Origin of the sequence: Priestia sp. P5, from assembly GCF_029522155.1 — a bacterium.
In the GTDB taxonomy this organism is placed as follows: Bacteria; Bacillota; Bacilli; order Bacillales; family Bacillaceae_H; genus Priestia; species Priestia megaterium_E.
In genome coordinates this window covers 2,285,516-2,516,201 of the sequence record NZ_JAKWFJ010000001.1, presented here as the reverse complement: position 1 = coordinate 2,516,201, position 230,686 = coordinate 2,285,516, and the positions used below count along the sequence as shown (strand labels likewise).

At 37.3% G+C, this 230,686-nt stretch carries 230 protein-coding genes, 1 tRNA gene, 1 pseudogene, 2 riboswitches and 2 other annotated features (2 of these 236 cut by a window edge); of the genes and pseudogenes, 170 read left to right on the top strand and 62 right to left on the bottom strand.

Annotation, left to right across the window (positions count from 1 at the left end):
* Together MMB69_RS13475 and MMB69_RS13470 are read left to right on the top strand one after the other, a co-directional pair.
* On the top strand, nt 1-137 hold the end of the coding sequence (locus tag MMB69_RS13475) for a hypothetical protein (RefSeq protein WP_221783055.1). Its footprint begins 679 nt before the window's first position; only the last 137 of its 816 coding nucleotides appear in the window; its start codon lies beyond the left edge, outside the window; it ends in the stop codon at nt 135-137.
* A 188-nt stretch (nt 138-325) separates the two neighbouring features.
* On the top strand, nt 326-2,503 hold the full coding sequence (locus tag MMB69_RS13470; protein ID WP_221783057.1) for an FUSC family protein: 2,178 nt from the start codon (nt 326-328) through the stop codon (nt 2,501-2,503).
* A 26-nt stretch (nt 2,504-2,529) separates the two neighbouring features.
* On the opposite strand, the gene MMB69_RS13465 is transcribed toward MMB69_RS13470, so the two are convergent.
* The 5 genes from MMB69_RS13465 to MMB69_RS13445 all read right to left on the bottom strand — a co-directional run bounded on the left by MMB69_RS13465 (nt 2,530) and on the right by MMB69_RS13445 (nt 5,175).
* On the bottom strand, nt 2,530-2,823 hold the full coding sequence (locus MMB69_RS13465; protein WP_025752303.1) for a hypothetical protein: 294 nt from the start codon (nt 2,821-2,823) through the stop codon (nt 2,530-2,532).
* Nucleotides 2,824-2,890: 67 nt separating this feature from the next.
* The gene (locus MMB69_RS13460; protein WP_097812442.1) at nt 2,891-3,439 is read right to left on the bottom strand and encodes a DUF3231 family protein; all 549 of its coding nucleotides are present in this window, start codon (nt 3,437-3,439) and stop codon (nt 2,891-2,893) included.
* Nucleotides 3,440-3,714: 275 nt separating this feature from the next.
* A complete protein-coding gene (locus MMB69_RS13455; RefSeq protein ID WP_230586558.1) occupies nt 3,715-3,981 on the bottom strand; it encodes a hypothetical protein in 267 nt (88 codons plus the stop codon).
* 111 nt (nt 3,982-4,092) lie between these two features.
* Nucleotides 4,093-4,419 (bottom strand): YflT domain-containing protein, encoded by a 327-nt coding sequence (locus tag MMB69_RS13450; RefSeq protein ID WP_013056955.1) that lies wholly within the window; start codon nt 4,417-4,419, stop codon nt 4,093-4,095.
* A gap of 336 nt (nt 4,420-4,755) precedes the next feature.
* On the bottom strand, nt 4,756-5,175 hold the full coding sequence (locus MMB69_RS13445) for a hypothetical protein (protein WP_221783058.1): 420 nt from the start codon (nt 5,173-5,175) through the stop codon (nt 4,756-4,758).
* 270 nt (nt 5,176-5,445) lie between these two features.
* Between MMB69_RS13445 and recQ the strand changes: the two genes are divergently transcribed.
* The 5 genes from recQ to MMB69_RS13420 all read left to right on the top strand — a co-directional run bounded on the left by recQ (nt 5,446) and on the right by MMB69_RS13420 (nt 14,562).
* Complete coding sequence (gene recQ / locus MMB69_RS13440) at nt 5,446-7,581, top strand: DNA helicase RecQ (protein WP_221783060.1); 2,136 nt, start codon at nt 5,446-5,448, stop codon at nt 7,579-7,581.
* Between the two features lie 115 nt (nt 7,582-7,696).
* Nucleotides 7,697-9,073, top strand: a complete 1,377-nt coding sequence (locus tag MMB69_RS13435) for a sigma-54 interaction domain-containing protein (RefSeq protein ID WP_221783062.1) — start codon at nt 7,697-7,699, stop codon at nt 9,071-9,073.
* Between the two features lie 217 nt (nt 9,074-9,290).
* Nucleotides 9,291-10,274: an agmatinase gene (gene speB / locus MMB69_RS13430; protein WP_221783064.1), complete on the top strand. Its 984-nt coding sequence runs from the start codon at nt 9,291-9,293 to the stop codon at nt 10,272-10,274.
* A gap of 206 nt (nt 10,275-10,480) precedes the next feature.
* Nucleotides 10,481-13,096, top strand: coding sequence for a helicase-related protein (locus MMB69_RS13425; protein ID WP_277447861.1), 2,616 nt, complete (start codon nt 10,481-10,483; stop codon nt 13,094-13,096).
* A 545-nt stretch (nt 13,097-13,641) separates the two neighbouring features.
* The gene (locus MMB69_RS13420) at nt 13,642-14,562 is read left to right on the top strand and encodes a 1,4-dihydroxy-2-naphthoate polyprenyltransferase (protein WP_029321653.1); all 921 of its coding nucleotides are present in this window, start codon (nt 13,642-13,644) and stop codon (nt 14,560-14,562) included.
* 41 nt (nt 14,563-14,603) lie between these two features.
* Here the strand turns inward: MMB69_RS13420 and MMB69_RS13415 are convergent, their stop codons facing one another.
* Nucleotides 14,604-15,779: an alanyl-tRNA editing protein gene (locus MMB69_RS13415; protein ID WP_221783067.1), complete on the bottom strand. Its 1,176-nt coding sequence runs from the start codon at nt 15,777-15,779 to the stop codon at nt 14,604-14,606.
* Nucleotides 15,780-15,889: 110 nt separating this feature from the next.
* On the opposite strand from MMB69_RS13415, the gene MMB69_RS13410 reads away from it, so the two are divergent.
* The 3 genes from MMB69_RS13410 (at nt 15,890) to MMB69_RS13400 (ending at nt 19,903) form a co-directional block, all read left to right on the top strand.
* A complete protein-coding gene (locus MMB69_RS13410; protein ID WP_221812852.1) occupies nt 15,890-18,037 on the top strand; it encodes a YhgE/Pip domain-containing protein in 2,148 nt (715 codons plus the stop codon).
* Nucleotides 18,038-18,101: 64 nt separating this feature from the next.
* Nucleotides 18,102-18,479: a PH domain-containing protein gene (locus MMB69_RS13405; RefSeq protein WP_221783071.1), complete on the top strand. Its 378-nt coding sequence runs from the start codon at nt 18,102-18,104 to the stop codon at nt 18,477-18,479.
* 224 nt (nt 18,480-18,703) lie between these two features.
* Complete coding sequence (locus MMB69_RS13400; protein ID WP_221783073.1) at nt 18,704-19,903, top strand: MFS transporter; 1,200 nt, start codon at nt 18,704-18,706, stop codon at nt 19,901-19,903.
* A 223-nt stretch (nt 19,904-20,126) separates the two neighbouring features.
* Here the strand turns inward: MMB69_RS13400 and MMB69_RS13395 are convergent, their stop codons facing one another.
* Entirely contained in the window at nt 20,127-20,999 is an 873-nt protein-coding gene (locus MMB69_RS13395; protein WP_014460182.1) for a selenium metabolism-associated LysR family transcriptional regulator, read from the bottom strand.
* Between the two features lie 344 nt (nt 21,000-21,343).
* Between MMB69_RS13395 and MMB69_RS13390 the strand changes: the two genes are divergently transcribed.
* The 4 genes from MMB69_RS13390 to MMB69_RS13375 are packed head-to-tail and all read left to right on the top strand — an operon-like array spanning nt 21,344 to nt 25,105.
* Entirely contained in the window at nt 21,344-21,733 is a 390-nt protein-coding gene (locus MMB69_RS13390; RefSeq protein WP_013083081.1) for a GntR family transcriptional regulator, read from the top strand.
* Entirely contained in the window at nt 21,726-22,625 is a 900-nt protein-coding gene (locus tag MMB69_RS13385) for an ABC transporter ATP-binding protein (RefSeq protein WP_048020984.1), read from the top strand. The genes MMB69_RS13390 and MMB69_RS13385 overlap by 8 nt, the downstream gene beginning before the upstream one ends.
* Nucleotides 22,600-24,609 carry a DUF6449 domain-containing protein gene (locus tag MMB69_RS13380; protein WP_221783075.1) on the top strand — a complete coding sequence of 670 codons (2,010 nt, stop codon included), beginning with the start codon at nt 22,600-22,602 and terminating at the stop codon, nt 24,607-24,609. Before MMB69_RS13385 ends, MMB69_RS13380 begins: the two co-directional genes overlap by 26 nt.
* 16 nt (nt 24,610-24,625) lie before the next feature.
* Nucleotides 24,626-25,105 carry an RNA polymerase sigma factor gene (locus MMB69_RS13375; protein WP_028413409.1) on the top strand — a complete coding sequence of 160 codons (480 nt, stop codon included), beginning with the start codon at nt 24,626-24,628 and terminating at the stop codon, nt 25,103-25,105.
* Nucleotides 25,106-25,153: 48 nt separating this feature from the next.
* On the opposite strand, the gene MMB69_RS13370 is transcribed toward MMB69_RS13375, so the two are convergent.
* Complete coding sequence (locus MMB69_RS13370; RefSeq protein WP_014460178.1) at nt 25,154-25,732, bottom strand: DedA family protein; 579 nt, start codon at nt 25,730-25,732, stop codon at nt 25,154-25,156.
* A gap of 164 nt (nt 25,733-25,896) precedes the next feature.
* Here MMB69_RS13370 and MMB69_RS13365 point away from each other — a divergent pair, with 164 nt between their 5' ends.
* Nucleotides 25,897-27,105, top strand: coding sequence for a DNA polymerase IV (locus MMB69_RS13365; RefSeq protein ID WP_221783077.1), 1,209 nt, complete (start codon nt 25,897-25,899; stop codon nt 27,103-27,105).
* Nucleotides 27,106-27,261: 156 nt separating this feature from the next.
* Entirely contained in the window at nt 27,262-27,681 is a 420-nt protein-coding gene (locus tag MMB69_RS13360; RefSeq protein ID WP_060745685.1) for an organic hydroperoxide resistance protein, read from the top strand.
* A 61-nt stretch (nt 27,682-27,742) separates the two neighbouring features.
* On the opposite strand, the gene MMB69_RS13355 is transcribed toward MMB69_RS13360, so the two are convergent.
* Nucleotides 27,743-28,192 (bottom strand): MarR family winged helix-turn-helix transcriptional regulator, encoded by a 450-nt coding sequence (locus MMB69_RS13355; RefSeq protein WP_221783079.1) that lies wholly within the window; start codon nt 28,190-28,192, stop codon nt 27,743-27,745.
* Between the two features lie 144 nt (nt 28,193-28,336).
* Here MMB69_RS13355 and MMB69_RS13350 point away from each other — a divergent pair, with 144 nt between their 5' ends.
* From MMB69_RS13350 to MMB69_RS13335, 4 genes are all read left to right on the top strand, one after another.
* Nucleotides 28,337-28,546, top strand: coding sequence for a cold-inducible protein YdjO-related protein (locus tag MMB69_RS13350; RefSeq protein WP_221783080.1), 210 nt, complete (start codon nt 28,337-28,339; stop codon nt 28,544-28,546).
* A 291-nt stretch (nt 28,547-28,837) separates the two neighbouring features.
* Complete coding sequence (locus tag MMB69_RS13345) at nt 28,838-29,659, top strand: MBL fold metallo-hydrolase (protein ID WP_221783082.1); 822 nt, start codon at nt 28,838-28,840, stop codon at nt 29,657-29,659.
* A 165-nt stretch (nt 29,660-29,824) separates the two neighbouring features.
* Entirely contained in the window at nt 29,825-30,031 is a 207-nt protein-coding gene (locus MMB69_RS13340; protein ID WP_221783084.1) for a zinc ribbon domain-containing protein, read from the top strand.
* A gap of 2 nt (nt 30,032-30,033) precedes the next feature.
* Nucleotides 30,034-30,510, top strand: a complete 477-nt coding sequence (locus tag MMB69_RS13335; RefSeq protein ID WP_221783086.1) for a GNAT family N-acetyltransferase — start codon at nt 30,034-30,036, stop codon at nt 30,508-30,510.
* Nucleotides 30,511-30,530: 20 nt separating this feature from the next.
* Here MMB69_RS13335 and MMB69_RS13330 read toward each other — a convergent pair whose 3' ends face one another.
* Entirely contained in the window at nt 30,531-31,568 is a 1,038-nt protein-coding gene (locus MMB69_RS13330; protein ID WP_153253668.1) for a LysM peptidoglycan-binding and 3D domain-containing protein, read from the bottom strand.
* A gap of 291 nt (nt 31,569-31,859) precedes the next feature.
* Here MMB69_RS13330 and MMB69_RS13325 point away from each other — a divergent pair, with 291 nt between their 5' ends.
* Genes MMB69_RS13325 through MMB69_RS13315 form a run of 3 tightly spaced genes read left to right on the top strand, consistent with a single transcriptional unit; the run spans nt 31,860 to nt 35,712 of the window.
* Nucleotides 31,860-34,394 (top strand): AAA domain-containing protein, encoded by a 2,535-nt coding sequence (locus MMB69_RS13325; protein ID WP_277447860.1) that lies wholly within the window; start codon nt 31,860-31,862, stop codon nt 34,392-34,394.
* The gene (locus MMB69_RS13320) at nt 34,388-35,095 is read left to right on the top strand and encodes a cobalamin B12-binding domain-containing protein (protein ID WP_308123218.1); all 708 of its coding nucleotides are present in this window, start codon (nt 34,388-34,390) and stop codon (nt 35,093-35,095) included. The genes MMB69_RS13325 and MMB69_RS13320 overlap by 7 nt, the downstream gene beginning before the upstream one ends.
* Entirely contained in the window at nt 35,092-35,712 is a 621-nt protein-coding gene (locus tag MMB69_RS13315; protein ID WP_221783093.1) for a hypothetical protein, read from the top strand. The genes MMB69_RS13320 and MMB69_RS13315 overlap by 4 nt, the downstream gene beginning before the upstream one ends.
* Here the strand turns inward: MMB69_RS13315 and MMB69_RS13310 are convergent.
* Nucleotides 35,709-39,269: a CheR family methyltransferase gene (locus MMB69_RS13310; RefSeq protein WP_221783095.1), complete on the bottom strand. Its 3,561-nt coding sequence runs from the start codon at nt 39,267-39,269 to the stop codon at nt 35,709-35,711. The genes MMB69_RS13315 and MMB69_RS13310 overlap by 4 nt on opposite strands.
* A gap of 449 nt (nt 39,270-39,718) precedes the next feature.
* Between MMB69_RS13310 and proC the strand changes: the two genes are divergently transcribed.
* From proC to MMB69_RS13285, 5 genes are all read left to right on the top strand, one after another.
* On the top strand, nt 39,719-40,561 hold the full coding sequence (gene proC / locus MMB69_RS13305; protein ID WP_013056987.1) for a pyrroline-5-carboxylate reductase: 843 nt from the start codon (nt 39,719-39,721) through the stop codon (nt 40,559-40,561).
* Between the two features lie 87 nt (nt 40,562-40,648).
* Complete coding sequence (gene proB, locus MMB69_RS13300; protein ID WP_013056988.1) at nt 40,649-41,755, top strand: glutamate 5-kinase; 1,107 nt, start codon at nt 40,649-40,651, stop codon at nt 41,753-41,755.
* 114 nt (nt 41,756-41,869) lie between these two features.
* A complete protein-coding gene (locus tag MMB69_RS13295) occupies nt 41,870-43,132 on the top strand; it encodes a glutamate-5-semialdehyde dehydrogenase (RefSeq protein ID WP_221783099.1) in 1,263 nt (420 codons plus the stop codon).
* A 353-nt stretch (nt 43,133-43,485) separates the two neighbouring features.
* Nucleotides 43,486-43,683 (top strand): cold-shock protein, encoded by a 198-nt coding sequence (locus MMB69_RS13290; protein WP_013056990.1) that lies wholly within the window; start codon nt 43,486-43,488, stop codon nt 43,681-43,683.
* 39 nt (nt 43,684-43,722) lie between these two features.
* Nucleotides 43,723-44,085, top strand: a complete 363-nt coding sequence (locus MMB69_RS13285; protein ID WP_013056991.1) for a VOC family protein — start codon at nt 43,723-43,725, stop codon at nt 44,083-44,085.
* Nucleotides 44,086-44,107: 22 nt separating this feature from the next.
* Here the strand turns inward: MMB69_RS13285 and MMB69_RS13280 are convergent, their stop codons facing one another.
* Nucleotides 44,108-44,713, bottom strand: a complete 606-nt coding sequence (locus tag MMB69_RS13280; RefSeq protein WP_221783101.1) for an RraA family protein — start codon at nt 44,711-44,713, stop codon at nt 44,108-44,110.
* Between the two features lie 572 nt (nt 44,714-45,285).
* Between MMB69_RS13280 and MMB69_RS13275 the strand changes: the two genes are divergently transcribed.
* Both MMB69_RS13275 and MMB69_RS13270 read left to right on the top strand, forming a co-directional pair.
* On the top strand, nt 45,286-45,741 hold the full coding sequence (locus tag MMB69_RS13275; protein ID WP_013056993.1) for a hypothetical protein: 456 nt from the start codon (nt 45,286-45,288) through the stop codon (nt 45,739-45,741).
* On the top strand, nt 45,729-46,028 hold the full coding sequence (locus MMB69_RS13270) for a YxcD family protein (protein WP_013056994.1): 300 nt from the start codon (nt 45,729-45,731) through the stop codon (nt 46,026-46,028). Before MMB69_RS13275 ends, MMB69_RS13270 begins: the two co-directional genes overlap by 13 nt.
* A gap of 44 nt (nt 46,029-46,072) precedes the next feature.
* On the opposite strand, the gene MMB69_RS13265 is transcribed toward MMB69_RS13270, so the two are convergent.
* Complete coding sequence (locus MMB69_RS13265) at nt 46,073-48,244, bottom strand: MMPL family transporter (RefSeq protein WP_277447859.1); 2,172 nt, start codon at nt 48,242-48,244, stop codon at nt 46,073-46,075.
* Nucleotides 48,245-48,451: 207 nt separating this feature from the next.
* Here MMB69_RS13265 and MMB69_RS13260 point away from each other — a divergent pair, with 207 nt between their 5' ends.
* The 3 genes from MMB69_RS13260 to MMB69_RS13250 all read left to right on the top strand — a co-directional run bounded on the left by MMB69_RS13260 (nt 48,452) and on the right by MMB69_RS13250 (nt 50,680).
* Nucleotides 48,452-49,312, top strand: a complete 861-nt coding sequence (locus MMB69_RS13260; protein ID WP_144645032.1) for a dimethylarginine dimethylaminohydrolase family protein — start codon at nt 48,452-48,454, stop codon at nt 49,310-49,312.
* Between the two features lie 126 nt (nt 49,313-49,438).
* Nucleotides 49,439-49,642 (top strand): alpha/beta-type small acid-soluble spore protein, encoded by a 204-nt coding sequence (locus MMB69_RS13255; protein ID WP_013056997.1) that lies wholly within the window; start codon nt 49,439-49,441, stop codon nt 49,640-49,642.
* A gap of 189 nt (nt 49,643-49,831) precedes the next feature.
* Entirely contained in the window at nt 49,832-50,680 is an 849-nt protein-coding gene (locus tag MMB69_RS13250) for a YihY/virulence factor BrkB family protein (RefSeq protein WP_043982400.1), read from the top strand.
* Between the two features lie 33 nt (nt 50,681-50,713).
* Here the strand turns inward: MMB69_RS13250 and MMB69_RS13245 are convergent, their stop codons facing one another.
* Nucleotides 50,714-50,989, bottom strand: coding sequence for a hypothetical protein (locus MMB69_RS13245; RefSeq protein ID WP_025752355.1), 276 nt, complete (start codon nt 50,987-50,989; stop codon nt 50,714-50,716).
* Between the two features lie 200 nt (nt 50,990-51,189).
* Here MMB69_RS13245 and MMB69_RS13240 point away from each other — a divergent pair, with 200 nt between their 5' ends.
* From MMB69_RS13240 to MMB69_RS13215, 6 genes are all read left to right on the top strand, one after another.
* The gene (locus MMB69_RS13240) at nt 51,190-52,122 is read left to right on the top strand and encodes an alpha/beta hydrolase (RefSeq protein WP_221783107.1); all 933 of its coding nucleotides are present in this window, start codon (nt 51,190-51,192) and stop codon (nt 52,120-52,122) included.
* Between the two features lie 368 nt (nt 52,123-52,490).
* The gene (locus MMB69_RS13235) at nt 52,491-53,003 is read left to right on the top strand and encodes a hypothetical protein (RefSeq protein WP_221783109.1); all 513 of its coding nucleotides are present in this window, start codon (nt 52,491-52,493) and stop codon (nt 53,001-53,003) included.
* A 701-nt stretch (nt 53,004-53,704) separates the two neighbouring features.
* The gene (locus tag MMB69_RS13230; RefSeq protein WP_221783111.1) at nt 53,705-54,421 is read left to right on the top strand and encodes an SH3 domain-containing protein; all 717 of its coding nucleotides are present in this window, start codon (nt 53,705-53,707) and stop codon (nt 54,419-54,421) included.
* Nucleotides 54,422-55,009: 588 nt separating this feature from the next.
* Complete coding sequence (locus MMB69_RS13225; RefSeq protein ID WP_221783113.1) at nt 55,010-55,609, top strand: hypothetical protein; 600 nt, start codon at nt 55,010-55,012, stop codon at nt 55,607-55,609.
* 142 nt (nt 55,610-55,751) lie between these two features.
* Complete coding sequence (locus MMB69_RS13220) at nt 55,752-56,645, top strand: helix-turn-helix domain-containing protein (RefSeq protein ID WP_221783115.1); 894 nt, start codon at nt 55,752-55,754, stop codon at nt 56,643-56,645.
* Between the two features lie 44 nt (nt 56,646-56,689).
* Entirely contained in the window at nt 56,690-56,935 is a 246-nt protein-coding gene (locus tag MMB69_RS13215; protein ID WP_221783116.1) for a hypothetical protein, read from the top strand.
* 82 nt (nt 56,936-57,017) lie between these two features.
* Here MMB69_RS13215 and MMB69_RS13210 read toward each other — a convergent pair whose 3' ends face one another.
* Nucleotides 57,018-57,554 carry a PIN domain-containing protein gene (locus tag MMB69_RS13210; protein ID WP_221783117.1) on the bottom strand — a complete coding sequence of 179 codons (537 nt, stop codon included), beginning with the start codon at nt 57,552-57,554 and terminating at the stop codon, nt 57,018-57,020.
* 599 nt (nt 57,555-58,153) lie between these two features.
* On the opposite strand from MMB69_RS13210, the gene MMB69_RS13205 reads away from it, so the two are divergent.
* Together MMB69_RS13205 and MMB69_RS13200 are read left to right on the top strand one after the other, a co-directional pair.
* Nucleotides 58,154-58,714, top strand: a complete 561-nt coding sequence (locus tag MMB69_RS13205) for a maltose acetyltransferase domain-containing protein (RefSeq protein WP_221783118.1) — start codon at nt 58,154-58,156, stop codon at nt 58,712-58,714.
* A 246-nt stretch (nt 58,715-58,960) separates the two neighbouring features.
* Nucleotides 58,961-59,938: a ring-cleaving dioxygenase gene (locus MMB69_RS13200; protein ID WP_221783120.1), complete on the top strand. Its 978-nt coding sequence runs from the start codon at nt 58,961-58,963 to the stop codon at nt 59,936-59,938.
* Nucleotides 59,939-60,087: 149 nt separating this feature from the next.
* Here the strand turns inward: MMB69_RS13200 and MMB69_RS13195 are convergent, their stop codons facing one another.
* The gene (locus MMB69_RS13195) at nt 60,088-60,594 is read right to left on the bottom strand and encodes a PCYCGC motif-containing (lipo)protein (protein WP_013083117.1); all 507 of its coding nucleotides are present in this window, start codon (nt 60,592-60,594) and stop codon (nt 60,088-60,090) included.
* 234 nt (nt 60,595-60,828) lie between these two features.
* Here MMB69_RS13195 and MMB69_RS13190 point away from each other — a divergent pair, with 234 nt between their 5' ends.
* The 4 genes from MMB69_RS13190 (at nt 60,829) to MMB69_RS13175 (ending at nt 64,089) form a co-directional block, all read left to right on the top strand.
* Nucleotides 60,829-61,683 carry an STAS domain-containing protein gene (locus MMB69_RS13190; RefSeq protein ID WP_221783123.1) on the top strand — a complete coding sequence of 285 codons (855 nt, stop codon included), beginning with the start codon at nt 60,829-60,831 and terminating at the stop codon, nt 61,681-61,683.
* Nucleotides 61,684-62,004: 321 nt separating this feature from the next.
* Nucleotides 62,005-62,202, top strand: a complete 198-nt coding sequence (locus MMB69_RS13185; protein ID WP_013083119.1) for a DUF3311 domain-containing protein — start codon at nt 62,005-62,007, stop codon at nt 62,200-62,202.
* A complete protein-coding gene (locus MMB69_RS13180) occupies nt 62,202-63,695 on the top strand; it encodes a sodium:solute symporter family protein (RefSeq protein WP_047750990.1) in 1,494 nt (497 codons plus the stop codon). Before MMB69_RS13185 ends, MMB69_RS13180 begins: the two co-directional genes overlap by 1 nt.
* A gap of 226 nt (nt 63,696-63,921) precedes the next feature.
* Nucleotides 63,922-64,089, top strand: a complete 168-nt coding sequence (locus tag MMB69_RS13175; RefSeq protein ID WP_081085234.1) for a Fur-regulated basic protein FbpA — start codon at nt 63,922-63,924, stop codon at nt 64,087-64,089.
* Between the two features lie 234 nt (nt 64,090-64,323).
* Here MMB69_RS13175 and MMB69_RS13170 read toward each other — a convergent pair whose 3' ends face one another.
* Entirely contained in the window at nt 64,324-64,917 is a 594-nt protein-coding gene (locus MMB69_RS13170; RefSeq protein ID WP_221783125.1) for an exonuclease domain-containing protein, read from the bottom strand.
* A 233-nt stretch (nt 64,918-65,150) separates the two neighbouring features.
* On the opposite strand from MMB69_RS13170, the gene MMB69_RS13165 reads away from it, so the two are divergent.
* The 14 genes and pseudogenes from MMB69_RS13165 to MMB69_RS13100 all read left to right on the top strand — a co-directional run bounded on the left by MMB69_RS13165 (nt 65,151) and on the right by MMB69_RS13100 (nt 79,350).
* Nucleotides 65,151-65,447, top strand: coding sequence for a hypothetical protein (locus MMB69_RS13165; RefSeq protein WP_013057017.1), 297 nt, complete (start codon nt 65,151-65,153; stop codon nt 65,445-65,447).
* A 381-nt stretch (nt 65,448-65,828) separates the two neighbouring features.
* Nucleotides 65,829-68,180 (top strand): immune inhibitor A domain-containing protein, encoded by a 2,352-nt coding sequence (locus tag MMB69_RS13160; RefSeq protein WP_221783127.1) that lies wholly within the window; start codon nt 65,829-65,831, stop codon nt 68,178-68,180.
* 224 nt (nt 68,181-68,404) lie between these two features.
* Entirely contained in the window at nt 68,405-69,784 is a 1,380-nt protein-coding gene (gene fumC / locus MMB69_RS13155; RefSeq protein WP_221783129.1) for a class II fumarate hydratase, read from the top strand.
* A gap of 174 nt (nt 69,785-69,958) precedes the next feature.
* The gene (locus tag MMB69_RS13150; protein WP_108674720.1) at nt 69,959-70,177 is read left to right on the top strand and encodes a hypothetical protein; all 219 of its coding nucleotides are present in this window, start codon (nt 69,959-69,961) and stop codon (nt 70,175-70,177) included.
* A gap of 46 nt (nt 70,178-70,223) precedes the next feature.
* Nucleotides 70,224-71,120, top strand: coding sequence for a GH25 family lysozyme (locus tag MMB69_RS13145; RefSeq protein WP_221783131.1), 897 nt, complete (start codon nt 70,224-70,226; stop codon nt 71,118-71,120).
* A 61-nt stretch (nt 71,121-71,181) separates the two neighbouring features.
* Nucleotides 71,182-71,448 (top strand): hypothetical protein, encoded by a 267-nt coding sequence (locus tag MMB69_RS13140; protein ID WP_014460133.1) that lies wholly within the window; start codon nt 71,182-71,184, stop codon nt 71,446-71,448.
* Between the two features lie 135 nt (nt 71,449-71,583).
* Entirely contained in the window at nt 71,584-73,668 is a 2,085-nt protein-coding gene (locus MMB69_RS13135; RefSeq protein ID WP_277447858.1) for a PAS domain S-box protein, read from the top strand.
* A gap of 92 nt (nt 73,669-73,760) precedes the next feature.
* Nucleotides 73,761-73,973 carry a hypothetical protein gene (locus MMB69_RS13130; RefSeq protein ID WP_013083131.1) on the top strand — a complete coding sequence of 71 codons (213 nt, stop codon included), beginning with the start codon at nt 73,761-73,763 and terminating at the stop codon, nt 73,971-73,973.
* Between the two features lie 258 nt (nt 73,974-74,231).
* The gene (locus tag MMB69_RS13125; protein ID WP_013057023.1) at nt 74,232-74,372 is read left to right on the top strand and encodes a YjcZ family sporulation protein; all 141 of its coding nucleotides are present in this window, start codon (nt 74,232-74,234) and stop codon (nt 74,370-74,372) included.
* Between the two features lie 602 nt (nt 74,373-74,974).
* Nucleotides 74,975-76,573: pseudogene (locus tag MMB69_RS13120) on the top strand (M4 family metallopeptidase); the annotation flags it as partial.
* Between the two features lie 306 nt (nt 76,574-76,879).
* Entirely contained in the window at nt 76,880-77,620 is a 741-nt protein-coding gene (locus MMB69_RS13115) for a metallophosphoesterase family protein (RefSeq protein ID WP_264409157.1), read from the top strand.
* Nucleotides 77,621-77,896: 276 nt separating this feature from the next.
* On the top strand, nt 77,897-78,565 hold the full coding sequence (gene fsa, locus MMB69_RS13110; protein WP_013057026.1) for a fructose-6-phosphate aldolase: 669 nt from the start codon (nt 77,897-77,899) through the stop codon (nt 78,563-78,565).
* Nucleotides 78,566-78,729: 164 nt separating this feature from the next.
* Nucleotides 78,730-78,948: a spore germination protein gene (locus MMB69_RS13105; RefSeq protein WP_028413367.1), complete on the top strand. Its 219-nt coding sequence runs from the start codon at nt 78,730-78,732 to the stop codon at nt 78,946-78,948.
* A gap of 114 nt (nt 78,949-79,062) precedes the next feature.
* Complete coding sequence (locus MMB69_RS13100; protein ID WP_099330992.1) at nt 79,063-79,350, top strand: 3-isopropylmalate dehydratase; 288 nt, start codon at nt 79,063-79,065, stop codon at nt 79,348-79,350.
* Between the two features lie 28 nt (nt 79,351-79,378).
* Here MMB69_RS13100 and MMB69_RS13095 read toward each other — a convergent pair whose 3' ends face one another.
* The 3 genes from MMB69_RS13095 to MMB69_RS13085 all read right to left on the bottom strand — a co-directional run bounded on the left by MMB69_RS13095 (nt 79,379) and on the right by MMB69_RS13085 (nt 81,450).
* Nucleotides 79,379-80,050 carry an NAD(P)H-dependent oxidoreductase gene (locus MMB69_RS13095; RefSeq protein WP_045295331.1) on the bottom strand — a complete coding sequence of 224 codons (672 nt, stop codon included), beginning with the start codon at nt 80,048-80,050 and terminating at the stop codon, nt 79,379-79,381.
* A gap of 303 nt (nt 80,051-80,353) precedes the next feature.
* Entirely contained in the window at nt 80,354-80,494 is a 141-nt protein-coding gene (sspL, locus tag MMB69_RS13090; RefSeq protein ID WP_013057030.1) for a small, acid-soluble spore protein L, read from the bottom strand.
* A 185-nt stretch (nt 80,495-80,679) separates the two neighbouring features.
* A complete protein-coding gene (locus tag MMB69_RS13085) occupies nt 80,680-81,450 on the bottom strand; it encodes an SDR family NAD(P)-dependent oxidoreductase (protein ID WP_264409159.1) in 771 nt (256 codons plus the stop codon).
* A 195-nt stretch (nt 81,451-81,645) separates the two neighbouring features.
* On the opposite strand from MMB69_RS13085, the gene MMB69_RS13080 reads away from it, so the two are divergent.
* The 3 genes from MMB69_RS13080 (at nt 81,646) to MMB69_RS13070 (ending at nt 85,462) form a co-directional block, all read left to right on the top strand.
* Complete coding sequence (locus MMB69_RS13080; RefSeq protein WP_221783140.1) at nt 81,646-83,253, top strand: ATP-binding protein; 1,608 nt, start codon at nt 81,646-81,648, stop codon at nt 83,251-83,253.
* Nucleotides 83,250-83,957, top strand: a complete 708-nt coding sequence (locus MMB69_RS13075) for a response regulator (RefSeq protein WP_277447857.1) — start codon at nt 83,250-83,252, stop codon at nt 83,955-83,957. Before MMB69_RS13080 ends, MMB69_RS13075 begins: the two co-directional genes overlap by 4 nt.
* 197 nt (nt 83,958-84,154) lie before the next feature.
* Complete coding sequence (locus tag MMB69_RS13070; protein ID WP_221812841.1) at nt 84,155-85,462, top strand: CitMHS family transporter; 1,308 nt, start codon at nt 84,155-84,157, stop codon at nt 85,460-85,462.
* Nucleotides 85,463-85,497: 35 nt separating this feature from the next.
* Here MMB69_RS13070 and MMB69_RS13065 read toward each other — a convergent pair whose 3' ends face one another.
* Nucleotides 85,498-86,097, bottom strand: coding sequence for a DedA family protein (locus tag MMB69_RS13065; protein WP_014460120.1), 600 nt, complete (start codon nt 86,095-86,097; stop codon nt 85,498-85,500).
* 336 nt (nt 86,098-86,433) lie between these two features.
* On the opposite strand from MMB69_RS13065, the gene MMB69_RS13060 reads away from it, so the two are divergent.
* From MMB69_RS13060 to MMB69_RS13030, 7 genes are all read left to right on the top strand, one after another.
* Complete coding sequence (locus MMB69_RS13060; protein WP_277447856.1) at nt 86,434-87,714, top strand: GntP family permease; 1,281 nt, start codon at nt 86,434-86,436, stop codon at nt 87,712-87,714.
* 19 nt (nt 87,715-87,733) lie between these two features.
* Nucleotides 87,734-88,510, top strand: a complete 777-nt coding sequence (locus MMB69_RS13055; protein ID WP_028413363.1) for a 3-hydroxybutyrate dehydrogenase — start codon at nt 87,734-87,736, stop codon at nt 88,508-88,510.
* Between the two features lie 153 nt (nt 88,511-88,663).
* Nucleotides 88,664-90,124, top strand: coding sequence for an aminoacyl-histidine dipeptidase (locus tag MMB69_RS13050; RefSeq protein ID WP_221783148.1), 1,461 nt, complete (start codon nt 88,664-88,666; stop codon nt 90,122-90,124).
* Between the two features lie 245 nt (nt 90,125-90,369).
* The gene (locus tag MMB69_RS13045; RefSeq protein WP_221783150.1) at nt 90,370-90,843 is read left to right on the top strand and encodes a hypothetical protein; all 474 of its coding nucleotides are present in this window, start codon (nt 90,370-90,372) and stop codon (nt 90,841-90,843) included.
* Between the two features lie 174 nt (nt 90,844-91,017).
* Nucleotides 91,018-91,593 (top strand): GNAT family N-acetyltransferase, encoded by a 576-nt coding sequence (locus tag MMB69_RS13040; RefSeq protein WP_264409162.1) that lies wholly within the window; start codon nt 91,018-91,020, stop codon nt 91,591-91,593.
* A gap of 255 nt (nt 91,594-91,848) precedes the next feature.
* A complete protein-coding gene (locus MMB69_RS13035; RefSeq protein WP_277447855.1) occupies nt 91,849-92,535 on the top strand; it encodes an O-methyltransferase in 687 nt (228 codons plus the stop codon).
* Nucleotides 92,532-92,732, top strand: a complete 201-nt coding sequence (locus tag MMB69_RS13030) for a hypothetical protein (RefSeq protein ID WP_221783155.1) — start codon at nt 92,532-92,534, stop codon at nt 92,730-92,732. The genes MMB69_RS13035 and MMB69_RS13030 overlap by 4 nt, the downstream gene beginning before the upstream one ends.
* A gap of 122 nt (nt 92,733-92,854) precedes the next feature.
* On the opposite strand, the gene MMB69_RS13025 is transcribed toward MMB69_RS13030, so the two are convergent.
* From MMB69_RS13025 to MMB69_RS13000, 6 genes are all read right to left on the bottom strand, one after another.
* Entirely contained in the window at nt 92,855-93,766 is a 912-nt protein-coding gene (locus MMB69_RS13025; protein WP_264409163.1) for a LysR family transcriptional regulator, read from the bottom strand.
* 136 nt (nt 93,767-93,902) lie between these two features.
* Nucleotides 93,903-94,088, bottom strand: a complete 186-nt coding sequence (locus tag MMB69_RS13020) for a hypothetical protein (protein ID WP_221783159.1) — start codon at nt 94,086-94,088, stop codon at nt 93,903-93,905.
* A 150-nt stretch (nt 94,089-94,238) separates the two neighbouring features.
* On the bottom strand, nt 94,239-94,373 hold the full coding sequence (locus tag MMB69_RS13015) for a hypothetical protein (RefSeq protein ID WP_013057043.1): 135 nt from the start codon (nt 94,371-94,373) through the stop codon (nt 94,239-94,241).
* A gap of 138 nt (nt 94,374-94,511) precedes the next feature.
* A complete protein-coding gene (locus MMB69_RS13010; RefSeq protein WP_221783162.1) occupies nt 94,512-95,774 on the bottom strand; it encodes a dicarboxylate/amino acid:cation symporter in 1,263 nt (420 codons plus the stop codon).
* A 52-nt stretch (nt 95,775-95,826) separates the two neighbouring features.
* A complete protein-coding gene (gene lysA / locus MMB69_RS13005; RefSeq protein WP_014460106.1) occupies nt 95,827-97,155 on the bottom strand; it encodes a diaminopimelate decarboxylase in 1,329 nt (442 codons plus the stop codon).
* A gap of 145 nt (nt 97,156-97,300) precedes the next feature.
* A riboswitch (Lysine riboswitch) is annotated at nt 97,301-97,483 on the bottom strand.
* 66 nt (nt 97,484-97,549) lie between these two features.
* Nucleotides 97,550-98,062 (bottom strand): CBO0543 family protein, encoded by a 513-nt coding sequence (locus MMB69_RS13000; RefSeq protein WP_025751926.1) that lies wholly within the window; start codon nt 98,060-98,062, stop codon nt 97,550-97,552.
* A 337-nt stretch (nt 98,063-98,399) separates the two neighbouring features.
* On the opposite strand from MMB69_RS13000, the gene MMB69_RS12995 reads away from it, so the two are divergent.
* From MMB69_RS12995 to MMB69_RS12770, 46 genes are all read left to right on the top strand, one after another.
* Entirely contained in the window at nt 98,400-99,518 is a 1,119-nt protein-coding gene (locus MMB69_RS12995) for an NAD(P)/FAD-dependent oxidoreductase (protein ID WP_277447854.1), read from the top strand.
* A 73-nt stretch (nt 99,519-99,591) separates the two neighbouring features.
* The gene (locus MMB69_RS12990; RefSeq protein ID WP_221783166.1) at nt 99,592-99,906 is read left to right on the top strand and encodes a YckD family protein; all 315 of its coding nucleotides are present in this window, start codon (nt 99,592-99,594) and stop codon (nt 99,904-99,906) included.
* Nucleotides 99,907-100,067: 161 nt separating this feature from the next.
* Complete coding sequence (locus MMB69_RS12985; RefSeq protein ID WP_277447853.1) at nt 100,068-101,792, top strand: PAS domain-containing sensor histidine kinase; 1,725 nt, start codon at nt 100,068-100,070, stop codon at nt 101,790-101,792.
* Between the two features lie 86 nt (nt 101,793-101,878).
* Nucleotides 101,879-102,142: a DUF1292 domain-containing protein gene (locus MMB69_RS12980; RefSeq protein WP_028408533.1), complete on the top strand. Its 264-nt coding sequence runs from the start codon at nt 101,879-101,881 to the stop codon at nt 102,140-102,142.
* Between the two features lie 152 nt (nt 102,143-102,294).
* Nucleotides 102,295-103,539, top strand: coding sequence for an acyl-CoA dehydrogenase (locus MMB69_RS12975; protein ID WP_277447852.1), 1,245 nt, complete (start codon nt 102,295-102,297; stop codon nt 103,537-103,539).
* The gene (locus tag MMB69_RS12970) at nt 103,517-104,290 is read left to right on the top strand and encodes an SDR family oxidoreductase (protein ID WP_221783171.1); all 774 of its coding nucleotides are present in this window, start codon (nt 103,517-103,519) and stop codon (nt 104,288-104,290) included. Before MMB69_RS12975 ends, MMB69_RS12970 begins: the two co-directional genes overlap by 23 nt.
* 19 nt (nt 104,291-104,309) lie before the next feature.
* A complete protein-coding gene (locus tag MMB69_RS12965) occupies nt 104,310-105,926 on the top strand; it encodes a long-chain-fatty-acid--CoA ligase (protein WP_221783173.1) in 1,617 nt (538 codons plus the stop codon).
* A 90-nt stretch (nt 105,927-106,016) separates the two neighbouring features.
* Nucleotides 106,017-106,580, top strand: a complete 564-nt coding sequence (locus tag MMB69_RS12960; protein WP_277447851.1) for a TetR/AcrR family transcriptional regulator — start codon at nt 106,017-106,019, stop codon at nt 106,578-106,580.
* An 83-nt stretch (nt 106,581-106,663) separates the two neighbouring features.
* Entirely contained in the window at nt 106,664-107,548 is an 885-nt protein-coding gene (locus tag MMB69_RS12955) for a 3-hydroxyacyl-CoA dehydrogenase family protein (protein WP_277447850.1), read from the top strand.
* A complete protein-coding gene (locus MMB69_RS12950) occupies nt 107,545-108,327 on the top strand; it encodes an enoyl-CoA hydratase (protein ID WP_277447849.1) in 783 nt (260 codons plus the stop codon). Before MMB69_RS12955 ends, MMB69_RS12950 begins: the two co-directional genes overlap by 4 nt.
* Before the next feature lie 14 nt (nt 108,328-108,341).
* Nucleotides 108,342-108,743, top strand: a complete 402-nt coding sequence (locus MMB69_RS12945) for an acyl-CoA thioesterase (protein ID WP_264409167.1) — start codon at nt 108,342-108,344, stop codon at nt 108,741-108,743.
* Between the two features lie 25 nt (nt 108,744-108,768).
* Complete coding sequence (locus MMB69_RS12940) at nt 108,769-109,827, top strand: phosphotransferase family protein (RefSeq protein WP_277447848.1); 1,059 nt, start codon at nt 108,769-108,771, stop codon at nt 109,825-109,827.
* A complete protein-coding gene (locus MMB69_RS12935; protein WP_221783184.1) occupies nt 109,824-110,564 on the top strand; it encodes a 2-phosphosulfolactate phosphatase in 741 nt (246 codons plus the stop codon). The genes MMB69_RS12940 and MMB69_RS12935 overlap by 4 nt, the downstream gene beginning before the upstream one ends.
* Entirely contained in the window at nt 110,552-112,330 is a 1,779-nt protein-coding gene (locus MMB69_RS12930; protein WP_269870656.1) for an acyl-CoA dehydrogenase family protein, read from the top strand. The genes MMB69_RS12935 and MMB69_RS12930 overlap by 13 nt, the downstream gene beginning before the upstream one ends.
* 11 nt (nt 112,331-112,341) lie before the next feature.
* Entirely contained in the window at nt 112,342-113,103 is a 762-nt protein-coding gene (locus tag MMB69_RS12925; RefSeq protein ID WP_221783188.1) for an SDR family NAD(P)-dependent oxidoreductase, read from the top strand.
* Between the two features lie 29 nt (nt 113,104-113,132).
* Nucleotides 113,133-113,906 (top strand): enoyl-CoA hydratase/isomerase family protein, encoded by a 774-nt coding sequence (locus tag MMB69_RS12920; protein WP_319641384.1) that lies wholly within the window; start codon nt 113,133-113,135, stop codon nt 113,904-113,906.
* A gap of 14 nt (nt 113,907-113,920) precedes the next feature.
* A complete protein-coding gene (locus MMB69_RS12915; protein ID WP_277447847.1) occupies nt 113,921-114,904 on the top strand; it encodes a quinone oxidoreductase family protein in 984 nt (327 codons plus the stop codon).
* A gap of 193 nt (nt 114,905-115,097) precedes the next feature.
* Complete coding sequence (pdxS, locus tag MMB69_RS12910; protein ID WP_277447846.1) at nt 115,098-115,982, top strand: pyridoxal 5'-phosphate synthase lyase subunit PdxS; 885 nt, start codon at nt 115,098-115,100, stop codon at nt 115,980-115,982.
* Between the two features lie 37 nt (nt 115,983-116,019).
* A complete protein-coding gene (locus tag MMB69_RS12905; protein ID WP_221783192.1) occupies nt 116,020-116,268 on the top strand; it encodes a ferredoxin in 249 nt (82 codons plus the stop codon).
* Between the two features lie 214 nt (nt 116,269-116,482).
* The gene (locus MMB69_RS12900; protein ID WP_013057066.1) at nt 116,483-116,812 is read left to right on the top strand and encodes a DUF3870 domain-containing protein; all 330 of its coding nucleotides are present in this window, start codon (nt 116,483-116,485) and stop codon (nt 116,810-116,812) included.
* Between the two features lie 180 nt (nt 116,813-116,992).
* Nucleotides 116,993-117,649 (top strand): CoA transferase subunit A, encoded by a 657-nt coding sequence (locus MMB69_RS12895; protein WP_221783194.1) that lies wholly within the window; start codon nt 116,993-116,995, stop codon nt 117,647-117,649.
* A 1-nt stretch (nt 117,650) separates the two neighbouring features.
* Nucleotides 117,651-118,313 carry a 3-oxoacid CoA-transferase subunit B gene (locus tag MMB69_RS12890; protein ID WP_221783196.1) on the top strand — a complete coding sequence of 221 codons (663 nt, stop codon included), beginning with the start codon at nt 117,651-117,653 and terminating at the stop codon, nt 118,311-118,313.
* Nucleotides 118,313-119,503 (top strand): thiolase family protein, encoded by a 1,191-nt coding sequence (locus tag MMB69_RS12885; protein WP_221783197.1) that lies wholly within the window; start codon nt 118,313-118,315, stop codon nt 119,501-119,503. The genes MMB69_RS12890 and MMB69_RS12885 overlap by 1 nt, the downstream gene beginning before the upstream one ends.
* Entirely contained in the window at nt 119,491-120,876 is a 1,386-nt protein-coding gene (locus tag MMB69_RS12880) for an aminotransferase family protein (RefSeq protein WP_277447845.1), read from the top strand. The genes MMB69_RS12885 and MMB69_RS12880 overlap by 13 nt, the downstream gene beginning before the upstream one ends.
* Nucleotides 120,860-122,155 (top strand): aminotransferase class III-fold pyridoxal phosphate-dependent enzyme, encoded by a 1,296-nt coding sequence (locus MMB69_RS12875; protein WP_277447844.1) that lies wholly within the window; start codon nt 120,860-120,862, stop codon nt 122,153-122,155. The genes MMB69_RS12880 and MMB69_RS12875 overlap by 17 nt, the downstream gene beginning before the upstream one ends.
* Before the next feature lie 29 nt (nt 122,156-122,184).
* The gene (locus MMB69_RS12870; protein ID WP_277447843.1) at nt 122,185-123,642 is read left to right on the top strand and encodes an aldehyde dehydrogenase family protein; all 1,458 of its coding nucleotides are present in this window, start codon (nt 122,185-122,187) and stop codon (nt 123,640-123,642) included.
* Nucleotides 123,643-123,671: 29 nt separating this feature from the next.
* Complete coding sequence (locus tag MMB69_RS12865; RefSeq protein WP_277447842.1) at nt 123,672-125,192, top strand: M81 family metallopeptidase; 1,521 nt, start codon at nt 123,672-123,674, stop codon at nt 125,190-125,192.
* Nucleotides 125,180-125,659, top strand: coding sequence for a GNAT family N-acetyltransferase (locus MMB69_RS12860; RefSeq protein ID WP_277447841.1), 480 nt, complete (start codon nt 125,180-125,182; stop codon nt 125,657-125,659). The genes MMB69_RS12865 and MMB69_RS12860 overlap by 13 nt, the downstream gene beginning before the upstream one ends.
* Before the next feature lie 42 nt (nt 125,660-125,701).
* Nucleotides 125,702-127,111 (top strand): lysine 2,3-aminomutase, encoded by a 1,410-nt coding sequence (gene kamA, locus MMB69_RS12855; protein WP_221783209.1) that lies wholly within the window; start codon nt 125,702-125,704, stop codon nt 127,109-127,111.
* A 2-nt stretch (nt 127,112-127,113) separates the two neighbouring features.
* Nucleotides 127,114-127,392 carry a YokU family protein gene (locus MMB69_RS12850; protein WP_221783211.1) on the top strand — a complete coding sequence of 93 codons (279 nt, stop codon included), beginning with the start codon at nt 127,114-127,116 and terminating at the stop codon, nt 127,390-127,392.
* Nucleotides 127,393-127,493: 101 nt separating this feature from the next.
* Complete coding sequence (locus MMB69_RS12845; RefSeq protein WP_195693905.1) at nt 127,494-128,975, top strand: amino acid permease; 1,482 nt, start codon at nt 127,494-127,496, stop codon at nt 128,973-128,975.
* A gap of 213 nt (nt 128,976-129,188) precedes the next feature.
* The gene (locus MMB69_RS12840) at nt 129,189-129,446 is read left to right on the top strand and encodes a SunI/YnzG family protein (protein WP_013083185.1); all 258 of its coding nucleotides are present in this window, start codon (nt 129,189-129,191) and stop codon (nt 129,444-129,446) included.
* 39 nt (nt 129,447-129,485) lie between these two features.
* The gene (locus MMB69_RS12835) at nt 129,486-129,947 is read left to right on the top strand and encodes a GNAT family N-acetyltransferase (RefSeq protein ID WP_221812819.1); all 462 of its coding nucleotides are present in this window, start codon (nt 129,486-129,488) and stop codon (nt 129,945-129,947) included.
* A 190-nt stretch (nt 129,948-130,137) separates the two neighbouring features.
* Nucleotides 130,138-131,310: an iron-containing alcohol dehydrogenase gene (locus tag MMB69_RS12830; protein WP_221812818.1), complete on the top strand. Its 1,173-nt coding sequence runs from the start codon at nt 130,138-130,140 to the stop codon at nt 131,308-131,310.
* 184 nt (nt 131,311-131,494) lie between these two features.
* Nucleotides 131,495-132,700, top strand: coding sequence for an MFS transporter (locus MMB69_RS12825; protein ID WP_264409176.1), 1,206 nt, complete (start codon nt 131,495-131,497; stop codon nt 132,698-132,700).
* Nucleotides 132,701-132,843: 143 nt separating this feature from the next.
* Nucleotides 132,844-133,692: a helix-turn-helix domain-containing protein gene (locus MMB69_RS12820; protein WP_221783219.1), complete on the top strand. Its 849-nt coding sequence runs from the start codon at nt 132,844-132,846 to the stop codon at nt 133,690-133,692.
* A 129-nt stretch (nt 133,693-133,821) separates the two neighbouring features.
* Entirely contained in the window at nt 133,822-134,406 is a 585-nt protein-coding gene (locus MMB69_RS12815; protein ID WP_269870667.1) for an NAD(P)H-dependent oxidoreductase, read from the top strand.
* A 311-nt stretch (nt 134,407-134,717) separates the two neighbouring features.
* Entirely contained in the window at nt 134,718-135,980 is a 1,263-nt protein-coding gene (locus MMB69_RS12810) for an ATP-grasp domain-containing protein (protein WP_277447840.1), read from the top strand.
* Between the two features lie 15 nt (nt 135,981-135,995).
* A complete protein-coding gene (locus tag MMB69_RS12805; protein ID WP_269870669.1) occupies nt 135,996-136,556 on the top strand; it encodes a hypothetical protein in 561 nt (186 codons plus the stop codon).
* A gap of 32 nt (nt 136,557-136,588) precedes the next feature.
* Nucleotides 136,589-137,527, top strand: coding sequence for a DMT family transporter (locus MMB69_RS12800; RefSeq protein ID WP_277447839.1), 939 nt, complete (start codon nt 136,589-136,591; stop codon nt 137,525-137,527).
* A gap of 27 nt (nt 137,528-137,554) precedes the next feature.
* Entirely contained in the window at nt 137,555-138,790 is a 1,236-nt protein-coding gene (locus tag MMB69_RS12795) for a DUF6421 family protein (protein WP_277447838.1), read from the top strand.
* Between the two features lie 15 nt (nt 138,791-138,805).
* Nucleotides 138,806-140,107 carry a valine--pyruvate transaminase gene (locus tag MMB69_RS12790; RefSeq protein ID WP_277447837.1) on the top strand — a complete coding sequence of 434 codons (1,302 nt, stop codon included), beginning with the start codon at nt 138,806-138,808 and terminating at the stop codon, nt 140,105-140,107.
* A 189-nt stretch (nt 140,108-140,296) separates the two neighbouring features.
* Nucleotides 140,297-140,755: a cell wall hydrolase gene (locus MMB69_RS12785; RefSeq protein WP_221783232.1), complete on the top strand. Its 459-nt coding sequence runs from the start codon at nt 140,297-140,299 to the stop codon at nt 140,753-140,755.
* 507 nt (nt 140,756-141,262) lie between these two features.
* Nucleotides 141,263-143,005: a sulfatase family protein gene (locus MMB69_RS12780; RefSeq protein ID WP_277447836.1), complete on the top strand. Its 1,743-nt coding sequence runs from the start codon at nt 141,263-141,265 to the stop codon at nt 143,003-143,005.
* 389 nt (nt 143,006-143,394) lie between these two features.
* Nucleotides 143,395-143,621: a binding site (T-box leader), on the top strand.
* Between the two features lie 39 nt (nt 143,622-143,660).
* Nucleotides 143,661-143,889, top strand: a binding site (T-box leader).
* Nucleotides 143,890-143,941: 52 nt separating this feature from the next.
* Nucleotides 143,942-145,159: a threonine--tRNA ligase gene (thrS, locus tag MMB69_RS12775; protein ID WP_277447835.1), complete on the top strand. Its 1,218-nt coding sequence runs from the start codon at nt 143,942-143,944 to the stop codon at nt 145,157-145,159.
* A 762-nt stretch (nt 145,160-145,921) separates the two neighbouring features.
* The gene (locus tag MMB69_RS12770; protein ID WP_048020877.1) at nt 145,922-147,322 is read left to right on the top strand and encodes an amino acid permease; all 1,401 of its coding nucleotides are present in this window, start codon (nt 145,922-145,924) and stop codon (nt 147,320-147,322) included.
* A gap of 67 nt (nt 147,323-147,389) precedes the next feature.
* Here the strand turns inward: MMB69_RS12770 and MMB69_RS12765 are convergent, their stop codons facing one another.
* On the bottom strand, nt 147,390-148,598 hold the full coding sequence (locus tag MMB69_RS12765; protein WP_116741123.1) for an MFS transporter: 1,209 nt from the start codon (nt 148,596-148,598) through the stop codon (nt 147,390-147,392).
* A gap of 255 nt (nt 148,599-148,853) precedes the next feature.
* Here MMB69_RS12765 and MMB69_RS12760 point away from each other — a divergent pair, with 255 nt between their 5' ends.
* The 9 genes from MMB69_RS12760 to MMB69_RS12720 all read left to right on the top strand — a co-directional run bounded on the left by MMB69_RS12760 (nt 148,854) and on the right by MMB69_RS12720 (nt 158,959).
* Complete coding sequence (locus MMB69_RS12760) at nt 148,854-149,315, top strand: MarR family winged helix-turn-helix transcriptional regulator (protein WP_277447834.1); 462 nt, start codon at nt 148,854-148,856, stop codon at nt 149,313-149,315.
* Nucleotides 149,312-151,978 carry an MMPL family transporter gene (locus tag MMB69_RS12755; protein ID WP_277447833.1) on the top strand — a complete coding sequence of 889 codons (2,667 nt, stop codon included), beginning with the start codon at nt 149,312-149,314 and terminating at the stop codon, nt 151,976-151,978. The genes MMB69_RS12760 and MMB69_RS12755 overlap by 4 nt, the downstream gene beginning before the upstream one ends.
* Before the next feature lie 258 nt (nt 151,979-152,236).
* On the top strand, nt 152,237-152,401 hold the full coding sequence (locus tag MMB69_RS12750) for a hypothetical protein (protein ID WP_013057098.1): 165 nt from the start codon (nt 152,237-152,239) through the stop codon (nt 152,399-152,401).
* Between the two features lie 301 nt (nt 152,402-152,702).
* Nucleotides 152,703-153,851, top strand: a complete 1,149-nt coding sequence (locus MMB69_RS12745) for an ABC transporter ATP-binding protein (protein WP_277447832.1) — start codon at nt 152,703-152,705, stop codon at nt 153,849-153,851.
* 79 nt (nt 153,852-153,930) lie between these two features.
* Nucleotides 153,931-154,917, top strand: a complete 987-nt coding sequence (locus MMB69_RS12740; RefSeq protein WP_221783246.1) for an SIS domain-containing protein — start codon at nt 153,931-153,933, stop codon at nt 154,915-154,917.
* Nucleotides 154,918-155,033: 116 nt separating this feature from the next.
* Nucleotides 155,034-156,320, top strand: coding sequence for an ABC transporter substrate-binding protein (locus MMB69_RS12735; RefSeq protein WP_277447831.1), 1,287 nt, complete (start codon nt 155,034-155,036; stop codon nt 156,318-156,320).
* 15 nt (nt 156,321-156,335) lie between these two features.
* Entirely contained in the window at nt 156,336-157,217 is an 882-nt protein-coding gene (locus MMB69_RS12730; RefSeq protein WP_277447830.1) for a carbohydrate ABC transporter permease, read from the top strand.
* Nucleotides 157,217-158,101: a carbohydrate ABC transporter permease gene (locus MMB69_RS12725; RefSeq protein WP_098600457.1), complete on the top strand. Its 885-nt coding sequence runs from the start codon at nt 157,217-157,219 to the stop codon at nt 158,099-158,101. Before MMB69_RS12730 ends, MMB69_RS12725 begins: the two co-directional genes overlap by 1 nt.
* A 15-nt stretch (nt 158,102-158,116) precedes the next feature.
* On the top strand, nt 158,117-158,959 hold the full coding sequence (locus tag MMB69_RS12720) for a fructoselysine 6-kinase (RefSeq protein WP_221783254.1): 843 nt from the start codon (nt 158,117-158,119) through the stop codon (nt 158,957-158,959).
* Nucleotides 158,960-159,000: 41 nt separating this feature from the next.
* On the opposite strand, the gene MMB69_RS12715 is transcribed toward MMB69_RS12720, so the two are convergent.
* The gene (locus MMB69_RS12715) at nt 159,001-159,732 is read right to left on the bottom strand and encodes a GntR family transcriptional regulator (protein WP_221783256.1); all 732 of its coding nucleotides are present in this window, start codon (nt 159,730-159,732) and stop codon (nt 159,001-159,003) included.
* A gap of 294 nt (nt 159,733-160,026) precedes the next feature.
* On the opposite strand from MMB69_RS12715, the gene MMB69_RS12710 reads away from it, so the two are divergent.
* From MMB69_RS12710 to MMB69_RS12690, 5 genes are all read left to right on the top strand, one after another.
* Nucleotides 160,027-161,046 (top strand): STAS domain-containing protein, encoded by a 1,020-nt coding sequence (locus MMB69_RS12710; RefSeq protein ID WP_221783258.1) that lies wholly within the window; start codon nt 160,027-160,029, stop codon nt 161,044-161,046.
* A gap of 188 nt (nt 161,047-161,234) precedes the next feature.
* Nucleotides 161,235-161,663, top strand: coding sequence for an SRPBCC family protein (locus MMB69_RS12705; protein WP_264409185.1), 429 nt, complete (start codon nt 161,235-161,237; stop codon nt 161,661-161,663).
* Nucleotides 161,664-161,999: an ArsR/SmtB family transcription factor gene (locus tag MMB69_RS12700; RefSeq protein ID WP_221783262.1), complete on the top strand. Its 336-nt coding sequence runs from the start codon at nt 161,664-161,666 to the stop codon at nt 161,997-161,999.
* 184 nt (nt 162,000-162,183) lie between these two features.
* Complete coding sequence (locus tag MMB69_RS12695) at nt 162,184-162,963, top strand: MBL fold metallo-hydrolase (RefSeq protein WP_221783264.1); 780 nt, start codon at nt 162,184-162,186, stop codon at nt 162,961-162,963.
* 131 nt (nt 162,964-163,094) lie between these two features.
* Nucleotides 163,095-163,964, top strand: coding sequence for a GNAT family N-acetyltransferase (locus MMB69_RS12690; RefSeq protein WP_277447829.1), 870 nt, complete (start codon nt 163,095-163,097; stop codon nt 163,962-163,964).
* Between the two features lie 164 nt (nt 163,965-164,128).
* On the opposite strand, the gene MMB69_RS12685 is transcribed toward MMB69_RS12690, so the two are convergent.
* Entirely contained in the window at nt 164,129-164,932 is an 804-nt protein-coding gene (locus MMB69_RS12685) for an alpha/beta fold hydrolase (protein WP_406626980.1), read from the bottom strand.
* A gap of 334 nt (nt 164,933-165,266) precedes the next feature.
* Here MMB69_RS12685 and trhO point away from each other — a divergent pair, with 334 nt between their 5' ends.
* The 6 genes from trhO to MMB69_RS12655 all read left to right on the top strand — a co-directional run bounded on the left by trhO (nt 165,267) and on the right by MMB69_RS12655 (nt 171,031).
* Nucleotides 165,267-166,235 (top strand): oxygen-dependent tRNA uridine(34) hydroxylase TrhO, encoded by a 969-nt coding sequence (gene trhO, locus MMB69_RS12680; protein WP_221783270.1) that lies wholly within the window; start codon nt 165,267-165,269, stop codon nt 166,233-166,235.
* A 206-nt stretch (nt 166,236-166,441) separates the two neighbouring features.
* Nucleotides 166,442-167,299: an SMP-30/gluconolactonase/LRE family protein gene (locus MMB69_RS12675; RefSeq protein WP_221783272.1), complete on the top strand. Its 858-nt coding sequence runs from the start codon at nt 166,442-166,444 to the stop codon at nt 167,297-167,299.
* 221 nt (nt 167,300-167,520) lie between these two features.
* Complete coding sequence (locus MMB69_RS12670) at nt 167,521-167,883, top strand: group I truncated hemoglobin (RefSeq protein WP_025751868.1); 363 nt, start codon at nt 167,521-167,523, stop codon at nt 167,881-167,883.
* A gap of 140 nt (nt 167,884-168,023) precedes the next feature.
* Nucleotides 168,024-169,460, top strand: coding sequence for a 4-hydroxyphenylacetate 3-monooxygenase, oxygenase component (gene hpaB / locus MMB69_RS12665; RefSeq protein ID WP_221783274.1), 1,437 nt, complete (start codon nt 168,024-168,026; stop codon nt 169,458-169,460).
* Between the two features lie 148 nt (nt 169,461-169,608).
* Nucleotides 169,609-170,415 (top strand): DUF817 domain-containing protein, encoded by an 807-nt coding sequence (locus tag MMB69_RS12660; RefSeq protein WP_221783276.1) that lies wholly within the window; start codon nt 169,609-169,611, stop codon nt 170,413-170,415.
* A gap of 55 nt (nt 170,416-170,470) precedes the next feature.
* Entirely contained in the window at nt 170,471-171,031 is a 561-nt protein-coding gene (locus MMB69_RS12655; RefSeq protein WP_264409188.1) for a tubby C-terminal domain-like protein, read from the top strand.
* A 30-nt stretch (nt 171,032-171,061) separates the two neighbouring features.
* Here the strand turns inward: MMB69_RS12655 and htpG are convergent, their stop codons facing one another.
* Nucleotides 171,062-172,939, bottom strand: coding sequence for a molecular chaperone HtpG (gene htpG, locus MMB69_RS12650; RefSeq protein WP_277447828.1), 1,878 nt, complete (start codon nt 172,937-172,939; stop codon nt 171,062-171,064).
* Nucleotides 172,940-173,149: 210 nt separating this feature from the next.
* Nucleotides 173,150-173,228: riboswitch (ZMP/ZTP riboswitch) on the top strand.
* Between the two features lie 168 nt (nt 173,229-173,396).
* Between htpG and MMB69_RS12645 the strand changes: the two genes are divergently transcribed.
* The 4 genes from MMB69_RS12645 to MMB69_RS12630 all read left to right on the top strand — a co-directional run bounded on the left by MMB69_RS12645 (nt 173,397) and on the right by MMB69_RS12630 (nt 176,106).
* Nucleotides 173,397-174,596 carry a phosphoglycerate dehydrogenase gene (locus MMB69_RS12645; RefSeq protein WP_013057119.1) on the top strand — a complete coding sequence of 400 codons (1,200 nt, stop codon included), beginning with the start codon at nt 173,397-173,399 and terminating at the stop codon, nt 174,594-174,596.
* A 133-nt stretch (nt 174,597-174,729) separates the two neighbouring features.
* Nucleotides 174,730-175,182, top strand: a complete 453-nt coding sequence (locus MMB69_RS12640) for a hypothetical protein (protein WP_221783282.1) — start codon at nt 174,730-174,732, stop codon at nt 175,180-175,182.
* A 19-nt stretch (nt 175,183-175,201) separates the two neighbouring features.
* On the top strand, nt 175,202-175,423 hold the full coding sequence (locus tag MMB69_RS12635) for a DUF6143 family protein (RefSeq protein ID WP_277447827.1): 222 nt from the start codon (nt 175,202-175,204) through the stop codon (nt 175,421-175,423).
* Between the two features lie 533 nt (nt 175,424-175,956).
* Nucleotides 175,957-176,106 carry a hypothetical protein gene (locus tag MMB69_RS12630; protein ID WP_221783284.1) on the top strand — a complete coding sequence of 50 codons (150 nt, stop codon included), beginning with the start codon at nt 175,957-175,959 and terminating at the stop codon, nt 176,104-176,106.
* Between the two features lie 117 nt (nt 176,107-176,223).
* Here the strand turns inward: MMB69_RS12630 and MMB69_RS12625 are convergent.
* Nucleotides 176,224-176,295: transfer RNA gene (locus MMB69_RS12625), tRNA-Ala, on the bottom strand.
* Nucleotides 176,296-176,401: 106 nt separating this feature from the next.
* Complete coding sequence (locus MMB69_RS12620; protein WP_221783285.1) at nt 176,402-176,950, bottom strand: HD domain-containing protein; 549 nt, start codon at nt 176,948-176,950, stop codon at nt 176,402-176,404.
* A gap of 226 nt (nt 176,951-177,176) precedes the next feature.
* Between MMB69_RS12620 and MMB69_RS12615 the strand changes: the two genes are divergently transcribed.
* Nucleotides 177,177-178,478 carry a GH25 family lysozyme gene (locus tag MMB69_RS12615; RefSeq protein ID WP_221783287.1) on the top strand — a complete coding sequence of 434 codons (1,302 nt, stop codon included), beginning with the start codon at nt 177,177-177,179 and terminating at the stop codon, nt 178,476-178,478.
* A 181-nt stretch (nt 178,479-178,659) separates the two neighbouring features.
* The gene (locus tag MMB69_RS12610; RefSeq protein WP_260506611.1) at nt 178,660-178,890 is read left to right on the top strand and encodes a hypothetical protein; all 231 of its coding nucleotides are present in this window, start codon (nt 178,660-178,662) and stop codon (nt 178,888-178,890) included.
* A 155-nt stretch (nt 178,891-179,045) separates the two neighbouring features.
* Here the strand turns inward: MMB69_RS12610 and MMB69_RS12605 are convergent, their stop codons facing one another.
* Nucleotides 179,046-179,945 carry a DMT family transporter gene (locus MMB69_RS12605; protein ID WP_264409191.1) on the bottom strand — a complete coding sequence of 300 codons (900 nt, stop codon included), beginning with the start codon at nt 179,943-179,945 and terminating at the stop codon, nt 179,046-179,048.
* A 136-nt stretch (nt 179,946-180,081) separates the two neighbouring features.
* Here MMB69_RS12605 and pdxR point away from each other — a divergent pair, with 136 nt between their 5' ends.
* From pdxR to MMB69_RS12580, 5 genes are all read left to right on the top strand, one after another.
* Nucleotides 180,082-181,515: a MocR-like pyridoxine biosynthesis transcription factor PdxR gene (gene pdxR, locus MMB69_RS12600; protein WP_277447825.1), complete on the top strand. Its 1,434-nt coding sequence runs from the start codon at nt 180,082-180,084 to the stop codon at nt 181,513-181,515.
* A gap of 510 nt (nt 181,516-182,025) precedes the next feature.
* Complete coding sequence (locus MMB69_RS12595) at nt 182,026-182,637, top strand: hypothetical protein (protein ID WP_277447824.1); 612 nt, start codon at nt 182,026-182,028, stop codon at nt 182,635-182,637.
* Between the two features lie 159 nt (nt 182,638-182,796).
* Nucleotides 182,797-183,642, top strand: a complete 846-nt coding sequence (locus MMB69_RS12590) for a DUF2971 domain-containing protein (protein WP_221783294.1) — start codon at nt 182,797-182,799, stop codon at nt 183,640-183,642.
* A 65-nt stretch (nt 183,643-183,707) separates the two neighbouring features.
* On the top strand, nt 183,708-183,905 hold the full coding sequence (locus tag MMB69_RS12585; RefSeq protein WP_277447823.1) for a ChaB family protein: 198 nt from the start codon (nt 183,708-183,710) through the stop codon (nt 183,903-183,905).
* A gap of 394 nt (nt 183,906-184,299) precedes the next feature.
* On the top strand, nt 184,300-186,234 hold the full coding sequence (locus MMB69_RS12580; RefSeq protein WP_277447822.1) for an alkyl/aryl-sulfatase: 1,935 nt from the start codon (nt 184,300-184,302) through the stop codon (nt 186,232-186,234).
* A 9-nt stretch (nt 186,235-186,243) separates the two neighbouring features.
* Here the strand turns inward: MMB69_RS12580 and MMB69_RS12575 are convergent, their stop codons facing one another.
* Nucleotides 186,244-186,399, bottom strand: coding sequence for a hypothetical protein (locus MMB69_RS12575; RefSeq protein WP_162871471.1), 156 nt, complete (start codon nt 186,397-186,399; stop codon nt 186,244-186,246).
* Nucleotides 186,400-186,597: 198 nt separating this feature from the next.
* On the opposite strand from MMB69_RS12575, the gene MMB69_RS12570 reads away from it, so the two are divergent.
* Together MMB69_RS12570 and MMB69_RS12565 are read left to right on the top strand one after the other, a co-directional pair.
* Entirely contained in the window at nt 186,598-187,890 is a 1,293-nt protein-coding gene (locus MMB69_RS12570; RefSeq protein ID WP_221783299.1) for a Glu/Leu/Phe/Val family dehydrogenase, read from the top strand.
* 237 nt (nt 187,891-188,127) lie between these two features.
* Complete coding sequence (locus tag MMB69_RS12565) at nt 188,128-188,688, top strand: nitroreductase family protein (RefSeq protein WP_264409195.1); 561 nt, start codon at nt 188,128-188,130, stop codon at nt 188,686-188,688.
* A gap of 269 nt (nt 188,689-188,957) precedes the next feature.
* Here the strand turns inward: MMB69_RS12565 and MMB69_RS12560 are convergent, their stop codons facing one another.
* Together MMB69_RS12560 and MMB69_RS12555 are read right to left on the bottom strand one after the other, a co-directional pair.
* The gene (locus MMB69_RS12560; protein ID WP_014460004.1) at nt 188,958-189,443 is read right to left on the bottom strand and encodes a hypothetical protein; all 486 of its coding nucleotides are present in this window, start codon (nt 189,441-189,443) and stop codon (nt 188,958-188,960) included.
* 21 nt (nt 189,444-189,464) lie between these two features.
* Nucleotides 189,465-189,878: a thiol-disulfide oxidoreductase DCC family protein gene (locus MMB69_RS12555; RefSeq protein ID WP_221783303.1), complete on the bottom strand. Its 414-nt coding sequence runs from the start codon at nt 189,876-189,878 to the stop codon at nt 189,465-189,467.
* Nucleotides 189,879-190,188: 310 nt separating this feature from the next.
* Here MMB69_RS12555 and MMB69_RS12550 point away from each other — a divergent pair, with 310 nt between their 5' ends.
* Entirely contained in the window at nt 190,189-190,956 is a 768-nt protein-coding gene (locus tag MMB69_RS12550; RefSeq protein ID WP_221783305.1) for an ABC transporter ATP-binding protein, read from the top strand.
* Complete coding sequence (locus tag MMB69_RS12545) at nt 190,953-193,460, top strand: ABC transporter permease (protein ID WP_277447821.1); 2,508 nt, start codon at nt 190,953-190,955, stop codon at nt 193,458-193,460. The genes MMB69_RS12550 and MMB69_RS12545 overlap by 4 nt, the downstream gene beginning before the upstream one ends.
* An 87-nt stretch (nt 193,461-193,547) precedes the next feature.
* Here MMB69_RS12545 and MMB69_RS12540 read toward each other — a convergent pair whose 3' ends face one another.
* A complete protein-coding gene (locus tag MMB69_RS12540) occupies nt 193,548-194,012 on the bottom strand; it encodes a hypothetical protein (protein ID WP_277447820.1) in 465 nt (154 codons plus the stop codon).
* A gap of 46 nt (nt 194,013-194,058) precedes the next feature.
* Nucleotides 194,059-194,559, bottom strand: coding sequence for a hypothetical protein (locus MMB69_RS12535; RefSeq protein WP_221783310.1), 501 nt, complete (start codon nt 194,557-194,559; stop codon nt 194,059-194,061).
* A gap of 123 nt (nt 194,560-194,682) precedes the next feature.
* Between MMB69_RS12535 and MMB69_RS12530 the strand changes: the two genes are divergently transcribed.
* From MMB69_RS12530 to MMB69_RS12470, 13 genes are all read left to right on the top strand, one after another.
* Nucleotides 194,683-195,108 carry a hypothetical protein gene (locus MMB69_RS12530; RefSeq protein WP_277447819.1) on the top strand — a complete coding sequence of 142 codons (426 nt, stop codon included), beginning with the start codon at nt 194,683-194,685 and terminating at the stop codon, nt 195,106-195,108.
* 832 nt (nt 195,109-195,940) lie between these two features.
* Entirely contained in the window at nt 195,941-196,354 is a 414-nt protein-coding gene (locus MMB69_RS12525; protein ID WP_221783312.1) for a hypothetical protein, read from the top strand.
* A gap of 344 nt (nt 196,355-196,698) precedes the next feature.
* On the top strand, nt 196,699-196,908 hold the full coding sequence (locus tag MMB69_RS12520) for a hypothetical protein (protein ID WP_221783314.1): 210 nt from the start codon (nt 196,699-196,701) through the stop codon (nt 196,906-196,908).
* A 95-nt stretch (nt 196,909-197,003) separates the two neighbouring features.
* On the top strand, nt 197,004-197,222 hold the full coding sequence (locus MMB69_RS12515; RefSeq protein ID WP_277447818.1) for a hypothetical protein: 219 nt from the start codon (nt 197,004-197,006) through the stop codon (nt 197,220-197,222).
* A 238-nt stretch (nt 197,223-197,460) separates the two neighbouring features.
* The gene (locus tag MMB69_RS12510) at nt 197,461-198,276 is read left to right on the top strand and encodes a protein-glutamine gamma-glutamyltransferase (RefSeq protein ID WP_013057144.1); all 816 of its coding nucleotides are present in this window, start codon (nt 197,461-197,463) and stop codon (nt 198,274-198,276) included.
* A gap of 431 nt (nt 198,277-198,707) precedes the next feature.
* Entirely contained in the window at nt 198,708-199,181 is a 474-nt protein-coding gene (locus tag MMB69_RS12505) for a DinB family protein (RefSeq protein WP_277447817.1), read from the top strand.
* A 133-nt stretch (nt 199,182-199,314) separates the two neighbouring features.
* A complete protein-coding gene (locus MMB69_RS12500; RefSeq protein ID WP_013057146.1) occupies nt 199,315-199,530 on the top strand; it encodes a DUF378 domain-containing protein in 216 nt (71 codons plus the stop codon).
* A 133-nt stretch (nt 199,531-199,663) separates the two neighbouring features.
* Complete coding sequence (locus tag MMB69_RS12495) at nt 199,664-199,849, top strand: hypothetical protein (protein ID WP_277447816.1); 186 nt, start codon at nt 199,664-199,666, stop codon at nt 199,847-199,849.
* Between the two features lie 15 nt (nt 199,850-199,864).
* Nucleotides 199,865-200,143: a hypothetical protein gene (locus tag MMB69_RS12490; protein WP_013083263.1), complete on the top strand. Its 279-nt coding sequence runs from the start codon at nt 199,865-199,867 to the stop codon at nt 200,141-200,143.
* 100 nt (nt 200,144-200,243) lie between these two features.
* Nucleotides 200,244-201,050 (top strand): cobalamin-binding protein, encoded by an 807-nt coding sequence (locus tag MMB69_RS12485; protein WP_277447815.1) that lies wholly within the window; start codon nt 200,244-200,246, stop codon nt 201,048-201,050.
* Between the two features lie 18 nt (nt 201,051-201,068).
* Complete coding sequence (gene fabZ, locus MMB69_RS12480) at nt 201,069-201,494, top strand: 3-hydroxyacyl-ACP dehydratase FabZ (protein ID WP_277447814.1); 426 nt, start codon at nt 201,069-201,071, stop codon at nt 201,492-201,494.
* Nucleotides 201,495-201,690: 196 nt separating this feature from the next.
* Nucleotides 201,691-201,966 carry a hypothetical protein gene (locus MMB69_RS12475; protein WP_014459988.1) on the top strand — a complete coding sequence of 92 codons (276 nt, stop codon included), beginning with the start codon at nt 201,691-201,693 and terminating at the stop codon, nt 201,964-201,966.
* Nucleotides 201,967-202,142: 176 nt separating this feature from the next.
* Nucleotides 202,143-202,763: an NUDIX hydrolase gene (locus MMB69_RS12470; protein ID WP_277447813.1), complete on the top strand. Its 621-nt coding sequence runs from the start codon at nt 202,143-202,145 to the stop codon at nt 202,761-202,763.
* A 35-nt stretch (nt 202,764-202,798) separates the two neighbouring features.
* Here the strand turns inward: MMB69_RS12470 and MMB69_RS12465 are convergent, their stop codons facing one another.
* The gene (locus tag MMB69_RS12465; RefSeq protein WP_014459986.1) at nt 202,799-203,443 is read right to left on the bottom strand and encodes an SDR family oxidoreductase; all 645 of its coding nucleotides are present in this window, start codon (nt 203,441-203,443) and stop codon (nt 202,799-202,801) included.
* A 411-nt stretch (nt 203,444-203,854) separates the two neighbouring features.
* Between MMB69_RS12465 and MMB69_RS12460 the strand changes: the two genes are divergently transcribed.
* Nucleotides 203,855-205,366 carry a class I adenylate-forming enzyme family protein gene (locus MMB69_RS12460; RefSeq protein WP_221783330.1) on the top strand — a complete coding sequence of 504 codons (1,512 nt, stop codon included), beginning with the start codon at nt 203,855-203,857 and terminating at the stop codon, nt 205,364-205,366.
* 36 nt (nt 205,367-205,402) lie between these two features.
* Here MMB69_RS12460 and MMB69_RS12455 read toward each other — a convergent pair whose 3' ends face one another.
* Complete coding sequence (locus MMB69_RS12455; RefSeq protein ID WP_013057155.1) at nt 205,403-205,861, bottom strand: MarR family winged helix-turn-helix transcriptional regulator; 459 nt, start codon at nt 205,859-205,861, stop codon at nt 205,403-205,405.
* Between the two features lie 400 nt (nt 205,862-206,261).
* Here MMB69_RS12455 and MMB69_RS12450 point away from each other — a divergent pair, with 400 nt between their 5' ends.
* Nucleotides 206,262-207,224: a VanW family protein gene (locus MMB69_RS12450; protein WP_221783332.1), complete on the top strand. Its 963-nt coding sequence runs from the start codon at nt 206,262-206,264 to the stop codon at nt 207,222-207,224.
* A gap of 44 nt (nt 207,225-207,268) precedes the next feature.
* Here MMB69_RS12450 and mbcS read toward each other — a convergent pair whose 3' ends face one another.
* The 6 genes from mbcS to MMB69_RS12425 all read right to left on the bottom strand — a co-directional run bounded on the left by mbcS (nt 207,269) and on the right by MMB69_RS12425 (nt 213,385).
* The gene (mbcS, locus tag MMB69_RS12445; protein WP_277447812.1) at nt 207,269-208,849 is read right to left on the bottom strand and encodes an acyl-CoA synthetase MbcS; all 1,581 of its coding nucleotides are present in this window, start codon (nt 208,847-208,849) and stop codon (nt 207,269-207,271) included.
* Between the two features lie 156 nt (nt 208,850-209,005).
* Nucleotides 209,006-209,704: a hypothetical protein gene (locus MMB69_RS12440; RefSeq protein ID WP_025751830.1), complete on the bottom strand. Its 699-nt coding sequence runs from the start codon at nt 209,702-209,704 to the stop codon at nt 209,006-209,008.
* Nucleotides 209,705-211,165: 1,461 nt separating this feature from the next.
* Entirely contained in the window at nt 211,166-211,846 is a 681-nt protein-coding gene (locus tag MMB69_RS12435) for an immunity protein Imm33 domain-containing protein (protein WP_277447811.1), read from the bottom strand.
* Between the two features lie 35 nt (nt 211,847-211,881).
* Nucleotides 211,882-212,112 carry a WapI family immunity protein gene (locus tag MMB69_RS27300; protein WP_443701444.1) on the bottom strand — a complete coding sequence of 77 codons (231 nt, stop codon included), beginning with the start codon at nt 212,110-212,112 and terminating at the stop codon, nt 211,882-211,884.
* 43 nt (nt 212,113-212,155) lie between these two features.
* Nucleotides 212,156-212,974: a TetR family transcriptional regulator gene (locus MMB69_RS12430; protein ID WP_277447810.1), complete on the bottom strand. Its 819-nt coding sequence runs from the start codon at nt 212,972-212,974 to the stop codon at nt 212,156-212,158.
* A gap of 42 nt (nt 212,975-213,016) precedes the next feature.
* Complete coding sequence (locus MMB69_RS12425) at nt 213,017-213,385, bottom strand: DUF2750 domain-containing protein (RefSeq protein WP_269870698.1); 369 nt, start codon at nt 213,383-213,385, stop codon at nt 213,017-213,019.
* 227 nt (nt 213,386-213,612) lie between these two features.
* Here MMB69_RS12425 and MMB69_RS12420 point away from each other — a divergent pair, with 227 nt between their 5' ends.
* The gene (locus MMB69_RS12420; RefSeq protein WP_277447809.1) at nt 213,613-214,344 is read left to right on the top strand and encodes a suppressor of fused domain protein; all 732 of its coding nucleotides are present in this window, start codon (nt 213,613-213,615) and stop codon (nt 214,342-214,344) included.
* A gap of 47 nt (nt 214,345-214,391) precedes the next feature.
* Here MMB69_RS12420 and MMB69_RS12415 read toward each other — a convergent pair whose 3' ends face one another.
* From MMB69_RS12415 to gad, 3 genes are all read right to left on the bottom strand, one after another.
* Nucleotides 214,392-214,904, bottom strand: coding sequence for a hypothetical protein (locus MMB69_RS12415; protein ID WP_277447808.1), 513 nt, complete (start codon nt 214,902-214,904; stop codon nt 214,392-214,394).
* 75 nt (nt 214,905-214,979) lie between these two features.
* Complete coding sequence (locus MMB69_RS12410) at nt 214,980-215,996, bottom strand: hypothetical protein (RefSeq protein ID WP_277447807.1); 1,017 nt, start codon at nt 215,994-215,996, stop codon at nt 214,980-214,982.
* 214 nt (nt 215,997-216,210) lie between these two features.
* Nucleotides 216,211-217,614 (bottom strand): glutamate decarboxylase, encoded by a 1,404-nt coding sequence (gene gad / locus MMB69_RS12405; protein WP_075419830.1) that lies wholly within the window; start codon nt 217,612-217,614, stop codon nt 216,211-216,213.
* 239 nt (nt 217,615-217,853) lie between these two features.
* Between gad and MMB69_RS12400 the strand changes: the two genes are divergently transcribed.
* A complete protein-coding gene (locus MMB69_RS12400; RefSeq protein ID WP_277447806.1) occupies nt 217,854-218,147 on the top strand; it encodes an LURP-one-related/scramblase family protein in 294 nt (97 codons plus the stop codon).
* A 286-nt stretch (nt 218,148-218,433) separates the two neighbouring features.
* On the opposite strand, the gene MMB69_RS12395 is transcribed toward MMB69_RS12400, so the two are convergent.
* The 11 genes from MMB69_RS12395 to MMB69_RS12345 all read right to left on the bottom strand — a co-directional run bounded on the left by MMB69_RS12395 (nt 218,434) and on the right by MMB69_RS12345 (nt 228,299).
* A complete protein-coding gene (locus tag MMB69_RS12395; RefSeq protein ID WP_277447805.1) occupies nt 218,434-218,745 on the bottom strand; it encodes a hypothetical protein in 312 nt (103 codons plus the stop codon).
* A 133-nt stretch (nt 218,746-218,878) separates the two neighbouring features.
* Nucleotides 218,879-220,840, bottom strand: a complete 1,962-nt coding sequence (locus MMB69_RS12390) for a GTP-binding protein (RefSeq protein WP_277447804.1) — start codon at nt 220,838-220,840, stop codon at nt 218,879-218,881.
* Nucleotides 220,841-220,956: 116 nt separating this feature from the next.
* The gene (locus MMB69_RS12385) at nt 220,957-221,139 is read right to left on the bottom strand and encodes a hypothetical protein (protein ID WP_235568901.1); all 183 of its coding nucleotides are present in this window, start codon (nt 221,137-221,139) and stop codon (nt 220,957-220,959) included.
* 35 nt (nt 221,140-221,174) lie between these two features.
* Nucleotides 221,175-221,360: a hypothetical protein gene (locus MMB69_RS12380; RefSeq protein ID WP_144644964.1), complete on the bottom strand. Its 186-nt coding sequence runs from the start codon at nt 221,358-221,360 to the stop codon at nt 221,175-221,177.
* Nucleotides 221,361-221,577: 217 nt separating this feature from the next.
* Nucleotides 221,578-222,372, bottom strand: coding sequence for a formate/nitrite transporter family protein (locus MMB69_RS12375; protein ID WP_221783358.1), 795 nt, complete (start codon nt 222,370-222,372; stop codon nt 221,578-221,580).
* A gap of 188 nt (nt 222,373-222,560) precedes the next feature.
* A complete protein-coding gene (locus tag MMB69_RS12370) occupies nt 222,561-222,905 on the bottom strand; it encodes a Na-translocating system protein MpsC family protein (protein WP_013057171.1) in 345 nt (114 codons plus the stop codon).
* A 398-nt stretch (nt 222,906-223,303) separates the two neighbouring features.
* Entirely contained in the window at nt 223,304-223,495 is a 192-nt protein-coding gene (locus MMB69_RS12365) for a hypothetical protein (RefSeq protein ID WP_277447803.1), read from the bottom strand.
* 410 nt (nt 223,496-223,905) lie between these two features.
* Nucleotides 223,906-224,469, bottom strand: a complete 564-nt coding sequence (locus MMB69_RS12360; protein ID WP_277447802.1) for an MFS transporter — start codon at nt 224,467-224,469, stop codon at nt 223,906-223,908.
* Complete coding sequence (locus MMB69_RS12355; protein ID WP_277447801.1) at nt 224,466-225,902, bottom strand: FAD-binding oxidoreductase; 1,437 nt, start codon at nt 225,900-225,902, stop codon at nt 224,466-224,468. Before MMB69_RS12355 ends, MMB69_RS12360 begins: the two co-directional genes overlap by 4 nt.
* 197 nt (nt 225,903-226,099) lie before the next feature.
* Nucleotides 226,100-226,237 (bottom strand): hypothetical protein, encoded by a 138-nt coding sequence (locus MMB69_RS12350; protein ID WP_014459963.1) that lies wholly within the window; start codon nt 226,235-226,237, stop codon nt 226,100-226,102.
* 79 nt (nt 226,238-226,316) lie between these two features.
* Entirely contained in the window at nt 226,317-228,299 is a 1,983-nt protein-coding gene (locus MMB69_RS12345; protein ID WP_277447800.1) for a methyl-accepting chemotaxis protein, read from the bottom strand.
* Between the two features lie 149 nt (nt 228,300-228,448).
* Here MMB69_RS12345 and MMB69_RS12340 point away from each other — a divergent pair, with 149 nt between their 5' ends.
* Entirely contained in the window at nt 228,449-228,673 is a 225-nt protein-coding gene (locus MMB69_RS12340; protein WP_014459961.1) for a hypothetical protein, read from the top strand.
* A gap of 29 nt (nt 228,674-228,702) precedes the next feature.
* Here MMB69_RS12340 and MMB69_RS12335 read toward each other — a convergent pair whose 3' ends face one another.
* Complete coding sequence (locus MMB69_RS12335) at nt 228,703-229,203, bottom strand: metallophosphoesterase family protein (RefSeq protein WP_277447799.1); 501 nt, start codon at nt 229,201-229,203, stop codon at nt 228,703-228,705.
* A 156-nt stretch (nt 229,204-229,359) separates the two neighbouring features.
* Between MMB69_RS12335 and MMB69_RS12330 the strand changes: the two genes are divergently transcribed.
* Together MMB69_RS12330 and MMB69_RS12325 are read left to right on the top strand one after the other, a co-directional pair.
* Nucleotides 229,360-229,659, top strand: coding sequence for an iron-sulfur cluster assembly accessory protein (locus MMB69_RS12330; protein WP_277447798.1), 300 nt, complete (start codon nt 229,360-229,362; stop codon nt 229,657-229,659).
* 148 nt (nt 229,660-229,807) lie between these two features.
* A protein-coding gene (locus tag MMB69_RS12325; RefSeq protein ID WP_221783369.1) for a metallophosphoesterase crosses the window boundary here: on the top strand, nt 229,808-230,686 show its 5' portion. It continues 231 nt past the right edge of the window; the window shows 879 of its 1,110 coding nt (coding positions 1-879); it begins with the start codon at nt 229,808-229,810; its stop codon lies beyond the right edge, outside the window.

The following is a 230,686-nucleotide window of genomic DNA, read 5'->3' as shown; positions in this document are numbered from 1 at the left end:
ATAAAACAAAAGAGAAAATCGCCGTAGATTGCCTTATTTATTACGAAGATAAAGGGGCTCAAAAGACAATGGTGGTCTTTACTTTAAAGAGAAATCCATTAACAAACGGGTGGGAAATTTCTTCTCTTACACTGTAAGTACTGATTAATGCTTAAAAACACATCTGACCGAAAACAGATGTGTTTTTAAGCATTTGTTTAGCTCTTTAGTCCTTCGCAATGTTATAGTGTGAAAACGTGCTTACATTCGATAGAAAAGAATAAAAAAGGGTATAAGTAATAATATTACTCTTTCTACAAAGAACTCTACAGCACGAAAGGAGAGGGTGTTTATTTTTTCATATTGGTTTAGCCGCTTAGTCGCTGCAGACCCTGGACGAAAAAGGCTCAAAACGGCTTCTAAAGCTACGATCAGCGTCATTACAGCGGTTGTTATTATGCTGATTGTATTAAAAGCAGCGGGAAGCTCACAAATTACCGCTTCTATTTTAGCAGGTGTAATCGGCCTGATGGGTATATTGGTTGTGAATGATGAAACAACAAAAGCAAAAAAAGTGACAACAGGCTTAGTAGCGCTTTCCAGCGGCGTTTCTCTCGGAATTGGCTCGTTTTTATCACGATATGGACAAGCAGAAAATATTTTTCTCGTTCTGTTGGTGTTTTTGTCTTTTTATTTACAAAAATTTGGTATTCGCTATTTTTCTCTGTCGATGGTAGCATTTATGTCGTTTTATTTTGCTTCTATTTTACACGTCACATTTTCTCAGCTGCCGTGGCTGTTAGCTGGCGTTGTAGTAGGAGCCTGCTGTGCATTTATCTATAATTTTGTTATCTTTAAAGACCGACCTGCCAACGTGCTGAGGTCTTCAATGAAATCATTTCATATTCAAGTGAATTTGGTGCTTGATTTAATTATTGAGTTAATTCAAAAGAAACGAATTGAACCATCTCAAATCAAACAATACAACCGCAATATTAAAAAACTAGCGGAGTATGCACGTGTAGCATCAGAAGAGCTTGGAAATACTGATCCTCACGACATATGGCCTGGCGTAACAGCTGAACAAATGCGCCTTTATGTATTTGATACAGTTATGCTGCTTCAGACATATTCCCCGGCAATTCGAAAACTCAGTGAATTAAAGGCATTTAATCATTTTGATATTCAGCAGCTGCTGTTAAAGCTAGTGGAATCGATTCGTGAAGCAGAAGTATTAAATGAAAATCCTACTCATTCTTTAACAGATGCAGCTCAGCATCTGCAAGAGCTGCGCCAAAAATTAAGTGAACTCGAACCTCAAGACAAAAGGTATAAAGACTGGCTTTACTTAATCCGCCGTATCGAAACGATATCAAATCACGTGATTGATGAAGCCTATGAGCTGCAGCAAGCAATTGTGAAGCAAGAAAAACAGCCTCAAAAAGAAGCGGAAGAAAAAGAAGACGAAGAGGACAATGATGAAGAAAAGGGATTAAAACCATCTACGAAAAAGTCTATTCAAGCGGTCATCACTGCTGTTGCGACATTAATATTTGGCTCTTTTTTATCTCCATCGCATCAATATTGGGCGCTGTTAGCAGGCTATTTAGTGCTTCTTGGTACAGAAACGATAGGAAGTACGTTTGTAAAAGCTGTGCAGCGAAGCGTAGGGACGCTTTTAGGAGCAGCTGTGGGCTTTGTTGTCGCAAGCTTTGTCTCACCCGGGATACTTGAAATAACGCTGCTTTTTATCTGTGTGTTTATGGCTTTTTATTTCTTTCCTATTACGTATTCGTTTATGAGCTTTTGGATTACGATGATGCTGGCCTTTATGTATGACATGCTTCTTGGGGGGATTTCAGAGAGTTTATTACTAGCTCGCGTATTAGATACAGTTGTAGGAGTTGGAATTGGTTTAGCCGTATCTGCTCTTGTGTTCCCTAAAAGAACAAGAGATAAAATAACCGACACCTCAGTAGAATACGTAGCGGCTTTAAAAGAATTTGTTCACACTTATTTGCATCGCTTTACGAAGCAGTATGCGTTTGCCAATTTAGCTGATAAAGGAATGGAATTAGAAAAAAAGCTAAAACAACTTCATGTTGATTCAGATCCTATTATCAAAGGTTTCGTTGGCCGTTCACGTCTTCAGCAATTTTTGACCGTTTTTACCGCCATTAATTATTACGCCAAGCATTTGGTAGCTTCTTCTACTAGAAACGAGGCTTTTTATAAGGAAGCAGAATTTCATGGCGTAGTAAAGGAAGTGGAAGAGAAAGTGACAAACAACTTCACTCAGCTTGAAAAAGCCCTACGAGGAGAAAGAGGAACGTATGTATACACGGTTGAAGATGTCAGACAAAAAATTGAACAATCTTTAGATTATTTTGATACGTCCGTCCAATCAAGAAATTTACAGCATCTTCAGCTGCTGCATAACATTTATTACGTATGGAAAATCAATCAATCGGTTGTTCACTTAGCTAAAGAGCTAGGAGCAGAAGAAATAAGTAGTGAAGACTAAAAACCAGCGAAATATTTCGCTGGTTTTTAGTCTGATGAATAAGGAGACGTATCTTTTCTAATCGTTCTCCACGTTGTTTTAAGACCGGCATAGCTGCCAATTGCAGCGTATCCATAAAAATATCCCATAAACAATCCGGCAATAATATGATGAGGGTGACTGATAAATACTGAAAAAAGCACGCCAACAGCTAAAGCAATAGTCGGAACATATTGCTTTTTAGGATGGAAAAGCCATTTGATCAGCTGCGTCACGATTAATACGACAGGAACACCAATGACTGCGTCCCAAAAATTTGTATGAATTGTAGGGAAATCCATATTCAAGCACCTCGTTAAATGTGTTAGATATAAGGTTATCTATGCTGCTTACCTTAAAACACTTCAATTAGTTATGAGGTGCTCCAGGTGAATAATAATAAGGTGGAATTTTAAGCCAGCCTTTTTGCTGCATCAGACTTTTCACTTTTGATCCTAATATGACCTTTTCAGTGTGGAATTTTAGCCACATTAATCCAATATCGGTTCTAATAGACTGTCCCATATTCGTGCTGCACATGACGATATTAGAGGCAACCTTTACAGATATTAAGTTAGCGATTTCAGAATCCGTTGCTTTTGCTCCTAATGGAATGCTGTTAGGGTCGGATTTCGGCTTGGTAGCCGGTATTTCAGGAAGTAGAATTCCTTCTTTAACCATTAATTTTTTCAGGGTATCAATCTGAGATTCAGCCAGGTTTTTTGAGTCTTGAATAAGCTTAAGCAGTTCACTGTTGGTTGTTGTATTAAGACAGGTTTCTAAGGCGGGTACTTCTTCCGCTAAAGCAGTGAAATATAACCAGCATCCCATAGCCTCACCAATATGTGGGGGAGGGGGCGAATCATCTGTAGAAGAGTTCTTTATATAATCAAGTAGTGTCTCAATGACGTTAATCATAACTTTTCACCCTTTATATAGTTTATGCTTCTTCATTATTGCCTTCAGCAGAAAAGGATAAACACAGCTAAGAAATGTTACATATAAAATTGATTATGATGAGTGGAAGGAAAAGCATCTCACGCAGCCATTTATAATGATGATAGTACATTTACTGTCACCACATCTAAAGGTATAAAAATTGTGGCAATGCGTAATAAATACGTCGGGGCCAGAAAATGAAGTAAATAGAAAAAAATCTCCTTGCTCATCAAGGAGATTTTTTATCGGGTGTGTTATATCGTTTTTCTCCGATGCTCTCTCCATAAAGAAGTTAATTCCTCTGACCAATATTTATAATCAAATACCGTTATATTTTTGCTAGGCATAAAAACATTCAACAGCCAATTAACCCTTAATTTGTCTCTGACGCCTATCGTTTTATCATTTTTACAGCAGCCTTCATCACAAGGTTTATCGTGTATCTTGTAAGGAATATTTTTAACGACTAATCCATTTTTTACACGTTTTGTGTACTCAATTCCTATAATCAAATATATCACTCCTCACAGTAACTCTTATCTTCATAATCATATGTAGGGATGACTTCTTTAATGAAAGGGTAAGGAGGGAGGAAGACAAAAATAAAAAAGCCCTGCTGTAGGGCTTTTAGATTAAGCAACTTTTGATGCAACGACGATTACTTTACCGTGATCTAATTCTTCTTCATAGCGTTCAGCTTCCGGCTGTGATAATCCTAATGAACGCATTTTGGCACGAAGCTCGTCTCCTCGAGAACGAAACACATTCGCAATCGCATCAAAAACACCTTGTTCAGAAAGACCGATATTGTTTGTATTTGTTGCAGCTGTTAAATCCTCGGAGCGATCTTGATGGTGTGCAAGTAAATAAACTTCGTCTTTTGTAAATCCTTCACGCAAAAATTGTTCGATTGTATCTTTTGCCTGTACGCCATTTTCAACTACTTTTACATTTACCATTTCAAAAAACCTCCTTGTATGATAGACAACTTTCTCGAATCCGTTGAGTAATGAAGAGAAGTTTAAGTAACTTATCTCCTTGTTTTGTGTATACACGTTATTGGAAGAGATAAAACCTATTTCATGAAATTGAGTTAAAAAGTCTAACATAGAAAAAGAGGGAAAAGTGCTTTTATTTTTAAGGGAAATCTGGTGAAGGATAAGCAGGAAGAACCTTTAGTTAGCCTTTTTCCTGCATCGTTTTTTTGACCTTTTAAGATACAGTGCAAACTGCAAAAAGCCTAGATCTTAAACAGCTAAGATCCAGGCTTTTTGCATACATAAAAATAGAGAAATTTAAGATGAAAGACGTTCTTTTTGTTTTTCATAAACAGAAGTAGACTCGTTCCATGTATATCGACCATCTTGTAATTGAATGGTTGCGCTGAATGGACAGTCTATTGACGTTTCTGCGTCATCTAAGCTACTTTCAAGTAAACTTTTTTTAAATCGAAGCAAATCTTCTTTTGAAGCAACTCGAAAAACCATTTCTAACGTAAGATCATCGTCTATTGCATTGTGTAATTGACTAATACTTTTGCGGAATTCTTTATTATATTGGAGCATAATTTTAATATCTGCTACGCAAGCAACACCAAACACATCTTTCACAACAGACTCAACCGTTAACTGTGTTGTCGAAGCATATGTTGAAATATTACGCTGTGGATTTTCTAAATAATAAATCGTTTCTACAGGATGTCTCGTGATAAGCACCTCTTTCCTATTCTTAAGTATACAGGAAAAAAGAATGGAATGGGGAAAGATTTTTAGGAAAGGAGTCCTGACATACATAAAAAGACTGTTTGTAATAGGAAAGAGAGTTATAAATTGAGGGCTTTTCGCTTATCATTTTTGCTATAACCTTAAATCAACGAATTCTGTGCAACTTCCTATAAGATTTGATAAAATAAAACTCTACGTCTCAATTCTTTCCAATGGATCCCTCAACTACTATTTCTACTTATTTTAAAGGAGGACGCTATTTTGCAATTTGAACAAGCTTTAACACATTTACAGTCCTATTTTGGCTATGATTCATTTCGAAAAGGACAGGAAGAGTCGATTCGTTATGTTTTAGAAGGGCACAATACCGCTTGTATTATGCCAACAGGAGGAGGGAAATCGCTTTGTTATCAAATTCCTTCATTATTACTAGAAGGTACAACACTGGTGATTTCTCCGTTGATTTCCTTGATGAAAGATCAAGTGGACACGCTGAATGCAGCTGGTATTCCGGCTACGTATATTAACAGCTCGCTGACGCACACGGAGGTGCAGCAGCGCTTAGAAGAAGTCGCGCTTGGCGAATATAAGCTGCTTTATGTAGCGCCGGAACGACTGGAGTCTCCGCAATTTTTAGAACAGCTTCAAATGCTTCCTATTCCGCTTGTAGCGGTAGATGAAGCGCACTGTATTTCACAGTGGGGTCATGATTTCAGACCTAGTTATTTGCGTATCAATGAACTAATCAGCAAGCTGTCTAACGCTCCAATTGTGATGGGGCTGACGGCGACGGCGACGCCTCAAGTGCGTGAAGATATTTGCCGAGCTCTTCATATTAACGAAGAGTACACGGTGATGACGGGGTTTGAACGTGAAAATTTATCGTTCGCCGTGGTAAAAGGTCAGGATCGAATCAGCTATATCGAGCAGTATATCCGTAAAAATGACCAAGAAGCAGGAATCATCTATGCCGCTACGCGTAAAGATGTTGAAGAGCTTCATGCTAGATTGCAAAAGTCAGGAGTTAACGTATCAAAATACCATGCTGGTATGAATGGGAACAGCCGTGATGAAGAGCAGAACCGCTTTCTGCAAGATGATGTGCAGGTGATGGTGGCTACCTCTGCCTTCGGAATGGGGATTGACAAATCAAATATTCGCTTTGTTCTTCACTATCAGCTTCCGAAAAATATGGAAAGCTATTATCAAGAAGCGGGCCGTGCTGGTCGTGACGGACTGCCAAGTGAGTGTATCGTGCTTTATTCACCTCAGGATATTCGCGTGCAGCGCTTTTTAATTGAACAGTCAACGTCGAATCCTAAAAAGCAAATTCAAGATCTTGAAAAGCTGCAAAGTATGGTGAACTACTGTCATACAGAAGGATGTTTGCAGGCGTATATTCTTCATTATTTTGGAGAAAGTGAAGCGCATGAGTGCGGCCGCTGCAGCAACTGTACGGATGATCGTGTGGAAATAGACGTAACGGTTGATACGCAAAAAGTATTATCTTGTATGATTCGTATGGGCGAACGCTTTGGTAAAATGATGATTGCTCAAGTATTAACGGGCTCTCGAAATAAAAAAGTAGTTGATTTTGGTTTTGACAAGCTGAAAACGTACGGCGTCATGAGCGACCGATCGGCTAAAGAAGTAAGCGATTTTATTGAGTATTTGATTTCAGAGCAGTTTATTTTAGTAGGACAAGGGTCATTTCCTACCTTATCCGTAGCGGCCAAAGGAAAAGGCGTGCTTCTTGGTACGGAAAAAGTAATGAGAAAAGAACAAATGGAAGTGAAGCAAATTGTCCAAGACGACGAGCTGTTTGCTTATTTGCGCTCCGTTCGAAAGCAGCTGGCAGACGAAGCCGGCGTGCCTCCTTTTGTTATTTTCTCAGACGATACTCTTCATGATATGTGTACAAAACTTCCGGTAACTCTTGAACAGTTCGCCACTGTAAAAGGAGTGGGAGAACAAAAGCAAGAGCGATACGGAGAACGATTCACAGCTGAAATCAAACAGTTTTGTGAAGAACATCCAGACCGAAAGCGAGAAGTGTCAGCGCATGCTCCGAAAAAAGCAAGAGCTTCATCAAAAGAAGGGTCTCATTTAGTAACATATGAGCTATTTCAGCAAGGAAAATCGTTAGATGAAATTGCTGCAGAACGTGAATTGAGCCGCATTACCATTGAAAATCATTTGTTTAAATGCGCCGAAGAAGAAAAAGAAATTGACTGGTCACCTTTTCTTTCGGATGAAGACGAACAGCTTATTTTAGAAGCTGCTTCCTCAGTGGGCGATGAAAAGTTAAAGCCAATCAAAGAAGAATTACCTGAAAATATCACTTATTTTATGATAAAAGTAGCTCTGTTTAAACAAAAAATGAAGCAGCTATCTTGAACAAAAAGCTCCTATTTAAGGAGCTTTTTTATGTTGAATAAGCGAGTTTACTGATAAAATAAAAGATATAAATGTTAGAAAAATCAGATTAAATAAAAAGGAGGAATGAATAAGAATGATTGAACGAGAGCTTGAAGCTATTTTGCATGCTTCTAACGACAATATCGTCATCACTGATGAAAAAGGGTGTATTTTACGAGCGAGTCAAAACTGCCGTGATATATACGGGTATGACGTGTCAGAGTTAGTGGGACAAACCGTATACGAATTGCAAGACCGCGGGATATTTTCACCTTCTGTTACGATTGAAGTGTTAAAGAAAAAGAAAGAAGTACAGCTGATGCAAAAAACAGAAACGGGTAAAGTTGTAATGGCAACCGGTATTCCCGTGTATGATGAATATCGGTGTATGAAAAGAGTAATCAGCTTTTCACATGATTTAACAGAGCTTCAGCGCTTAAAAGAAGATTATCAGCAGCTCGAAGTGAAAATGAAAACATATCAGCTAGAAGTGGAAGAGCTTCGGGAACAGCAGTCAAATGATATGGTCATACGAAGTGAATCGATGAAAAAAGTATGGTCTATTATTAATCGCGTGGCAGACAGCGATGCAACGGTTGTGCTGCTAGGTGAATCGGGTGTTGGTAAAACGGCTTTTGCCCGTGCTTTACACTATGGAAGTGAACGAAAAAAAGAGCCGTTTATTGAAATCAACTGCGGAGCCATTCCGTCTAGTTTGTTTGAATCTGAAATATTTGGATACGAAGCAGGCTCTTTTACAGGTGCAAGTACAAAAGGGAAAATAGGAAAGTTTGAATTAGCACATAACGGCACGCTTTTTTTAGATGAAATAGGGGAACTTCCCCTTGATATGCAAGTGAAGCTATTAAAGGTGCTGCAAGAAAAAACAATCACCAAAATTGGCAGTGAACGCGTCAAACACGTAAACTTCAGGCTTATTGTAGCCACAAATCAGCCGCTTGAAGAAATGGTCAGAAAAGGAACGTTTCGAGAAGATTTATTTTATCGTTTACACGTTATTCCAATCACCATTCCTCCGCTTCGCGAGCGAAAAGAAGACGTCACGGCTCTGCTTTATCACGTGTTACATAAACAAAATGAAAAATATAACATGAAGAAATTTTTTCATGCAGAAGCATTAAATCAATTAGTTGAACATCAGTGGCCTGGAAATGTGCGCGAGCTTGAAAATACAATTGAACGTCTTGTATTAACAACGGATGAAAACATCATATCGCCTCAAGACCTCCCGTTTTATTCAGAAAATACCCGAAGTGAAAAAGAAGAATGGGAGGCCCTTGATACGTTAACCTCTCAGGGAATGACGCTTCAGCAAGCACTTGCAGAAGTGGAGAAAAATTGGCTGATTCGTGCTTATCGCCAGTGTCAAACGACGTATGAAATGGCAGATGCATTAGGAATCAGTCAGCCTACGGTTGTAAGACGTTTACGAAAGTACAATATTAAATAAGAAAAATTTAATTCAAAATGAATTAACTGATTCAATAATGAATCGGTTTTTTTGTTTTGATTCTATTATGAATTAAAAATCGTACATAATTGCATGAAATAAGGCGATAAAAATTGGCATACATTTTGCATTAATAAAAAGTATCTAAATAAAAAGCGTCAGTATCTAAAATGATGATATGGCGCTAATGAATGAAACTCATTAGGAGGAACAAATCATGCCAAAATATCAGCCGAAAAATTCATTTGAATCTCCGCGTTTTTGCGGACCTCGGACGTTTATGAGACTTCCGTACGTAGAACAAGTAAATTCAGAGATGGATTTTATTGTGACGGGTATTCCATTCGATTCAGGGCAATCTTTTAGAACAGGAGCACGCTTTGGACCGGAAGCTATTCGAGATTTCTCCATTTTGCTTCGCCCGTACAACCCAGAACAAAAGATTAATATTTTTGATTACATTTCAGGCGTGGACTACGGCGATTTATCAGTGGTTCCCGGATATATTTTAGAAACATATAAAAAAATTGAAGAAGGGCTAGCACCGGTTGTGAATGAAGGTATTATTCCTATTTCACTAGGCGGTGATCATTCGATGACGCTTGGTGAGCTTCGTGCCATCGCGAAAAAGCACGGACCCGTAGCGCTTTTGCAGTTTGATGCTCATTCTGATACGTGGGATAGTTATTTTGAACAAAAATACAATCACGGTACCGTATTCAGACGAGCAATTGAAGAAGGGTTAATCGATGTGTCGCGCTCGATTCAAATCGGTATGCGAGGCGGTCTATACGGTATTGAAGATTTAGAGGATGCAAAGAACTTAGGTTTAGCTCTGTATACGACAAATGAATATAAAAAATTTGGCGTTGAAAGAATGCTAGACATTATTCATGAGCGTGTAGGGGAAGGACCCGTGTTTCTTTCGTTTGACATCGACTTTTTAGATCCAGTTTACGCGCCGGGAACGGGAACACCTGAAGTCTCAGGTGCAAGTATTGACGATGCGCTTCAATTTGTTCGAGGCTTAACAAATATTGATTTTGTCGGTTTTGATTTAGTAGAAGTACTGCCAGCTTATGACCATGGGCAAATTACAGCAGCAGCGGCCGCTAACATTGTCTATGAATTTATCACGCTTATTGCGTTAAGAAAAAAAGAAAAAGAAGAAGAAGCGCTGCTAGTGAAAGCACGCGACTGAATATAAAGAAGGGGGTAAAAGTGGGAAGGTAGTACTACCTTCCCACTTTTATATAAGAGTTCTCTATAGGGAGTGTTTGACTATAAAAGGAGAAGCAACAACAAACACTTACCAATCCAGCCTCAGATAAAGTAATAACATGTATTTGATTCTGTAAGGGGTCTTTCCTATAATAAATGTAGGAAAACTTTCCAAAGGAGAATTTTATGCTCGAATTAGAGGCTATTCAAAGCAGGGCCATTGAAAAAACTAAACATACATTACTACAGGATATAAAAAGCGTATTAGGTGAACAAGACGAATGTCCGGATTTTGAGACTTATTTAACAGACAGGCACTCTTTTATTAAAAAGGCCTGGGGGACTACATGGAGAAAAGCAGTTGTTTCTTCTGTATCTAAAAAAAACAGAAAGTCATATTTAACAGAGAAAGGCTTTGAGGTAAAAGGGTATAAACCTCAAGCTATCGATAAGTTATTTGCTAAAGAAACGAGAAAAGGTATAGAGTTTGATGCTTTTTCTTGGTTAGAAAAGCACTACGGAGAGGGTAATAAAGCGGAATGGCTATCACTATACGGAGAAGCAAGAGCTGAATTTGCTAAAAAGGAAGAAGAAAGAAAAGAGAAAGACAGACAGCAAAGTATTAATGATCGAAAAGCTAGATATCAATTACAGTTAAATTTAGAAGCGGCTCCTATTTTGGAAGTAAACAAAGAGCTGTATTACCTACATATAAGAGAAAAGCTTTCACATCAGCTATCAAAAGACATTAAAACAAACTCAAAGTATATTGAAAACTATGCGCCGCGTACTGAGCTTGAAGATGAATTAATAGAAAACGGTGATTTAACACGTCATGATTATGAAACGGTTCATGACTTTTTTCAAGAGCTCACCGGGAACGTAAGCTCAGAATTAGACAGATATTCAACGATTATCTTGTTTGAAACGTATGAAGATGTATACGAAGTATTTATCACCGATAAGATTTATGAAATCATTCCAACTATGATTATGGATGATCTTCCTGCTTCATTTAAAGAAGAATATAAATCCTATACAAATGCTTCAGTAACAAGAATGGATATTATAAAAGCACTTAGAAGTAATTTATCGGATTTGGTCTATGAATATAAAAGAATGCTCGTAGAAGAAAAGCTTTCCGATGTACTAGAAGTTTCAGATCACAACTTAACGATTGAAGAGCATCAAGAGAGATATCAACAGCAGCTGGAAGAAAGACGATTACAACAAGAACGTGAACTTGAAGAAAAGAAAAAGCTGATTGAAGAAGAACAGCGACAGTTAAATTATATTTTTGGTGCAGAATACGAAATGGACCCAAGAAAAGAAACGGAATACATTCTTCATCTCGGTGATACAAACACAGGAAAAACGTATACGGCATTAAAGTCATTAAAAAAAGCTGCTTCGGGTAGTTACTTAGCGCCGCTTCGCCTGTTAGCTTTAGAAGTTTTTGAAAAGCTGAACAAAGACGGAGTCCCTTGTTCGTTAAAAACAGGTGAAGAAGAAAAGATTGTTGAAGATGCTCAGCACATGGCCGGTACGGTAGAAATGTTTAGTGAATTAGAGCATGGCGATGTAACCGTAATTGATGAAGCGCAGATGATTCAAGACAGAGACCGAGGGTTTTCATGGTATAAAGCCATCACCCGAGCCAATGCCAAACAAGTTCATGTTATTGGGAGTTTAAGCATTCGAAGTATGTTAGAAGAGATGTTAGACGGTGTGATCTCAGAAATTTATGAGTATGAAAGAGATATACCTTTAAAAGTAGATCTTCGAAAGTTCAAAATTGAACAAGTGAAACCCGCAGATGCTTTAATTGTTTTCTCGCGTAAAAAAGTTCTTCAGACAGCGGCTAAGCTAGAAAAAGATGGTCATAAAGTTAGCGTGATTTATGGAAGTATGCCGCCTGAAACGAGAAGAAAACAAATTGAGCAGTTCATTAATAGAGAAACAAATGTCATTGTATCTACAGATGCGATTGGAATGGGATTAAACCTGCCGATTAGACGAATTGTTCTTTTAGAAAACATGAAATTTGACGGGCAAAAAAGGAGATTGTTGACTTCTCAAGAGTTAAAGCAGATTGCAGGTCGTGCTGGAAGAAAGGGTCTCTATAATGTTGGAGAAGTTGCATTCGCTAAAGATGCAAAGCAAATGAGAGAACTGTTATTTTCGACAGACGAGCAAATCAGTAAATTTTCAATTGCGCCTACTTCAGATATGCTCAGAAGATTTAAAGAATATCATCATGATCTCGGGACGTTTTTTGAGATGTGGGCTAAATTTAAAAATCCAAAAGGGACACAAAAATCAAATCTGGCACAAGAACGTGAGCTTTATGATGAAGTGAAAGACACGCTAATTGAGGCGAAAATGCCAATTGTTGATTTATATGGTTACTTGCAGCTGCCGTTTTCAGCAAAAGAAAGCTCTTTGAAAAAGCAGTGGGTGGCTAGCATGAATGCAATTGTTAACAGAGAAGAATTACCTGAACCAAGGATAATAGAAGGTTCACTGGAAAAATTAGAGCTGTCTTATAAGGCGATTGGCCTGCATCTTTTATTTTTATATCGAATGGATAGAAGACCGGAAGCTATTTACTGGGAACGTGTCCGAGAAGAGCTTACAGATAAAATCCATAACGTATTAAGAAAAGATATGAAAAAATTTAAAAGAACATGCAGTGCGTGTTCTAAAGACCTTCCTTGGAATCATGATCATGCGATATGCGATTCGTGTTTTCATAAAAGATTCCGCAGAAGACACGGGGACACCTACGATTTTAATTACTAAGATGTAGTGATAAAAAAAGAGGCTTGTACAAAATTATGTTAGTTGAAGAAAGATCCGAACGATAAAGTGTTCGGATCTTTTCATTGTGATAGTGAACATAGGTTTCATGTATGTAGAGGCTTCTAGCAGTTGATTGGAGAACAAGGCTCAGCGGCCGCCCGCGGAAAGCGAAGTCTTGCACGGAAATCAACTGCGGTGTAACAAGCACTCCATACCAAATCATTTATCCCATTTGTTCATCTTTAGATGAGATTGATTTAGTTAAGTCTCAACCTCATTTTTCGTATAAGCTTTTCATCTTTTTGTTATAAATTTCTGCGTCAAAGCAGATTTTTGTAGAAAAAAGGCGGAAATGTATAAGCGGTCATCTTGTAAAAAGAGCAATAAATTATTATGATATAGAGTGGAACTGATATTTTAAAGAGTTCCGTGATTTTTTTGTTGGGCGGACGTGTATTGTCTTAGAGTAAGTTTGCTATCATTCATTATGTTAAAAGCAGCACTTTTAAATAGAGATACGGTTCGTAATAGAAGGGAAGAGGATGATGACAAGTCATAACAAAGAAAACAAAGCTGCCGCCGAGCAGTACAGTAAAGGGAAAATTTTGTGGCAATTAACCCGTCCTCATACGTTAACAGCATCGTTTGTACCCGTTTTGATTGGAACAGTTCTAGCCATGTTTTATGGCCATGTGAACGTTTGGATGTTTCTTGCGATGCTTTTTTCATGTTTGTGGATTCAAATTGCGACGAACTTATTTAACGAGTACTATGATTTTAAACGCGGGTTAGACACAGAAGACTCCGTAGGAATCGGAGGAGCCATCGTCCGACACGGAATGAAACCGAAAACGGTATTAAATTTAGCACTGATTTCTTATGGAATTGCTCTTATTTTAGGCGTATATATATGTGCAAACAGCAGCTGGTGGCTTGCTTTAGTTGGTTTAGTAGGTATGGCGATTGGTTATTTGTATACAGGCGGACCGCTTCCAATTGCGTATACGCCGTTTGGAGAATTATTTTCAGGTCTTTGCATGGGTGCGATGTTTGTGTTGATTTCATTTTTTATTCAAACAAATACCGTAACGTCTGAAAGCATCTTTGTATCACTTCCCATTGCGATTTTAGTAGGCGCGATTAATTTGTCTAACAATATTCGTGACATAGAAGAAGATACGAAAGGCGGACGACGTACGCTAGCTATTTTATTAGGCTCTAAAAACGCGATTAGATTTTTAGCTGCTTTGTTTGGCATTGCGTATATTTGGACCGTTGCATTAGTGGTATTCTTCGATATTAGCCCTTGGATTTTCTTAGTGTTCCTTAGTGCACCTAAGCCCATTCAAGCTGTACAAGCATTTGTACGCGGAGAGCTTATTGCGATGAAAGCAACTGCTCAAACCAATACGTTTTTTGGATTTACTTTATCAATTGGATTATTAATTGGCTATTTAGTAAGCTGATTGAGTGGAAAAAGCCTGTCTTTTTAAAGACAGGCTTTTTGTTATGCTCCAGTTATTTTTTCTTTTACTGCGCTAATAAATGCGTTCATATTTTCAGAAGATGAAAAGCTGGCTTGAGCTTGTTTTGGTCCGCCGCCGCCTTTTCCATCGTAAAGTGGAAGCAGCTCTTTATAAAGCTCTCCGCATTTTACTTCATTGCCGCTGTGAGCCAGCAAAACTTTTTGATCACTTGAAAAAGCAAACAGAAGTGTCGTATCAGACGTTTGAAGCAGCTGCTTTGTCAAAGCTTGCACATCTTTTAATGTACGGTTTTCAAAGTGATGGTACAGAAATGATCCTTCTTTTTTTGCTTCTAGTTCACTTGCTAAATAAGCTGCATTTTCATTTTTTAATTCTTCTAGCTGTTTTTGCAGCTCTTTTTGTTCAGTCTCCAATTTTTTAATGCGTTCTACAACTAATTCACGGCTTGTGCTGAATTTATTGCTAAGTTCTGCTACGATTTCTTGAGACTGCTGATAATCAGCTAATGCACGCATACCGCATTTAAAAAAGAGGCGTGTATTGCCGCGCTGCTTTTCTGTTTTCGTAAGTTTAATAAGGCCAAGCTCTCCAATTTGGTTCACATGAGTACCGCAGCAGGCAGAAACATCAATGCCGTCAATTTCCACAATGCGTACCACTTCGTCTTCTAGCTCGGGCACTTTGCGAAGCGCAAGAGTATGTAAGTCTTCCTTTTTCACTTCGTACGTTTTAATATGACGGTTGCTGTAAATAGCTTCATTTACAACTTTTTCAATGTGTAATAGCTGCTCATGAGATAACTGAGGTACATTCAAATCAATAGAGACAGCGTCGCTTCCTAAATGAAAGCTAACGGTGTGAATATCATATGTATCGATTAATAGAGCCGAAAGTAAATGCTGTCCGCTATGCTGCTGCATATGATCAAAGCGGCGATACCAGTCAATTTCACACGTGACGTTCGCTTGTGCAGGGAGCGTATCAACGAGATGGTATACCTCTCCATCTTCTTCATAAACGTCTTTTACCTCAATTCCGGCAATAGTACCGTAATCAGAAGGCTGTCCGCCGCCTTCTGGATAAAAAGCAGTTTGTTTTAACGTTAAAGCGTAGCCATTTGAAAGAGCGCGCGTCTCTGTCACTTCTGTTTCCCACGTTTTTGTGTAGGGATTGCTATAATAAAGTCTTTCTGTCATGTTCCTCATCCTTTCTAGTAAAACCATATCTAACTTTTTCTATAGTATCAGAAATATGTTTCTTCGAACATGGATAAGCTAACTTGTAACAATAAAACTGGGTGGGACATATGAAAAATACTGTTTATATTTATACGCGGGATTTAAAAAGAATTTTTACCAATTGGGCGATGATTATCATTGTGCTGACGCTTATGATTCTGCCGTCTTTTTACGCATGGTTTAATATAAAAGCATCTTGGGATCCATACGGGCGGACTGAAGGTATTGCCATTGCAGTAACGAGCGAAGACGAAGGTTCTACGATAAGAGGGCAGCACGTAAACGTGGGAAAAGATATTATTGCAACGTTAAAGAAAAATAAAACGCTTGGATGGACGTTCGTCTCCAAAGAAAAAGCTGATCACGGAGTAAAGCACGGTGACTATTATGCAAGTATTGTTATTCCAAAAGATTTTTCACAAAAGCTTGGTACGGTTCTTCAAGATCGTTTGGAAAAGCCGGTCATTATTTACAAAGTAAACGAAAAAATAAACGCCGTGGCGCCTAAAATTACAAGTAAAGGAGCCAGCAGCTTAACACAACAGATTAGTGAAAAATTCGTCAAAACAGCGAATGGAGCCATTTTTTCTGTTTTTAACGAACTAGGTATTACCCTGCAGCAGGATTTGCCGACCATTCAACAAGTTGAACAACGGATTTTTGAGCTTGAAAATCGTCTTCCTGAAATTAAAAAAGTAATTAATGAAGCGAATGACACCACTCAAAAAGCTGGAGCTATTGTATCAAAAGCCCAGGCTGCTCTTCCTGAAGTAGAGAGACTAACAGCTGACGGCGCACAGATGACTCAGCAGCTAAACACTTTTTTAACTAAAAGCGATGAAGTGTTAAAAAACGCTGAGCCAACTATCAGCGAAACGCTGCACCGTGTTCAACAACGAGCTCTCGGAGTTCAAGAATTGAAGAATCAGCTGATGGAAAAAGATATAGCGCCGGCTGAACTCAGCGCAGCAGCGGAACAGCTAAAAGTGCAGTTAACAAAACAAGTTGCTGACACAGGAGAGATCCTTACGCTTCTTACGGATTTAAATGAGGTGTCTCAAGGGAACGTTCTTTCACCGGTTATTAATCAAATAAAAAGTGTACATACGCTTTTACAGCAGCAGCTGTCGGATGTAAACAGTATGCAACAACAAACAAAAAATGGAGATGCACCAGATCCAAGTGTGCTTGAGAAATTCAGTTCTCGCACCGACCAAGCTGTTTCTAAATTAAATACGTTAACGAATTCGTATTCTTCTACGATTGTGCCGGCTGTTGAACAAGCAATCAAAGAAGCGAAAGATAAAACAGCAAGCGCAAACTCACTGCTTGAGGAAGCCAATAAAAGCATGCCGGATGTTTCTAATGTGCTGTCTAAAACAGCGAGTGGCATTTTGCTCGGACAGCAGGAGCTTGCGAAAATAACAAAAGACTTTCCGCGAATTGAACAAAACGTGCACAATATAGCGGATAAGATACGCGAATTTCAGCGAAAAGAAAACATTGAAGATATTATTAATTTGTTAAAAAACGATGTGCAAAAAGAAAGTGATTTTTTTGCTAAACCGGTTCTTTTAAAAGAAGAAAGACTTTATCCTATTCCGAACTACGGATCGGCTATGTCACCGTTTTATACAACGCTTTGCTTGTGGGTCGGGGCTTTGCTGTTAGTTTCAATTTTAAGCGTAGAAGTAGCGGATGAAGAGCGGTTTAAAAGCTATGAAGTCTATCTTGGAAGACTTTTAACGTTTTTGTCTATTGCTCTTGTGCAAGCTTTTATTGTGACGCTAGGCGATTTATTTTTAATCAAAACGTACGTCGTAGATAAAGTGCCTTTTATCTTTTTAGGCTTGCTGTGCAGCTTCGTATTTATGACGATTGTCTATACGCTTGTTGCGATATTTGGCAATGCAGGAAAAGCAATGGCGATTGTTTTGCTTGTACTTCAGCTTTCCGCTGCAGGCGGTACATTTCCGATTCAAGTCGTGCCTGCTTTTTTCCAAGCACTCAATCCGTTTTTACCATTTACGTATGCAATAAGCATGATGAGAGAAGTTGTGGGAGGCATGTTAGCGGATATAGTAAGAAAAGATGTTACCGTTCTACTTTGCATTTGGCTTGGCGTGCTGCTCGTTGGCATTTTCCTTCACAAGCCTCTTAGTAAAACGAGTGCAAAATTAACAAAAAAAGCGCGTGAAAGTAAATTAATTCATTAAAAAAACGTTTTGGGTTTCCAGACAGAACAAAATGCGGTAGTGTAGATATAAAGGAGTGATCAGCATGGGTATATTAGATGGACTATTAGGAAATGCATCAGAAGCAGATATAAGAGGAACTGAAAAAGACTTGCAAAATATCTTAATTGCCAACGAGCGAGTGGAACAAGCTTATAAAGTCATTCGCGATTTAATGGTGTTTACGACGAAACGCTTAATTATCGTTGATAAGCAGGGAGTGACGGGAAAGAAAACAGATTATCATTCCATTCCTTATAAGACGATTACACATTTTAGCGTTGAAACGGCGGGAACGTTCGACTTAGATGCAGAATTAAATATTTGGGTATCGGGCTCTAGCGCGCCGATCTCAAAAGAATTTCGTAAAGATAAAAGCATTTACGACGTGCAAAAAATATTAGCATCTTATGTGTTAGATTAAAAAAGTTGAGCCATGAAAAACTGGCTCAACTTTTTTTATGTGTGTAAAACGAGAAAGCATAGCAGTCTTGCATACAGTCATTTGAAAATAAGCAGGCTGTTGTCTCTCCATATTTATTCACTTCACTCATTACTGAAATGCATGAAAACGATTTACATAATGAATTATACAGAATAAAAAAACCGTGATATGCTTTTTTTAGAGAAAAAAGGAAGTGACCAACTGTGAGCTATACCGTAATTGGAACATCAGCTTTTCGCAAAACAAATGTTGCGCTTTTTGCAGCAGGCTTCAACACATTTTCGATTTTATATTGTACACAGGCCATTTTACCCGAGTTTTCTAAAGAATTTGGAATATCCCCGGCTTTTGCGAGTTTATCTCTTTCGTTAACAACCATCACGCTTGCTGTTAGTATGCTTTTTTTAGGTTCTTTATCGGAAGTGTGGGGACGAAAGAAACTGATGGGACTATCGTTAATTTTTGCGTCATTGCTATGCATCATGACAGCATTTAGCTCTACCTTTGAAACGCTGTTAGTTTTTCGCGTTATTCAAGGAATCGTGTTAGCAGGGCTGCCTTCTGTGGCCATGGCTTACTTAGGAGAAGAAATTGAACCCGGGAGTTTAGGAAAAGCGATGGGGATTTATATAAGCGGAAACGCCTTTGGAGGCGTAGCGGGAAGACTTATGACAGGAGTGCTCACGGAGTATTTTAACTGGTCGGTAGCTCTTGATGTTGTAAGCGCAATCAGCTTATTGGCCACATTTGTTTTTTTTATGAACTTGCCTGATTCACAGAACTTTACTTCTCGGTCATTTGAACTTAGGCAGCTTACTGGCTCTCTTCGCAGTCATCTTCAAGATAAAGGGATGCTTTGTCTTTTTGCTATTGGTTTTGCACTGCTTGGAAGTAACGTAGCTTTATACAATTATATTGGATACGCTTTATCCGCTCCTCCGTATTCTTGGAATCATACGCTTGTAAGTTTTATTTTTGTTATTTTCTTTGTAGGAGTATTCAGCTCAGTCTGGATGGGGACGCTGGCGGATCGATACGGTCGGAAAAAGGTACTGTTATGTACGATTGCTGTTACGCTTATAGGTTCAATCGTTACGCTGCATCCGGTTTTATGGATAAAAATTACCGGGCTTTTGCTGCTGACTTTTGGCTTTTTCGGAAGTCACTCCATCGCAAGCAGCTGGGTAGGAAGAAGAGCAACGCATGACAAAGCGCAGGCTTCGTCTTTATATTTATTTTTTTACTATGCAGGATCAAGCATTGGAGGGACTGTGGCTGGCTTATGCTGGAGCGCGTACGGCTGGAAAGGTGTGATTGCTCTAATTGGTGTGTTTCTTACAACAGCCTTTTTCTTAGCTGTTCGTTTATCAAAAATGCCGGCTCAGCAGACGCATGTTCACTAAAAAAAGAATGTAAAGACATGTATGGCTATTATCTTAAAAAATAGGCTGGAGCAAGAGCGTCTTAGCTGAAGGAAAATCCGAACGCGTTTGATTCTTGATTAAGAATCAAACGCGTTCGGATTTTTTTATTTTGATGGTGAGCGCTAGTTTTATGTACTAGCTCCTTTAGCCAGTTTGTTCGTCTTTAGATTGGATTGATTTCGCTATGTCATAATCTCTTTTCTTAGTTTAAAAGCTGAATAAAAAGCTCCGCTACTTTTTTATGAGCGCTGTTAGCGGGATAAATATAAGAAAAACGACGCTTAAAAGGAGCGGTGTTCACGTTGAGAATCGACAGGTGCCTTTGTTCTACATCTTCTTTAATAGCACAAAGCGACAGTACAGACATTCCTAAATTGTGAACAATCGCTTCTTTAATTCCTTGATTGCTGCTGATCGTTAGCATGCTTTTCATTTTTAAACCGTTGGACATTAGAACGTGATCTAAATATTCTCTTGTTCCAGAACCTTTTTCACGCGCTACCCACCGCTGATTTTGTAAATCATCAATTTCTACTTTTTTAAGCTGAGCTAAGGGGTGATCCACTGACGCAACGATGGCAAGTTCATCGTCCATAAAGGACTGAATATGTAAGTCGGACTCTTCCGTGTGACCTTCAATAAGCCCTACGTCCACTTTGAAATGACGAACAAGCTGAGCAATTTCCTTTGTATTACCGATAGTCACTTCTACATCAATATCAGGATATTGTTCACGAAGCTTTGCTAAAAAAGAAGGAAGGATATATTCACCAATCGTAAAACTGGCGCCAATCGTTAGCATTCCTTTGACACGGTGATGGTGTTCGTAAATATCTCGTTTCGTATGCTCATATATTTGAATCATTTGTTTAGCACGATCGTATAAAATTTCGCCGCTGGGTGTGATTTTTAACATTTTAGGTGAACGCAGGAACAGGGAAGTTTGAAATTCTTTTTCGAGATTTTTGATGTGTACGCTTACGCTTGGCTGTGAAATCATTAATTTTTCCGCAGCTTTTGTAAAGCTTTGCTCTTCTACAACAGAAACAAACGTCTTTAACGCATCATAGTACATAGAGTATGGCTCCTTTTATATTAAAAAAATTAATTATAAACATTATAAAACATTATTATGGTAATAACTAGAGGCACTTGGTTAAGAAAAGTAAAACAAGGTGCTGACTTAAAGGAGTATGTTTGCTTATAACGAAGGAAGCCTGCGCAATTTGTTTACAGTTATTTTTATTTCATCTATAAAGCTATTAAACACTTTTTTGTCATCTATTTGTAACAAAAGTAAAAAAAGTACTTGTTTTTTCCAAAAAACATACTATAATATTAACTGTAATACGATAAGTAATACAGTTAATACACCTAGTACACACATCATGATTTTGGGTAGATGAAGGGAGGCAGACTATGTTCGATTTAGATATTCGTAGTCGTAAGCCGATATACGAGCAATTAGTAGATAAATTGAAAGAGCTTATTATCCATGAAGTCTTTAAGGCCGATCAAAAGCTTCCATCTGTTCGGCTGCTAGCAAAAGAATTAACGATTAATCCAAATACAATTCAAAAAGCGTATCGTGAACTAGAACATCAAAACTATATTTATTCAGTTCCAGGCAAAGGAAGTTTTGTAACGCCTCAAGTTGATACACTAAATAACGAGAAGGTGAAAAAGATGAAAGAAGAATTAGTAAAGCTGTTGGCAGAAGCTATGTATTTAGGGATGGATAAAGATGAAATTCTATCACTTATTTCACAGGCTGAAAAAGCAGTAAAAGGAGGAAGCGATAGTGATTGAACTGAAGGCGATAAAAAAAGAGTTTGAAGAAATGGAAGCTCTAAGAGACGTCACGCTTTCTATAAAAAAAGGATCTATTTACGGACTGCTTGGCTCCAACGGAGCAGGAAAAACAACGCTATTAAAAATCATTGCAGGTATTTACAAGCAGGATCACGGAAAGATTGCCATAGACGGCGAGGAAGTATTCGAAAACGTTGGCTTAAAAGAACGTCTTATTTTTATGCCAGATTCTCTTTATTTTTTCCCTCAAACAACGATTAAGCAATTAGCGTCTTTTTATAGAAGCGTCTATCCGACTTGGAACGAAGAACGGTTCCAAAAATTAAAAGAAGCTTTCCCAATTCAATTACATAAAAAGGTACATAGAATGTCCAAGGGAATGCAGCGTCAAGTAGGATTTTGGTTAGCGCTGTCTGCTATGCCTGATGTACTTATCTTAGATGAGCCGCTCGACGGTTTAGATGCGGTAATGCGTCAAAAAATCAAAAACCTTCTTGTTCAAGACGTGGCAGAACGGGAAATGACGATTTTAATTTCGTCACATAACCTGCGAGAAGTGGAAGATCTGTGTGATCATGTAGGCATCTTGCATCACGGTCAATTATTAATTGAAAAAGAGCTGGATGATTTAAAGTCTGATGTGCACAAAATTCAAGTTGCATTTGAAGGGGATGTGCCGCTAGCGCTTTATGACACGCTAGACATTTTATATCAAGAAAAACGAGGCAGTGTCTTGCTTTGTATTGTTCGAGGGAAAGAAAATCACTTAGTAAACAAAGTCCGATCGTATAAGCCTTTAATTTTTGACATCTTGCCACTTACGCTGGAAGAAATCTTTATTTATGAAATGGGGGATGTGGGTTATGCAATCGAAAACATCATCGTTTAACCGCGGCATGTGGATTCAATCCATGAGAAACGTGGGATGGATTGGGCTTGTATACTTGCTAGTACTGCTGTTCGCTTTACCTTTACAACTGATTTTTACTTTCACAGGAAAGGTAGAGCCTTATATAGAAAAACCAGATACGCTATTTAACGTATTGGACGGGCTGGAATTTGTGTTTATGTTTGTTGTACCAGTGTTACTTGGTATTTTCCTATTTAGATATATACAAACGAAGATTGCGGCTGACTATATTCATAGTTTACCAATTAAGCGTTCTACGCTGTTTCATCAAAATATGCTTCTGGGCGCGTTGGTTTTAGTTGTTCCTATTTTAATTACGGGAGTCGTTACTTTTGCCGTTAAAGGAGTTTTAACCGTTGAGGATGTTTATACAACAGGAGATGTTCTAAGCTGGGTCGGTTACAGTATTTTAATTAATTTATTTGTGCTGACTGGAACTGTTTTAGCGGGAATGTTCACCGGAATGTCTGTCCTCCAAGGAATCTTTTTATATGTTCTATTTCTTCTACCCGGCGGAATCTCTTATTTAGCTATATCCAATGTAAAGTTTTACTGGTACGGCTATGCGTATGACTATTACGTGAACAAAAATGTTGACAGCCTTGTTCCGTTTTCACACGTAGCGCAAATGGTAGCTCATAAAAGCTTTTCTACTAGTGCATTTGTTTATATTGGACTCATTGTCTTATTTTACATCATTGCTTTAATCACCTACCAAAAAAGAAAAGTAGAAGCTGCTACGCAAACCATTTCAGTTAGCTGGTTAAAACCGGTATTCGTATACGGAGTAACCGCTTGTTCACTCATGTTAGGCGGATTTTACTTTATTAGCATGAAAGGTGAATTTTCATGGATGATCGTGGGCTATATTATTGGTTCATTAATAGGCTATACAGTTGCTCAAATCATTTTAAATAAAACGTGGCGTATCTTTACGAAATGGAAAGGGTATCTAGGCTTTGTTATAGCTGCAGCTATCGTTGGCTTTATCATTCATCTAGATGTGTTCGGCTATTCTACTAAAGTGCCAGCAGCTTCAGAGATTGAAAGTGTATATTTCGATGAAGATATATATCCATTGACTGATAAACCTGAAAACTATGCAAATGGAATGAATGGCTATTATGAAGCTCCATATTATTATACAAGTAAAGAAACGATTCAGAGTGTTCGTCAGCTGCAAAAACAAATTACAGCATCTAAAGATAAGAAGCTGGATCCTGATAAACAAAGTGAAATAGAAAGCAGAAACGGGAAAATAGCTGTATTTGCTTATAAATTAAAAAATGGAAAACAAATGGTCCGAGAATACTTTATTCCATTTTCAGACTATAAAGCTTTTTATAAAGAAATTGCAGAAACAAAAGAATACAAAGAAAATTTCCATCCGCTTTTACGAACAAAAAACACGGATAAGATTAAAAGCGTGAGTTTTTCTGTTCCAGGAAAGTCAAATTCAATCAATATTACAAATCCAGATAAAGTACAAGAACTTATACACGTAGTCAAACAGTCGATGATGAACGAAACGTTTGATGAAATGTACAGCACAAAAGAAAGCTGGGCTTCAATTGAGTTTATGGATGGAAAAGGACAGTACGTACAAACTGCTTCTTGGGATAAGTCTTATAGCGAAGTAGAAGCATGGCTGAAGAAAGAGCATTTATATGAACGTGCTCGCCTGATGCCAAAGGATGTAGAAAAAACCGAAGTGTTTAAAAATTCTTCTCATCTTAAAATCGATTATCGTCTTCAAGAAGAGTTTACATCTTTAACGAAGGATGAGAAAGCAATTAAAGTAAAAAACAATCAGCAGGTAGAAACACTTCTTCAACATGCGAACTTACGAGACACGGGAGATTATCTTGTTGCTTTTTATTACAAAGATCAAGTAGATACTCCTCAGATTTACATGTTGAATGAAAATGAACTGCCAATCGAACTAAAAGAAAAACTAAAATAACAAGGGAGAACTTATTATGTGCGGCGAGGAATTGCAAGATTATTTAAATCAGGTGCTGGCTTATTTATTAAAAAATGGCGTGAATAGACAAGACGCTGAAGATATTACGCAAGAAGTAGCATTAAAATATTTAGAAAAACAAGAAATGGTCGATCCTGAAAAAATAAAAGCTTGGATGTTTCGCGTCGCATTAAATAAACGGTGTGATTTAGGAAGGCGTAAAATAGTGAAAGACCGCTATACGTCTTCTTACAAAGAAGAACCCGTTATGTATACGCCCATTCAGCAGGTGCTCAGAAATGAAGAAGCGGCTGAATGTCAGGCGATTTTAAATCAATTGAATCCTAAGTATCGCAACTTGCTTCTATTAAAATACGGATTAGGGTTTAAATATGAAGAAATTGCCGAGTTATTAAATATGCAGATGACTACGTTAAAATCAGCTCTTTACCGCGCGCGCAAATACTTTGTAAAGGGATATAATGAAGTCATTTAATATAAATGAAACAGCAGTAGTTTGTGAAAAAGAACTTTTTTACACAAACTACTGCTGTTTTTTTCGTATTTTTCTTCTTTGGACGGCATAGATAATCAAACTGATCGCACAAAAAGCTAAAGTGATCTCAATCACATCAGTATAAGAAGATGTCGTATTAAAAAAGGAACCGAAAATAAATAAAGCCAGCGTCCAAATGAAACCAAAAGAAAATGAGACTTTAATGTAATGACGATGCTTCATTCCGCTTGCCCCGAGAAAAAAAGGCATCACATGTCGCATTCCTGGTAAAAAGTAGCTTGCGATGATGGCGTGAGATCCATATTCTTGAATCGTTCGCTCAACTTTCATGACATTCTTTTCCCATCGCGGGCGTTTTAATAGCGCAAGCGCCTGAGCTGAAAAAAGACTGGCTATCAAAAATTTGAGGTATAAGCTAAGCATCATGCCGCTGTAGGTAAGTATAAAAGCTGGAATATACTGAACGGATGGAGACGTAGCCTGACTCCCTGCAAGCATAATATATACTGGGTCAGGAATGGGAGTAAGGTTGGCTCCGACTAAAATGATAAAAAAGAAATATCCGTAGCCTAATTGGTTAATGGCTCCGATAAGCTGATCAATCACGTTTTCTTCCTCCTTTCTTCATTAGAATACGAGAGAGTGACACACAGTGTTCGCTCAAAATAAAAATAAAGTATAGGTGCGCACAACTTAGGAAAAAAGAGTTATAATAAATAAGAATGTACGTTCTTCTTTCGGGGTTTAATTATACAGAAAGAGGTGATAGTATGAAAATGATGTACCCTAAAAACGGCAAAGTTATTCTTCATATTGATGCCAATGCTTTTTATGCATCTGTTGAAACCGCACATGATCATACGCTCAAAGATAAGCCTCTTGCTATTGCTGGCAATCCAAAAGAACGAAGAGGAATTGTTGTAACCTGTAACTATATTGCTCGTAAACGCGGAGTGTATGCGCCTATGCCTCTTTGGGAAGCGAAAAGAAAATGCCCTGAGCTGGTTGTTATAAAACCTAATTTTCCATTATATCGCCAAGTGTCCAAAAACATGTTTGAATATTTAGTAACCATTTCACCTCTTTTAGAGCCCGCTTCAATTGATGAAGGCTATTTGGATATTACAGACTGTGCTGAATTAGGCTCTCCTCTTGACATAGCAAAGTCAATTCAGCAGCATTTAATACAGACGCTGCAAATTCCTGTGTCAATTGGAATCGCGCCGAATAAATTTTTAGCCAAAACGGCAAGTGATATGCAAAAACCTTTAGGAATTACCGTCCTTCGAAAAAGAGATGTCCAAACCGTTCTTTGGCCAAAAGCCGTAGAGGAAATGCACGGAATCGGTAAAAAAACAGCTGAGAAGCTAAATGCGATTAAGATCGTGACTATCGGTGATCTAGCAAAAGCCGCTCCCGGTCTTCTTAAACAAACTCTCGGAATAAAAGGAGAAGTTATGAAAGAACGAGCATGGGGCCAAGATGACCGACAGGTGAACCCTGACCGCCAATCACAGTTTAAATCTATTGGAAACTCTACGACGCTATCTCAAAATGCAGTAGATGAACATGAAGTTCTCCCTATTTTAAATAAACTATCGCATTCTGTAAGCTCTCGTATGAAAGCGAAAAAAGTTGTAAGCAAAACGATTCAGTTAACGATACGATACAGTGATTTTAAAACCATTACTCGAAGCCAAACTATTTCAAAAGCAATTAGCGAGCCAAATGATCTTTTTCATTACAGTGCGGTATTATTTCAAAAGCATTGGAACGGAGAACCGATTCGTTTATTGGGCGTAGCTGCTCTTCAAGTGAGTCACCAGCTCCAAGAAGAAGAACAGTTGGATTTGTTTACATACGGAGAACAAGCAAAAAAAGAGCCTTTATACAAAGCGGTCGAAAGTTTGCGTGAAAAATATGGAGATAACATTATTCAAAGCGGTTTAAAAAAACAAAGAGGAAAAGAAGAGAGGTAACTCTCTTTTTTTGTATAAAATAATAGGTTTACACTCATTATAGAAGGGGAAGTACATTACTATCACGGTAATCAAAGTGATTACAAAATGAATTTGATTGCGACTTTTTTAATTGTCTGCAATGAAATTACATAAAATAATCTATGAGGTGATCTTATGTCAGACGCACTATTTACATCTAAAGCAACAGCGGTTGGAGGCCGAGATGGTCGAGTTAAATCAGATGATGGTATTATTGATTTAACCCTTGTAAATCCTTCTCCAAATAACAAAAAAGAAGGAACAAATCCCGAGCAGCTGTTTGCAGCAGGATATTCTGCTTGTTTTGACGGTGCTTTAAATTTAATCGCTAAGAAGCAAAAAAAAGACATTGATTCGTCTATTACTGCAGAGGTAAGTCTACTAAAAGACCACACTGATGATGGCTTTAAAATTGGCGTGGTGTTAAACGCTCATATTAAAGGCGTTTCACAAGAAGTAGCTGAGAAGCTAGTAGAAGATGCACATCAATTCTGCCCGTATTCTAAAGCAACGCGTGGAAATGTTAACGTAACGTTAAATACAACGGCTGAGTAAATAAAAAACGCTTGGATTTTTCTTGAATCCAGGCGTTTTTTTATGTGCAATTTTATATGGTCTATTTTTGATTGTACGTATGCAGTGATTGCAATAACTCCTGCAGCGTTTCTTTCAGCTTTTCTAATTCTCCTTGCGACTTATTCGCCATACTAAAAACTTCTTCTGGAATATGACAAGCTTTATCACGTAAGTTTTTTCCTTTTTCGGTTAAACTAATAAAAACAACGCGTTCATCTTCATGAGAACGCTGACGAATGACTAATTCTTGATCCTGCATTCTTTTTAGCATAGGAGTAAGGGTGCCTGAATCCAAATACAGAAGTTCGCCCATTTTTTTCACGCTGAGCGTTTCATGTTCCCATAAAACAAGAAGGGCTAAATACTGCGGATAGGTTACTCCTAATTTATCGAGCAGCGGCTTGTACACCTTTGTAATTTCTCGAGACGTGGCGTAAATTGAGAAACAAAGCTGATTTTCTAGCTGCAGCTGCTTATAAAGTTGTTCCATTCGTGTTGCCTCCATTCTATTGCTTTTTATTTAATTATACACAATTAAATAGTGGTGTCCAATAACGCCGGATGAAAAAGTAATCAAGCTGTAAATAAAAAATGGGAATTTTACATATACTAAGAAAAAAAGGGAGCTGTGCACATGTATTTTGCAAGAAAAGCCGTAGAAGAAGAAGTAGATCAAATGATGGATACGACTGTATACGCGTGTCAATCTGAATCGTGTAATGGGTGGATGAGAGAAGATTTTGTTACAGTTGATTATAACTGTCCGATGTGCGGAACAGAAATGTCGCAGGAAGTACGCGAGCTGCCGAAAATTAAGTACGATCACCAATTTTATAATAAATAAAAAAAGAAGCAACTGCTTCTTTTTTTATTTTTCACTAAAATTTCATTAAGCTGCGCTAGACTAAGAACCAACATACGATGAAGGTGAGGAATATCAGAATGAATCAAGGGAACTTTTTGAAAGGTTTATTTTGGGGAACCTTGTTTAGTATTCCTATTTGGGTTTCATTGTTTGGCTGGTTCCGCATTTTATCACATCTTGCATAGTTTCGTTTTATGAACCGTCATACGCGCCCTTATCTTTCTATTTCCGCTATAATAAAGGTGATAGAAAAAATAAGGAGCTGTTTTCATGATTCAATATAAAACGGAGCAAATGACGGTTTTTGAAAGCGCGCTATTTCAAACAACATCTGCAGTGATTGAAACAAAAGACTGTGTTATTGTTGTTGATCCAACATGGCTTCCTCACGAAATTAATGAAATTAAACAGCATGTTCAAGACATCTTAAATCATCGCAACCTGTATGTGTTTTTTACTCACGGAGATTTTGATCACGTCATTGGATATGGCGCTTTCTTAGAATTAAATGCCACCTTTATCGGCAGCAAATTTTTAGTACATCATCCGGACAAAGAAGAAAAAGTTCAAATGATTAAGCAGTTTGATCATGACTATTATATAAAAAGATCTCATGATATTATATTCCCGGAGCTGGATATTGTGGTAACCGAAAATGAACAGCATATTACTTTAGGTGAAACATCCATTACCTGTTATTTTGCAAAAGGTCATACAAACGATGGCCTATTTATGATTGTCGATGATTCGATATGGATTGCAGGGGATTATTTATCGGATTTTGAATATCCGTACATATATGAAAGTGTAAACGATTATCGCGACACGCTTGCTGCTGCGCGACATATTTTAGCTAAGCACCAAAATCTAACGCTAGTTCCCGGGCACGGGAAAACGACACATCACCGAGCTGAAATTCAAAGGCGAGTGGAGATGGCCAGCTCTTATTTAGATGAACTGCAAGCGGCAGTGAAAGAAAACAGTAAAGAAGCGCTCGATAAGCTAAATGATAAACTGGCGTTTCCCTCTGATTTCACCGCACAATGTCATCAAAAAAACGTTGAAATTATGAAAAGAGAATTGCTGTTATAGAAATCGAGTGTACAGTCATCCCATCGATATTAAAAGTAAGAAACCGCATCTTCTGTTGGAGATGCGGTTTCTTACTTTCTTTTATTTATCAATTAAATGAAACTTTTTCCTTTTCTATCCGTTTATATAAATAAGAAATTATTTTATTTATAAAGGAGTATAACAATGGGGAAAAACGGTTGTGTAAAATGCGGACATACAGAAGCACAAACAAAAGAAATTGCTACAACGGGAACGGGGCTGTCTAGATACTTAGACGTTCAGCACAATCACTTTACAGTGGTATATTGCACGAGCTGCGGGTATTCAGAGCTATATAATAAATCATCTTCAAGAGGCAGCAATATTATTGACTTATTTTTTGGAGGGTAAAGATGAGTATCGACCTTGTTGAAATTGATAAAGACAGGCGCGCTTCCTATTTGAACCTGCTATTGATAGGGGATGAAGACGAAAAAGTAGTAAAGTCGTATATAAATGAAGGTTCCTTATTTACCATTGTGTATGAAAAGAAGGAGATAGGAGTTGTGCAGTGCCTCATCGATGAAGAGGAATCGGCAGTAGAAGTGAAAAATATTGGTTTAGAAGAAGCATACAGAGGAAAAGGAATCGGCAGCAAAGTCATTAAAAAGCTAGAAGCATTGTATGAGTGTAACCAATATTCTAAAATGATTGTAGGAACAGCGGACTCCAGTCTTGAAAACATAGCATTTTATAAAAAGGCAGGCTTTTATCAAAGTGGTGTCAAAAAGAATTTCTTTTTGCAGTACGTTCCACCAATTTACGAGAATGGCCTGCAAGCTATCGATATGATTATGTTTGAAAAGAAATTAAAAAGCAGAAGCGACTAACACGCTTCTGCTTTTAGTGATTAATCTAAAATTTGAAGTTTTACCGTTTTGCGTCCCCAATTTAAAGCTGAGCTTTGAGATGCCATAAATAAATCAACGCGAGTACCTTTAATGGCACCGCCAGTATCTCCAGCAATTGCTTCTCCGTAACCTTCTACGTATACGCGAGAACCTAATGGAATCACGCGAGGATCAACTGCAATTACTTTTCGATTAGGATTTGACCTTAGGTCGATGCCTGTAGCAGTGATTCCGCTGCAGCCCGCACAGTAAGCAGTATAAGCTGTTGCTTCAACCGTAATCTCTTTCGAAACCGACTTACTTTCTTGCGCTGGAGCAGGTGCCGGCGTTGAAGTCGACGGTGCTGAAGTTGACGGTGTTGAAGGAGCAGCAGGTGATGGCGTTGATGGTTTCGCCTGAGCTGCTGCTTGTCCGCCTACTTGTAGCACTTGATTAATGTAAATCGTATTAGACGATAAGTTATTCCACTGTTTTAATTGAGAAATTGAAATGCCGTGTCGCTGTGCTACGCTCCACATTGTATCTCCAGGCTGAACTTTATAACTTTTACTGTTGCTAGGAGCCGGGGATGCTTGCGTTTCGTTTGTTTTTTCTTGTACAGGTGCTGAAGGTGATGATGAAACTGTTCCTGTTCCGCTTATTTTTAATACTTGATTCACATAAATTAAATGACTAGATAAGTTATTCCACTCTTTTAGCTGCTGTACAGAAGTACCGTTGTTTTTAGCGATACGGTAAAGCGTGTCACCTGATTTTACTGTATATGTATGATTTGAAGATGTTGTAGTTGGAGTTGAACTAGATGAAGAGTCAGTAGATGTAGATCCAATTTGTAATGTTTGGTTTGCATAAATTAATGTGGAAGAAAGACCATTCCACTTTTTTAAGTCTTCAACTGTTACATTATGCTGCTGTGAGATGCTGAATAACGTTTCTCCAGCTTTTACTTTATGCGTGTCTGTGTCAGCTGATGCTGCGTCTGCAATTCCAATTGATACTAAAGCTGTAGCCCCTAATGTAAAAATGTGTTTTTTCATCTAATATTTCTCCTTTATTTCCAATAGTTGTCTCTTATTCTATCAGCAATATGTAACAAACTCATGACAAAATGGTAGGTTTTATATTACAAGTTTGTAACAATACGTCTAAAGTGATAGAAAAAACGCGGTTTTTTTATGATTATGATGAAAAAAGTCTTAATTTGTCTGTAAGTAAAAAAGGTGTTCTGCTTTTATAAAAATGAAGAAGAAAGAAGCTATGCTATATTCAAATGACATGATAGAATAGATAAGTTAGAAATGAACGGATAAAAAGGGAGTTAGACATCTATGGAAAAACGCTCTATCTCTTCATATTTAAAAGCATGGGTGCGCGCACTTTCAATTGAGATTAATTATATGAAGAAACACGGCGGAGAAAAGTATACGGTAGGAAAAGGAGAGTACTTAGGGCAGCAGGGAGATGCGTATCTTTACCGGTTTGAACGCACAGCCGATTTATACCTTTTTGATGGAGCTCAGGTACGCCTTGTCCACCAGCATAAAGAAAGTAAAGGAGAAGTTATTGGAACGGAAGGATTTGATTTGTACCTTAAAATAGATGCGTTTATTGGACAAGAAGTAGACGAACTCGATATATATAACGAACCATGGGAATTATTGCAGGCTCTCATTGATAGACTCACGGAAGCAAAAGATTACAAGCAAAAAATAGTAAGAATCAAACGTCTTATGAGAGGCGATAGTCCTGTTCGTCATAAAGAGTATACGTCTAAGAACGCTCTTCATGAAGTGTTGCTGCGAGCGCGTTATAACCGTACTACGTATATTTGGGGTCCTCCTGGAACTGGAAAAACATATACGCTGTCAAAAATCGTGGCAAGCTATTACCGGAAATCAAAGCGGATCCTTTTATTATCTCACAGTAATGCAGCGGTGGACGGTTTGCTGCAAGAAACTGCACGTCAGTTAAAAAAGAAAGAAGCTTGGAAAAAAGGAAAACTCATTCGATACGGAGCAACAAAAAGCAGTGGCTTAGAAAATATAAAAGTAGAAGAAGTCATTGGAGAAGATGATCCGGATTTAGCTCAGGAGATGCGTGATTTACAAGAAGAACGAGTTTACTTAAGCAGGTATCCCAATAAAGCTCACCAGCTTCAGCAAGTTAACAAAAAGCTAAACGTCCTTCGTAACAAGTGGATTGAAGCGGAGAAAAATGTGTTTGACCAAGCGTATATTGTAGGCACTACCTTATCAAAAGCGGCTATTGATCGATTACTTTATCAAAGTGAATTTGATATGGTTGTGGTAGACGAAATTAGCATGGCATATGCACCGCAAATTGCTTTTGCAGCTACGTTAGGAAAACGAATTGTCGTATGCGGCGATTTTAAACAGCTTCCCCCGGTATCTCAATCTTCTCATGCTGAAGTGAAGAAGTGGCTGCAGCGAGATTTATTTGAGCAGACGGGCCTTGTAGAGCAAGTAGAAAGCGGTGAGATACACCCTCATCTTTTTATGTTGACAAAGCAAAGAAGAATGCATAAAGATATCTCGGCTTTTACAAATCGCTATATTTACAGCAACCGAGTAGCAGATCATCCCTCTGTCACAACAAGTCGAGAAGTAGTAGCAAGCAGTCGGCCGTTTGCTCATGAAGCAGCGCTTATGCTTAACATTGGTCATTTGCATTCTTCCGCTATGCGAGATGTTGTTTCCGGCTCACGCTACAATGTGATAACAGCTGTTTTGGCGGTAAGTTTGATGCTGCGGGCACGCAAAGCTTCTTCCGCTACTATTGGCTATGTGACTCCTTATAAGTCTCAAGCTAAATTGATCAATGCATTTCTTCAAGATATTGAACCAGCCAGCGATATAATCGCAGCAACCGTACACAAATTTCAAGGCGCAGAACGAGATATCATAATTTTTGATACGGTCGATACAAAGCCTCAGTCAAAACCAGGTTTACTTCTAACAAATGAAAATAGCGACCGATTGGTAAATGTAGCGGTGACGCGTTCAAAAGGAAAATTTATGATGCTTTCAGACGAGTCGTTTGCCCAGCAGCGTGTACCAAAGGAGCGAGCGTTATGGAAGTTGGTCAACCACTTTAACGAAAACCAAAAAGTATACCAACCTCAGCAATTTTTAAAAGAAGTCATTCAGCATCCTAAATTGATTTGGTACCATCCAGCGAACAGCAGTCAGTTAAAAAAAGACTTATATCAAGCTCGGCAGCAGATTTTATTGTGTATTCCTTATGCTTCGCTTATTCCTCAAGAAATACGGGAGATGTTACACTCATTTAAAGGTGAAGTGACCGTTCTTACTCGTGAACCAACAGAAGTTCGAATTGACGGCGCTCACGTTATTTCATCTGCTGTTCCGATGTCACTGCTTATCATCGATGAATCCACTATATGGATCAATATGCCTTACGGCGGAAAAAATGAAGCGTTTATGGCAGCTAGAATTGAGTCAAAGCTAGGCGCTAAACAGCTTATTCGGTCAATTGACTTTACCGAAGATAAAACAAGAAATCAAGAAACAAAAATGTATATAGAAACAAATAAACCACAATATTCTTTGAGCAATTACCTTCGCAGCTGGGATCGCTGTGAATCTTGTCAGCATATGCGAGAAGTAGAGATAACAAAAAAAGGAAAAGTAAGGTTTATTTGCTATTATTGCGGGAAAACAAGTGGGGCAACACGTTTATTAGTGGAAAAATATTTAAACTACGTACATGCTGTATGTACAGCATGCAAGCAGCCGATGAACGTAGATTATGATGAGAATAAAGGCGTCTACGCATGTTGTCCATCGTGCAAAAAGGAAGTTTTGCCTAGAGATTTATTGTAACTTTAAGAAAAGGGCGTGATCTTATCGTTTACTCTCGTAATGTAGCGGCTTTAGCTGATTGTTTGCTAGAAGGAGACGTTCAAAAAAGCTGGCTGCTCATTGCTATATATATAGAAGAAAGCCATTCTTCAACTGACGTATACACGTTTCTGACAGAAGCGATGTATGAGATAGGGAAAAGGTGGCAAGAAAATAAAATTTCAGTCGCGGAGGAGCATTTGGCTACTGCAACCTGTGACTATGTGTTAACTCGCTTTCAGCTATCACAGCATCAATTGCTTCAGCGCCATCGGGCACTTCTTTTTTGCATTGAAGGAGAAGAGCATTATTTAGGTATTAAAATGATTGCAGGCCTTATGAGAGAACAAGGATGGGAAGTTAAAAACTTAGGAGCAAACTTGCCGCTGCCGTTTGCTCTAAAAAGCATTGAAAGATGGGACCCTGATGTAGTGTGCTTGTCTGTCTCGCAAGTGCATTTGCTGCCTGATTTACAAAAATACATTGCTGAGATTGAAAGCATGGCGCAAAGTCCTCTTGTATTAGTAGGCAGCCAGCTTCTCAACACGCATGATTTATCGGCTTCAGGATCTTCAAAAACCATATTCATTAATCATATTCAAGCTTTTAAAGACTGGCTTCTAATCAACAATAAAGAAAGTTCGACGCAAGATAAAATGTTAGCAATGGGGGAAGAAATATGATCAGTTTGCCGATTCAACAGATTCCGGTTCCAATGTTTTTACTCAATAAAGACAACGAAATAATTGAATTTACACCAAGCGTCACGAAAAGTTTCCCGCCTGTTCAGAACTTTTTAGATCTAGTTGATGAAGACAGCCAAGAAAAAGTAAAAAGAGCACTCCAGGGAGAGGAAGAAGTGCAAATCGAAGTAAATATGCGCACGTTTTCTAACCCGGTTGCTCTTTTTGATTTTCATTTTAAACCTGAAGCCTATCATTCGCTGCACGCTGTTTTCTGCTATCCTATTCATGAGCATATGATGAGTGTTCAATCAACCCTTCAACAGTTTCGCTCTATGCTTATGCAAGACTCACCACAAGTGAACCAAGGTTTTTCAGTCAGGGAAACAGATGTAGAAACGGCGAAAAAAATGCAGCTAGTTGATCTTCAGCGTCATTTTCGAGAAATGAAAACAAATGTGCTAACCATTCAAGACCTCCTAAGTATTATCCGCTCCGACGTAATTGAAGCAGGAAAAGGAGAATATATGGAATTGGTCTCTACACATTTGTTTGACATTCAAGATGTAATTAATCAGGAACTTGAATGTTTAAGGCAGAAGAACAAAGTACATTAAGAAAGCGGTAATCGGATTTCTACTGTTGTTCCTTTTCCTTCTTCACTATCATACGAAATGCTTCCTTTATGATTACTAATGATTTTGTGACTCACCATCAATCCTAATCCTGTTCCTTTTTCTTTTGTTGTATAGAAAGGCTCGCTAATTCGTGTTAATCGATCTTTCGGCATGCCTTTTCCTTCATCTATCACTTGGACGACTACTTGATTTGTATCTGGATCAAATTTAGATACCACTAGAATAGACCCAGGGTCATCCATCGCTTCAATAGAATTTTTCACCATGTTGATAAATACTTGTTTCATATCTTTTTCAATACAATGAACAACAGGTAATTTTTCTTCAAAATCTGTTGAAATAGTAATGTTTTTAAGAATGGCCTGTGTATGCAGCAGCGTACATACGTCTTGAAGAATTAAATTTATCTGTTTATTTTCATATTTTACGACTTCCGGTTTGGCTAGAATGAGCAGTTCGCTAATAATTAGTTCTAAGCGGTTAAACTCGGACATCATGACATCCATATATTCTTTTTTATACGTTTCTTCTTGCATCATAAGCTGTAAAAAGCCCTTTAATGATGTAAGAGGGTTTCGTATTTCATGGGCAATGCCAGCAGCCAGCTGTCCAAGTGCTGACAGCATCTCTGAATTTTTGAGCATCATTTCCGACTGTTTGCGCTGTGAAATGTCTTCGCTTAATCCAATGTAATGGATGATTTCATCCTGATCATTTTTAACAGGCATTAAGGCTAACTGTTCCCAAACGGTTTCTCCGTCTTCTTGAACGTAGGAAATTTCTCCGTTCCATTTTTCTCCTCTGTATACTTCATTCCAAATCTTAGGGAATCTTTTAACCCCCAGCTTTTTTGTATATAAGTCATAGAGGTGCAGCCCAAATACTTCTTGCGGGGCATGCTTTTGCTCCATGAATTTTTGATTAATGTACTTAATTTTACCTTGGTGGTCGGTAATGAAAATGCCCGTAGGACTGTGAGCGACTGCAAATGATGTAATAGCCAATTCTTCATTTGATCGTTTAATTTCTGTAATATTAATAAACGTAATAACTACACCGTTAATTAAATTCTCATTTGTACGATAAGGCATCATTTTCATGCTGTACCATTGGTTATCGTAGCTTTGAATTTCTTTTTGAAGGGTGTTATTTGTTCTTAAAACGTGCATTGCATCCTCGATTAGATGGTCATATCTAAAGTTATGCGAAATATGAAAGAAAGGTCTTCCAATATCTTGATGAAGAACGTTGATCACTGTTTTCGTTTCCGGCGTAAATAATTTAATATTCAGCTGCTCGTCTAAAAAGATAGTAGCAATAGTTGTACTGATTAATAAATTATCAATATCGTTATTTAAGTCCGTTAATTCTTCAATCTTTCGCTCGTACTGATTGTTAACACTAATTAACTCTTCATTAACAGACTGCAGTTCCTCATTTGTGGACTGCAGCTCTTCGTTAGAAGCAATCAGTTCTTCGTTTGTGGACTTTAGCTCCTCATTTGCTGTTTCTAGCTCTTCAATCGTCGTTTGCAAATGCTGCTGCGTGTAATGAAGCTCTTGCTCTAAATCTACTACAAGCTCACTAATAGAGCTTGTTTGATTAAGGAACATGGGCTCTTCCTTATCAATAATGGCAGTATCTGTCTGTTCATCAAACATAAGTAAGTAAAGAGAGTGATTTGTTGGAAGGGCAGATATTGTAATATTAAAACGGCGCTGCACGTTGTTTATGACAAACTCAATGTGCTGACAGCATACGCTCATACCTTGCTCTTTTACGCGTTTAATAGCTGCTCCAATGGCTAAAGAGACGTGAACTGGCACCATTTTGAAAATTGTATAATTAATTTTCCCTACAGGAACGTTAATAAGCTGAGTCGCTTCTTTTGAACAAAATATTACTTCGTTGTATTCATTTAATACGAGACAAGGGCTCATAAAGTGATCAATCATTGACTGATACATCTCATCTAATTTAAGCGAAGGAAGAGGTTTATAAAGTTGACTTGGCAGCGGAACGCTAGAAAAATCACCTTCATGCAAGCTGGATTTCGAAAGATTAAAAGCTCCCGTAATTTGTCGGCTGGGCTGTCCGGAACGCTTAAATATTTTCCACTTACTGTTGATAGGGCGGAACAAATCAGACAAATTTCCCGTTGTTTCACTAGGGCCTAAAAAAAGTACGCCTTCTTCTGTCAAAGAAAAATGAAAAAGAGACAGAATGCGCTGCTGCAGTTCAGCTTGGAAGTAAATCATCATATTTCGACAGCTAATGAGATCAACGTTTACAAAAGGCGAGTCTTTTCCTATATTATGCGGGGCAAAAACAATCATTTTGCGGATTGTTTTTTTAACTTGATAACCACCGTGTTTTGTTTGCTCAAAATATTCATTAATCTGAGCTGCTGAGAAGGAATGAACTTCCGCTTCTTCATAAATACCTTGACTAGCTCTTTTAATTGCATGACGATCAATGTCTGTAGCAAAGATTCGGACATCGAAATAACGGTTGATTGTTGATAAATAGTCATGAAGCAAAATAGCTAATGTATATGCTTCTTGACCAGTAGAACAACCTGCTACCCAGATGCGGATTTCATCTTCTTGACTATGAATCTTTCTTTCAACTAATTGAGGAATAACTTGTTCTTCAATAATAGAGAATGCTTCTTTATCTCTAAGAAATTGTGTCACTCCAATCAGCAAGTCTCGCTGCAGTTCGACGATTTCTTCGGCTTCTTTACATAAATAGTCCCGGTATTCTTCCATCGTTTGAGATGGCGGATCGAGTAAAGCCATTCTCTTTTCAAGTCGTCGCAGCACCGTGTTTTTTTTGTACATAGAGAAGTCGATGCCTGTTTTCTTCTTTATTAATGAATAAATGTATTGCAGCGTTTCTTCATTATATGTAAATTCAGTTTGGCTGACATGCGTTTGCACAAGGTCAGGCATATCAGCAGGAGAAAGAATATAATCAGCAAGGTGGGCATCAATAGCGCTTAGGGGCATATCTCTGTACTTTGCTGTGCTTTCATCTTGTACAAGTACAGTTCCGCCATACTCTCGTATTGTTTTTGCTCCTCCTGTTCCATCATTTCCTTTTCCCGATAAAATAATGGCTGTGCACCGGTGTTTTTTTGAAGCAGCAAGAGAATGAAAAAAGGCGTCAATCGGATACTTTACCTGATCATTTTCTTCATAGGGACGAAGGCGAAGAGTATGATCCACAACGGTCACATAATGATGGGGAGGATTTAAATAAATTGTGTCTTCTTGTAAAGTCATCCCGTCTTGTGTCAGTTTGATATTCATTCCTGTTTTTTTTGCTAAAAGTTCTGGCATAAAACTTTTATATTTAGAGGAAAGGTGCTGTACAATAATAAACGCCATTCCATTTGGTGAAGGCATATTAGCGAAAAACTGCTCAATAGCTTCTAACCCTCCGGCAGAAGCGCCAATTCCCACAACGTGTAAATCCTGTTTCTCTATTCCTTCTGAAGACGATGGAACCGTAGAAAACGAGTTGTTCTTCATAATAGAACCTCCAATAATGTTTCGACACTTCCTAGATTGTATGTCGTTTTGTTTATTTTAATGTCGACAGCACAGCGTGGTTTACATCAAAAGTAAATTTTCCAAAAAAACCAAGATGCTGGTACATAGGTTCATTTTAGCAAACCTATTATATTGTTCAAATAACGTTTTCAAAATTCCTCTATTTTTCGCAAAAAAATTTAAAGTCCAAACTATATAGTATGCCCGGATTTTCTTTATATAAACGTATTTTTATAAAAAAAATCGGTTTTTTTTGCAGAAAAAAATATTTAAAAAAGTTTTGTTTACGCTTACATACGCATAAGGTTATACGCTCAAGGAGGAAAAAAACGGTTAAATTCAACTTGACACTCTTTTTCAGCATGTTACTATAGGAACCGTTGAAAGAAACGAGAACAAAAATACGAACAAATGACAGGGGAGATTTGATGGATCAAAAACAAAAAGTTGCTTTTTTAGGTGCTGGATCAATGGCAGAAGCGATGATTTCTGGTATGGTCAATGCAAAGAAATTACCTGCTGAAAATATTATCGTAACAAATCGCAGCAATGATGCGCGACTGCACGAACTTGAAAATAGATATGGTATCACAGCAGTAAAGCGAAGCGAGCTGAAAACAGATGACATTGACGTTTTTATTCTAGCGATGAAGCCAAAAGGCGCTGAAGAGGCATTAAACGAATTAAAGCCTCAAATCAACAAAGACCAGCTTGTCCTATCTGTTCTTGCAGGGATTTCGTCTTCTTACATGGAAGAGTTATTGCATGATGAACAGCAGGTCATTCGAGTGATGCCTAATACATCAAGTATGATTCAGCAATCAGCAACGGCCATATCTCCAGGTCAATATGCTGCAATGGATGCTGTGCTAACAGCAAAAGAGCTGCTTTCTGCAATTGGAAAAGTGTACGTGATTGATGAGCCTCAAATGGACATTTTCACAGGAATTGCCGGAAGTGGACCCGCTTATTTTTATTTCCTTATGGAGCATATCGAAAAAGCAGCTAAAGAAGAAGGTCTTGATCCTGAGCTAGCACGTGAAATTGGCGCCCAAACCATTTACGGTGCAGCAAGAATGATGATGGAAAGAGATGAAACGCCGACGGAGCTTCGTGAAAATGTGACGTCTCCAAACGGTACAACAGCAGCTGGTTTAGACGCCTTAGCTAAACACGGCGGCGGAGAAGCAATGATGCAAGCAGTTAAAGGAGCATCAAAGCGTTCAAAAGAAATGAGTGCTCAACTACAAAAAGTGGCAAGTACTAATTAATTCGTCACTTATCTTCTTCGTGAATTCCTCACAACAAAAAAATAATCATAAACAAGAAAACATACAGAACACACTAGGAGTGATTTGATGAGTCCCGACAATAAGAAGCGGGTTGTAATTAAAATTGGAAGTAGTTCATTAACAAGTTCACACGGTGAAATCAGCAGACGGAAGCTCGAGCGCCTTGTGGATCAAGTCGTAGACTTAAAAGACAGCGGTCATGAAGTGCTGTTGGTTTCATCAGGAGCTGTAGCTGCAGGATACCGCAAGCTTGGCTGCTTAGAGCGACCTAGCTCTTTACCTGAAAAACAAGCAGCTGCCTCAATCGGTCAAGGACTGTTAATGGAGGCTTATTCAGAATTGTTTCTATCACATGGATACGTTGCTTCTCAAATCTTAATTACAAGAGACGATTTTTCAGACGAAAATCGTTACAACAATGCACGAAATACAATTAACGTGCTGTTAGAACGCGGCATTGTGCCAATTGTCAATGAAAACGACACGGTAACCATCAATCGATTAAAATTTGGCGATAATGATACACTTTCAGCTAAAGTTGCTGGACTAGTGGATTCCGACCTGCTTATTATTTTATCGGATATCGATGGCTTATACAGCGCGGACCCTCGACAGGATCCAAATGCAAAATTAGTTCCTCACGTAGGGGAAATCACGCAAGAAATCGAAGAATCTGCAGGAGATTCAGGAAGTTCAGTTGGAACAGGCGGTATGCGCTCGAAAATTGACGCGTTCAAAATCGCTATGGCATCAGGAATTCCAGCATTTTTAGGAAGAGCCGGCGTGCCAAACATCTTAACACAAGCGGTTGACGGAGATGCAACAGGAACGTATTTTGAATCTGAAGATGATTCTGCGAACCTTAATCAGAAAAAGCAGTGGATTGCGTTTAACTCTGGTCCTGAAGGGGAAATAGTAGTCGAAGATGCCGCGAAACGTGCAATTATTGAAGATAAAGAGCCTTTACTTCGCGAGCACGTTAAATATATTAAAGGCCACTTTAGTGAACGAGCAGTTGTACGTATTCTAGATAAAGACGAAAATGAGCTGGCTCTTGGCGTGACAAATTATTCATCTGATGAACTTGCACTGAATGAGCCAATTGATCAACCGATTGTAGACAGCGAAGGTCTAGTGTGTCACTTAGAAATTCCAGTACCGGTCGGTTTGTAAGCAAACATGCTGTAAAGAAAAGGAGCCCTTCCTTTTCTTTGCATGATTGCATTTACCTCTTATGCCTCAAACTTTAAAATCAAACAAAACTAAAACGAATCCAGGAGTGATTTGGTGTTACAAACAAATGAAAAGTATTCAGTAGAAGAACAAGCTATTTCAGCAAAAAAAGCAGCTAAACAATTAAGTTTACTAACAACAGAGCAAAAAAACGATGCGCTGTTAACGATTGCCTCTACACTTGAAAACAACACGGAGTATATTTTAAAAGCAAATGAAGTAGATTTAAAAAACGGTAAGGAAAAAGGGTTTGACGAAGCGCTGATGGATCGCCTTGCTCTTTCAGCGGAACGTGTAAAAGAATTTGCAAACGGCCTTCGTGAAGTTGCTGAGTTAGATGATCCAACAGGAGATATTTTATCAAGCTGGACATTGGATAACGGTCTAGATGTCAAGCAAGTACGCGTGCCTCTTGGCGTTATCGGAATGATTTATGAAGCACGTCCAAACGTAACGGTAGATGCAACAGGGCTAGCGTTGAAATCTGGAAATGCCATTGTGTTAAAAGGCGGCTCTTCAGCTATTTCATCTAACCAAGCTATTGTGGATATTATTCATAAAGCTCTTGATGAAACGCCAATTCCTAAAGAAGCGGTACAGTTTATTTCAAGTACAGATCGTGCGGCTACGCAAGAATTATTTACAATGAAAGAGCATATTGACGTGCTAATTCCGCGCGGAGGGGCTTCGTTGATTCAAGCGGTCGTCAATAACGCAACGGTTCCTGTGTTAGAAACGGGAGTGGGAAACTGCCATATTTATATCGATGAACAAGCTGACGTTAAGAAGGCCATTCCGATTTTGATTAATGCAAAAACAGATCGACCAGCGGTGTGTAACGCAGCAGAAACGGTTCTTGTACACAAGAACTGGCTCGATTCTCATAAAGATGAATTGATTCAAGCATTCAATGATCATAATATTGAAGTATATGGTGACAAAGCGACAGTAGGTGAAATTCCTGGAGCAAAACCAGCGGCTGAAAAAGACTGGGCTGAAGAGTATTTGCGCTTAGCGATCGCGATGAAAGTAGTAGAGAGTGTGGATGAAGCGATTGACCATATCGAAACATATGGAACAAAACACTCTGAAGCCATCATTTCAGAAGATAAACAAGCCGTTTCACGCTTTATGTCTTTAGTGGATGCAGCCGCACTGTATCATAATGCATCTACGCGTTTTACTGACGGAGGAGCTTTAGGATTTGGAGCTGAAATTGGGATTTCAACTCAAAAGCTTCATGCACGCGGTCCAATGGGACTTCCTGCGCTTACGACAATTAAATATATTATGAGTGGAAACGGACAAACTCGATAAGAAATGAAAAGCGAGCCTAATCATGTGCTCGCTTTTTTTTTGAAAAGACAAGTAAATGGAAGCTGATTTGTAAAAAATTATAAACTCTGTTATAATAGTAAAATATATAATTTTTGTGATCTTCATTTTTGTTCTTTTCAGACTATCCCGTTGTTTTAAGAAAAGCAACTGCTATCTGCTTTGCTATAACTTCATTTTTATTTTAGTCTTTCAAGACGCCGTATGTATTCCTCAAAGATTGATTTACGGATGTATAGTATCACTTTATCTTGCACCATTTACCACATTTACACGCTAAGTTAATCTTCATTTATTATCCACTTAAAAAGTACTGTTTAAAGGAGACGATGTGTATGTATAATCGTAAAAATTTAGAGCCGGCTGTTATTGAAGAAACAAAAGTTTGGGAATGTACATCAGATACGTGTAATTGTTGGGTTCGAGATAACTTTAAAAGCGGAGATCAGCCAACTTGTCCAATTTGCAAAAGCGAAATGAAGCAAGCTGTAAAAGAACTGCAGGTTATTCATAATCCTAGAGTCATTGATTAATAAACTTTTAGGAAGACGTTTTTTGAAAGGGGTTCGTGGATGTTTCTAGGAATTGATCATGTTCAGCTTCTTGGTCCAGAAGGATGCGAGCAAGAAGCAAGAAATTTTTATGAAAATCTTTTAGGAATGAAAACTGTTCTTAAGCCGGAAAATTTAAGGCACAGAGGCGGCATATGGTTTCAATGTGGAACTCAAGAAGTGCATATCAGTATTCAAGATGACTACATACCTGCTAAAAAAGCGCATCCAGCTTTTGTCGTGGAAGATATCAAGACGCTTAGACGTAAGTTGGCACATTCGGGCTGCGTTCTTTCTGAAGAAGAGCCTATTGCAGGGAGAGAGCGTTTTTTTGTCCATGACCCGTTCGGAAATCGATTAGAATTTTTACAATATGACAAATAAAAGACCTCCAAGCGGAGGTCTTTTATTTTAGGGCGTTATCTAAATACGTATATACCGTTTCTTTGCTAACTAATACTTCATTTTCTCTGTCTTTATCTTTTTGCCACTTTTCTCGTGCTTTTGCTAATACTTCTTCGACTTCCTCCTTGGGAATGACAATGACTCCACCGTCGTCACCTGCAATAAAATCCCCAGGACGGATCTTCACGCCCCCGCAGGAAATGATCTTGTTTACCTTTCCTTTTTCTTTTTTGCTGCTTGCTGCGATCGTAGAGCCCTTACAAAACACAGGGAAATTGAGCTTTTCAATGTCTTCCTGATCTCGTATAACACCATCTAGTACAATACCGCTTATTCCAACAAGCTTTGCCATGGCCACTACGAAATCTCCCGCTAAGGCACGGTTACAGTAGCTTTTTCCATCAATGACGAGCACGCTTCCGGGCTCCGCTAGTCGAATCGCTTCAAGCACTGAGTAATTATTGCCAGCAGGCGTATCTACAGTAAGAGCCGGCCCAAATAGTTTGTAATGACGCTGCAATGGCTTAATAGAAAAGTCTAAGTGGTTTGCACCTTCCATTGCATCTGATAAATTGGCTGTTGATAATGGGAGCTGTTCATTCAACATCGTATCTCTCCTTTTTAATTATATTCTATCTATATTCATATAAGAGAAAGCTCTTATTTATGAAAGGGCAAGTAGATACCGTGAAATATTGACCATCAACTGCAAACATGCAGTATTAGAAGCTTTCAGAGCCAATTTTAAATGCATTGTACTATACCTTTGAGGCGCTGTTTCTCGTATGGTATTCGTCATATAAGCACCTATATCCTTTAATTAGTAATAAAGGCGAAGGTAGCCTATAGCCTATAAATACATTATTAAAGAAGTAGAAAAACCAAAGAACTCTACAAAAGTTACTTTAGATAATATTTTTGGAAAAGTGTAAAATAAGCTGCACTTAATGAAGATGAAGGACCTTTGTTAGTTTTATGAAGGTCTCTGTTTTATACTTGAATGGTCTTATATACACAAGAAATACGTGCAAATGTTTAATCCTGTGAACATTTGATGGAGCTTTATGCATTTTTATATAAAAAAGTGAAACCTTTTGGTATGATGAAACGTAGGAACATATATGGAAATCATATATGAAAAAACATATGTGACGTTAGTCATTTAGTGGAGGGAAAGCAATGGTAAAAAAATTATTGGCCGCATTTATCGCATTAGCGGTTGTGTTTTCACCAGTCGGTGGATCGCTTATTCATGACGGTTCAAACGTAGCAAGCGCAAAAGGGTATAAATCAGGAAAGCGCTCTTTTGACAGCGGAAGCAATAACCAATCAAGCTTATTTAAAAACAATAACAGTAATTCAGTTAAGCAAAACAATACGTCTAAAAACTCATCATCTAAAAGTACAGCGGCTAGCTCAAAGCGCGGCGGCTTAATGAAAGGTCTTTTAATGGGAGGAATTGCGGGCTTATTATTTGGAAGCTTGCTATCTAGCTTAGGACCATTAGGCCCAATTTTAGGCTTTATGGTAAACATGCTTGTGATTGTCGCTTTAATTCTTCTTGTAGTAAAGTTATTCCAAAGCGTACGTAGCAACAAGCGTAAAAATGAGGAAGTGAAATCTTGGAGACAATAAAAATTTCTGAACAAGATATTATCAATGCGATGTGCCTATATATTGCAGAAAAAAAACAAGTTCAGCCTCAAGAAGTAGAGATTGAGCTAATGTATGATGATGACTACGGTTTTTCAGCAGAGTCATACGTGCATGATCGTAAGCAGGTTCATATTACTTTGAACATTATTGAAGCGCTGCGCTTTTGGCTGGATACGGAAATGAACGTAGATCCATACGCAGCAGGACTAGAACTGGAATTAGACGATGAAGAAGGCATTATCGCTTTTGCAAAATTAAGTCGATAAAGAAATCATAATAAAAAACCCGCTCACTTGAGCGGTTTTTTTTATTATGATTTTAACTGTTCGTTGGAACTGGACTTATCGCGTTTTTTAGTGAAAAACCACCAGTTGGCATCTCCAAGCAATTTCATAAGAGAAGGGACAAGAAGCATTCTGACAATCGTTGCATCGATAAATATAGCTAAGGCAATTCCTACACCCATTTGTTTAACAGGCGTTACGTCTGTAAAAGCAAAGGCTCCTGTAATGACAATCATGATTAAAGCAGCGCTTGTGATGATTTTACTAGTGGAAGCTAAGCCTTCTACCGTTGCCACATTATTATCGTGGGTTTGATGATACACTTCGTGAATGCGCGAAATCAAAAAGACTTCGTAGTCCATGCTAAGCCCAAATACAAGACCGAAAACAAAGACCGGCAGCACTAAAGCAATATTAGATTCGGTAAGACCTAAATGTCCATTTTGAAACAGCCATACAAGTAAACCAAACGTAGCTGTTAGGCTTAAAATATTCATAATGATAGCCTTTAAAGGAATGAGGACAGAACGAAAAGCAATCATTAAAATGACATACGTTGAAAATAAAACAAGAGCCAAACCATATGGAGCTTTTTCATAAATTTCATCGAATATTTCTTGTTCAAATTTTGGATAGCCGCCAATATGAACGGTGAGCGGTGAATGTTTCTCTTTCCATTTTCGAACAAAATCTTTTGCTTGATCTGAATTTTGGTCTGTATCTAGCGTAGCTTTTATAAGCATATAATGTCCGTTAATGAACGAATCTACAGATGGCTTTGTCTGCGCACTTATCTGCGGGTTTTCCAGCATAGCTTGAAGCTGATCACTCGATTTTACATTTAAAGCGGTAGAAATAGAATCGACTTGCTTAACTAACGAATCTCCCTTTAATTGTTTTATAAAAGTAAAGGCATTTGTTAAAGGCTTTTCATTCAGCATATCTTGCTTAGCTTCTAGCACAAAATAAACGTCTGCCGTGTTTTTATTTATAAACGTATCGTTATACGTGTCAAAAGCTTGACGAGACTCGTATTTTGTTGGCAGCGCTTCTGAAGACGGTATTTCTAGATGCATGTCTCGAACGGGAATAAGTGCTACTAACAGAATGATAAGAGAAACAATCGTCATAGTTACAGGCTTTTTCATGACAAATGTAGCGAATGAACGCCATCTAGACTGACCGCCTTGTTCACTGACTTTTAAGATGCGTAAACGATTAATGCGTGTACCTAATATAGCAAGTATGGAAGGAAGCAGCGTAAGAGCTGAAAACACAGCAATAAAAACAACAGCCATTCCTCCAAGAGCGACGTTTTGAAAAATATCGACTTGAATAAACAGCATTCCCGCTAATCCAATAAATACGCATAATCCTGAGAAGATGACCGAGCGTCCCGCTGTTTGAATGGTGATTTTGATTGCTTTTTCTATCGATTTTGTTTGAATTTCTTCTTTAAAGCGATTAATAAATAAAAGGGCAAAGTCAATACTAAGAGCTAATCCAATCATTGGAATCACATTTAAAATAAAGATGGACAGCTCTGTGTACGGATGAAAGAAATAGACAACGCCCATGGTGGTGACAACGGTTACAATTCCTATCATGAGAGGAATTGCAGCGGCTACCACGCTGCCAAAAGCTAGAAGAAGCACAACTAAAGCAACAGGAATACCGATGGCTTCTGCTTTTGCTAAATCTGCTTGGCTTGCTGTATTCATATCTTTTTCAATAATAGGACCACCGGTTAATTTTACACTAACTTCTTTTTCATCAGCTGAAAGAGTTCTGATCTTTTCCACTCGTTTATCCATCATTCCATCATCGTGATTAAAGTGGATAATTCCATACGCTGTGCTTCCTTTTATCATCTTGTTAGAAGCCGTTGGTATGTCAACTTTCGACGCGTCTGATTTGTCCTTTGCTTTTTGCATATACTGAGCGATCGTTTGCTGGAATTTCGAGTCAGAAACTCCGTCTTTTTTTTCAAACAAAACGATGATCTGAGCTTCGCTAACATCAAATTTATTAACTAAAAGCTGCTCGGTATCTTTATACATTCCTTTCATTTCAAATCCGTTTCCTCCCAGCACAGAAGGAAGCTTAGCCGCATAAAAGCCAAATCCGACAATTAGGATGATCCACAGTATTAATAAAATTTTTCTGCCCGCATATAATGCGTTCGCTACTTTATTCATATTAACCTCCAATTTTTTGTACAGTTACTAGACTATTTTATACTAACAGTTATTGTAATTAGAAGAAGTATTGTGTTTTTTTGTTTTTCTTGCCTGAAAAAGCTTTTTAGATAGATGCGCAGGGGTGTTTCCTCAGTAAAATCGTGTTTATGTTTCAGGAGATTTAGGGAACACTGTACATAAATGCACGAAGGGGGATTTAAAAAGATGCAAATGAAACAGCCAGCTAAAATGACGAATAGTTATGGGTGTAAAAATGAGTATGATACATTAAAACGTGTGGTCGTTTGCCCACCTACATATATGAAAATTGAAGAAATTATTAATGAAACACAAAAGCATTATGCGGACGAAAACATTGATGAGAGCTTGGCTTCAAAGCAGCACCGTCAATTTGTCGAATGCCTTCAAAAAGAAGGGGTTGAAGTCATCGGGCTATCTGCACAAGAGCCATTTCCAGAACAAGTATTTACGCGGGATATTGGCTATACGCTCGGAGATACCGTTATTGTCACGAAAATGGGCAGCGAAATTCGAAGTGGAGAAGAACAAGTGCTAGCCGATTGGCTGCAGCAGCAAGGTATTCCTTTCCATCAGGTACCGGATCATCCCATTGAAGGTGGAGATGTGCTGATTGATGGACAAGCTATTTTTATTGCGCTCAGCGACCGTACAAGTAAAGAAGGCGTGGAGCATATCCAAGAGCTGCTTCCAGCGTATGAGGTTGTTCCGATTCCTATTGATCGGTCTTATCTTCATCTTGATTGTGTGTTAAATATTTTATCACCTACAGAAGCGCTTGTATTTTCACCTGCTTTACATGAGAAAGAATTAAATTTACTTCGCATGAAATATGACTTAATTGAAGTAACAAAAGAAGAGCAGTTTACGATGGGAACCAATGTATTATCCATCGGTAATCAACGGGTGATCAGCCTGCCAATGAATACAGAAGTGAATGAAGAGTTAAGGAAACGAGGCTATAAAGTGATTGAAGTTGATATATCTGAAATTATTAAGTCCGGCGGTTCTTTCCGCTGCTGCACTATGCCTCTTGAACGAGTGTAAAAAGCTTAAAAAGAAAAAAAGATCTTGGCGATAGCCAGGGATCTTTTTTTTGAGGGATGTTGTATAAAATTTCAAGTGAAAGGAACATTAACCTATATAAGCTGTTGAAGGAAAGGAGTGATAAACATGGCAAATCGTAATCCTATTTTAGTTCAAGGTGCTGAACAGCTTCTTGATCAGTTAAAAACGGAAATCGCGGGAAGACTTAACGTTCAGCTTGGTGCTGAACAAACGGCTCGTGCAAATGGTTCTGTTGGTGGAGAAATGACGAAGCATCTTGTTGCAATGGCGCAACAGCAATTAAGTGGTGCACAAGGACACATTCGCTAGTCTGCTCTACATAAACACTCTGATGAAAAGTTCTGGCTCTTTTGAGCTGGAACTTTTTTTGTGTAGAAAACATCATTCTACTTTCTCTTGGTCGTTTGATTTGAGATTTCGCTTGAAATTCTCCACTTTCAAGGTTGAAAAGTGCATAAAATGGGAAAAGAACAAAAAAAGAGAAAGTAGAGGTTTACCATGAAAAAGCTATTATCATTTGGAAAAAGTCTTGGTAAAGAAATTCAAGAAGACCAAGCAACGGGACTAGCGGCTGAGCAAGCCTATTATTATATGCTATCATTATTCCCTATGCTGATTTTACTGATATCGATTGTTCCGTATCTATCTATTAAACCGGAAGAGGCAATCGATGTCCTTCAAAGCGTTATGCCGGGAGAAACGGCTGCAATCTTTAAAGATAACGTAGCTCAATTTGTAAGCCAACCAAACGGCGGGTTACTGACTGTAGGGATTTTAGGAACCATTTGGTCTGCTTCAAACGGTATGAACGCCTTTATCCGTGCAATGAACCAAGCCTACGACGTGAAAGAACAGCGCTCGTTTATTAAAGTAAGAGGCTTGTCCATTCTTTTAACAATTGGATTAATTGTAACAATTGTTGTATCGCTTCTTTTACCAGTGTTCGGAGGGGTTTTGTTAAATTGGATAAGCGAATGGTTTTCTCTTCCTTCAGGTACAACAGTGGTTTTAAATATTCTGCGCTGGATTATCGGTGTCGGCATTATGGTACTTGTTTTATCCGTATTATACAGATTAGCTCCAAACAAAACGTTTCCTTTTGCCCATGTATGGCCCGGAGCGCTCGCTGCTACGCTGTTATGGCAGCTGACATCTTTAGGGTTCTCATTTTACGTAAGCAACTTTGGCAATTATTCTGCTACTTATGGAAGCTTAGGAGGCGTGATTGTTCTGATGCTTTGGCTATTTTTAACGGGGTTAATTCTCGTTATTGGAGGAGAGATTAACGCTATTTATCACCGAAACAAAACGGCTGCGCCTCCTAAAGATACGTCTCAGGCGATGTAATAAAAAAGGAAACCTTTATAGAGGTTTCCTTTTTTAACGTTTAAAGCTATTAACAAGCTGTTTAAATGAGTTGGCTGTATATTTGACCGAATCTTTTTTGTACTGTACATCGGTTTTAATAGCTGCTTGTGTTACTTTTAAATGATTTGTTTTTTCTTTGATATGATCAGTTTCATTTTGAAGATGTTGAGAAGTGGCATTTACAGAGTTCACAGTTGGCTTGATTTTTTTATTAAATGATACGCCTGCGTAAATAAGATACGCGAGTGATGCCAAAACAACAGCTAAGCTTATATAAACAATAATCATCGGTGTGCCTCCTTTGTACGTATTTATATTTATATAGGTGAGAATAAAATATATACGAATATCATCCTCTTTATTTAATTGTTATACCCATTTTTAATCAAAACAAACAAAAGTCTGCCGAGAAGACAATATATTGGATTTTTTCTGAAATTTCATTCATCATTACATATAGAGTTACCCTGAAAGGAGAGAGAAGAAGAATGCCGTTAGATCCGCATATTCAAATATTTCTAAATCAATATAATGAAATGCCCCGTCCTTCTTTAGAGGACGTTACCCCCCCACAGCTGAGGGAAATGGAAAAGATGTCTTTAACTTCTTCCAAAGAAGCAGTTAAAAAAGTATATAATAAAGACATTGAACTAAATGAACGTACGCTCACTATACGAGTGTATGAACCTGAAGGAACAGGGCCATTTCCCGCTCTTGTTTATTATCACGGAGGAGGCTGGGTATTAGGAAGCCTGGATACTCATGACTCCATATGCAGGTCGTATGCAAATGAAACGAACTGTATTGTAGTGTCTGTTGATTACCGTCTTGCTCCTGAGAGTAAATTTCCCGCTGCAGTAAACGATGCCTATGACGCCTTGGAGTGGATTTCAGCTCACGCGTCTCAATTAAATATCGATTCAAACAAAATTGCCGTCGGAGGCGACAGTGCCGGTGGCAACCTTGCTGCGGTTGTAAGCATTTTAGCAAAACAAAGACAAGGTCCATCCATTGTTCATCAGCTGCTTATTTATCCGTCTGTAGGATTTAAAAATCAGCACCCTGCCTCTATGAAAGAAAATGCTGAAGGATACCTTCTTTCAAAAGATCTCATGGATTGGTTTCGCCTTCAGTACTTAAATAATAAAGAAGAAGAACAGCATCCCTATAACGCTCCGGCATTACTAGAAGATTTATCGAGTCTACCGAGCGCTACCATTATTACAGCACAGTATGACCCTTTAAGAGATAGCGGAAAAGACTACGCGGACGCATTAAAAAATCATGGTGTCCCCGTCACCTATGAAAATTATGAAACAATGATTCACGGGTTTTTAGGATTTCATGAATTTGTCCCACTCGCTCAGCAGGCGATTAATAAAAGCGCAGCTCAACTGCGTCAAGTATTTGATTCTATTTAAGGCGAAAAGATATACAATGTCGTAAATTATATGAATTTGGGAGAAGCAGCACATAGATGTGCTGTTTTTCTGTGTTGATAGGGAGAAAAAGTTAGAGAATTATAAAAATGGAAAAAGAATATATTAAAGAAAAACAATAACTACTGAAGCCGTTCTAATTAGAGTGGCTTTTTCTTTGTTTAAAATAAATCTAGTAAATAAAAACTAAATCAACAAAAAATTATGTAAGAGCAAGCAGGAAAAATAAAAATTATTTAGAATAACTTAATTTGTTATAAATGTGACTTTTTTCTTATTTATTGGTATTTTATGTTTTTATATACATAGAATATATTTATTTTTTTATATTAAAAAAGGAGGAATAAAGTATGAAAAAACTACTAAGTTGTTTATTGGTTTTCGCTTTTGCATTTGGGTTATTTGGAAGTTTTTCAGGAAATAAGGCGGAGGCAGCATTCACAGAAAGTAAAACATTTACGTACAATCTTGAAGTGAAAAAATCTAATACTACTGTTAACAAGATTCATCATGAATATATGTTTGATTGGATTTTTCCTACAGGATCAGGAATTTTAATTACAGATGCTTACTATAAGTTCAATAAGTCAGGAAATATTGAGCTGGTTGACTTGAAACCTAGTGCTAAAGTGACGTGGCCGTTTTCTTTAGAAAAATCAGGTCAAAAGATTTTATCTAAAAAACCAGCATCCACACAAGCAGGGTATACAACACATCAAATACTGTATAGCTTGAAGCTTGTAAAGGTACGTGAACCATATACAACTGATATAACATTTACAAAAGGTGCTGCTGTAAAAGGCAAGAAAGATACTTATAAAATTAAAGCAGTATTCAAAGTGACAGGAAGAGATGATATTTAATTGGGTAATGAGAGTTGATCTTAGGATTGACTCTTTTTATTATGTTTTCATGTGTAAATTAAATCCTGTATTAAATGATAAAAGATTTAATACAGGAAGAGTTATTTAATGAGAGTAAAGATGTACATAAATAGCATATAGCATGCTAACTTGTGGGAAGTAGATGAAAGTGTAAATATGAGTGTAATTAAATTGGTTAATCAACAGTTATTATCATTAACTTGAGGTCATATAGAACGGCAGGTTATAGCAAAAAAAATAGGTGTTAGCAGGATTACATTATATAAGCGGTTGAAAAATCCTGGGTTTAATGCATAGATTGATAGAAGAATACAAAAGTTCAAAGACTTTGGTGAAGTGTTAATAACCTTCAAGTTACATGAGACAGTACATACCTAATAGTGATTAGCATCAGTCTCACGTGATAATAATGTCAGAGGTAAAACACTTGAATACTTCACCGCTCGTACGCTAGGTCGCTCAGTAGATAAGGCAAAGCCTTACTATTAACACTGAAACTAAAGCTAATACAAAGGAAGAGTAAGAGTAAAGGACTCAGAATATGATGTTCTGGTATAGGATTGGAGAAACTAACAGTAATTTCAATTTAAGTTAATAAAACCATAAAGGCCACATTTTTATATAGTAAAAAAGACTTTATTACTTTATAATAATAGTACTAAAGTAATAGGTGGTGCTATATGAAGTTTAATATGTTAAAAGTTTTCTTAATTGCAATTTTAGCAGTTGCTGTTATTTTGCCATTTTCTAAAGCAGATACAACTCAAGCTGCTTCAACGAAAACAGCATACGTGGATGTTAGCAGTGGGAGTCTTACTGTTAGAAGCGGTCCAGGAGCTAATTATAAAAAAGTGGGTTCTTTAAAAAATGGTGTAAAAACTACAGTTTATTCTCAAACTAAAACGGGATGGTCAGAGATTAGATATAATAAGCGGAAAGCCTATGTATCAACTAAATACTTAAGATTTTATTATAATATGTCTCAGAGCACAGCAAAAAGCATTACAGACAGAGTAATTAATATGCAAAGAAAAACTTGGGAAAGAAATTATACCAAGCAACAGATTTATTCAATTATGAATCCGGGATTCACGACAACTTACATTGACAAGTTTTTTAAAGAGCAAATGTACAAAAGCGGAAAAGATAGGTACGGGAATCAACTGTATCATCAAATTGAAACTGAAATATTCGGTTACAATATAGATAATTTTGAGTGGTATGCTAAGAAAAAACCAACTATTCAATACTACATAAAAGATAATCAAGAATATTTAGTTGTTTCTCAATACCTCCTCGATGAAGAGTCTGGAAATCATTGGACTTACTTATATTTGTCAAAAGCAAACTCTAAATCAACCTGGAAGGTTTATGATATTAGTAGAAAATATGACTAACCAGTATCAGTCAAAAAGTCCTTTCCTTAATTGGATTGGGCTTTTTTACTTCTCAATTTTCTCGTATAATTGATCCATTTTAACATTCAAAACGTCAGCTAACTTAAGTGCTTTATCTATGCTAGAATAAACTGAAAAAGAAGAAAAGAAATTCTTGAGGTTATGGAAAGTATGATAATGGATTATAGAGAAGAATGTATGGGGAATATTGGCGATTTTAACGGAAATTTATTGGGAAATAAAAAAAGAAATATAATTGAAAAAATAACAAAAATAACCTATTTTATGGTATTATTTACTCGTTGAAGGACTGGTACTGTGACAGAGAAATTGTAGGGGTTAAGCTTGAGCTTCCTTAAATATGCCATAACGTAATGAACAATAGTTGCAGACCCAACCAATTAATTATGAACTTAGAAAAAGTAATCAGCCAACTTAGTTTATCAGTTTAAAGTAACGCTATATAAAAAGAAATTTAAGGTACTTCTGGTTGTGGCTTCAATTAAACAAAAGGGGAGAATTCTGTGAAAAAGCTGCTAATTGGTACTGCTTTATTGTCTTTGAGTTTGACTATGGGTGCTTGTGACAGTGATGAGAAGGAAAATTGATTCACTAGAGAAGAAAAGTGTAGCTGAAGCACATAAGAGGAAGTCTGAAGGCAAAGATTTAGATAAAAAGTCTGAATCTCAGCAAATTCAAAACGAACAGAAAGATTTACGTACGTATAGTGTAAAAGCTGAAAAAGAAAAAAAAGCTAAAGAATTAGCAGAGCAGAAAGCAAGAGAAGAAGCGGAAGCTAAACGTCAAGCGGAAGTAGCTGAGCAACAAAGACAACAAAAGATTGCTGAACAACAACGTATCGCAGCGCAACAAGCAGAAGAACAAAAGAAACAACAAGCTCAAGTAGCACAAAGTCAACAGCAACAAACAAATGATGAAGAACTATCTCATGCGGACCAATATGAAGAACCTGAAGTAAATGAAGATATTTCTGCTCCAGATCAATACGAAGAAGAGGTTCGTCAACAACAAGAAGAAAATTTCACAGACGAAACAAAGCAACAAATTAATCAAGAAATGGAAGAAAACGATGGATATAGCTCTACTCTATGGCGATGTGATCAAGTGTTATATGGAGTACAAGAAGGATACATTTCAAAAGAAGAAGCAGGAGATTGTTTGAAATGACCCTATAACTAGAAGAATCTTTCTTGGAATATTTTTCTTGATACTATTGATAAAAAAACTATATAAATGGTACAATAGACTTATAATACTATAGCGGAACGTTGTTTTAACAGGGTTTATACGTTTTAAGTAAGGTGATTTTTTGAATGATAAAAAACAAGTAGGTCAGCTGATTCAAGATCTGCGAAAGATTGCGGAAATGACAACTGTCGAGTTATCAGAAGGAATTTGTACAGAAGAAGAGCTACATCGATTTGAACAAGGTGAAATTCATGCAAGCAGTGAAGTTCTCTATCATTTATCGAAACGCTTAGGGGTTCCGATGAATTATTTCTTTGAAGCAGGAGAGCTAACGCCCAACGATTATTCAAAAGAAATTAAATCGACCATTAGGCATTATATACGAAAACGCGATTATGAAACCGTGTTACATATGGTGAACAAAGAAAAAGATAATCCTATGTTTCAAGATCCTTTTCACGCACAATTTTTCCTATGGCACGAAGCCATATGTGATTATTATATTGGAAATAAATTTGAACAAGCGCTTCGTAAATTGGAAAAAGCCATTGCGTTCACGCGTACGAGCGAACAGTTTTATTCAGAAAAAGAGATTGCTATTTTAAATAGTATTGCCATTATTTACGAAGAAGAAGGTCATTTAAAAAAAGCGTTCAGTACGTTTATGGAAGGATTGCAGCATATTGCTTTGCTTCCTAAGTTAAAAGATCCTCTTGTCAAAATTCGAATTTTATATGGATTATCGCATGCGCTTTTGCAAATGGAACGTTATGAAAAGTCGGTTAAATATGCACAAGCAGGACTAGAGCTGTGTATTCAGCATGAGACGCTTTATTTATTAGGAGAACTGCACTATCAAATTGGAGAAGCACTCTGTCAGCTTGGTGAGCTTAAAGAAGGAATAGCCTACCTCGAAAAAGCTATTACTGTTTTTGAAATTGAGCAAAATGAAGCGTTTGTGACCATTATTAAAGAAGAGATGTCTAAATATCAAGATAAAAAAAAGAAGAGCTGATCGCTCTTCTTTTTTTTATCTCCAATACACTGGGTGTGGGTAAAATGGCCGAGGGCGAGGGTAAAAGTAAGGAGGATGGTAATAAATGGGACGAGGATAAGGGTAAGGATAAAATGGCCGAGGGCGAGGATATGGATAATAACCATAAGGGAATCTTTCGTCAGCTTCTTGGGGATTCGAATAATAATCATAGCTATATGGATACTCTTCTAAAGGTTGTTCCGGGTAATATTGATAATTCACTCTTTTCACCGCCTAAGTTTTTATGCTTTTTACTGTATTCATTATAGAAAGAATTGGAGTATGTACCCATCAAATTTTCCCTTTAAAAATTCGACGGGAGATAAGAAATATTTTAATAATAAAAAGAAATTAGGTTTCCTTTTTATTTTTTTGTAAGGTATCTGCTGTGTGAGTCAAAGTAGGCAGTTCGAAGCTTTTAATAAAAGAGGCGTAAGCAATCGTATCTTTAATAGGATTTACATAAGATAATGGTTGACCCCGGTAGCTGAAATTAAATGTAATCCAAGCAAAATCTTTATTATTGTTGGAAATCAGTTTTGCATTATGTATAAAAGCAGATGCGGCAATCATCGCATCTGGGCCTTTAATTTTTTTATTGGGTTCTATTTTAGCTTTTCTGCGAATTTGAGCTGCTAGCTGTGCAATTTCACTTGTAACGTCCACAATCTTATCTGTCATATCGTAAATATAATGATTTTTTACTGCTTGGACTTGAGGATTTGTTTCTACTTCCCAATGTGACAGAAGTTCTATTTCTACAACGGTAGGCATTAAAAATTCCGCGTTATTTGAAATAAGTTCATTAATATATTCCACAACTTCTGGATAATTAAGCGCATGTGAAGCCCAAATGTTTGTATCAATGATTACTTTTTCATCCAACACAAACCGTTCACTCCTCTCTACTAGCCATTCGTACCAGCTCTTCTAACCCAAAAGGTGAGTAAAGAGCCGCAGATTCTGAAAGCTGATTGCTTAATAGAAGCTTTTCATATTTAGTTAATCTAGTTTTTGCAGATTTTATGAGCTTTTCTTGTGTGCCATTTAATGTTTTATCTTTTTTATCGTACGTGCGTAGAACTTTATTTTGAGGTTTGTATTTAAGATTTTTTTATTCATAGGGGGTGAGGAAGGTGATTGCGGCGAGGGTTTTGTGTGAATTTTTCCATTTATTTTTATTTTGAAGTGCTTCTGAACTTCCTTGCTGTATGTTGATTTTTTGTCATCTACCAAGCGCTGTGCTTTCATGATATCCCTGCCTTTTATATAAATTTATATAGTATATGTGATGAAGTTTTTTCTTACTATTCCTTTTATATAAAAAGATCAAAAAATTAGCTTCCGGGAGTTATAAAATTAACTAATGTTTGCCTCGTGGGTGATAATCTCAGCGAATACCGGACAAAGGTTTAAAAACATGATATCGTGTAAGAGAAATAAATCAGTATAGGTTAGAGAAGGAACTACAAAAAAGGGGATGCAAAATGAAAACAGAAAAACAAAAAATGCTGGATGGAGAATTATATTTTTCCGCTGATCCGCAATTAATAAAAGAACGTGAAAACGCTCGAAGATTAACAAGGCTTTATAACCAAACAACAGAAAGGGAAGAAGAAATACGTACAAACTTATTAAAAGAACTGTTTGGTTCTACGGGAAGTGCTCTTTGCATTGAGCCTACTTTCCGCTGTGACTACGGTTCTAACATTCATGTTGGAGAAAATTTTTATGCTAACTTTGATTGCGTACTTTTAGATGTATGTGAAATAAGAATAGGAGATAATTGTTTTCTTGCACCAGGTGTACATATCTATACAGCAACTCATCCTTTACATGCCCTTGAAAGAATTTCAGGAGCTGAGTTTGGAAAGCGCGTAGAAATAGGAAATAACGTCTGGATTGGGGGAAGAGCCGTTATTAATCCTGGAGTGAAAATAGGCAACAATGCGGTAATTGCTTCGGGTGCCGTTGTGACAAAAGATGTTCCTGATAACGTGGTAGTCGGAGGCAATCCAGCAGTTATAATCAAGCATATTGAAAATTAAAGAATAACCAAAGAGCTTTTGCATTGTAAAAGCTCTTTGGTTATACAATGTTTTATTGCTGATTTGGCTCGTCCTCATTTATAATGTTTCGATAAAATGTAAAAATCTACATATTTCCTTCCCGGATCATCCATACTTTATTGACAAAGGAAAATTAATCATGGTATATTATCTTTAATTAAAGATATTTAAATTAAAGATAAATAATAAATGATAAACTAGACGAGTTATCCGGAGGAATGTAGAATGAATCACTTAAAAGGAATACACCACGTAACCGCTATTACAAGCAGTGCAGAAAAGAATTATGAATTTTTCACCTATGTGTTAGGCATGCGCTTAGTCAAAAAAACGGTCAATCAAGATGATATTCAAACGTATCATTTGTTTTTTGCAGATGATAAAGGAAGCGCCGGAACGGACATGACTTTTTTTGATTTTCCAGGCATCCCGAAAGGTTTTCACGGAACAAATGAAATTTCAAAAACATCTTTCCGCGTTCCAAATGATGCGGCTTTAGACTATTGGATAAAGCGCTTTGATCGCTTAGAAGTAAAGCATACGGGGATTCAAGAGCTATTTGGGAAAAAGACGCTTTCGTTTGTTGATTTTGATGATCAGCAGTATCAGTTAATTTCTGATGAAGGAAATCAAGGAGTTGAATCAGGCACTCCTTGGCAAAAAGGCCCTGTACCTCTTCAATACGCTATTACGGGACTTGGTCCTATCTTTATTCGTATCGCCGAGTTTAATTACTTTAAAGAAATGATGGAAAAAGTCCTTTTATTTAAAGAGATTGCTCAAGAAGGAGATCTTCACCTATTCGAAGTAGGAGAAGGAGGAAACGGGGCGCAAGTAGTAGTTGAACATAATGAAAAATTTCCGCAGGCTCAGCAAGGATTTGGAACGATTCATCACGTTGCTTTTCGCGTAGAAAATCGACAGGCTCTTGAAGAGTGGATTAACCGAATGCCAAGCTTCGGTTTCCATACGTCTGGTTATGTGAATCGTCACTTCTTTGAATCGTTGTATGCAAGAGTGGCTCCGCAAATTTTATTTGAATTTGCGACAGATGGACCAGGATTTATGGGAGATGAACCTTACGAAACGCTCGGAGAAAAATTATCACTGCCTCCGTTTTTAGAGCCGAAACGTGCAGAAATTGAGAAGCTCGTGCGTCCGATTGATACAGTAAGAAGTACAAAAGAGTTTATGAAAGAATAGTACACAAAAAACACTCAAATAGCTATTTGAGTGTTTTTTGCTGTTTCAAAGATGAATCAGCTTTCAAAACGCTAAAAAAGAACGTGTTTTTGATATTTTCTACTTATATATATACCTGTCGCGAATGTTTACTTGAAACTGCCAATGTTCTACAAGGAAGGAGTAGGAGTGGGTTGTGCATAGCCTTCTTTATATTTTTCATCGATGTCTTTGCGGATATCTTTTATTGATTTGCCTCGGTTATAGTCGAGCATAGCTTTAGCTGCAATTTCTATACACAATCCGCATTTTGTTCCATGATCATCCCAGACAACTGCTCCATTTCTTTTGTTTTTAAAAATAAAGCAGTCATAGCTGTTTTTGTGATTCGCTTCCATGCCACATCCGCAGTAGCAAGGGATTTTTTCAAGTAGTTCACGATTTTTAGCAACGGATAGATAAACTAGTTTCATATCTTTAGGCTGGTTCTTCAAAAACTGTGGTAAAACATCTGCTCCTGGAGTCTCTTCGCGAATATCAGCAACTGCAGCTTTATGATGTTCATGACCTGAATGTGCAGAAGAGTTTGTAGCAGAAGAAGTTGTTGTATTATTTGAACAAGCGGATAATCCAATACTTGTAGCGAGAATCCCCAACAAAATAATTGATTTTTTCAATATAATTAACATCCTTTCATGTAAAAATAAATGATAGTTGCATCATACACGGCAGTTTATCTATGTAGATAATCAAATACCTGCTTGTTTATATCTAATTCTCTATAAGTATGCAGAGCGGTTATCGTGTATGATAGAGATGGACGAGGAAAAAATATGAAGCATGAATTTATCATAAGGTGCGTTTTGTAAGTAATTGGACAGAAGGAGAAAGTGAACGGAGGTTAAACAGTAGTGAGTGAACAAAATCAACGTCTTTTTGAATATATTTTAGATAATTCAGCCTCTATCAGTGAAGAATGGCTGCGCCAAAGAAGTAATATTAAAGGATCGATTTACTCAAAGGACGCAGACGCTTCAGTTGAGAAAAAGCTGCGCGAGCAGCATCGTTATACGATCGAAACAATTGCGAGCGGCTTTCTTGACGATCAAGAGATTTTTAAACAACGTATGATGAAATGGACGACGGAAGTAGTAAACAGCAGAATTAAATTTGATACGCCGATTTACGAGGTAGTAGAAGCGCTAAGTAAAACAAGAAAAATTATTTGGACGTACGTCAAAACATATAGTCTGATACATTCATCTATTACAAAAGAAGAGATACTGTCTTGGAGTGAAGTTTATCATACAACATTTGATAAACTCATTAATGAATTCTCCGAACAGTATTATAAAATCACGAGGCAAAAAATAAGTCTTCAGCAAGAGCTAATCGACGAAACGAGTTTTCCTGTTATTCCAATTGTAGATCACATCGCGGTCTTGCCTTTGGTAGGGCTTATTGATGAAATCAAAGGTGATTCTATTATCGAGGTTGTGCCAAAAAGATGTGCAGAAAAACATATAAGGCATCTAGTCATTGACTTATCGGGTGTAAATTATGTAGATACGTATGTCGCTCACAAATTTTTTGACTTAATTAACATTTTGCAGCTGCTAGGCATCCATGCGATTATGTCAGGAGTGAGTCCTGACATGGCTCAGACGGCTGTTAATGTAGGAATTAGTTTTAACAAAATTGAAACGTTTGGGCATTTAAAACAAGCTCTCTCTTCGCTTGGTGTAAAGAAAAAAGAAGAAGAATAAAGTATAGAAATGCTAGATCGAAACGGAACTGTTTGAGACCTTTACTTTCAGTTCCGTTTTTTTGTTTGTCTATATTCTGTATATGAAAATACAAAATGATATTCTGCTGCATTCAAAATCTTGTAAGCATGCCTTACAAACTCCTTTTCACATGGAGAGAAATGGAAGATACTAAGAAGCAAACCAACGGCGGTTTTCTATGCCAAACGTCTCGTTTAGCTCAAGAATAGAGGTGTAAGGAGCAGAACAAGAGAAGTACATAATGAGATAGTTAAAGTTTTAGGTAAGCACTGATAAGCCGTGTGATTAAGGAGGAGTTCTATGAAAATAATTTATCTTCTTTGCCTGCTTCCGTTTGTAGGAATATTAGGTTTATTGCCTTTTGTTAACAAAGTGACGCCGTTTATTTTAGGGATGCCTTTTTTTCTCTTTTGGATTGTTATGTGGGTAATCCTTACGTCTTTTATTATGGGCATTGTGTACAAGCTCGATCCTGCTGTTAAAGGAGGAGATAAATAATGAATACCGCTCTGATTATTATTTTTGGTTTTTTACTTTTAGCTATTTATCTTGGAATTCGAGCTACGCGAGGCAAAAAAATGGATTTAGAACAGTGGAGCGTAGGCGGCAGAGGTTTTGGAACTGTTTTTGTCTTCTTTTTGATGGCGGGTGAAATCTATACTACTTTTACGTTTCTAGGAGGAAGCGCTTGGGCATATGGAAAAGGAGGGCCAGCGTTTTATATTTTAGCCTATATTTCTTTAGCGTACGTGTTAGGGTATTGGATTGGCCCGCAAATATGGCGATATGCGAAGCAGCATAAGCTCATGTCTCAGCCGGATTTTTTTGTTTCAAAATACAAAAGTCCGTTTCTTGGCATCGTTGTTTCATGTGCAGGGGTGCTGGCGATTGTTCCTTACATTATTTTACAGTTCAAAGGCCTAGGTATTATTGTATCTGAAGCTTCTTATGGCTCTATCTCTTCAACTGCAGCTATTTGGATTGGAGCCATATCACTAACGGTTTACTTAATGATATCAGGCATACATGGTTCCGCGTGGACGGCTATTGTTAAAGATATTATGATTTTTATTGTCGTCTTATTTTTAGGAATATATATGCCGTTTCATTACTACGGAGGCTTACAGCCGATGTTTGAGGCTGTGCATCAAGCAAATCCAACGTTTCTTACTCTTCCCAAGACAGGTCTAAGTATTTCGTGGTTTATTTCTACAGTCATGCTGACCGTATTAGGATTTTACATGTGGCCGCATACGTTTAATGCAACGTATTCAGCTGAAAACGAGAATGTATTTCGAAAGAATTCTATTATAAGTCCTATTTATACGTTAATGCTGCTTTTTGTCTTTTTTGTAGGGTTTACTGCTCTTATGCAGGTACCTGGACTACAAGGCGCAGAAGCGGACTTGTCACTGCTTCGTCTTTCCATTCAAACATTTGACCCGTGGATTGTCGGCTTTATTGGCGCAGCTGGTTTATTAACAGCGCTTGTGCCTGGATCGATGCTTTTGATGGCAGCTTCTACGTCACTATCTAAAAACGTTTATGGCGTTCTTGTTCCCTCAGCGACGGGCAAACAAATTTCGATACTGGCTAAATGCTTCGTACCGGTTATTGCGCTTGTTTCAGTCTATTTTACCCTTCATGGAGGGAATACGATTGTAACGCTTTTACTAATGGGCTACAGTATTGTGACGCAGCTGTTTCCTGCTTTTATTTTTAGTTTAATGAAAAATAATATCGTGACTAAATACGGGGCATGTGCAGGTATTGTTGCCGGCATTGCGTCTGTGATGTATATAACAATTACTGAAACAACGCTTGGCACGTTGTTTCCTGCGTTGCCACAAATCATTAAAGATACAAATGTCGGCGTTATTTCTTTATTTATTAATTTAGTGGTATTAATGGTGGTCAGTTTAGCAACGAAAAAAATCGCCGCACAGCCGCATTTTGAAAGCGGGGCGGTAGATGGAAAACAAATTTTGTGAAAATCTTTTTCCAATTGCGTTTTAAGAACAACATGAAGGGTATAAAAGTAGTGCATCACCAAAATGTTCAATATGGCTGCAAGATATAAGCAGCCTTCTCGATAAAATGTAACGATTGCGTTGTTTTTAAACATAGGTAACGAGTGTAAAAAGCAACAAGACGTATGCCACAAGCGGTGTACGTCTTTTCTATGAAAGATATTTACCTAAAAAAGGAGATGATAACATGACATCTGAAAAAGCATTTGAGCAAAAGAAAGATCTTTTAATGAATCAAATTATTGAATCAGGTTATTTTAAAGCAGAAGACGGGAGACATTTGTACGAATTGAATTTAAGTGAACTAGAACAAACGCATCACGATCTTCAAAACCAAAAGGTAAGAGAAATATAATTAAAATCTTCCAGATTATTAGAAATTCAGCTGACTTGGTATATATGTGTAAGCACCAGCTGTTCAGGTTGTTCCTCCGCGGCTTTTTGCTTGAAAGCAGGCACTTTTCTTTTTCCTCCGGTGCGTTTACAGCCTCGCTGTTTCCAAACATACTCCTCAAACATATAACTCAACACTTAAGAAATAGGCGAATAAAAACAAAAAAAGCGCAGCTTCTGCGCTTTTTTTGTTGAGTTAAAAACGAGTGGAGGCCGCTGTTTTTTTAGGTTTGTTCATTGCTTTTTTTAATACTTCAGAAAAATAGGGCTCTCCGCTAGGATTTTGCTGTCTTAGCAAGTCAATGGTTCCTTTCACGTCATCCATAGCTCTGTGAGCGTGCTCTCTCTCAATATCATGATGGTCAAGAAGCGTTGTTAGTTTTTTATTAGGAAAGCCGTACTCTTTCCATTTGACAGCACGCATAGAGCAGTGCCATTTTTGGTTAAATAAAGATGGATACCGTTTTAAAAGAAAACTGCGATCGAAAGAAGCATTATGAGCGATGATAGCCGAAACGCTAGTTAACAGCGATTCCACTTTTTTATCGTCTAATGTTTTATTTTTGACCATCTCATTTGTAATTCCCGTTAAGTTTGTAATATACGGGAAAATGGGAGTTGAAGGCATATTAAATTCTTCATATTCTTCTACAATGTCGATTATTTCTCCGGTAGAAGAATCGTAAGAAACAACAGCAATTGCTAATTCGATAATATCGCATGTTTGCGCACTTAATCCCGTTGTTTCAACATCTAAAACGGCTGCTAATTTCACTTGTTCAGTTGACAACTCGTCGCCCTCCCTTTCTATTTATCATTCTACTAGCTTATCATTTTTTAACAGAAAACGTTAGTAAAAAAGATGAGGGAGCACGTACATGGATTTATTTTATACGCCTGCGTGGAAAAGGAATTTACTTTTTTAAAGGAGATGACGATAGCAAAGGAGAATAGTAATATTTACTCATCTAAATTAAGTCTTCATTGAAAATAATGAAATGAAGGAAGAAGGGGATCGTTATCATGCAATTGCTGTATATGGTACTTTTTCTTGTCTTAATTTTTTGGGGAATTACATCTTTTATTCATTACAGGAATCAAACTATTAAAGTTCGTTTGAACAAACATTATACGAATGCAGTAGAATGGATTGAAGCCGTTAAACAAGAGCTAGAAAAGCAAGGGAAATCCGTGAGTTATGAAGGGGATTTCTTGTTTAAAATTGATGAAAAACCTTATGAAATCGCAGCGCGTAATATGTCTATTTGGAGCATGTCGCTCTATCATATCCTGCTGCAGCGTCAAAAAGAACATTCTTAAATTTACTTGCATACAAAGATTATCACTTCTCGTCTATTGAGAAGTGATTTTTTTTATCTTTCTGTATCCATAATGGGGAATTTTTTGTTTTTATATAATAGTAATACAGAAAAGATAGTTCTAATTTCCTAAAAAATACGCTTCATATATTTTTAGTTTTGGTTATCTATTTGGCATGGAATTTGCATATGTAAGAAGGGTTTATCAGACATTTTAATTGTCAGGAAAAGAAAACTAGTTACATACTATAAAACTATTTTACATTATCTACTAGAATCAAAAAATTTTAATAATATAGTAAAATGTAGTTGACCTTCCTAGTTTTAGAATATAAAATAAATCTTGCTAATAGTTTGAAAATTCTAAAATGGAGGGGTTTACTTGAAAAGCTGGAAAAAGATTTTGGGGACATCTTTTCTTGCCACAACTGTTACATTAAGCGGAGTGGGGCCAGTACTTATGAACGGAAGTACTGCTTCAGCTAAAACCGCACAATCGGAGGAACTTCCGAGTTCACCAATTGATATGAATACAGTACCGGAAGAAAGATTGGCTAACGCACTGAAAAACCAAGGAGTCATTTCTCAAAGTGCAACACCGCAAGAAGTGAAGAAAGCCGTTACTTCTTACATAAACAAAAAAGATGCACATAAAGAGAGCATGAAGGGACATAGAGCTAGCAAAATTGATTTGAAAGCGAAAGAAATGCAAACAAAACAAAAAGAAAAGTTTCAACGAGGCGAATTTGCTAATATTAAGTCTCAAGGAAACAATTCGGGGAACGGGGTAAACGTTAAACCTGCAGCTCAGGCCAAATATAACGGACAAGTGAGAAAAGATAAAGTTCTTGTTCTTTTAGTCGAATACGCAGACTTTAAGCATAACAATGTCGTTCAAGAACCTGGTTACATGTATGCAAAAGATTTTAATCGAAATCACTATCAGCAATTAATGTTTGGAAAGAAAGACTTTACGCTATTTAATGGTAAGAAAATTAAAACGTTTAAACAATATTATGAAGAACAGTCTGGAGGTAGTTACACAGTAGATGGAACGGTTTCTGACTGGTTAACTGTACCTGGAAACGCAAAAGAATACGGAGCAGACAATCCAGCGGGAGGAAACGATAATGCGCCTGGATCTAAAGGGCCTCGTAATCTTGTAAAAGAAGCGCTTGCTGCAGCTGCAAAAAGCGGCATTAACCTTTCAGATTATGATCAGTTCGATCAATATGATATCGATGGAGACGGCAACCGCAATGAGCCTGACGGCATAGTGGACCACTTAATGGTCATTCATGCTGGAACTGGGCAAGAAGCAGGTGGAGGTAAACTAGGAAACGATGCTATTTGGTCTCATCGCTCTACTTTGGGACAAGTGTATAAAGTTCCTGGAACAAACATGGCTGCTTATGATTATACAATTGAACCAGAAGACGGAGCAGTTGGCGTTTTTGCTCATGAATTTGGCCATGATTTAGGTTTGCCCGATGAGTATGATACACAGTATACGGGTCAAGGTGAGCCGGTAGGCGTTTGGTCAATTATGAGTGGAGGGAGCTGGGCTGGTGAAGTAGCTGGAACAGAACCGACAAGTTTCTCCCCGCAAAATAAAGAGTTTTTCCAAGCAAATATGGGTGGAAACTGGGCAAATATTCAACAAATCGACAGCAAAAACATTACAAAATCGGGCTCTGTGAGCGTGGTTGATCAAAGCGTGACAAAATCTAAACGACCGGGTATTGTAAAGATTAATTTACCTAAAAAAGCTGTTCAAGGGATTAAGCCAGAGTTTGGAAGCAACTACTACTACAGTAAACGCGGAGACGATCTGCATACGACAATGACGACGCCAGAGTTTGATTTAACAGCAGCTCAAACAGCTAAATTCAATTACAAAGCGTTCTATGAAGTAGAGGCAGAATACGATTACTTATATGTAAATGCAATTCTTCCTGACGGCTCAAAAGTTCTGTTAGATACAATTGGTGATAAAGCGAACAATGCAGATGGTTCTGCTGAAACATCTAACGGAAAATGGGAAGATAAAAGCTATGACTTAACGCAGTTTAAAGGTAAAAAAATCAAGCTTCAATTCGAATACGTAACGGACGGAGGACTTGCTCTTCAAGGATTTGCACTTGATAATGCCAGTTTAGTAGTAGATGGAAAAACGGTATTTACGGACGATGCTGAAGGAGCGCCAAAAGTAACGTTAGATGGATTTGAAAAGACAAACGGCATCAGCTATAAAGACAACTATTATTACCTTGAGTGGAGAAACTATGCAGGCAGCGATAAAGCACTTCAATTCGCGCGAGGTGCAAAATATAATACAGGCATGCTGCTTTGGTACGCAGATGAAAGCTACCTTGATAACTGGGTAGGACAGCACCCAGGTGAAGGATTCCTTGGCGTAGTTGATTCCCATGCTCATAAAGTTCTTTACTTTAATGTGAATGGGATTAGCACAACAGCAAATTCAAGCCGATATCAAATTGCAGACGCGGCGTTCTCATTTGATAAATCACCTGCTTGGTCATATTCCCATAAAACGTGGGGAACTATTTCATCTAAAGAATCAAATGGAGTTACAAGCTTCAACGACAAAAAATCGTATTTAGATGAAAGAATTAAAGATGCAGGCCGCTTGCTTCCTCAAAACGGATTAAAATTAGACGTAATTGGTGAAGCAAAAGACAATTCAGCTGGTGCTGTATGGATTCATAAGTAAAATTAGACGTATTCAAAAAAGATCTGAAGAGCGTATTCTTCGGATCTTTTTTTTATGTTAGAAAATCAAAATAAACTATGAGCTAAATAATCAAAGGATTTAATGCCGTTTAAAAAATAAAATAAAGGGAATTTTCAACAGTGAATAATTGTTATTATGTCATGAAATTCATCCATATAATCAATACTAATAGGTAAAGAAAATATTGAAAAGGAGTTCTAACTATGAGCTATCGTATCGAAAGAGATTCAATTGGAGAAATCAAAGTGGCAGAAGATAAACTATGGGGAGCGCAAACGCAAAGAAGTAAAGAAAATTTTCCAATCGGGATTGAAAAAATGCCGATTGAAGTAATACGCGCTTTTGCGGTTTTGAAGAAAAGTGCAGCTATTAGTAATCATAAACTAGGCAAACTATCAGCAGGGAAATCGGAAGCCATCGTACAAGCTGCTAACGAAATTATTGGAGGGAAATGGAATGAACATTTTCCTTTAGTGGTATGGCAGACAGGAAGCGGAACGCAATCAAACATGAATGTAAATGAAGTGATTTCCCACCGGGGAAACCAGCTAATAAATGGCGACGAAACGCTCCATCCAAATGATGATGTCAATATGTCACAAAGCTCTAACGATACTTTTCCTACAGCTCTTCATATTGCAGCTGTACTAGAAGTCGAAGATCAATTATTGCCTGCTCTAAAAACATTAAAAGAAACATTCGCTGCGAAGCAAGAGCAGTTTAAAGATATTATTAAAATAGGCAGAACCCATTTACAAGATGCTACACCGCTAACACTAGGACAAGAAATTAGCGGATGGCATCATATGCTCGAAAAGAATGAAGAAATGATTAAACAAAGCGTAGAGTATATGAAGGAGCTAGCTATTGGCGGTACAGCTGTTGGGACGGGGATAAATGCACATCCCGACTTCGGCGATGAAGTAGCGAAAGAAATCAGCAGCACGCTTGGAAAAACATTTATCTCAGCACCTAATAAATTTCATGCATTAACAAGTCACGATCAAGTGGTTTATGCCCACGGTGCACTCAAAGCCTTAGCAGCTGACTTAATGAAAATCGCCAATGACGTACGCTGGCTGGCAAGCGGTCCTCGGAGCGGACTAGGCGAAATTACGATTCCTGCTAACGAACCAGGAAGTTCTATTATGCCTGGGAAAGTAAATCCAACTCAAAGTGAAGCTCTAACAATGGTTTCTGCACAAGTGCTTGGGAATGACGTGACGATTGGCATTGCGGCTAGTCAAGGAAACTTTGAATTGAATGTATTTAAGCCGGTTATTATTTATAATTTTTTACAATCAGTCAGATTGCTGACAGATTCCATGCAGGCTTTTAACGATAAATGCGCAGTAGGAATTGAACCCAACAAAGAAAAGATTCAGCATAATCTAGAAAATTCTCTTATGCTTGTAACAGCGTTAAATCCGCACATAGGGTATGAAAATGCGGCTAAAATTGCCAAGATGGCTCATCAGGAAGGAACGACATTAAAAGAAGCAGCGGTAAAAACAGGTCTTCTGACAGAAGAACAATTTGAACAATGGGTAAATCCTGCTAATATGATTCATCCATCAAAATAAAACAAGAAGCCAAGCATTCTGAGCTGCTTGGCTTCTTGTTTTTAATAAAATAAACATTGTTCTAAATAAACATTTAAAAAGAAATTGCGGATTAAAAGAAATTTTACACTACCTTATACTAGATTCAAGTACATACGATTAGGGTATTTACATTTTTATAAAGGAGGGATTCAAGTGACGTACGAAGTGAAGTTTTATTTTGGAAATGAAAAATCAATCAGTACATTGGTTGAATCAGAAAATGTAAAAGAGCTTGAGGAATCTATTATTCATACGCAAGGATGGTATCGTTATTATGACAAAAAACACGAAGCTTATTTAGCTATTCAAATGAGCAACGTTTTACACATCGTTATAAAAGAATATCAAGATCCGGAAAAACAGGGGTTTTGAGAGATTCGTCGTATACATAAGGAAGCTAGCAAAAGAGGTGAAAACTATGCAAAGGCGACATTCAAATAATCCTATTATTCTCGACGTTTCTCATCATCAAGGAATCATTAATTGGAAAGAAATAAAAAACACCTCAGTAAAAGGGGTGTATATAAAGTTAACAGAAGGCGGAACTTTTGTAGACCCTAGATCCTATGAAAATTATATAGGTGCCAAAAATGCGGGCTTGAGAGTAGGGTTTTATCATTATGCTCACTGTACAAATAGTCCGGAGAAAGAAGCTGCTTTTTTTATTGCTCAGCTTGGACAAATGAAACTAGATCTTCCGCCGTGTTTGGATCTAGAAGAAGATAAGAAAAAATCCAAAGAATTTGTTTCTCGCTTTGCCGTAAGCTGGCTCGAGCATGTTCACAAAACAACAGGGATTAAGCCTATCGTATATACGAACTATCATTTTGCTAAAACTTTTTTTACAAACGAAATAAGTAAGTATCCTTTGTGGGTAGCAAGATATAGTGCAGCCAACAGACAGGGCGGTATGCAGCACCCTGGCGAGCTAAGTCAGTGGCAGCGATGGACAATGTTTCAGTATACGGATTCTGGCAGAGTAAAAGGAATTTCTACAAATGTGGATATAAATGAAATGGACTACTCATTTTTTAAAGAAGTCACAACAAATCTCTCTATGACAAATAATACAAAAGGACCCTTTGTCTATTCCAAAGGCGATAGAGGGTTAGGAGTCAAACAAATTCAGCAAAACTTACTTGCGCTAGGTTTTTCTCTTCCGAAGTTTGGAGCAGACGGTTTCTATGGAGATGAATTAATCGCTGCAGTGAAAAAATTCCAGAATCGATATGGTCTTTTTTCAGATGGGATAGCAGGAGCGGACACACTGCCACGTCTTGTTAAAGAAGTGAATAATCTGAATAATCTGGTTTGAGAGATTACCTGAGGGGGAAAAGTTACTGTAAGATTCAAAAAGGTACAAGGAAGGAGCTATTATGAGAAAACGAAAACAAAAAGCATTGATATCAGGTATTACCCTATCAACTGTAGGAGTCGGCATTACGTCTTATATATTAAGCGATGCTGCGAAACGACGAAAAGTAAAAGGACTTGTTCGAAGTGCCAAAGTCAAACTTTCAAGTTTATCTAAAAAACAGCAGGTAAATGCCAGTCTAAATAAAGATGCTCATTCAGATCCTACGTACGTTTCTGAAAGCAATATGATTTCAGAAGGACCTATGTATCAAGATCAGCATAGATAATAAAAAAACTAGTCTTGCCTCGGGCGAGACTAGTTTTTTTATTAATTTTATAAATAGCAGCGCTTATTCATGTTACACTCTCTATATAAGGGAATTATTTTACGCATATTTACAAGTAAAGGAGGAATAGAAGGAGTGATTAGTAGCGGATTATTTGTTAACTTATGTATTTTTTCTTTTTTTGTCAGTATTATGATTGCGATACGAATATTTTTGTTACAGCGTCTAGCCCATAAATACAAATGGATGAGTGGTATTTATGCAAGTATTGTTTCTGCTATTCTTATGGTATATAGCGTTACGTATCAACAGATTACATATGATTTACGTTTTCTTCCTCTTATTTTGACCGTTCTATACTTTGGTTATAGAGCCGGTGCAGTTGCAGGTATCACTATGGCTGTGTGTAGTATCTATTTAGAAAGTCATTGGTTACTGACTATCTTAATTTTAATCTTTACCTTTTTGTTTTCCCTTCCTCTTATTCGATATAGAAAGCAGTTTTCTTTATTAAAACAATCTCTTCTTTGTTTCTTTATTCATTTTATCGTTCATGTCTTACTGACAAATTACTTCTGGAATACACCTATTCAGTCGCCGTTTTATAGCGAAATAGAATATTTAGTGTTCGGGATTCTCGGACTGGGAGTAGCCGTAGCGACGATAGAATTTTATCGTAAATTTTACGCTGTAGCAGAAGAAGCTGCTTATACTGGATCAGATTCATGTAAGGATGACGAAGATTCTTTTTTTGTCAGAATAATGAAAAAAGAACTAGAATATACGAAAGAACAGCTGGAGTCTTTTATTAATCATCACATGGATGCGGTTATTATAACTGATTTAGAAGGCCAAATCTTGCGAGTTAATGAAGCCTATGAAAAAGTATATGGCTGGAAATCTCATGAAGTCATCGGGAAAAAATATTACGATATAGCAGGAGCTTTTAGTAAGGATGTACATGAGAATATAAAAAAGACTGTTGCTGAAAAAGAGGCAATCAATCGGGTAGAAGTTGTAAGAGCTCGTAAAGATGGAAGTTTAGTAGACCTTCGCATCACCATTTCGCCAATTTTTAATGGGAAAGATGAGTTAATAGGTTTGTCTGGAGTATGTGTGGATATATCTGAGGCTAAAAAAGCGAGAAAAGAGCTTGACTTGTTACATCGTAAGCTTAAGGAAAGTGAGTTGAAATATCGAACGTTATTTGAATATGCAAACGACGCAATTTATTTCCTTGAAATAGGTTCTAATCATTTTCCTTCTCGTTTTATCGAAGTAAATGAAGCTGGATGTAAGCGCTTTGGATATACGAGAGAAGAGCTTTTATCCATGCCATGCCAAGATATTATACCTAGAGATTCTGACATTGTTCGAAAAACGGTTGAAGAAATTCGCCAAGGAAATCTTTCTTTTACGCTGCAATCACAGTTTACATTTAAGTCTGGAGAAGTAAAAAAACTAGAATATAGTGGGAAATTGTTCAATATAGAAAACAAAAAAGTGCTTCTTATTGTTTCAAGAGACAGGACAGAATACCTAGAAACAGAAGAGCTGCTGCAGAAATCTGAGAAATTAGCAGCGGTCGGTCAGCTTGCTACAGCTATTGCTCATGAAATTAGAAATCCTTTAACGGCCATCAAAGGGTTTATGCAGCTATTAACTGAAAAAGCGAGTAAAGAAGAGTTAACCTATATGAACATTATATCCTCTGAAATTGAGCGTATTGAAATGATTACAGATGAATTCATGTCTGTGGCAAAACCACAGGTCGTAACATTTCAGTCGATTGATTTGCAGCTGTTAATTCAACAAGTGATTTTATTGCTGCAACCTCAAGCAACCATGAAAAACATCTTTATTAAACTTTACTCATATGGAGAAATGCCTCTTGTATATTGTGAAAGCAATCAAATGAAACAGGTGTTTATAAATATTCTTAAAAATGCGATTGAAGCAATGCCTTCCGGAGGAGAAATTAAAGTTGAGCTGAGACAAAAAGACAACAATCACCTTCATATTCAAATTATTGATGAAGGTGTAGGAATTTCAAAAGATCGCATCAAATATTTAGGTGAACCATTTTACAGTATTAAAGAAGACGGCATTGGGTTAGGGTTAATGATCTGCTTTAATATTATCCAGCAGCATAAAGGAACTCTTAGTATTGAAAGTGAAGTAAACAAAGGGACGAATGTGGAAATTTGTTTACCGTTATAATAAAAGGTAATCAGTTAAAGGAAGAAGAAATTTTGCAACAAGTTGTTTAGTAAAGTTATAATATTCTATGTTGGAGTAAAATAAGCAAAGGAGTGGTTACGATTAAACAGAAAAAGTGGATTAACATATTTCGTATTCTGTATATTATTTTTGCTATTATTGCGATTGGAGCATCTTTTGGAGACTATTCTTTTGGGCTTAATAATCCCCGCATAGTCAGTTTAACGGCTCTCGTTTTGGCGGTTATCTGTATTGTTCCGTATTACATACTTCGCTTTAAAGAACAAGCTTCTAAAAGTAAATAAGTTAATATTTGTTATCTTAAAAGAGGCTGGGACAAAAGTATTTTAGTGGAAGGGAGATCCGAACGATTCATCGTTCGGATCTTTTTTGTTATGGGGAACATGGGTTTAATTTAGCTGGTTGCTTCTAGCGGTTAATTGGAGTAATTTCGTTATGTCTCAATCTCTTTTTTATCGTCATAAAAGGGCGATAAATGGGCGAGCATTTTTCCTAGCCTGTACATATGCTATAGAGTAAACAGGCTACGGAGGTGAAGTGAAATGGGATTTTGTAACTGGGGTTACGGCGGTGGTTATGGCTACGGCGGTTACGGCGGCTACGGTAATTACGGTGGCGGTTTTGCATTAATCGTTGTACTATTTGTTTTATTAGTTATCGTTGGTTGTACATGTTTCAAATAAAAAAAAGCACGAATCTGCAAAGATTTTAGTAGATTCGTGCTTTTTTATGTTCATAAGAAGGGCAGTACTATAATAAAATAATGTTGTGCACGTACATAAAAAACATATAAAAAATTTAATTAATAGATTAAAAAAATAAAAAAATGAAGAGAAAGAGTAGATTTAAGCTGCAAAAAGGGTCTGAAATTTATAATTTTCCTTATAAGTAATTTTTGTAAAATGCTTCATAGAACTGATAGTAAGACCGAATAACACTACCTAGGCCGCTAGTTTTTATCAGCTGACTAGAAGAATTATTTTACTTGTATGAAAATCAACATAAATGATTTTCATATAGTTTAAATAGGTAAAAAAGACTTATTTCAGAGTGTTTATTTTTAATTTTCATAATAATAGGAATATTAAAATAATATATAGACGTAGTAATTTTTAGTTGCTATAATGTTGCTAATTATCGCAATTGACAGAAAAATTGTGATAGTTAAATTTACTAGGGATAGGGAGAAAAAACTATGAAAAAGAAAAAACAGGCTTTAAAGGTATTATTATCAGTTGGTATCCTTTCTTCATCATTTGCTTTTGCACATACGAGCAGTGCCGCGCCAAATAATGTACTTTCAACCGAAAAGTATAACAAAGAAATTAAATCTCCTGAGTTTATTTCTGGCAAGCTTTCAGGCCCATCATCCCAGAAAGCTCAAGACGTCGTATTTCATTATATGAATACAAATAAAGACAAATATAAATTAGGAAACGAAAATGCTCAAAACTCATTTAAAGTGACAGAAGTAGTGAAAGATCCCGTTGAACAAGCAACCGTTGTACGCTTGCAGCAGGTATATAATAACATTCCTGTTTGGGGATCTACTCAATTAGCACACGTAGCGAAAGATGGAACTTTAAAAGTGGTATCAGGTACAGTCGCTCCTGATTTAGACAAAAAAGAAAAGCTAAAAGGCCAGAAACAAATTGATGGCAAAAAGGCGATTCAAGTAGCTGAAAAAGACTTAGGATTTAAGCCGACTTATGAAAAATCTCCTTCATCTGAACTGTATATTTATCAAAATGGTTCAGACACTACATATGCTTATGTAGTAAATCTAAATTTCTTAAATCCTGAACCAGGCAACTATTATTACTTTGTTGATGCTACTAGCGGTAAAGTACTGGATAAGTACAATACAATTGATTCCGTAGCTGGTCCAAAAGCCGATGTGAAGCAAGCGGCAAAGCCGGCAGCGAAACCTGTAACAGGCACAAATGCTATTGGCTCAGGTAAAGGAGTGCTTGGAGATACTAAATCCTTAAAGACAACGTTATCTAGTTCTACTTACTACTTACAAGATAATACAAGAGGGGCGACAATCTATACTTATGATGCAAAAAATCGTACATCTCTGCCAGGTACACTATGGGCAGACACGGATAATACGTACAATGCAACCCGCGATGCAGCTGCAGTAGATGCTCACTATTATGCAGGCGTGACATATGATTATTATAAAAACAAATTTAACCGCAACTCCTATGACAATGCAGGAGCTCCGCTAAAATCGACTGTTCATTATAGCAGCGGCTACAACAATGCATTTTGGAATGGCTCTCAAATGGTATACGGAGATGGAGATGGAACTACTTTTGTTCCGCTATCAGGAGGATTAGATGTGATCGGACATGAATTGACGCATGCGGTCACAGAAAGAAGCTCTAATTTAATCTATCAATACGAATCAGGTGCATTAAACGAAGCGATTTCAGATATTTTCGGAACGTTGGTAGAATACTATGACAACCGCAATCCAGATTGGGAAATTGGAGAAGATATTTATACGCCTGGAACAAGCGGTGATGCACTTCGTTCAATGAGCAACCCAGCGAAATACGGAGATCCGGATCATTATTCAAAGCGCTATACAGGTTCTAGTGACAACGGCGGAGTTCATACAAACAGTGGTATCATCAACAAAGCTGCTTACTTGCTAGCTAACGGTGGAACGCATTATGGCGTTACTGTAACAGGCATCGGCGGCGATAAGCTAGGAAAAATTTATTACCGTGCTAATACGCTATACTTCACTCAATCTACAACGTTTAGCCAAGCGCGTGCAGGTTTAGTACAAGCTGCTGCTGATCTATACGGTTCAGGATCTCAAGAAGTAATTTCAGTAGGCAAGTCATTTGACGCAGTTGGTGTTCAATAAGTTATAAACCAAAAGTCGCAAGATAAATGAGGTATCTTACGACTCTCTATACTACCTTACTACCAATAAAGGAGTACTCGTATAAATATATTACAGTACTCCTTTATTTTATGTTAATAAATAAGGAAGACAGATTTCTTATTAATCTATAAAATCCGCTTCTTATTCCTCCCTTTTATATCCATTCGAATTATACCGTTGTTTGTTAAATGAAGAGGACCCGTTTTAGTAAACGGTCTTATTATAAAATGTTATAATAAAGAAAAGAATTGAATACATACATATGAAAAAGGAGTGGAGGAATCAATGGATAAAATTGCTGTTATTTCAGATATCCACGGAAATCTTCCTGCATTAGAAGCAGTTTTAGCTGACATACAACAACGAGATATCCATCGCATCATTTGTCTAGGTGATTTAGTAGGAAAAGGACCGGATTCAAGTAAAGCGATTGATATCATAAAAGAAAAGTGCGAAGTAACAGTAATGGGAAACTGGGATGACTTCATTACAAAGCCTGCGGAATTTGAAGCGCTAAAATGGCATCAGAAGAAGTTAAGTTCAGCTCAAGAGGCATACTTAAAGGAACTTCCTTTTTCTGTTGAGTTTATGATGAGCGGAAAATTAATTAGAATGTTTCACGCTTCACCTAGAAGTCTTTATGACCGAATTCAACCCTGGGATTCACTTGAAAAGCGCCTTAGTCTATTTGCTAATACGGAATATACGGAAAATATAAAAGGATTAAGAGAGCCAGATGTCATCTGTTACGGAGATGTACATAATGCATTTATTCAACATATTAAAGGGAAAACGCTATGTAATGTAGGAAGTGTAGGAAACCCGCTTGATTTACCACAAGCTTCCTATCTTATCTTGGAAGGAAAGGATCAAGACGAAAGCCCTTCAGCATTTTCTATTCAATTCGTGCGTATTCCATACGATATTGAAAAGGCAATCGAATTGGCGAGATCTGTAGAGATGCCGGACTTTGAACCTTACGTTCAAGAACTAAAAACAGCTCGCTATAGAGGACTAAAAAATTAAGAATAGAATGAATCTCAACCTTCAGCATAAGTGCTGAAGGTTTTTTAGTGGAGTATATGAGGGGTTTTTCAACATCATTAGTATGATACATGCAAATAAAAGTTATTCCAATGAATTTAAGGAAGGGAAAACTTGGAGAAAAACATACAGCATTTGAAAGGAAATAAATTTTATTTTATGAAGACAATATGAAGAGGGCAATTCTATTTGAACATAAGGTCATGCAAAAACGCCCCTGAAAAGCTGTTTTTACCATAACGAGTGGAGGAATACATGATGAAATTTTTTATTGATACAGCTAATCTGGAAGATATTAAAAAAGCATATAAAATTGGGGTATTATCAGGTGTTACTACAAACCCTTCGCTAGTAGCTAAAGAAGGCGTAAAGTTTGAAGATCGCATCGAAGAAATTTTAAAAACCGTCCCGGAAGTAGAATCCGTTTCAGCAGAAGTCACGCCCGACACAGTAACAGCAGATGACATGATTGCTCAAGCAGAAGAGCTTATCAAAATTAACGGAGGAGACAAAAATATAACGATTAAACTTCCTATGACCATTGCTGGATTGGAAGCAACCCGTTATCTAGCTAAAAAAGGCGTAAAAACAAACGTAACGTTAATTTTCACAGTGAATCAAGCGCTTCTAGCAGCTCGTGCCGGTGCCACATACGTATCGCCATTTTTAGGACGCTTAGACGATATTTCAGAAGACGGGGTTTATCTGGTATCTCGAATTGCAGAGCTATTTCGAATTCAACACATTGACTCACAAATTATAGCAGCGTCAGTCAGACACCCAGATCACGTCACACGAGTAGCTCTTGCTGGGGCTCATATTGCGACCATTCCGTATGCCGTAATTGAACAATTAGTAAAACACCCGTTAACAGAGCAAGGAATTGAAAAATTTGCATCAGACTGGGAAAAAGCCGTAAAAAGTTAAATTGACTTAAGGAGAAGACATCATTTTAGTGTCTTCTCTGCTTAAAGAGTACACGAAGATTCTTTTTTTCTATTTTGCAGAAAACAACTTATCATTAATAGGCGAACATCCTATACATATACACAGAGATGACATACGTTAATAGAAACGAAAGAGGTGTTAAAATGGGCTGTATTATTAACATTGAGAATATCGTGACTAACGGGTTAAAAGACAATTCGAATGTAAGCGTAGGCTGTGTTGTACAAAATAGCCACACAGCAAATACAAAATCGGTAGGAGCTTGTTTTTCGTTTGGAAATGGTTCTCCTGCTATTGCCTCTATGACAAACAGTAATATCGACTTTTGCAAAGATGAAGAAAATAAAGAGCAGCAATCTTGAAAACAATTCCAGAAATACTCTTTCTGGAATTGTTTTTTGGTAAGTGATAGAGTTTTGTTAATAAGATGTTGGATTTTTCAAAGACAAATATCCATGGGGAAGGTGAGCTGCGCTATGAGCATTATTTCGATGATTCCTTATACATACATTGAAAGAAAAGTGAAACGAACACAAAAGGTGACGATTCAGCATTCAAAAGACATATGCTTATACGCTGATAGTATTCAAACAGAGAAAAATTGCTTCCACGTTAACAGCGTGTTTGATATCTCTTACAAATGCGTCTCAAAAGAAAGCGGCTTTTTATACTTACATACAAATCAAGGGATGTTCGCTTATACCATACACACCGATCCTGCTGATTTTATAGCAGCATATAAAGATATAAAAAAGAAGGGATAACATTGCTGTCATCCCTTCTTTTTTGTTATTATTTTATCCACTGTACAACTTGATCCATACTTCTTCTTGTCTTGCCGCGCTTAGGTTCATGAATTCGGTAGCCGAATGCAACCATAACGGAAACATCAAACTTGCCGTCTTCTAGTAATCCTTCTTCTTTTAGAATTTCATGTACTTGGTCATAGTTAAACCCTTCAATTGGGCAAGAATCAATGCCAATTTGAGCAGCTGATGTCATCATATTAGCTAGTGCAATATAAGATTGTTTGCTAGCCCAATCAAATAGCGCTCGCTTGCTTTCGAACAAGTGAAAATCATTTTCTTGGAAATCTTTATAACGAGGCATTAATGTCTCTAATACATCATCCGGCATTTCTTTTACGTTTTTTTGAAGATTCAACACATATTCAGAGTCATATCTTGCGTCTGTACGAGAAAGAATAATAACAAAATGACTTGCTGTAGGAATTTGACCTTGTGCTCCCCAAGAAACAGCTTTTAATTTTTCTTTTAAATCTTTATTTTCAACGACTAAAAACTTCCACGGCTCATAACCTACTGAGCTTGGAGATAAGCGCCCTGTTTCTAAAATGAATTGGAAATCTTCATCGGAAATTTTCTTTGTTGGATCAAACTCTTTTGTAGCATGACGAAAGTTAAATGCGTCTAAAATTTCTTGTTTTTTATCTGTATTGTTCATGTGTAAACAACCTTTCTGTAAAAATATTTAGTGATGAACTGTTCAGAGTAATCTATACCCTGAATAACTTACAGTTAACAGTTAGTTAACATACAATTTGTCATAAAACCCGTTTGCAAATTTATCATAAATCATATAAATCATCCTAACAAGTACGCACATTTTTGTTGTATAGTATACTTTTTTATACTATTAATGCAGTTTTATAAGAAGCAGAAAGGAGTAAACAATCTGTGGAGTTTCTTTTTCGAAAAAGTAATTAAGAGAAGGAAGAGAGGAGAAGAGTGATCTTCTCCTTTTTAATTAAATTTTTGTATTTGATTTTTTCGCTTTGTTTTCAAGTTCACTTTTTGGTTCTGTTGAAAATTCAACATCTTTTCCGTGTCCTTGAGGGTTAACTCCAGGAGCCACTTGACCACGGTTAGCAGATTTTTTTGTACCCATTTTCGTCACCTCCGTTCGGTTAGTATGTACAAAAAGCAAAACAAAAATTAGGAAGTAAAGAGTGGAAAGATAAATATGAAAAGATAAATATGAAAAGATTATCTTTAAGCATCTTCATTACATAAACAAGATAGTTACTCATTTAAACGGCCATAAAAAAACACCCTTGGAAGGGTGTTTTTTGTTTAAGAATCTGAGCTTGTCGCTCTGTCTGCGTATGGATAGATAGGATCTTTTAAGTGAAATTCGTAAGTCACTCCATCTACAAGTCCTACCGTTTTATTGCTATCATAAAGGTCCAGCATAAAAGCAGCCATTTCTTTTGACGTATGAAACTTAGGTACTCGTCCTTCGTATTCAAAATCACTCATATCCATCGAACGCTGTGCAAATTCTGTTTCAGTAGCCGCCGGAGCTAGAACTTTAGCCTGCATTTTTGCTCCTCTTCCTTTTAATTCTTGAGAAAGACCTTCTGTAAATGCACTTACGTAGAATTTTGTTGCGCAATAAGTGACTGCATCAGCAACAATGGTGTAGCCGCCTCCAGAAGAGACATTAATAAGCTGTGTACCTTCAACGTTTTCATAATCTCTTACAAATAGAGAAGAAAGAATGGTTAAGGCTTCGATATTTAAATGAAGCATTGTTTCAATTTTAGTTAATTTTTGTTCACCGACAGAAGCAAAGTTTCCGAATCCAGCATTGTTAATCCAAGTTTCTAATTCATACTCTTTGAGTGACTCATAAAACGTATGAGCATTTTCTGCCACGGATAAATCAACCGACTGGACAATAACATTTACATCTTGGTTCAGTTCTTCAATCTTTCCTTTTAATTCATCCAGCTTGTCCTCTCTACGTGCAGCTAATATAAGGTTTTTTCCGCGCGTTGCGAAAGCTAAAGCTGTTTCATATCCAATTCCTGAACTTGCGCCAGTGATTACTGTATATTTCATGTTGATTCCTCCGTTTTCGATGTTTTCCAATTGATTATAATTGTTAAAGTATACTTTAAGTCAAGCGTTTATTCGATTTATTTTTCCCTTTAGACGTCTATTTATAAACATTTGAAGTTGGGTGCTAAACTTTTTTTCTTTTATGCTACACTTGAAACAACAGCCGAAATTTCATTTCATTAAAAGGAGGAATGTATGCGTTTTCCCAATGCGAATATAAGACCTAGCTTACTTGCCCAAATTACATTACTTATTACGGTAGTTATTCTTGTGAGTACCGTCCTTGTATGCATTTTATTTTCTGCAATGATAGATGAAATTGTTGAAAAATATGTAGGTAAGCAAGCTATGACAGTAGCAAAATTAGCTTCTGAAGACAAAACGATTGTAAAAGCTTTTAGGAATAAAAATCCTTCTGAGCACATCCAACCTATTGCAGAAAAAATAAGAAAAACCACTGGAGCAGATTACGTCACCATCGCTAATGATAAAGGAATCCGCTATTCTCATCCCAATAGTAGCTATATTGGAAAACATACCAAAACAAGCAACGAAGCTTCTTTAAAGGAGCATCAATCCATTATTTATAAAGGAAAAGGAATTTCAGGATTTGCAATTAAAGCCAAGACTCCCATATGGGATAGCCGAGGAAACGTAATAGGCGTTTCGTCAGTAGGGTTTCTTGTAAGCAATATAGAAAAACAGATTAATGATTATAGAATAAAAATTATTAAATTGTCCTGTATTCCTTTTCTTATTGGAGCATTTGGAGCTTTTTTCATTGCAAGGCGGGTAAAAAGACTAATATTTGGACTGGAACCGGAGGAGATTTCCTTTCTTTTTAAAGAAAAAGAGGCTACCCTTGAATCTATTCAAGATGCTACTGTTACTGTAAATGTCAAAAAATATGTAACGTCGATGAACAGAAGGGCCAGAGAACTATTTGGTCATCTTCAAATAGGAGGAGAGATAAAGAACGCCCGTTTAGGACAGCTAATTGATCAAGCGGTAGAAAAGCAGCGAGTGTATTCTAACCAGTCCCTTGTACTAGATGGTCAGCAGTATATTTTAGATTTATCTCCTATTATAAGAAAAAAAGAAGTGCAGGGTATCGTCCTTACTATAAGAACTTTATCTCAAATTGAAGAGTTGACAGAAGAGATTTCTAAAATTAAAATGTTTTCTGATAATTTACGTGCTCAAAATCACGAATTTTTAAATAAGCTGAACGTCATTTATGGATTGTTAAAGTTAAAGAAGTATGAGCATGTCATGCAAATGATTTCATCAGAGGTAAAGGAACGCCAAGATATTATTTCTTTTTTAATGTCTTCTGTAAAGGATCCTTTGATTGCGGCATGCTTACTTGGAAAGATCAATCGTTCGAAAGAATTAGACGTTACTTTAGAAATTGACCAAGATAGTAACTTAACAAGTACTTTAGATATCGAAGACGCAAAAAACGTTGTTTCTATCTTGGGGAATTTAATCGATAATGCGCTCGAGGCTGTGCGAGAACATAAAGGGAACGTGCTGGTATCTTTTACAGATGTAGGAAATGACCTGATTTTTGAAGTTGAAGATAATGGACCAGGGATATCAAAAGAAGTAGAAAATATGATTTTTATAGATGGTTACACAACGAAAAAAGGTGAAAATCACGGAATTGGATTGACTATTGTTAAAAGATCTGTAGAGCTGCTTAAAGGTGAACTATACATAAGCAAAAGTATGTTACAAGGAGCAAGATTCACATTAGTTATCCCAAAGCTATTAAATAATGAAAAGGAAGAATCGATATGACTGAAAATCAAATTAATGTCATGATTATAGAAGATGATTCTACAGCTGCACAAATTTATGAACAGTTTACTAAGAAACTAGAGCATTTCACTGTTGTTGCGACAGCAGGATCTGGAGAACAGGCTTTAGAACTGCTAACAATATTTACGCCGCAATTAATTTTATTAGACGTCTTTTTACCAGATATCAACGGAGTGGAGCTGCTATGGGAAATCAGAAAGAAGTATCGAGGAATCGATATTATTTTAATAACGGCAGCCAATGATGTTGAAACAGTAGGGGAAGCAATAAGAGGAGGAGCATTTGGTTATTTGGTGAAACCTGTAATTATTGATAAATTTTTATCTACTTTAAAACATTATCAGTCTACGAGAATAGAATTAACCGAAAATAAAATGATTAACCAAGATAAAATAGACCATTTATTTAGAATACGTCATAACCGCCACACTCAATCAGCAGCTGCAGTAACAGAACTTCCTAAGGGGATTGATAAACATACTCTTCGTTTAGTAAGAGATAAAGTTCGCGAAGTTCAGCAGAGCTTGAATGTAGATGAGTTTGCTCAACTAGTAGGTATCAGTTATTCAACAATGAGAAGATATTTAGAGTATTTAGTATCTTGTAAAGAAATGCAGGTGGAAATAGTGTATGGAAGTGTAGGGAGGCCTGAGCGGAAATACCGAGTAACTAATTCTACATAAAAACGGGATAGCGGTTCTTTGTCCGCTATCTCGTTTTTATGTAGAAATGATGCATGAAAAAAATGAAAAAAATTACTTTTATAAAAGATATTAAACTTATGTTGGTTATCTATGAACCTGCTTTAACAAGTGATACCTTTTTAGTAACGTGTAGCAAACAAAAATGAAACCGTTATCAAAAAGGAGGAAAAATATCTGTGCTTTCTTTATTAGGATTTTTAATGGTTGCAGTATTCATGTATTTAATTATGTCAAAGCGACTTACCCCAATGGTTGCTCTTATCATTATTCCAATTATATTTGGTTTAATAGGGGGTTTTGCTAGCGGAATGGGACCTATGATGCTAGAGGGTGTAAAAGATATTGCTCCTACAGCTATTATGATTTTATTTGCTATTTTATATTTTGGATTAATGATTGATTCAGGATTGTTTGACCCTCTCGTTTCATTCATTTTAAAGGTTGTAAAAGGAGATCCTCTAAAAATCGTCGTCGGAACTGCTGTTCTTTCAATGATGGTTGCTTTAGATGGCGATGGAACTACTACCTATATGATAACGGTCTCTTCTTTGCTTCCATTATATAAACGGCTAGAAATGAATCCGCTTATCCTAGCAGGAATTGCGATGCTATCTATGGGAGTTATGAATATGACTCCGTGGGGAGGTGCTTCTGCTATGGCTATGAGTTCATTAAATTTAGATTCGTCTCAGTTGTTTTTGCCTTTAATACCTGTAATGGGTTTTGGACTTCTATGGGTGCTATTTGTTTCTGTTGTCCTTGGAAGAAGGGAAAGAAAAAGGTTAGGAGTTATCAATATTAAACATTCTGCAAATGAAATCGCACACGCAGATGAATTAGAGGGAACAGCGCAACATTTAGACTATCGACGTCCTAAGTTAGTATGGTTTAATTTTCTCCTTACCGTTAGTCTTATGGTGTGCTTAATTATGGACTTTATGTCGTTGATGCTTTTGTTCATGGTAGCGTTTGCTATTGCATTATTAATAAATTATCCAAACATCAAAGATCAACAGCAGCGAATTTCATCTCATGCAAATAATGCGGTAGCCGTCGTTTCAATTGTTATTGCAGCAGGTATTTTTACAGGAATTATGTCTGGAACAAAGATGATTGATGCTATGGCAAATACACTTGTAGGAATAATCCCAGATGCAATGGGTCCTTTTTTGCCAGTTGTAGTAGCATTTTTAAGTGCTCCTTTTACATTTTTTATGTCTAATAATGCCTTTTATTTTGGCGTATTGCCAATTATTGCTCAAGCTGCTGAAAGTTATGGCATTAGCGCAGCTGAAATTGGAAGAGCTGCTATCTTAGGACAACCTGTTCACGTGATAAGTCCCTTGGTAGCAGCAGCTCACTTATTAATTGGAATGGTAGGAATTGAATTTAGTGATTTGCAACGCTTTTTAATTAAGTGGGCGCTAGGAACTACGGCAGTGATGACAATAGCTGCATTAATTTTAGGTGTTATTTCTATCTGATAAAAAAAGACCCCGAAGGGTCTTTTTTAATACTCTTACGTTGAACTAGACTGTTCGCTGCAGCTGCTCTTTTTAAAATAAAACTTATAAATTAAAAATCCGCATACAGCCACTACCGCTGCAATTAGAATATACGTTTGTGCATCTGAGATAAAAGATTGAATGGACTTAAAGTTTCCGATTTGTCCTAGCCAAAGCATGGCGATATTCAAAGGAAAGATACCAAGGAATGTGAGCAGAGCAAACGGCATAGGTTTCACTTTAGATAGCCCTGAAAGGTAGGAAATGTAGTTGCCGAGACCTAAAGGACGAGCAATGGCAATACTCCATAATCCGCATTTTTTAAACCATTTTTGTGATTTCTCAAACGCTTTTTTCTTCTTTGATAATTTTTTCTTTACCTTATCTTCTAATTTATAGCCTATCCCATACGGTATAAAGCTAAAAGCTGTATAAACGGCGCTTCCTGCAAGAGCGATTAATAATAATTTCACTATGTGCATGTTTAATAAGTATCCGTAGGTAAGGGTGAGAAGAGAACCAGGAAACGGCAGGGAGGAAGCCTCGATGGCCAGTCCGCTTAAAAGTCCCCAAATTCCAAATTGTTTCAGTAAGTCTGTTATGAAGTGTAGCATAAGATCGCCTCTTTTTCTGTGTCATAACATTCAAATACCCATCTATATGTTCGGAAAAACTTATAAAAGAAAAGAAAATAAAGGAAGAAAGCGGGATGTGACAGAAAAAAAGTAGCTTGTACAAGGAAAAAAGAAGGAAGTATATTTTATAGCTTCTATTCAAAGTAAAATTATAGGGGAAAAATAATCGAGTGTGAATTTTTAAATAAACTAAGACTTTTATTCATAGTTTTGATTCCTTTTATTCATTTTACTTATAAAACTAACGGGTGTAAACTTGTTGTGTTGTGAAATAATCCATTATGTATATGTACTAAAAGGAAAGGAGGTTACCGTGTGGTTATTATTGTAGGATTGTTATTGTTGATGTTTTTTGCTTATCTAGGCTGGTCTATTATCTGGGTAGCGCCTGTTGTAGCTACGCTTGTTGCTTATTTTAGCGGTTTAAAAGCACTTCCTACTTATACAGATGTGTATATGGGAGGCTTTGTAGATTTCGCTGCAAAATGGTTCCCCATCTTTTTATTAGGAGCCGTCTTTGGAAAGCTAATGGAAGATACAGGCGCAGCTAAGTCGTTGGCGCAGCGCATTGCTAAATTGTTTGGAAGTAAAAGAGCCATTTTAGGAGTGCTGATTGCTTCAGCCATTTTGACATACGGCGGAGTGAGTCTATTCGTTGTTGTCTTTGCGATTTATCCCTTAGCAATCGCGCTATTTCGAGAAGCTAACGTATCGCGAAATTTACTGCCAGCAACCATTGCACTCGGAGCATTTACATTTACAATGACAGCGATTCCAGGTACGCCTCAAATTCAAAATCTGATTCCGACTGCTACATTTAAAACCAATGCAATGTCCGGTTCGATTATTGGAATTGTCTCAGGCCTTATTATGGCAGTGGGAGGCTATTTATGGTTAGCTTATCGCGATAAAAAATTAAAAGCTAAAAATCAAAGATTTACCGAGCCTAATGAATTATCGGTTGCCGCAAATGAAGAGCAGGACTCGATGAATGTGATATTAGCTATTTTACCGCTGATTATCGTTGTCGTGACATTAAACGTTTTAAAATGGGAGCCTATCGTTTCGTTATTAATTGGTATTTTTTCTATTTTACTTATTAATTTCAAACACTATAAGACGTTTATTTCTTCTATAAATGAAGGAGCAAAAGGATCCGTAATGGCTGTTATTAACACGAGTGCAGCAGTTGGTTTCGGCTCCGTTATTACAGCAGTTCCAGAGTTTAAAGATGTCACGCACGTGTTGCTAAACATTTCGAGTAATCCGCTCGTTTCAGAAGCGTTAAGCGTTCAAGTGCTAGCGATGATCACGGGTTCAGCATCCGGTGGTATGGGTATTGCGCTTCAAGCATTAGGAGATACGTGGTATCACTTGTCTCAAACGACGAATTTAAGTGCCGATGCTCTTCACCGCATTGCAAGCGTTGCGTCAGGTGCATCTATTTTACCGCATAACGGTGCGCTGTTAACACTATTAGCCGTAACTGGTCTTCGGCATAAAGAAACGTATGAAGACGTATTTGTTGTTGCATTTATCATCCCGACAATCGCTTTATTTGCAGGAGTCGCATTAGCGGCAGCCGGTATTATTTAAAAACAGGAGGAGAATACAGATGGTTGAAAATCAAGTAATTGTAATCACAGGAGCAGCAAGAGGAATTGGATTTGAAATAGGTAAACGATTCGCTGAAAACGGCGGAAAAATTGTGTTATCTGATATTGATCAAACTGCCGTAGAAGCTGCAGCGCAAAATCTTCGTGAAGCTGGATTCGAAGCGCTTGGGGTCAAAGCGGATGTAACAAAAGAAGAAGAAATCAAACATTTAATTGAAACAGCAAACGCGCATTTTGGAGCGGTTCATACGTTCATTAATAACGCTGGCTTGCAGCATGTTTCTCCAATCGAAGAGTTTCCAACTGAAAAATATGAGTTAATGATCAAAATTATGCTAACAGCTCCATTTATGGCGATTAAGCACGCGTTTCCGATTATGAAAAAACAAGGGTTCGGACGTATTATTAACGTTTCTTCTATCAACGGTTTAATCGGTTTTGCGGGCAAAGCAGCTTATAACAGTGCTAAACACGGTGTAATTGGGCTAACAAAAGTAGCTGCTCTTGAAGGCGCAGCACACGGTATTACGGTGAATGCACTTTGTCCTGGCTATGTGGATACACCACTAGTGAGAGGTCAGTTAGATGGTTTAGCTAAAACAAGAAATGTACCATTAGAGAGTGTGCTTGAAGAAGTTATTTATCCTTTAGTCCCTCAAAAAAGATTACTAGACGTGAGCGAAATTGCTGACTATGCTATTTTCTTAGCGAGTGATAAAGCAAAAGGTGTAACTGGTCAAGCGGTAGTAATGGACGGCGGATATACAGCTCAATAAAAAATAGAATAAGTCATTAAAAGCATAAAGGAGTCTAATGAGCTCATTTATGCTTTTTTATGTTATATCTATTCTATCGAGTTAATCAACGTTAAAATATATATAACTAGGCTATACATAAAAAAAGCCTACAGATTAGAAAGGATGATACATATGGTGCAAACAGTAAATGAATTAATTAAACATCCGGTTTTTTATTTTTTTAACGAAATTTCAGCTATTCCTAGAGAATCTGGAAATGAAAAGAAAATTAGTGACTATTTAGTTTCTTTTGCAAAAGAAAGAAGCCTTGAAGTTATACAAGACGAGGCTTTAAATGTAATTATTAAAAAGCCGGCAACTAAAGGATATGAAGATGCTCCAGCTATCATTTTGCAAGGACATATGGACATGGTATGCGAGTTAAATAAAGGAACTGTCCATGATTTCGAAAAAGATCCGCTTCAACTGCGAATTGTGGAAGAGATGCTTTACGCAAATGGTACTACGCTAGGAGCTGACAACGGGATTGCGGTTGCATATGCACTAGCTTTATTAGATGCTCATGATATAGCTCACCCCTCTCTTGAAGTAGTCATTACTACTGAGGAAGAAACGACTATGGGTGGAGCCATTGCTGTAAATCCAGCTTATTTTGAAGGGGAAATCTTCATTAACCTTGATACAGAAGAGGACGGAAAGCTGCTCGTCAGCAGCGCGGGCGGGGTAAAAGGCGTGCTTCGCATTCCTGTAAATTGGGAATCGTCTTCCAATAACTCAGAAACATATAGCTTAAGCATCAGTGGGTTGCGTGGCGGACATTCTGGAATGGAAATTGATAAAGAAAGAGGAAATGCTAATAAACTGCTAGGGAGAGTTTTATATGATTTACAGCAAGAACTTCCCTATTCTTTAAGCAGCATTAGCGGCGGATTAAAATCAAATGCGATTCCCCGTGAATCAGAAGCAATTCTATCAGTTGAGCCTTCTGAGGTAGGAAAGCTAGAAAATAAGGTTCGTGAGTGGAACGAAATAGTAAAAAATGAATTACAAGCGGCTGATCCGAGCGTATATGTAAAAATAAACAAATCTTCTTCTGTTGAGAAATGTTTTACAAAGGAAACGACAGAACGAATTGTACAAGCTATTATGCTAACACCAAACGGCGTTCAAAGCATGAGTATGAATATTGAAGGATTGGTAGAATCTTCTACCAACTTAGGTGTGATCACGACAACAGAATCTGAGGTTGTTTTTCAAAATGAAATTCGCAGCTCAGTAAAAAGCTTAAAAGAAAAAATAGTAAGCCAAGTGCGCATACTTGCTCAGGTAGTCGGAGGAACAGTTGAAACAAAAGGTAATTATCCTGAATGGGCGTACAATGGAGATTCAAAAATTCGTGAATTATGTAAAAAGGTTTACAAAGAAAAGTATGGAGAAGAGGCGGAGATCATCGCTATCCATGCTGGAATTGAATGCGGTATTTTCCTAGAAAAAATCCCTGGATTAGACGCCATTTCGCTCGGACCCGATATGTACGACGTTCATACGCCTGATGAGCACCTGAGCATTCCGTCTACTATTAAGACATGGGAATACTTATTAGCGATATTAAAAGAGACAAATAAGATATAAAGTTATCAGTATCCCTATAATTTTTTTAAAAAGAGCTTCTGTAAAGGAGCTCTTTTTCATTCGTTATTTATCAGATAATAAGCAGGGTGACCTCAACGCGATAGGCAATTGAGAACATTTATGTAAGCGTTTTACAAATAAAGGTTTTAAAATGGCCCTAAAAGAGGTAAACAATTACTAAAACGATAGACAAATGAATTCAAAACAAGCTCTGCAACTAATAAATTAGTAGGGAGAGAATGTATATGAATGATAATAGTCTTATCAAGGATCCCTTTTTGGAAAAAGGAGAAATTGAATTTTTAGAATTAAGGAAAGACGAAATACGCTATCTAAAGTTCGATCGATTTTTGAAAGTGATTAAAGCACTTAATCAACGCAGTGACAAAGGCTATCAAAGTCTTATGCTTTCGGTTGATGGCTTTAAAGGTAATTCAAGAGAATTATATGAGATAGAGGAGTTTCGTAGATACGTAAATTTGTTAATTAATCAAGTTCCTCAAATGTTATTTTATATTCATGATAAAAACAAAATGACTAATCAAATTTTGAAGAGTTTATCAAATAATAGCAGCCAACAGGCGTCTATAGATCCTAAAAAAGCACGTTTAATGATTGACGCTATACAAGAGCAAGTAGAGAAAACAGAGGATAAAGAAATAAAGGAAAATCTTTCTGAATTCGTATGTAAAATACAGAGCTTTGTGAATCCGTATTAACAGTTCCCAATAGAAAAGCAGAATCCATATTATAAAAGAGTACGAGAACTCAAAGTTTCTCGTGCTTTTTTATTGGAAAAACTGTAGAAAGAGAAAAGGATTATCAACATATATGGATAAATAATAATGGTAAAGCTTCATATTCTGCCGTGAAATAACAAGGAGGAATGAACATTGCATCATATTGAAATAAGAAGACCAAAAATAGAGGACCGCGCAGAACTTCACGAGCTTTTTAATGAAGTAATCACAGATACCTTTCAGAAAGAGGGTTTATCTGACATGGTGAGCGATATACAAATAGAAATTGAAAGCAAAGAACAATATTTAAAAAGTGACCTTGATAGCGGTGGAAAACATCGATTCTTTTGGCTCGGAATAGATACGTGCACCAATAAGATTATTGGCTGTATTGAATATGGTCCTGCTAGTGAATTAATTATGGCATGTACAAAAGGAGAGCTACAAGGATGGATTGAAATCGGCACAGTTTTTGTTCATCCAAAGTACCAAAGAAAAGGTGTAGGAACACTGCTTGTACATATTATGCTGCTTACGCTTCAAAGCAGAGAAATTAAAAAAATCTGTTTGGATAGCGGATACAAGAATGCTCAGAAAGTATGGAAAAAAACATTTGGCGAACCACATTATTTAGTAAAAGATTACTGGAGCAAGGGATATCATCACATGATTTGGAAAATAGAAACAGAACGTACACCGATAGTATTTAAGTCCAGTCATAACGGATAATAAGATGTCTTCTAGAAAATAGCCGGTAGAAAGGTACCGGCTATTTTCTACTGATTGAGCTACGATTATTTAAAGATAAAAAAGACCTCTCTGAAGGTCTTTTTTTATGGACATATAACAATTCTTTTTAAGAGCGAGCAGGATAGTTTATTAGAGAGCTAGAACACATTCATAATACGAACGATTACGGCAACAAGCTGAATATGAGAAAAACATATTCTTATCTTTGAAATAATAATAAAGCTTTTATCACTTATGTGGAGGAGTATGAAAATGTCTATATATGAAATTTGGAATGAAGTGGATCTTTATATGAATGATAAGCTCATAGAACCTGACCCTATTCTTGATGAGGTATTGAAGGCGAATCAAGAGGCTGGATTACCTGCCATCGACGTATCGCCTAGTCAAGGAAAGTTTCTGCATTTGTTAGCTTCTTTAAAAGGAGCTAAACGTATTTTGGAAATTGGTACTCTTGGAGGGTACAGCACGATTTGGCTAGCCAGAGCTCTTCCGAAAGACGGACATCTGATTACGCTCGAATTAAACGCTCAGCATGCAGAAGTAGCAAGAGCTAATTTAAAAAGAGCGGGAGTAAGCCACTTAGTAGAAGTCATTGTCGGCCCCGGGCTTGATACATTAGCTGTATTAAAGGATAGGGGAACAGAGCCGTTTGACCTTATCTTTATTGATGCTGACAAGCCGAATAACCCAAATTACTTAAAGTGGGCTCTAGAATTATCGAAAAGAGGAAGTACGATTATTTGTGATAATGTTGTTCGTCAAGGGCATGTGGTGAACTCAGAAAGTGAAGATGAAAATGTAAAGGGAATTCGCCAATTTATGAATGCTCTGGCTCAAGAAAAACGAATCAGCGCCACGGCTATACAAACCGTTGGAAGCAAAGGCTATGATGGATTCATTGTAGGGATTGTTGAATGATAAAATTTGTATTACACATAAAAAGAGACGGAGACATAACTAAATCCATCCAATCTAAAGATGAACAAATGGGATCCATGCGCTGGACTACTTGTCACAGCGCTGTTGATTTCCGTGTAAGACTACGCTTTCGGGGAGGCTCATCTATTCCGCTTTTCCAGCATGAGTCTCCGCTTTGCCTTCCAATCAACAGCTAGAAGCAAATACATACATGAAACCTACGTTCAGCGTCCCCACGAAAAAATCCGAACGAGTTGGATTCTCAACCAAACTCGTTCGGATTGTCCTTCAACTAACATACTTTTGTTCCAGACTCTTTTTAAATGGGCCCCAATTTATCTGTCATTTGTTTTTCGGTTAAAAAATTAATCAATTCTCGTACAGCGAATGAACTGTAGCGTTCTTTTAACAGAATAATTCCAAGTTCCCACATCATTTCAGGATCTGCAATAGGTACGGTAGTAATATTGGGATCTTTCACTTTGGCATAAAGCGATTCGGGTAAAATAGCAATACCTAGTTCTGCTGCTGTTAATTCAATAATTAAATCCCATTGAGAACTTTTATACGCTATAGAAGGCACAAAGCCTGATTTTAAAGCATCTTGAATTAACCGGTCGTGCAGCGTAAATTCTTCACTGAACATAATGAATTTTTCATGCTCCAATTCTTTCATCCAGACGGAAGAACGTTTCGCTAAAGGATGGTTTTTATGCGCGTATAAAAGGAATCTCTCCTTAACGAACGGGTATACGTGAAAATGTTCATCATGACCGCTTGTGAGAGGAAGCATAACAATCCCTATATCTACACCAGCCTCTTCCACAAGTGCTTCAATTTTTTTTGCTCCAAATTCAATAAGCTCTAGAGATACTTTAGGGTATCGTTCATTAAATGCTTTTGCAATCTTCGGGAAAAACAAGGTCCCGATGAGCGGAGGGACGCCCATCTTGATTTGCCCTGTTTGCAAGTTCATTAAATCTCCCAACAAGTGAGGCATGTCTTTTAACACCGACAGAGCTTTAGTTGCCTGATGATACACGACTTCTCCTGCATCAGTTAGCTTTAATTCTCTTGTTGAGCGATCAAGAAGCTCAAATCCTAGTTCATTTTCTACTTTTTTGACGGCTTTACTTAAAGCCGTTTGTGACAAATGAACTTGCAGCGCTGCCTTTGTAAAATTTTTATGGTTCGCTACCTCTATAAAGTATTCTAAGTCTCTGATTTCCATGTGAAACTCCATTTCTGCAAACTGCTTATCCTTTTTCTTTACTCTTTATTTTAACCATTAAATTATTTACTGTAAATGCGCTGATTAAAAAGGGGGAGGATATATCCAATGAATAAAAACAGGGAAAGGAAATGAACTAAAGTTTCTGTCGAAATTGATTTATAAAACGAATAATCTTTTTGTAGAGAAACATGGATTTCGCTACTAGCTGATGAGGAATATAAAGATTTTTGCCTGTACGTTCGGGCAAAAATGCAAAACTTATTAAAATAACTGAAAGTCCAAAGGCTGCGGCTGTAATCTCTAGCCAAGAAAACATCATATCATTCCTCCTTTTACAAACCTATTAATAGAATATGTAAAAGTTCGAAAGGAGGTTGTACGATAGCCCCATAACGAGCGGGGGTATGAAGTTCTCTCTGAAAATAAAATGACGTTAAAGAACGCAGGCGCTGCGCTCTTTAACGTCATTTTATTTTCGTTCTTCAGCTTGATGCTCTTGTTTGTTTTGCTCAGTAAGACGTTTTTGATGAGCCTTTGTTTCTGCGCTTACGTGATTCGCATCATTCGGTTGATTTTTCTTTGAACCTCCTGCAGCGTTACTCATTAGACGACACCTCCAGTCCGGTTATGAAACATACCTATAGAATGTGCGTATTTACAGACTTTATACACCGCTACCGATATTACTGCACACGAAAAAAGCAAAGGGAGAGTCACTAAGACTGTTCCCTTTGCTTTTTTGCTAGGCGACTTTATCGGTGGTGATAATTTTGTTAATCCAGTCTTTTCCTTCTGTAAACCTTGTAACAAGCATCGCTGTTACTGTATTTCCCGTACTGTTTAAAAGCGTAGCAGGGGCGTCAATAATTGTGGAAATGACCGCAATTATGGGCAGAACTTCTGGGGAAAATCCATAAATTGTAATGATTAACATTTCGCCAATCATACCGCCTCCAGGAATTGCTCCCATTACGGCTCCAACTAAAAAGGCTACGCCTAATATGCTCAAAATACTCATAGCAGACGTCATATCTTTGCCAAACAAACTGAATAAGAAAACAATTTTTAGAATACCACCGATAACAGAACCATCTTTATGGGTGTTTGCTCCTAGTGGAATCACCGTTTCAGCAATATCCAGCGGCACACCCATTTTCTTTGTTGCATCTAAATTGACTGGAATAGATGCAGCAGAAGAACAGGTAGCAATAGCGGTGATAGAAGGAGCAGCTGCATTTTTCCAAAACAGCTTAATTCCTGCTTTACCGCCAGCAATCCATGCGTATAGCGTAAAGAAACCGAAATAGTAAACGATTGCAATTAATAAATAAAGAATAAATGCTCTAGCGTACCCTTGTAAGATCTTTGGTCCAAGTTCTCCTACTACAGTAGCAAAATAGCATCCTAAACCAATGGGGGCATAGTACATCACAATTTTAACAACCTTCATCGATACTTCTTGACCCGAAGTCAGAAATTTCGCCATAGGCTGTCCTTTTTCACCAGCCATTGTTGTAGCAATACCGAAAATAACGGCAAAGACAATTAATTGTAAAATATGCTCTTTCGAAAATAACTGAACAAAATCAGGTACAGTAAATGTACCAACAAGCTGAGTTAAAAGCGTCATTTTTTCAGCTGTATTTTCACTGTCACCCATCAATTCTTTAATGGCAGAAGTATCTACATTATGTAGCGGATTGTAAAGTGATGCGCCTAAAAAGCCTAAAACGGCTGAAACAGCAGCAGTGGCGACAAACACAACGGCGATACCTAGCATAATTTTACCAAGACGTTTCATTTCGTTCATGTTTGCAATTGCCGAAGCCACACTAAAAAAGACAAGGGGAACGATAATCATGAACATTAAATTAAGAAACAAATCACCAAAGGGCTTTACGACTGCCACATCGGGCCCGATAGCATATCCTGCTATCCCGCCAATTAAAATAGCGAGAAGCAGAATAAGCGATGATCTGTACGTTTTAAATACACTTAAAACCATAGTTAGATTTCCTCCAAACAACAATAGCTTCTTTACTACGCAAGAACGGCTATCATTTGCTCATTGCATACGTAGTAACGACTGGCTTTACATCTTTACGCACCAAATCTTCGTATGTTTCTCGCTCTACAGCAAGACGAGCTTCTCCATTTTTCACAAATACAACAGCAGGGCGCGGAATACGGTTGTAATTGCTAGCCATTGAATAGTTGTAGGCACCTGTAGAGGACACTGCTAATAAATCTCCTTGATTAACGCGCGGTAAATCGATATCCCAAATAAGCATATCTCCTGATTCACAGCATTTCCCCGCAATTGATACTGTTTCATCTTTTTTATCCGTCACTCTATTAGCCAAGACAGCTTCATGTTTTGCATCATAAAGGGCAGGGCGGATATTATCGGTCATACCGCCGTCAATTCCTACGTATTTGCGTACACCCGGAATCTCCTTCGTTGAGCCAATTGTATAAAGCGTTGTACCCGCTTCTCCTACGATGCTTCTTCCAGGCTCAATCCAGACTTCTGGAAGGGTATAATTCTGTTCAGTTAACGTACGGCTTAGCTTTTCTGTCAGTGCATCTACATAATACTCAACTGGAAGAGGAGAGTCGCTTTCGGTATAACGAATACCAAAACCACCACCTACGTTTAAAACTTTTACTTCAAACTCCATTTTATCACGAATACTGAATAAGAAATCAGTTAAAATATCAATGGCGCGAGAAAAACCATCTACTTCAAAAATTTGCGAACCAATATGACAATGAATGCCTAAAAGATCGTAGTAAGGTTTTTCTAACGCAGAACTTACCGCTTTCATAGCCTGGTCATTGGAAAGACCAAATCCAAACTTGGAGTCTTCCTGTCCGGTCATAATATACTCATGTGTGTGGGCTTCAATCCCTGGAGTAACACGCAGAAGAATAGATGCTTTCTGTTTGCGCTCAGCTGCTAAGGCATGCAAAACTTCAAGTTCGGTAAAGTTATCAACAACAAAACAGCCAATATTCGCATCAAGAGCCATTTCAATTTCTTCAATCGTTTTGTTATTTCCATGAAAATGAATGCGTTCAGCTGGATATCCAGCTTCAAGAGCTGTAAATAATTCGCCTCCTGAGACCACATCTAATGACATATCAAGCTTCGTTAAAAGGCTAGCCATTTCCATACAAAGAAACGCTTTCCCTGCATAGGCGATTTGATATGAAAATCCGCTTCTTTGAAAGGCTGAATGGAAGGCCTTGCATTTCGTCTCAATTAATTCTTGATCGTAGATGTATAGAGGAGTGCCGTATTGTTTTTTCAGTTCGACCGTATCGCACTGCCCAATTTCTAAATGATTGCTGCTGTTAATTTTACTCGTTCCATGTAAGTACATAATCCGTATCCCTCCATTTAAATCATTCAACTATAACTTTGAACTTTGATGGTCAGTAGAAAAACACAAAAAAGACCCGTGAAGTGATGTTCACGCGTCTTGGTTTCATAATAATAAAGTATTATTACATTCTAGGCATCAACATCTCTTCAATAGCTCTCCACAAACCAAATGGTTTGTGACAGCTCAGCATTTATTCAATACTGAACCAGTATATGAACACAATGGATGTTTATATACTTCGGCACGAAATCCCTTTTACTTATCTTCACAGACTCCATTAGTCTCCAATAAGTGACTCTTGATTTCATGCACCTCTATTCTCAGAGAGGAAAATTATATTTAAATGTAATTCCTATTATATTTCTTTTTCCGCTGTCTAGTCAACGAAAAGTTAAGGCATAGGAATATCAAAAAAAATAAATAAGAAAGCTATGAAGCTTCCAGATAGAATCCAAGCAGCCAGTGCTGTCTTCTGATGAATGACTAAAAGTGAGAACGTGACAATATTGAAGAGAAAAGAACACAGCAGCGACCATCCATAATGATGAGTGATACTGTGATTAACATAAGCAATGAACTCAATCACAGTAAATAAAAGCGCCCACAAAAGAATCCACCACAGCCGGCCGCTTACATGCAGCGGCAGCCTTCCTAAAAAAACCGGTATAACAAACGGATAAATAATTAAGGTTATTCCAAGGGAAACCATTAGGTGATCGGGTAGAAAAAGGTGATCAATACCAACAGGGTGAAATACCCATACGCGGTGATGAAACAGCAGCACTTCATAAAGCAAATTCCCCGTGACCCAAAACAGCAAAGTAGGATAGTATTCTTGATACCTTCGCCACTTGCCAAATAGTAAACCAAGAATGATGAAAAATAATACAAATGAAGATTGCATACGCTCTCCTTAAAATAATGGTTATTTCTTTTTATTTACATATTATAGAAATTTTATTCTCTCCGCTTTTATTCAGAAACTATAATAGAAAAGCCGTAAGCAGCAGCGGTAAAGACATACTACCACTATTTATGACTGTCTTCACCCTGCTATAATCTCCGTAAAAGAACTTCTAACACTTTTGTTTACAAGATGAAAGGAGCTATATGTCAAAGTCAGCAAGACGTAAAAGTAAGCTCAAAATAGCTTCGCCTAGTATGGGACTTCTTTTTTTGCTATGCTAAAATTGCATACATATAGCATGAGAATACTAGAAGAAAGAAAAGGGTGTTTTGGTATGAAAACATACATCGTAGTTGGAGCTGGGATACTTGGAGCTTCTACAGCATATCATTTAGCAAAAGCAGGAGCAGATGTGACATTGATAGATCGCCAGGATGCTGGTCAAGCTACTGATGCAGCAGCAGGAATTGTTTGTCCATGGCTTTCGCAGCGTCGAAATAAAGCATGGTACCGCTTAGCAAAAGGCGGCGCCAAGTACTATCAAACATTAATTCAGCAATTAGAAGAAGATGGAGAAACGGATACGGGATATAAGCGAGTAGGAGCAATTAGCTTACATACTGATGAACAAAAGCTTAAAAAAATGGAAGAACGAGCATATAAGCGTCGGGAAGAAGCGCCCGAAATAGGCGAGATTACACGTTTATCCGCTAAAGAAACACAGGCTTTGTTTCCGGCTCTTTCGGAAGAATACAGTTCAGTTCATATTAGTGGAGCCGCTCGCGTCAACGGAAGAGCTCTTCGAAACGCACTTGTGAATGCAGCGAAGAAAAACGGTGCAAAAATAATAGAAGGAAACGCAGAACTACTTTATGAAAATAATCAAGTAACGGGCGTTGCTGTAAATGGACAAACCCTTCTAGCAAGTACAACAATCGTGACAGCAGGAGCGTGGGCAAGTCAATTACTAGAGCCTCTTGGAGTGAAATTTTTAGCAAGCTTTCAAAAAGCGCAAATTGTCCACTTGCATCTCCCTGATTTAGATACAAAAGACTGGCCCGTTGTGATGCCTCCAAGCGACCAATATATTCTTTCATTTGAACAAGGGCAAATTGTTATTGGAGCAACACATGAAAACGATACGGGTTATGACTTGAGAGTAACTGCTGGGGGGCTTCATGAAATTTTTTCAAAGGCCTTATCAATTGCTCCTGGCTTAACAGAAAGCACAGTCTTAGAAACAAGGGTAGGGTTTCGACCATTTACTCCAGGCTTCTTGCCAGTCATCGGGGCTCTTCCGGCTTACGAAGGAATACTAGTGGCGAATGGTCTCGGAGCTTCAGGCTTAACGTCGGGTCCTTATCTTGGTTCAGAGCTTGCTAAATTAGCACTTGAAATGGAAATGGAAATTGATCTCAGCGACTATGATGTAAGAGGAGCTATCGAGTCTTAAGCAAACAGAATGAATGAAAACAAATAGAAGTTCGCAAACTATAACTACTATATGATGAAAGGAAGTAGATTGTTTGCGAAAGATTATGATAAGTGCAGCAGCAGCTTTTTTATTTATGAGCGCGACGCCTGTATTAGCAGAAAACAATCCTCAGCCAGAAACAAAAGACGTGCAGCTGACGTCTCAGCAAAAGAAGGAATTGTCCGTGCTATACAAAGAAATGCTAGCAAAAAAGAAAGAAATACTTTCAAAATATGTCGAGTACGGCGTGCTAAGCAAAACGGAGAGTCAAAACATTTCTTCACATATGGAAAATCGCTATCAGCATATGGAGAAAAATGGTTTTGTGCCGAAGCGACACTGTCATAAAATGCATCATTCAAAGTAATTCATATTCACATAAAAAAGCGCCTTTACAGGCGTTTTTTTTATGTGAATGAATGGAAAATATCCGCTTCTTTATCTAGTAAATTCTAAAATCCTCATGTAAAATTAAGAGAATGAGAACGAGTAGGAAAGATGCTAGTGAGGGGTAGGTAAATATGAACGATGAACGAAAATAAAAAAATAGTCCGATTACATGCAGAAAATCATTCAGCTGAGGCGCTAGGAATCATATTTGCTTACAAACAAAAAGATGACCATCTTGTTTACAGTATGTATCAAGGTGAGAGTGTTCATGAGCAAAAAATACCTCTAGAAGAATGGGTCTCGTATGAGCATTTTTTCGAAGCACTAAATAAAAAGAAAAAGCTTATGTACGAGCTTCAAATAAATGATAAACGCTATGTAGTAAACTTAACCCCTTTATCTTACACAGAAAAGCCTGAAATCATGGGACATTGCGTGAATATAACTAGTTATCAGGAGAAAAAAGAACAGATTCAGCCTTTTATCTATCATAACGCAGATGCTGTTGCTGTCGTTGACTTAGAAGGTAAAACGCTTCAAGTGAACCCTGCGTTTGAGAATACATTTGGCTGGACGTTTGAAGAAATTTATCAAAAGCCTCTTCCGATTATACCTTCGTTTTTAAAGGAGCCAGTGTGCGAACTTCATAAGACCATTCAATCAGGGGAATCGAAAACGGAATTTGAGACGGTCAGACAGCATAAAGACGGTCATTTAATTAATGTAAGCGTCACACTATTCCGCGTTGAAAATATGAACGATTGGCCGCTATGCATTGCTTTTGTCTATCGAGATATAACATCACGCAAGCAGGCCGAAACGGCTTTAAAAGAAAGCGAAGAACGCTACCGAAGTTTGATTGAGTTATCACCAGAAGCGATTATCGTTCATAGTGAAGGGAAAATTGATTACATCAACCCTGCAGGAGCCAAAGCGCTGGGATACAAAAGTCCTCAAGACGTATTAGGAGCTTGTGTTTATCAGTTTGTTCACCATGATTACTATGATGTTGTAAAACAGCGAATTTATCGAATGAAAACAGAAAATAAATCTGTAGACCTACAAGAAGAAAAGTTTATTCATAAAGACGGTCATACGATTGATGCCGAAACCATTGCTTTCCCTATTCCCTATATGGGAAAGCAGGCCATTCAAGTTTTGTTTCGTGATATTACAGAACGTAAAAAAACTGAAAAATTGCTGCGTGAATCCGCTCAGCTTTCCTTAGTCGGACAGTTAGCGGCTGGTATAGCTCACGAAATTCGAAACCCTCTGACGGCGGTAAAAGGATTTATGCAGTTATTAAAAGAAACGAGCGGTCAGCCTTACTATGTAGAAATGATAAATCATGAGTTAGATAGAATTGAATTGATTACCGATGAGTTCTTGAGTCTTGCAAAGCCTCAGGCGAAAACCTACAGGGACAAACACGTCCAAGATATCTTAGAGAATACGTTAAAGCTAGCTGAGGTGCAGGGGATTACAGAGAAAATTCACGTAAAAAAAGAAATTGATCTTCATCTTCCTCTCGTATTATGCGAAGAAAATCAGTTGAAACAGGTGTTTAGCAATATATTTAAAAATGCAGTCGAATCTATGTCAAGTGGAGGAACCGTAACGATTCAACTAAAAAGATTTGATCAGGAGAACCTTGTTGTCCGGTTTAGCGACGAGGGGCCAGGCATCACGCAGGAAAGAATGCAGCATTTAGGAAAACCTTTTTATAGTACCAAAGAGAAAGGAACGGGGCTTGGACTGATGGTGTGCTATAAGATCATTCGAGAACATAGAGGAGAAATTAACTTTGTAAGTGAACTTGGAAAAGGAACTACTGTAGACATTCTTTTGCCTTTTAAAAAGTAGATTCTACTTTTATAAGCATGAAACCTTTTCAAAAGGGGAATACATGTTAGTGAACGAATAATGAGGTTAAAATAGGAGGGAATAAGATGGAACGCATTGAAACGGGAGAGATTTTTACAATTTTAGATGAAAATGATCAAGAGCAAGATATTGAAGTGCTTGGAAAAATGACGATTGAAGGGCATGATTATATTGCCGTTGCGTTTGTGGAAGAAGTTTTAATTGAAACAGAAGAAGAAATTGATGTTTTCTTTTTGAAAATTGAAGATGATGGTGAATGGTCTTCAATTGAAGATGACGAGGAGTTTGAAAAGGTATCAGCCGTATTTGAGGAAATGACATCCGCGTAAAAAGAGAGGTTAAAACTTCTCTCTTTTTTTATTTTAAATAATATAATATTTAGAATTTTTCTAAAAATATCTTGCTGAATTATTTCCCTTCATTTATGATGAATATGTAACATACCAACCGGTTAGTAAGTAAATGAAAGCGAGGGACTACCGTGTATTTTTCTTACTCTGACAAAGTAGTGAAGCTGCAAAAAGAATTGACCTCTTTTATGGAAGAGCATATTTACCCAAACGAACGGCTATACGAACAACAGCTGAATGAACAGCCGTCTAGATGGTCAGCTGTTCCTCCGATTATGGAAGAGTTAAAAGAAAAAGCAAAGCAAGCTGGATTATGGAACTTATTTTTGCCAGAAAGCGAATACGGAGCGGGTCTAACAAATGTCGAATATGCCCCCCTTTGCGAAATTATGGGCCGTTCTATTATTGGACCAGAAGCTTTTAACTGCGGAGCTCCTGACACCGGCAATATGGAAGTACTGGTTCGATACGGAACGCCCGAACAGAAAGAAAAATGGCTAAAGCCGCTGTTAAATGGAGACATTCGCTCCTGCTTTTCTATGACAGAACCAGATGTAGGTTCTTCTGATGCCACAAATATTCAGTGCAGTATTGTAAGAGAAGGCGATGAATATGTAATCAACGGAAGAAAATGGTGGTCTTCAGGTGCGGGAGATCCTCGCTGCAAAGTTGCTATTGTCATGGGGAAAAGCGATTTTACCGCATCTAAATATGAACAGCAGTCTATGATTCTAGTTCCATTAAATACTCCAGGAGTTAAAATTGAACGCATGCTGCCAGTCTTTGGATACGACCACGCTCCTCATGGACATGCTGAAATTCATTATGACAATGTGCGTGTGCCAGCATCTAATATGCTTTTAGGCGAAGGAAAAGGGTTTGCTATTGCTCAAGGCAGATTAGGGCCTGGACGTATTCATCACTGCATGCGTCTAATAGGAGCAGCAGAAAGAGCGCTTGAAGAATTATGTAAGCGTATTCAAATCCGTTCTACGTTTAATAAGTTGCTTTCCCAGCAAGGGGTTATTCAAGAATGGGTGGCAGAATCGCGTATTGAAATTGAGCAAGCGCGCTTATTAACATTAAAAGCTGCTTATATGATGGACACAGTTGGAAATAAAAAAGCGCGGAAAGAAATTGCCATGATTAAAGTAATGGCTCCTGTTATGGCTTTAAAAGTCATTGATCGCGCCATTCAAGCATTTGGAGCAGCAGGGGTTTCAGAAGACACGCCGCTTGCGGCACTTTGGGCAAATGCCCGCACTTTGCGCCTTGCTGATGGTCCAGACGAAGTGCACAAAGCACAGCTTGCAAGACTTGAGCTAAAATCCTATCAAGAACAGGAGGCAACCTATGCACATAAAGGATTTGTTTGATTTAACTGGAAAAACAGCTATTATTACCGGAGGAGGCAGAGGATTAGGAGAACAAATGGCAGAAGGGCTTGCAGAGGCAGGGGCAAATATTGTTCTATGTTCAAGAAAAAAAGAAGCTTGTCAGCAAGTGGCTGATCGATTGGCCACCATGGGCGTAAAAACTCTCGCTTTAGCATGCGACATCAGTCAGCCTGAAGATATTAAAAATGTCGTGCATGAAACAATTAAAACATTTGGACGTATTGATATTTTAATTAATAACAGCGGAGCTACGTGGGGTGCTCCAGTTGAAGAAATGCCTCTTGAAGCATGGGAAAAAGTGATAAATATTAATGTGACGGGCACGTTTTTAATGTCCCAAGAAGCTGGAAAAGAAATGATTAAACAAAAAGCTGGTAAGATTATTAACATTGCTTCAATTGCAGGTCTTGGAGGAACGGATCCACAGTACATGGATACAATCGGGTACAACACCAGTAAAGGAGCGGTCATTACGTTCACGAAAGATTTAGCTGTCAAATGGGGACAGCATAATATTCAAGTTAATGCGATTGCGCCGGGATTTTTTCCTACTAAAATGTCAGGTGCGATTATGGAACAAGGAAAAGATTATTTTCTAAGTCAAACCCCTTTAAAACGCTTTGGCTCCGAAGCTGATTTAAAAGGAGCGGCTGTTTTTCTTGCTTCTGCAGCGTCTAATTATATTACGGGCGATATTCTGACAGTAGACGGTGGAGTTCATGCTATGTGAATAAGAAAGGAGTAACTTGATGGAAGACGTTAAAAAATGGTTTACACCTTATCCAGAAGCCTACACTCATGACATTCACATCGAAGATATTTCACTATTTGATATGCTGAAAGAAACAGCCGAACGTTATCCTGCTCACACAGCCACGCGCATGTATCAGCATACGTTAACGTACCAAGAGCTGTACCACTCAGTTCGCGTATTTGCAGGAGCACTGCAGAAAAAAGGAATTAAAAAAGGAGATCGTGTAGCAATTATGCTGCCAAACTGTCCGCAATATATAATAAGCTATTTCGGCATTGTAGCGGCGGGCGGCATTGTTACTCAGGTCAACCCTATGCTTGTCGAGCAAGAGCTAGAACATATTTTACACGATTCCGGGGCAAAAAAAATAATTCTACTCGATGATTTTTATACGAGACTTCAAGAGATAAGAAACCGTGTTGATATAGAAGAAGCGATAACTGTCAGCTTGCAAAAACCTTTTGTTCCTACATCACCAGACCTTTCCTTCCTAGATTTTTTAACCATAAAACATGAATTTCATCAGCCGGTTATCCATCCAGCACACGATATTGCTGTTCTTCAGTATACGGGAGGAACGACCGGACCATCTAAAGGTGCGATGCTTACACATACAAATATTTACACAAACGCAGTTCAATCATACGAAATATTTAAACATGATATTGAATTAGGAAAAGAAAAATGCTTAACCGTTATTCCATTGTTTCACGTATTTGGCATGACTTCCTGTATGCATTTATCGATTCTTTGCGGAAATGAAATATTGCTATTGCCGCGTTTTGATTTGGAAGAAGTACTAAATACAATAAAAAAAGAGCAGCCTAGTATTTTTCCTGGCGTGCCAACTATGTATGTTGCTATTACAAATCATCCGCAGGCAGAAGAATACAACATCGAAAGTATTCGCATCTGCAACAGCGGCAGTGCGCCGATGCCTGTTGAGCTGATGAAAGAGTTCGAACGAAAAACGGGCGCTAAAGTGTTAGAAGGGTACGGCTTATCAGAAGCATCCCCCGTGACGCATTGCAACCTACCGTTTTGTGAACGAAAGCCAGGTACAGTCGGACTTGGGGTTCCGCAGACTGCTTATAAAATTGTTGATGTGGCTACAGGAACAAAAGAACTGCCAAGAGGAGAGCTTGGAGAAATAGTAATTAAAGGCCCTCAAGTTATGAAGGGCTATTGGAATCAGCCTGAAGAGACGGCTCACGCGCTTAGAAACGGCTGGCTGTACACAGGAGATATTGGACAGATAGATGAAGACGGGTATTTATCCATTGTTGATCGCAAAAAAGATATGATTATTGCGAGTGGTTTTAATGTGTACCCTCGAGATATTGAAGAAGTTTTATACGAACACAGCCACATTAAAGAAGCCGTTGTAATTGGTGTGCCGCATCCTTACAGAGGAGAAACCATTAAAGCGATTTTAGTAGTGAAAGAAGGGAAATCTCTTTCTGAAGAAGAGCTTACTTCTTATTGTCGACAGCACCTTGCAGCTTACAAAATTCCGCGAATCTTTGAATTTCGCGCCGAGCTTCCTAAGACCAATGTAGGAAAAATTTTGCGACGGGCACTGCGAGAAGAAGTGGTGAAAGAAACGACGTAAATAAGCTGAACATAAACAAACTTTTTCAAAAGCTCCCTCTAAGCCATGGTATAATTTGTGAAAATGAGAAAAGACAGAGAGGGTTTGACGATGAAAGATTTGATGATGGAACGAAGCATTCAGCTTTTTGCTCAAAAAGGTTTCAAAGAAACGTCGATTCAAGATATTGTAAATGAATTAAACGTCACAAAAGGAACGTTTTATTATTATTTTAAAAGCAAACAAGAGCTTTTAATGGATATTCACCTTCAATATATTGAAAGATTAATAGAAAACCAAGAGACGATTCTTGCAGATAAGACAACATCTTATCCAGAAAAGCTGCACAGCATTATTTTTAAACTTGTTCATGATATTGAGAAAGAAGGTCTTCGAGCTAAAGTGTTTTTTCGAGAGATGCGTCATTTGAGTGAAGAACACTTACAGCAAATCATTCCAAAGCGCGATCGTTTTAAAGAAAACATACAAGAGATCATTGAAAAAGGCATGGAAGTAGGGCAGTTCCGTTCAGATTTGCCTTCAGATATCGTCACGCTAGGCATATTAGGAATGACAAATTGGAGCTATTTTTGGTTTCAGCCAGATGGTGAAAAGACAGATCGAGAAGTTGCGGCTATTTTTTATAAGATGCTGATGAAAGGTATTCAGTCATAGTAGCTGCTGGGCTAGACAGTGCTCGTAAAAGGCGGGAAAGTATAAGCTCTTTCTCTCCTTTTATATTAAAAGGAGGATATAACATGGATAGTAAAGATATACAGCGTATTGCTGTCATTGGCGCAGGACAAATGGGACATCAAATCGGTATGCTTTGTGCACTTGGAGGATATGAAACGATTATTCAAGACATGAATGAACAATCACTCATTGAGGCGGAAAATAAGCTGGAAGCGATTATAGACAAGTGGGTTCATAAGGGCAAAATCTCCCCGGATGCTAAAGAAGCCGCATTTCAAAGGTTGTCTTTTACAAACACATTAAAGGAAGCGGTTTCAAATGCTGATTTTGTGATTGAAGCTGTGGTAGAAAAGTTAGATGTAAAACAAAGCGTTTTTAAAGAAATAGATGAGTACGCACCAAGTCACGCCATTTTAGCATCAAATAGTTCAACAATTGTTAACTCGCTTATTGCAAGTGCAACAAACCGTCCAGAGCAAATCGTTAACATGCATTTCTTTTTTCCTCCTCTTGTAATGGACTGCGTAGAAGTTGTGATGAGTGAAAAGACAAGTGAAAAAACAGCTCAAACGACAATGGAAGTTTGCAAGCAAATTAATCGCACAGCAGTCCTTCTGAAAAAAGAAATCTCAGGTTTTATTGCCAATCGAATTTTAGGAGCGCTGCAAAAAGAAGCCGTTTTTCTTTATGAAAATGGATACGCAGATTTTGAAGACATTGATACGATTTGCAAAAAAGCGCTCAATCACCCGATCGGTCCTTTTGAATTGATGGATCTCTCGGGAATTGACGTCGGATATTTTGTGATGCAGCAGCGCTATAGCGAAACGGGGGATCCAGAGGACAAGCCAGCTGCGTGCATTGAAGAAAAAGTTCAAACAGGCGAGCTTGGACGTAAAACAGGAAAAGGCTTTTACACATACCACACACAGGGAGTGAAGCAATGATGAAAAAATTTGTACGTATTGAAAAAGAAGAGAAAACGGCAATTGTAACCATTGATAACCCGCCTTTAAATGTAATGAGCCAGGCTGTTGTGCAGCAGCTTGAAGAAACGTATGAAGAGCTTAGTAAAGATCCTGATGTCATTACAATCATTTTAACAGGAGCGGGCGAGCGGGCGTTTATGGCTGGAGCTGATATTAAAGAGTTTCCTCAATTAATGGGGCAAAGCGGCATTAAAGAAGAGTTTATGAAAACCCATCGCGTTTTGCAAAAACTTGAAAACATTGAAAAACCAACAATTGTCGTGCTAAACGGTTTAACGTTTGGAGGGGGATGCGAACTTTCATTAACTGCTGATATACGCATTGCCGAAGAACATGCTCAAATTGGTCTTCCGGAAGTGAAGCTCGGATTGTTTCCTGGAGGCGGCGGAACTCAGCGTCTTCCGCGCGTAATCGGCGTTTCTAAAGCTAAAGAATGGATGTTTGCCGGCAGTCCTGTTTCTGCAGAAGAAGCGCTTCATGCAGGCTTTGTCAATCATGTCACGCCTAAAGGAAAAGGGATCGAAAAAGCAAAAGAGCTGGCTAAGAAATTTAACCGCCACTCTCTTCCGTCACTTTCTCGAATTAAGACAGCGGTAAATGAAGGAATGAACCGTACATTATCTGAAGGTCTTGAACTTGAGGCAGAGCTGTTTGAAGAAGTCTTTCAAACAGAAGATATTAAAGAAGGAGTATCAGCATTTATTGAAAAGCGTCCCGCTGTTTTTTCACATAAGTAAAGGAGGAGAAAACCATGTATGAAACACAGGTCAAAGTGCGTTTTTGCGAAACAGACGCACTCGGTCACATTAATAATACGAGCTATTTCATTTATTTAGAAGAGGCCCGCATTGCTTTCTTTGAAGAAATGGGAGCATCCATGCATACAAAAAAGTGGGAGTATATTTTAGCGTCTACTAAATGTGATTTTGTTTCGCAAGGTTATTTTAATCAAGTGCTAATGATTAAAACCTTTGTATCTAATGTCGGCAATAAAAGCTTTACAATTGGCCATGAAATTACCGACAGCAAGACGGGATCGCTGATTGCTAAAGGAGAAGCTGTCATCGTGTACTTTGATTTTGATGCACAAAAAAGCGTTTCTATTCCAGCGGACATTAAGCAGTTTTTGATGAATTATAAAGTAGCTGTTTAACTATAAAAAAGCAGGTGGTAAAAGAATGTCACTAATCATTCCTGTACGAAAAGGAGAGGAATTAAACACGGAAAAACTGCATCAGTTTCTCCGTGTTTCGATTCCTGATTTACCTAAAGAGCCTCTTTTAATTAAGCAATTTGGATCAGGTGCGTCCAATTTAACCTACGCTCTTTCAGCCGGAGAGTGGGAGGCGGTGTTGAGGCGCCCTCCCTTTGGACCAGTTGCGCCAAAAGCGCATGACATGCAAAGAGAATACAAGATTTTATCTGTTTTATCGAAGTCTTTCCCTCTTGCTCCTAGGCCGTATGTGTTTTGTGAAGACGAGACGGTGGTCGGGAAACCCTTTTTTTTAATGGAGAGAAAGCACGGTGTTCTCATCGACACAGCGTTTCCAAAAGAAGTGAAAGAAACGAGCGAACTTTGCCGTTGTATTTCAGAACAAATGGTAGATGTCCTTGTTCAGCTTCATGACGTTCCCTATAAAGGCACGCTCCTTGAAGAAATCAGCAAGCCTGAAGGTTTTTTAGAACGTCAAGTACACGGATGGATTCATCGTTATGAAAAATCAAAAACAAGTGACATACCGGAAGTAGAAGCACTAAAGAAATGGTTGACCACACATATCCCTACTTCACAGCATTCAACCATTATTCACTATGATTATAAGCTTAACAATACGCTATTTTCACCGGATGGAAATAAAATTGTAGGATTATTTGATTGGGAAATGACAACCATTGGAGATCCGCTTGCTGATTTGGGAGTGGCGCTGAGCTACTGGATGGAAGACAGCGATCCTGAACTTTTGAAAAGAGGACTCGGAAACCCACCTGTTACTGTGCAAAAAAGCTTTTATTCCCGTCGAGATTTTGTAGAAGCGTATGCTAAAAAAAGCGGACGAGATGTGTCACACATTGACTTTTACCTGAAGTTTGCGTACTTCAAACTTGCTGTCATTTGTCAGCAAATTTATTACCGTTATAAAAAAGGCCAAACAAATGACAAACGGTTTTCACAATTTGGAGAGTATGTAAAAACGCTGATTATTCATGCTCTGCATACAGAACGAGGACATATATGAAAGGAAAAGTTCACGTAATACTCAAAAAAGAAGAGCTTCTTGCCAAAAAGCTAGAAGGAAAAACGGTCGTTATATTTGACGTCTTATTGGCTACTTCAACAATTGCGGCTGCTTTACAACAAGGAGCAATAGAGGTTATTCCCGTAAAAAACGAAGAAGAAGCGCGCAATAAAGCAAAAACGTATAAGCCTGACGAAATTGCGCTTGTAGGCGAATATAGAGGGGAAACGATTGAAGGCTTTTTTGATCCAAGCCCCAGCACATTAAAGCATGTTCAAAATAAAATAGTTATTTTATCCACCACTAATGGAACGGTGGCCATTCATAACGCTGAAAAAGCAAAACAGGTGTATGCTGCTTCACTTTTAAATGGAGAAGCGGTTGCCAGAGCTGTTTGTCAACCAAGTCAAGATGAAACTGTTTTATTAGTTTGTTCAGGTTCATCCGATCGCTTCTGTCTAGAAGATTTGTATGGAGCGGGGTATTTTATAAGCTGTCTTCTGCAACTAAAAACATTTCATTTGACGGATGCTGCAAAAGCCGCACTGCTTTTATATGAGGCTTATGAGCATTCACCTGTTGAAATATTGAAGCGCTCAGCCGTAGGAGAAATGCTCACTCAGTATGGCTTTCTAGACGAAATTGGCTTTGTAAGCCGAAAAAACGTCTATTCCGTAGTTCCTAAGGTAGTGAAAAAAAAGCTAGTAAACGGGGAGGAAACGATATGTCTGAAATGAAAACCGAAGCAAAAGGCGGATCATTTTTACTAAAAAAAACATCTGCGCATCACGTTTATACACCCGAAGACTTAACGGATGAGCATCGTATGATTGCTCAGACAGCAAAGCAGTTTATTGAAAAAGAAGTAGACCCTTACCATAATGACATTGAGCAGCAGGATTTTAATAAGGTAGTAGAATTGATGCATAAAGCAGGCGAGCTTGGACTTCTTGCTCACAGTATTCCAGAAACATATGGAGGACTAGGTCTTGATAAAGTAAGCAAAGGACTCGTCGGTGAAATCATTGGCCGGACAAGTGGATATGGAGTCGCTCATTCTAATCATACATGCATTGCGACACTTCCTATTACGTATTTTGGCACCAAGAAGCAAAAAGAAAAATACTTGCCTAAATTGGCAAGCGGTGAATATATTGGCGCCTACTGTTTGACAGAGCCAGAAGCTGGTTCTGATGCTCTTGCAGCCCAAACAAAAGCCGTATTAAACCCTGAAAAAACGCATTATGTATTAAATGGAACGAAGCAGTACATTACCAATGCTGCCTTTTCAGATACGTTCATCACATATGCAAAAATAGACGGAGAATATTTTACCGCTTTTATTGTAGAAAAAGATTTTGAAGGACTGTCTCTGGGGCCAGAGGAAAAGAAAATGGGAATCAAAGGGTCGTCTACTCGCCCGGTTATTTATGAAGATTGTTTAGTACCCGTAGAAAACGTACTTGGACAAGTAGGAAAAGGTCACTTGATTGCGTTGAACGTCTTAAACCTTGGACGTTTTAACTTAGGTTCTGCATGTATGGGCGCAGGGAAATATGCGTTTGAACTTGCTTTAGCTTATACAAAAGAACGCAAACAGTTTAAAACAGCTATTGCGGAATTTAATGCTTCAAAAGAAAAAATAGCAAAAATGGCAGCTCGTATTTTTGCATCTGAATCTATTCAGTACCGTACAGCTGGTTTACTAGAAGAGGCGCTTGGCGGCCTATATGAAAGTGAAAATCATAAGTTAGTAGCTAAACAGCTGGCTGAATTTGCAATGGAATGTTCAGTTTGTAAAGTGTATGGATCGGAAACTCTTGATTTAATTGCCGATGAATCGCTGCAGCTTCATGGCGGCGCAGGGTTTATTCAAGAATATAAAATAGAACAAGTATATCGTGACTCACGCATCAATCGTATTTTTGAAGGTACAAATGAAATCAACCGCCTTTTGCTTCCAACTCAGCTTCTAAAAAAAGCAGGCAAAGGAGAAATAGAGCTGAGCAAACAAGTAGAACATGCCGTTAGTGAATTGACGAGCGGTCAGTGGGAAATATCTTCAAATGAACTTCTAGCACGAGAAAAGCAGGCTGTTATTACAACAAGACATTTATTTCTTGCTTTGTTAGGAACAGCATTCCAAACGTTTCAAGCCAATCTAGCACAAGAACAAGAAACGCTTATAAAACTAGCAGAAATTGCTATTGGACTATTCGCTATGGAGTCATCTGTGCTGCGCGCGGAAAAAGCCGTAACCAGAAATGGAAAAGAAAAAGAAACGTTAAAAAGCAAGCTGACAGCAACCGTTGTCAGTGAAACGCTATTTGAAATTGAAAAGCAGGCTCGGCAATTAATAAACGGGATGTTAACGGGTGAAAAACACCGACAGTACCGCACAATTCTTGGAAAATGGATGAATGATTTGCAAAGTGAAGGAGAGTTCACGCGCAATCGAGGCATTGCCCGTGAATTTATCGACAGCGGGCGATATGTTGTATAAGGAGGGATATTATGCGTTTTGAAGGGCAAATAGCTGTTATTACAGGAGCTGGAAGCGGCATCGGAGAAGCGACCGCTCAGAGAATGGCGAAAGAAGGCGCTCGCGTCATTCTTGTCGGGCGAACGAAAGAAAAACTAATACAGGCTGCATCCGCTATTGACACACGGTGTGAACGAAAATGTACGGATATTTTCCCAGCTGATGTAACGAAAGAAGAAGACGTCAAAGAGCTTGCTGAGTTTATAAAAGAAAAGTACGGACAAATTCATTTATTAATTAATAACGCAGGCGGATCAGTTAATTCAACAATCAAAGAAACAACGCTTGAACAGTGGAAACACGTGCAGGACGTCAATTTAACAAGCGTATTTCTTGTAACAAAACAGTTGATTCCTTTGTTAACTGAAGAAATAGCAGAAAATCGATCTATTGTTAACGTCGCTTCTCTTTCAGGACATAAAGCAGGTGCACAAATTCCCCACTACAGCGCTGCTAAAGCTGCTTTAATCAACTTTACAAAAGCAATGGCATTTGAATTAGCACCTCACGGAATCAGAGTAAACTCTGTGTCTCCTGGATTCGTAGAAACACCTTTAACACAGCCTGGACTTGAAAACGAGCGCTTCACTAAGGCAATCGAAAAAAATACGGCTTTAAAACGTGTAGGTAAACCAGATGAAATTGCAAACGTTATTGCTTTTGCAGCGTCTAAAGAGGCATCGTATATGACGGGAAGTGATTTATTAGTAGACGGCGGGTGGCTTATCGTTTGATGCAAAGCAAAGAGGAGGAAGTCGAAATTATGAGTGATTTAGTAGTAGAAAAGCAGGGGACTATTTTATCTTTAACGTTAAATCGACCGGATCGTTTAAATGCATTCAGTGAGGAAATGATTGAAAAGTTAACAGCTGAAATAAAACAGGCACAAAGCGATGAGTCTATTAAAGTGGTTATATTAAATGGAGCGGGGCGCTCGTTTTCTGCCGGAGGCGATGTAAAAACGATGGGCCAAGCATCGGGAGCTGATGTTTATGAACATATCGGCCGTTTAAATGAATGTATTTTAGCGATGCAAAATCTAGAGAAGCCAATTATTTCAGCAGTTCATGGGTTTGCAGCAGGAGCGGCTTTTAATTTAGCTCTCGCTTCTGACTTTATCATTGCGTCAGAAGAAAGTCGGTTCGTATTAAGCTTTTCTCAAGTTGGATTGATTTCAGACGGAGGAGGCCTTTACTTCCTTACAAAGGTCGTTGGTCCCCACAAAGCGAAGGAACTGTTATTTTTAGGAGAGCCTATGGATGCCGAAACAGCTTATAAAGCCGGTTTTTTAAACCATGTAGTGCCGTTAAATCAGCTGAAAGATGAAGTTACGTCCTTTGCAAGCCGCTTATCACAAGGACCAACGAAAGCGTATGGGAAAATGAAAAAAATTGTCAACGATTCATTCCATTTAACGTTACAACAAGTCCTTGAACAAGAAAGGCTAACGCAAGTTCTTATGGTAGAAACAAGAGATCATCAAGAAGGAATATCTGCGTTTAAAGAAAAAAGAAAGCCGCTATTTCAAGGGAAATAAAAGGGGGATATAAGATGAAAGCTATTCAATTCACGCAGTACGGAGGACCTGATGTTCTTCAAGTTATCGATATTGCACGTCCTGTACCAAAAAAGAAAGATGTGCTCATTAAAGTTGCGGCAATTGGCGTTAATTATGCCGACGCTGCACGGCGTGAAGGAGCATACGTAGTCGAAACACCCCTGCCTTTTATTCCTGGTTCTGAAGTAGCGGGAGAAGTGGTCGAAGTAGGTGAAGACGTAAAAGGCATAAAAGTAGGTACAAAAGTTGTGACGCTGCTAGGATCTAATCGAGCAACAGGCTACGCGGAGTACACGCTTGCAGATTCAAGAGGCCTTATTCCGTTGCCGGAGAATGTGGATTTAACACAAGCGGTTGCTTTGCCTCTTCAAGGACTTACGGCTTATCATATTTTAAAAACAATGGGTCGCCTTGAAAAAGGAGAAACCGTCATCGTTCATGCGGCAGCAGGCGGTGTTGGAACCTTAGCTGTCCAGCTTGCCAAAATTTTTGGAGCTGGAAAAGTTATTGCTACAGCGAGCTCCAAAGAAAAGCTGGAGCTTGCAAAAAATCTCGGAGCTGACGAAGCGATTAACTATACAGAAACAGGCTGGGAAAAACGAATTTTAGAAGTAACGGAAGGAAAAGGAGCCGATATTATTTTAGAAATGGTAGGAGGGCATATATTCTATGAATCTCTTCAATGTCTTGCACCATTTGGGCGCCTCGTTTTTTACGGAATGGCTAGTGGAAAACCTGTAAAATTTAACCCTGCCCGCCTGATGGAAAAAAACCAATCGGTTCTCGGCTTTTTCTTACCTCAAATGATGGCAAAACCAGCGATTTATCAGCAAAGTCTGCATGAGTTATTAAACTACGTGAATTCCGGTCAGTTAAAATTAATGCTGGGCGGCACGTTTTCACTTGATGAAGCGGCAGATGTACATCGTCTGCTTCAAGGAAGAAAAACGACCGGAAAATTAGTGCTAGTTCCTTAACAAAACAGCTTCCGTCTCTAATAGGGATGGGAGCTGTTTTGGTTTAAAAAATTGGCTTCCACCTGCCAAATTTTTAAAAACCGCTTAATAATTTGGCATAAAAATCAATACTTTTTACTAATTTCTTCTATATTTTAACACTGGCATGGAAGTTGCATAATAAGTGTTTGAACATATAAAGGAGGAATTGAATATGGTGAGAAATGGAACGGACCGCGTGAAGCGGGGAATGGCGGAAATGCAAAAAGGCGGCGTTATCATGGACGTGATCAATGCAGAACAGGCAAAAATTGCAGAGGCAGCAGGGGCTGTTGCTGTTATGGCGTTAGAGCGTGTTCCAGCTGATATTCGTGCAGCAGGCGGCGTGTCTCGTATGGCAGACCCAACAATTGTTGAAGAAGTGATGAACGCTGTATCCATTCCAGTTATGGCGAAAGCTCGTATTGGCCATATTGTTGAAGCACGCGTGCTAGAAGTAATGGGTGTAGACTACATTGACGAAAGTGAAGTACTCACTCCAGCTGATGAGGAATATCACCTTAACAAAAGTACATTTACGGTTCCATTTGTATGCGGATGCCGTGATTTAGGGGAAGCAGCAAGACGAATTGGTGAAGGTGCCTCGATGCTTCGTACAAAAGGCGAGCCAGGAACAGGAAACATCGTCGAAGCAGTGCGTCATATGCGCCAAGTAAACGCTCAAGTACGTAAAGTTGTAGGCATGGATGAAGACGAGTTAATGACAGAAGCAAAACTATTAGGTGCGCCTTATGAGCTATTACTGCAAATTAAACGCGAAGGCCGCTTACCGGTTGTAAACTTTGCAGCAGGCGGCGTAGCAACACCCGCGGACGCAGCGTTAATGATGCAGCTTGGAGCAGACGGTGTATTTGTTGGATCAGGAATCTTCAAATCAGACAACCCTGAAAAATTTGCGCGAGCAATCGTGGAGGCAACAACGCATTATCAAGACTATGAACTGATTGCAAGCTTATCAAAGGGATTAGGAAGTGCAATGAAAGGAATTGAAATTTCATCATTATTACCAGAAAATCGTATGCAAGAACGCGGCTGGTAATAAGTAATAACTTTTAAACTTAGTTAGGAGAATGATCATGGGGAAATATACGATAGTCGATAAAGAAACGTGTATTGCGTGCGGCGCATGTGGAGCTTCGGCACCTGATATTTATGACTATGATGATGAAGGAATTGCGTTCGTTATACTTGATGATAATCAAGGCACGGCTGAAGTGCCCCAAGAGCTAGAAGATGATTTAATGGATGCGTTTGAAGGCTGTCCAACAGAATCCATCCGGATAGCAGATGAAAAGTTTGATGGAGACTCGAATAAATTTCAATAAAGCCGAATAAATAAAAAAATAGAAAGTTTTTTTAAAAGAAAAGAAGGATTTTGTCTAGAAAAGGCGAAATGTTAGTTGTGTAAGAACATATCTTTTTAAAAATGAAAGCACTTACATAACTAAAAGCATATGAGTTAGTCTCATTTGACCTTTCAGAATTATTAGTGTAAAAGTGCGGAGTAATTAAATAGTTTTTAAAAGGAGATTAAGGGGCATGCAAATACTGAATACAGTCATTGTGACAGGATATGCAAAAGCTCCACAGGGAACTTCCATGTATGAAATGTATAAGCATGCGGGAATTGTACTAGAAGTGGATCTGACAGAGCATAAAATTGTAAATGCTGAGTTTACGTTTATTACGGAGCTGACGCAAAATTTTTTCCGGAAGCTGCTTATTGGTTACTGCCTTGCAGATGGAATTGAACCTCTTATTGAACGTATTCAAAATTATTATTTTGCTCCATCTCAACAGGCGATTATCGTAGCGCTTCAGGCTGCAATCCAACGTTACTGGGATAATGTGAATCAAAAAATTACATAGCGTTTGGTTAGAATAAAGTGAGAAGACAACCTCTTTTCATGGTCTTATTAAAACCAAGCAGACACACACACTTTACAAAGAGTGGGGGACATCCCTTTTTCTTTGGGGAGTCATTGTGTCCTGCTTGGTTTTTTTTCGTGTAAAGCGCTGTGAAATATAAAAAGAAAAGGAGGAAACAAAATGAACAAAATCATCACGCGCGAAGAAGCAATAGAAAAAATAACAGATGGCGCACGCATTATGGTAGGTGGATTTGGTCTTGTTGGAAGCCCGCTTAGTCTGATTGAAGCGATTGCCAAATCAAACCTTAAAGATTTAGAGATTATTAGTAATAACCTCGGTGAACCTGGAAAAGGATTAGGTGTATTAGTTCAAAAAAAACAAGTAAAAAAAGCCATAGGGTCTTATTTTACTTCCAACCCTGAAGTTGTACACGCTTATCAACAACAAGAACTTCAAGTGGAGCTCATCCCGCAAGGAACAATGTCCGAGGCGATTCGAGCAGGAGGAGCAGGCATAGGCGGGTTTTACACGCCTGTGAGCGTAGGGACTCAGCTCGCTGAAGGAAAAGAAGAACGAGTGTTAAAAGGAAAGAAATATATTTTGCAAGAATCGCTGCACGCAGATGTAGCTCTTATAAAAGCTAAAAAAGCAGATCGACTCGGAAATCTTATTTACAGCAAATCAGCAAGAAACTTTAATCCAATGATGGCAACGGCCGCTGATATCGTGATTGCAGAAGTAGAAGAAGTGGTTGAAGTTGGACAAATTTCTCCTGAAGAAATTATAACTCCTCATTTATACGTTACTTATATCGTAGTGAAAGGAGAAAAATAAGATGAACGTCAAACAATATATTGCTGCGCGCGCTGCAAAAGAGCTTTGTCACGGAGATACAGTGAACTTAGGAATCGGCATTCCTACTTTAGTTGCTAATTATATTGCACCCGATATTCATGTGTTTTTACATTCAGAAAACGGGATTCTCGGAGTGGGCCCTACTCCTGAAGAAGATTATATAGATCCAGAACTTGTGAATGCTGGAAAGCTGCCTGTCACGGTTTTGGAAGGTTCTTCATTTTTTAACAGCGCCGATTCCTTTGCCATGATACGCGGAGGCCATGTGAATGTATCCATTCTTGGAGTGCTTCAAGTAGATGAAGCAGGCCGAATTGCAAACTGGTCTGTTCCTGGGAAAAGTGTTCTTGGCGTAGGAGGAGCAATGGATTTATTAGAAGGATCAAAAAAAGTGATTGTGACGACTCTTCATACGAATAGTCAAGGAGAGTCAAAGCTAGTTAGGAATTTAACCTATCCGCTTACTTCAGAGCGACGAGTCGATATGATTATTACGGAATTAGCTGTCTTTTCGGTAACGGATCTTGGTCTTGAACTTCTTGAAACAGCTCCGGGTGTTTCTGTAGAGGAAGTAAAACAAAAAACAGAGGCTTCTTTTTACGTTTCTAAATTGTTTAATAAAGACAATGAGGTGACGGCATAATGGCAGTGATTGTAAATGCATTTCGAACGCCTATTGGAAAGTTTGGCGGTTCGCTTGCAGATACGCTTCCGGAAGAACTAGTCTCTCTTGTGATGAAAAACAATTTGTCTTCAGCCGGATACACGTCAGAGATTGTTGATGAAATTATCGTCGGACAAACGAAACAAAGCGCTCATGCTCCTAATATAGCAAGAGTCGCTGGGCTGAAAGCTCAATTCTCTGAACGTATTCCAGCTTATACCGTGCACCGTCAGTGCGGCTCAGGCATGCAGGCTGTAATGAATGGAGCTATGTCCATTTTGTCGGGTCAAGCTGAAGTGGTATTAGCCGGAGGAGTGGAAAGCATGTCTCAAGCACCGCACTATACGGTAGGGACTCGTTTCGGTTTTCACGTTGGTGATTTAACACTCTATGATTCTAATACAGAAAGTCAGCCAAAATCACAGCCTGAAACTTTATACGGAACGTTTACAATGGGACAGACGGCGGAGTGGCTCGCTGAAAAGTATAGTATTAGCCGCGCGGAACAAGATGAGTTTTCTTTTTATAGTCAGGAAAAAGCTAGGCGGGCTATAGAGCTTGATTTGTTTGAAGAAGAAATTATCCCCGTGCCTGTAAAAGAAGGAAAAAAAGGAATGGGGCATTTTGCAACAGATGAATTTCCTCGTCTTACTAGTAAAGAAAAGCTTGGTACGCTTAAACCCGTTTTTCAAAGGAATGGAACGGTGACAGCTGGCAATTCATCCGGCAGAAACGATGGCGCTTCGATGATGTTGCTGATGTCGGAAGAAAAAGCTGAGCAACTCGGATTAACGCCTATGGCAAAGATTGTGTCGTTTGCCGCAGCGGGCGTCTCTCCAAAGGAAATGGGAATTGGCCCCGTTTCTGCTTCACAAATTGCTTTAAATAAAGTCGGTTTAAGTTTAGGTGATATGGACTTGATAGAATTAAACGAAGCATTTGCCGCTCAAAGTATTGCTTGCTTAAGAGAATGGGACATCACATCAGAAAAAGTGAATGTAAACGGAGGAGCAATTGCGCTTGGACACCCTTTAGGATGCTCCGGGGCAAGAATTATAACAACTCTGTGTCATGAGCTTCACAAGCAAAAAAGACGATACGGCCTCGCAACTATTTGCGTTGCAGGAGGATTAGGAATGGCGATGGTGGTGGAAAGATGGACGAAATAAAAAGAGATTATGTGTTTCATAGAGATTTAACAAAAAAGTACCCAATGATTACACACGGTGAAGGAAGCTACTTAATAGATGAACAAGGAAAAAAGTATTTAGACGGCTGCTCCGGGGCCGTGGCGGCAAATTTAGGACACGGCATTGTAAAAATAGCCGAGGCGATGGCTGAGCAAGCAAAAAAAGCGGCGTTTGTTCATACATTGCGTTTTGAAACGGATGTTTTGCATAAACTTGCAGGCAAAATTGGAGAAATGGCGCCACTTCATTTAAACAAAGTCTATTTTACATCAGGAGGATCAGAAGCCAATGAAAGTGCATTAAAATTAGCAAGGCAATATCACAGAGATGCCGGAAAGATGCAAAAACACATCGTAATTGGAAGGTGGCAGTCCTATCACGGAAATACGATAGGGGCACTATCAGCTGGAGGAGATGTAAAAAGACGATATCCTTATACACCTAATCTTTTACATTTTGCGCACGTCTATTCGCCGTATTGTCATCGCTGTCCGTATAATCGCAATCAAGAAGACTGCGTGGCAAATCAAAACTGGAGCTGCATCACCGATATTGAACGAACCATTTTAGAGCTTGGTCCAGAAAATATTTCAGCTTTTATCGCAGAGCCCATCGTAGGAAGTCAGCAAGGAGCTGTTGTACCTCCGCTTGACTATTTCAAAAAAGTACGTGAGCTTTGCAGCCGCTATGACATTCTTTTGATTGTTGATGAAGTGATGACAGGCTTCGGGAGAACAGGAACTGATTTTGCAGTGGAACAATTCGGAATCGAACCGGATATCCTAACGTTTGGTAAAGGAGTTTCAGCTGGGTACGCTCCTTTAGGAGGAATGATTGTCCATGACCGTCTGATTCAAGGCCTGTTAGAAAATAGCAGCGGGAAATTTCTTCATGGCTATACGTACAGTGGACATCCTGTTTCAATAGCGGCAGGCCTTGCTGCTTTGGATATGTATGAAGAAAGGAATATCCTTCAAAACGTTGAAACTCAAGGCGCGTATTTAATGGAATGTTTAGTAGCGCTGCAGCGCAAGCATCCTTATATTTCAGATATTCGCGGCCGCGGACTTTTAATTGGATTAGAACTAATGAAAGACGCCAATCAACAGATATTTTTCGAGCCACGTGAAGCAGCCAGCGAAAAGCTCAATGAAATTTGTATGGAGCTTGGAGGCGTCTTTTATCCAGGATCCGGATCTATAGATGGACATAAAGGAGAACATATCATTATCAGTCCTCCTTTAAATATAACGAAATCAGAAGTTGATGAAATAGTGAGATTGCTAGATCATGCGTTTTCTATTTTTCATCAGCACATAAGAAAGGATGAGTCATATGAAAGTGCAAAATAAAACAGAAGAGCTTCAAATCAAAGGAAAAAAACATTTATCACCGGTGATGACAAGAGTAACAGAGCTTGTTATTGAAAAAGCGCACGGTGCGAAATTTTGGACAGCTGATGGCAAGGAATATATTGATTTTGTATCAGGAGTAGCTGTCAATGCAGTGGGTCATACGCATGAAAAGATGGTAGAAGCGATTAAAAAACAAGCAGATCAGCTGCTTCACCTAGGCTTAAACTACGGCTATTACGAAACAGCAGTGAATTTGGCAGAAAAACTTGCGCAAATTACGCCTGGAAACTTAGACACGGTGTTTTTTTCAAACTCAGGCGCAGAAGCCATTGATGGTGCGCTCAAATTAGCAAAAGCGGCCACTGGCAGGCCAGCGATTATTGCTTTTGAAGGTTCTTTTCACGGTCGTACACTAGGAGCTACAGCTATTACGGCTTCAAGCTCAAAATACCGCAGCTACTACGAGCCGATTTTAGGAGAAGTGTATCATGTTCCTTATCCGTATCCAAGTCAGCTTCCTAATATTGACGAGGAAGATGCAGAAGCATATTGCTTAAATCAACTGCAAAAGCTGTTTGAACTGCGAGTGGATCCTTCACGCGTAGCAGCGATTGTAATTGAGCCAGTCATGGGCGAAGGAGGCTATTACCCTGCTCCTTCTAGCTTTTTACGCGCACTGAGAGACATAGCGAATGATTATGGCATTCTGCTTGTTTTTGATGAAGTGCAAACGGGATTTGGTCGCACTGGAAAAATGTTTGCCGCAGAACATGCTGGAGTCACACCAGATATTTTAGTTTTAGCAAAAGCTCTTTCCGGTGGTATGCCTTTAGGAGCCATTGTAGCAAGCCGAGAGCTGCATGAGAAATGGCCAACAGCTGGACATGGTTCTACTTTTGGCGGAAATCCAGTATCATGCGCAGCGGCTTTAGCTAATATTTCAATCATTGAAGAAGAAAAGCTTGTAGAGCGCAGTGAAAAAGTAGGCGTTGATATTGTTAAACGCCTTCAGCATTCTATCGGACATTTACCGGCTATTAAAGAGGTTAGAGGAATTGGTATGATGATTGGTATTGAATTTCATGTTGAAACGGCAGCTGCTTATGTCCCTGTTATTAAATCAAAAGCGTTGGAAAAAAGACTGCTAATTATGAACTGTGGAGTCAAAGGGCAAACCATTCGTTTAATGCTGCCGCTAAATATTGATAAAGACGTGCTGGATCAAGGGCTGTCTTTACTAGAAGAAGCCATCACAGAAGCAGTTTCAATTAATTAGATTTTTTAAATGAAAAGGAGGGTAACAATATGAGTCAGACTAAAACCGAACTGTTACAAGGAAATTTATATATTAACGGCGAGTGGGTAAGTGAAGAGGAGCAAACCTATTTTGAAAGTATAAACCCTGCAACACAAGAGCTCGTCGGAACGTGCGCAGCCGCTACGGCTAGTCAAGTCGATAATGCGGTAAGAGCGGCTAGTACAGCCTACAGCCACTGGAAAAATACATCTATTCCTGAACGTGCAGCATTTTTAACAAAAGCAGCTGAGCTTTTTGAAGACAGAAAAGAAGAGCTCGCTCAAGTGATGACAAAAGAGATGGGAAAACCGCTGACAGAATCCATAGGGGAAGTTGGTGTCGTCATTGCAACAGCTCAGTATATGGCGGGAGAAGGAAGACGTTTGTTTGGCGAAATAGTGCCCGCTGGCTTTCCTGACCGAGATATAAAAATGGTTCGCGAACCGCTTGGAGTTGTGGCATCTATTACACCTTGGAACTTTCCTGTTTCTCTCGCTTCTTATAAAATGTTTGCCGCTTTAATCGCTGGTAATACCGTTGTTTGGAAGCCGGCTTCAGAAGTGGCGCTCTCAGCGAAGATTTTTATGGAAGTATTGCACGCTGCGGGGCTTCCAAAAGGAACAATTAATTTGCTTACAGGATCGGGCAGAATCGTTGGACAAAAGCTTGCTACGCACTCTGAAGTGAAAATCATCTCATTTACAGGTTCTACGGAAGTTGGTCAGCAATTAGCAGAAATGAGCAGTAAAACCTTAAAACGAATTTCTTTAGAGCTAGGAGGAAAAAACGCTGTTATTGTGTTAAAGGATGCGGATTTGGATAAAGCAGCAGAAGGAATTGTTAAATCAGCATTTACGACCACAGGGCAGCGCTGTACCGCAGCTAGCAGAGTCATCGTGGAGCGTTCAGTAAAAGAAGAGCTTTTGAAAAAAGTAATAGCTCTTACAAAAGAAATGAAGATTGGAAATGGTCTTGAACAAGGAGTTGTGATAGGACCGCTTGTTAATGAACAGCAGTGCCGTTTAGTAGACAATTACGTACAAAAAGCGGTGGAAGAAGGCGGAAATATTGCGCTTGGAGGTCATGCTTTATCAGAGTTAGGAACTTGTTATTACATGCCTACAATTATTGATAACGTCAGTTCGAACCACACGATTGCTCAAGAAGAAATTTTTGGTCCCGTGCTTGCTTTTATTGAAGTAGATGGCTATGAAGAAGCAATGAGCGTCAATAATGGAACAATGTATGGGCTTTCCACTTCTATTTATACAAGCAGCTTGCACTATGCAAGCCGAGCTGCAAAAGACGCTGTTAGCGGATTAGTCTATATCAATAACGGAACATCTAATGCTGAAATGGGGGTAGCGTTCGGAGGAATGAAAATGTCTGGCAACGGCCACAGGGAAGTTTCTCATCATGCATTTGATGTGATGACAGAATGGAAGTCTGTCTACACCAACTATTAATCTCGCACCTTAGCGAAAAGGAGGAGCACATGTCTTCATATCGCATTGGCATTGCCTTTTTTTATCATGAATCTCACAGCTTTAGTCCATTAAAAACAGAAATAGAACAGTTTGTACAAGAAGGCTATTTTGTTGGAGCAGAAATATATAAAGCATACTCAGGAACCAAAACAGAAGTAGGGGGATTTTTAGATGTATTAAAGCAAGAAAAACAAGTAGAAATCGTTCCCCTTGTTTGTGCAGCTGCGGTTCCATCTGGGATTGTATCTTCTGAAGCTTATCACACAATTGAAAAGCAAATGTTGCACTCACTTACTCATGCGGGGTCGCTAGATGGTTTGTTAATCGCCTTGCACGGCGCAATGGTAGTAGAGCATCTTTTCGATCCTGAAGCTCATTTATTAAATCAGATAAGAAGCTGTATAGGAAGCGACGTTCCCGTTGCTACTACGCTCGATATGCACGCGAATATCAGTGAAGATATGCTTACGCACACGCCGCTTCATTTTGGTTTTAAAACATATCCCCATGTTGACATGTATGAACAAGGAGTGAACGCTGCGCGAGCGCTTTTAACACAAGTAAAAGAAAGCGCTATCTATTATGCATCTTTAAAGAAATTGCCTATGCTTTTGCCGTCGATTAATATGCGAACAGCAGAAGGGCCGATGAAAAAAATGATTGATCTTGCTAAGCAAGCCGAGCAAGAAGAAGACATATACAATGTTTCCATTTTTGGAGGCTTTCCGTATTCTGATATTCCAATTGCGGGAGCAAGCGTGCTCGTAACAGCTTTGAATTCTGAAGCAGCAGAAAAAACAGCAAAGAGACTAGCTTCTCAGTTTTGGAGTATAAAAGAGGATTTTATCGTGGATTTGCCTACCGTTGAAGAAGGTCTGCAAACAGCGTTAAAACGATTAAACGAACAGCCAATTGTGCTCGCTGATATAGCGGACAATCCTTTAAGCTGCGGAAGCGGCGATACAACAGAGCTTTTAGAATACATGCTGAAGCTAAATATGCCGGGGACACTATTTGGAGGCCTTTATGACCCTGAATCTATTAAAAAATGCGGGCAATCAGGAGTTGGAAGTTACGTCTCTCTTTCCTTAGGAGGAAAAGTTTCTCCAGAGTTTGGAAAGCCCGTTGAAGTTGAAGCAAAGGTCATTGGCTTATCAGAAGGTGAGTTTTACAATTCGGGACCGTTTAATCAGCATTTAAAAGTAAATGTAAAAGGCGCAGCTCATATTCGAGTAGGAGAATTGGATATTTTACTGATTGGAAGGCCGGTATCAGCAAACGATCCTGAACTTTTTCGCCATATCGGTATCGAGCCAGCAAGGAAAAAAATCATTGGTTTAAAAGCTAAAAATCATTTTAGGGCCGCTTTTGAACCGCTTGTAGGATCTATCATCTATGTGGATGCTCCAGGCGTAGCATCAAATCGCTTAACGACCTTTAATTATCAGCACATTCCAAATCCAATCTGGCCGCTGCAAGATGTCAAATATGAAAGTGAAAAAAGGAGGAAAGAAAAATGGATGTATTAAAAGAGCAGTACTATATCGAAGTCCCAGAGTCGTTAAATCCTGAACAGCAAAAGATGATGATTGAACTTGAAAAAGATGCGTTTCCGGGCATGGGAGCCGTTGATGAACAGACGCTTGTACCTTTAGCCCGCTATGGCAAGCTTATTCAATATTTCCAGGAAAATGACGCAAGGCCGATTGCCATTTGTGAGCTGCTTCGAGATTACAAAGATATCACAAAAGCTTATATCTTTGGTTTCTACGTCCGCTCTGATAAACAAGGAAGCGGAGTTGGACAGCTGTTTTTAGAAGAAATATTTTCGATTCTACAAAAAGATAGTTTTGAAAGCGTTTGTTTGACTGTGAATGTACAAAATGAAGGGGCTGTGAAACTGTATAAAAAAATGGGCTTTACCATCAAAGAAACGCGAGAAGGAGAGTTTGGCGAAGGAGAAGATCGTTATTATATGGTGCGGTCAATTTCTTAATAGAACATCTATTCAAAAAATGAACTTTGGAGGGAATATAAAATGAATAATACATTATATAAAGCAAGCAGACACTGGAAAGAAATCGAGCTTTGGAAAGATGTAACGGACGAGCAGTGGAACGACTGGGTTTGGCAGCTGACAAACACGATTAAAACATTGGAAGATTTAAAGAAAGTGATTAATTTAACACCTCAAGAAGAAGAAGGCGTAAAAATTGCAACCAAAACGATTCCGTTAAACATCACTCCTTATTACGCATGGTTAATGGATGAGAACGATCCGAAATGTCCAATCAGAATGCAGTCCGTTCCTATTTCAGAAGAACTGCATAAAACAAGGTATGATTTAGAAGATCCGCTTCATGAAGATGAAGATTCACCGGTTCCTGGCTTAACGCATCGTTATCCCGACCGCGTGCTGTTTTTAGTTACAAATCAATGCTCTATGTACTGCCGCTACTGTACAAGAAGACGTTTTTCAGGACAAATTGGCATGGGCGTTCCAAAAAAACAGCTGGATACAGCTATTAATTACATTGCAGCCAATCCTCAAATCCGTGATGTATTAATTTCCGGAGGAGACGGCCTATTAATCAATGACAATATTTTAGAATATATTTTGAAAAATTTGCGCGATATTCCGCACGTAGAAATTATTCGTATCGGCACAAGAGCACCCGTGGTGTTCCCTCAGCGCATTACAGAAAACCTGTGCAATATCTTAAAGAAATATCATCCGGTTTGGCTAAATACGCACTTTAACACATCAATTGAAATTACAGAAGAATCAAAGCGTGCTTGTGAAATGCTTGCGAACGTAGGAGTTCCAGTTGGGAACCAAGCGGTTATTTTAGCCGGAATTAACGACAGCGTGCCAATCATGAAGCAGCTTATGCATGATTTAGTGAAAATCCGCGTTCGTCCTTATTATATTTATCAATGTGATTTATCAGAAGGAATCGGCCATTTCCGTGCGCCGATCAGTAAAGGGCTAGAAATTATGGAAGGACTTCGCGGCCATACGTCCGGCTATGCAGTTCCTACGTTTATCGTGGATGCTCCTGGAGGAGGCGGTAAAATTCCGCTGCAGCCAAACTATATTATTTCTCAAAGCTCCAATAAAGTGGTGCTTCGAAACTTTGAAGGTGTTATTACATCTTATCCAGAGCCGCAAAATTACCAAAGTGGAAGCGCAGAAGAATTTTATAAAAAAGTATATCCTGAAGTGTTTGAAAAATTTGAAAGCAACGGTGTTCTTTCGATTATTGATGATACAAAGTTCAACTTAACGCCGGAAGGTCTAAACCGTCTTGACCGCAGGAAAACCTACGACCAAAATCCAGAGCATAGCTCTTTAAAAGACAAGCGTGAAAAGCGCGATCAATTAAAAGAGAAAAAATTTGAAACGCAAATGAAAAAATACGAAACGGCGGGAGCGAAGGAGGAATAATATTGAAATGTCAATGGTGCGAATCCTATGAAGCGAAAGAGACGGATGCAACGGTTTATTGGGAGCTTCCTGACGGCACAAAAGCTATAGAAATTAAAGAGACGCCTTCCATTACATGTTCAGAATGTGGAATTACGTATCAAACAGATAAAACGGTTGGACACATTGAAGATCAACTGTTTTTAATCAACACCTCTGCCTTAGAAAAAAGTGTAACGTACGAACAGCTTATGAACCTGCCTCGTCTATTAAAACGAAACTACTTTGATTTTTCAAAGTAAGCAATGAAGGGTCCATCTCCTGCTTTTTGTGGGAGATGGATATTCTTATACGCTTTACGTTAAACATGTTCGCATAGTTCATTTATAAAGGTGGGATAAGTATGGAAGCGGTCGATATAAATCGTAATGAAGAAGAAAAGAAGCAGGACGATAAGCATGTAAAACGCCACTTAAAAGCGCGTCATATGACCATGATTGCCATTGGAGGGTCAATCGGAACTGGCTTATTTCTAGCCACGGGATCTTCCATCCAAACTGCTGGACCTGGAGGAGCGCTGATTGCTTACGGGGCTATTGGAATTATGGTTTACTTTCTCATGACTAGTCTTGGAGAGATGGCTACGTTTATGCCGGTATCAGGTTCTTTTTCTACGTACGCCAGTCATTATGTAGACCCAGCTCTCGGCTTTGCGCTCGGCTGGAACTACTGGTTTAACTGGGCTGTTACGCTCGCTGTAGAAATAGCTGCTTCTGCTATTATCATGAAGTTTTGGTTCCCTGATGTGCCAAGTATTATCTGGAGTGCTTTGTTTTTAGGCTTAATTTTTTTACTTAATTTCCTATCTGTAAAAAGCTATGGAGAATCTGAATATTGGTTTGCTCTCGTAAAAGTAGTAACCATCATTGTATTTATCGGAGTGGGCCTTCTGACCATCTTTGGCATTTTCGGCGGTGAATATATCGGTTTTAAAAACTTTACGTTAGAAGAAGCGCCGGTCAACGGCGGATTTCTGTCCGTACTAAGCATTTTCTTTATCGCGGGATTTTCTTTTCAAGGTACAGAGCTAGTCGGCATTGCGGCGGGGGAAAGTGAAAACCCTCAAAAAAATATCCCAAAAGCCATTCGCCAAGTCTTTTGGCGCATTCTTCTATTTTATATTGCAGCCATTGCTGTAATCGGGCTTATCATTCCTTACACCAGTCCATCTCTTCTAGGAGGAGATGTGGATAACATTGCAGTTAGTCCATTTACGCTTGTTTTTGAAAAAGCAGGAATTGCTGCAGCTGCTTCAGTGATGAATGCTGTTATTCTTACCTCGGTTTTATCAGCCGGAACTTCTGGCTTATATGCTTCTACGCGAATGTTATGGTCCATGGCCAATGAAGGACAAGCGCCTAAAGCGCTTCGAAAAATTAATCGTCGAGGAATTCCGGTAAACGCGCTTGTTTTAACCACTATCATTGGCGGTCTTGCCTTTTTAACATCAATTTTTGGTGATCAAATGTATATGTGGCTTTTAAACGCTTCAGGCATGAGCGGATTTATTGCGTGGATTGGTATTGCCATCAGCCACTATCGTTTCCGAAAAGCATATGTTGCTTCAGGACGGGATATAAATGAACTGGCGTATAAAGCAAAATGGTTTCCTCTAGGTCCTGTTCTTGCATTTGGAATGTGTCTCATTGTTATTCTAGGACAGAATTATCAAGCGGTACTTTCTGACAAAATTGATTGGTACGGCTTGACGGTCTCCTACATTGGCCTGCCTCTCTTTTTAGCGACGTGGTGGGGATATAAAATAGCAAAGAAAACCAAGGTTGTGCCTTTGCATGCGTGTATCCAAAGAGAAGATAAGAAATAAAAAAGCTATACGGCTAACGATAAGTAAAAAGGTGAACCTTGGACAACAAGGTTCATTTTTTTGAGTAGAAGTTACAAAAAAATTTATGTCAATCTTAACAATAAAGAAGAGAAGGGTATATAAAAAAGAAAGATAAAATGTTAATTAACTTACAAATAAAGAAAATTATTCTATAATGATGAAAAGACATGTTAATCAAAGGGGATGTATAAAATGTTTACACCAACTATCAGTGTCCGAAAAATAAATGATAATCTCATTATAAAATGGCAGCTTTCACACTTTACGATTCCGTTAGAAGACATTCTTGAAGTAATGGAAGATGACACGTATGGAGGTAAAGAAGCAAACGCCATTCGAATTGGCCCTCCGTACGGAACGACTGACCGCATCTTTATAAAAACGACCAATAAAAACTATCTGTTATTTACCTCAAACGCACCGGCTATATTAAACGAAATAAATTCATAACGACCATTCCTAAATACGAGATATATGGGAGAGAAAAAATTGAAGATTAGCCTTACTTTCGATGCTGATACAATTGCCAAGCTTAATCAGTCTGTTCATCAACTGCATGTAGAATTATACCCCGAGCGCTTTCAAACATATGATTTTCAGAAGATACATGAATTTTTTAAGAAAGTGATGAAAGACGATAGATTTATCTTTCTTTTAGGAGAAGACGAAGGACAGCATGTGGGATTCGCTTGGCTGGAAATAAAGCAGTATTCAGAGACAGTGTTTAAAAAAGCCTATGAATCAATTTATGTTCATCAAATAAATATTGCAGAGCCTTACAAAAACAAAGGGTTTGGTTCAAGTTTAATGAAAGAAATTTATAGCATTGCTCGTGAAAAAGAGATCACTACAATTGAGTTAGATTACTGGAGTGACAATACGATTGCCGAGAGCTTTTACGAAAAAGAAGGATTTGTTGCGTATAGAAAAATGGCTTATAAAGAACTTTAAAGAGAGCATTTACTTGCTCTCTTTTTTATATCTAAGAAGCCATTTTCTTCATTTCAATTACTCAATAAAATAAAGTACGCGATTTGAGAACTTAACTCTTGAAAAAATTTTTTTTTACATTTATACTTACATTATTGTTCGCGTAATGCGACAAATTGCTTTGTATTCAACTAGGAGGTATACAGATAGTATGGAAAATTTTATTTATCATAATCCCACAAAATTAATCTTCGGAAAAGATCAGCTTCAAGCATTATCAGAAGAGCTCCCGAAATACGGAAAAAATATTTTGCTTGTTTACGGCGGAGGAAGCATTAAGAAAAACGGTTTATACGATCAAGTTCTTACGCTGTTAAAAGAGTTAAACGTAAATATACATGAGTTAGCGGGCGTAGAGCCCAATCCTCGACTATCTACGGTACGAAAAGGAATTGAAATTTGCCGAAATGAAAACATTGACTTCATGTTAGCAGTCGGCGGAGGAAGCGTTATTGACTGCACAAAAGCAATCGCTGCCGGAGCTGAGTATGAAGGAGACGTCTGGGATATTATTAACAAAAAAGTAACGGCTACAAAAGCACTGCCGTTCGGAACGGTATTAACGTTGGCAGCAACAGGTTCTGAAATGAATCCTGATTCTGTTATTACAAATTGGGAAACAAATGAAAAATACGTTTGGGGAAGCGCCGTTACGCATCCTGTATTTTCTATATTAGATCCTGTGAACACGATTTCTGTTCCTAGAGATCAAACTATCTACGGCATGGTAGACATGATGAGCCATGTGTTTGAACAATATTTCCATAACGTGAAAAACACGCCTTTACAAGATCGTATGTGCTATTCCGTATTACAAACAGTAATTGAAACAGCACCAAAATTACTAGAAGATCTACAAAGCTACGAGCACCGCGAAACGATTTTATATTCCGGAACAATCGCATTAAACGGAACACTTCAAATGGGCTACTTTGGCGATTGGGCTTCACATACAATTGAACACGCGGTATCAGCGGTATATGACATTCCTCATGCAGGCGGTTTAGCAATCCTATTCCCAAATTGGATGCGACACGTTGTAGATCAAGATGTAACTCGTATGAAGCGTGTAATGACAAGCATGTTTGATATTGAAACTGCAGGTAAAAGTGACAAAGAAATTGCGTTAGAAGGAATCGATAAGCTAAGCGCTTTTTGGTCAAGCCTTGGTGCACCTTCTCGCTTAGCAGATTACGATATCGGCGAAGAGCGACTAGACGAAATTGCTGGAATTGCTGCTCGTGAAATGGAGCACGGAGGTTTCGGTAACTTTAAAAAACTAAATAAAGATGATATTTTAGCTATTTTAAAAGCGTCACTGTAAAGTGAAAAGCAAAAAAGAAGGAGACGACATCTGTCTTCTTCTTTTTGTTTTATCCTATAAATGACTGGAAATTAAGTAGAGGAGGAAGAATGGTTTTTTTCTCAAATTTCAGTTAACAATTAAAGGAAAAGCTTTATAATTAAGTACAGAAAGAAAGTTTTAGAGAATTTAAGGGAGTGGGAAGATGAAAAAGTTTGCGCTAGCTTCATATGCGCTTTATTTGCTGGGTGGATTAGTCATTACAGCCGTAGGGTCCGTCTTACCGCAATTGTTAACACATTATCATGTGTCCTATACAGTTGGCGGACAGCTTGTATTATTAGGTTCTTTAGGATTTTTGATAGGAGTTCCGCTATCCTCTTTTCTATTAGGACGCTTTAGAGAAATGAATTTACTTACAGTTTCTGCACTAATGATAGCGCTATCACAAATAGGCATGCTTTTATTGCCTCCATTTGAGTGGATTATTGCATTCAATTTTTTAAACGGTATTGGTGTAGCCGCATTGGAAGTAGTTGTAGCTACTTTAATGATGGAAGTATTTATCGGTAGAAGAGCTATTGTTATGAGTTATTTAGAAGTATCATTCGGTCTAGGTGCGCTGTTGATGCCGTTAGTAGCTAGCTTATTGATTTCACAGAACAGCTGGAGGTTTTCATTTTTTATAACGAGTGTACTAGCTTTATTAATGGTTGTGGTCTGTAAAATAATTCCTTTTAAAAAAGAGACTGTTTCAACTTCAGAAAGCGATGCTTCAGACGCCAACTCAGAACCTGCGCCTGTGCTTGCTAAAAATCAAAGATGGAAAATACTTGCTCTTTTTAGTGTGATGATTTTTATGTATGCCGGAGTAGAAAGCAGTATGAATAATTTTCTTTCGTCTATTTTTATCGCGTATCTAGATGTAATTCCGTCACAGGCTACTTTGAGCATAAGCGTTTTTTGGGTGGCTATGCTAATAGGCCGAGTGGCTACTGGATGGATTATTCAAATCGTTACATACGAACGTTATCTTTTTGGCAGCATTGGAGGAACAATTGTGAGTTTAGTGCTATTTATTGTGTTAAAAGAAGCAGTAGCAGGCTATATTTTATTAGGGTTTTTAGGGCTTGCAATGTCAGGTATCTATTCGATAACGATGGTATATGCTAACCATACGTTTACTGGATCTGCTCGTATTGTAACAAGTTTAATTACTGGTTTTTCAGGGCTTGGAGGAGCTGTTTTCCCTGCACTTATTGGCTTTACTATGGATGTAAGCGGAATTACCTCAGCGCTTTGGTACATAACAGCTTTTGCATGTTTATATCTTTTGGCGCTTTGCATCATTTTTTTCGTTCAGCGTGATGCAAAACAAAAAGCTAATAATCATTTGCAGACTATGAAATAAATGCTACGTCAAAAAAAGAAGTGAACCTATAAGTTCACTTCTTTTCTTTTTATTTTCTCTTTCGTTATAGTAAACAAAAAGGGTTCACATAAATTCAAACAAGAAAGTGAAAAATGGATATATCTATGAAAAAGGAGCGCAATATGAAAGAAGTGAAGTTTAACTCAAAGGACATTTTGAGTCAAAAACAAGAAAATGTTCAAATTATAAAAGCAGAAAACGTGCAGCCTCAACAAGCACGTGAAACGTTGGATAAACATTTGCTCCTTCTTCACCGTACCGCTAAGCCTGTTGCGATTCAAGAAACAGTAGCAGATAGCTTTCATGGAGGAGTAGCTTTTAAAAATGATATTAACTTTATTCCTGCTGGAGCTGACAGCACTTGCGAATGGAAAGAACCGCTATCTTTTTTGCGTGTCGAGTTAGATCCTCAAACCGTTAAAGAAATAGCTGATAAAGAAAACTTATCTTCTAGGCTTGATTTAAGCTATTACCTTAGAAATCAAGATTATAAAATGCAGCAGCTGCTTTTATGGCTTAGCGAAGAAGTTGAACAGGGGAATCCCCAAGGAAAACTGTACATTGACTCAGTTACAAATTTAATTATTTATCACATTTTAAAACAGCATAACGATAGTCAGTCCAATTTCCTTGGTAAGGATCCGGGACTTGAGCATTTAAAAATAGCGATGGAATACATGCAAGACCACTATGCTGAATCAATTACATTAGATAAGTTAACTCGTTTGTCTAATTTAAGTCCGTCTCATTTCATTAACAGCTTTAAACAAACGCTAGGCGTAACGCCTCATCAATACTTGCTTAAGATTCGGATCGAAAGAGCAAAAGAAAAATTGCAAAGATCTAGTTTGCCGCTCAGTGAAATCGCTTATGAATTAGGCTTTACAGATCAAAGCCATTTCTCAAGGCATTTTAAGAAAATAACCGGAATCTCCCCGCTTAAGTGGAAACAAAATTTTGTACAAAAATAACCGAATTTTGTACAAGAAAACGACTTGAATATCTCCTAAAATAAACGTGTAAAGCGATTTAAGAGGAGATGTTTAAGTGAAAATCATCTCCGTACTATAAAGATCATACACAGTAGAGGAGAGATCATAATGAAAGTATTAGTAAATATATTTCACCCTAATTTAACAGAATCTAACGTTAATAAAGCGTGGATGAAGCGATTAGAGAAGGAAGATGTCACAGTTAATCATATCTATGAGAGCTATCCAAATTGGGAAATTGATGTAGAAAAAGAACAAGAGCTTTTATTAAAGCATGACCGCATCGTTTTTCAATTTCCTTTTTACTGGTATAGCACACCTCCGTTAATGAAGAAATGGTTGGACGATGTATTAACTTTCGGCTGGGCCTACGGTACGAATGGTACTCGACTGCACGGAAAAGAATTTGTGTTGGCAATTTCAGTGGGGGGTTCGCAAAAGTCATACAGAGCAGGAGGTTATAACAACTATACAATCAGTGAGTTAACAAAACCGCTGCAACAAACGGCTAACTTAACAGGCATGAAGTTTCTTACTCACTTTGTTCAATACAATTCGGTTGTAGCTACCGAAAAAGAGATTAGTGAAAGTGCGGAAGGCTTAGTTCAGCATATAAAGGATCCCGCATTAAACCCCAACATTGCATTAAAAAGAATACTAAATGAGATGGCTGAAAAAGATGTAACTTTATAAATGATAAATATCTGTTTTAATAAAAAATATAAAAAAGAAAGGTTGAATCTATGTCGACCTTTCTTTTTTATAGAAAAATTCTCATTAAATTTTTCTAACAATATCTTTATAATCAAATAGCAAAATTCCTGCTTTTAATTTCGCTTTAGTATTAACCCTATAAATCATTCTTTTCTTTACCTTTTACTAATATATCAAATATTCTATATATTCCTAATGTTATATAAAATTAAATTGACAAATATATGAAGCGGTCATTAGAATTTAGTCATCGAACAGTGAAGAGCTGTTTAAAAGTAGGGGGGAAGTAAATGCCGTTACAAAATAAGCATCTAGCAGTTGTGTTACAAAATACATATTTACCGTTTATTTTTGAAGAAGCAGAAGCTCTCGGAATTAAAGTGACGTTTTTTTATAACCAAGAAGAAGTAGAACCTAAGCATCTTAAAAACGTACAAAATTTCATACCCATTGATTTATTTCACACCCCAGACAAAGCTCTTGAGATTATTAAAGCAGAGCATCACAAAAATCCTTTTGACGGCATTATGACATTATATGAGCCTGCGTTAGAGTTTGTAGCTCAGCTGACAGAAGAATTAAACTTACCGGGCTTATCACCGTTTGTGATTAGTAACTGTCGCAACAAACAGAAAATGAGAGAGGTTTTAAAAGATAATGATCTTAACACTCCGTATTTTAAAGAGATTGAAAATACGGAGGAATTCAAGAATCTTTCACTGCCTTATCCTGTGGTAGTAAAACCTTCTAACGGATTTTCCAGTCAAGGTGTATCACGAGCGAATAATAAAAAAGAACTGATTGACAGCATAGAAAAAGTGAGACGCGTAAATGAAGAAGACCTAAGTAAATTCACAAAAAATAAAACGAGCATGGTAATTGAACAATTTATAGACGGGCCAGAGTTTGCTATTGAAACGTTCTCTGTAGAAGGGGAAGTTTATGTACTTTCTATAGGTTATAAAGGAAATTCCAAAGGACCTTTCTTTGAAGAAGGTGTTTATATAGCTCCAGCTCAGCTAGAAGAAAACGTTTGGCAATCTATTGCACAAGAAGCAGCTAGAGCAGCAAATGCTTTAGGGATTGAGGATGGACCGGCTCATATTGAATTACGCCTGGATCCAGCGGGAAAACCTTATGTGATTGAAATAGGAGCGCGCATTGGAGGATCTGGGATTTCTCACTACATCGTAAAGGAAAGTACAGGTATTAACTATATGGAGCTAGTTTTTTACTATGTATTAGGATTAAAACCTCCTGCATTGAAAAATAAAAGAAAACGAAAGAAAGTGGTGGGCAACTACATTGTCCCTGTGCAAGGCCATGGGATTTTTAAAGAAATTCGAGGCTTAGAAGACGTGCGTAGAGATACTGAAGTAAAAAGGGTTATTCAATTTATAACTAAAGGGACAGACATTTTACCATATCCGCACTTTTCAGGTTACCCTGGATTTATTTTAACCACTCATGACTCTTATTCCGACTGTGAGCAGTATTACAGCTATTTAGATAACAAAGTAAAAATCGTTTATCAAAATAAAGTAAACGCATAGGGGGTATCAAAGGCTATGATAGTTGCAGAGTCGTCTAGTAAGAAAAATCAGCAGCTTCAAAAAATTAGCATTATCCATACCTTGGGTCCTGAAGGAACAAATTGTGAAAAAGCAGGCTATCTGTGGTTCGAACGCCAAAGCATACAAGGTCAGGTCTTTTTGCATCAAACGTTGGAAGAAGCTTTAGTTCATGTGAAAGAAACAGAGAGTTCTGCTCTTCTAGGCTGCGCGGTATATCCTTACTTACATGATATTGTGTTCAAAAATTTAACTAGTTTAGAGCTAGTAGATAGCTTTATTATGCCAACGTATAACATGGTGCTTGCCTCAAAAGAAGAGGTGATAACAAACAATAAACTGTTAATTGCTTCACATCCTGCCCCTGTTGATTTAGCTCATTCCATCAGTCCCAATGTTCAGTTAGTAAATAGTAACGCTCAAGCGGCGATTGATTGCTTAGAAGGAAAGGTAGACGCATGTATTACAACAAGTAAAGCTGCTAACGAGCAGGGGTTAACAGTTGTAAAAGATTTTGGAGAAGTACCGATGTGTTTTACGCTCCACGGAAGAAAATAGGCTCAACTTTAAAAAAGAAATAAGGTGAAACAGTGATTTCTAAATTAACCCGTATTCATGTACATCTTTTGTTTTGTCTATTAGCCGTCATCGGGGGAACGACATGGGCTTTTCAAAAGACTGGATTAAAAGATAGCTTGCCTCTATGGTCAGCTGGTATGAGGTTTTTAATTGCTAGTTTAATAATCGCCCTCTACCTCTTATTCACAAAAAAAATAGACGTTTCAAAAGAAGTAGTAATCATTTCAGCATTAAATGGAATTTTGTACTTTGCTCTACCGTTTGGTTCTGTTTATTGGGCATCCGTCTATTTGCCAAGCGGGCTTGTTTCCGTTTTAGCTGCCAGCATTTCAGTGTTTGCTCTTTTATTTAATCGCTTATTTAAAGGAACACCAGCTACAAAAGGGCAAAAGATAGGTGTAGTCATGTGCTTAATTGGTATGAGCGTTGTATTTGGAAATCAGCTGTTTATACAGGGAAATGTGATTCAAATAGTAGCCATGATTGTCATTTTAATGGCTATGCTAGGTTCTGCTTTTATAACTGTTCAAGTTCAATCTCGCATAAAATCTTTGCCTATTATGACCTTTAATTCTTTTTCGATGCTAAGTGGAGGCGCTTGTTTACTGATTGTTAGTTTGTTTGTGGAAAACGGAAACCGTACTTTCTCTGGGATTAGTCTTATCTCATTATTATACTTGGCCATTGTAGGGTCGGTCGTGGGGTTTTCTATTAATATTTATTTATTAAAGAAATGGCATATATCAAAAGCAACGGCACATTTATTTATTTCACCGGTTATCGCCTTATATGTAGGATTTGTCTTTTTAAGTGAAGCATTAAACAAACAGGTCTATATAGGTACAGCATTTGTAATAGCAGGAGTTATATTTATTAACTTGAAAAAGCAAATAGAGAAAAACACAAATAGCTCTACTCTTAAATCATCTAAAAATATTTCTGCTAAGTAGCTGTTCTAAAAAAGGAGGGTTTTAATCATGTTAACAAAAAATCATACCCAAAGTTTAGTGGAGTTATTAAACGATAAAATAGTACCTGCTCTATATGAGATAAGAAAATATCAGGGCCCAAATGGAGAGGTCAAAAGAAATTACGAAAAAGCTAGAGAGCTCTTATTAAAAGTAGTTGCTGAAACTGAAACAATATATAACTCTTTAAATTTATCTAAAGTGTGGAATGCATTAAAAAATGACGTATGTGATTGGATTGAAAGAGGACTCGATCAGTCTCCTTACTTTGATCAAACGTTAATTGCTTATAGTCCGCCTGCAAACGGGGAAGCAACGTTCTTTTTAGGACCGATTGTAACGCCTAATGGCCCTACAAAAAGAGGGTTTTATTTAGAAGCCTTTATCGCCGTTCGCGATGAACCTGAAATCATGAAATCCATCGAAGTAGACCTTCCTCATCCTAAAAATGGATGTGAATCTTTAAAGCTGTTGGCTGGCACTCAAGGATTTATGGAGGGGAAGTGTATTGTATTTTTCCCTGAGAATGTAAAAACAAAAGAAAAGGTAACAAGTCAAAACTTCGCGATATTTTTCTTTAATAAATTTCACAGCATATACAATGAGGATACATTAAAAAGAGCGTATTCTATCTTTCCTGATTTTAACTTTAAATCTCGCACTATGAATAGACAAGACACCTATCAGGCAAGGGTAATCTGGGGATATCTGCATGATTATTATCATCACTGCGGAAATAAACCTTTTGATCAACATATACAGGCGAAAATGAATTTTTTTGCGGGCATACTAGAAGAAGTTAAAGTAGATTGCCAGACGGTGCTGACTCTTCATAAAAGAAAATATCCTTTTTGGGAAGAGATAACGGAATTTGTTCTCTTTGAACGACTTTTAAGATACCCTAGTCAGCATAATGCACCCCGAAACTTTGATTCTGGAACAGGATTTTTTCTTTTTAGCTGGTTAGTTGCAAATGGGCGTTCAATATCCCGAAAAGGAGACCATGCTTATTTAGATTTACACATATGCTTAAAAGAACTGGATCTTTTAGTAAAAGAAATTGAAGAACTTGAAACGATTCAAAATGACCTTGACTATAAAGAAGAAGCTGAACATTATGTTCGAAAATACTTATTGCCTAGTGAGAACGGTGATAAATTTATTATCCCGGACAATTACTTTATTAATCAGCAAAATAAAAAGATTGAAGTTCCATACTTACTATTCAATGACCATAATCTTTAAGGAGAAGGTGCACTAGTGACTGCTTTGCATTTAAGTAAAATAGGAAACAAAATGACTAATAAAGTAGGCGTTCGCACTATTATGCATGACATCCAAGAAGTGCTCAATTCTGATCTCAATCAATATGTGAATTTAAGTGCTGGCAACCCTGCCATCCTCCCTCAAGTTTATGAAATGTGGGAAGAAGCTTTAAGAGATATTGTGAACGACAAACAATTAAAAAATTTGATTAGCCAATATGGTTCTAGTTACGGTACGCATGAATTAATTGATTGCATAAGAGAATACTTCTTTACGAATTATCGTATTAAACTGGACAGAGAACAAGTCTTGATCACGTCGGGAAGTCAAAATCTCTTTTTTTTAGCTTTAAATTCGTTTTGCGGTACAAGTAAAGAAGGAAGAGTAAAAAAAGCATTAATACCTATGCTGCCAGATTACGCTGGGTACAGCGGAGTGGCACTAGAGGAAGGTATAATAGAAGGAATTCCTCCTATCGTCTCAAAGCTTGATCATCATACGTTTCGTTATGAATTTAACAAACAGGCATTTAAAGATAAAATAGCTCAGGACCCAGACATCGGAGCTATTGTATTATCAAGACCTAATAATCCAAGCGGCAACATCCTTTCCGAAGAAGCCGTACAGTTTATATCCCAAGTTTGCAAGGACTATCACATTCCATTGCTAATTGATTCAGCTTACGCACCGCCTTTTCCTGCTATTAATTTTATTGAAATGGATCCAATCATACAGGATAATATCATTCACTGCATGAGTCTTTCTAAAGCCGGATTGCCTGGAGAGAGAATAGGAATTGCTATAGGAAAAAGTGACTTCATAAAAGTAATGGAAGCATTTCAATCAAATATTTTAATTCACTCTTCTAGGCTAGGTCAGCGAATGGTGGTTAACACCTTAAAGAGCGGGCAGTTAGCCGGAATTTCAGCTAACTATATAAGAACTCATTATAAACAAAAACATGACTATTTAAAAAATCTTTTAACTACACGTATGCCGGATGATATTCCTTGGTATTTGCACAAAGCGGAAGGTTCGTTATTTGGTTGGCTTTGGTTAGAAGGTTTGCCTTTCAGTGATAGCGATCTATACAATAAATTAAAAGCAGAAAACTTGATTGTAGTACCAGGCGGCTCATTCTTTCACAGCAGCCAATCTTCTTCTCACAACCGGGAGTGTATTCGTATAAGTCTTACTGCTACAGATGAGGAGTTAAAGAAAGGAATTGATATTCTTTCTTCAGTAGTTAAGGAAATATACAGTTCAAACTTTATATTTCAAACAGAAAAAATATAATTTCTTTAAGGTTTAGAGGTGCAACTCATACGTAATCATAAAGGATTCTTTATAAGCTAAAGATTGTTTAAAGAAGACAATAACATCCAATTTCTTTTGGAATTGGATAATTTTTTGCAATGAAAGACTCCTATATTTCTGCTAGCATATGAACCACGTCAAGAAATAGCAAGGAGGCTTTTTATTTTTATGATAAAGAAACTAGTAATCGCTATAGCGATGCTTATCCCAAGTTTTGGTGCAGGTTACTCAGCATTTGCTGCAGCGCCCGCTCATGAACAGCACGTTCAAGTAAATAAAAATGATAAAGAATTATTAGCTCGTCTCGTATCAGCCGAAGCCAAAGGAGAGCCTTATGCAGGCAAAGTAGCCGTGGCAACAGTTGTATTAAATAGAGTCGACAGCAGCAAATTCCCAGACACTGTAAAAGGCGTTATTTATCAAAAAGGTCAGTATAGTCCGGTCAACAACGGTCAAATTAATAAACCTGCAGACAAAGATTCAAAAAAAGCTGTAGAAGAAGCAATTAACTTCCAAGGTCAAGGAAAAGGTTCATTATTCTTCTTTAATCCTGATAAAACGGGAGATCAATGGCTGCGCCAAAAGCAGGAAACAATTAAAATAGGAAATCATGTATTTGCAAAATAATAAAAAAGCTAATGCCTAGCTACGCGCTGTCATTAGCTTTTTTAGTTATGTACATAAAATACACAGTAGAACAACCTTTAAAATTAGAATTTCATGGTAAAATATAAGAAGTCATTCATAATTAAAAATATGAGGTGATAACGTGAAAGAGAATATGATGTTTGCTTGGATAGCTTCATGGTGAGCTCTTGTCGGTCAGCTCGTTTTTTTTATGGGAGTAGCGCTTTTTACAGGGGATTGGCGCTACATGATGTGAAGTTTTACGATAAGTATAATTGTAGGTATACCTAGTATCATTGGCACCTATAAACGAAATCAGCAGCTAAAAGCATACAAAAAATAAGGAATATCGTATTGAAACGAGCTATGAAAGACTTAGAGAAATCCTCCAAGTCTTTTTTTGTTTGGTTATAAAAAGACATGAACCGTACTCCGTTCTTCTAAAAAAAGTGCTTTTTACATAGTTTATCAATACAGAAAATTTGATAAACACGCGGAGGAGTAAACATGCAGAAACAGCCTAATTTTTTGTTAATTATCGTGGACGAGGAGCGATTTCCACCCTTATATGAAAGTAAAGAACTAAAAAAGTGGAGAAAAAAACATTTAAAAGCACATGAATTTTTAAAACAGCATGGAATGGAGTTTACTCGTCACTACGTCGGTTCTACAGCCTGTTCACCAAGTCGAGCTACATTGTTTACAGGACAATACCCTTCCTTGCACGGAGTTTCGCAAACGCAAGGTATCGCAAAGAAGTCACAAGATCCTGATATGTTTTGGCTGCAGCCTAATACCGTCCCAACGATGGGAGATTATTTTAAGCAGGCTGGGTACCAAACCTTTTATAAAGGAAAATGGCATATTTCTGATGAGAACATCTTAATTCCAGGAACACATAACGTTTTTTCTAGCTATCAGATGCAAACAGGAATACCGGATCCAGAAAAAGAGCGCCTCTATCAACGGGCTAATAAGCTTGAAAAGTTTGGTTTTTCAGAGTGGATTGGTCCAGAGCCGGAAGGGAGAAATCCGCACAATTCTGGTTCATCTGCGGCCATTGGAGTGAGCGGACGAGACGAAATATATGCAGAGGAAATCATAGAGCTTATCCAACGATTAGAATATCAAAAGACTGCGCAGCCTTGGCTCATGGTAGCTTCGTTTGTGAACCCGCATGACATTGCGCTGTTCGGAGCGATTACCAAACACCTTCCTATGTTTCAGTTTTCTATTGACGAGACAACTCCGGACATCGAGCCGCCACCTACCATTAGAGAATCTTTACAAACAAAGCCTAGCGCTCAAAGCAGCTATAAATACATCTACCCAAAAGCGCTGCAGCCGACGCCAAATTCTAGCTTCTACCGGCGCTTATATTATCAGCTTCAAAAAAATGTTGATAAACAAATTTTAAAAGTTCTTCGGACCATCGAACAATCTTCGTTCTATGAAAATACCATTATTATTTTTACGTCTGATCACGGTGATTTGCTTGGGGCTCACGGAGGACTACATCAAAAATGGTACAACATGTATGAAGAATCTATTCATGTGCCGTTTCTCATTCACAACAAGCATTTGTTTCCTAGCTATCAACGTACAGACCTGTTGACTAGTCACGTTGACTTGATCCCGACAATGCTTAGTTTAGCTAATATAGATGCTTCCGCTATTCAAAAGCAACTACAAAAAAGTCATACGGAAGTACATCCATTTGTTGGGCGAGACCTGTCAGGTATACTTCGAGGAGAAACGTGTGCTGAGCAAGAGGAAACAGCGATTTTCTTCATGACGGATGATGACCCGACAAAAGGACTTCACCAAACAAATTTTTTAGGAGAAAGCTACCCGTCAGTTGTTCAGCCTAATCACATTCAAGCGGTCACTGTCGAGTTTTCGTCAGCGGCAGGAAAGGAAGTTTGGAAATACGCTCGCTATCATGATAATCTGCAATTTTGGTCAGCAGCTGACGAAAAAGATGAATTCATTCACGGAGAGCAATATGAAGGTTATCCTGTAAGTTTTACTACCCTTAAAACAACCCGTGTTCCTGATCAAATTGAAATGTACAATTTGACCAAGGATCCGTTAGAAACAGTAAATCTGGCTCACCCGTATTTTTCGACAAATAAAACAAGGGAAATTCAGCGCCAGCTTGATGTTATTCTTAAAGAACAAGTCAGGAAAAAACGGATTTTTCCGCAAAGTGGAAGCATGCATGATGAGCTTCCGTCTAAAGATAGATAAAAAATAGTTTCTACGGATTGAAGTCAAACATTTGGGTAAGCATAAAAAGGTGTATTTAATATTTTAGTATATAAATAAAAAAACCTGATGACGCTTGTGATATGTTACTTGTTCTGGTTTGGGATAGTATTGGTTGCACTTCGTTAATTCCGCTTAGATAAAACAAATAAGGACTTATAGCATCTTTCTTTTTCGCCTTTATTGTTATGAAAATAAGAATGAAATGTAGTCATTAATAGTATAATAAAAAACTTTTTAAGTCCTGTATTCTTAAGTAACTTTTCAAAAATTCAAGCATAAAGTAATTCTATACCATAAAAAATAAAAAATTACTTCTTGACTTTTGTTAAATTTATACACTATAATCGCTTTTAACAACTAATAAACAGTATTTGGCAATGAAAAGGACACGAATTAGATGCTGTTTTCTTCGCAGAGAATAGGGTCACTGGCTGAGAGCCCTTAAGAAATCATCTAATTTACCACCTTAGAGCTATTGCAGGGAACGTGCATAACTGAAACTGCAATCGGTAAAACCGTTATCTTTTTTGAGCGTGAAATACGTATAAGTATCTCACGGAATTAGGGTGGTACCACGGCCGCATTCGTCCCTTCACTAGGGATGAGTGCGGCTTTTTATGTAGAAAAAATGAATATACAAGCAATGAAAAGGACATGAATCATTTTTGGATTTTCTTTACAGAGAGTAGGGTCACTGGCTGAGAACCCTTAGAAAACGAAATGAATTTACCACCTTGGAGCTGCGGCGGGGAATGTGTATACACTGAAACCGCAACCGGTAAAACCGTTATCTTTTTAAGCGTAAAATACGTATGAGTATTTTACGGAATTAGGGTGGTACCACGGCCGCATTCGTCCCTTTACTAGGGATGAGTGCGGTTTTTTGTTGAATAAAAACATATTGGAGGAATGAACATGTCAAAACAAGTGGAAGCAGAAAAGCGAAATCATCAAAAGTTAGGTCAAGAACTGGAGCTGTTTATGTCGATGGAAGAAGCTCCTGGTATGCCGTTTTTCTTACCTAACGGAATGATTATTCGAAATGAGTTAGAAAACTACTGGAAACAAAAGCATTATAAAGCAGGCTATCAAGAAATAAAAACACCCATCATGATGAAACAGGAGCTCTGGGAACAATCAGGACACTGGGAGCACTATCATGAGAATATGTATTTTTCAAATGTTGACAAACAAAACTATGCGATCAAACCGATGAATTGTCCGGGAGCCATTTTATTGTTTAACAGCAAGCGAAGAAGCTACCGAGAACTTCCGATTCGATACGCAGAGCTTGGATTAGTTCATCGTCACGAGCTTTCTGGCTCTTTAAACGGATTGCTAAGAGTCCGTTCATTTACACAGGACGACGCTCATTTATTCGTAGAACTTAGTCAGATTGAAGCTGAGATTAGCCGCATTCTAGCGTTTATCCATGACTTTTACTCACATTTTGGCTTCGATTACAAAGTGGAGCTATCCACACGACCTGAAAAATTCATGGGAGATATTGAAACATGGAACCAAGCAGAAAAGTCGCTTCAATCTGTGTTAAGTGAAAAAGGCTTAGACTATCAGGTAAATGAAGGAGACGGAGCTTTTTATGGGCCGAAAATCGATTTTCATATTTTAGATTCCTTAGGTCGCAGCTGGCAGTGCGGAACAGTTCAGCTTGATTTCTTAATGCCGGAGAAGTTTGACTGTATGTATATTGGAGAAGACAATAAACCGCATCGTCCCGTAATGATTCACCGCGCTATATACGGTTCCGTTGAACGATTTATGGCCATCTTGATTGAACATTACGAAGGTCAATTTCCTCTTTGGTTGGCTCCTGTTCAATTTAAGCTTTTGCCTATTGCACCGCCGCATGTGGAATATGCATATAAAGTGAAACACGAGCTGGAGTTAAAAGGGTATCGTGTTGAAGTAGATGATCGCATTGAAAAAATAGGGCTGAAAATTCGAGAAGCAGAAATGCTGAAAGTTCCTTATATGGCTGTGATAGGAGATAAAGAAGTGGAAAATGAATCGCTTGCTATGCGAAAGCACGGGAAGAAAAATATAGGAACAGTAAGTGTGGAAGAGGCAGCTGTACACTTGAATAAAGAAAAGAATTCAAACAGAGTTTATTGAAGCTATTTACCTTACTAAATAGAAAAATCCGATTTTTTAAGTCGGATAGTGATTCCCTTCATTTTGTCTCACACCAAAATGAAGGGAATATTGAACTAGAAGGGTATAAGATAATATATATCAGCAGTATAACTTTTGCCTTAGACAAACGCCGGTATTTTATAAAAAAATTTATCTTATTCTATTCGAATCGTTTGTACGGGATGAAGCTGAAGCCTCACCTGATGGTTTGTTCATGTTTTTTACTCTCGCTTCTTTTTAGAAGGAGAGTAAAAAAGAAATTTAAACATAAAGTATACTCCTAATGCTAGTAAAATACAGCCAATAAGTAAGTTAAACATCTTTCTCCGCCCTTCATACACTTCAGTTTTCATCATTATAACACCCGTTAAGGTAAAACATTCATCGTTCTGTAAATAATCCCTATGTCAGGAATTTATATTTGAAGATAGCTAGTAAAAAAGTTATCTAAAAACATATAAAATTATTTTTTAGAATATTATTTTTATTCAAACTTATTATACGTAAGCACAATGATAATCTCTTTATTTAGTTTATAAATCCAAAATAGAGCAATACTAAGAAATCGCTTACAAAAACTCTTGAAATATATATAATGATATTAGTATACTAATAGACAAGTTAGTAATTATTTCTATATAATTACTTCTGTATCTGAAGTGAAAACGCGCAGCCAAATGGGAAAAGACGTCATTTTCAAGTTTTTTAATGGATGAGTGGCAACAGAGAGGAGAGAGTGCAATGGGAAAACTATTTAAAAAGAAGTCAATCGAGCAATTATTAGAACAAAGTCAAAACAAATCTCTAGTCAAAACATTAGGAGCATTCGATTTGACTCTTCTTGGTATTGGAGCCGTAATCGGAACGGGGGTTTTAGTATTAACAGGCTTAGTAGCTGCTAACGATGCGGGGCCAGCCGTTATTTTTTCTTTTATATTGGCTTCTATTGTATGCGGATTTGCAGCGCTGTGCTATGCGGAATTTGCTTCAACTATACCTGTATCTGGTAGCGTTTACACCTATACATACGCAACCATCGGTGAAGTGGTAGCGCACTTAATGGGATGGACGTTGCTTTCCGTCTATTTATTAACGATGTCAGCAGTAGCAAATGGATGGTCTTCTTATTTTAATAACTTTTTAGAAGGCTTTGGTTTTTCGCTGCCAAAAGAATTGATTACGATTCCTGCAAACGGAGGCCTAGTGAACCTTCCTGCTATTTGTATTACACTACTTATTACATGGCTGCTTTCAAGAGGAACAAAAGAAAGTAAAAAAGTGAATAACTTTATGGTGCTTGTTAAATTATTTATTATCCTTCTCTTTATTATTGTAGGGGCTTTTTATGTGAAACCGTCTAATTGGACTCCTTTTATGCCTTATGGAATTGAAGGTGTTGTGACAGGGGGAGCGGCCGTATTTTTTGCTTTTTTAGGTTTTGATGCCTTGTCTACATCAGCAGAAGAAGTAAAGAATCCGCAGCGCAATTTGCCAATTGGAATCATTAGCTCACTCGTGATCTGCACAATTATTTATGTAGCGGTATGCCTTGTTATGACTGGAGTTGTTTCGTACAAAGAACTGAATGTTCCAGAAGCAATGGCTTATGTTCTCCACTCAGTAGGACAAAATGCAGTGGCAGGAGTTATTGCTGCAGGAGCTGTCATTGGAATTATGGCTGTTATTTTCGCCTACATTTATGCAGCAACACGCATTTTATTCTCAATGAGCCGCGACGGCTTGCTGCCAAAAGCATTTGCTAAAACAAATGAGAAAACAGGAGTTCCGACTCTCTCCACTTGGCTAGTAGGAATTATCGGAGCGTTAATTTCAGGATTTATCGATCTAAAAGAACTTGCGAATTTAGCAAATATCGGAGCTCTTTTAACTTTCGGTATGGTGGGCGTCAGCATTATCATCTTACGCAAAACGCACCCAACTTTAAAACGTGGATTTACAATGCCGTTTGTCCCGGTTTTACCAATTTTATCTGTATTATCTTGTTTATTTTTAATGATTAATCTTCCTAAAACAACATGGCTATATTTTAGCATATGGATTGTGCTTGGTATATTTGTGTATATAGGTTATTCTCGTAAACACAGTCGATTAACAAGTAAAGAAATGAAAAAAGCGAGTTAGAAGCAAAAAAAAGAGCCTTTCATCCAAGAAAGGCTCCTTTTTTGCTTTTTGTTCAGTTGTTAGACAGTTAGGACGATTGTTCACTATGTTTTTTGCGTGTTTCCACAATAAACAGACAAGTGCTAATAACAAAAGCCGTTCCTACAAAAATGGCGCCAACCCAAGGAAGTGAAGTAAGTCCCATATGGTTAATAATTACGCCTCCGAAAAAGGCGCCAAAAGCATTTCCTAAGTTAGCAAATGAGTGATTCGAAGTAGAAGCTAAAGCAGGTGCTTCCTGTGCTAAGTTCATAATTTTCACTTGAATACCAGGCATTACAGCAAATGCTGCTGCTCCCCAGAAAAACAGCGTGATAATCGCTGCTGTTGGGCTTTTGACAGTAAACGTAAAAATAGTCAGCACAATACAAAGAAAAGCAAAGATACCTACAACCGAAGGCATTAACTTCCAGTCTGCAAGCTTTCCTCCAACAACATTTCCAAGCGTAACGCCGCATCCGTACAATACAAGTATCCACGTAACACTGTGTTCACTTACTCCCGTAACGTCTTCAAGAAGTGGTGTAATGTACGTAAATACAGTAAATAAACTACCGCACCCTATTGCGCTTAAAAGAAGCATCACAAGAAGTTTTGGTTGGCTAAAAGCAGCAAACTGCTGTTTTAGACCCGTTAATTTTTCTTGACCAAGCTTTGGGATAAATAGAATAATACCGATAAATGCAATGATTCCCATAATGGTAATAGCCCCAAACGAAGCTCTCCAACCTAAGTGTTGGCCAATAAATGTTCCTACAGGAACGCCGATGATATTTGCAATGGTTAAACCTGCCATCATCGTTGCGACAGCACTTGCTCGCTTATGCGGTTGTACGAGCCGTGAAGCAATAACAGCGCCTACTCCAAAGAAAGTACCATGACATAATGCCGTAACTAAACGAGCTCCCATCAAAATTCCATAGTTAGGTGCAATAATAGCAATCGCATTTCCGAGAATAAATAAAAGCATGAGTAAACAAAGCAGAAGCTTTTGAGGAAGTCGATGAGTGAAAATGGTTAAAATTGGCGCGCCAATCGCTACTCCTAAAGCATAGCTCGTAATTAGCTGACCAGCAGTCGAAATGCTAACATGAAGGTCTTCTGCAACGTTAGGCAGTATCCCCATAATAACGAATTCCGTCATTCCAATAGCAAAAGCTCCAAGAGTCAACGAGATGAGAGCAATTGGAAAGGAATCTTTCTTACTGACCTGCTCATTAGCATGCATTGTATTCATGTGTGATCACCCTTTCTGTGTATAAAATTTATATCTCCTTGAAAAGAAGTCAATTACTAATAATACTTAAGTGATGGAGCTTTGACAACCAAAAAAGCTGATGTAAGCGGTATCTTTTGGAATTCCGTTTATCTTTATCATATATGAAGACAGTCAGACATAAATTTATTGACAGAATAAAGTTTAGTCCTATAAACTATTTTTAAAGTTGAATAGTTTATACCTATAAACTAAATGAGCAAAGGAGGGAAAGAAGTGACGAAAAGCAAGTTATATCAAGCTGTAGAACTTTTTGAAGAAGTGCTGTTTGTAGGAACAGAAGTCATTCACAGAGAGCTGAGCCATAACCTCTTCGAACATGTCTCAAGGCAGCAGTTTGATTTGTTAAATAGTTTAATGATTAAAGGTCCATCTTCACCTGGCAGTCTTGCTGTCTTGCAAGGTGTTCATAAAAGTGCCATTTCGAATCGAATCAAAAAACTGCTCGAAAAAGGGCTTGTGGAGTGGGACACTAGTGAACTAGAGAGCGATAAACGTTCTAAGCTTATTAAGATTACGACTGAAGGAGAAAAGGTAATACATGACGGAAATGCCGCGTGTTTTAGTATCATTGAGAATTTGTTTGATGATGTAGAAGAAGAAAAAATAGATACATTTATTGAAATTCTTACAATGGCAAAAGAAAAGTTAACTATAAAAGGGGAAAGCAAAAAATGAAATTTATTGTGAAATTTAAATGGATGATTGCGGCCTTTATTTTAGCTTTAACAGTTATATTGATGCTAACGGCACCCAATTTAACAAAGCTTGCAAGTGAAAAAGGTCAGTCGCAGCTTCCTGATGATGCCGTTTCATCTAGAGCCAGCCAAATTTTAAAAGATGCCGGGGAAGATAGTAATACCATCAGTATGGTGATTAAGCTAGATAAAGCATTAGATAAAAATAGTGAGAAACAAATACAGAAAATCATTGATAAGACAGAGAGAATTAAAGGTGTAAAAGATGTCACAACGCCTTTAACAGACGATCAAGATGTTCGTAATCAATTAATGTCTAAAGACAAAAAAACCGTTTTAGTTCCGGTTACTGTCAGTGGATCGGATGAAAAAGTTGAAAAAATAGCGAATCAGATTTATGATAACGTGCCAAAGAACGTTACGGCATATGTAACAGGTGCATCTCTTATTAATCAAGATTTTGCACACAGTTCAGAAGAAGGGTTAAAGAAAACCGAGTTTATTACCATCTTCTTGATTTTAGGTTTGCTTCTACTTGTTTTCCGTTCAGTCGTGACGCCGTTTATTCCTATTTTAATTGTGGGAATCACATACTTAATCAGTCAATCGTTACTAGGTATTTTAGTTAAAAATGTCGATTTTCCAATCTCAACGTTCACGCAAACGTTCTTAGTAGCTATTTTGTTTGGAATTGGTACGGATTACTGCATTCTTTTACTTAATCGTTTCCGTGAAGAATTGGCAAACGGACATGATAAAGTAGAGGCCACAATCACGGCTTATCGTACAGCAGGAAGAACGCTATTTATCAGCGGAATTGCCGTATTTATTGGGTTTGCAGCCATTGGATTTGCCAAGTTTGCTATTTTTCAGTCGGCTGTCGGGGTAGCAGTGGGCGTAGGTGTACTGCTAGTCATTTTATTTACTCTGCTTCCACTTTTTATGGTTACGCTTGGAGAAAAATTATTTTGGCCGTCTAAAAAAGTGGCTTCTCATAGCGATAATAAGCTGTGGGGCTTTTTAGGAAAAAAGGCAGTGGCGCGACCGTTCGTGTTTTTAGTCATTACAGCGATTATTACCGTGCCTTTTATTGTAACGTATGACTCAAAAGTATCGTTTGATTCTACTGCTGAAATCAGCAGTGATTATAAATCTATAAAAGGACTAAACGCCATCAGTGACGCACTGGGAGAAGGAAAAGCGTTTCCTGTCAATGTTGTTATTAAAGGAGATAAAGAGTTAACAAAGGCGGATGTTATTCCTTATTTAGGAAATATAAGCAAAGCAATTGAAAAAGTGGATCACGTGGACTCTGTCATGACGATCACACAGCCTACTGGAGAAAAGATTGATGATTTATATGTTAATTCACAGCTGGGTTCTGTATCAGACGGAATCAAAGAGGCTGTTAAAGGAATCGGAGATGTACAAAAAGGATTAAGTGATATTGAAAAAGGGCTAAATCAAATAGCTGACCAAACCGGTTCCGCTTCTAAAGAATCTGGCGGGTCACTTGCACCTGCCGCAGACGGATTAGCTCAAATTAATCAACAGCTGCAGCTTGTCAGCACTCAGCTTTCTACAACAGGAAATGTGCAGCAAGCGGTTCCTCAGCTTGTTGCAATCAGTAAACAGCTTACTGCCATTCAAACCGGTCTCCAACAAGCAAATGAGAATCTTTCAGCTCAGCAAGGTCAAGTTGGAACCCTATCAGACAATATCAATCAATTAGCAGAAGGTGTTGACAGTGCAAATGATGGGCTAACGAAAATCTCAGATGGCTTAACAAAAGCAACAGATATGCTTGATAACATGAGTGAGAGCTCAACAGTTAGAGATACGGGTATTTATCTTCCAGCAGAAGTGATCAAAGATAAAGGGTTTAAACAATCCATCGATAACTATTCTTTTGCAGATGGAAAAGGAGTTAAGCTCAGCGTAGTGCTCGATCAAAATCCATATTCTGAAGAAGCCATTTCAACCGTAAAAAATATTGAAAAAGCGGTGGCAAGCGAAGTCGTTGATACGCCGTTTGAGCATACAGAAATTGTGTACGGAGGTGTATCGAGCTCAAATGCGGATTTAAAAGATTTATCCACAACGGATCTTTCACGCACAATGGTTATTATGATGATTGGACTGTTTATTGTGCTGACCATTTTATTCCGTTCAATGATCATGCCTGTATACATGATTGCTTCACTGCTGCTTACGTATTATACTGCAATGGGAATATCAGAGCTTCTATTCGTGGATATAATGGGGAATGACGGAATCAGCTGGGCTGTGCCATTCTTTAGTTTTGTTATTTTAGTTGCCCTTGGAATTGACTATTCTATTTTCTTGTTAGACCGTTTTAACGAAGAAGTAAAAAGCGGCGTAGCAGAAGGGATGGTTACGTCTATGAGTAAGATGGGATCGGTTATTATCACTGCTGCTATTATCTTAGCCGGAACGTTTGGGGCTATGATACCATCAGGTGTATTAACACTTGTTCATGTAGCAACGGTTGTTATTATTGGTCTTTTACTTTATGGCCTTGTCATTCTTCCGCTTCTTATGCCAGCGGTTGTCGTAACGCTTGGAGAAGGAAACTGGTGGCCATTTCTTCGAAAAAAAGAAAAATACAAAGTAGATGAATAACTTGATAGCTGTGTCAAAAATCAGATATTTGTTAGGAAATAGTGATAGACGCCTGTATAGCGTTAAACATTATATAGGATAAAAATGAAGGATAGATGGGCGTCATAAGAATGCTCTATCTATCCTTTTTGTATTATTGGAAAACGTGAGTATAGTTTAAAAGCACAATCAAGCAGGTGCTTTTATAAATACACCTAGTCGAATAAAAGACCTCTCATCAGGAAAACCTATAGTCAAAAACATGAGGGAGGTTCTTTTATGAAATTTGTAAATTTCTTCGCTAATCAGCGAGACAAACGACGGGAACAAATGCGCGAAGCAGGAACATGTCCAGATTGCTTAGGGAAACGATTCCACCATATTGGACTTTATTTTGTACATGTTTATGAGTGTCCGAGCTGTCAAGGCAAAGAAGATATGTAATAAAATCTTCAGAAGTAAGGCAAAGGCAGTCTCTATGCAGATTATGATCTGAAACCTTCTTATTTTAGAGAAGGTTTTTATTTTTTTGAAGGTGAACGGTTGCTTGTATGTTTTGTGTTAGCAATCTTTACATATTTATTTTCTGTCTAACTAGATTCGATTAGTATAGTTATTAAGTTACTTTAATGTCTCAAGTTAGCAATTTAAATAAAAAGAAGGAAAGGATGAAGGAAAAAGGAAAAAGAGACTCGTAGCTTGCAATACTGTATTTCGAATATTAAATATGAGGAGCTGATGCTAGATGGCAACGTTACATTTAGATAAAGTATATAAAATATATGATAAAAAAAATATCGCCGTAAATGATTTTAACCTTCAGATTGGAGAGAAAGAGTTTGTTGTATTTGTTGGACCTTCAGGCTGTGGTAAATCTACTACCCTGCGAATGATCGCTGGTCTAGAAACAATTTCAAAAGGTGATTTTTACATTGATGGAGATCATATGAACGAAGTAGCTCCAAAAGATCGTGACATTGCTATGGTCTTTCAAAATTATGCTCTTTACCCTCATATGACTGTTCGAGAAAATATGGCATTTGGTTTGAAGTTAAAAAAAATAAAGAAAGACGAAATTGATAGACGGGTAAATGAAGCAGCCAAAACATTAGGTCTAGAAACATATTTAGATAGAAAGCCAAAAGCTTTATCCGGAGGGCAGCGTCAGCGAGTTGCTTTAGGTCGTGCTATTGTTCGGGAAGCAAAAGTTTTCTTAATGGATGAACCATTATCTAATTTGGATGCGAAGCTGCGAGTACAGATGCGTGCTGAGATTATTAAACTGCATCAAAGGCTGCAAACAACAACAATCTATGTGACGCATGATCAAGTGGAAGCTATGACAATGGCTACTCGCCTAGTTGTTATGAAAGACGGGATTATTCAACAGATCGGAACTCCTCAAGATATTTATAGATATCCTAGGAATGTATTTGTAGGCAGTTTTATTGGATCGCCCGCAATGAATGTTTTTCGGGGATATCTCCAAGGCCCTTATTTTATAATGGGAAAAACTAAAATACAGCTTCCTGATTTTCTAATACACGCTTTACATTCTCAAGGTTATAATGAGAAAGAGGTCATAATGGGTGCGCGTCCTGAACACATTGTATATCATAAAAAGGATAGTAAGAGAGAGTTGAACAATGAGTTTTGCTTCACTACGACACTAGATATGATAGAGGTACTAGGTGCTGAAACAATTTTATATGCTAGTTTAGAAAAGCAAACGTTTGTGGCTCGAGTGCCTCTTCTATGTGAGTTTGAAGCAGGGGACAAAAGCGCTTTTTCGTTGAATTTAACCTACGTGCATTTCTTTGATGGAGAAACAGAAGAGCGCATTTCTACAAATATAGATAAAAAAGTTAAATATTCTGATAAATGTATTGACTAGTTAACGCTTGCGGTTTAATATAACAATATATAACATTACATAATGTTGTATATCATATTTTATTTGAGGAGTGGGGAAAATGAGCAAAACGGTAGTGAATGTAAAAAATGATGTGCAAGCCGTATTAAACGAATTAAAAAGCAAGCAAATTCGTAATGTGTTTTTCGTCGCATGTGGAGGATCTTCTGCGATCATGTATCCAGCTAAGTATGTACTAGATCGAGAAGCTCAACATATTACATCCGATTTGTATAGCTCGAACGAATTTATCCACCGCAATCCGCAGCAGCTAGGAAAAGACTCCTTAGTTATTTTATGTTCCATGTCAGGAACAACTCCTGAGACTACAGAAGCAGCTAAGTTCGCTAAAAGCAAAGGCGCTTATGCTGTAGCCTTAACAAATGAACCTACTTCACCTTTAGCACACAGCGCAGATATTTTTATTAAGTATGAGTGGGGCAATGATATCGATGCTTTTGAAACAAACTTAGGCGTTTTATATCAGCTTGTATTTGGTCTCTTATACGTAGCGGAAAAAAATGATAAATTTGCAAAGTTAGTTACCAGCTTAGAAAATCTACAGTCTGTTTATGAAAAAGCTCTAGAACACGAAGCGAGCAACGCAAGAAAATTTGCTGAATCACATAAGTCTGAACCGGTTATTTATACAATGGCTAGCGGTTCGAACTATGGAGCAGCATATTCATTCAGCATCTGTATCTTGATGGAAATGCAGTGGATTCATTCTCACGCTATTCACGCCGGAGAGTATTTCCACGGTCCATTCGAAATTATTGATGAAAACGTACCGTTTATCATCCTAGCTGGACTAGATGAAACGAGACCTTTAGAAGAACGCGCCTTATCATTCTCTAAAAGATATGGAAAGAAATTAACTGTTCTAGATGCAAAAGCATATGATTTCGAAGGGATTGATAAAGATGTGCAAGGGTATATTGCTCCTCTTGTATTAAACCGTGTACTGCGTCAGTATGCCGAAGAATTAGCTGAAGCACGCAATCATCCTTTAAGTAAAAGACGCTACATGTGGAAAGTAGAATATTAATAATCTCCTAATAAAGATAGAAATCTGTATATTTTCTCTACGAGTTATACTATAATGTTATAAAACATTATAGTATAACTTATATATGAAAGCACTTACAATAAGGGGGTTTCTATATGAAAAAGACAAATTTAATCTTAGCCTCACTTTTAAGTTGTTCTTTAATGCTCGGGGGGTGTGCTGGAAAACAAACGTCTTCAGACTCAGACACAGGAAAGATAACATTAACATTCTTTCACAGATGGCCAAAAGAACCTGAAAAAAGCTACTTTGAAGAAGTTGTAAAAGAATTTGAAAAACAGCACCCTGATATTGATATTAAAACAGAAGCGGTCTTAAACGATTCGTATAAAGACAAAATTAAAGTTATGACAGGCACTAATACCCCTCCTGATGTGTACTTTTCTTGGAGCGATGAGTTTGCTAGACAATTTGTCAGAGGAAACAAAGCCTTAGATTTAACCTCTTATTATAAGAAGGATTCAGCGTGGTCTTCCAAGCTTGTTCAATCTCAAATTAAACCATATACCGTTAATAAGAAAATTTACGGTGTTCCTGTCACAATGGATGGGAAAATGTTTTTTTACAACAAAGATATCTTCGATAAATTAGGATTAAAAGCGCCTACAAACTGGAACGAGCTACTAAATGTTTTAAGCGTGTTAAAAAAGAAGCATTATACAGCTTTAGAATTTGGAAGCCAGGATACATGGACCATTTCTCACTACGTAGGAACCTTAAATCAGCGCATGGTAAAACGTGACGTTCTTTCAAAAGACTATAATTCAAAAACTGGCACATTCACGGATAAAGGCTATGTAAAAGCTCTAGAAAAATTAGAAGAATTAGTTCCTTACTTTAATAAAAATACAAATTCGATTGATCATGAATATGCAAGACAACAATTTTCAAATGGAAAAGCAGCTATGTTTTATGCTGAAACCGCTGAAATTAAGCTTTTCGGTCCAACGAAATTTAAGATTGGGATGTTTAATTTTCCTAAAGTGGAGGATGGAAAAGGAAATGCTACTAATTTAACTGGATCACCTGAAGGGTTTATGATTTCTTCTAAAACAAAACATCCAAAAGAAGCGATGGAATTTCTTGAATTTTTAACGTCAAAACAAATGGGTGAAAAACTAGTAAAAGAAGTAGGGAAATACAGTGCAGTAAATGATACTGCTAACAGCAGCAATTCAACACCGGAGCAATTAGAAGCAGTAGATAATATTTTACAAGCCAAAGAGATGGCTCCATGGTTTGATATGGCAATCGATGCTCGAATTGCAGATGCTTATTTAACAGGGGCTCAGCTTATGCTAAATGGTGATAAAACACCTAAAGAAGTAATGAAAGATGTACAAAAAGCGGCAGCGAGTGTTCGTGCTGAATCTAAAAAGTAAGGAAGTGAAAAAGCAATGTTAAAACGCAATAAGCTAACTCCTTATTTATACCTTCTTCCTGCATTTGCTTTTTTACTACTTGTGTACATCCCTATTTTTCAGAATATTTGGGATAGTCTTTATGAGTGGAGTACATTTTCACCAGACAAGGTTTTTGTAGGAATAGATAATTATGTGCACTTATTTAAAGACCCTGTTTTTTATCAGGCACTCAAAAATAATATTCTTTATGCGGTTATTTCAATTATTTTTCAAGTAGGAGGCGGTCTAATTGTGGCTGCCGTTTTAGAAGATAAACTTATTCGAAGATTTTCTCCTTTTTTTCGAACGGTTTATTTTTTACCAGTAGTCGTTTCGATGACCGTTATCGCCTTATTATTCACTTTTTTCTACAATCCTGAAGTAGGGCTTTTAAATCAAGTGCTCAAAATGATCGGATTAGATTCATTGGCAAAACCTTGGCTAGGGGACGGTGATACGGCTATTTATGCAGTTATTGCTGTATCTCAGTGGCAGTCTATCGGTTATATTGCCATGCTATATATTGTAGCGATACAAAAAATCTCACCTGAATTGTATGAAGCAGCTGAAATAGACGGCGCTAATAAATTTAAAATGTTCTTTCATATTACTGTACCGCAAACAAAAGAAATGACATTTGTAGCTGTTATTTTAACACTCACTGGTGCTTTTACAGTATTTAATGAACCTTATATTTTAACTGGAGGCGGACCGGGTACATCATCTGAAGTCCTAAGTACGTATTTATACAAAACAGCCTTTTCGAAAGATATGATGGGCTACGCTTCTTCAATTGCTACTGTCATTTTAATTATTACGCTGTTGATTTCTCTTGTTCAAATGAAAGCATTTAAAACAGGAAAGGAAGACGCTTGATGCAGATGCCTAAAACAAATGTCACCTTACCTAATGTTGTCAATACAGCCACTAAAGAAAGAAAAAAGAAGAGGTACACAGGTGTAACGATAGTATATGTCGGACTGATCGTCTATTTTATTGTCATTGCGTATCCCTTGCTTTGGATGATTATAAGTTCTTTTAAAAGCACGGATGAAATCTTTACTCACAGCTGGTCTATGCCGCATACTTGGCTCATTGAAAATTACGTGACAGCGTGGAAAAGCGGAATATCTTCTTACTTTTTAAACAGCGTGATCGTCACGGGCGCGTCTTGTTTTTTGACGGTTCTGGTCAGTGCGTTAGGAGCTTATGGACTATCACGCTTTGAGTTTCAAGGAAAAGCTTTTGTCCTTATTATATGTCTGGGAGGACTTATGCTTTCTCCTCAGGTAAGTTTAATTCCTTTGTATAGCATTATTCAAAAACTTGGAATCTATAATACACACTTGGCGTTGATCCTGCCTTATGTTGCTTATCGAATTCCTTTAACCATCTTGTTAATTCGAGCTTATTTTCTTTCGATTCCAAAAGAACTGGAGGAAGCAGCTCGGTTAGATGGATGTACAAGCTTGGGGATTTTATTTCGGATTTTTATTCCAATGAGCACGCCCATTTTATTAACAACGACAATTTTGACAGCTTACTACACATGGAATGAATTTATGTTTGCTATTATCTTTATCGACGACGACAGTTTGCGTACAATCCCAGCAGGATTAATGCAATTTAGAGACGCTTTGCAAACAGATTGGGGAGTATTACTAGCTGGACTGACCATTTCAGCAGCACCGATTGTTATGTTGTTTTTATTTATGCAAAAATATTTTATCCGTGGCATTGCTAACGGAAGTGTTAAATAATAGGAGGACAAGCAGATGAAACTAATTGGAGTAGGGGATAATGTAGTAGATTACTATAAAGATCAAGGAAAGATCTATCCAGGCGGTAACGCACTAAATGTGGCCGTATTTTATAATAGATTGAGCAATCATCAGTCTTCCTATATGGGAATCGTAGGGAATGACGAATCGGCAGAGCATGTAGTAAATACTCTGCAGCAAGAAAAGATGGATATTAGCAGAGTAAGAAGAGCTGTAGGCGAGAATGGAATGGCGGTTGTAACACTTGATGAACAAGGTGATCGGATTTTTGTAGGATCAAATAAAGGGGGCGTTCAATCTAGATTAAAACTAATGCTGAATGAATCGGATTTAACCTATATTCGTCAGCACGATCTTCTTCATACGAGCGTTTTTAGTCATTTAGAATCTGACCTTCCGTTGCTACATAAAATCATTGATATTTCCTTTGATTTTTCTACGAGATACGATGAGGAATATTTACAGCAAGTATGTCCATATATCAGCTATGCATTTTTCTCAGGAAGCAGCCTGCCAGAAGAAGAGTGTATGAATTTAATAAAGCGAGTACACTTGTTAGGAACCAGTGTCGTATGCGTGACAAGAGGAGAAGAGGGAGCTTTATTATCAGTCGAAAACCAATTATTTAAACAGCCTATAATTCCTACAAATGTAGTGGATACGCTTGGGGCTGGAGATTCTTTTATAGCTGGTTTTCTTTCTTCTTATCTACCAGAAAAAAACACAGCCAAAGCCCTCCATAATGGAGCATTGGTGGCATCACAAACTTGTCAGAATTACGGAGCTTTTGGATATGGGAAAGAATATCATACAGACTGTGAAATGGTTTTAAAATGAATAAAATAGCGCCTTTGCTTTTGAAGCAAGGCGCTATTTTATTAAGAATTAGAACTGTCTATAGTGAACGTAACGCGATTCGCAGGGTAGTGTAGAAAAGATGAATGAATCGGTCTTTTTTGTGCATCATACGCCACTTTTTCCACTTTAAACAGCGGCTCTCCGACTTCACATTCTAAATGTTTTGCTTCATCCACATTTGCAAATACCATGTTCAATAATTTTTTATTATGAACCGGAGCAATATTGTACTTGTTTTTTATAGTATCGTACATTGAAACTGAATTATGGACGTGCTGATCTAAGTGTGGTAACAATTCTAAGGAGTAATGAGAAATTTCTAAGGTAAGAGGCTGGTCGTCATAATACAGGATGCGCTGCAGTTCAAGGACTTCACTTTCTGGAGGGATTGATAACATCTTTGCCACATGAGCTTTTACAGGTTTTATACCAAAAGACAAAATTTTAGTCTGCGGTACTTTCCCTAATTCCGACATATACTCTGTATGCCCATTAACGGCAAACAGCTCTCTCTTAGCTTTTGGATATTGAACAAAGGTTCCTTTTCCTTGCTGACGTATCAGAAGGCCTTCTTCTACTAAATCTAATACGGCTTTTCTTACCGTAATCCGACTTACTCCGTATATATCGCACAAATCCGTTTCAATTGGAAGTTTTTCACCCCGAGTATAAACTCCTTTATTAATATCTTCTGTAATAGCCTGTTTTAACTGCATATATAAAGGCGTAGAGCTATGAGTATTTAGCTTCATCTTTTTCCTCCTCTTTCCTAAATACTTTCTTTTGAATATAATTATATTATAACGTAATGTGATGTTATATTACAATTTGCTTTTCTTCCTTTTTATCATGTATGTTTGATACAAAAGAAAGAAAAGTTGGCGAATTCAAAGTTCTATAGCATTCACCTTTCTTTTCTATTAATTGAAAACATGGGTAATGGTTAGACAAGCAATAGAAAATATGCAACAATTTTTATTACCAGCTTCTTCAACATAAGATAAAATATAAAGAAGGTAAGAACTTTATAAAAAGGAGATTCCGCCATGGGTGAAAAAAAGAATATTGATATAGGTGGTCTTAGTTTTGCTTGGGATTTAGAAAAAGGACAATTTAGCTTTGAAGGAGAAGATGCGATCCTTTTTTGGATTTCTTCTGCCATGAAAACATTGTTTGACACAATCGAAGAAATATCTGGAGAAGAGGCAGCTTCTGTAGTACTGGAAACCACTGGCTTCCGACAGGGATTAGTAGTAGGAGAGTACTTTCAAAATATGAAAGGCGTAACGGTTTTTGAAGCGGCTGAGTTAATTACAAATACATACGCTTCGGCTGGATGGGGAAAAACCGCTATCAAATATTTAAATCCTGAAAGTAAAACTTTATCTGCTGAATTAAAAGACAGTTGGGAACATAAAATTAACGTGGCGCAAAAGAAAACAAAGGGAGGAAATTTTCTTCCGGCCCATTATGCAGGGATTTTTACAGGACTATTCGGAACAAATATTTGGTACAAGGTGATTCAACATCAAATAGAAGGGCATGAATGCACCACAGTAGAATACTTCCCTTCCAACATTGATATCACTCAAAATATTCATCAATTAGCCAGAAGAAAAGAAGCGCAGAAAATAGAACATTTGCAAAACATTGTAGCAGAAAAAACAGCTGAGTTAAAAGATCTTATTAAAAAGCTTTCTTCTCCTATTATTCCGGTTTTGGAAGGCATAGTCGTCGTTCCTTTGATTGGCAAATACGACGAGGATCGAACGGAAGATTTGATTGTCAATACATTAAATAACCTCCCAAAACATCAGGCTAATTATCTTGTGCTGGATTTAACCGGATTGGATAAAGAACTTACTGAATATACGGCAAGTCTTATTGAAAAATTAGGTGCAGCAGCGTCCTTGATTGGTACGAAAACAATTTTAGTAGGAATTTCTGCTGACTTAGGTTTAGTTATATCAAAGACCCATATTGATTTATCAAAATATGATTGTTTTCAAACATTGCAGCACGGCATTCATTATGCATTGGCACAAAGCGGACGAAGCATCGTTTAAAAGATATATTTGAAATATAACAAAATGCACTCATTCAGCATTATAACAAATCTCTTTATCAAAGAACGGAAATGTATTGAAGGATTTCATTTTTCAAAAGAAGAATTGACATGAAACCAAAAGGTGTTATATTATTTTTATATAAAACCTTTTGGTGTTATTTTTTAAAAAGGAGAATGAAGATAACAATGAATGATAAAAGTGTAGTAGAAGATGTAAAACAGAAGATAATATTTAACGCGCCGATTCAAAAAGTTTGGGATAAAGTAGCAACCGCAGAAGGGCTCCAACAATGGTTCATGCCTAATGATTTTCAGCCTCAGGTAGGATATGAATTTCATTTACAATCGCCTTTTGGACCATCTCCGTGTAAAGTATTAGAAATAGATGCACCAAACTATCTTTCTTTCTCTTGGGATACGGATGGATGGATCGTTTCGTTTACCTTAAAAGAAATGGGTAATCAAACTGAATTTACGCTTATTCATAGCGGGTGGAAAGAAGCTGAAACACTTCTTGAAAAAGCAAACGAAAAGAGTTCAGTGGTACGAGATAGAATGAGCTACGGGTGGATTCGTCTCGTGAATGAAAAACTTCGAAAGGTTGTTGAAAACTAAATGACTTCATCAGCTGCCAAGCATGATATCTTTCAAGCCATTGCTGATCCTACTCGAAGAAAAGTACTTGAGCTGCTTTCTGAAAAAGAATTGCCTATTTCAGAAATAACGTCTCATTTTTCAATAAGCCGTACCGCTATTGTGAAGCATCTTCATATACTTTCAGAAGCAGACCTAGTCCATGGACAAAAAAAAGGCAGAGAAAAAGTGTATCATCTTCAGCCAGAGCCTTTAAAAAAAGTACAAGATTGGCTTTCTTACTACGAACAATTTTGGACAAACAAATTATCTATTCTTCAGCATATTGTTGAAAGAGACGAAGAAAGAAATCAATAGAAAAAGCATAAAAACGTTTTTTATAAGGAATATAGCAAAGCCAGTCGTTAAAAAGACTGGCTGTTTTACATAAAAGCTGGTTTTATTCTAGAAGGACAAATAAAAGAAAGATGCAGAACACCATAGGGCATTTCTTAAAATAAAAAGATAGACCTTTAGAAGAAAAAAAGGGGGAAACAGAGTAATGAACAAGCTTTTATTTTACGGAACGAGCGATGCTCAAGGAGTGCCTCGATTATTATGTGACTGTAAAGTATGTACACAAAAAGATCCATTAAATCAGCGCACAAGACCTAGTGCACAGTTCACACTGGACGGTAACGTGTGTTTGATTGATGTATCACCTGATTTTAAACATCAATTTCATTTATACAATAACAAAAAAATCCCTTCTACCGTGTTTATTACTCATCCTCACAATGATCATGTTGCTGGTTTAGGGGATTTAGCTGACTTATGCTATTGGAATAATGTAAATACAGAAGTCGTAGGAGCGCCTGAAGTCATCAGCGAGTTAACCGAAAGATTTCCTTATCTCACAAAAAGAAAAGGGCTTATCTTTAATGGCACGTTAAAATGGGAAAACGGAGAAACGACCATCACGTTTCATAAAGTGAATCACGGATTTAACGGTCATTCCTACGGCATTGTGGTTCATCAAAAACAAGGGGAACGCTGGGCGTATGTATCCGATTCTTTTAATGTGACAAAAGAACAGTGGCAGCCCTTTTACCACTTAGATTTACTGATATTCGGTACATCTTTTTGGAAAGAATATCTTCAAAAAGAAAAAAGATCCGTATATGATGTGACAGAGGCAATGGAGATCAAAGCGAAGCTACAGGCAAAAACCATGGTGTTTACTCATTTATCACATGATATCGATATCCGAAAGCACGCCGAGATGCTCTCAGATAAAAACGTAAGCTTTGCCTATGACGGACGCGAGATTTTATTACCTTAAGTATAGTGATGCACAGAAAGGATTTTGAAGAATAATTCCAAACTAACGAGGCAGAAGAGGTTGGGATGCAGGAATATCTTGCAGTAGGAACGAACATGACACTAAATTGGATTTAAAGAGGGGATAGTGTTATGGAGAGTATTATAGAAAAAGCAACTAACATTGGTGAATTATCTCGATTTCTATCAGAAATAAATAGAAAGAAAACATCACACATTGGTTATTGTGGTAGAAAAAAAGAAGAAATCCACCAGACATTAAAAGAAGAGTTTATTAGTAGTGATGGAGGTATCAAGTTTCTAATCGCCAGAGATAAGACAGGGGAAATTTTAGCGGCTATTGGATTTGATATCGAAGAAACGGTAGCAGAAGTGTGGGGACCTTTTAATAAAACATCTTCTATTTATTTGCAATATCAATTATGGAAACAGTTAGTTAATGAAAACCCTTTGATTCAAAAATTTCATTTTTTTATCAATAAAGAAAATGAGCTGCAACAAGTATTTATGAATGAAATAAAAGCAAAAAAGACTGGTGAACACTCCATCTTAGAAATTAAAGAACAAAATTTTGATAAAGTTACTGAAATGAAAAGTGAGTCATTTAAACATAGTGATTTTCAAGCATTTGAAACGCTGCATAATGCAATGTTTCAAAATACTTATTACAATGGAAAAACAATTATTGAGAGACTTAACGATAGAAATATGTTAAAGATACTTAAAAATATTTCTAACGAGTTGCAAGGTTATGCGTACTTTGAAGTCGATACTGAGATGGGAGAGGCCTCATTGGAATATATTTGTATTTCGAGGAATGCTCAGAGTCAAGGTCTGGGAACGATGTTGTTAAAAGAAGTTTTAACAGAGATGTTTTTATTTCCACAAATTGATGAAATTAAACTAACTGTTGATAAAGCAAATAGTCAAGCAAATCGAGTATATATGAAAGTTGGTTTTGAACCAAAAGATATTCTTATAAGTTATCACCTCAAACTGTAAAAGAGTTAAGTTCAATGAGGGCGGAGAACATTAAGTGTAAAAGCGCTCGGATTTTTTTGAGCGCTTTTACTTATCATTTATATTGCTGATTTGTAGTTCTAACTTATGCTTCTTTCTATCAACCGAATCCGTTAGAAACAAGGCAATTCTTTTTTTATTGTAAATTAGATACGCTCGATAAAATCACTCACAACTTTGTTAAACCGATCGCTTTCTTCGAGAAAAGGGCAGTGGCAGCTGTTCTCAAAAACTTCAAGTACAGAACCTGAAACCAGCTTTTGAATATGCCTTCCAGCCGCTACAGGAATGAGCTTTTCTTCTTTTCCAAAGCACAGTAAAGTAGGAATTGTAATAAACGGGAGGAATTCTCGATAGTCCACAATGGATTGATCAAACAAAATAGCACTAGCTATCGACTCGGGCATTTTCGTTACTTCTTTCATAATCCAATGTTTATCTTTTTCAGTTAATTCATCCTTAAACATAAGCGGAATAAAACTTTCTAATGTACTTGTTCGATCAAGCTGAATACCTTGCATAAGCGAAATAAGGGCAGGTAAATCAAATGCACCGATTGGAAAGTCTGGCCATTTAAAGTCTGAAGCCATTTCATCTACAATAATATTCCCTTTTACATTTTCTTGACCAAATTGTTTCAAATATTCCCATACAACAAAAGCACCCATCGACCAGCCTACTAATATGACGTCTTTTAATTGATGAGTGGTTGTAAACTCATGCACGTCACGAGCATAAGTGGAAACTGTATGGCCGTATGGAGTATGACTTGAATTTCCATGTCCTCTTAAATCCAAAAGAATAGTTTGATACTGTTTTGAAAAAAAAGCAAGCTGGTTGTGAAAAAAACGACTGCTCATCCAAACTCCGTGAATGAAAATAATAGGTGTTCCTTCCCCTTGTTGTTCATAGTACAAAGTTGCACCGTCCTTTAATGTATAAAAAGGCATCATTTTTGCCCCCCATCTCAAAGATTTATATCTCATCATGTATGCGCGGACCCATTCATGTAGAACGTATCGCGTCAATAAAATTTTTATTGAAGAACAAATCCTAGAAGTGAACGCTTTGATATGTTATACTATTACAGGCTTAAATACTGTATGTTTTTGAAACAATCATTCACTGTAATACTTTTTAGATAGAAGCATCCTCATAAAAAGGATGTTGTTTTTGTCATAATGTACCTTTAAGTAATGAATTGTTACCATCAATTCGGTTCACAATAACCGACCTACATGCATTATATCTTGCAAATATAAACAGATAGGTGGAAGAAGCAACATGACTGAAAGAAAACCATATCAAGTACTACTATATTATTTGTACACTCCAATTGAAAATCCTGAAGAGTTCACAGCTCAGCACTTGGCATTTTGTAAAGAGCTTGAATTAAAAGGACGTATTTTAATTGCGGCTGAAGGGATCAATGGAACGGTATCAGGAACAGTTGAACAAACAGATAAATACATGGAAACGATGAAAAATGATCCTCGTTTTGAAGATATTGTATTTAAAATAGACGAAGCAGATGAACATGCGTTCAAAAAAATGCACGTGCGTCACCGCAAAGAATTAGTAACTCTTCGATTAGAAGAAGATGTGAATCCTCTTCGCGTAACGGGTAATTACTTAAGCCCAAAAGAATTTTATCAAGCGATGCAAGATGAGAATACGGTCGTAATTGATGCACGAAACGATTATGAATACGATTTAGGTCATTTCCGAGGAGCTGTTCGTCCGGATATTCAAAACTTCCGTGAGCTTCCTGAATGGATTCGCGACAACAAAGAGCAGTTTGAAGATAAAAAAATCTTAACGTACTGCACAGGCGGTATTCGCTGTGAAAAATTCTCTGGATGGCTTCTTGAAGAAGGTTTTGAAGATGTAAGCCAACTTCACGGAGGCATTGTAACATACGGAAAAGATCCGGAAGTACAAGGTGAACTTTGGGATGGTCAGTGCTATGTATTTGATGAGCGCATCAGTGTACCAGTTAACCAAAAAGAGCATGTGATTGTCGGAAAAGACCACTTTACCGGCGAGCCTTGTGAACGCTATGTTAACTGCTCAAACCCAGAATGCAATAAGAAAATCTTAGCTTCTGAAGAAAATGAACACAAATATTTACGCGCTTGTTCACATGAATGCCGAGTGAGCCCTCGTAACCGCTATGTAAAAGAACACGGTTTAACAGAAGAAGAGTTTGCAGCACGTGTTAAAGAATTAGAAAAAGAACACGTAACTTTATAATAAAAAAAGCAGCACGCTTTGTATAGCGTGCTGCTTTTTTTATGAAAAGATTCTCTTAGAACCTGGTGTTTAAAGAATGTCATACAACGGGTATTTATGAAAAAGGTAAGATATTCCTAGCTTTTTTATTTTTTAAAAAGAATATTTTTTTAAGAAAGCGATTATAAAAAAATGATTGTACATAAAAACGAAAAAGGAGCTTGAAAATGGAAGCAAAAATCGAAAAAAAGTACGATGGCCGTTTGCTTGAAGGACCCCTATGGGATGAAGAAAATCAAAAATTAGTGCTAGTAGACATTTTAGATAAAAAGCTTCTTACGTACGATCCAAAAACGACAACCTTAGAAGGTATTGCTCTTCCTTCAGTCGTTACAAGTGTTTCTAAAACCAATCATTCAAAATTGATTGTCTCCACCCGTAATCAGCTGCTTTTAGTTGATAAAAACAAAAAGAATCATGAAGAGTATATCCGTTTAGATACTCTTGAAAAAACCATGCGTTTTAATGACGGTAAATGTGATCCATATAACCGCTTTTGGATTGGAACGATGAGTGAAGAAGATGAAGAAGGAAAAGCCCAGCTGTACGTAGTAGATGAAAAAGGTGTCATTAAGAGCGCTAAAGAAGGATTAAGCGTGTCAAACGGGCTAGCTTGGAATCGAACAGGAGACAAATTCTTTCTGGTTGATTCACCGAAAAATAAAATTATGTCTTATTCATTTTCGAAAGAAACAACAAGGCTCGAAGATGAAAAAGTGGTGATTGACCTTTCAGATATGGACGGGTTTCCTGATGGAATGACAATTGATGAACACGACCGATTATGGGTAGCGCTTTGGGGAGGTTCGAAAGTTATTTGTGTAGATCCAGAGAAAGGAGAAATTATAGAATCTATTCATCTTCCTGTTTCCAATGTAACCTGCTGTACATTTGGAGGAGACGATTTACAAACTTTATTTATCACCACAGCTAAGGAAGAAGAAAAATACGAAGAAGCTGCCGGCTCTCTTTTTTCATGCCGAGTAGGAGTAAAAGGCGTACCGGCTTATACTTACGTATATTAGACCAGCACTTATCAAAATGTAATGATTCAGCCCAGTAACGATAGATATTAAATGTAGTTTCTACAACTCCTTTGCACTGCGTTCATTACCTTTACATTTTATTCATTATGAGGAAGAGGAATAAAACATGACGATAACGAATTTCCATAAAGGAGCCTTTCAAAGAATATGAATACTTGTATTAGGTAATAATGGGTAAAGGTACAAAAGGAGGAATTGTTTTGGAACAAACATTGTATGAAAAAGTGGGCGGACAAGAAGCGATTGAAAAAGTAGTAGACTATTTTTATTCTGAGCTTGTTTTAAAAGACGAAACAGTTAGTCACTTTTTCGAGCACACGGATATGGATAAACAACGTCGACATCAAGCCAAGTTTATAAGCTTTGCCTTAGGTGGACCGAATCAATATTCAGGAAAGTCGATGGCCAAAGCGCATGCAAATATGAATATTCAACCCGAACATTTTAATGCAATTGCTAAGCATCTTCACGATGCACTTGCTCACTTTAATGTTGAAGAGCCTGATATTGACCAAGCATTAAGTAAAGTTGAATCCCTAAGAAATGATATTCAATATAAATAAATCATAAAAAAAGAAGGTTACTGTGACCTTCTTTTTTTATGCTCAAAGCTGTGATGTATGAAGGAAACATGGAAAAGACATCGTAATATGATAAAAATGCAATAGGTGAAAATATTTATCGAAAGTCTGGGAGTGGGAGTATGTCAGCAATTAATGGGAAGCAATACGTAGAGAGAATCAATCAATTAAAAGCAAATGTATGGGTTGATGGCAAGCTCGTAACAGGCAATATATCAGAACATCCGGCTTTTAAAGGAGCCATTAACAGTCAAGCTAAGCTTTATGATCTTCAGCATGATAAAAAAATCAAAGATATCATGACATACCAATCTCCGGCTTCTAAGGAATTTTTCGGTACATCTTATTTACAGCCTAAAACAAAAGAAGAGTTAAAAAAGAGGCGAGAGATGACTCAGCAGTGGGCTCGCTTAACTCACGGTATGATGGGGAGAAGTCCAGATTATATGAATACCGTATTGATGGCTTTTGCATCCTCTGCAGAACTCCTGAGAGGAGAAGAAAATTGCTTTCCTGAAAACATCATTTCTTATTATGAATATGTGAGAGAGCACGATTTATCGCTCACTCATACGTTCATCGATCCTCAAGTCAATCGAATCCAATTTTATTACGAGCAAAACGATGAACCGATAGCAGCAAAAATAGTTGATAAAAACAATGAGGGAATCGTTATCCAAGGCGCGAAACTGCTTGCTACACAGGGTGGAATGACGGATGAACTACTCGTACTGTCTTCAGCGGGCATTCAAGGAAAAGAAAAAGGATTTGCTTTTTCGATTCCAAGTAATACAAAAGGAATTAAATTTATTTGTAGAGAATCATTTGCAGGAAAAGATTCGACGTTTGATTATCCATTAAGTTCTAGATTTGAAGAAATGGATACAATTGTTGTCTTTGACCAAGTATTAGTACCGTGGAACCGCGTGTTTTTCTATGAAAATGTAGACGTATCAAATACATTTCTTTCTTCTAGTTCCTTCTCACCTTTTGCTCTGCATCAAGTAACTTCAAGGAGAATTGTCAAAACAGAATTTGTATTAGGTATTGTACAATCTCTGATTGAAACCATTAACATTACAGACTATCCGCATGTGCGAGAAAAAGCCACGGAGCTTATTATTGCGTTAGAAACGATGAAAGCTCTCGTGATGAAAGCAGAAGAAGAAGCGGAGATTGATACGTGGGGATACATGCGTCCGAATGAAACTACACTTCGTATTGCCGCAAATATATTTTCAAAAACATATCCTACCTTTACAGAGATTATCCAGCTTTTAGGTGCAAGCGGACTCATGGCAATACCGACTGAAAACACGTGCTGCTCATTTGTTAAAGAAGATATTACGCGTTATTTGCAAGCTAAATTGAGAGGAGCAGAAGATCGAATTAAGCTTTTTCGACTAGCATGGGATTTAACGATGAGTCCGTTTGGCACAAGAGAAACGCTGTATGAACGTTTTTTCTTTGGAGAGCCTGTACAGTTAACCAGTTATCTGTACTTATCTTACGATAAAGAGCGCTATGTACAGAGAGTCACCGATTTTTTGAAAAGTTAATGGAGAAAACTAATCTCCGCTGGGTATGATAGTTTAGTTACAAAAACAGCGGAGATGCTTATTGAATAAATTTGAAAAATCTGCAATAATTTTCAGGGAATCATTTTCGTGAACGCACTAAGGAATACTATAAAGATAGGATGTTACAATGAAGCAATTAATCTATTTTGGTTTAGAACAAGCAAAATCTTGTGTTTTTCCTGTTATTATTTTTCTTACATTGGCTATGACAAAAATAATTGAAGTACCGTTTATTTCTAGATATGACCTTATTTTATTAGTCTGTCTAGGAACTCAAGTTTTAATGGTAATGTTTAAACGAGAAACGCTTGATGAAGTAAAAGTCATCGCAATATTTCATTTAATTGGACTAGCGTTAGAACTCTACAAAGTTCATATGGGCTCATGGAGCTATCCGGAAAAAGCTTTCACTAAAGTATGGGGAGTTCCGCTGTACAGCGGATTTATGTATGCTAGTGTAGCAAGCTACATGTGTCAAGTGTGGAGAAGGCTTGAATTAAAGCTTGCGAATTGGCCTTCTACGTGGACTGTCAGTATACTAAGTATGGCTATTTACCTTAACTTTTTCACGCATCATTTTATTTACGATTTCCGCTGGTTTTTAAAACTTTTTACTTTACTTATTTTTTATCGAACTTTTGTATATTTTACGGTTAACAAACGTACATATCGCATGCCTTTAGTATTGTCTTTTGTACTGATTGGCTTTTTCATTTGGATCGCTGAAAATATCGCAACATTTTTCGGAGCATGGCAGTATCCAGATCAACAGCAGCAGTGGACAATGGTTCATATAAGTAAAATTAGCTCTTGGCTTCTTCTTGTGATTGTTAGTTTCTTGATTGTTGCTTTACTAAAGCATTTAAAAGAAAATCAAAGCCAATTTAAACAAAGGAAGAAATCCAAAGAAACAAACGAAATATATGAAAGATAGAAACATTACTATGTGCATGCTGTTAATATAAGGTACAGAATCTTTGGAGGCTTATATGCAAGAATACATTTTTTATCTTCCCTATTTTAAATCAGCGGGGAAGACCGTAGCAGTTACAAATGAAAATGGAGAAAACGTCGGACAGCTTAAAAGAATGCATAAAAATATGTGGACGAAAAGTATTGATTTTTTAACTCGTGATGGACTTCCAGTGTTAGATTCTATTTCTTGGTTTCCTATCTTTTCCTGCGGCTTAAGGGTACATTTACGAGTTCAATGGGAAGGAAGAACGGTGTTTATTGATCACGTAAAAAAACACCGGTGGGTGATAAAAGAAAATGGAAAAACAGTGGGGAATCTATTAGGTAAAGGAATAATTAAAAACGAAGGAGCACAAGAAATTAGATGGGGAAATAACGTCTACATGTTAAGCAGTCATGAAGCCATAGAGGAAGCGTGTATTTTTAATGGAAAAAGAGAAAAAGTCGCAGAGTTTAAATCAGACCTTTTTCATTTTAAAGAAGGCAAACACTCAATAAGAGTAACAGAAGAACTGCCCGTACCCATTTTTATCGCTTCTTACTATATAACTACTTTTATTATGCCATACATATAATCAGGCGCAGAATCATTCTGCGCCTGGTTTTTATATCATGATTTTACAAATATCATTTGTGAATTCAACGGGATCACTAATAGATAAGCCTTCAATTAGAAGAGCTTGGTTATATAATAAATTTGTATAAAGGTCTAATTTCCCTTTATCATTTTCAAATGCACCTTTTAAAGAAGCGAATACATCATGATTTACGTTAATTTCTAACACTTTTTCTGCTTTTACATGCTGATTGTCAGGCATAGCACTTAAAATTTTCTCCATTTCAATCGTTACTTCACCATCAGCTGATAAGCAAACGGGATGTGTTTTTAAACGTTTAGACGCGCGCACATCTCCTACTTTTCCCGCCAAAGCTTTTTTCATATAGTCAAATAGCTCTTTATTTTCTTTTTCCTCAGACTCATTGAGCTGTTCTGCTTCTGCTTCAATCCCTAAGTCACTGCTTGAAACAGATTTAAATTCTTTTTCTTCGTACGTCATTAACATTTTAATCGCAAATTCATCGATATCTTCTGTAAAATATAGAATTTCGTACCCTTTATCTGCAACCAATTCTGCTTGAGGAAGCTTTTCAATTCGGTCATACGATTCACCTGATGCATAATAGATATACTTTTGATCCTCAGGCATGCGCGATACATACTCATCTAGTGTTACGAGCTTTTTCTCTGTAGAAGAATAGAATAAAAGCAGGTCTTTTAATACGTCTTTGTTGCTGCCAAAGTCACTGTAAACGCCGTACTTCAGCTGGCGGCCAAATGATTCATAAAACTTCTCGTACTTTTCACGTTCGTTTTTAAGCAAGCTTTTTAATTCATTTTTGATTTTCTTGCCGATGTTTTTGGCAATCAGCTGAAGCTGGCGGTCTTGCTGCAAAATTTCACGTGAAATATTAAGAGATAAATCTTCAGAATCTACCATACCTTTTACAAAGCTAAAGTAATCTGGAAGAAGATCTGCACATTTATTCATAATTAAGACGCCGTTTGAATACAGTTCAAGCCCTTTTTCAAATTCTTTTGAGTAGTAATCAAACGGACTATTTTCTGGAATAAATAAAATGGCATTGTAGCGAATCGTTCCATCCACATTAATATGGAGGTGAGTGAGCGGTTTATCAAATCCGTAGCGCTTTTCTGAATAAAACTGCTCATAGTCTTCTGAAGTCAATTCATTTTTATTTTTCTTCCAGATCGGTACCATACTGTTGATAACTTGCTCTTCGGTATAATCTTCTAGCTCGTTATCAGAACCTTCTTTAGGACGTTTTTCCGTTATGTCCATTTTAATCGGGTAGCGGATAAAGTCTGAATACTTTTTAATGATCTCTTTTAAACGATACTCTTCTAGATACTCATCATATGTTTCATCTTCTGTATTTTCTTTAATTTTTAAAATGATTTGAGTTCCGACCGCTTCTTTTTCGCAAGGTTGGATTATATAGCCATCAGCACCAGTAGATTCCCATTTATATGCTTCATCGCTGCCTAACGCTTTACTAATCACTGTTACGACATCTGCCACCATAAACGCTGCGTAAAAACCAACGCCGAATTGGCCGATAATCGTGTGCCCGTCCTTTGTTTCATTTTCGTTTTTAAACGCAAGAGAACCGCTTCTCGCAATTGTGCCCAAGCTGCTTTCAAGCTCTTCTTGCGTCATGCCAATTCCAGTATCCGTAATGGTTAAGGTACGGTTAGTTTTATCTGGTGTTACTTTTATGTAATAGCTCTCTTTGTTAAAACGCAAGGAGTCGTCTGTTAAAGCTTTGTAATAAATTTTATCGATTGCATCGCTTGAATTTGACAGAAGTTCTCTCAAAAATACTTCTTTTTGAGAATAGATGGAATTAATCATCATCTCTAATAATCGCTTTGATTCGGCTTTGAATTCTTTTTTTGACATAAGAAGTTCTCCTTTCCAAATAGGGCTTATAAAACAATTAGCACTTGAGTGGATAGAGTGCTAATCACTCTTCTTATTTAACATGTATTAGGGTATTTGTCAATATATTAGGAGATTCACTAAAGAGATTAAAAATTAGACTGAAAAAAGCAAACTTTTAAAAAAAGGTTGAACGTTCTGAAAGAGTTTGCTAGAATATACTTAATTTCAAAGACTATATGTGACTGGCGAAACGCGGATAACCGTGAGGAAGCATATAGTGACGTAGCCGTTCGCCTGGGCAGAGGTAAGGGATTAATACATATCTCTTACCTCTTTCTGTTTAGGGGGAGAGGATATAGAAGTTACCAAACATGTAGGCTAAAAAACCAGACTTTTAAAAAAATTAAAAATGAAGTTCCTTTATCCAAGGGTAAAAACATGTAAAACTACGATGATAATCAGAGGAGAGTACAAAATGAGCACATTAACATTAGAAAAAGTACAAACAATCAAAACATTAAACAACATTGCACAAAAAGGTCTAAATGTTTTTAATCAAGAAGGTTATCAAATTGACAACGACAGCGAAAATCCAGATGCGATTGTCGTGCGTAGCTTTAACATGCACAGCATGGCATTTGACCAAAATTTAAAAGCTATTGCACGAGCTGGAGCAGGGGTTAATAATATACCGGTGGACGCTTGCACAGAGCAAGGTATCGTTGTATTTAATACGCCAGGAGCTAATGCAAATGCAGTAAAAGAAATGGTTTTAACTACAATTATGGCTTCTTCTCGTAACTTATTTGCTGGAGTTGAATGGACAAAAGGATTAGACGGCCAAGGTGATCAAATTCCTAAGTTAGTTGAAGCAGGTAAAAAACAGTTTGTTGGAAAAGAAATCAAAGGTAAAACATTAGGCGTTATTGGTTTAGGTGCAATTGGTGCTCTTGTAGCAAACGATGCGCTTGATTTAGATATGGACGTAATTGGTTTTGATCCATTCATTTCTGTTAATACAGCTTGGAATTTGTCTCGCAACGTACAGCGTGCAATGTCTCTAGAAGAACTATTTGCAGCATCTGACTATATTACGGTTCACGTTCCATTAACGGACGATACAAAAGGTGTTTTCAATAAAGAAACGTTTAGCATCATGAAACCAGATGTTCATATTTTGAACTTCTCACGCGGTGAGCTTGTAAACGAAGAAGATATGAAAGCTGCTCTTGAAAGTGGAAAAGTTGGTCGATATATTACAGATTTCCCAAATCAAAATGTCTTGAACATGAAAAATGTTGTGCCAATTCCTCATTTAGGGGCATCAACTCAAGAATCAGAAGAAAACTGTGCGGTAATGGCAGCACGTCAAGTGAAAAATTTCTTAGAAACAGGAAACGTTAAAAATTCAGTGAACTTCCCGAATGCATCTCTTCCTTACACTGGGAAAAAACGCGTAGCTGCTTTCCATCACAACGTACCGAATATGGTAGGACAACTTACGCAAGTATTCTCAAACTACAATTTAAACATCGCAGATATGGTGAACAGAAGCCGCGGTGAATATGCGTATACAATGATCGATATTGACAATCAAGTAAGTGACGAGATTGTGCCTGAGCTAGAAGAAAAAATTGGTCAAATTGAAGGAATTATTACAAGTCGTATTATCTAATTTGGTTACCCTCATATTTTAGTGTTTCAGCCCTAACTTAGAAAAGTTAGGGCTGTTTTTACATAGTGTTTATCTTCATATCATTTCCTTCATTCCCATAGCATATAGAAATACCTTTAAAGAGGTGAACGTTTTGTCAGGAGAACTGATCGGAATTATGATAGGCTCGCTCATCGCACTGGCAGGAACATTCATTACGTCTGTCGTAGCTATAGTGATGTCGAAAGAGCAATACAAGCAAGAGCTTCGCAAAGCATTTATCCAAAAGAAAGTTGATGCCTATACCCATGTGTGTCAAGTTATTCTAGCTATAAAAAACGATTTACTTACAAAAACTGTTTCTTCAGCCGGCTTAAACTGGACGGCTCAATCTATTAACAAACTAGCAGATGTGTGTATTACGGAAGGGCTATGGATCGATGAAGAAGACAGCAAAAAGCTGGAGGTTCTGCAGAAGCAGCTTTCAAAGTTTGTATTTGATGAAATAGAACTGTCTAGACATGATACCCTCACAGCCTGTTATGAAATTGTTGAATATTGCGAAAAAAAGGTGAGGATTCTTCATTTTATGACTACAAAAGAATAGGTGATTACTACTTTAAGAAGTGATAGTAGAAATATTAAAAAAGCATTGGAATATAAAATTACAAAACAATCCGTTTATATACCAGCAGCCGACGAGGACATTAGTAAGTGATGAAGACGGCAAATTTATCTTTCCAAACAACGGTTCATACGTTATTTTCCTAGTTTTTCCAGAGAATAAAGAAATTAAAGCTGAAATTGCATATGGATGGTTCGAGAAAAAACGCAAGAAGGACTGTTAACTGAATAGGTCTTAGCGATTGTATGAGCTATTTCATATTTAATACAGTTCTTAACAAACAGTAAGTGTTTATGAAAAGAACTTTGCAGCAGCATACAAAGTTCTTTTTTATAACTTGCGTTGTGGATATTACCAAAGAAAAACAAAGCAAGCAAAAGGATAATTCCAACTACACAAGCGATTTGAATAGTATTTAAGAATGTTGATGACTCAAGGGTTAAAATAATAATACATAAAACTAAGCCACCCAAGCTTTTTAAACTATTTACACAAGAAACCGAGATATCTAAAGATAAAGAAGTAGATCTCCACGAAGAGAACAATTTTAACGAAGTTTGTGATGATCATTTCATTATAGATGAGTATTAGAAACCCTGCAAAATTTAAAGAATTGATTTAGTATATCTGTATAACCAGTAATTGTACAAGGGTCGTAAAGGTATACTTTTACGGCCTATCAATATTGATGAATTGCTTTTCACATGAAACAATGTGAAAAAAATGGGCATCCTAGAAGCAAAAGGAGGGGATAGAATGAGTAAAGAACAAAACGATGAAACAAGTGAAGGGCTGAATCAGCTTTTTGAAATCATCAATGCAAAAGGCGACGAGGGCGAACTGAGAGAAATTGTAAGCAGGAGCAGTAAAAAGAATAACCATAAAAACCATGAGGAACAATCGTAAAAAGAAAATAAAAAACCTCTTCATGGAAATCATGAAGAGGTCAGATGAAATAGTATTGCAACCATTCCATTCTACAGAGTTTTAAAGTATTTTAAACTCTTGATACGACTGGTTTTATGGAACTGATGGGATTCGAACCCACGACCCCTTGTCTGCCAGACAAGTATTCTCCCACTGAACTACAGTCCCGATTATGTAGAGTCTTTATTGCGTGTTGACTCTACTATATTTTAATACGTATGCCGCGCGTTCGCAATAGTTATTTTCAGTGTTTTCTAATTTCTTCATATGAATATTAACTTCTAAAAAAATCATTTACTTCTTGTTTGTACGTATAAAAAAAACTTGGAATTTGGCTTGGTTCCAATCCTTTTGCAGCGTATTTGCTGATGGATTCGTAGTACCATTTCTGCTTTTCGAATCCTCTTTTAAAGCTATTCCAAATCGTATCTCCTTGCTGATCGTAGCTTTCTTTTAAAGACCGTAAATTATCTAATTTATCTGCTACAATTAAAGATTTCACTTCAAGAGAACCATTTTTCACAATTTGAATTGTATGCTGTTTACGTTCTTCCCAGCTTTTTGATTTGTTTTCTGTATGAGCTTCAACAATCTCCGCTACCTCTAAACCAAATCTTTGTACAATTTCTTCAAGTGTTACACTTGTATCTTCTACAGCATCATGCAGATAAGCTGCTGCAATTACTTTTTCACTAAAACCCGCTTTTTCTAAAATATTACCGACGTTAATAGGGTGAACAATATAAGGTTTATCGGACAGCTTGCGCATTTGGCCGCTATGAGCGTGTTCTGCATATCTACGTGCTTCTTTTATTAAAGACATCATATTCCTCCACTTTTTATTCAGTATATCTTCATATTATTAGTATAAACGAATATAGCTCTTCTCACTTTATAAAATTGCACAAATTCATTTCTTATAATAAGGGAAGGCTACCAAAAGCCCTTCTTATTGTACGGTTTTTTATAAAGCCTAATATCTATTTAATAGGCCTGTATCAGTTGCCATTTCCTTTTTTATTCATAGTTTGTATGAAGGAGTGATAGCAATGCAAAACCGTAATAATCAAAATATTAAAGTCATTGATGTTTCTCATCACAACGGAACAATTGATTGGGCAAAAGTGGCGTCGGATGGTGTAAAAGGCGCGTATATTAAATTAACAGAAGGTACAACCTTCTTGGATAAAAAATCATATGATAATTATATAGGAGCAAAAAATTCAGGTCTACGTGTAGGCTTTTATCACTTTGCTCATGCTGATAATGATCCCATTGCAGAAGTTAATTTCTTTTTAAATAAATTAGGCAGCATGAAGGTTGATTTGCCTCATTGCTTAGATTTGGAAGAAAATAAAGGGAAAACAAAAGCGCAGGTCACAGCCTTTGCAGTCAGATGGATGGAGTATATTGAAAGGAAAACAAGCATTACGCCTATTCTTTACACGGGTTATAGTTTTATTAAATCCAATTTTACAAGCGCCGTGGCAAGATATCCGCTATGGGTAGCTCGTTACAATGGAAGTAACCGTTCTAAGGGATTTGCTAACCCAGGTGATACGGGGATTTGGGATAGATGGGCTATGTTCCAATATACAGATCAAGGAAAAGTAAAAGGAATTACCGGCAATGTTGATATCAATGAAATAGATCTGGACTTCTTTAATAGTATTAATACAGGCGTTACGGTGGTGGATAATAATAATCCATCAGCACAATTGCAGCAAGGTGATAGCGGACTAGCTGTAAAAGAACTGCAGCAAAACTTAATTAGATTAGGATTTGAGCTTTCTCAGCAAGGAACTGATGGTCAATATGGCAGTGAAACTGTTGCAGCTGTTAAAGCTCTTCAAGAAAAGTATGGATTAACGTCAACTGGAAAAGCTGATGAGAAAACATTAGCTAAAATGATGGAATTGCTTAAGGGTGTAAGCAATCCTGTCGAAGAATCATTACCAAAGGTTACTTCATTCGGAGATAAGTATTCTTTTCAAGTAAAAGCTAAGAAGGATATTGGAGTCTACAAATATGCGAATGTAACAGAAAATTTCAGAACTATAAAAAAAGGCACGGTATTTAGCGTATATGGCTATACGAATGCAGCATGGGCTGTTCCAGGCGGATTTGTGCAAATGAAAGACGTAGAACCTATCCCAGTTACAATTAAAACAGGCGGATTAAGTAAAGACATGGAAACAGAGTTTCGTGCTTTCTTAAAAAATGAAGGAATTGACAGTGAATTAAACGTACATGCAATAGGTAATCCGTCAGCTGAACTCACAGCAGCTGGACTGGATTCTGTAAAAGTTAAGCAGTTTTTAGATAAAAAAGGCTGGTACTACAAGCAATAAAACCCCGCTCGGAAGAGCAGGGTTTTGTTTTGGGATTTTATAAAAAAAGAATAGCAGACATCAATTAAGTAATTAAAATATGTTCTAAATAACAAATTAGGTGGTAACCAAAAAGATTCTATGTATAGTTCACCTGTAGCAGTCATATTTTTAGTCAACAGCTCATGGAGGGTGAATGAATATGAAAAATACGCAGATTCGAATTGAAACACTATCCTATCACTATGAAAGCATTATGGTGAATGACGAAGTAGAGCGTGCGATAAAAAGTATTGAAGTGACGTATCGGGCATATAAACATAACCACGTTTTAAACGGACACGTAGTACTTTCAGGAGAAGAGATTTACGATCTTCAGCAGCTGACTCACACAGTGGCTGGGAAAATAAAAGCAGAATTAGAAACTACATAAAAAAGCGCCTTTCTTTAATGTTTGAAATTTAAAGAAAGGCGCTTTTTTATATTAATTATTAATTAAACTGCAAAGAGAAGAAATTAAAGTATGTTCTAAATAAAACATATAAATAAAAAACATAGCATCTAAGAGAATTTCTTAAACCATACACATTACCTTTGCATTGTGAACTTTGTCTCTTTTATCACTGCTTTTCTTTTACTATGTGTAAGCAACACGCCGCATAACGTAATGATGCTTCCAACAATGGAAGCTGCACTCGGGATATCTTTTAAAAGCAGCCACGCTAAGAAAAAGGACAGCGCAGGAGTTAAGTAAAGAGAGATGGCAGCCTCAGCAGAACCTATACGCGATGTCAGATAAGCGAGTATCATATACGGAATAACGGTTGGGAATAATCCTAAATATATCACGCTTATCGCTGATCTGACAGAGATATGCGCAAGCTCTGTTTCTAACCCTGGTAAAAAAACAAGCATAGAAATGGCAGCTCCCCAGATACTGTACGTTACAAAAGAAAGAAAACCATACTTTTTTAATAAATTTTTTTGACATACCATATAGATGCTTTCTGCAAGGGCAGCTAGCAGAATTAGTAAGATTCCATTAACCGAGTGTACAAAATTCTCTTTGCTGAAAGTTAAAAGCGCAATACCTGCAAAGCTTACTGCAGATCCAATCCATTTTCTTTTTCCAAACGCTTCATGAAAAAAGAAAATAGCTAAAAACGCGGAAAAAATAGGAGTCGTCGAGACCAGTAAACTCGCAATACCCGCACTTACCGTTTTTTCTCCAATGTTTAATGCTGTGTGATAGACAGTAAAGCCTAAAAAACCGAGCGCTAAAAGAAGTGGAATATCTTTTATATCAGGCAAGCGCCTGCGTGTGGCTATTGCAATAACTAACAGCACTACAGAAGCAATACTTAACCGAACAAAAGCGAGGTGCTGAGGAGAAAACGATTCTAGCCCTATTTGAATAACTGGAAATGCTGAAGCCCATAAGCTAATCATCAGTATATGTAAAAACACAAGACTAAACGTTAATTTCATGCCTATTCATCTCCATTTTTTATTTTAAATCCAACCAGTATCAATTGTGGTTCCTATGTTAATAAACATTTGATAAAATGTCTTCAACCAGTTTAAAAGAAATTAACCCAACCACTTTAAAAACAGGAGTAAATGTATGAATCAAGAGAACAGTTCGAGTTATCCAAAATACAAGCAAATCATTGATTTTATGAAAGAGAAAATTGCCCGTGGAGAATGGCCGATTGGAAGTAAAATTCCTAGTCAGCGAAAGCTTGCTGCTATGTTCGATGTTAATCGAAGTACGGTCATCACGGCATTAGAGGAATTAACAGCCGATGGTTTAATTGAAGGTAAGATGGGAAAGGGAACCATCGTTATAAATAATACGTGGACACTTTTGGCTACGACTCCGCCCGATTGGAATGTTCATGTGAAATCAGGTATGCATCACCCGAGTCAAGCAATGGTACAAGATATCAATGAATCTGAATTTAACTCAAACCTTATTCAATTAAGCAAAGGAGAGCTTTCACCCGACATATTTCCTAAAGATAAAATGAAATATGCTATGGAAAAAGTAGCAGAAAACATGGAGGTTCTAGGATACGAAGAACCAAAGGGGTATTTTCCTTTACGAAAAGAGTTAAGTGCGTATATGAAAACAATGGGGATTGAATCTTCTCCAGATTCTATTTTAATTGTTTCCGGCGCTCTTCAAGCTCTTCAGCTTATTTCAATTGGACTGCTACAAAGGAACTCTTCGGTTTTGTTAGAAAAACCTTCTTATCTATACTCCTTACATGTATTCCAATCAGCCGGAATGAAACTTAAAGGTCTTGCTATGGATGAGGAAGGAATAAAAGTAACAGCTATAAAACGCGCCGACCCTCAAGAAGGGCAAGCTATTTTATATACAAATCCATGTTTCCATAACCCGACGGGAACATTAATGTCCCAAAAAAGGCGTTACGATTTGTTGAAAGAATGTGAGGAACATCAGCTTCCTATTATTGAAGATGATTTATACCGCGAATTATGGCTAGATAAACAGCCTCCGTTTCCATTAAAAGCTTTAGATAAAAATGGACACGTGTTATATATTAGCAGTCTTTCTAAAACATTAAGCCCGGGATTACGTATCGGATGGATAGTCGGCCCAGAACCAGTCATTGAGCGTTTGGCGGATATTAAAATGCAAACGGATTATGGATCTAGCTCATTATCTCAAAGAGTGGCAGCCGAATGGTTTAAAAATGGCTTATATCAACAGCATATGGAAACGGTACGAACCGAATTGCGAACGAGAAGAAAAGTGATGCTGAATGCTTTGGAAACATACGCAGGAGATATAGCAACATGGACGAATCCTGAAGGAGGCTTTTTTATATGGGTGCATATTCAACCTTCTATTTCAATGAAATCTTTGTACTCTCGTGCTTTAAAAAGAGGGATATTGCTTAATTCCGGAAGTATCTATGCACAAGAAACCGGCAGTTATCTTCGGCTTTCTTACGCCTATGCCTCTTTATCAGATATCGATAGACGTATTAAAATTCTTGCTGAACTTATTCGGGAATTGCAAGTATAGTAAAAAGGAATAGTGGATTACCAACTATTCCTTTTTTTGTATCAAACTCTTCTTCCTATAAAAAACTCCAAGTAACAACTGACTATATATTACCGTCTATAAATACATGTTATCTTTTATGATAGAAATAAGTTAAGAAGACTTTTAATTTGCTTTCTGTACGTTTTACATATAAATCGTGAATGGTTTTAACTACGTAATCATTATCAAACATTTCCAACACCTCAATTATTGTTAAGTTTCCTGTTTGTTATAGTTTATGAAATAATCAAACGCATCTCATCCGCCATCAGCTGTAACTTTGCGCTTCATCTTTTACAACTAAAGGCTGAAACGTACGCTCATAATTGAACGCACGAATAACAGGATATGCAAAAAAAATGAAAAGTGTGCACGTTTTGTTTTAAAAAAGGCTATATCTTAAAAAAAGAAAATTGTCACACACATTTATGAATATGTATCTACTAAGTAAGAAGACTTTTTTAGTTGGTAGGATTGAAGGTGAAAAAGATGGATGAATTATTTAAAGATCTTGATGTGTACAGAACGCAAGAAGAAATGAAGCAGTATTTTGAACATACGCAGCAAATGATTCATCAAAACAGAGAATATATAAAATTAGCCCGACTTAAAAAAGGGCGTTTCAAAAAGTTTTTTGAAGAGTTTTATCCGCTTTATTGCTTCAGCCAATCTTCTTATTGTCCGAGGAATTCAAAATTGAAGCTTATTATTGGAAGTCAAGGATACGACGGATTGATTCTCCAGCCGGATGGTACTGAAAAACGAATTGAAATTACTTCCTACAAAGATGGGAAACTAGAATTTGAAGATGCACAGAGGGTCAATTCAGGAAATTTTGCTCTCCCCCGTATCCAGACGGAAGGTTCTGTAGAAGAGTATATAGAAAAAGTGCTAGAAAACATCCAAAAAAAGAGCAAAAAAGATTACAGTGGAGCATCCATTCTATTTGTTGTACACACGTTTCATTATTTTGAAGCCTGCGGAAAAAGTTCAGCTACCTTTATTCGGACCTTAAAAAAAGAAATAAAGAGTACTGATTTTCGAGCGGATGAAATTTATTTATTGGAACTAAATCAGCCAGAAAGTGAAAGTGTTAAGTAAAACATTCATTTCATTAAATAAGAAGACACGCTGCAGATGTTGAGGCGTGTCTTCTTTTCTGATAATAGAACTCTCTTAATACAGGTGGATAATTTTGAAAATTACAACAATTAAGTGCTATAATTCAAGTATGAATATGCATTCGGAGGAGGAAAACCAATGGATTTAGCTTATAGAGAGAAAGCTTACGAATATGCCAAAAGATTCGAATCTAGCTATGACGATTATGATGAACGCTATAAGGTGCACAATAATCCGACGGTGTGGCGATTTATGCCGCTGTCTGATTTTCAAGATTTACTGGAAACCAATGCGCTTTTTTTCGCAAAACCTGATGCATTTTCCGACCCCCTTGAAGGATGCTCTTCAATGTGGAACATAGAAGAATTAAGAAAAAAAGGCGAACGTCATAACCGTACCTCTAGAACCTATATAAGAAAAATCCATGAATTTTCTGCTGTTTCATCCTGGCATATCAATGATTACGAAGCCGCTGGAATGTGGGACCTATATTTAAAGGGGAATGATGGCGTAGCTATTAAAACCACCTATGAAAATTTATTGTGCAGTATTAAAGATTTACGCTATAAAATCTTTTCTGGCAAAATACAGTACATAGACTTTCAAAAAGAAATGATCAGCCACTCTGTATATGACACATTATTTTACAAGCGCAAATCTTATCAGCATGAAAATGAATTGAGGCTTGTTATTGTGGCAAGTCGTATACACGCTTGGAAGCTGCAAAAGCTATTCGAAATTCAAGGTATTTCCGCAAATCAATGGCAAAAACGAATGGATATCCTTGAAAAAAGATCGTATGAGTTTTCTCACGAGCATGGCAACCTCCTTACATGTAATTTACATCAGCTGATCAATGATATTTACGTATCGCCACGAAGCGCTCAAAGCTGTGTAGATGAGGTAAAAGCTCTTACTAAGAAACACGGTCTCGCTTATAAAAAGGTTATTCAGTCTGACTTGTATAAGGACTATATTTATTAAATGTTTATGTTATTTGAAAACAGGTAAATCAGTAGTAACAGATGTTTTCAAGGAGGAATACTATCATGCCTTACAATTCATTAAGAGAACTGCCGGATGGAGTAAGAGATAATCTTCCTTATCACGCTCAGGAAATTTATAAAGAAGCATTTAATTCAGCAAGTAATGAATACAAAGAAGTAGCTACCGCTCACAAAGTTGCTTGGAACGCGGTGAAAACAAAGTACAAAAAAGATGATAATGACAACTGGGTGAAAAAATAGTGATAAAAGAGCCTAACCATAATGGAATTATTATTTTTTAAAAAAATCTCCCATTAGGTTTCAATTATTTTTTCGAGGGTATACATTCTATGTAAGGCCAATACAAGAAAGGAGAGACTGTACACATGCATTGTTTTACAGCGACTTCAAGAAACGTATTGAGCACCTTAGAAGGAAGATTTGTTTTGATTACAAAAGGCACATTGGTAAACAATCGTTATACTAAGTGCTAGGCTGTCTAATTCAGACAGAACACTCGACTATTCAAACATAACATTCAGTATAAAAAAGAAGATGCGTGCTAAGCGCATCTTCTTTTTTTGTTGACTCTATTTTCCATCCCTTTTTGTACTTCGTCTTATTTTTACGCATAAAATAATAAAAAGGAGGGGTTATGCTGTTTGATTATGAACGAGAGTTAACGATTCACCGAAAAGATGCTACTCAAAAGACTGCAGCAATTAATGCTGAGACTTATAAAAACATAGACTGGGAACAAGTGAAAGTAGAACAAAATCTTGCGGATTACCAAGCTCTTGTACGCGTACCTTTTCCTCTGATTTTCAAAAAAAATCAACTGTATCCTGTATGGGATTTAAGAAAGTACGCTTTTTTATTTGAACAATCTACACCTGCTACTGTCCACCCTAAACTGTGGGAACAAGGAAAATTAAATGTACAAGCCGGTTTATATCAAGTAACTGAAAATATCTTTCAAGTAAGAGGATTTGATATGGCCAATATTACATTTGTTAAAGGGAAAACGGGATGGATTGTTATTGATTGCTTGACGTCAAGAGAAACAGCAGAAGAAGCACTTAAACTAGTAAACCAGCACTGCGGGAAGCGTTCTGTTAGAGCCGTTATCTTCTCACATTCACATATAGACCATTACGGTGGAGTTTTAGGAGTATTACCTGACTCAACACAAAATAAAACTAGTAAAGTTTATGCTCCTGCTGGGTTTATGGACGCAGTTATCGATGAAAACGTCACGGCGGCAACAACAATGACACGAAGAAGTCAATACATGTACGGTATTCAACTGCGACGAGATGAAAAAGGCTTAATTGACAACGGCATCGGAAAAGAAATTTCATTTGGAACAATCACGCTTATTAAAGGAATAGAAGAAATTCATCCTTCCGAACATCATTCTTATGTAAGTAAGAAAATTGACGGCGTCTCATTTCATTTTCAGCTTACGCCAGGGACGGAAGCGCCTGCTGAAATGAACATCTATATTCCTATTGAAAAGTCTCTGTGTATTGCAGAAAACTGTACGGCCACTCAGCACAACCTTTATACGCTCAGGGGAGCAAAAGTAAGAGACGCAGCAGCATGGGCAAGATACTTGCAGCAAGCAATCAATTTATTTGGCCAAGAACTAACAACTGTATTTGGCGTACATAATTGGCCAAGGTTCGGAAACGAGGCGTGTATTACCTATATCGAAAATCAGCGAGATGTTTATCAATATATTCATGACCAAACATTAAGGCTGATGAATCAAGGTTATACCATCGACCACGTCGGCCGAATGATGAAGCTGCCAGAAATCCTATCTCACGAGTGGTATTCAAACGGCTTTTATGGAACGGTTAACCATAACGCAAAAGCGGTTTATCAGCGCTATATGGGCTGGTATAACAGCAATCCTGTAGATTTAAATAAACTGTTTCCTGAAGAGTCAGCTAAGAAGTATGTAGAGTATATGGGGGGAGCGGACGACATTCTCAAAAAAGCGCAGCGCTGTTTTCAACAAGGCGACTATCAATGGGTAGCTGAAGTGACCAAACAAGTTATTTACGCTGATCCTCACCACGTAAAGGCAAAACTTTTATGCGCAGACGCGCTCGAGCAATTAGGGTATATGGCTGAATCGGGTCCTTGGCGAAATGAATACCTAACAGGAGCCAAAGAACTTCGCTTAGGTAATATACCGCTGCCGGCCAACATTATCACAAAAGAAGTATGGGATACACTTCCATTAAAAAATATTTTAGAACTATTTAGCATTCGCGTAGATGGATTAAAGGCAGGTGCATGTAACTATCGTATATTGTTTGTGGTACCAGATCGTAATGAAGTAGCGCTCACAGAACTTAAGCATGGAATCTTTAGGTATCTTGGAGATACGCGAAAGAAAGCTGAGGTGACGGTAACGATGTGGCAAGATACCTTATACCGACTCACAACTACAAATGATCACTCTTATAGCTCGGTCATATTTGTTCAAGGAGATAAATCGAAATGGGATTTCTTTTTGTCATGTCAGGATTCTATTGATCCAAACTTTAATATTGTGACACCTGTTTCTAAAAAATAGAGTACCTGATTACAGCTCAGAAAGCACATCGTTGACTTTTTGTTCAAAACAGCTGTCGCATGTGAAGATTTCTTTTTCTTGAAACGATGTTAGCCTTTCTCCGCAGATGGAACAGCATTCTATATAGTGATTGTTTCGCTCTTGTTCTTTTCTTTCATGTAACATAGCACTTTCCTCCTTTTCAGTATAAATAGTTTGTCTTATTTCTTTAAGTATATACTAATATCAGCCTATGCAGGGAATCTAAGGCTTGCTAATGAAGATTATTTATAAAATAAAAGCGTTGTAAAACAACCGAAATTGGCACAGGAATTGCATATTAAATCATTGAGAAATTTCAATGATTAATATGGGGTGAACAGAATGTCTATTACAAAAACAGCTAGTGAATTAAAAAAAGAACAGCAGCAAGAACAGGAATCACTTAATTTATTTTTATCTACTCAAACCGTTATTCAAGAAGCGCTTCAAAAGCTAGGCTATGGTGAAGAAATGTATCATTTGCTGAAAGAACCGCTGCGCATGATGACGGTTCGTATTCCAGTTAAAATGGATAATGGAGCGGTAAAAGTATTTACCGGCTACCGCTCTCAGCATAATGATGCTGTCGGACCTACTAAAGGAGGCGTGCGTTTTCATCCTGAAGTGAATGAAGAAGAAGTAAAAGCATTATCTATTTGGATGAGTTTAAAATGCGGAATTGTCGACCTTCCGTACGGCGGCGGTAAAGGCGGAATTGTATGTGATCCAAGAAATATGTCGTTTGGTGAACTAGAGCGCCTAAGCCGCGGCTATGTAAGAGCCATCAGTCAAATAGTTGGACCTACTAAAGATATTCCTGCACCGGATGTCTATACAAACTCTCAAATTATGGCGTGGATGATGGATGAATATAGTCGACTGCGCGAGTTCGATTCTCCTGGTTTTATTACTGGAAAACCTATCGTACTCGGAGGATCTCAAGGACGTGAAACTGCAACGGCTAAAGGCGTAACCATTTGTATTGAAGAAGCCGTTAAAAAGAAAAACCTTAACTTGCAAGAAGCGCGGATTATTATTCAAGGCTTCGGAAACGCCGGCAGTTTTCTTGCCAAGTTCATGCATGATGCAGGTGCAAAAGTAATTGGCATTTCAGACGCATACGGCGCTCTTTATGATCCGCTTGGTCTTGATATTGATTACCTCCTTGATCGACGCGACAGTTTTGGTACCGTAACGAATTTATTTACCAATGTGATGACAAACGAAGAACTATTAGAAAAAGAATGTGATATTTTAGTACCCGCAGCCATTTCTAATCAAATTACGGTTCGTAACGCTCATCGCATTAAAGCCTCTATTGTAGTCGAAGCGGCGAACGGACCGACTACGCTTGAAGCCACGCGCATTTTAGATGAAAAAGGCGTGCTTTTAGTGCCAGATATTTTAGCAAGTGCTGGAGGCGTAACGGTTTCATACTTCGAATGGGTGCAAAATAATCAAGGCTACTACTGGTCTGAAGAGGAAGTAGCTTACAAATTACGCAAGGTAATGGTGGATTCATTTGAAACGATTTATCAAATCGCTCAAGAAAATGACGTAGACATGAGACTTGCTGCTTACATGGCAGGAATCAAAAAATCAGCTGAAGCTTCTCGTTTCCGCGGCTGGGTATAAGATAAAAAAACGATTTGGACTACATGTTCCAAATCGTTTTTTATTTGCCGGAACTGCCAAATAATTAAAAGAAAAACTGCTAAAAAAACAAACACGCTTAAAAAATTGGCATATTCATCGTTACCTAACCTAATTGATAATCAAAACATTTGACAGTGAGAATGATTTTCAATTATTCTATATTCAAGACAAATACATAACTATAATAAATTGAATGTGAAAAAGGAGACGAAAAGCATGAGCGTATTAGATATTATTAAAGCAAGAAGAACGATTGGAGCTATGCAAGACAAAGATGTATCAGAAGATGCTATCAATCTTATGTTAGAAGCAGGCACTTGGGCTCCTAACCATAAAAAGACAGAGCCTTGGAAATTCCGAGTGTTTACAGGAGATTCACGCGTTCGTTTAGGAGACGAAATGGAACGTATTATGAAGCAAAAAACTGCTCACTTAAGTGAAGAAGAAGCGTTGAAAAAAACAACAAAAGCTAAAAAAGGCCCGCTTCGTGCTCCTGTCATTATTGCTGTAGCAGTAAGTCCTTCAGGAAAAGTGCCTGAAATTGAAGAAATCTCTGCCGTAGCGGCAAGCATACAAAATATGCTATTAGTGGCGGAAGAACAAGATTTGGCTACAATTTGGAGAACCGGTGAAATTGTCTATCAGTCAGAACTGAATGACTTTTTATCTCTAGAAGACGGAGATAAGCTCTTAGGCTTAATTTACGTCGGACATCCTAATAAAGAAGCTTTATCAAAACGTATTCCATATCAAGATAAAACGATTTGGTATCGTTAAAAGGTTATTGCTATGTTTCTATAAACAAAAGGCAGCCGCTCATAAGTTGAGCGGCGGCCTTTTATATTGTTTTTGAAAAGTGGCATTAAGTTGCGCTTTTATTAGCTTATCTGCAGCAGTTATTTTTAGCATCTTATGGAGAACTTCTCTGGTTTCCGTAACTACTAGTCAAAACAAAACAGGAATTGTCTGTGTTCAGTCTTCTTTGCGAAGACCAAAATAATAGGTACACGCCAAACCGAAGATAATGGGCGGCAAAAGAAAGACAATCATTTAACGGTCACCTTCCTTTCGGATGAGTGAACGTCTACTTTCTGCATTGGGGTAGCAGTGTTGACAAAGAAGATGCCTTTTAACTTTGAATATTCCATCAATACTAATAGCAAGCTCATTGCAAGCAGCGGAACACACACCACTTTGGCAGGAATGTTGAAACAATAGTTAAGGACGGTGATGTTGGCAATAATGGGGAGAAAAATAATGTTCCCTAGTGTTGCGGTACGCGGAATCACCAATAACAATGCAGCTAATAATTCCCCAGTGGCAATAAAATAGTTGTAGAAATCAGAATACCCAAAGAAATACCACGCCAGTTTCATCGCAGAATCTTTTGTTGAATCGAACACGAAATCGCCTGTTATAAATTGTCCTGGGTAGATTTTGGCCATTCCATAAATAAGAAACGTAATGGCCATGGTCCACCTTAGGGTCGCAAGAATACTTAAACGAAATTTCTCTTTTGTTGATAAACGCATTGTTTCCCTCCATTTGTATGCTTAGTCCAAAAATCGTATTTTAGTTTCAGGGGTTGGCAACATGCATGACGTTTGTTTTCCAAACCACTTATACCGATTACGTGCAATGAAACGATAGAATGGGTTTCGAATGAATGCGGGAACCACTTGTAAACATGCCATTAGTTTAATGGGTCCGCGAAGGTGGCGGACAATATGTAGGATAGCCGTAGACTCTGTGTAAAGATTCCCGTTCATAAGAAGAATGACCGATTGAAGTGGTGGATCCTCGTAGTTATGCTTACGCAGCAAGATACCCGCAGTATCGGATTGAAGCGACGCAAAACGAAACAGAGCACGCCGATCCCGCTTAATGACAAATTGAACCCATTGGTTGCAGAGATTGCAGACGCCATCAAATAGAATAATAGGATGGTGTGATAGGTTTGGGGGCATGACTTTTCTCTCCTTCCTTTTTTATGAATATTTTCTAAAATAAGTATAATAGTTTACGTGTTGGACTACAAGACATAAGGGTAAACATGGGAATAATCTACGTGAATTTTAAAAAAAGAAGAGTCAAATACGACTCTTCTTTTTTGTGTTTATTATACATAATTAAAATTTTTTACCTATTCTCTTTAAAATGTAAAACTATTCCTGTTTTGAAACGTACTAGATATAGTAAAGATTTACAAAAGGAGATGCGATAAAAGAGTTAACTATCTTTGTTACTACAGAAAAAAACTTACTTCGAGGTGAAGACATGAAAAATCAACATATTTTAGAGGTGAAAAATTTAACTAAAGTTTATAAAGGAGAGGGCTATGAAGTTACTGCACTAAATGATATATCCTTTCAGTTAAGGGCAGGTGAAATGGTTGCTGTTATGGGAACAAGTGGTTCAGGAAAAAGTACACTGCTGAACATTTTAGGAGCACTCGATGAACCAACTAGTGGAACGATTAAATTAAAAGGAATGCTTTCAAAAGATATGTTCCAAGAACCTCAAGCTTCAGCGTACAGACGAAATAACATTGGATTTATCTTTCAATCATTCCACTTATTAAAAGATTTATCTGTAGAAGAAAATATAGCTCTACCACTAGTTTTAAAGGGACTTGCAGCGGATGCAATTGATTTAAAAGTAACTAACATTATGAAGCTTTTAGGTTTAACAGCTTGGAAAAAACACCGTCCTGTACAACTGTCAGGTGGACAACAGCAGCGCGTAGCTATAGGAAGAGCTATTATAACAGAACCACCTATTATTCTGGCAGACGAGCCTACAGGTAACCTTGATTTTAATACTTCCGAAGTCATACTAAACACACTAGTAACTACAAAAAACGAACTTAGCCAAACCATACTTCTTGTTACTCACGACCCTAATGTAGCTACTTATGCAGATCGCGTTTTATTCTTTCATGATGGCTCTATTGTCGATACATATATGTGTAGCGGAAATAGTGATTTGGATCATATACTAGAGAAGTTTAAGCTTATTACAAAAGTCGAGAGTCCAAAGATATGAAAACACTACGGGGTTTAGCTTTTCGTTTATTTAAGTCCAATAAATTTATAGTGTTTTCATCTATTGTAAGTATAGCTATTTCTACGATGCTTGTACTTAGTATGGTTTTATTCTCTTTTAATGCGCAGGACACATTAAAAAGTCAATTAAAACAAACTTACGGTGAGATGGATTTGTCTGTAGGGTTTGAGATGGATCAAGGCAAAATTTTGACATCAACTTTAGTGGAAGAAATTCACCAGGATAAAATGGTAGATAAGGTATCAAAAGTATCTATTGCTCATTTGAATCTAAATAAACTAAATACCTCTATCTATACAGTAGGTGTTGAAAACGATTATTTAGCTAAAAGTCGGTATCAATTTTCCAAACCGCTGAATAAGAATTCTGTTGCAATGAACAAAGGACTAGCTAAAGATTTACATGCAAAAGTAGGAGATAAAGTTCTTATAGAAAACAAAACATATACATTAGCAGAAACGGTAAAAGATTTATCCGCTACTGGGGTAGCTCCAGATATGCTAATACTTAATCAAAAAAACGTAAAAGACTATATTCAAGCAAAAGAAAAAAGCGGCGCAGAAGCAACTTATTTATTAATAAAGGCGCACAAGAATGAGAGCGCCTTAAAGTTGGCCGATCATATAAAATCTTATAACAAGAACTTACGTATTGATATAGCTGAACAAGATGCAGGCGTGCAAAATAATTTACAATCCTTACATACATTTATTATTGTTTTATCGGCATTGGTGTTAATTATCAAGTCTCTTATTCTTATTTCAAACTTTGAGCTTTTGCTTTACAAGATGAGGAATCAGTTCGCCATTATGCGTTCAATAGGAGCCAGTGCTAAACAGATTAGCAAGATTATCATACTTCAAAGCACCGTTATAAACACCCTAGGTACAGGTGTAGGATTTTTGCTAACCTTTTGCAGTCAAAGGTACTTATATAGCTGGTTAGGAAAAGTGTCGAAAATATCTTTCTTTCCAACTGACTTTAACGTAGGTACTGCCATTATCCTTACAGTTGTAATGTTTGTTATTATTCAACTCTTTTTACTCGTTCCAGCTTATCGAAGTACAAAAGTATTGCCGCTAAAAACAATGCAGAAGAACGAGAAAATTAACTATGGTTTTTCCAAGACAAGAATAGTAGTTTTTAAGGTACTATTAGCACTGTCCTTATTTTTAGTTATAGGAAGCCAGGTATTTCCTACAAGAGGCACATACGGACCTGGGATGTTGCTAATTACAGTTATTTTAGTTTTGCTTGCCTTTATACTAATCTTTCCTGTCATAGTGACTAAAGTATTAAAATGGTTTTTACCATATGGACAAAAAATATTTGGCAAAGAATTTTATATTGCGATAAAAAACCTAATTCCCCAAGTTAAAAAAAACACAATGATTATCTTAATAATATGCGGATTAATGATCATTACTGTATTTGGATCAATTACATTTAGAACCATACAAATTAATGGACTAACCTACTTAAAAAAAGAATATGTAATGCCCATTATTGTGGAAACTCGCCTTGATGATTCAAAAATAGATGTAGAAGAACTAACTAGAAAGGCTGAACAATTACCTAACGTAAAAAGCGTTAGTAACATGAGTAATCAGGGCTTAGGAGAGATTTTAAAGTCAAAAAAGGTTGCGGATATTCGTTATAATGTTGTTGACTTGAAAAGATTGCAGAAGCAAGGACTTCTAGAGCACTTCTCGTATGTAAAAGGAAGTAATAAAGAGAATAGTATAATAGTGTCTGAAAAATTTGCTGAAATTCATAATTTAAAAGTAGGTCAGGTACTCCATTTAGGTATGTATGTTGAAAATCAAGATGAATTAATGATAGAGGGAAATATAATACCTAAGGGAAATTATGTGGTAACAGCTATACCTAATCATCTTCTTGACAATAATGAAGCATTTTTAGATTGGAAAAACAACAAGTTTAAAGATGTGGATTTTTACCGCCTATACATAGATGCTACGGATGTAAAGGCCGCTGTAAAAGAAATTGAAGGTTTAAAAAGCCAGTATCCCGAATTAAAGGTAAGCAGCTATGATCAATCTGTTAAAGAAGCAAACGAAATGTTTTATCAGCGCTGGGGAATTTTTATAGTTGTTATTGCCACATTGGTTGTTTCTACCATGGTAGGAGTATTTAATTCATTGGCAAATAATATTTATTCAAAACGAAAAGAATTTGCTGTTTTACGCGCGATGGGCATGACGCCAAAATCTATTCGTAAAGTCATTCTTTCACAGGTGAATTTATATATTACGATTGGAGTAATATGTGGAATTGTAATGGGACTTCTAGTGACATTAATTCTGCTATTAATGGATCCAGGGAAGTTTGTTATAGATTATAAAACAATTCTTTCTGTAGTAGTATCAATGCTTGTAGTTAGCACTTTTTTATTCTCATACGTAAGTCGAAAAATATCTGGACAAGATCTTTCTATAGAGCTTACTAATGATAATAAGTGACCTCTCATGTAAATATAGTAGAATACTATAATATTAATAAACCCCAATCTCTTTGTAGAGGTTGGGGTTTATTAATTTCTATGTTATTTATTTAACAACAACGTTCCCTACATATTGTGCGTAGCCTCTATCAGTTTGAAGTTCTAGCACATAAACATAATTCCCTTTTTTCCTTGGGAACGTAAAAGTTCTATCTTGTTCGTTTATTCTAATATCTTGCTTCGCATTACTAGTGCTGATTATATAAGAACTAATGTCATTAACAAGAAAATCTTTGCTGTCAAACCTTAAATTTCCTGGTGTTTCAGGGGCAACAGCTAGCTGTTGCTGCTTTTTAGCTCTATTTATACCATTCCTTGTATTTGTTTCCTTTCTGTACTGTTTTCCTTCTTCGCCGCGCCAATCTACATTAGTTTCTTTCAGTTCAACATCCACAACATCATTGGCCGATAATGTAACCGTAGGGGGAGAGAAGTCATATTCCTCGCCTATACACCCTAGTAATCCAACGATAATAAACGTAAATAGAGATAATTTTATACACACTTTCATATATAATGTCCCCCTTAGTTGCGACTAGTAAAAAAAAAATTGCTGCTTAATTTCTTGGAACAGGGGAGAGGTAATAATAAATATCATATTCTTTATCAATATGAGGGACTACTTCAGTATCGGTACGGGTTTCAATTGTCATATTTGATTTTGTTGGGGTACCGGCATAAAAATCGTACTTTACACCTTTTGGAGTCGTTATTTCACTAGTGATATCTGTATTTCCCTTTGATTGTTTGATAATAGCTGGATTCCCATTAAAATACCAACGGATTTTTTGATCCTTTTGAGTTAATGTAGCTGTTCCTACACCTACATTTGATTTTTCTTTAATTGTATAGATAACAATCTTTTCGTTATCTACATATTTACTTTCACCGATAATATCTTGTATTCCTGTAGACTCTTTTTTTGCATTTTCAAAAGCTTCATCTTCACTCGAATAAAATTCTCCGTCTTTTTTGCCGTCTACGTTCATTTCTGAACAACCCGTTAGTATACTGGCTGACAGTAGAGGCGCGAGTAATGCAGAATATAACTTTTTCATACAAACCCCCATTTTATTAATTTCTTTAATTTTAATCTTAATATAAATAGTTAAAATAATCCATTTATGTGATATAGTTGTTCAGTATGTAAAAGTTAAACAACAAAGAAATGGAGCTTCACAATGAAGAATTCAAGGAAGATAGCAGCAGGAGCAGCTGTTCTAACTGTTGCTTTTAGTTTAATGGGATGTACCTCAAAAGAATCAATTACCAAAAATATAAAACAAGAAGAAGCCCAAAAAGAAATAAAAAAGCTGAGACCTAGTGTAAATAGGAGCTCAGCTTTTTTAGTATATACTAATATTTATATCTTCTTTCGTCTGACCAAAATGAAATGTCCTGCAATCGCTAAAGCAAGAGCTAATGCAATATTCTTTACAGCTAATGGGATAATCCTTGGATACAACTGCATATCTATAGAGAATGACATTACGTTATATAGCGGAATCTCTCCTGTAGTCCAGTACTTGACCGCTATATATGTTAATAAAATCAATAGCGGAATAACGATGTTTCGTGATAATACCATAAGGAAAAATCCTAAGTAACAGTACAACACAGTTTGAGGGACATAAATAATAGTTAAATTAAATAATGATATGTAAGGATACGGGTACCTTAATGTAATAACAAGTAGCAATACAAAAAATGCAGCAAGAAAAATAAGAAAGAAAGATGTCACTCTAATAAGGCCGTAAGACAAAATAGGTCTCGAGGAGTTAGGTGTTAACTCAGCTGTTTTATCTTTATCACCAGAGTGATCTAAAAATAAGTATACAGACCACCAAGCGGCTATAGGACATACAACAAATTCTATTATTCTTGATATATATTGAAGACTTTCTAGATCAGGGGAAAAGCACGTATAAAGTATTGCAATTAAAATAATTAAAAAAGGTACATAGAAGTCTATACCCATTGATTTAGCTTCGGACGAGATGTTTATTTTTTTAACGAAAGCCATTAGCATTTTCCTTTCTCTTAATTATAAGAGCGTAGTTACACAAATAACCAGGTTTAACTGATAGAGTTCTTACGCATCAAATTAAGATGTTACTAGTGTATAATTAAAACATATTTAGAAAAAAAGTAAAATAAAAATATGATAATTTGTTAATATAAAAATTGAAGAAGATTACGCGTTTAGTAAACCTCCTGTATCTCCAAAAACGTATCCTTCCTATAAAGTTTTTGGAGTTTGGGGGGATTAACAAAAAGGTGCTTAGATATTTAAATATCCAAGCACCTTTTTGTATGAATTATTTTTAACTAGAAAGATTAATTAGGTGGCAGATACCTGAAATTTACAAAAAAGTGTAATTATTATAAAATTCAGTTAGGTGTAGGTTAAAAAGAAGTAATTTCTATAGGGGGGATAGTATGAGTTTAAAAGAGAGAGCAACTAAAGAGTTTAAAGAAAAGATAGATAGCGACGAAGAAATTAGAGAATCTATTTTAACTTGCTATGAATGTGAAAGTGGGTTTTCGGGACTTGTAGGTGTACCAAATGGGAATTCTGTACCTATTCGAGGTGTTTTAGCTTATACAGAAAAAAGCCTACTTTTTTACGGAGAAGTTTTCTCTAAGCTACCTATTGTATTACATATCCCATTTAATAAAATTAGAGAAATAAAAACAGGAAAGCAAATCCTTACAATTTTCAAATCAACTCTTACGATGGTTGTTGTTCATAGTGAGCAAGAAGTTTTCTCTACACGGGGAAACAAGGAAGACTTTTCTAGGTTAAAGTCGTTTTTTGAAAATGTGAATGAAGAAGTATTTCTTGCTAAATAGGTAGTACCAAGATAAGCCTAGACTTAAAAATTAGGCTTATCTTGGTATGGCATCCGCTAATAATATACTTTTAAGAAAGAATTCGGTTGTGTATATAGAAAATACGTTAGACGTTATGCGAGGTGCTCGTTCAGAGGAAGGTGTTAATTGTGCGTAAAAGAGATAAAGGGTTTTGGATAGCTTACCTTGTGTTTGCAATTATTATGCTATTAATCTACAAATATGTACCAGCTGAAAACGGATTTCTCGTTATTGTTTTGTTTCCTCTAATTTATTGGTTCATCTACGAATTTATATTAAGGACTAAGAAAAGAAGAAGCAATGGTTAAGGAGGAGCGATTTACTTGTTTTGGAATTATCTTAACATGTCAATAGGACTTGTAATAGCTTTAGCAAACGTTTTTAATTCTGCGTTCCAAGGAATTATGCGCTGGGTTATAGTCGGATGTGGTTTGTTGATTTTCATATACAATTTAATAGTAACTTTCAATCAAAAACAAAATGAAGCGGCTAATCAAAATACTGCAGGAATTATATCTAGAAAAAGCCGTTAATTGTTTTAGGGAGTTTAAAGTACTTAAATTTACTTTTTTTATAAGTGACGTAACGAAGATTCTGGAGTGAAAATTTTATAAGAAAGAGGGAAGTAATGGACGTTCAAAAGGTAGCAAACTTATTTTTGATTTTTGTCTTAATGGCAGCAGGCATTTCATTGGTAATTGGCTTTGTTGTTGCTGTGAGAAGTACAAACTATAAGAAGGGATATATAAGTACTTTTATATCCAGTGTTGTCTTTTTAATAATTATTGTGAGCTGGTATGATAAAGCATCTTCAAACGTTTTATGGGGACAATACCTTGGATTTTAAATGTTATTGCCGTCATTATTGTGTTACCACTGTACTTGTTAGTTGCTCGCTTTATATTTAAAAAGGTGACAAAAGGACAAAAAGGAACAAATGAAAAAATTAGCGGTTAACTTACTTTTTTCATCGTTTTTCCTAATCTTCATGATTTTAAATAAATGAAGATACACAAAATAATTTTTTATCAATATCCTGTTAGAGAAGGTGATTGATATCATTTTCTGTAAAGGAGAGAACGTCTATGATTAAAGTTAACCAACAAATTGTGAAAATAAGCGATTTAAATAATAGTTCGTTAACAAAAGAAAAAGCAGACATTTTAAAACAAATGGATGCCTATAGGGAAGTGTATGAGTATGCTACATTTGACCAGCTTGATTTTGATGTATCTGTTAAATTACAAATTATTGAATCGTCTGTGTTGCTGCGCAAAAGCGGCGCTAGGTTTGCTACATTTGCACGTTCTAGGTGCAACGAAAAGTATTGGAAACGAACCGATAACGGAGGGTTTCAGCTACTGCCTACCGTTTCTCCTCATCAGGCCATCGATGATATTTTTTACAACGGACACGAATACGCATTTGAGTGCGCGACGGCTGTTATCATCATCTTTTACAAAGCTGTATTAAATAATATTGGAAAAGCAAACTTTAACAGACTTTTTGCTGATCTTTACTTACACGATTGGCAATACGATGAAGATCTTGAGCTCCATGGTTATAAAGGATCTGACTACTTGCCCGGAGACTGTGCGTATTTTAAAAACCCTGATTATAACCCTGATACTCCCCAGTGGAAAGGTGAAAACACCATTGTATTAGATGAAACTCTATATTTTGGTCATGGAATTGGAATTACGACGCGGGAAAGAATTATTGAAGTGTTAAATTTAAAGAGAAAAGACGACGCAAAGCAATCAGCTTACCTGTCAGATGAAATTGTTAGGCTTCACACCGCTCACCTCAGTTATTTTGCGGTTAGATACGAACCTGTTGTTTGGTACGACAGAAACAGCGCTATTATTTCCACTATTGGATCGATTACGTATGTAGCTTGAATGATCAAAGTTTTGGTACTTTGGTCTTTTTTTGTAAAAAGGAAAGAATTACATGAAGGTAAATTTGAGAATTCAAAAGGATTTTATGTATAAAAGAAGAATCCATTTAATACGCAGGTCTTAAAACTAAAAGGAAAGGAGGAGATTACTATTAAAAATCGTGATAAAAGACGCAAGAGAAAACGCGGCGCATTAAAAGATTATCTGAAAAATAAGCTTGGTCAGCTAAAACCGAAGCCAAACAAAGGACCTGTCTCAAATTTAAAGTCTTCTGCTTAAAACATCCCCCTAGTTTTTATATAGGGGGATTTTCTTTTGGATTTTCTTTTATTTTACGCTTTAAATGTTATGAGTGGCATTTAAGGGGTAATTTGTGCACAATAGACATTGAATAGTTTATCTAATACGACAACGTAAGGAGAGATTAGACGATGGAAAACATGATTTTAAAACATATGGACGTTGTAAGAGGAATTACGATCAATATCCTCGAAAAAACAACAGAAGAGGCAGCGGACATCACACCAAAAGGATTCAATAACAATATCCGCTGGAATCTTGGACACATTGCTTTTATTCAAGAAAAGCTTGTGTTTGGCTTAGCTGGTGAACCGATGCAAACGCCAGAGAGTTATGAAAGCTTTTTTGGTGCCGGAACAAAACCTGCTGATTGGAACGAGGCTGCTCCATCTCTTGAAGAAATTGCGAATGTGTTGAAAGACCAAGCACATCGTATTAAAGAGTTCATGCCGGGGCAGTTTGATAAGCAGTTAATCACACCTTTTACAAATAAAGCGGGTATCAACTTTACAACAGTTGGCGAAACGTTTTTATTCAGTTTCTATCACGAAGCGATGCATGTAGAAACGATTAAGCAAATTGGGAAAGCAGCAGCTGCACAATAAGGAAATAAAAAAGAATAAATCACATATTCTTTATAACTATTTTACATAGCGCCTATGCATATACTAATCTATACAGCGCATAAGATGTAACATGAGCTGCTTTTCCTAATGCAGTTCGCAAGGAGGTGACAACGTGAAATTTCTTTCAGGTTTAACGACTCTTCTTGTGATTTTAGGCGGTTTAAATTGGTTAGCTGTAGCATTAGGCGTGAATGTAGTAGAAGAGCTATTTGGCTCTTGGGATTGGTTAGTAACAACGATTTATTGGTTAGTTGGCCTGTCTGCTCTTTATCAAATTTTTGATAAGTTCTTCGGAACGGGAGCGAGTGTCAAAAGCAAAGCGCTATAATAAATATTATTTTTTATTATCTCTTTAGGGAGTTTGAATGTATATTCAAACTCCCTTTTTCATGGATAAAAGACGTGACATCCTTACAAAATACGGTAAAATAATGTAATAACCAAAAAATAGGAGGAATGAGATGGAGCTTTGGGGTATAGTACCTATCTTAGTGTTTGGAGTTCTTTATATAGGAATCATTGCTGGAATTATAGCTGTTATCGTTATAGTGTTAAAGCAAATGAAAGAGAGAAATCAATATTTACGTGAAATACGTGATGAGCTGAGAAATCAAAACAGGGCAACTATAGCAGAAAATAAAGAATAGAAGAGGGTTTAATAGATGAAGAAAAGTGTACTTCCTATATTTTTTATCGTAAATCTTTTTTTTATTTACTGTTTATTATTTAATCAAGGATACATCTTTCAGCTAAAGAATCTACCTTACATATGGGCTATTTATTTACTTCTTGGCACTTGTTTAGCTTTTTATTATATGCTGCGATACAAACAAAAAAAAGACGGACAGGTGTTGCTTTCAATCGGCATTTTAACTACAAGCATTAGTTCACTTGGCTGTTTGGGTTTCTTTTACTTCTTTTATCACGCGATGGGCGGATAAGAGAGAGCGCCACAAGCAGGGACTTCAGTGAAAGTCTCTGCTTTTTATATTTGGATCTATTGTATAATAGAAAAAAAGAAATGAATGCAGGAGGGGAACTATGCGAATTGTTTCGCTTTGTCCAAGCAATACAGAACTAATAGCGTATTTAAAATGTGAGCATTTGCTCGTAGCAATAGATGATTATTCCGATTGGCCGCAGTCTATTGGAGGTCTGCCGCGTTTAGGTCCCGATTTATCTATTAATATGGATGGGGTGGAAGAAGCTAAACCCGATTTAGTCCTAGCATCACTAAGCGTTCCTGGAATGGAGCGAAATATTGAAGAACTAAAAAAGCGAAAGCTTCCTTATGTCGTATATAATCCTAATTCGCTAGAAGATATCCGTCAAAATCTACAGGATTTAGGTCAGCGATTAAACATTGAAACAAAAGCAGCTGAACTGTTAAAGCGTTATGATCAGTTTCTTTCTACATATAAAGGGATTGCAAATCAAATTGACGAAAAAGCCACTGTATACTGGGAATGGTGGCCAAAACCTGTCTTTACTCCTGGCAAAGCAAATTGGCTGACTGAAATTAGTGAGTTAGCGGGAGGAGAAAATATATTTGCTGATCATAAAGAAGCAAATGTACAGAGTGATTGGGAAGAAGTGCTCAAACGAAATCCACTTCATGTGTGTTTGGCTTGGGTGGGCGTACAGACAAACAAAGTGAATCCAACGATTTTACACAAGAGACCGAACTGGTCTGACATGTCTGCCATAAAAGAACATCGTGTATATGTACTAGAAGAATGGCTGTATTGTCGGCCTTCACCTCGGTTGCTGTTAGGATTAAAAAAACTCGCGCCGCTTCTTCATCCAGATACGTTTCCTGCATTTGACGGCAAGGACCCCTTATTATAAGAAAAAGGAGCGATACATATGAAAGATATAAAACAAATAAAACATACCATTCAACACCGCTATCCTTTTTTACTTGTTGATCGCATCTTAGAGCAAGAAGAAGGAAAGCTTGCGATAGGAATTAAACAAGTAACAGCAAATGAACCTTTTTTCCAAGGTCACTTTCCGGACTATATGGTGATGCCAGGGGTACTTATTGTCGAGGCTCTTGCTCAGCTTGGTGGATTTGCTATGGCTGCGGATGATCAACAAAAAGGAAGACTTGCTTTTTTGGCAGGGATAGATGAATGCCGTTTTAAGCGTCAAGTAAGGCCAGGAGATACACTTCGCTTAGAATTTGAGATTCTCAAGCAGCGCGGAAAGATTGTAAGAGGAAAAGGCAAAGCATTTGTAGACAGCGAGTTAGCATGTGAAGCGGTCATTACCTTTGCTCTTGATGTATAGTACAAACGCCTTTGTAAAAAAAACAGCTGATGTTAGCAAGATGAAAACGACCAATGTAAAAAAGCAAATAATTCAGGATAAAGCGTAGCGAGAAAACCTCCGTATGTCGTAAGAGCGGTTTTTTATGAATACCTTTTTACCTTTTGATAAAAGAAGAAACGGGGTATAGAAGAAAAAAGGGAGAGGGGAGAATGCGGTGAGAACATTAACGGAAGTTGTTGTATTACTCACACTATTGGGTACGTATATAGGCATCTCACTACTTGTCTACAAACGGAAAAGAACGAATCCGTTTTTCTACAGCATTTACTTTTATTTAGCTACCAGCGTCATTTTGATTTGCTTGGTTATCTTTTGGCTTCAGCTTCGTTTTGGACTCACTGATAAGCAAGTAGGAGGATTGCTCATCAGTGTGGTGGCATTCTTTTTACTTATTTATGGGTTGTTAAAAACAAGACAAAAAGACAGGTAGCCGGTGCTATCTGTTTTTATTTATATTCATGTTATATATTTTTATCAATTGTAGTGTCAATTCGATACATCTCTTCATATAATAAAGATAACAGCTTTCTTTTGCAGGTTAGTTGACATCGCAGCTTATAACTCGCTATTCTTTTGATAATTCATTTTGTGAAAGGAAGTGGACGTATGGATGCATCCCGCATTATAGCTAAGTTAAAAAACCGGATGCCGACAATCCTTGGGATGGAGCAGTTCTCCCGCTTCGGCATTCTTGTTCCGCTTATTGAAAAACAAGGGGAACTACATGTTTTATTTGAGGTAAGAGCGCTCGATTTACGAAGACAGCCCGGAGAAATTTGTTTTCCAGGAGGGCGTGTCGAGAAGACGGATGCAGACGAAAAAGAAACGGCTATCCGTGAAACATCCGAGGAGTTAGGTATTACGCCCCAATCTATTCAGCACGTACAAGCTTTAGATTATATTGTTTCTCAATTCGGAACAATCATTTATCCTTATGTAGGTTTTATTGATGAGTCGCTTGAACTTCGACCGAATCCTTCGGAAGTAGCAGAAGTATTTACCGTGCCTCTTTCTTTTTTTCAGCGTACCGAACCTGATATACACAATATCCATTTCAGAGTAGAACCCGAACATAATTTTCCTTATGACGCGATTATTGGTGGTGAAAATTATAATTGGCAAACAAGAGAGATGGAAGAACATTTTTATTACTATGAAGATCGAGTCATATGGGGACTGACAGCAAAAGTGATTTATCATTTAGTACATGTATTAAATGATAAATAAAAAGCAGCGAATACGTATTCGCTGCTTTTTTTATATTAAATAGATTGAATAGCTTCTGTGATAGGCGTATCGCCTGAAACTAAATCAAAAGAACGTCCGAATGTATGATCTTCACTTAATGTTTCTACTACAACACGCGCTACATCTTCACGAGGAATTGATCCGCGCTCTTTGTTCTCTCCAGCATCTACACGTCCTGTTCCTGGTTCATTTAACAATCCGCCTGGTCGAACAATTGTATATGTTAATCCGCTTGCTTCTAAGATTTTATCTGCATAATGTTTGGCTACATAGTAAGGAATTAGTGAAGTATTCCAGTTTTCACGGTGATGTGCTTGAAGTGCGCTTACCATCACAAATCGTTTAATACCTAAATCTTCTGCGGCTTCCATCGCTTTTACCGCACCATCTAAATCAATTAAAAGTGTCTTATCATGGCCTGTATTCCCGCCTGATCCTGCGCTAAAGATAACGGCGTCACAGCCTTTCATCACTTCCTTAATTTCATGTACAGTGCCTTCTAAGCTTGCAAAAGCCGTTTCGATACCTCTTGCCTCAAGTTCTTTTGCTTGTTCTTCTTTACGAACCATCGCACGTACAGTGTGCACATCACTTTCATTCAAAATGTTTACAATATGTTTGCCTACTTGACCATTCGCACCAATTACGAGAACTTTCATGTCTAAATTTGCTCCTTTCAAATCCAAATGCTTATATATTATTGTTTCATATTCACCGTTTCCATTCAATAAATGAGCTCAAAATCCGGTGAATAAGGGGAAAGTAAGAAAATATATTAAAAAAATGAAAAACAAGAAATAAAAACTAATTTACAAACAAAAAAAGGAAAAAAATAGTTCATTAAACCCAGTGTCTGAACTATTTAAATTTTGTAAAATTTTCTCAAACCCTTGGTAATACAACACTTCTTAAAAACAGTATCTCTTTTAACATTTCCCGATACAACCTATATAAACACATTTTGATAATTTTAAACTTTTACTTCGGAAAAATTTTTTGTTATTATGTTTTAGTCATTAAAATATTCATGAACGAAATATTTAGTCCGAGCGGACAAAGGAGAGGATAAAATGAACACATTACAATACTTAGTCGCAGAACGTGCAGAGATTTCTCCTCAACATGAAGCACTAGTTGAACATAATGAACGTTATACATTTAATGAATTTCATGAAAAAGTAAATCAATTGTCTCATTACTTCTTAGAGAAAGGAATTCAAAAAGGAGATCGTATTGGTATTTTAGCTCATACAAGCATTGCTTACCCAGTCGTTACAATGGGGATTTTACAAGTGGGAGCAGTCGTTGTTCCATTAAGTAAAAGCATGACACCTTATGAGCTTGATAGCATTATTACGAGCGGACAGTTAAAAGCGATTATCCACCACAATGAATTTACGTCTGTATTAGAAAAAGCGGAACAAACGGATGAACTTAGCTTTACGTTAAAAATTGAGGATGCAAAAGAATTTACAACTCAATTCTCAGCGTATAACACAAACACACCAGAAGTACTTCCTGAAGTACTTCCTGAAGATCTAGCATTGATGATGTTCACATCAGGTACAACAGGTAAGTCAAAAGGATGTATGATTGCACACGGATCAGTAAGTGCCTTTTTAAATTCTGGCGGACAGGAAGAACGTGCAAATATTGATAAAAGCATGCGTTATTTGTTTGTTCATCCATTCTTTCACATGAGTTCGATGAGCATTTTATTTATGTGCATTAACACAGGAAACACAATGGTATGTTCTGAAGAAACAGATCCAGCTAAAGTAATTGAGGTAATTGAAAAAGAAAACATTAAAATGCTGTTTGCACTACCACCGGCATTAAAGTACATTGTAGAAGAGCTTGAAAAAGGAGATCACTATGATTTTCCTCTAAAACTTGCTGTGTCAGGCGGAACAAAAGTATCAGAGTCTTTAATTGAACAATATGATCGTAACGGAATGATTTTAGCTCAAGGGTATGGAAGCACAGAAGCTTGGATTATCAGTTCATGGCATCCTCAAATGGGATGGAAGAAAGTAAGCTCTGCTGGAAAACCTGCTCCACATGTGGAAGTTAAAATTGTAGACCCCGAAACACGTCAAGAAGTTTCAACTGGAGAAAAAGGTGAAGTACTTGTACGAAGCCCTTATCTGTTTAAAGGCTACTGGCAAAACGAAGAAGCAACAAACGCTGTCTTACAAGATGGCTGGTTAGCGATGGGCGATGCAGGTCGATTAGATGAAGACGGATTTCTTTACATTGAAGGACGCTATAAAGATGTAATTGTATATGGAGGAGACAACATCTACCCAGATCAAGTAGAAGAAGTTGTCCTAGCAGCAGATGGTGTGTTAGAAGCGACAGTTGTCGGCATGCCTGATGATGTGTACGGCGAAGTTCCATATGCATTTGTTGTTAAACAACAAGCATCTGCTTTAACTGAAGAAGATGTAGTGAACTTCTGTAAAGAACGATTAGCACCATATAAAGTGCCAACTGTTGTATTTGTTTCATCACTTCCTAAAAACAGCGTAGGAAAAGTGTTGAAAAACGAAGTGAAAAAACAAGCCTTAGCACACGCATAATAAAAAAAGCGGCCTTTATAGCCGCTTTTTTTATATTTATTGCTGTAATTTTTGAGATATTTTTTTCATAATGTGAAAGTATTGATCTCTTTCTTCTTCTGATAAGTGTGAAAGTAAATCTGACCAAAAATCGACACGAGTAGCTTGCAATATTTCGACAACTTTTTCGCCTTTTTCCGTCAACTCTACCCACACGCTTCGGCGGTTTTGCTTTTTATATATACGATTCACAAGCTCATCATCTTCTAATTGATTTAATACAATGGTGATAGCACCAGGTGAGAGCCCAAGTACTTTTGTGATATCGCTAACAATACAGCTTTTTTTATCGTGAATGGTCTTTAAGATTGCCTCTTTTGTTGAAGTTAAATGGTAGGGAAGCAAATCATATTTCTCACCGATTACGGTGTTTTTATATTTTAAAAGAGCTTCTTTTACATGATCTATACTTTCTAGCTGATGACTAATCTCTTCTTTGCTATAACGTTCAGTCAAGCGTAAATCCTCCTCATAAAACAAATTCCATTTTTACCATTATACCATGTATAATGCCCATAGAAAAATGAACAACACCGCGAAAATTGTCAGAAAAATTTTAAAATAATTACCATAATTCGTTAAAAAATCCTTGTTTTCGTGCTATTATATATAAGAATAGTAATAACAGGAAACGCATACAACATTTGTTTTCTATTGAGTTCATAAGAAAAAATGGGGTCTATGAACATCATTCCGCTTTACCTCATGTGTTGAACAAAGAAAAAAATATAAAAAATGGTGATTATTCACTTTGACATATCGTCGTTGGGACGATGTTTGTATAAAATGAATGTATACATATTTTTATAGAAAAAACATATTGAGGTAAAGCCGAGATATGGGGGGATTCAATTACATGAAGAAAGTCTTAGGGGCGCTTTTACTTGGCGCGACAATTGTTAGTGCGTTTATTGCGTACAGCGTGTATACAAATCATTCTGCAAAGCAAACAGCTGCAGTAGAACAAAAACAAGCGGCTAAAAAAGCAGAAAAAAAGGCTGAGAAAAAGAAAAAGCCAGTCCTTAAAGTTGAAGACCTGACGTATCAGTTAAAAGATTCCCGCACAGGACAAGTAATGAAAGAATTCAAACCAGTCCATTACAAGGATAAAGACGTGTATGATCAAGAAATTAAACAGTTAGCGTCTGAGATGGCAAAAGGAATTGATACGCCTATGCAAAACATAAAGATGGACGCAAATGGAGCGTTAACTGGCGGATCCAAACAAATCATTTTAAAAGAAGCAGAGCTTGTTGAAAATCTGCAGAACTTAAATACGAAACAATTGGATGTCAAGGTTCCGATTTATGAAACCGCTCCAAACGTCACAGCAGCATCTGCTAAAGGGATCGCTGATGTATCGCTAGCTTCGTATTCTACCCGTTTTCGTCCAAGTGATACAAGTCGAAACAGAAATGTTCAGCTATCAGCAGAAGCAATTAATAACGTTGTATTAGGTCCAGGAGATTCATTTTCTTATAATCAAACAGTTGGGGAGCGCACAGCAGAAAGAGGCTATCAGCCTGCTCCTGAAATTATCAACAAACAGCTGGTGATGGGAATTGGCGGAGGGATCTGCCAAACATCTTCTACGCTATTTAATGCGATTGACGGCGCTGGTCTTCAAGTGACAGCTAGGTCTCACCATTCAAAACATGTAGGTTATGTACCTGCAGGAAGAGATGCAACCGTATCGTGGGGAGGACCTGATTTTAAGTTCACAAACAACAAAGATTACCCTGTCATCATTAAAGCATATGCAAACGTAAATACCGGTGTTTTAACGGTAGATGTTCGTACTTCACAGCGTGCTATCTAATAAAAAAAGACGTATCCTAAACAGATACGTCTTTTTTTCATTTATTATGCTTTTTGTTGCTCGCGTTCACGAAGTTCCACACGTCGAATTTTACCTGAATTAGTTTTTGGCAATTCATCAATAAATTCAATTACGCGAGGATACTTGTAAGGGGCAGTTAGAGCCTTTACGTGATTTTGCAGCTCTTTAATAAACCCTGCATCTGTTGTTTTTGCATGATCGACAAGAACAACATACGCTTTTACAACATGGCCGCGATCAGCATCTGGGCTAGCTACAACGGCACATTCTTTCACCGCTGGATGCTTAATTAACGCATCTTCAACTTCAAATGGCCCAATTGTATAGCCAGAACTGATAATAATATCATCTCCGCGTCCTTGGAACCAGTAATAGTTCTCTTCATCTTTAGAAGCGCGGTCACCTGTTAAATAGTAGTTTCCTTTATACGTTTTCTCAGTGCGCTCCATATCTTTATAATAATGTTTGAAAAGGGAAGGGAGGTCTCTACGAACGGCAATGTCTCCAACTTCTCCAGGCTCACAAGGTTCCCCGTCTTCATCAATGATTTCTACAAACCCTTCAAGCATCGGTTTACCCATTGAACCAATCTTCGTTTTTACACCTTTTAAGGTACCGATTAAAAGAGTATTCTCCGTTTGGCCGTATCCATCACGAACTTGAATATTAAAGTATTTTTTAAACACATTAATCACTTCTTCGTTTAGCGGCTCTCCCGCAGAGACAGCGCTATGAAGGTGAGACAAGTCAAAACGTTCATGCTCATCAATTTTAGCCATAAAGCGATACTCTGTTGGCGTGCAGCACAGTACGTTTACTTTTTCATCCTGTAAAATTTCTAAAAACTTTTTAGGTTCAAAACGTCCGTTATAGATAATGCCCGTTGCACCTTGTCCAAGTACAGATAAAAACGGAGTCCAAATCCATTTTTGCCAACCAGGACCTGCTGTTGCCCAGACCGTATCGCCTTTTTTAATATCTAACCATTCAGCAGCAGCGATACGAAGGTGAGCATAAGCCCATCCATGAGTATGAACAACGCCTTTTGGCTGTCCTGTTGTACCAGATGTATAAGGAAGGAATGCCGTATCATCTTTAGTTGTTTTAGCTGCTTGGAACTGTTCTGATGCATCCGCCGTAAGTGACTCTAAGCGCGTCCATGACGTAACATCAGCACCAAACGTAATTTTATGTTGTAGAGAAGTAGGGAAGTTTTCAATCTTATCGATCTCATTGCAGAAAGGATGGTAAGAAATAATCGCTTTTGCTTCAGCGTGATGTAAACGATATAGGATATCTTTTGCGCGTAATAGTTCTGAAGAAGGAATTACAATAATACCTGCTTTTAAGCATGCTAAGTAAATAGCATACGATTCAATAAGGCGAGGTGCAATAACCAAAACATGATCGCCTTTTGTTAATCCTAGCTCCGTTAACCCGTTTGCCACCTTATTTGCTTTTGCTAACAGCTCGTTATATGTAATTTCCTCACGCACACCGTCAGCGTCCTGCCACTTTAGCGCAAGCTGATCGGATGCATGTTTTTCAATTTCCTCTGTTAAGTTGTAATGTTCACCTGGAACTAAATCTTTTAGTTGAATCATAAAAACGACTCCTTATATTATAGATATCAATGATTTTTTATCATTACTATTATTATATTACTAACTATTAGTACTTGCTACTAATTTGTTTTGGGTTTTAGTAAAAAAGCAAAAAAAGACCCGCTTATCTTATTAAGACAGCGGGTATAACGTATGTTATTTAAATAAGCTCCATTTTGTATGAATAGGTACTAGCTCTTCTTCAGACTCGTCCTCTTCGTATAAACCACGTTCTTTTAAATACTCCACAAAATATAAGTCTGCTTCCTTACGTTCATCATAGGGCTTGATGGATAAAACAAACCCTACTTTATGCTGGTCTTCATTTTCAACGCCTGAGAGATACGCTTTTACATTATGCTGCAAGAACAGCTCTTTAGCGGGAATAATTAAGTCTTTGACGAACTTTGACAGCAATTCCAGCTCAAAATCGAAAGTGAACTTAGCAATTTTTTCTAGGTCTGCAAATACCACGCCGATAAAACTCGTATTATGTATTTCGTAGTCTTTCGTTTTTTCATCCCACTCAATATGTCCGATTTCCTTTAAGTAATTAATAAAATACCCAATGCCTTCATTGCGGCCAAAAGGCTGTTTAGAAAGGACTAAACCAATCTTCTTGTACTTAGGAAGATACACGCATGAGATAGCGGCTTCAACTTTATGCTGTTGAAATAAATGCGTTGCCCCTTGAAGCAAAGCATCTAAAACATGATGGGTAATTTTCATCTGTTTACGAGGAAAGTGATATTCGTTACGCGCTAATTCATCTGTATCAGCAAACGTTGCTCCAATAAAGCCAGTGTTGGATAGGGTAGGAGGGAGCTTCTTTCTTTTTCTTTTTCGTACCGTCATTCAAAAACACTCCTTGTGATCATCAATACGATAAAAATAAAACGAACATACGTTCTTATTTAATGATACAAAAAATGTGTCGAAAAGTAAAGAGAAGTTAACGGAGAATTTGAAATTTTATAATAAAAGTAGCTAATGATCTTAAAACGTAGCGGTCATTAAAAGATGGAAAAGAAGAGGGGGAGCAAAAAATAAAAGGCTGCAGATGAAAAGCATCCACAGCCTTTTATATATTCATTAACGAGCTTCTATTAAAGCTACCATATCTTCATCATCTAAATCGATATCTACGTGACAATCCATTGTGTGAATTGTTTTATCTTCATGATTTCCATAATAAATTGTAATGTTCATGAGTATCGCTCCTTTAAAACTGGATAATAACATCCAATTTATACCGTCATCTATTTGTTTAATATTATACCCGATGAAAAAGGAAACTACAACTAAAATCACTAAAAAGCTGATAAGAAAGGGGTTTGTTGTGATTTTAACACAGAATCTTACGGAATAAAAATACTAACCAATGTATTTTATTACAGAAAATGCGAGGTTTTGACTTTTATCAATGAATAAAAATCCATTTAATGCAAACATATGTACTAAATGAAAAATATACGTTCAGTAGCAAATAAATCCTTAAGATATTAAACGCAAACAGATTTCATCGTTTTGCAAAGGGTTCATTGAGAATACGATGAGAAAAAATGTATGAGTGTAAAATTTAATTTCTATAAGTAAACTCATTCATTTTTCAAAATCTCTAAATATAATCTAAACATAAACCGAGCTGATCAATCCTAAAACTAAACTGGTGAAATTCATATGTATTTCCATAAAATTATATCTATAATTGTTCAATTAGAACAAATCTTATGGATAATTAGTTTAGTGAGTCGATTGATATAAATATAAACCCTATCTCATTTTTAAATTCCGTCTCACTATCATAAGTATACTTTTTTAATGAGACGGAATTTATGTTTTACCTATTGGTTCCTAGAATATATATTATGTAAACTAGAAAAAGAAATAAAATCGTTGGGGTCTCCCTTGCTCTTAGATCCTTGGAATGTCTATCACCTTTTGCTTTTTCTTCAAAGTGTGTAGGTTTGTTTTCAAGTCATCTGGTTTTACTCTCATGATTTTAATTTGGGGCTGTAAACAGAACTCTTAAAAATCGACTGAATGATGCTTTTAAAGTCAAATGAGTTTGAAATATGTACAAGCTATGCTATGGATTATATCTTAGAAATGGTTAAAATGACCGCTCGCTTAACCACAATCGCCTGAATACGCCAGTACGTATCTTACAATTTTGTATCACAAGTTTAAAGTAGCTATGAATCAGTGTGATATTAGTTGATTTGATGTAGAAGCGCAAAAAAAAGGGAAAAAGAACAACTTCTTCCCCTCCATCCGCTTGTAATACAAACTTTACAAGTTACTAGTTGCAAGCCTTCACTCACTAAGGTACGTTTCCCAATCGTAGTCGTGAATTTTATCAAATTGCCCAAACTCATTTCTTTCGTAAGCACATAGCGGTGATTCATGTATAAAAGCTAAAATTGAGTCATCAACATTTAAAACAACTCCTAGAGCTACAATTTGAAAATTATCTGGATTACTGTTGAACTCGTCTTCTTCGTATCCGCTAAAGATAACCCATCCTGAATCATTCGGTTCATTTGGTTTATCCTTTAACAGAAAATTAAACTCGTTTCTTTCTAAAACATCATTGCTAACCGTTACGAGGGTATTCAAGTAATAGTCCATTTTTATAGCCTCATCGTCTTCATATTCAGTATCACAAATATGTTCAGTGCCAAAATGCAAGGTTTGACCAAATTTTAAGCTCTTTAAATGATAAGGTTCATTATCAAGCTTTCCAACAAAGTTCTCTTTATTTCTATCCGTAATTTCTACCCACATTCTTTCTCCTTTGTAACCATCTGTATCTGAATCACTAAAGAAAGTTAACTTCACTAAGTCTCCCGCTTTTAATTTATCCATCACCGCTTTGCTTGGCTTGTAAAATGTATAAGGAGATTCTTTGTTTCTTTTGTAAACATTATCTAATTGCCAAGGTGTATTATCCTCAATTTTTTTATTAGTAGAATGTTTTTTGCACCATCTTTTCATAAAATACATTACCTCTTTGATTTATATAATTTAATTTAAATTTCTTTAATTGGATACTGAGTTAAAATAGATTCTAACCCTTGAATAAACGAATCTATGTAAGTTAAATCTGTTTTAAATTCAAACTTTAGTTCTGTTCCCCAGCCGGTAGGATACTGGATAAACCCATCTACACTAACGTTTTTTCTTCTATTTATAGTCAGTGTAAAACCAAAATAAAGTTCAGTTGGTTCAAAAATTACTTTTTCTGCTTTAAAGCTGAGAATTTCTTTAACTCATTAAAATAATACTTTATTTATGTTTTATGTTTTAATACTCTTTGGGGTTCATGATGGTGTAAACTTTTATGTTCTTTTCCTCAATCCCTATAAAATGAGCTTTTTGCCTTGTATCTAGCCCTCTAAGGGTCCCGCTTAACTTACCTATTTTTTTAGTACTACTCTCTCCTGATTGCCAACTGTATAAAGTTCCTTCCTTATTGTATGGGCTGTAAAAATAGCTATATTCTCCTCTAATACTTATCGCTTGTGATCCATGTAACGTTTCAGGAGTTTGATGTACAATGAAGGAATTTTTCTCGGGATTGACTTGAATTAACTCAAAATCTGTATATGGATATAACCAAAGTGTCGCATTTTTACCATTGCAAATTGCATAACAATCTGCAATGGATGGAGCATCTGGTAAATGAGAATGATATTGAAAAGTTGGCGAGCCTGTATTATCAAACAGTACTAACCCTTCCGTTGATATTCCTTCACCAAAAACGCCTTCGTCAAAATAGCTGCACCATATTCCTTCTTTACTAACCGCTACGTCTTGTACAGCATCTCCACAGTAGAATGACCGAATGACTTCTCCATCAATGTTCATAATAAACAAATTGTGCTTTTCTCCCTTGGTTCTGGCATTCATTATCAAAAAATGCTTATGATTAATCCATCTGACAAAAGGATAATTTATTTTTAAACATGTATAAAGAGTCGTGCCATTTACAATCAATTCGAATTTATTGTGACGTTTTTGAACTAAGACTAGTCCATAGTCATCTCTATAATCTGCATCAATAATAGTTAAATCAGTGTCATCAGGTTCAATACTAAAAATAGTCGCCGCTTCAATGTTCAAATTCGGTCACCCCTTATATTATAAAAAAGAAAAGTAATGTTATTATTTTTCTAACAGGTCTTCTAATTCGTTCAATAAATCATACGGTTCAACTTCTAACCCAATTAACTTGGCATTCCAGTTAACGCCAACTAACAAATCGTCGTTATGCATTCCGTATATCCAATTATTCATAAATTCCTCCAACGCTATAGACGTTGGTTTATAGTGTGACCATTCTTCTACTGCACATTGCTTTGCATATGCTTCATCCGACCAAAAAAGCATAACGGCTGTCTCTTCATATTCATTTGATTCACAGACGCACCAGCCATATTCGCTTTTCAACCCCAAAACTACCTTACTTTCTGAAACTCTTTTAACAAAATTTGCGTAGCGTCTTTTGGAATTTACAGTTAGATCGAGTTCCATTGCTAATCTCCTCGTTTTCTTGTTATGTTTTTATGCAATAAAATATCCCTGATAGTTTTAATTACTTTCTGCTGCCACTGCCCTCCTGCTTTAACTGAATGATCCTAACTAACTTTATTTAGGTGATTATGGTAATATAAGTCTATCATAGGTTATCATCAAAATAAGTTATTTACCTTTTAAAATAGATGGTTTATCTAATTACTAGATAGAAAGGAATTAGAAGCATGTCAAACAATGAAGATAAATATGAATACACAGAATCAGGGGATGTTTTGTACACTCATAAAGGTTCAGGAAAGGATTTTGATCCAAATGTTGACATAGATGAAGAAGCAAGAGAGATTATGGAAGCTCATATTGAACGTTATTTTGGACCTATTTATATGGTCTATCATGAAATTATGTCTCATCTTGTACACGTAGATGTCTATCATATTGCACCTAGTGAAGAACGTCCTTACCATACGCTTATTACTCAAGGAATGAGTGATAAGGCAATGAATACTCCGCCAGAGGTCGAAGGTGGTCGCTATGCTGAACTCCTTTGTTTTTTACCACCTGAATGGGACCTTTCAGAAGAAGGATTTAAGCAAGAAGAAATATATTGGCCAATTGAAAATTTAAAATTTTTAGCTCGCTTCCCGCATGAATTAGATACATGGGTAGGGTTTGGCCACACGATTCAAAATGACAACCCAATTAAACCATTTAGCTCTAATACAGAGCTTTGTGCTTCTCTTTTACTCCCTCCACTAACTGAAGAAGAAGCCTGGAGCGTTCATATCCGTGATGGAAAAGATGTTGAGTTCTATAATGTACTTCCTCTTTACGAAAGTGAAATGAACTATAAAATGAAGCGTGGAACTGATAAGCTACTTGATAAATTTGATAAACACGGCATCAGCCAAATATATGACATTCATCGTAAAAACGTATGTAAAAAAATGTGGTTCTAAAAAAGCCTACTTAGTTAAGTAGGCTTTTACCATGTTACCGTTGTTTATTATTTTTCAATTCTCTTTTTAGTTTTCATATCAAATTTGGCTAACACCTGTTTTTCTTGCTTGACAACTAAAACTCCATCTAAAAGTTGTGGTTCTAGCTTTTTTAACTGTTGGTCAGATGCTTTCAAAGGAGAAGCTTGCTCTTTATTAGTTGAACCCTTAAACCCTAAATCATAATTCAAAGTAAAATTTCCTTGTTCATTATATTCGAGAATGCTAGGAGAAGAAAAACCATATCCCAGTCCAGACCTATCTTGATTATCATCAGGATTAAATACATTGAAGCCAACGCTCTCTTCTAGTGCATTTTTTAATGGTATATGAGGCTGAATTTCTATTTCAATTCCTTTGTCCGGATGTTCTTTCCCAACGCGTTTTTCACCTGTGTTTTTTAAGTCGATTTCGTAATATAAACTAGTAGGCACGAGCTCTTTTCCTTTGTCTTTCCCTTCTGTGATAATGGTTGAACCAACTAAACGTTTATCCGTAACAATCGATACATCCACTTTCACAAGTTCAAGGTGATTTCCTAAAAAGAAGCAACTCCCTTTTAGTTAGGAACGCTTCTTTTAATAAAGACTTTTTATTTAGTAACCATCTACCGTAACATCAGTAATTGACCCATCACTAGGACTTACTTGATACCAACCCTGTGTAGCTGTATGCCCTTCTCCTGTTTCTTCATTATCCACAACGCTTTCATAAACATGGATAATATAGTTTCCTGAGTCGTCAAGGTGATCGTATTCTACAAGAAGAATTGAATCTTCAGATATGCCTTGCTGATCACGAACTAGCTGGATAGCTTGCTCTTGGGAAACTGTTTGTTCGGCCGGTTCCTCTTCTGCAGTTGCTTCTGTATCTTCTTCTTCCTCTGGTTCTGATTCTAATTCCGCCGTTTGGGCCTCATCTTCTGAATCAGCATCAGCTTCTTCATCATCCGCTTTTGCCTGAGCTTCCTCTTCCTCCTTCTGTTTCTTCTCTTCTTCTGCTAAACGTTCTTCTTCCGCTTTACGATCTGCTTCTGCCTGAGCTTCAGCTTCTGCATCAGCTTTGGCCTGCGCCTCTTCTTCTTTTTGTCGGTCTTCTTCTAGCTTCGCATAGTAATCATCTAATTCTTTTTCCATTTGCTGCTGTTCAAGGTCTGATAATTGCTTTTGTTGTTCTTGTATTTGGTTTTGAAGCAAAGCAATTTGTTCTTCTGAAGCATTATCAACAAAATTGATGTTTTCTACATAATCACCACTCGCGTCAAAATTAACTTCCATCATACAAAAAACATTTTGCTCTTGATTAATGCCATAGTAAATATATTGATTGTCACCTACTTGGATGTACTGATAACCATTCATTACGTTTAATAAGTAATCACGATCAGCTTCTTTAGAATTAACAGCTTTTTTAATTGTGGATGCTTTTGTTTGTAATGTATTCGGCGATGATTCTTTTACAGCCGTTTTATTACCATTTTCTTTCGTATGAACCGCTGTTGATTTCTCTGTAGGCTCTTCTTTTTGCGATACAGTTTCACTGGACTCCTCACTACAGGCTGCTAGCAATATAGCTAATAATGGAATACCAAAAACAACTTTCAATATTTTCATAGACTATTATCCCCTTTTTTATCTTTTTTTAGGTTTTATGTAATTCTAAAGGACTATAAAACCTTAGGGGTTATTATACCAAAATTAAGAAAATATAAGAATATTTTCTTGTTTAATTTATGGGATTTTTTTGAAAAGATTATCTTTTTATGCATAAAAAACACAAAGCCATATACCTTTTTCAGAACACGGCTTTGTGTTTTCGTAATCGATGTTAATGATGAAATCCATTGTCGTATTTCGTGTCTTTAAGAACAGGTCTATCCAACGAGTTAAGAAATTCAACGGCTTGTTTGAAATTAACCATAAATAAATGAGCAAGATCTCTTGAAAATCCATTTCTAACAACAATGCGCATGATTGTTATTTCTTCCATATCTGCAGGCAGCGGATAAGCAGGCACTTGCCATCCGTATGTACGCAGTTGTCTAGACAAGTCATAAAGAGTCCAGTTTGGCGTGTATCCTTCTTTTAGCTTCCAAGCAAGCACTGGGATATCTGAACCATCGGCGATAATTTCGAATGCTTCCATTTCTCCAATTTCTTTGCTGAGAAACAGCGCGTTTTCTTGTGAGGTTTTTTGCACGGCATAATAGCCATCTTTACCTAAACGTAAGAAATTGTAATACTGCAAAAGAACTTGTGCTCCTGGTCTAGAGAAGTTGAGCGCAAAAGTTGGCATGTTGCCTCCTAAATAAGAAACGCGAAAAATAAGATCTTCAGGCAAGTCTTCTTTTTCTCTCCAAATCACCCATCCTAAGCCAGGATAGACTAAACCGTACTTGTGTCCCGATACGTTAATGGACTTTACTCGCGGCAAGCGGAAATCCCAGATAAGGTCTGGTTGAAGAAACGGAGCGATAAAACCTCCAGAAGCAGCGTCTACGTGGATAGGAATATCTAACCCTGTTTTCTCCTGTAACTCATCCAATGCTTTTGCGATAGCAGCAATTGGTTCGTAAACTCCTGTATACGTCACTCCAAGAATCGGTACGACACCAATTGTATTTTCGTCAACCGCATTAATGACGCCTTCTGGATCTAAATAAGGATGATCTGCATTAATGTTCACATAACGAGGCTCTACGTCCCAATAGTTTGCGAACTTCTCCCACACCACTTGAACGGATGAACTAAATACAATGTTCGGCCGGTCTGTTGATAGCCCTTTACTTTTACGCAGTTTCTGCCAGCGCCTTTTTAACGCCAGTCCACCAAGCATACAAGCTTCAGATGAACCTGTAGTAGAAACGCCCATCGTTGTATCAGGATTAGGTGAATTCCAAAGGTCCGCTAAAATACGTACACATCTCTCTTCAATAGCCGCTGTCTGCGGATACTCGTCTTTATCAATCATATTTTTATCAAAAGACTCTCCGTACAAACGCTTTGCATCAGGCTCCATCCAAGTAGTAACGAACGTAGCTAAATTTAAACGGGCATTTCCGTCTAAAGCAATTTCATCATGAATGATTTGATAAGCTGTTTCGGGAAGCATACCTTGATCACCAATACGCAGCCTTGGAATTGTCACTTCTCCTTGTCGAGAAAAAAGCGGATTAACAGGAAATTCATCAGGTAAATTTTTTTGTTCGCGATGCGGATGCCATTGAGGCATAAAGTATCATCTCCTTATGTATAGTACACTTTGAATATCTAACAAACTGCTTTACGTTCACCTGGTGTTATAACAAGCAAGGTCTCCTTTACACATTATGAGCTTTGAAGACTATTTTCATTCTTTTCATTATCTGTAGCACGTAAGGACGAACTTTATTTAATAATACCCATGAAAATGGTCTTACCAAACTAAAAAGGTGTAAAATATGGTAATATATTGTAAAAGGAGGTTTTTAAATGGAGAAACGAGGAATTATCTTACAAGACAAGTTTTTCGAGTTAGGCGAATCTCCTATTTATAATGAATCACAAGACGTGATTGGAAATGTCGCATATAAGTTATCTATTGCTAATAAATTTGAGATTTTAAAAAACGAAGAGATCGTATTTACAGGTAAATCTAAAATGTTTGCCCTTATGCCAAAGCTGATCATTTCAGATCACCACGGAAATGAAGTTGGCATGATTCAGCGAAAATTCACTTTTTTTAAAAAGAAGTACCTTTATATCAGAAACGATGGCGATACATAGGAAATTACGGGGAATATAACGGATCGCAAATTCGACGTTCTGCGTTCCGGCGTTCCTATTATTCAAGTCCGCACACTCTCTTCTTTTCTGTCATTACGTCCCCACACGTTTGCTTTAGAATTTCTTGAACCTGATCTTGATAAGTGGGAAGGAATTGCGGTTGTACAAGGCGTAAGGATGATGGTGAAAGACGAAAACAGCAGTACAGCTACTGCTCCGGCTCAATAGTAGTTATGTGATATAAAAAAACGAACAAACTTTATATTGAAGTTTGTTCGTTTTTTAATTAAGGGCCGAATACTAACGTACCGATGACATGGTAGCCAATTGGTACAAGAAACAAGATGATATTTAAAATAATCGCCCATAGACAGAGCTTGTCTTTTTTTATAAAAAAACCAATAATTGCAGGAACAATCATGAGCGGAACTAAAAAGATAGGTGCGATAATAGGCAGACCTTGAAGTTTTTCAGCAAAAATTAGTCCTGTAAAAAAGTTAAGGATCAATAAAGTATTAACAATGACATATAAAAGTGAAATTCCTCCGAGAATCCCTCCTATTACCCCGCTTTTAGTTGTGTTAACAGTAGCATCCATGTTTCTATCACCTCTTTTTTTAGAAATATACGTAAACTATACTATAATATGGTTTTTATTGTAAAGGTATGGATAAAACACCTGGTGAAAGCATATGACGAAAAAAGCACTGCAGCGATTGCTGCAGTGCTTTTTATAAACAGTGCATTTTTTCCTCTGCTTCTTTCCAAGAAACCGTATAGCCCTGTCCTTTTGCGCAAAAGACGGATGATGAGCTGTATTCGGGATCTGCCTCTTTATTGTAGCGGATTCGTTCAATAACTTCTTCTTCATTATGACAGCGTTCATACCCTCCGAATAATAGAGACATCGCTCCTTTTCCGTGCGTAAAAGATGCTAGCGTCGCACCGTAGTTCATAAAAGTAGCAACAGGAACTTTTCCTGTAATAACCGCTTTGTTTTCGGTTGTTACAGGAGAATCAAAGCGGCCGTGTGCGCTTTGAACATCAGCTAATACCCTCCCCATTTGATCAATATCCACTTTAATTTTAAAGTCATAATACGGTTCTATCACAATATTTTTGGCTTTTTCTAACCCTTGTCGTAATGCTCGGTACGTTGCTTCTCTAAAATCTCCACCGCTTGTATGCTTGTTGTGAGCTCGTCCGGTACACAACGTCACTTTTAAATCAGTAATAGGCGACCCCGTTAGCAAACCGTGATGCGGCTTTTCAAATATATGCTGACGGACCAGATTTTGATACCCAACGGATAAATCGTCGGCGTGACAAGCATTTTCAAAAGTAATTCCGCTGTTTCGTTCCGCTGCTTCTATTTTCAAATGAACTTCTGCATAGTGTTTCAACGGTTCAAAATGCCCGTAGCCCATCACTATATTTTGAATGGATTCTTTGTACAAAATCTCTGGTTCTTCAAACTGTACGTTTATATTAAAACGTTCTTTTATCAGTTTTTCGAGGACTTCTAGCTGAATTGCTCCCATCACATGAATATGAAGCTCTTGAGTCCTTTCTTCCCACGTCACATGTAAAGAAGGGTCTTCAGCATCTAATAATTGAAAAAGTTTAATTCCTTCTTTTGGATGAACAGAAGGCTCAAAAACAACTTTTGATTTTAACGTAGGCAAAAGTTCGTAGGAGCGGCTTTCTTTTAATGTTCCAAGACCGTCTCCAATCGATGCTGAAGACAACCCTGTAACCGCAAAAAGTTCGCCGGCTGAACCTTCATTTGCGTTTTTAAATGTACTTCCGTTATAAGCACGAATTTGAGTGATTTTTTCTTCATATAGCTCTCCGTTTTTTTCATAAGCCACTTCATCACGCACCTGCATTGTCCCGCTTAGAGCTTTGATAAACGTGATGCGCATGCCGTTTTCATCGTGCCGAATTTTATATACACGACCTGAAAATGCTTCTTCCTCCGAGTAGCGAGTTTCTGTTAGCAAATCGAGCTTCTCTAAAAAACTTTCAATGCCGATATCTTGTAAAGCTGAGCCACAAGCACACGGGAAAAGCTGATTGGTTTGAATAAGCTTTTGCATAGCCGCTCTCCAATAGGCTTGATCATTCTTGCCTTCCATAAATGCATCTAAAAGCTCTTCATCTTTTTCAGCTGTAAATTCAATAAGTTCCTCACTTAACGAGCCGTCTATAAGCTCTGACGTTATGTCAAAAACATCGGGGGTTAAGTTATGTTTAATATCGTTTATAACACGTTCAGGATCTGCTCCTACACGATCGATTTTATTGATGAAAAAGAATACGGGCACACGATGTTTTTGAAGCAGCTGCCAAACCGTTTCTGTATGGCCTTCGACTCCTTCTACTGCACTTAAGATAACAATGGCATAGTCCATCACTTGAATAGAACGTTCCATTTCAGGTGAAAAATCGACGTGGCCCGGCGTATCAATTAAATAGTAAGTAGAACCGTTATATGAAAAAGTTCCTTGATCGGCAAATACCGTAATTCCTCGTTCTTTTTCAATCGTATGGGTATCAAGAAAGGAATCTTTGTGGTCAACTCTTCCTCGTTGTTTAATACTTTTGGTATGATAAAGAAGCTGTTCGGAAAACGTTGTCTTTCCTGCATCGACATGCGCTACGATACCGATCGTTTTGTTAGATTGTTTCATTGTTAAATACCACCTTACTGCTGTATGTATAGCTGTTACTTTCTATTTTATAATAATCGTAAGAAAAAGTGGACGACAAAGGCCTAGAACTGCTTACATCAAAAAAGAATGCGTGATTAAACATCGCATTCCCTTTTTGTACGGCGTTTAGTATCTTTTTTGCCTTTTACTATAAAAATAGCGGCTATAAGGCACCCAATTCCAGCTAAATGCATGATGTTATTACCTGTCGCGCCTAGACTGTTACTGGTCAATCCAACTAAAATGCTGCCAAATATAATCAATAAAACAGCAAACATGAACTTCAATTTTTTCACTCTCCTTTAATACGTTATTAAATATGATTTGCATACGGATCATATAAACCAGTGATTAATAATAGACCTGCTGATAAAATCAATGCTCCTGCGATTAACAAACTGTTGCTACATACCTTTTTTCTCTTTTTGCGTAAAAACATTCCTGATATAAGAAATAGTAGTGCGACAGATAGCAGAATCAATCCTATACCAATATTCAATCTTTCTTTCTCTCCCTTGCGAATGTATTTCTTACGATCTAGTTAACCATAATAATATTATGAAAACAAAAAGCGAACTTGAACGTTTGCCGAACTTAATTGTTTTATATGTTATCATACATAAATTGTTAAAAGTACATTTTTTCACCTTTCACTATCAAAAAAGCAGCCTCTTTACTAAGAGACTGCTTTTTTTAATGACAACTGATAAAACCTCTTAAGAAGCTTTTTTTAATTGTTCTCTTTGTTTCCGTTGATAAGAAGAAAAATAAATAAGACCTACAAATACAGCTCCTCCTATCATATTTCCAATAAAGGTAGGGATAATATTTGTCATAAAATCAATCCATGTAAAGTGACCTGCAAAAATGGCAGCGGGAATAATAAACATATTAGCTACAACGTGTTGAAAGCCAATCGCAACAAAAGCCATGATCGGAAACCAAATCCCAAGAATTTTCCCCGTAACGTCGTCAGAACCGTATGAAAGCCAAATAGCTAAACATACAAGCCAGTTGCAGCCCACAGCAGAAATAAGCGTTTTAAAAAATGAGTCGTCAATTTTAGCTTGAGCAATTGCTACCGTTTTATCTAAAAAAGGCCCTGTTTCTGTTAAACCGACAATATGTCCAAAGAAATACGCAATAAATACGGCTCCTAAAAAGTTGGCAATCGTAACCCAAAACCAGTTATGAAGCAAGTGACGAAGCGAAATTTTTCTTGCATACAGGGCAATGGAAACAGACATCATATTCCCTGTAATAAGCTCAGCTCCCCCAAGTACGACCAGCATAAGACCTACAGGAAAGACGGCCCCTCCTAAAAGATTTGATAAACTTCCCCATTCAGCTGGTAAATTACCAATGACGCGCACATCTAGTAAAAAACCAAGCGCAATAAACGCGCCTCCTAGAAACCCAAGCATAAGAATAGAAGAAAGGGATAACTTCGTCTTTGAAACCCCCGCTTCTAAAGCGATGTTTAACATTTTATCCGGCTTGTGAAATGCCATAAAACTCCTCCTTAACTAAAAAAGGCAGCACTCAAAAACACCTTTTACACAAGGTTTTTGAATGCTGCCTAATAATCCTGCACTTTCTTTACAGTATATCAGTCATCATTATCTATAATAAAATCAAATAAAAAACAAGCAGATCCTACTTCTCTTTCATTTAATTAAATTATGTATTTTACGTTGTTCTACTGAATATTGGTTTCAAACACAAACACAGAAACAGCGATATCTTCTTCTACTTTGATATCAGAAAATAAGTACTCCAGCTTAGCTCCTAACAAGTCTTCAAGCCCCTCTGGAGGAGATGAAGCATAAAGGTTTTGAATAAGCTTTGTTCTTGCCATATGTACCGTCTCTTTACCTTCGGTTGTTCTCGCGATAAATTGTTCAGCTGGCGTTAAGTTGCCGTACAAAGTTGAAATAGCCATATTTTGAACAAATACAGTATGAATTCGTTCTGGGCCTTTTCCAAAAAGTTTTTTGCGCAGCTTTCGGATAATATCATTAAAATCATGTATTTTCTTAGACACTGGTGTATGCCTCCGCTTATCTCGAGTATGTCTATCCTGCTCATTCAAGTTTTCAACTAAGAATAAGTTACATTATACATGACGACGTTTACATTGTGTACAATGTATCTGTTTTATCCCAGTTAATCCAAACAATCGCAAAACCATTACGAAAGGATAAAAAAAATCCTCCACTTATTAAAGTGAAGGATTACCTTTATATCTCTACTTAAAGGTTACAAATGGATTCTCAGTTATCAAAGAAATAACTAAGAATTTTGACAAAATAGCATGTCAAAATAGTCAAGTGGTATGTTTGTACCAGTAGTTAATGCTATCATGTTAAAGTCATGGAATCCAATTAGTTTACTTTCATAATACTTTATTTAATTTAAATATTCTTTTTTGATAGGTAACCCTTAATCTTCATCACGATCTGCTCTAAATCCATTATCAGATAATGAATTTAGTTGGTGGCTAAGCTTTTCGTAGTTATCTTGTTTCTGATTTTGTTGTACATCACTAGATATAGGAGCTTCACTAGAAACAGTAGATTTTTTTCTAGTCTCTTCGCCTCCGCTAACTCCAAACCCAACGTTGTTATCGGTCATCGGATTCACCTCTTTAACTGTTATTATGGAGAATTGCTCTAAAAAAATAACAGGAAACAAAAGGGATTCTCACTTAGCTAATAGTGGTCCAAGCTTCCTTACTTACACCAATTCGTATTTAAATAAGGAAATGACCTGCTTTAACCCCATAGGCAATACCAACAAAAAAACTTGCTATACCTAGTGTTTGACTTTTACATACATACTTTATAGTCAAGCCTGGAATCAGACCCCATATAATGATGAAAATAGCGAACGATACTATAATAGAAGACCATGCATCTTGCCCTGATATACTTATACCTTGCATAAACGTTTCTCCTTTCAGTACTTATATCGGGAGAACATAAATTTTTTATAGTATCTTACTGTACGAACTAAAAAATTCAGGTGACCTGTCCATATATGCTTTACAGCGAATGGTGGCGTTCAAGCTCGATTGTTTTTGGTTTTTGCCATATTAATACCCCTGCTGCTACGTACATAAACGAAGTGATGTAAAAAAGGCTTCCGATTGTCAGAAAATCAATGATATACCCTGTTGCAATAACGGCCAAGGCTGCCCATATAGAGGTCCATAAATGATAGTGTCCTACTTGTTTTCCTGTGTGAGCACGATCTGTCTGCCTAGATAACGCTATTTTTTCTGCTGTTTTTTGAAGAGCTCCAAGCAGACCCATTATAATTTGAATGATATACACCTGCGTGATCGTTGTTAAAACGGGAATCACAAGCATAACAACGGCCATCCCAAACGTATATAAAAGAAGCAAGCGCTTTTCTCCTACTCTGTCACTCCATGAACCGATCAACGGATCACTCAAAGCTGCGGTTAAAGCAAAAATTCCGTAAGCTAAGCCAAATTGTGAATAGCTATCGCCAAGATTTCGAAGCAGTAAAAGGTAAAAAGGAAACACAATACTGCTTGCGGTAATCATAAGGCTTTGTGAATGTAAGAGTTGTTTGTACGTCATTTTCCATACTCCTTATAAAATAAATTAACAAACGTTTCGTTCCGATCATATTTTCTTTTCAAATTAAAAAAGGCGGTTGTATGAGGGTAAGCCTCTTCTAACTGCTTCTTGCTTGGGTAGCCGTAGTAAGGCAAATAATAGCTTCCCTGATGCTGCAGCGTCACATCCACCATTTTCCGGACAACTCTTTGTGTATCAGAGATGCCTTGGTGATCCTTTTTTTGGTTAATAAGTAAAACGAGAGCAAACATATCGCCTTTTGCATAAGACATGACGGCTTTATTATCTTTCTCTACATAGCGAACAGTAATGTTCAATAAATTTAATTCCTCAGTTGATAACACTTGACGTAAATCATCGATGTAAGAAGCAAATTCATCAACTGGAACAAAGTATTCTTGTAAAATTTCCGTCTGGCTAGCACTTTCATATTCCATAAAATCACTTTCAGAACGCATAACATTATTTCTTGTTTCAAGCCTTCCATTTTGTTTTAAGAAATAAGCCTTTTGTGTTTCCCACAGCATATCTTTGCCCCAGTCGCTATACCGAGACAGCCCTAGCATAAATTTAGGAAGTGCCACTATTTTTTCTGTCTTGAGCGGTTCGTTTGCAGTAGAAGTATTTTGAGAAGATAAGCGATAGTTTGTGACGTACATATCTGTTAGCAATTGATTAGGAGAAACAGAAATACGCGCCATATGCATACGAACGTCAGGGTTATGCTGTACGTAGTTTTTAAAATAAGCTGTATACTGTCTATAATCTAAGCGAATAATTTCATCTTCGTACCATTCATCGTCCGTTAAACGAAGCGTAACATCTAAAATGACCCCAAATAACCCGTAGCCTCCGTTTACTAAAGAAAACAGCTCAGGGTGTTTTGTCCGGCTAATTTCGATAATAGATCCGTCCCCCTGCAGGAGACGCATAGATTTGACCGTATCCATTAAAGAGCCGTATCGAATATCTCTGCCGTGTACGTTCACGCTAATAGAACCTCCAACGGTAAAAATATTTTGTGACTGCATAACCTGAAGAGCAAGACAGTCTTTATGTATATATTGCTGAATGTCATTCCATGTTGTCCCGCTTTGAACTGTAATTTCTTTTTGGCGGGGCTTGTAATCTATAATTTTATTGTACTGCTTCATATCAAGTAAAATAGCATTAGGATAGTACGTCTGCCCTCCTTGGCTGTGCTGCATCCCTGAAATCGCTATTTTTTCATGATGCTGTGAAGCAGTTTTCACCCAATTTTTCAGCTGTTTTTCAGTGGTCCCATGCTTTATTTCTTTAACTTTTGTAGGAAGAAGATGTGCAACATCCTCCGTTACAGGACGGGTTTGCTGCTGTTTATAAATATGATAGGAGGCATATGAACCTACTAGATAAAAAGATAAAAAAGTTCCTAACAACACGTTTTTCCTCATTCTAAACTGTAAGCTCCTTTCTTTACTTCTGTGAAATTATACCATCCAAAAAGTGAAATAACACTAATATAGTGTAATTTTACACTATATTAGTGTTATTTTGAGAAAGCATATGAAAAAAACTTGTAATTTAATGTATGTTAACCTTATTGAAATAAAAAAAAGAAAAGACACCAGGTCTTTTCTTTTTTGTTTCTTTATTTTTCAGCTTCGTATGCAACTAAAGCCACTCTTTTTCCTAACGTTTGTTGAAACTGCTCTTCTAACTGTTTAAGCTTCGCATGCATATCGTCGTTAATTGAAGCTGGCTCAAAGGTCATTTTTGTTTGCTCCATCAGATACTGTCACCTCTTTCATGTGTGTATGTTCTACTTTTTCCAATATAAAAGAGGTCTATGACGATTTGACGAAAGTTTACAAATTAAATTTGCTGATGAGCGCTGTTAATTGTTCTGCCATTTGAGACAAAGATTGTGCAGAAACAGCGATTTCTTCCATTGAAGCGAGCTGTTCTTCAGTAGATGCAGCCACTTCTTCAGATGTAGCTGCATTTCCTTTAGCAAGTATCGCCATTTCACCCGCTGCGCGCGCTACTTCTTCAACGGCTGCTGAAATTTGCTGAGCAGTCGCAGCCACTTCTTCTACTTGCGGAGCCGTTTCATTCATACTGCTTAGAATTTGTTCAAACTTTTGAATAGCTGTTTGTGAAATCGTTAGTCCTTCTTCCACTTTATTTGTTACTTGCTCCATTGTATGGACAGACTCCTGAGTATCTTGTTGAATCGCTTGAATAAGCTCCGAAATTTGAGATGCGGATACTTGTGATTGTTCTGCCAGCTTTCTCACTTCCGCTGCTACAACGGAAAACCCTTTTCCATGTTCTCCGGCTCGTGCCGCTTCGATTGCAGCATTTAAGGCTAGTAAATTTGTTTGAGCAGCAATGCCGCTGATTACTTCTAAAATGGTCCCAACTTCTTTTGAACGTTGAAACAAAGTACGAATCGTTGTATTAGATAGCTCGACGGATCGAGAAATGGATTCCATTTGTTCGACCGTTTCTTTTACAGCCTTCCCGCCTTCTACAGCTTCAGACGTCGTGTGATTTGAAAGCTGAGAAACGGTTTCTGTACGCTGAGCAATTGTATAAACTCCTTGTACAATCTCATCTAAAGAAGCTGCATTTTGGTCAATAACAGCCGTTTGTTTTTCCGCGCTAGAAGCCACTTCTTGTATCGCAACCGATACTTGTTCAGTCGCAGCGCTCGTTTGCTGTGAGCTGGCCGTTAGCTCTTCTGAAGAAGCAGCCACTTGTTCTGCACTCATTTCAACATTTTGAATTAATGTGCGAAGATTGTTTTGCATCTGACTAAAAGCATACCCTAACTCGCCGATTTCATCCTTTGAATTGACGGTAATCGCTGTTGTCAGATCTCCTTCACTAACGCTCAGAGCCTGATTCTTAAGCTGTTTGAGGGGTTTAATAATTGATTGCAGCACCACAAAAATAGTGAGACTCCCGATTATCAGACAAGATACAATAATAAATAGTGTTTTGTAAAAGATAGGCTGTGCTGCTTCATTCACTTCTGATGAATACATAGTGCCTGCAACTTTCCACTTTGTTGTTTTATTTGTCGTAAAGACCATCTTTTTTTCATCCCCGTTAAAGGTATATTCAAAAGACCCTGAGCTCCTTGCATAAAGCTTGTCAAAAAGGGAATCTGTCGCTTTTGTACCTGCTTTTTCCGTAGGATGAACAATATATTTTCTTTCTCCATCCAAAAGAAATGGATATCCTTTTTCTCCAATTTTTACTTTGCTGACAGCTTTATTGATGCGGCTTATATCTAAATTTAAAGCAATAACCCCTGTGCCATCCGCCGCTGTTTTCGCTACAGTAATAACGGTCTGACCTGTAGAGGCTGATGGATAAGGTTCAGTGACAACTGTTTTCCCTTTGTTTTGCATGGCTAGCTTGTACCAGTCTCGTTTTCTAGGATCATAGCCTGCTTGTATCACTTTTTTAGGCGCTTGAATAAACTTCCCCTGCTGATTTCCTGTGAAAATGCTGACGACTTCTGGATGAAGCGGAGCATATAAGTTAAAATCTTTGCTTAAAGTAGCCATATCTTTTTCATTGTAGCGCTCGTTGTTTACCACTGATGCAAAAAACTCTACATCATGAATTTTTGGTCCAATGGTATCGTCAATCACCGAATTAATGGACTGTACATTTTGCTGTGCTGTGTTAATAATTTGGTTTTCAATTTCATGTTTCGCTGTTATGTAAGCTGATACACCTATCGTAACAGATGGCACTAATAAGATCGCTGCAAATGCTAGCCCCAGCTTTATCTTAAAGTTATTAAGGGACCTTTTTTTTCTTACTCTCTCCATGCTATGTAGCCTCTCTCTCCGTAGTTAAAAGTGATCGTGCACTTTCTTTCTATCGGCAAGACTTCATATTCCTTTAGTCATCGAGTGTATACATAATTAACAATGGGAGTGAAAAGATAAGAGTACGATAAAAAAAGTAGGTGATTTTAATGGAAGAAAGTAAGAACAGCAAATCTTTTTCAATGTTTGAAACAGAAAAGGTTCAGCGCGGAGAAGAAAAAGATATTTTTAATATCTATAAAGAAGGAGTAAAAATTGCGGAAGTAAGAGGAACGGATCCTCAAACTCAGCAGGTTATTCCGATGCATGACTTAAATGATTACGAAGAAAATAAGCTTCACGAATATATTGCTCATTTAGACCATACAACGTAAAAATGCTAAAACAAGAGTCCTCTCTTGTTTTAGTCTTTAGAATCATAAAAAACATGTTCAAAACGCAGCGTGTTTTTTTGTATGTACAGAAGTCCAAACGAAAATTGCTTTTCCCTCCGTTTGTCAGTAGCGGAACCTGGATTAAACAACGTAATATCACCAATTTGTTTATGAAGAGGAATGTGAGAATGACCAAAAATCACTGCGTCTACTTGTTCATGTTCAAATGCCAAAAGTGCACGTTTGTCAGTCGTTTTTCCTTTGCCATGACCGTGGACTACGCCAATCGTAACATCGCCAAATGGAAGAAGTAATGAAGATGGAAGTACTTCCTGAAGCTCTTCACTGTCTACATTTCCAATTACAGCGTGTACAGGAGCAAACGCACCCAGGTCATTGTAGACATCTATCGTTTGAAAATCTCCCGTATGAATAATAGCATCAGCTGTTTTCAGTTCGGCTAGGAGTCTTTTTGGAAAATGTTTCGCTCTTTTTGGAATATGAGTATCACCTAAAATAACAATCTTCATTCATGATACGCTCCTTTTTCATTCAATATGGTGTAGTTTAGCGTATTACGGTGGAATGAAGCAACTTTACACGGAGCGTGAGGCAAAAAATTTCTCTTTTTCGTTTAAGTTTGCGAAAATACGTTACATACTAAGTTACAGAATGGAGTTTTCGAAATGGAAGTAAAAATTAATCGAAACGCAGCAAAAGTGTTAAAAAATGCATTGGCTAGCCCAGAAGGTCAAGGAAAAATGATTCGTGTATATGTAACTATCGACCACGGTGATCACGCGCATTATGATTGGAAATTCGATACGCCGACTGAACATGATGAAATCATAAAAACAGATAAAGATATCGATATCGTTTTAGATAAACGCGAGAAATTTTTAGAAGGCGTATGGATTCAATATTTCCACGTTCCAGAGCCTGAATTTGTGATTAGCAGCCTTCACCACGCGCATCACCATCATTAATACAAAAAACACACCTTGTTTTATAGGTGTGTTTTTTCGTTTGTGTGACAAGCAAAAATTTTATTGATGAGAAGAAGAGATAAAATTTTGTTGAAGCAATAAAAATGAGCTATAGTGGAATTACGGATGAAAGAAAAGAGGTTAGCTTATGAAAGTAAGTGTGTTAGTAAGATCTATTTTAGTTGTTATTTTATATAATTTATTCGTTCTGTACATCGGATGGAACGCTTGGATGTGGCTTCACACAATGTTTGAAGTGGAAAACAAATGGATTCTTACGGTGATCGTTGTCTTTTTTGCTTATTCCTTTATCATCAGTCGTGCGTTTCAACAAGTGAGCATATTTAAAATTGTGGGATCGTACTGGTTAGGATTTATTCAATATTCGGTTCTTTTGCTTCCTATAAGTAATCTAGCCGTCTATATCCTTACTCTTCTAGGCGCTTCGCTTTCTACAGCTATCGATTCAATTGGATTTTTCATAATTGCCGCTTTTTTATTCATTTTTGCTTACGGTACGTATAATGCTTACAGTCCTGTGGTAAGAAAATACACGATTTCGCTTGCTAAAAAGACGAATCGGAAAAACCTTCGCATTGCTGTAGCATCTGATATGCACTTTGGCACATTGTCCGGCAAAAAACATTTGCAGAGGTTAATTACTCATGTACAAAAGATACAGCCAGATCTTATTTTACTTCCTGGAGATATTATTGACGATGATCCCCACGTATTCTTTAAAAAAGAAATGGATTATATGATGAAGCAGCTCAAAGCGCCTTTAGGCACATATGGAATTTTGGGAAACCATGAGTATTACGGCGGGAAGATCCCTCAGTTTGTGGAAAGAATGAAAGAAATGAACATTCCTATTTTAATGGATGAAGTCTTAAACATAGGTGATAGCTTGTACTTAATCGGAAGAAAAGATAAGACGGATAAAAACCGAGATAGCTTTTTCGATTTAGCGAGTGAAACGGATCGTTCTCTTCCGGTCATCGCGATGGATCATCAGCCGCTTTCTTTA

Coding starts and splice junctions, on each gene's coding strand:
- MMB69_RS13465 (WP_025752303.1), bottom strand. CDS start 2,823: ATGGATTTCCCTACAATTCATACAAATTTTTGGGACGCAGTCATTGGT.
- MMB69_RS13460 (WP_097812442.1), bottom strand. CDS start 3,439: ATGATTAACGTCATTGAGACACTACTTGATTATATAAAGAACTCTTCT.
- MMB69_RS13450 (WP_013056955.1), bottom strand. CDS start 4,419: ATGGTAAATGTAAAAGTAGTTGAAAATGGCGTACAGGCAAAAGATACA.
- MMB69_RS13435 (WP_221783062.1), top strand. CDS start 7,697: ATGATTGAACGAGAGCTTGAAGCTATTTTGCATGCTTCTAACGACAAT.
- speB (WP_221783064.1), top strand. CDS start 9,291: ATGCCAAAATATCAGCCGAAAAATTCATTTGAATCTCCGCGTTTTTGC.
- MMB69_RS13425 (WP_277447861.1), top strand. CDS start 10,481: ATGCTCGAATTAGAGGCTATTCAAAGCAGGGCCATTGAAAAAACTAAA.
- MMB69_RS13420 (WP_029321653.1), top strand. CDS start 13,642: ATGACAAGTCATAACAAAGAAAACAAAGCTGCCGCCGAGCAGTACAGT.
- MMB69_RS13415 (WP_221783067.1), bottom strand. CDS start 15,779: ATGACAGAAAGACTTTATTATAGCAATCCCTACACAAAAACGTGGGAA.
- MMB69_RS13410 (WP_221812852.1), top strand. CDS start 15,890: ATGAAAAATACTGTTTATATTTATACGCGGGATTTAAAAAGAATTTTT.
- MMB69_RS13405 (WP_221783071.1), top strand. CDS start 18,102: ATGGGTATATTAGATGGACTATTAGGAAATGCATCAGAAGCAGATATA.
- MMB69_RS13395 (WP_014460182.1), bottom strand. CDS start 20,999: ATGTACTATGATGCGTTAAAGACGTTTGTTTCTGTTGTAGAAGAGCAA.
- MMB69_RS13390 (WP_013083081.1), top strand. CDS start 21,344: ATGTTCGATTTAGATATTCGTAGTCGTAAGCCGATATACGAGCAATTA.
- MMB69_RS13380 (WP_221783075.1), top strand. CDS start 22,600: ATGCAATCGAAAACATCATCGTTTAACCGCGGCATGTGGATTCAATCC.
- MMB69_RS13375 (WP_028413409.1), top strand. CDS start 24,626: ATGTGCGGCGAGGAATTGCAAGATTATTTAAATCAGGTGCTGGCTTAT.
- MMB69_RS13365 (WP_221783077.1), top strand. CDS start 25,897: ATGAAAATGATGTACCCTAAAAACGGCAAAGTTATTCTTCATATTGAT.
- MMB69_RS13360 (WP_060745685.1), top strand. CDS start 27,262: ATGTCAGACGCACTATTTACATCTAAAGCAACAGCGGTTGGAGGCCGA.
- MMB69_RS13355 (WP_221783079.1), bottom strand. CDS start 28,192: ATGGAACAACTTTATAAGCAGCTGCAGCTAGAAAATCAGCTTTGTTTC.
- MMB69_RS13350 (WP_221783080.1), top strand. CDS start 28,337: ATGTATTTTGCAAGAAAAGCCGTAGAAGAAGAAGTAGATCAAATGATG.
- MMB69_RS13345 (WP_221783082.1), top strand. CDS start 28,838: ATGATTCAATATAAAACGGAGCAAATGACGGTTTTTGAAAGCGCGCTA.
- MMB69_RS13340 (WP_221783084.1), top strand. CDS start 29,825: ATGGGGAAAAACGGTTGTGTAAAATGCGGACATACAGAAGCACAAACA.
- MMB69_RS13335 (WP_221783086.1), top strand. CDS start 30,034: ATGAGTATCGACCTTGTTGAAATTGATAAAGACAGGCGCGCTTCCTAT.
- MMB69_RS13330 (WP_153253668.1), bottom strand. CDS start 31,568: ATGAAAAAACACATTTTTACATTAGGGGCTACAGCTTTAGTATCAATT.
- MMB69_RS13325 (WP_277447860.1), top strand. CDS start 31,860: ATGGAAAAACGCTCTATCTCTTCATATTTAAAAGCATGGGTGCGCGCA.
- MMB69_RS13315 (WP_221783093.1), top strand. CDS start 35,092: ATGATCAGTTTGCCGATTCAACAGATTCCGGTTCCAATGTTTTTACTC.
- MMB69_RS13310 (WP_221783095.1), bottom strand. CDS start 39,269: ATGAAGAACAACTCGTTTTCTACGGTTCCATCGTCTTCAGAAGGAATA.
- proC (WP_013056987.1), top strand. CDS start 39,719: ATGGATCAAAAACAAAAAGTTGCTTTTTTAGGTGCTGGATCAATGGCA.
- proB (WP_013056988.1), top strand. CDS start 40,649: ATGAGTCCCGACAATAAGAAGCGGGTTGTAATTAAAATTGGAAGTAGT.
- MMB69_RS13290 (WP_013056990.1), top strand. CDS start 43,486: ATGTATAATCGTAAAAATTTAGAGCCGGCTGTTATTGAAGAAACAAAA.
- MMB69_RS13285 (WP_013056991.1), top strand. CDS start 43,723: ATGTTTCTAGGAATTGATCATGTTCAGCTTCTTGGTCCAGAAGGATGC.
- MMB69_RS13280 (WP_221783101.1), bottom strand. CDS start 44,713: ATGTTGAATGAACAGCTCCCATTATCAACAGCCAATTTATCAGATGCA.
- MMB69_RS13275 (WP_013056993.1), top strand. CDS start 45,286: ATGGTAAAAAAATTATTGGCCGCATTTATCGCATTAGCGGTTGTGTTT.
- MMB69_RS13265 (WP_277447859.1), bottom strand. CDS start 48,244: ATGAATAAAGTAGCGAACGCATTATATGCGGGCAGAAAAATTTTATTA.
- MMB69_RS13260 (WP_144645032.1), top strand. CDS start 48,452: ATGCAAATGAAACAGCCAGCTAAAATGACGAATAGTTATGGGTGTAAA.
- MMB69_RS13255 (WP_013056997.1), top strand. CDS start 49,439: ATGGCAAATCGTAATCCTATTTTAGTTCAAGGTGCTGAACAGCTTCTT.
- MMB69_RS13250 (WP_043982400.1), top strand. CDS start 49,832: ATGAAAAAGCTATTATCATTTGGAAAAAGTCTTGGTAAAGAAATTCAA.
- MMB69_RS13245 (WP_025752355.1), bottom strand. CDS start 50,989: ATGATTATTGTTTATATAAGCTTAGCTGTTGTTTTGGCATCACTCGCG.
- MMB69_RS13240 (WP_221783107.1), top strand. CDS start 51,190: ATGCCGTTAGATCCGCATATTCAAATATTTCTAAATCAATATAATGAA.
- MMB69_RS13235 (WP_221783109.1), top strand. CDS start 52,491: ATGAAAAAACTACTAAGTTGTTTATTGGTTTTCGCTTTTGCATTTGGG.
- MMB69_RS13230 (WP_221783111.1), top strand. CDS start 53,705: ATGAAGTTTAATATGTTAAAAGTTTTCTTAATTGCAATTTTAGCAGTT.
- MMB69_RS13215 (WP_221783116.1), top strand. CDS start 56,690: ATGGCCGAGGGCGAGGGTAAAAGTAAGGAGGATGGTAATAAATGGGAC.
- MMB69_RS13205 (WP_221783118.1), top strand. CDS start 58,154: ATGAAAACAGAAAAACAAAAAATGCTGGATGGAGAATTATATTTTTCC.
- MMB69_RS13200 (WP_221783120.1), top strand. CDS start 58,961: ATGAATCACTTAAAAGGAATACACCACGTAACCGCTATTACAAGCAGT.
- MMB69_RS13185 (WP_013083119.1), top strand. CDS start 62,005: ATGAAAATAATTTATCTTCTTTGCCTGCTTCCGTTTGTAGGAATATTA.
- MMB69_RS13180 (WP_047750990.1), top strand. CDS start 62,202: ATGAATACCGCTCTGATTATTATTTTTGGTTTTTTACTTTTAGCTATT.
- MMB69_RS13175 (WP_081085234.1), top strand. CDS start 63,922: ATGACATCTGAAAAAGCATTTGAGCAAAAGAAAGATCTTTTAATGAAT.
- MMB69_RS13165 (WP_013057017.1), top strand. CDS start 65,151: ATGCAATTGCTGTATATGGTACTTTTTCTTGTCTTAATTTTTTGGGGA.
- fumC (WP_221783129.1), top strand. CDS start 68,405: ATGAGCTATCGTATCGAAAGAGATTCAATTGGAGAAATCAAAGTGGCA.
- MMB69_RS13145 (WP_221783131.1), top strand. CDS start 70,224: ATGCAAAGGCGACATTCAAATAATCCTATTATTCTCGACGTTTCTCAT.
- MMB69_RS13140 (WP_014460133.1), top strand. CDS start 71,182: ATGAGAAAACGAAAACAAAAAGCATTGATATCAGGTATTACCCTATCA.
- MMB69_RS13125 (WP_013057023.1), top strand. CDS start 74,232: ATGGGATTTTGTAACTGGGGTTACGGCGGTGGTTATGGCTACGGCGGT.
- MMB69_RS13115 (WP_264409157.1), top strand. CDS start 76,880: ATGGATAAAATTGCTGTTATTTCAGATATCCACGGAAATCTTCCTGCA.
- fsa (WP_013057026.1), top strand. CDS start 77,897: ATGAAATTTTTTATTGATACAGCTAATCTGGAAGATATTAAAAAAGCA.
- MMB69_RS13105 (WP_028413367.1), top strand. CDS start 78,730: ATGGGCTGTATTATTAACATTGAGAATATCGTGACTAACGGGTTAAAA.
- MMB69_RS13100 (WP_099330992.1), top strand. CDS start 79,063: ATGAGCATTATTTCGATGATTCCTTATACATACATTGAAAGAAAAGTG.
- MMB69_RS13095 (WP_045295331.1), bottom strand. CDS start 80,050: ATGAACAATACAGATAAAAAACAAGAAATTTTAGACGCATTTAACTTT.
- sspL (WP_013057030.1), bottom strand. CDS start 80,494: ATGGGTACAAAAAAATCTGCTAACCGTGGTCAAGTGGCTCCTGGAGTT.
- MMB69_RS13085 (WP_264409159.1), bottom strand. CDS start 81,450: ATGAAATATACAGTAATCACTGGCGCAAGTTCAGGAATTGGATATGAA.
- MMB69_RS13080 (WP_221783140.1), top strand. CDS start 81,646: ATGCGTTTTCCCAATGCGAATATAAGACCTAGCTTACTTGCCCAAATT.
- MMB69_RS13075 (WP_277447857.1), top strand. CDS start 83,250: ATGACTGAAAATCAAATTAATGTCATGATTATAGAAGATGATTCTACA.
- MMB69_RS13065 (WP_014460120.1), bottom strand. CDS start 86,097: ATGCTACACTTCATAACAGACTTACTGAAACAATTTGGAATTTGGGGA.
- MMB69_RS13055 (WP_028413363.1), top strand. CDS start 87,734: ATGGTTGAAAATCAAGTAATTGTAATCACAGGAGCAGCAAGAGGAATT.
- MMB69_RS13050 (WP_221783148.1), top strand. CDS start 88,664: ATGGTGCAAACAGTAAATGAATTAATTAAACATCCGGTTTTTTATTTT.
- MMB69_RS13045 (WP_221783150.1), top strand. CDS start 90,370: ATGAATGATAATAGTCTTATCAAGGATCCCTTTTTGGAAAAAGGAGAA.
- MMB69_RS13035 (WP_277447855.1), top strand. CDS start 91,849: ATGTGGAGGAGTATGAAAATGTCTATATATGAAATTTGGAATGAAGTG.
- MMB69_RS13030 (WP_221783155.1), top strand. CDS start 92,532: ATGATAAAATTTGTATTACACATAAAAAGAGACGGAGACATAACTAAA.
- MMB69_RS13025 (WP_264409163.1), bottom strand. CDS start 93,766: ATGGAAATCAGAGACTTAGAATACTTTATAGAGGTAGCGAACCATAAA.
- MMB69_RS13020 (WP_221783159.1), bottom strand. CDS start 94,088: ATGATGTTTTCTTGGCTAGAGATTACAGCCGCAGCCTTTGGACTTTCA.
- MMB69_RS13015 (WP_013057043.1), bottom strand. CDS start 94,373: ATGAGTAACGCTGCAGGAGGTTCAAAGAAAAATCAACCGAATGATGCG.
- MMB69_RS13010 (WP_221783162.1), bottom strand. CDS start 95,774: ATGGTTTTAAGTGTATTTAAAACGTACAGATCATCGCTTATTCTGCTT.
- lysA (WP_014460106.1), bottom strand. CDS start 97,155: ATGTACTTACATGGAACGAGTAAAATTAACAGCAGCAATCATTTAGAA.
- MMB69_RS13000 (WP_025751926.1), bottom strand. CDS start 98,062: ATGCAATCTTCATTTGTATTATTTTTCATCATTCTTGGTTTACTATTT.
- MMB69_RS12995 (WP_277447854.1), top strand. CDS start 98,400: ATGAAAACATACATCGTAGTTGGAGCTGGGATACTTGGAGCTTCTACA.
- MMB69_RS12985 (WP_277447853.1), top strand. CDS start 100,068: ATGAACGAAAATAAAAAAATAGTCCGATTACATGCAGAAAATCATTCA.
- MMB69_RS12980 (WP_028408533.1), top strand. CDS start 101,879: ATGGAACGCATTGAAACGGGAGAGATTTTTACAATTTTAGATGAAAAT.
- MMB69_RS12970 (WP_221783171.1), top strand. CDS start 103,517: ATGCACATAAAGGATTTGTTTGATTTAACTGGAAAAACAGCTATTATT.
- MMB69_RS12965 (WP_221783173.1), top strand. CDS start 104,310: ATGGAAGACGTTAAAAAATGGTTTACACCTTATCCAGAAGCCTACACT.
- MMB69_RS12960 (WP_277447851.1), top strand. CDS start 106,017: ATGAAAGATTTGATGATGGAACGAAGCATTCAGCTTTTTGCTCAAAAA.
- MMB69_RS12955 (WP_277447850.1), top strand. CDS start 106,664: ATGGATAGTAAAGATATACAGCGTATTGCTGTCATTGGCGCAGGACAA.
- MMB69_RS12950 (WP_277447849.1), top strand. CDS start 107,545: ATGATGAAAAAATTTGTACGTATTGAAAAAGAAGAGAAAACGGCAATT.
- MMB69_RS12945 (WP_264409167.1), top strand. CDS start 108,342: ATGTATGAAACACAGGTCAAAGTGCGTTTTTGCGAAACAGACGCACTC.
- MMB69_RS12940 (WP_277447848.1), top strand. CDS start 108,769: ATGTCACTAATCATTCCTGTACGAAAAGGAGAGGAATTAAACACGGAA.
- MMB69_RS12935 (WP_221783184.1), top strand. CDS start 109,824: ATGAAAGGAAAAGTTCACGTAATACTCAAAAAAGAAGAGCTTCTTGCC.
- MMB69_RS12930 (WP_269870656.1), top strand. CDS start 110,552: ATGTCTGAAATGAAAACCGAAGCAAAAGGCGGATCATTTTTACTAAAA.
- MMB69_RS12925 (WP_221783188.1), top strand. CDS start 112,342: ATGCGTTTTGAAGGGCAAATAGCTGTTATTACAGGAGCTGGAAGCGGC.
- MMB69_RS12920 (WP_319641384.1), top strand. CDS start 113,133: ATGAGTGATTTAGTAGTAGAAAAGCAGGGGACTATTTTATCTTTAACG.
- MMB69_RS12915 (WP_277447847.1), top strand. CDS start 113,921: ATGAAAGCTATTCAATTCACGCAGTACGGAGGACCTGATGTTCTTCAA.
- pdxS (WP_277447846.1), top strand. CDS start 115,098: ATGGTGAGAAATGGAACGGACCGCGTGAAGCGGGGAATGGCGGAAATG.
- MMB69_RS12905 (WP_221783192.1), top strand. CDS start 116,020: ATGGGGAAATATACGATAGTCGATAAAGAAACGTGTATTGCGTGCGGC.
- MMB69_RS12900 (WP_013057066.1), top strand. CDS start 116,483: ATGCAAATACTGAATACAGTCATTGTGACAGGATATGCAAAAGCTCCA.
- MMB69_RS12895 (WP_221783194.1), top strand. CDS start 116,993: ATGAACAAAATCATCACGCGCGAAGAAGCAATAGAAAAAATAACAGAT.
- MMB69_RS12890 (WP_221783196.1), top strand. CDS start 117,651: ATGAACGTCAAACAATATATTGCTGCGCGCGCTGCAAAAGAGCTTTGT.
- MMB69_RS12885 (WP_221783197.1), top strand. CDS start 118,313: ATGGCAGTGATTGTAAATGCATTTCGAACGCCTATTGGAAAGTTTGGC.
- MMB69_RS12880 (WP_277447845.1), top strand. CDS start 119,491: ATGGACGAAATAAAAAGAGATTATGTGTTTCATAGAGATTTAACAAAA.
- MMB69_RS12875 (WP_277447844.1), top strand. CDS start 120,860: ATGAAAGTGCAAAATAAAACAGAAGAGCTTCAAATCAAAGGAAAAAAA.
- MMB69_RS12870 (WP_277447843.1), top strand. CDS start 122,185: ATGAGTCAGACTAAAACCGAACTGTTACAAGGAAATTTATATATTAAC.
- MMB69_RS12865 (WP_277447842.1), top strand. CDS start 123,672: ATGTCTTCATATCGCATTGGCATTGCCTTTTTTTATCATGAATCTCAC.
- MMB69_RS12860 (WP_277447841.1), top strand. CDS start 125,180: ATGGATGTATTAAAAGAGCAGTACTATATCGAAGTCCCAGAGTCGTTA.
- kamA (WP_221783209.1), top strand. CDS start 125,702: ATGAATAATACATTATATAAAGCAAGCAGACACTGGAAAGAAATCGAG.
- MMB69_RS12845 (WP_195693905.1), top strand. CDS start 127,494: ATGGAAGCGGTCGATATAAATCGTAATGAAGAAGAAAAGAAGCAGGAC.
- MMB69_RS12840 (WP_013083185.1), top strand. CDS start 129,189: ATGTTTACACCAACTATCAGTGTCCGAAAAATAAATGATAATCTCATT.
- MMB69_RS12830 (WP_221812818.1), top strand. CDS start 130,138: ATGGAAAATTTTATTTATCATAATCCCACAAAATTAATCTTCGGAAAA.
- MMB69_RS12825 (WP_264409176.1), top strand. CDS start 131,495: ATGAAAAAGTTTGCGCTAGCTTCATATGCGCTTTATTTGCTGGGTGGA.
- MMB69_RS12820 (WP_221783219.1), top strand. CDS start 132,844: ATGAAAGAAGTGAAGTTTAACTCAAAGGACATTTTGAGTCAAAAACAA.
- MMB69_RS12815 (WP_269870667.1), top strand. CDS start 133,822: ATGAAAGTATTAGTAAATATATTTCACCCTAATTTAACAGAATCTAAC.
- MMB69_RS12810 (WP_277447840.1), top strand. CDS start 134,718: ATGCCGTTACAAAATAAGCATCTAGCAGTTGTGTTACAAAATACATAT.
- MMB69_RS12805 (WP_269870669.1), top strand. CDS start 135,996: ATGATAGTTGCAGAGTCGTCTAGTAAGAAAAATCAGCAGCTTCAAAAA.
- MMB69_RS12795 (WP_277447838.1), top strand. CDS start 137,555: ATGTTAACAAAAAATCATACCCAAAGTTTAGTGGAGTTATTAAACGAT.
- MMB69_RS12785 (WP_221783232.1), top strand. CDS start 140,297: ATGATAAAGAAACTAGTAATCGCTATAGCGATGCTTATCCCAAGTTTT.
- MMB69_RS12780 (WP_277447836.1), top strand. CDS start 141,263: ATGCAGAAACAGCCTAATTTTTTGTTAATTATCGTGGACGAGGAGCGA.
- thrS (WP_277447835.1), top strand. CDS start 143,942: ATGTCAAAACAAGTGGAAGCAGAAAAGCGAAATCATCAAAAGTTAGGT.
- MMB69_RS12770 (WP_048020877.1), top strand. CDS start 145,922: ATGGGAAAACTATTTAAAAAGAAGTCAATCGAGCAATTATTAGAACAA.
- MMB69_RS12765 (WP_116741123.1), bottom strand. CDS start 148,598: ATGAATACAATGCATGCTAATGAGCAGGTCAGTAAGAAAGATTCCTTT.
- MMB69_RS12755 (WP_277447833.1), top strand. CDS start 149,312: ATGAAATTTATTGTGAAATTTAAATGGATGATTGCGGCCTTTATTTTA.
- MMB69_RS12750 (WP_013057098.1), top strand. CDS start 152,237: ATGAAATTTGTAAATTTCTTCGCTAATCAGCGAGACAAACGACGGGAA.
- MMB69_RS12745 (WP_277447832.1), top strand. CDS start 152,703: ATGGCAACGTTACATTTAGATAAAGTATATAAAATATATGATAAAAAA.
- MMB69_RS12740 (WP_221783246.1), top strand. CDS start 153,931: ATGAGCAAAACGGTAGTGAATGTAAAAAATGATGTGCAAGCCGTATTA.
- MMB69_RS12735 (WP_277447831.1), top strand. CDS start 155,034: ATGAAAAAGACAAATTTAATCTTAGCCTCACTTTTAAGTTGTTCTTTA.
- MMB69_RS12730 (WP_277447830.1), top strand. CDS start 156,336: ATGTTAAAACGCAATAAGCTAACTCCTTATTTATACCTTCTTCCTGCA.
- MMB69_RS12725 (WP_098600457.1), top strand. CDS start 157,217: ATGCAGATGCCTAAAACAAATGTCACCTTACCTAATGTTGTCAATACA.
- MMB69_RS12720 (WP_221783254.1), top strand. CDS start 158,117: ATGAAACTAATTGGAGTAGGGGATAATGTAGTAGATTACTATAAAGAT.
- MMB69_RS12715 (WP_221783256.1), bottom strand. CDS start 159,732: ATGAAGCTAAATACTCATAGCTCTACGCCTTTATATATGCAGTTAAAA.
- MMB69_RS12710 (WP_221783258.1), top strand. CDS start 160,027: ATGGGTGAAAAAAAGAATATTGATATAGGTGGTCTTAGTTTTGCTTGG.
- MMB69_RS12705 (WP_264409185.1), top strand. CDS start 161,235: ATGAATGATAAAAGTGTAGTAGAAGATGTAAAACAGAAGATAATATTT.
- MMB69_RS12700 (WP_221783262.1), top strand. CDS start 161,664: ATGACTTCATCAGCTGCCAAGCATGATATCTTTCAAGCCATTGCTGAT.
- MMB69_RS12695 (WP_221783264.1), top strand. CDS start 162,184: ATGAACAAGCTTTTATTTTACGGAACGAGCGATGCTCAAGGAGTGCCT.
- MMB69_RS12690 (WP_277447829.1), top strand. CDS start 163,095: ATGGAGAGTATTATAGAAAAAGCAACTAACATTGGTGAATTATCTCGA.
- MMB69_RS12685 (WP_406626980.1), bottom strand. CDS start 164,932: ATGCCTTTTTATACATTAAAGGACGGTGCAACTTTGTACTATGAACAA.
- trhO (WP_221783270.1), top strand. CDS start 165,267: ATGACTGAAAGAAAACCATATCAAGTACTACTATATTATTTGTACACT.
- MMB69_RS12675 (WP_221783272.1), top strand. CDS start 166,442: ATGGAAGCAAAAATCGAAAAAAAGTACGATGGCCGTTTGCTTGAAGGA.
- hpaB (WP_221783274.1), top strand. CDS start 168,024: ATGTCAGCAATTAATGGGAAGCAATACGTAGAGAGAATCAATCAATTA.
- MMB69_RS12660 (WP_221783276.1), top strand. CDS start 169,609: ATGAAGCAATTAATCTATTTTGGTTTAGAACAAGCAAAATCTTGTGTT.
- MMB69_RS12655 (WP_264409188.1), top strand. CDS start 170,471: ATGCAAGAATACATTTTTTATCTTCCCTATTTTAAATCAGCGGGGAAG.
- htpG (WP_277447828.1), bottom strand. CDS start 172,939: ATGTCAAAAAAAGAATTCAAAGCCGAATCAAAGCGATTATTAGAGATG.
- MMB69_RS12645 (WP_013057119.1), top strand. CDS start 173,397: ATGAGCACATTAACATTAGAAAAAGTACAAACAATCAAAACATTAAAC.
- MMB69_RS12630 (WP_221783284.1), top strand. CDS start 175,957: ATGAGTAAAGAACAAAACGATGAAACAAGTGAAGGGCTGAATCAGCTT.
- MMB69_RS12620 (WP_221783285.1), bottom strand. CDS start 176,950: ATGTCTTTAATAAAAGAAGCACGTAGATATGCAGAACACGCTCATAGC.
- MMB69_RS12615 (WP_221783287.1), top strand. CDS start 177,177: ATGCAAAACCGTAATAATCAAAATATTAAAGTCATTGATGTTTCTCAT.
- MMB69_RS12610 (WP_260506611.1), top strand. CDS start 178,660: ATGAAAAATACGCAGATTCGAATTGAAACACTATCCTATCACTATGAA.
- MMB69_RS12605 (WP_264409191.1), bottom strand. CDS start 179,945: ATGAAATTAACGTTTAGTCTTGTGTTTTTACATATACTGATGATTAGC.
- pdxR (WP_277447825.1), top strand. CDS start 180,082: ATGAATCAAGAGAACAGTTCGAGTTATCCAAAATACAAGCAAATCATT.
- MMB69_RS12595 (WP_277447824.1), top strand. CDS start 182,026: ATGGATGAATTATTTAAAGATCTTGATGTGTACAGAACGCAAGAAGAA.
- MMB69_RS12590 (WP_221783294.1), top strand. CDS start 182,797: ATGGATTTAGCTTATAGAGAGAAAGCTTACGAATATGCCAAAAGATTC.
- MMB69_RS12585 (WP_277447823.1), top strand. CDS start 183,708: ATGCCTTACAATTCATTAAGAGAACTGCCGGATGGAGTAAGAGATAAT.
- MMB69_RS12580 (WP_277447822.1), top strand. CDS start 184,300: ATGCTGTTTGATTATGAACGAGAGTTAACGATTCACCGAAAAGATGCT.
- MMB69_RS12575 (WP_162871471.1), bottom strand. CDS start 186,399: ATGTTACATGAAAGAAAAGAACAAGAGCGAAACAATCACTATATAGAA.
- MMB69_RS12570 (WP_221783299.1), top strand. CDS start 186,598: ATGTCTATTACAAAAACAGCTAGTGAATTAAAAAAAGAACAGCAGCAA.
- MMB69_RS12565 (WP_264409195.1), top strand. CDS start 188,128: ATGAGCGTATTAGATATTATTAAAGCAAGAAGAACGATTGGAGCTATG.
- MMB69_RS12560 (WP_014460004.1), bottom strand. CDS start 189,443: ATGCGTTTATCAACAAAAGAGAAATTTCGTTTAAGTATTCTTGCGACC.
- MMB69_RS12555 (WP_221783303.1), bottom strand. CDS start 189,878: ATGCCCCCAAACCTATCACACCATCCTATTATTCTATTTGATGGCGTC.
- MMB69_RS12550 (WP_221783305.1), top strand. CDS start 190,189: ATGAAAAATCAACATATTTTAGAGGTGAAAAATTTAACTAAAGTTTAT.
- MMB69_RS12545 (WP_277447821.1), top strand. CDS start 190,953: ATGAAAACACTACGGGGTTTAGCTTTTCGTTTATTTAAGTCCAATAAA.
- MMB69_RS12540 (WP_277447820.1), bottom strand. CDS start 194,012: ATGAAAGTGTGTATAAAATTATCTCTATTTACGTTTATTATCGTTGGA.
- MMB69_RS12535 (WP_221783310.1), bottom strand. CDS start 194,559: ATGAAAAAGTTATATTCTGCATTACTCGCGCCTCTACTGTCAGCCAGT.
- MMB69_RS12530 (WP_277447819.1), top strand. CDS start 194,683: ATGAAGAATTCAAGGAAGATAGCAGCAGGAGCAGCTGTTCTAACTGTT.
- MMB69_RS12525 (WP_221783312.1), top strand. CDS start 195,941: ATGAGTTTAAAAGAGAGAGCAACTAAAGAGTTTAAAGAAAAGATAGAT.
- MMB69_RS12515 (WP_277447818.1), top strand. CDS start 197,004: ATGGACGTTCAAAAGGTAGCAAACTTATTTTTGATTTTTGTCTTAATG.
- MMB69_RS12510 (WP_013057144.1), top strand. CDS start 197,461: ATGATTAAAGTTAACCAACAAATTGTGAAAATAAGCGATTTAAATAAT.
- MMB69_RS12505 (WP_277447817.1), top strand. CDS start 198,708: ATGGAAAACATGATTTTAAAACATATGGACGTTGTAAGAGGAATTACG.
- MMB69_RS12495 (WP_277447816.1), top strand. CDS start 199,664: ATGGAGCTTTGGGGTATAGTACCTATCTTAGTGTTTGGAGTTCTTTAT.
- MMB69_RS12490 (WP_013083263.1), top strand. CDS start 199,865: ATGAAGAAAAGTGTACTTCCTATATTTTTTATCGTAAATCTTTTTTTT.
- MMB69_RS12485 (WP_277447815.1), top strand. CDS start 200,244: ATGCGAATTGTTTCGCTTTGTCCAAGCAATACAGAACTAATAGCGTAT.
- fabZ (WP_277447814.1), top strand. CDS start 201,069: ATGAAAGATATAAAACAAATAAAACATACCATTCAACACCGCTATCCT.
- MMB69_RS12470 (WP_277447813.1), top strand. CDS start 202,143: ATGGATGCATCCCGCATTATAGCTAAGTTAAAAAACCGGATGCCGACA.
- MMB69_RS12465 (WP_014459986.1), bottom strand. CDS start 203,443: ATGAAAGTTCTCGTAATTGGTGCGAATGGTCAAGTAGGCAAACATATT.
- MMB69_RS12460 (WP_221783330.1), top strand. CDS start 203,855: ATGAACACATTACAATACTTAGTCGCAGAACGTGCAGAGATTTCTCCT.
- MMB69_RS12450 (WP_221783332.1), top strand. CDS start 206,262: ATGAAGAAAGTCTTAGGGGCGCTTTTACTTGGCGCGACAATTGTTAGT.
- mbcS (WP_277447812.1), bottom strand. CDS start 208,849: ATGATTCAACTAAAAGATTTAGTTCCAGGTGAACATTACAACTTAACA.
- MMB69_RS12440 (WP_025751830.1), bottom strand. CDS start 209,704: ATGACGGTACGAAAAAGAAAAAGAAAGAAGCTCCCTCCTACCCTATCC.
- MMB69_RS12435 (WP_277447811.1), bottom strand. CDS start 211,846: ATGAAAAGATGGTGCAAAAAACATTCTACTAATAAAAAAATTGAGGAT.
- MMB69_RS12425 (WP_269870698.1), bottom strand. CDS start 213,385: ATGGAACTCGATCTAACTGTAAATTCCAAAAGACGCTACGCAAATTTT.
- MMB69_RS12420 (WP_277447809.1), top strand. CDS start 213,613: ATGTCAAACAATGAAGATAAATATGAATACACAGAATCAGGGGATGTT.
- MMB69_RS12410 (WP_277447807.1), bottom strand. CDS start 215,996: ATGAAAATATTGAAAGTTGTTTTTGGTATTCCATTATTAGCTATATTG.
- gad (WP_075419830.1), bottom strand. CDS start 217,614: ATGCCTCAATGGCATCCGCATCGCGAACAAAAAAATTTACCTGATGAA.
- MMB69_RS12400 (WP_277447806.1), top strand. CDS start 217,854: ATGGAGAAACGAGGAATTATCTTACAAGACAAGTTTTTCGAGTTAGGC.
- MMB69_RS12395 (WP_277447805.1), bottom strand. CDS start 218,745: ATGGATGCTACTGTTAACACAACTAAAAGCGGGGTAATAGGAGGGATT.
- MMB69_RS12390 (WP_277447804.1), bottom strand. CDS start 220,840: ATGAAACAATCTAACAAAACGATCGGTATCGTAGCGCATGTCGATGCA.
- MMB69_RS12385 (WP_235568901.1), bottom strand. CDS start 221,139: ATGTTTGCTGTTTTATTGATTATATTTGGCAGCATTTTAGTTGGATTG.
- MMB69_RS12375 (WP_221783358.1), bottom strand. CDS start 222,372: ATGGCATTTCACAAGCCGGATAAAATGTTAAACATCGCTTTAGAAGCG.
- MMB69_RS12365 (WP_277447803.1), bottom strand. CDS start 223,495: ATGACCGATAACAACGTTGGGTTTGGAGTTAGCGGAGGCGAAGAGACT.
- MMB69_RS12360 (WP_277447802.1), bottom strand. CDS start 224,469: ATGACGTACAAACAACTCTTACATTCACAAAGCCTTATGATTACCGCA.
- MMB69_RS12355 (WP_277447801.1), bottom strand. CDS start 225,902: ATGAGGAAAAACGTGTTGTTAGGAACTTTTTTATCTTTTTATCTAGTA.
- MMB69_RS12350 (WP_014459963.1), bottom strand. CDS start 226,237: ATGGAGCAAACAAAAATGACCTTTGAGCCAGCTTCAATTAACGACGAT.
- MMB69_RS12345 (WP_277447800.1), bottom strand. CDS start 228,299: ATGGAGAGAGTAAGAAAAAAAAGGTCCCTTAATAACTTTAAGATAAAG.
- MMB69_RS12340 (WP_014459961.1), top strand. CDS start 228,449: ATGGAAGAAAGTAAGAACAGCAAATCTTTTTCAATGTTTGAAACAGAA.
- MMB69_RS12335 (WP_277447799.1), bottom strand. CDS start 229,203: ATGAAGATTGTTATTTTAGGTGATACTCATATTCCAAAAAGAGCGAAA.
- MMB69_RS12330 (WP_277447798.1), top strand. CDS start 229,360: ATGGAAGTAAAAATTAATCGAAACGCAGCAAAAGTGTTAAAAAATGCA.